The organism is Mycolicibacter sp. MU0083 (assembly GCF_963378075.1).
Lineage (GTDB): Bacteria > Actinomycetota > Actinomycetes > Mycobacteriales > Mycobacteriaceae > Mycobacterium > Mycobacterium kokjensenii.
Genome location: NZ_OY726394.1, coordinates 114,189 through 342,902, shown reverse-complemented (window position 1 = coordinate 342,902; position 228,714 = coordinate 114,189). Strand labels below are relative to the sequence as shown.

211 protein-coding genes, 1 tRNA gene and 4 pseudogenes (2 of these 216 running past the window's edge) are annotated in these 228,714 nt (G+C 69.4%); 94 read left to right on the top strand and 122 right to left on the bottom strand.

Going from position 1 to position 228,714, the window contains the following annotated elements:
* Together RCP38_RS01645 and RCP38_RS01640 are read left to right on the top strand one after the other, a co-directional pair.
* Positions 1 to 1,329: the 3' portion of a serine/threonine-protein kinase PknG gene (locus RCP38_RS01645; RefSeq protein ID WP_308474978.1), read on the top strand. Its footprint begins 927 nt before the window's first position; 1,329 of the gene's 2,256 nt are visible here — the last part of the coding sequence; its start codon lies off the left edge, out of view; its stop codon occupies positions 1,327 to 1,329.
* A gap of 3 nt (positions 1,330 to 1,332) precedes the next feature.
* Positions 1,333 to 1,767, top strand: a complete 435-nt coding sequence (locus RCP38_RS01640; protein WP_308474977.1) for a cupin domain-containing protein — start codon at positions 1,333 to 1,335, stop codon at positions 1,765 to 1,767.
* 6 nt (positions 1,768 to 1,773) lie between these two features.
* Here RCP38_RS01640 and fgd read toward each other — a convergent pair whose 3' ends face one another.
* Positions 1,774 to 2,784 (bottom strand): glucose-6-phosphate dehydrogenase (coenzyme-F420), encoded by a 1,011-nt coding sequence (gene fgd / locus RCP38_RS01635; RefSeq protein ID WP_308474975.1) that lies wholly within the window; start codon positions 2,782 to 2,784, stop codon positions 1,774 to 1,776.
* Between the two features lie 43 nt (positions 2,785 to 2,827).
* Here fgd and RCP38_RS01630 point away from each other — a divergent pair, with 43 nt between their 5' ends.
* Positions 2,828 to 3,583, top strand: coding sequence for an MBL fold metallo-hydrolase (locus tag RCP38_RS01630; RefSeq protein WP_308474974.1), 756 nt, complete (start codon positions 2,828 to 2,830; stop codon positions 3,581 to 3,583).
* Positions 3,584 to 3,823: 240 nt separating this feature from the next.
* A complete protein-coding gene (locus RCP38_RS01625) occupies positions 3,824 to 4,006 on the top strand; it encodes a hypothetical protein (RefSeq protein ID WP_308474972.1) in 183 nt (60 codons plus the stop codon).
* Here the strand turns inward: RCP38_RS01625 and RCP38_RS01620 are convergent.
* Both RCP38_RS01620 and RCP38_RS01615 read right to left on the bottom strand, forming a co-directional pair.
* Positions 3,967 to 4,911: an SAM-dependent methyltransferase gene (locus RCP38_RS01620; RefSeq protein WP_308474970.1), complete on the bottom strand. Its 945-nt coding sequence runs from the start codon at positions 4,909 to 4,911 to the stop codon at positions 3,967 to 3,969. The genes RCP38_RS01625 and RCP38_RS01620 overlap by 40 nt on opposite strands.
* A gap of 25 nt (positions 4,912 to 4,936) precedes the next feature.
* Positions 4,937 to 5,617 (bottom strand): potassium channel family protein, encoded by a 681-nt coding sequence (locus RCP38_RS01615; RefSeq protein ID WP_308474969.1) that lies wholly within the window; start codon positions 5,615 to 5,617, stop codon positions 4,937 to 4,939.
* Positions 5,618 to 5,775: 158 nt separating this feature from the next.
* On the opposite strand from RCP38_RS01615, the gene RCP38_RS01610 reads away from it, so the two are divergent.
* Positions 5,776 to 7,272: a potassium/proton antiporter gene (locus RCP38_RS01610; RefSeq protein WP_308474967.1), complete on the top strand. Its 1,497-nt coding sequence runs from the start codon at positions 5,776 to 5,778 to the stop codon at positions 7,270 to 7,272.
* A gap of 64 nt (positions 7,273 to 7,336) precedes the next feature.
* Here RCP38_RS01610 and RCP38_RS01605 read toward each other — a convergent pair whose 3' ends face one another.
* On the bottom strand, positions 7,337 to 8,449 hold the full coding sequence (locus tag RCP38_RS01605; protein WP_308474966.1) for an alkaline phosphatase family protein: 1,113 nt from the start codon (positions 8,447 to 8,449) through the stop codon (positions 7,337 to 7,339).
* A gap of 33 nt (positions 8,450 to 8,482) precedes the next feature.
* Positions 8,483 to 9,004, bottom strand: a complete 522-nt coding sequence (locus RCP38_RS01600; protein ID WP_308474964.1) for a hypothetical protein — start codon at positions 9,002 to 9,004, stop codon at positions 8,483 to 8,485.
* A gap of 463 nt (positions 9,005 to 9,467) precedes the next feature.
* Here RCP38_RS01600 and RCP38_RS01595 point away from each other — a divergent pair, with 463 nt between their 5' ends.
* Positions 9,468 to 10,652 (top strand): acyl-CoA dehydrogenase family protein, encoded by a 1,185-nt coding sequence (locus RCP38_RS01595; protein WP_308474963.1) that lies wholly within the window; start codon positions 9,468 to 9,470, stop codon positions 10,650 to 10,652.
* Between the two features lie 2 nt (positions 10,653 to 10,654).
* Here the strand turns inward: RCP38_RS01595 and RCP38_RS01590 are convergent, their stop codons facing one another.
* A complete protein-coding gene (locus RCP38_RS01590) occupies positions 10,655 to 11,014 on the bottom strand; it encodes an Rv2640c family ArsR-like transcriptional regulator (protein WP_308474962.1) in 360 nt (119 codons plus the stop codon).
* A gap of 101 nt (positions 11,015 to 11,115) precedes the next feature.
* On the opposite strand from RCP38_RS01590, the gene RCP38_RS01585 reads away from it, so the two are divergent.
* The 5 genes and pseudogenes from RCP38_RS01585 (at position 11,116) to RCP38_RS01565 (ending at position 14,685) form a co-directional block, all read left to right on the top strand.
* Positions 11,116 to 11,502: an ArsI/CadI family heavy metal resistance metalloenzyme gene (locus RCP38_RS01585; protein ID WP_308474961.1), complete on the top strand. Its 387-nt coding sequence runs from the start codon at positions 11,116 to 11,118 to the stop codon at positions 11,500 to 11,502.
* The gene (arsB, locus tag RCP38_RS01580; RefSeq protein WP_308474959.1) at positions 11,495 to 12,547 is read left to right on the top strand and encodes an ACR3 family arsenite efflux transporter; all 1,053 of its coding nucleotides are present in this window, start codon (positions 11,495 to 11,497) and stop codon (positions 12,545 to 12,547) included. Before RCP38_RS01585 ends, arsB begins: the two co-directional genes overlap by 8 nt.
* Positions 12,544 to 12,921 (top strand): annotated as a pseudogene (locus tag RCP38_RS01575) (arsenate reductase ArsC); the annotation flags it as partial. The gene arsB and the pseudogene RCP38_RS01575, both read left to right, overlap by 4 nt.
* A 93-nt stretch (positions 12,922 to 13,014) precedes the next feature.
* Entirely contained in the window at positions 13,015 to 13,776 is a 762-nt protein-coding gene (locus RCP38_RS01570; protein ID WP_308477466.1) for an isocitrate lyase/PEP mutase family protein, read from the top strand.
* 54 nt (positions 13,777 to 13,830) lie between these two features.
* Positions 13,831 to 14,685, top strand: a complete 855-nt coding sequence (locus tag RCP38_RS01565; protein WP_308474958.1) for an SDR family oxidoreductase — start codon at positions 13,831 to 13,833, stop codon at positions 14,683 to 14,685.
* 10 nt (positions 14,686 to 14,695) lie between these two features.
* On the opposite strand, the gene RCP38_RS01560 is transcribed toward RCP38_RS01565, so the two are convergent.
* From RCP38_RS01560 to purT, 3 genes are read right to left on the bottom strand one after another with little or no spacing between them, the layout of a single operon-like run.
* Positions 14,696 to 15,925 (bottom strand): O-succinylhomoserine sulfhydrylase, encoded by a 1,230-nt coding sequence (locus RCP38_RS01560; protein ID WP_308474957.1) that lies wholly within the window; start codon positions 15,923 to 15,925, stop codon positions 14,696 to 14,698.
* The gene (locus tag RCP38_RS01555) at positions 15,922 to 16,326 is read right to left on the bottom strand and encodes a rhodanese-like domain-containing protein (protein WP_308474955.1); all 405 of its coding nucleotides are present in this window, start codon (positions 16,324 to 16,326) and stop codon (positions 15,922 to 15,924) included. The genes RCP38_RS01560 and RCP38_RS01555 overlap by 4 nt, the downstream gene beginning before the upstream one ends.
* Positions 16,327 to 16,369: 43 nt before the next feature.
* Complete coding sequence (gene purT, locus RCP38_RS01550; RefSeq protein ID WP_373692537.1) at positions 16,370 to 17,635, bottom strand: formate-dependent phosphoribosylglycinamide formyltransferase; 1,266 nt, start codon at positions 17,633 to 17,635, stop codon at positions 16,370 to 16,372.
* A 64-nt stretch (positions 17,636 to 17,699) separates the two neighbouring features.
* Between purT and RCP38_RS01545 the strand changes: the two genes are divergently transcribed.
* Together RCP38_RS01545 and RCP38_RS01540 are read left to right on the top strand one after the other, a co-directional pair.
* Positions 17,700 to 19,301, top strand: coding sequence for a Na+/H+ antiporter (locus RCP38_RS01545; protein WP_308474952.1), 1,602 nt, complete (start codon positions 17,700 to 17,702; stop codon positions 19,299 to 19,301).
* Positions 19,302 to 19,342: 41 nt separating this feature from the next.
* Positions 19,343 to 19,708 (top strand): DoxX family protein, encoded by a 366-nt coding sequence (locus RCP38_RS01540; RefSeq protein ID WP_308474951.1) that lies wholly within the window; start codon positions 19,343 to 19,345, stop codon positions 19,706 to 19,708.
* Positions 19,709 to 19,718: 10 nt separating this feature from the next.
* Here the strand turns inward: RCP38_RS01540 and RCP38_RS01535 are convergent, their stop codons facing one another.
* Both RCP38_RS01535 and RCP38_RS01530 read right to left on the bottom strand, forming a co-directional pair.
* Positions 19,719 to 20,366, bottom strand: coding sequence for a PaaI family thioesterase (locus tag RCP38_RS01535; protein WP_308474949.1), 648 nt, complete (start codon positions 20,364 to 20,366; stop codon positions 19,719 to 19,721).
* On the bottom strand, positions 20,363 to 21,661 hold the full coding sequence (locus RCP38_RS01530; RefSeq protein WP_308474947.1) for an adenylosuccinate synthase: 1,299 nt from the start codon (positions 21,659 to 21,661) through the stop codon (positions 20,363 to 20,365). Before RCP38_RS01530 ends, RCP38_RS01535 begins: the two co-directional genes overlap by 4 nt.
* A 111-nt stretch (positions 21,662 to 21,772) precedes the next feature.
* Between RCP38_RS01530 and RCP38_RS01525 the strand changes: the two genes are divergently transcribed.
* From RCP38_RS01525 to RCP38_RS01510, 4 genes are all read left to right on the top strand, one after another.
* Entirely contained in the window at positions 21,773 to 22,441 is a 669-nt protein-coding gene (locus tag RCP38_RS01525) for a peptidase M50 (protein WP_308474945.1), read from the top strand.
* 9 nt (positions 22,442 to 22,450) lie between these two features.
* Positions 22,451 to 23,236 carry a site-2 protease family protein gene (locus tag RCP38_RS01520; protein ID WP_308474944.1) on the top strand — a complete coding sequence of 262 codons (786 nt, stop codon included), beginning with the start codon at positions 22,451 to 22,453 and terminating at the stop codon, positions 23,234 to 23,236.
* 36 nt (positions 23,237 to 23,272) lie between these two features.
* Complete coding sequence (locus tag RCP38_RS01515) at positions 23,273 to 24,160, top strand: cation diffusion facilitator family transporter (protein WP_308474942.1); 888 nt, start codon at positions 23,273 to 23,275, stop codon at positions 24,158 to 24,160.
* Between the two features lie 97 nt (positions 24,161 to 24,257).
* Positions 24,258 to 25,025, top strand: coding sequence for an Rv0361 family membrane protein (locus RCP38_RS01510; RefSeq protein WP_308474941.1), 768 nt, complete (start codon positions 24,258 to 24,260; stop codon positions 25,023 to 25,025).
* 48 nt (positions 25,026 to 25,073) lie between these two features.
* Here RCP38_RS01510 and fbaA read toward each other — a convergent pair whose 3' ends face one another.
* On the bottom strand, positions 25,074 to 26,108 hold the full coding sequence (gene fbaA, locus RCP38_RS01505) for a class II fructose-bisphosphate aldolase (RefSeq protein WP_308474940.1): 1,035 nt from the start codon (positions 26,106 to 26,108) through the stop codon (positions 25,074 to 25,076).
* Positions 26,109 to 26,193: 85 nt separating this feature from the next.
* Here fbaA and RCP38_RS01500 point away from each other — a divergent pair, with 85 nt between their 5' ends.
* A complete protein-coding gene (locus tag RCP38_RS01500; RefSeq protein ID WP_308474938.1) occupies positions 26,194 to 26,883 on the top strand; it encodes a DedA family protein in 690 nt (229 codons plus the stop codon).
* A 38-nt stretch (positions 26,884 to 26,921) separates the two neighbouring features.
* On the opposite strand, the gene RCP38_RS01495 is transcribed toward RCP38_RS01500, so the two are convergent.
* From RCP38_RS01495 to clpB, 10 genes are all read right to left on the bottom strand, one after another.
* Positions 26,922 to 28,049 carry a glycoside hydrolase family 76 protein gene (locus RCP38_RS01495; RefSeq protein ID WP_308474937.1) on the bottom strand — a complete coding sequence of 376 codons (1,128 nt, stop codon included), beginning with the start codon at positions 28,047 to 28,049 and terminating at the stop codon, positions 26,922 to 26,924.
* Positions 28,050 to 28,089: 40 nt separating this feature from the next.
* Positions 28,090 to 29,310, bottom strand: coding sequence for an MFS transporter (locus RCP38_RS01490; RefSeq protein ID WP_308474936.1), 1,221 nt, complete (start codon positions 29,308 to 29,310; stop codon positions 28,090 to 28,092).
* A gap of 7 nt (positions 29,311 to 29,317) precedes the next feature.
* Positions 29,318 to 29,974, bottom strand: coding sequence for a TrmH family RNA methyltransferase (locus RCP38_RS01485; protein WP_308474935.1), 657 nt, complete (start codon positions 29,972 to 29,974; stop codon positions 29,318 to 29,320).
* Positions 29,971 to 30,876, bottom strand: coding sequence for a hypothetical protein (locus RCP38_RS01480; protein WP_308474934.1), 906 nt, complete (start codon positions 30,874 to 30,876; stop codon positions 29,971 to 29,973). Before RCP38_RS01480 ends, RCP38_RS01485 begins: the two co-directional genes overlap by 4 nt.
* An 8-nt stretch (positions 30,877 to 30,884) precedes the next feature.
* Positions 30,885 to 31,433 (bottom strand): orotate phosphoribosyltransferase, encoded by a 549-nt coding sequence (gene pyrE / locus RCP38_RS01475; protein ID WP_308474933.1) that lies wholly within the window; start codon positions 31,431 to 31,433, stop codon positions 30,885 to 30,887.
* Positions 31,420 to 32,196 carry an SDR family NAD(P)-dependent oxidoreductase gene (locus RCP38_RS01470; RefSeq protein WP_308474932.1) on the bottom strand — a complete coding sequence of 259 codons (777 nt, stop codon included), beginning with the start codon at positions 32,194 to 32,196 and terminating at the stop codon, positions 31,420 to 31,422. The genes pyrE and RCP38_RS01470 overlap by 14 nt, the downstream gene beginning before the upstream one ends.
* A 23-nt stretch (positions 32,197 to 32,219) precedes the next feature.
* Positions 32,220 to 33,011 (bottom strand): trehalose monomycolate transport factor TtfA, encoded by a 792-nt coding sequence (ttfA, locus tag RCP38_RS01465; RefSeq protein WP_308474931.1) that lies wholly within the window; start codon positions 33,009 to 33,011, stop codon positions 32,220 to 32,222.
* An 86-nt stretch (positions 33,012 to 33,097) separates the two neighbouring features.
* Positions 33,098 to 34,330 (bottom strand): PecA family PE domain-processing aspartic protease, encoded by a 1,233-nt coding sequence (locus tag RCP38_RS01460; protein ID WP_308474930.1) that lies wholly within the window; start codon positions 34,328 to 34,330, stop codon positions 33,098 to 33,100.
* 129 nt (positions 34,331 to 34,459) lie between these two features.
* Complete coding sequence (locus tag RCP38_RS01455) at positions 34,460 to 35,188, bottom strand: alpha/beta fold hydrolase (RefSeq protein ID WP_308477465.1); 729 nt, start codon at positions 35,186 to 35,188, stop codon at positions 34,460 to 34,462.
* Positions 35,189 to 35,377: 189 nt separating this feature from the next.
* Positions 35,378 to 37,924, bottom strand: a complete 2,547-nt coding sequence (clpB, locus tag RCP38_RS01450) for an ATP-dependent chaperone ClpB (RefSeq protein WP_308474929.1) — start codon at positions 37,922 to 37,924, stop codon at positions 35,378 to 35,380.
* Between the two features lie 214 nt (positions 37,925 to 38,138).
* Between clpB and RCP38_RS01445 the strand changes: the two genes are divergently transcribed.
* The 3 genes from RCP38_RS01445 to RCP38_RS01435 are packed head-to-tail and all read left to right on the top strand — an operon-like array spanning position 38,139 to position 40,917.
* Complete coding sequence (locus RCP38_RS01445; RefSeq protein WP_308474928.1) at positions 38,139 to 38,810, top strand: GAP family protein; 672 nt, start codon at positions 38,139 to 38,141, stop codon at positions 38,808 to 38,810.
* Positions 38,811 to 38,846: 36 nt separating this feature from the next.
* The gene (locus tag RCP38_RS01440) at positions 38,847 to 40,013 is read left to right on the top strand and encodes an FAD-binding oxidoreductase (protein ID WP_308474927.1); all 1,167 of its coding nucleotides are present in this window, start codon (positions 38,847 to 38,849) and stop codon (positions 40,011 to 40,013) included.
* A 4-nt stretch (positions 40,014 to 40,017) separates the two neighbouring features.
* Positions 40,018 to 40,917, top strand: coding sequence for an aldose 1-epimerase (locus RCP38_RS01435; protein WP_308474926.1), 900 nt, complete (start codon positions 40,018 to 40,020; stop codon positions 40,915 to 40,917).
* Here the strand turns inward: RCP38_RS01435 and RCP38_RS01430 are convergent.
* From RCP38_RS01430 to RCP38_RS01410, 5 genes are all read right to left on the bottom strand, one after another.
* Entirely contained in the window at positions 40,914 to 41,288 is a 375-nt protein-coding gene (locus RCP38_RS01430; RefSeq protein ID WP_308474925.1) for a heat shock protein transcriptional repressor HspR, read from the bottom strand. The two genes, RCP38_RS01435 and RCP38_RS01430, sit on opposite strands and share 4 nt — an antisense overlap.
* Entirely contained in the window at positions 41,285 to 42,481 is a 1,197-nt protein-coding gene (dnaJ, locus tag RCP38_RS01425) for a molecular chaperone DnaJ (protein ID WP_308474924.1), read from the bottom strand. Before dnaJ ends, RCP38_RS01430 begins: the two co-directional genes overlap by 4 nt.
* A 21-nt stretch (positions 42,482 to 42,502) precedes the next feature.
* Entirely contained in the window at positions 42,503 to 43,135 is a 633-nt protein-coding gene (gene grpE, locus RCP38_RS01420) for a nucleotide exchange factor GrpE (protein WP_308474923.1), read from the bottom strand.
* Complete coding sequence (gene dnaK, locus RCP38_RS01415; RefSeq protein WP_308474922.1) at positions 43,132 to 44,979, bottom strand: molecular chaperone DnaK; 1,848 nt, start codon at positions 44,977 to 44,979, stop codon at positions 43,132 to 43,134. Before dnaK ends, grpE begins: the two co-directional genes overlap by 4 nt.
* A 182-nt stretch (positions 44,980 to 45,161) precedes the next feature.
* On the bottom strand, positions 45,162 to 45,725 hold the full coding sequence (locus RCP38_RS01410) for a TetR/AcrR family transcriptional regulator (RefSeq protein WP_308474921.1): 564 nt from the start codon (positions 45,723 to 45,725) through the stop codon (positions 45,162 to 45,164).
* A gap of 93 nt (positions 45,726 to 45,818) precedes the next feature.
* Between RCP38_RS01410 and RCP38_RS01405 the strand changes: the two genes are divergently transcribed.
* From RCP38_RS01405 to RCP38_RS01375, 7 genes are all read left to right on the top strand, one after another.
* A complete protein-coding gene (locus RCP38_RS01405; protein ID WP_308474920.1) occupies positions 45,819 to 46,262 on the top strand; it encodes a DoxX family protein in 444 nt (147 codons plus the stop codon).
* A 70-nt stretch (positions 46,263 to 46,332) separates the two neighbouring features.
* Positions 46,333 to 47,817 carry an amino acid permease gene (locus tag RCP38_RS01400; protein WP_308474919.1) on the top strand — a complete coding sequence of 495 codons (1,485 nt, stop codon included), beginning with the start codon at positions 46,333 to 46,335 and terminating at the stop codon, positions 47,815 to 47,817.
* A 15-nt stretch (positions 47,818 to 47,832) separates the two neighbouring features.
* On the top strand, positions 47,833 to 48,015 hold the full coding sequence (locus RCP38_RS01395; protein WP_308474918.1) for a hypothetical protein: 183 nt from the start codon (positions 47,833 to 47,835) through the stop codon (positions 48,013 to 48,015).
* Between the two features lie 87 nt (positions 48,016 to 48,102).
* Positions 48,103 to 48,666 carry a hypothetical protein gene (locus tag RCP38_RS01390; RefSeq protein ID WP_373692421.1) on the top strand — a complete coding sequence of 188 codons (564 nt, stop codon included), beginning with the start codon at positions 48,103 to 48,105 and terminating at the stop codon, positions 48,664 to 48,666.
* Positions 48,667 to 48,721: 55 nt separating this feature from the next.
* The gene (locus tag RCP38_RS01385) at positions 48,722 to 49,396 is read left to right on the top strand and encodes a hypothetical protein (RefSeq protein WP_308474917.1); all 675 of its coding nucleotides are present in this window, start codon (positions 48,722 to 48,724) and stop codon (positions 49,394 to 49,396) included.
* 25 nt (positions 49,397 to 49,421) lie between these two features.
* Positions 49,422 to 49,793, top strand: coding sequence for a DUF3054 domain-containing protein (locus RCP38_RS01380; RefSeq protein WP_308474916.1), 372 nt, complete (start codon positions 49,422 to 49,424; stop codon positions 49,791 to 49,793).
* 241 nt (positions 49,794 to 50,034) lie between these two features.
* Complete coding sequence (locus RCP38_RS01375; protein WP_308477463.1) at positions 50,035 to 52,902, top strand: (Fe-S)-binding protein; 2,868 nt, start codon at positions 50,035 to 50,037, stop codon at positions 52,900 to 52,902.
* Between the two features lie 62 nt (positions 52,903 to 52,964).
* Here RCP38_RS01375 and RCP38_RS01370 read toward each other — a convergent pair whose 3' ends face one another.
* Entirely contained in the window at positions 52,965 to 53,360 is a 396-nt protein-coding gene (locus RCP38_RS01370) for a hypothetical protein (RefSeq protein WP_308474915.1), read from the bottom strand.
* Between the two features lie 162 nt (positions 53,361 to 53,522).
* Here RCP38_RS01370 and RCP38_RS01365 point away from each other — a divergent pair, with 162 nt between their 5' ends.
* Positions 53,523 to 54,815: a pyridoxal phosphate-dependent aminotransferase gene (locus tag RCP38_RS01365; RefSeq protein ID WP_373692420.1), complete on the top strand. Its 1,293-nt coding sequence runs from the start codon at positions 53,523 to 53,525 to the stop codon at positions 54,813 to 54,815.
* On the opposite strand, the gene RCP38_RS01360 is transcribed toward RCP38_RS01365, so the two are convergent.
* The 7 genes from RCP38_RS01360 to dcd form a co-directional block, all read right to left on the bottom strand.
* On the bottom strand, positions 54,812 to 56,326 hold the full coding sequence (locus tag RCP38_RS01360) for an HNH endonuclease signature motif containing protein (protein ID WP_308474914.1): 1,515 nt from the start codon (positions 56,324 to 56,326) through the stop codon (positions 54,812 to 54,814). The genes RCP38_RS01365 and RCP38_RS01360 overlap by 4 nt on opposite strands.
* A 38-nt stretch (positions 56,327 to 56,364) precedes the next feature.
* Positions 56,365 to 57,231, bottom strand: a complete 867-nt coding sequence (rfbA, locus tag RCP38_RS01355) for a glucose-1-phosphate thymidylyltransferase RfbA (RefSeq protein ID WP_308474913.1) — start codon at positions 57,229 to 57,231, stop codon at positions 56,365 to 56,367.
* Positions 57,232 to 57,282: 51 nt separating this feature from the next.
* Positions 57,283 to 57,642, bottom strand: a complete 360-nt coding sequence (locus RCP38_RS01350) for a nuclear transport factor 2 family protein (protein ID WP_308474912.1) — start codon at positions 57,640 to 57,642, stop codon at positions 57,283 to 57,285.
* A gap of 22 nt (positions 57,643 to 57,664) precedes the next feature.
* On the bottom strand, positions 57,665 to 58,426 hold the full coding sequence (locus RCP38_RS01345) for a maleylpyruvate isomerase family mycothiol-dependent enzyme (RefSeq protein WP_308474911.1): 762 nt from the start codon (positions 58,424 to 58,426) through the stop codon (positions 57,665 to 57,667).
* A 29-nt stretch (positions 58,427 to 58,455) separates the two neighbouring features.
* On the bottom strand, positions 58,456 to 60,045 hold the full coding sequence (locus RCP38_RS01340) for a DUF7159 family protein (protein ID WP_308474910.1): 1,590 nt from the start codon (positions 60,043 to 60,045) through the stop codon (positions 58,456 to 58,458).
* A gap of 30 nt (positions 60,046 to 60,075) precedes the next feature.
* On the bottom strand, positions 60,076 to 61,587 hold the full coding sequence (locus RCP38_RS01335) for a DUF7159 family protein (protein ID WP_308474909.1): 1,512 nt from the start codon (positions 61,585 to 61,587) through the stop codon (positions 60,076 to 60,078).
* A gap of 75 nt (positions 61,588 to 61,662) precedes the next feature.
* Positions 61,663 to 62,235, bottom strand: coding sequence for a dCTP deaminase (gene dcd / locus RCP38_RS01330; RefSeq protein ID WP_308474908.1), 573 nt, complete (start codon positions 62,233 to 62,235; stop codon positions 61,663 to 61,665).
* Between the two features lie 135 nt (positions 62,236 to 62,370).
* Here dcd and RCP38_RS01325 point away from each other — a divergent pair.
* Positions 62,371 to 62,444, top strand: a tRNA-Gly gene (locus RCP38_RS01325).
* 17 nt (positions 62,445 to 62,461) lie between these two features.
* Here RCP38_RS01325 and RCP38_RS01320 read toward each other — a convergent pair.
* Positions 62,462 to 64,018 carry a PE-PPE domain-containing protein gene (locus tag RCP38_RS01320; RefSeq protein ID WP_308474907.1) on the bottom strand — a complete coding sequence of 519 codons (1,557 nt, stop codon included), beginning with the start codon at positions 64,016 to 64,018 and terminating at the stop codon, positions 62,462 to 62,464.
* A gap of 155 nt (positions 64,019 to 64,173) precedes the next feature.
* Positions 64,174 to 65,085 carry a LysR family transcriptional regulator gene (locus tag RCP38_RS01315; protein ID WP_308477461.1) on the bottom strand — a complete coding sequence of 304 codons (912 nt, stop codon included), beginning with the start codon at positions 65,083 to 65,085 and terminating at the stop codon, positions 64,174 to 64,176.
* Between the two features lie 98 nt (positions 65,086 to 65,183).
* On the opposite strand from RCP38_RS01315, the gene RCP38_RS01310 reads away from it, so the two are divergent.
* Both RCP38_RS01310 and RCP38_RS01305 read left to right on the top strand, forming a co-directional pair.
* Entirely contained in the window at positions 65,184 to 66,023 is an 840-nt protein-coding gene (locus RCP38_RS01310) for an oxidoreductase (protein ID WP_308474906.1), read from the top strand.
* Between the two features lie 42 nt (positions 66,024 to 66,065).
* A complete protein-coding gene (locus tag RCP38_RS01305; RefSeq protein WP_308474905.1) occupies positions 66,066 to 66,950 on the top strand; it encodes a hypothetical protein in 885 nt (294 codons plus the stop codon).
* On the opposite strand, the gene RCP38_RS01300 is transcribed toward RCP38_RS01305, so the two are convergent.
* From RCP38_RS01300 to RCP38_RS01280, 5 genes are all read right to left on the bottom strand, one after another.
* Entirely contained in the window at positions 66,947 to 67,768 is an 822-nt protein-coding gene (locus RCP38_RS01300; RefSeq protein WP_308474904.1) for a glycoside hydrolase family 16 protein, read from the bottom strand. The two genes, RCP38_RS01305 and RCP38_RS01300, sit on opposite strands and share 4 nt — an antisense overlap.
* A 71-nt stretch (positions 67,769 to 67,839) precedes the next feature.
* Entirely contained in the window at positions 67,840 to 68,766 is a 927-nt protein-coding gene (locus RCP38_RS01295) for a glycoside hydrolase family 16 protein (RefSeq protein WP_308477460.1), read from the bottom strand.
* Positions 68,767 to 68,833: 67 nt separating this feature from the next.
* A complete protein-coding gene (locus tag RCP38_RS01290; protein ID WP_308474903.1) occupies positions 68,834 to 69,226 on the bottom strand; it encodes a hypothetical protein in 393 nt (130 codons plus the stop codon).
* A 64-nt stretch (positions 69,227 to 69,290) separates the two neighbouring features.
* Positions 69,291 to 70,046 carry a hypothetical protein gene (locus tag RCP38_RS01285; protein WP_308474902.1) on the bottom strand — a complete coding sequence of 252 codons (756 nt, stop codon included), beginning with the start codon at positions 70,044 to 70,046 and terminating at the stop codon, positions 69,291 to 69,293.
* A gap of 103 nt (positions 70,047 to 70,149) precedes the next feature.
* Positions 70,150 to 71,376: a hypothetical protein gene (locus RCP38_RS01280; RefSeq protein ID WP_308474901.1), complete on the bottom strand. Its 1,227-nt coding sequence runs from the start codon at positions 71,374 to 71,376 to the stop codon at positions 70,150 to 70,152.
* A gap of 39 nt (positions 71,377 to 71,415) precedes the next feature.
* Here RCP38_RS01280 and RCP38_RS01275 point away from each other — a divergent pair, with 39 nt between their 5' ends.
* On the top strand, positions 71,416 to 72,048 hold the full coding sequence (locus RCP38_RS01275) for a TetR/AcrR family transcriptional regulator (RefSeq protein ID WP_308474900.1): 633 nt from the start codon (positions 71,416 to 71,418) through the stop codon (positions 72,046 to 72,048).
* On the opposite strand, the gene RCP38_RS01270 is transcribed toward RCP38_RS01275, so the two are convergent.
* Entirely contained in the window at positions 72,045 to 73,181 is a 1,137-nt protein-coding gene (locus RCP38_RS01270) for a PPE family protein (RefSeq protein WP_308474899.1), read from the bottom strand. The two genes, RCP38_RS01275 and RCP38_RS01270, sit on opposite strands and share 4 nt — an antisense overlap.
* Before the next feature lie 11 nt (positions 73,182 to 73,192).
* Entirely contained in the window at positions 73,193 to 74,326 is a 1,134-nt protein-coding gene (locus tag RCP38_RS01265) for a PPE family protein (protein WP_308474898.1), read from the bottom strand.
* Between the two features lie 227 nt (positions 74,327 to 74,553).
* On the opposite strand from RCP38_RS01265, the gene RCP38_RS01260 reads away from it, so the two are divergent.
* On the top strand, positions 74,554 to 74,868 hold the full coding sequence (locus RCP38_RS01260; protein WP_308474897.1) for a DUF732 domain-containing protein: 315 nt from the start codon (positions 74,554 to 74,556) through the stop codon (positions 74,866 to 74,868).
* 14 nt (positions 74,869 to 74,882) lie between these two features.
* Complete coding sequence (locus tag RCP38_RS01255) at positions 74,883 to 75,185, top strand: DUF732 domain-containing protein (protein ID WP_308474896.1); 303 nt, start codon at positions 74,883 to 74,885, stop codon at positions 75,183 to 75,185.
* Positions 75,186 to 75,188: 3 nt separating this feature from the next.
* On the opposite strand, the gene RCP38_RS01250 is transcribed toward RCP38_RS01255, so the two are convergent.
* From RCP38_RS01250 to RCP38_RS01235, 4 genes are read right to left on the bottom strand one after another with little or no spacing between them, the layout of a single operon-like run.
* On the bottom strand, positions 75,189 to 75,845 hold the full coding sequence (locus RCP38_RS01250; RefSeq protein WP_308474895.1) for a L,D-transpeptidase family protein: 657 nt from the start codon (positions 75,843 to 75,845) through the stop codon (positions 75,189 to 75,191).
* Positions 75,846 to 75,887: 42 nt separating this feature from the next.
* Positions 75,888 to 76,130 (bottom strand): hypothetical protein, encoded by a 243-nt coding sequence (locus tag RCP38_RS01245; protein WP_308474894.1) that lies wholly within the window; start codon positions 76,128 to 76,130, stop codon positions 75,888 to 75,890.
* Positions 76,127 to 76,771, bottom strand: a complete 645-nt coding sequence (locus RCP38_RS01240) for a phosphatase PAP2 family protein (protein WP_308474893.1) — start codon at positions 76,769 to 76,771, stop codon at positions 76,127 to 76,129. Before RCP38_RS01240 ends, RCP38_RS01245 begins: the two co-directional genes overlap by 4 nt.
* 4 nt (positions 76,772 to 76,775) lie before the next feature.
* The gene (locus RCP38_RS01235) at positions 76,776 to 77,114 is read right to left on the bottom strand and encodes a hypothetical protein (RefSeq protein WP_308474892.1); all 339 of its coding nucleotides are present in this window, start codon (positions 77,112 to 77,114) and stop codon (positions 76,776 to 76,778) included.
* A gap of 37 nt (positions 77,115 to 77,151) precedes the next feature.
* Here RCP38_RS01235 and bluB point away from each other — a divergent pair, with 37 nt between their 5' ends.
* From bluB to RCP38_RS01220, 3 genes are read left to right on the top strand one after another with little or no spacing between them, the layout of a single operon-like run.
* Complete coding sequence (gene bluB, locus RCP38_RS01230; RefSeq protein WP_308474891.1) at positions 77,152 to 77,802, top strand: 5,6-dimethylbenzimidazole synthase; 651 nt, start codon at positions 77,152 to 77,154, stop codon at positions 77,800 to 77,802.
* The gene (locus tag RCP38_RS01225; protein WP_308474890.1) at positions 77,799 to 78,698 is read left to right on the top strand and encodes an amidohydrolase family protein; all 900 of its coding nucleotides are present in this window, start codon (positions 77,799 to 77,801) and stop codon (positions 78,696 to 78,698) included. The genes bluB and RCP38_RS01225 overlap by 4 nt, the downstream gene beginning before the upstream one ends.
* A 37-nt stretch (positions 78,699 to 78,735) precedes the next feature.
* Positions 78,736 to 79,929 (top strand): alpha/beta fold hydrolase, encoded by a 1,194-nt coding sequence (locus RCP38_RS01220; RefSeq protein ID WP_308474889.1) that lies wholly within the window; start codon positions 78,736 to 78,738, stop codon positions 79,927 to 79,929.
* Here the strand turns inward: RCP38_RS01220 and eccE are convergent.
* From eccE to RCP38_RS01130, 18 genes are all read right to left on the bottom strand, one after another.
* Positions 79,926 to 80,909, bottom strand: a complete 984-nt coding sequence (gene eccE, locus RCP38_RS01215; RefSeq protein WP_308474888.1) for a type VII secretion protein EccE — start codon at positions 80,907 to 80,909, stop codon at positions 79,926 to 79,928. The two genes, RCP38_RS01220 and eccE, sit on opposite strands and share 4 nt — an antisense overlap.
* A complete protein-coding gene (gene mycP / locus RCP38_RS01210; protein ID WP_308474887.1) occupies positions 80,906 to 82,300 on the bottom strand; it encodes a type VII secretion-associated serine protease mycosin in 1,395 nt (464 codons plus the stop codon). Before mycP ends, eccE begins: the two co-directional genes overlap by 4 nt.
* Positions 82,297 to 83,730 (bottom strand): type VII secretion integral membrane protein EccD, encoded by a 1,434-nt coding sequence (eccD, locus tag RCP38_RS01205; protein WP_308474886.1) that lies wholly within the window; start codon positions 83,728 to 83,730, stop codon positions 82,297 to 82,299. The genes mycP and eccD overlap by 4 nt, the downstream gene beginning before the upstream one ends.
* A gap of 46 nt (positions 83,731 to 83,776) precedes the next feature.
* Positions 83,777 to 84,652: an ESX secretion-associated protein EspG gene (locus RCP38_RS01200; protein WP_308474885.1), complete on the bottom strand. Its 876-nt coding sequence runs from the start codon at positions 84,650 to 84,652 to the stop codon at positions 83,777 to 83,779.
* A 46-nt stretch (positions 84,653 to 84,698) separates the two neighbouring features.
* Positions 84,699 to 84,986 carry a WXG100 family type VII secretion target gene (locus RCP38_RS01195; RefSeq protein WP_308474879.1) on the bottom strand — a complete coding sequence of 96 codons (288 nt, stop codon included), beginning with the start codon at positions 84,984 to 84,986 and terminating at the stop codon, positions 84,699 to 84,701.
* Positions 84,987 to 85,000: 14 nt separating this feature from the next.
* Positions 85,001 to 85,294 carry a type VII secretion protein EsxS gene (locus tag RCP38_RS01190; protein WP_308474878.1) on the bottom strand — a complete coding sequence of 98 codons (294 nt, stop codon included), beginning with the start codon at positions 85,292 to 85,294 and terminating at the stop codon, positions 85,001 to 85,003.
* A gap of 49 nt (positions 85,295 to 85,343) precedes the next feature.
* The gene (locus RCP38_RS01185) at positions 85,344 to 86,792 is read right to left on the bottom strand and encodes a PPE family protein (RefSeq protein ID WP_373692536.1); all 1,449 of its coding nucleotides are present in this window, start codon (positions 86,790 to 86,792) and stop codon (positions 85,344 to 85,346) included.
* 2 nt (positions 86,793 to 86,794) lie between these two features.
* Positions 86,795 to 87,106, bottom strand: a complete 312-nt coding sequence (locus RCP38_RS01180) for a PE family protein (protein ID WP_308474883.1) — start codon at positions 87,104 to 87,106, stop codon at positions 86,795 to 86,797.
* A gap of 31 nt (positions 87,107 to 87,137) precedes the next feature.
* Positions 87,138 to 91,100, bottom strand: coding sequence for a type VII secretion protein EccCa (gene eccCa / locus RCP38_RS01175; protein ID WP_308474882.1), 3,963 nt, complete (start codon positions 91,098 to 91,100; stop codon positions 87,138 to 87,140).
* A complete protein-coding gene (gene eccB, locus RCP38_RS01170) occupies positions 91,097 to 92,719 on the bottom strand; it encodes a type VII secretion protein EccB (protein WP_308474881.1) in 1,623 nt (540 codons plus the stop codon). Before eccB ends, eccCa begins: the two co-directional genes overlap by 4 nt.
* Entirely contained in the window at positions 92,716 to 94,560 is a 1,845-nt protein-coding gene (eccA, locus tag RCP38_RS01165; protein ID WP_308474880.1) for a type VII secretion AAA-ATPase EccA, read from the bottom strand. The genes eccB and eccA overlap by 4 nt, the downstream gene beginning before the upstream one ends.
* Positions 94,561 to 94,834: 274 nt before the next feature.
* Positions 94,835 to 95,734: a class I SAM-dependent methyltransferase gene (locus RCP38_RS01160; protein WP_308477459.1), complete on the bottom strand. Its 900-nt coding sequence runs from the start codon at positions 95,732 to 95,734 to the stop codon at positions 94,835 to 94,837.
* 97 nt (positions 95,735 to 95,831) lie between these two features.
* Positions 95,832 to 96,119, bottom strand: a complete 288-nt coding sequence (locus RCP38_RS01155; protein ID WP_308474879.1) for a WXG100 family type VII secretion target — start codon at positions 96,117 to 96,119, stop codon at positions 95,832 to 95,834.
* Between the two features lie 14 nt (positions 96,120 to 96,133).
* Positions 96,134 to 96,427, bottom strand: coding sequence for a type VII secretion protein EsxS (locus tag RCP38_RS01150; RefSeq protein WP_308474878.1), 294 nt, complete (start codon positions 96,425 to 96,427; stop codon positions 96,134 to 96,136).
* 170 nt (positions 96,428 to 96,597) lie between these two features.
* Positions 96,598 to 98,169 carry a PPE family protein gene (locus tag RCP38_RS01145; protein ID WP_308474877.1) on the bottom strand — a complete coding sequence of 524 codons (1,572 nt, stop codon included), beginning with the start codon at positions 98,167 to 98,169 and terminating at the stop codon, positions 96,598 to 96,600.
* 10 nt (positions 98,170 to 98,179) lie between these two features.
* Complete coding sequence (locus RCP38_RS01140) at positions 98,180 to 98,479, bottom strand: PE family protein (protein WP_308474876.1); 300 nt, start codon at positions 98,477 to 98,479, stop codon at positions 98,180 to 98,182.
* A 115-nt stretch (positions 98,480 to 98,594) separates the two neighbouring features.
* Complete coding sequence (locus RCP38_RS01135) at positions 98,595 to 99,371, bottom strand: hypothetical protein (RefSeq protein WP_308474875.1); 777 nt, start codon at positions 99,369 to 99,371, stop codon at positions 98,595 to 98,597.
* A complete protein-coding gene (locus tag RCP38_RS01130) occupies positions 99,368 to 99,826 on the bottom strand; it encodes a hypothetical protein (protein ID WP_373692418.1) in 459 nt (152 codons plus the stop codon). The genes RCP38_RS01135 and RCP38_RS01130 overlap by 4 nt, the downstream gene beginning before the upstream one ends.
* A gap of 98 nt (positions 99,827 to 99,924) precedes the next feature.
* On the opposite strand from RCP38_RS01130, the gene RCP38_RS01125 reads away from it, so the two are divergent.
* Complete coding sequence (locus RCP38_RS01125) at positions 99,925 to 100,473, top strand: hypothetical protein (RefSeq protein WP_308474873.1); 549 nt, start codon at positions 99,925 to 99,927, stop codon at positions 100,471 to 100,473.
* Here the strand turns inward: RCP38_RS01125 and RCP38_RS01120 are convergent.
* From RCP38_RS01120 to RCP38_RS01105, 4 genes are all read right to left on the bottom strand, one after another.
* Positions 100,470 to 101,672 carry a hypothetical protein gene (locus tag RCP38_RS01120; protein WP_308474872.1) on the bottom strand — a complete coding sequence of 401 codons (1,203 nt, stop codon included), beginning with the start codon at positions 101,670 to 101,672 and terminating at the stop codon, positions 100,470 to 100,472. The genes RCP38_RS01125 and RCP38_RS01120 overlap by 4 nt on opposite strands.
* A gap of 119 nt (positions 101,673 to 101,791) precedes the next feature.
* Entirely contained in the window at positions 101,792 to 102,616 is an 825-nt protein-coding gene (gene fdhD, locus RCP38_RS01115) for a formate dehydrogenase accessory sulfurtransferase FdhD (protein ID WP_308474871.1), read from the bottom strand.
* Positions 102,617 to 102,685: 69 nt separating this feature from the next.
* Positions 102,686 to 103,186: a hypothetical protein gene (locus RCP38_RS01110; RefSeq protein ID WP_308474870.1), complete on the bottom strand. Its 501-nt coding sequence runs from the start codon at positions 103,184 to 103,186 to the stop codon at positions 102,686 to 102,688.
* Positions 103,187 to 103,262: 76 nt separating this feature from the next.
* Positions 103,263 to 103,838, bottom strand: coding sequence for a VOC family protein (locus RCP38_RS01105; protein ID WP_308474869.1), 576 nt, complete (start codon positions 103,836 to 103,838; stop codon positions 103,263 to 103,265).
* 91 nt (positions 103,839 to 103,929) lie between these two features.
* Between RCP38_RS01105 and RCP38_RS01100 the strand changes: the two genes are divergently transcribed.
* The 3 genes from RCP38_RS01100 to RCP38_RS01090 are packed head-to-tail and all read left to right on the top strand — an operon-like array spanning position 103,930 to position 107,756.
* Positions 103,930 to 104,571, top strand: coding sequence for a TetR/AcrR family transcriptional regulator (locus tag RCP38_RS01100; RefSeq protein WP_308474868.1), 642 nt, complete (start codon positions 103,930 to 103,932; stop codon positions 104,569 to 104,571).
* Positions 104,572 to 104,573: 2 nt separating this feature from the next.
* Positions 104,574 to 105,524 carry a 2-hydroxyacid dehydrogenase gene (locus tag RCP38_RS01095; protein ID WP_308477458.1) on the top strand — a complete coding sequence of 317 codons (951 nt, stop codon included), beginning with the start codon at positions 104,574 to 104,576 and terminating at the stop codon, positions 105,522 to 105,524.
* Positions 105,525 to 105,557: 33 nt separating this feature from the next.
* Complete coding sequence (locus RCP38_RS01090) at positions 105,558 to 107,756, top strand: acyl-CoA dehydrogenase (protein ID WP_308474867.1); 2,199 nt, start codon at positions 105,558 to 105,560, stop codon at positions 107,754 to 107,756.
* A gap of 13 nt (positions 107,757 to 107,769) precedes the next feature.
* Here RCP38_RS01090 and fadD2 read toward each other — a convergent pair whose 3' ends face one another.
* Together fadD2 and casI are read right to left on the bottom strand one after the other, a co-directional pair.
* Positions 107,770 to 109,440 (bottom strand): long-chain-fatty-acid--CoA ligase FadD2, encoded by a 1,671-nt coding sequence (gene fadD2 / locus RCP38_RS01085; protein WP_308474866.1) that lies wholly within the window; start codon positions 109,438 to 109,440, stop codon positions 107,770 to 107,772.
* A 38-nt stretch (positions 109,441 to 109,478) separates the two neighbouring features.
* On the bottom strand, positions 109,479 to 111,149 hold the full coding sequence (gene casI / locus RCP38_RS01080) for a steroid-22-oyl-CoA synthetase (RefSeq protein WP_308474865.1): 1,671 nt from the start codon (positions 111,147 to 111,149) through the stop codon (positions 109,479 to 109,481).
* 174 nt (positions 111,150 to 111,323) lie between these two features.
* Between casI and RCP38_RS01075 the strand changes: the two genes are divergently transcribed.
* Both RCP38_RS01075 and RCP38_RS01070 read left to right on the top strand, forming a co-directional pair.
* Positions 111,324 to 112,946 carry a glutamate synthase-related protein gene (locus RCP38_RS01075; protein ID WP_308474864.1) on the top strand — a complete coding sequence of 541 codons (1,623 nt, stop codon included), beginning with the start codon at positions 111,324 to 111,326 and terminating at the stop codon, positions 112,944 to 112,946.
* A complete protein-coding gene (locus RCP38_RS01070; RefSeq protein WP_308474863.1) occupies positions 112,943 to 114,913 on the top strand; it encodes a thiamine pyrophosphate-dependent enzyme in 1,971 nt (656 codons plus the stop codon). Before RCP38_RS01075 ends, RCP38_RS01070 begins: the two co-directional genes overlap by 4 nt.
* 9 nt (positions 114,914 to 114,922) lie before the next feature.
* Here RCP38_RS01070 and RCP38_RS01065 read toward each other — a convergent pair whose 3' ends face one another.
* From RCP38_RS01065 to RCP38_RS01055, 3 genes are read right to left on the bottom strand one after another with little or no spacing between them, the layout of a single operon-like run.
* Positions 114,923 to 115,684, bottom strand: a complete 762-nt coding sequence (locus tag RCP38_RS01065) for an SDR family NAD(P)-dependent oxidoreductase (protein ID WP_308474862.1) — start codon at positions 115,682 to 115,684, stop codon at positions 114,923 to 114,925.
* A 28-nt stretch (positions 115,685 to 115,712) separates the two neighbouring features.
* Entirely contained in the window at positions 115,713 to 116,738 is a 1,026-nt protein-coding gene (locus RCP38_RS01060; protein ID WP_308474861.1) for a phosphotransferase family protein, read from the bottom strand.
* Entirely contained in the window at positions 116,735 to 117,946 is a 1,212-nt protein-coding gene (locus tag RCP38_RS01055) for an acyl-CoA dehydrogenase family protein (RefSeq protein ID WP_308474860.1), read from the bottom strand. Before RCP38_RS01055 ends, RCP38_RS01060 begins: the two co-directional genes overlap by 4 nt.
* Before the next feature lie 131 nt (positions 117,947 to 118,077).
* On the opposite strand from RCP38_RS01055, the gene RCP38_RS01050 reads away from it, so the two are divergent.
* From RCP38_RS01050 to RCP38_RS00995, 12 genes and pseudogenes are all read left to right on the top strand, one after another.
* Positions 118,078 to 118,974 (top strand): TetR-type transcription factor C-terminal domain-containing protein, encoded by an 897-nt coding sequence (locus RCP38_RS01050; protein ID WP_308474859.1) that lies wholly within the window; start codon positions 118,078 to 118,080, stop codon positions 118,972 to 118,974.
* The gene (locus RCP38_RS01045) at positions 118,964 to 122,572 is read left to right on the top strand and encodes a hydantoinase B/oxoprolinase family protein (RefSeq protein ID WP_308474858.1); all 3,609 of its coding nucleotides are present in this window, start codon (positions 118,964 to 118,966) and stop codon (positions 122,570 to 122,572) included. The genes RCP38_RS01050 and RCP38_RS01045 overlap by 11 nt, the downstream gene beginning before the upstream one ends.
* Before the next feature lie 53 nt (positions 122,573 to 122,625).
* Entirely contained in the window at positions 122,626 to 123,573 is a 948-nt protein-coding gene (locus RCP38_RS01040) for an ABC transporter substrate-binding protein (protein WP_308474857.1), read from the top strand.
* A gap of 97 nt (positions 123,574 to 123,670) precedes the next feature.
* Positions 123,671 to 124,324, top strand: coding sequence for a 5-oxoprolinase subunit B family protein (locus RCP38_RS01035; RefSeq protein WP_308474856.1), 654 nt, complete (start codon positions 123,671 to 123,673; stop codon positions 124,322 to 124,324).
* 23 nt (positions 124,325 to 124,347) lie between these two features.
* Positions 124,348 to 125,238: a 5-oxoprolinase/urea amidolyase family protein gene (locus tag RCP38_RS01030; RefSeq protein WP_308474855.1), complete on the top strand. Its 891-nt coding sequence runs from the start codon at positions 124,348 to 124,350 to the stop codon at positions 125,236 to 125,238.
* A gap of 9 nt (positions 125,239 to 125,247) precedes the next feature.
* Positions 125,248 to 125,793, top strand: a complete 546-nt coding sequence (locus RCP38_RS01025) for a GNAT family N-acetyltransferase (RefSeq protein ID WP_308474854.1) — start codon at positions 125,248 to 125,250, stop codon at positions 125,791 to 125,793.
* 383 nt (positions 125,794 to 126,176) lie between these two features.
* Positions 126,177 to 127,388 (top strand): sodium-dependent bicarbonate transport family permease, encoded by a 1,212-nt coding sequence (locus RCP38_RS01020; protein WP_308477457.1) that lies wholly within the window; start codon positions 126,177 to 126,179, stop codon positions 127,386 to 127,388.
* A 226-nt stretch (positions 127,389 to 127,614) separates the two neighbouring features.
* Positions 127,615 to 129,018, top strand: coding sequence for an MFS transporter (locus RCP38_RS01015; RefSeq protein ID WP_308474853.1), 1,404 nt, complete (start codon positions 127,615 to 127,617; stop codon positions 129,016 to 129,018).
* Between the two features lie 99 nt (positions 129,019 to 129,117).
* Positions 129,118 to 129,408, top strand: a pseudogene (locus RCP38_RS01010) (winged helix-turn-helix domain-containing protein); the annotation flags it as partial.
* The gene (locus RCP38_RS01005) at positions 129,405 to 130,121 is read left to right on the top strand and encodes a sirohydrochlorin chelatase (protein WP_308474852.1); all 717 of its coding nucleotides are present in this window, start codon (positions 129,405 to 129,407) and stop codon (positions 130,119 to 130,121) included. The pseudogene RCP38_RS01010 and the gene RCP38_RS01005, both read left to right, overlap by 4 nt.
* Before the next feature lie 74 nt (positions 130,122 to 130,195).
* Positions 130,196 to 131,587, top strand: a complete 1,392-nt coding sequence (locus tag RCP38_RS01000; RefSeq protein ID WP_308474851.1) for a nitrate/nitrite transporter — start codon at positions 130,196 to 130,198, stop codon at positions 131,585 to 131,587.
* Between the two features lie 163 nt (positions 131,588 to 131,750).
* Positions 131,751 to 132,150: pseudogene (locus tag RCP38_RS00995) on the top strand (transposase family protein); the annotation flags it as partial.
* A gap of 13 nt (positions 132,151 to 132,163) precedes the next feature.
* Here RCP38_RS00995 and nirD read toward each other — a convergent pair.
* Both nirD and nirB read right to left on the bottom strand, forming a co-directional pair.
* A complete protein-coding gene (gene nirD, locus RCP38_RS00990; RefSeq protein WP_308474850.1) occupies positions 132,164 to 132,532 on the bottom strand; it encodes a nitrite reductase small subunit NirD in 369 nt (122 codons plus the stop codon).
* Positions 132,529 to 135,096 carry a nitrite reductase large subunit NirB gene (nirB, locus tag RCP38_RS00985; RefSeq protein ID WP_308474849.1) on the bottom strand — a complete coding sequence of 856 codons (2,568 nt, stop codon included), beginning with the start codon at positions 135,094 to 135,096 and terminating at the stop codon, positions 132,529 to 132,531. Before nirB ends, nirD begins: the two co-directional genes overlap by 4 nt.
* Before the next feature lie 217 nt (positions 135,097 to 135,313).
* Between nirB and RCP38_RS00980 the strand changes: the two genes are divergently transcribed.
* The 5 genes from RCP38_RS00980 to RCP38_RS00960 all read left to right on the top strand — a co-directional run bounded on the left by RCP38_RS00980 (position 135,314) and on the right by RCP38_RS00960 (position 139,854).
* Positions 135,314 to 135,766: an Hsp20/alpha crystallin family protein gene (locus tag RCP38_RS00980; protein WP_308474848.1), complete on the top strand. Its 453-nt coding sequence runs from the start codon at positions 135,314 to 135,316 to the stop codon at positions 135,764 to 135,766.
* A gap of 180 nt (positions 135,767 to 135,946) precedes the next feature.
* Positions 135,947 to 136,243, top strand: a complete 297-nt coding sequence (locus RCP38_RS00975) for a hypothetical protein (protein WP_308474847.1) — start codon at positions 135,947 to 135,949, stop codon at positions 136,241 to 136,243.
* Between the two features lie 71 nt (positions 136,244 to 136,314).
* Positions 136,315 to 137,145 (top strand): hypothetical protein, encoded by an 831-nt coding sequence (locus RCP38_RS00970; RefSeq protein WP_308474846.1) that lies wholly within the window; start codon positions 136,315 to 136,317, stop codon positions 137,143 to 137,145.
* A gap of 34 nt (positions 137,146 to 137,179) precedes the next feature.
* Positions 137,180 to 139,099: a fumarate reductase/succinate dehydrogenase flavoprotein subunit gene (locus RCP38_RS00965; RefSeq protein WP_308474845.1), complete on the top strand. Its 1,920-nt coding sequence runs from the start codon at positions 137,180 to 137,182 to the stop codon at positions 139,097 to 139,099.
* Entirely contained in the window at positions 139,099 to 139,854 is a 756-nt protein-coding gene (locus tag RCP38_RS00960) for a succinate dehydrogenase/fumarate reductase iron-sulfur subunit (RefSeq protein ID WP_308474844.1), read from the top strand. Before RCP38_RS00965 ends, RCP38_RS00960 begins: the two co-directional genes overlap by 1 nt.
* A gap of 7 nt (positions 139,855 to 139,861) precedes the next feature.
* Here the strand turns inward: RCP38_RS00960 and RCP38_RS00955 are convergent, their stop codons facing one another.
* Both RCP38_RS00955 and RCP38_RS00950 read right to left on the bottom strand, forming a co-directional pair.
* Positions 139,862 to 140,728: an inositol monophosphatase family protein gene (locus tag RCP38_RS00955; RefSeq protein WP_308474843.1), complete on the bottom strand. Its 867-nt coding sequence runs from the start codon at positions 140,726 to 140,728 to the stop codon at positions 139,862 to 139,864.
* 13 nt (positions 140,729 to 140,741) lie between these two features.
* Positions 140,742 to 141,236, bottom strand: a complete 495-nt coding sequence (locus tag RCP38_RS00950; RefSeq protein WP_308477456.1) for a flavin reductase family protein — start codon at positions 141,234 to 141,236, stop codon at positions 140,742 to 140,744.
* Positions 141,237 to 141,503: 267 nt separating this feature from the next.
* Between RCP38_RS00950 and RCP38_RS00945 the strand changes: the two genes are divergently transcribed.
* From RCP38_RS00945 to RCP38_RS00935, 3 genes are all read left to right on the top strand, one after another.
* A complete protein-coding gene (locus RCP38_RS00945) occupies positions 141,504 to 143,339 on the top strand; it encodes an acyl-CoA dehydrogenase (protein ID WP_308474842.1) in 1,836 nt (611 codons plus the stop codon).
* A 169-nt stretch (positions 143,340 to 143,508) separates the two neighbouring features.
* Positions 143,509 to 144,477 (top strand): GlxA family transcriptional regulator, encoded by a 969-nt coding sequence (locus RCP38_RS00940; RefSeq protein WP_308474841.1) that lies wholly within the window; start codon positions 143,509 to 143,511, stop codon positions 144,475 to 144,477.
* Positions 144,478 to 144,488: 11 nt separating this feature from the next.
* On the top strand, positions 144,489 to 145,208 hold the full coding sequence (locus RCP38_RS00935) for a DJ-1/PfpI family protein (protein WP_308474840.1): 720 nt from the start codon (positions 144,489 to 144,491) through the stop codon (positions 145,206 to 145,208).
* 72 nt (positions 145,209 to 145,280) lie between these two features.
* Here RCP38_RS00935 and RCP38_RS00930 read toward each other — a convergent pair whose 3' ends face one another.
* Positions 145,281 to 146,627 carry an acetyl-CoA C-acetyltransferase gene (locus RCP38_RS00930; RefSeq protein ID WP_308474839.1) on the bottom strand — a complete coding sequence of 449 codons (1,347 nt, stop codon included), beginning with the start codon at positions 146,625 to 146,627 and terminating at the stop codon, positions 145,281 to 145,283.
* Between the two features lie 140 nt (positions 146,628 to 146,767).
* On the opposite strand from RCP38_RS00930, the gene RCP38_RS00925 reads away from it, so the two are divergent.
* A complete protein-coding gene (locus tag RCP38_RS00925; protein ID WP_308474838.1) occupies positions 146,768 to 148,132 on the top strand; it encodes a 3-oxoacyl-ACP reductase in 1,365 nt (454 codons plus the stop codon).
* A gap of 5 nt (positions 148,133 to 148,137) precedes the next feature.
* Positions 148,138 to 148,980 (top strand): MaoC/PaaZ C-terminal domain-containing protein, encoded by an 843-nt coding sequence (locus RCP38_RS00920; protein ID WP_308474837.1) that lies wholly within the window; start codon positions 148,138 to 148,140, stop codon positions 148,978 to 148,980.
* Between the two features lie 37 nt (positions 148,981 to 149,017).
* On the opposite strand, the gene RCP38_RS00915 is transcribed toward RCP38_RS00920, so the two are convergent.
* The 3 genes from RCP38_RS00915 to RCP38_RS00905 all read right to left on the bottom strand — a co-directional run bounded on the left by RCP38_RS00915 (position 149,018) and on the right by RCP38_RS00905 (position 151,616).
* A complete protein-coding gene (locus RCP38_RS00915) occupies positions 149,018 to 149,623 on the bottom strand; it encodes a hypothetical protein (RefSeq protein ID WP_308474836.1) in 606 nt (201 codons plus the stop codon).
* A 106-nt stretch (positions 149,624 to 149,729) separates the two neighbouring features.
* Positions 149,730 to 150,356, bottom strand: a complete 627-nt coding sequence (locus tag RCP38_RS00910; RefSeq protein WP_308474835.1) for a TetR/AcrR family transcriptional regulator — start codon at positions 150,354 to 150,356, stop codon at positions 149,730 to 149,732.
* Between the two features lie 78 nt (positions 150,357 to 150,434).
* Positions 150,435 to 151,616, bottom strand: coding sequence for a glycoside hydrolase family 3 N-terminal domain-containing protein (locus RCP38_RS00905; RefSeq protein WP_308474834.1), 1,182 nt, complete (start codon positions 151,614 to 151,616; stop codon positions 150,435 to 150,437).
* A gap of 103 nt (positions 151,617 to 151,719) precedes the next feature.
* Between RCP38_RS00905 and RCP38_RS00900 the strand changes: the two genes are divergently transcribed.
* The gene (locus RCP38_RS00900) at positions 151,720 to 151,923 is read left to right on the top strand and encodes a DUF2613 domain-containing protein (RefSeq protein WP_373692417.1); all 204 of its coding nucleotides are present in this window, start codon (positions 151,720 to 151,722) and stop codon (positions 151,921 to 151,923) included.
* A gap of 43 nt (positions 151,924 to 151,966) precedes the next feature.
* Entirely contained in the window at positions 151,967 to 156,220 is a 4,254-nt protein-coding gene (locus RCP38_RS00895; RefSeq protein WP_308474833.1) for an alpha-(1->3)-arabinofuranosyltransferase, read from the top strand.
* Between the two features lie 92 nt (positions 156,221 to 156,312).
* On the opposite strand, the gene RCP38_RS00890 is transcribed toward RCP38_RS00895, so the two are convergent.
* On the bottom strand, positions 156,313 to 157,233 hold the full coding sequence (locus RCP38_RS00890; RefSeq protein ID WP_308474832.1) for a hypothetical protein: 921 nt from the start codon (positions 157,231 to 157,233) through the stop codon (positions 156,313 to 156,315).
* Positions 157,234 to 157,346: 113 nt separating this feature from the next.
* Between RCP38_RS00890 and RCP38_RS00885 the strand changes: the two genes are divergently transcribed.
* Complete coding sequence (locus tag RCP38_RS00885; RefSeq protein WP_308474831.1) at positions 157,347 to 158,729, top strand: NADP-dependent succinic semialdehyde dehydrogenase; 1,383 nt, start codon at positions 157,347 to 157,349, stop codon at positions 158,727 to 158,729.
* Between the two features lie 14 nt (positions 158,730 to 158,743).
* On the opposite strand, the gene wrbA is transcribed toward RCP38_RS00885, so the two are convergent.
* From wrbA to RCP38_RS00870, 3 genes are read right to left on the bottom strand one after another with little or no spacing between them, the layout of a single operon-like run.
* Positions 158,744 to 159,346, bottom strand: coding sequence for an NAD(P)H:quinone oxidoreductase (wrbA, locus tag RCP38_RS00880; RefSeq protein ID WP_308474830.1), 603 nt, complete (start codon positions 159,344 to 159,346; stop codon positions 158,744 to 158,746).
* A 17-nt stretch (positions 159,347 to 159,363) separates the two neighbouring features.
* Positions 159,364 to 159,945 carry a CE1759 family FMN reductase gene (locus RCP38_RS00875; RefSeq protein ID WP_308474829.1) on the bottom strand — a complete coding sequence of 194 codons (582 nt, stop codon included), beginning with the start codon at positions 159,943 to 159,945 and terminating at the stop codon, positions 159,364 to 159,366.
* The gene (locus RCP38_RS00870; RefSeq protein ID WP_308477454.1) at positions 159,942 to 161,039 is read right to left on the bottom strand and encodes an LLM class flavin-dependent oxidoreductase; all 1,098 of its coding nucleotides are present in this window, start codon (positions 161,037 to 161,039) and stop codon (positions 159,942 to 159,944) included. The genes RCP38_RS00875 and RCP38_RS00870 overlap by 4 nt, the downstream gene beginning before the upstream one ends.
* A gap of 158 nt (positions 161,040 to 161,197) precedes the next feature.
* Between RCP38_RS00870 and RCP38_RS00865 the strand changes: the two genes are divergently transcribed.
* A complete protein-coding gene (locus tag RCP38_RS00865; RefSeq protein ID WP_308474828.1) occupies positions 161,198 to 161,656 on the top strand; it encodes a MarR family winged helix-turn-helix transcriptional regulator in 459 nt (152 codons plus the stop codon).
* Between the two features lie 70 nt (positions 161,657 to 161,726).
* Positions 161,727 to 162,704, top strand: a complete 978-nt coding sequence (locus RCP38_RS00860; protein ID WP_308474827.1) for a phosphotriesterase family protein — start codon at positions 161,727 to 161,729, stop codon at positions 162,702 to 162,704.
* A 4-nt stretch (positions 162,705 to 162,708) separates the two neighbouring features.
* Here RCP38_RS00860 and RCP38_RS00855 read toward each other — a convergent pair whose 3' ends face one another.
* Positions 162,709 to 163,290: a TetR/AcrR family transcriptional regulator gene (locus RCP38_RS00855; RefSeq protein WP_308477453.1), complete on the bottom strand. Its 582-nt coding sequence runs from the start codon at positions 163,288 to 163,290 to the stop codon at positions 162,709 to 162,711.
* 91 nt (positions 163,291 to 163,381) lie between these two features.
* Here RCP38_RS00855 and RCP38_RS00850 point away from each other — a divergent pair, with 91 nt between their 5' ends.
* Entirely contained in the window at positions 163,382 to 164,710 is a 1,329-nt protein-coding gene (locus RCP38_RS00850) for an oxygenase MpaB family protein (protein WP_308474826.1), read from the top strand.
* A 95-nt stretch (positions 164,711 to 164,805) separates the two neighbouring features.
* On the top strand, positions 164,806 to 166,134 hold the full coding sequence (locus RCP38_RS00845) for an oxygenase MpaB family protein (RefSeq protein ID WP_308477452.1): 1,329 nt from the start codon (positions 164,806 to 164,808) through the stop codon (positions 166,132 to 166,134).
* On the opposite strand, the gene RCP38_RS00840 is transcribed toward RCP38_RS00845, so the two are convergent.
* Positions 166,071 to 167,255, bottom strand: coding sequence for an acyltransferase family protein (locus tag RCP38_RS00840; RefSeq protein ID WP_308477451.1), 1,185 nt, complete (start codon positions 167,253 to 167,255; stop codon positions 166,071 to 166,073). The two genes, RCP38_RS00845 and RCP38_RS00840, sit on opposite strands and share 64 nt — an antisense overlap.
* Positions 167,256 to 167,360: 105 nt before the next feature.
* Here RCP38_RS00840 and pgfA point away from each other — a divergent pair, with 105 nt between their 5' ends.
* Positions 167,361 to 168,632: a cell envelope lipid trafficking protein PgfA gene (gene pgfA / locus RCP38_RS00835; protein WP_308474825.1), complete on the top strand. Its 1,272-nt coding sequence runs from the start codon at positions 167,361 to 167,363 to the stop codon at positions 168,630 to 168,632.
* 7 nt (positions 168,633 to 168,639) lie between these two features.
* Positions 168,640 to 170,340 carry an MmpA family trehalose lipid delivery protein gene (locus RCP38_RS00830; protein WP_308474824.1) on the top strand — a complete coding sequence of 567 codons (1,701 nt, stop codon included), beginning with the start codon at positions 168,640 to 168,642 and terminating at the stop codon, positions 170,338 to 170,340.
* On the opposite strand, the gene RCP38_RS00825 is transcribed toward RCP38_RS00830, so the two are convergent.
* Positions 170,337 to 170,762 carry a thiol-disulfide oxidoreductase DCC family protein gene (locus tag RCP38_RS00825; protein ID WP_308474823.1) on the bottom strand — a complete coding sequence of 142 codons (426 nt, stop codon included), beginning with the start codon at positions 170,760 to 170,762 and terminating at the stop codon, positions 170,337 to 170,339. The genes RCP38_RS00830 and RCP38_RS00825 overlap by 4 nt on opposite strands.
* Before the next feature lie 25 nt (positions 170,763 to 170,787).
* Positions 170,788 to 171,942, bottom strand: coding sequence for a glycosyltransferase family 4 protein (locus tag RCP38_RS00820; RefSeq protein ID WP_308474822.1), 1,155 nt, complete (start codon positions 171,940 to 171,942; stop codon positions 170,788 to 170,790).
* A gap of 44 nt (positions 171,943 to 171,986) precedes the next feature.
* Here RCP38_RS00820 and RCP38_RS00815 point away from each other — a divergent pair, with 44 nt between their 5' ends.
* From RCP38_RS00815 to RCP38_RS00805, 3 genes are read left to right on the top strand one after another with little or no spacing between them, the layout of a single operon-like run.
* Positions 171,987 to 172,763, top strand: a complete 777-nt coding sequence (locus RCP38_RS00815; protein ID WP_308474821.1) for a class I SAM-dependent methyltransferase — start codon at positions 171,987 to 171,989, stop codon at positions 172,761 to 172,763.
* A 46-nt stretch (positions 172,764 to 172,809) separates the two neighbouring features.
* Positions 172,810 to 174,282, top strand: a complete 1,473-nt coding sequence (locus tag RCP38_RS00810) for an aldehyde dehydrogenase (protein WP_308474820.1) — start codon at positions 172,810 to 172,812, stop codon at positions 174,280 to 174,282.
* Positions 174,283 to 174,342: 60 nt separating this feature from the next.
* The gene (locus RCP38_RS00805; protein WP_308474819.1) at positions 174,343 to 175,116 is read left to right on the top strand and encodes a hypothetical protein; all 774 of its coding nucleotides are present in this window, start codon (positions 174,343 to 174,345) and stop codon (positions 175,114 to 175,116) included.
* Positions 175,117 to 175,160: 44 nt separating this feature from the next.
* Here the strand turns inward: RCP38_RS00805 and RCP38_RS00800 are convergent, their stop codons facing one another.
* From RCP38_RS00800 to RCP38_RS00785, 4 genes are read right to left on the bottom strand one after another with little or no spacing between them, the layout of a single operon-like run.
* Positions 175,161 to 175,658 (bottom strand): hypothetical protein, encoded by a 498-nt coding sequence (locus tag RCP38_RS00800; protein ID WP_308474818.1) that lies wholly within the window; start codon positions 175,656 to 175,658, stop codon positions 175,161 to 175,163.
* Positions 175,659 to 175,671: 13 nt separating this feature from the next.
* Positions 175,672 to 177,507 carry an acyl-CoA dehydrogenase gene (locus tag RCP38_RS00795; protein WP_308474817.1) on the bottom strand — a complete coding sequence of 612 codons (1,836 nt, stop codon included), beginning with the start codon at positions 177,505 to 177,507 and terminating at the stop codon, positions 175,672 to 175,674.
* A gap of 50 nt (positions 177,508 to 177,557) precedes the next feature.
* A complete protein-coding gene (locus RCP38_RS00790) occupies positions 177,558 to 178,184 on the bottom strand; it encodes a S1 family peptidase (RefSeq protein ID WP_308474816.1) in 627 nt (208 codons plus the stop codon).
* Positions 178,184 to 179,005 carry an arylamine N-acetyltransferase family protein gene (locus tag RCP38_RS00785; RefSeq protein ID WP_373692535.1) on the bottom strand — a complete coding sequence of 274 codons (822 nt, stop codon included), beginning with the start codon at positions 179,003 to 179,005 and terminating at the stop codon, positions 178,184 to 178,186. Before RCP38_RS00785 ends, RCP38_RS00790 begins: the two co-directional genes overlap by 1 nt.
* Before the next feature lie 187 nt (positions 179,006 to 179,192).
* On the opposite strand from RCP38_RS00785, the gene RCP38_RS00780 reads away from it, so the two are divergent.
* Entirely contained in the window at positions 179,193 to 179,933 is a 741-nt protein-coding gene (locus RCP38_RS00780; RefSeq protein ID WP_308477449.1) for a 1-acyl-sn-glycerol-3-phosphate acyltransferase, read from the top strand.
* Positions 179,934 to 179,974: 41 nt separating this feature from the next.
* Entirely contained in the window at positions 179,975 to 181,576 is a 1,602-nt protein-coding gene (gene fadD12 / locus RCP38_RS00775; protein ID WP_308477448.1) for an acyl-CoA ligase FadD12, read from the top strand.
* A gap of 20 nt (positions 181,577 to 181,596) precedes the next feature.
* Here fadD12 and RCP38_RS00770 read toward each other — a convergent pair whose 3' ends face one another.
* The 3 genes from RCP38_RS00770 to RCP38_RS00760 form a co-directional block, all read right to left on the bottom strand.
* Positions 181,597 to 182,778 (bottom strand): cytochrome P450, encoded by a 1,182-nt coding sequence (locus RCP38_RS00770; RefSeq protein ID WP_308474815.1) that lies wholly within the window; start codon positions 182,776 to 182,778, stop codon positions 181,597 to 181,599.
* Between the two features lie 91 nt (positions 182,779 to 182,869).
* Positions 182,870 to 184,291 carry a WS/DGAT/MGAT family O-acyltransferase gene (locus RCP38_RS00765; protein WP_308474814.1) on the bottom strand — a complete coding sequence of 474 codons (1,422 nt, stop codon included), beginning with the start codon at positions 184,289 to 184,291 and terminating at the stop codon, positions 182,870 to 182,872.
* A gap of 52 nt (positions 184,292 to 184,343) precedes the next feature.
* Complete coding sequence (locus RCP38_RS00760) at positions 184,344 to 185,573, bottom strand: alpha/beta hydrolase (RefSeq protein ID WP_308474813.1); 1,230 nt, start codon at positions 185,571 to 185,573, stop codon at positions 184,344 to 184,346.
* Positions 185,574 to 185,663: 90 nt separating this feature from the next.
* Between RCP38_RS00760 and RCP38_RS00755 the strand changes: the two genes are divergently transcribed.
* Genes RCP38_RS00755 through RCP38_RS00745 form a run of 3 tightly spaced genes read left to right on the top strand, consistent with a single transcriptional unit; the run spans position 185,664 to position 188,799 of the window.
* A complete protein-coding gene (locus tag RCP38_RS00755) occupies positions 185,664 to 186,566 on the top strand; it encodes an alpha/beta hydrolase (protein ID WP_308474812.1) in 903 nt (300 codons plus the stop codon).
* Positions 186,567 to 186,569: 3 nt separating this feature from the next.
* The gene (locus RCP38_RS00750; RefSeq protein ID WP_308474811.1) at positions 186,570 to 187,637 is read left to right on the top strand and encodes an acyl-CoA dehydrogenase family protein; all 1,068 of its coding nucleotides are present in this window, start codon (positions 186,570 to 186,572) and stop codon (positions 187,635 to 187,637) included.
* 1 nt (position 187,638) lies between these two features.
* Positions 187,639 to 188,799, top strand: a complete 1,161-nt coding sequence (locus tag RCP38_RS00745; protein WP_308474810.1) for an acyl-CoA dehydrogenase family protein — start codon at positions 187,639 to 187,641, stop codon at positions 188,797 to 188,799.
* Here RCP38_RS00745 and RCP38_RS00740 read toward each other — a convergent pair.
* From RCP38_RS00740 to RCP38_RS00710, 7 genes are all read right to left on the bottom strand, one after another.
* Positions 188,796 to 189,788 (bottom strand): alpha/beta fold hydrolase, encoded by a 993-nt coding sequence (locus RCP38_RS00740; protein WP_308474809.1) that lies wholly within the window; start codon positions 189,786 to 189,788, stop codon positions 188,796 to 188,798. The genes RCP38_RS00745 and RCP38_RS00740 overlap by 4 nt on opposite strands.
* Positions 189,785 to 190,594 (bottom strand): meso-2,3-butanediol dehydrogenase, encoded by an 810-nt coding sequence (gene budC / locus RCP38_RS00735; RefSeq protein ID WP_308474808.1) that lies wholly within the window; start codon positions 190,592 to 190,594, stop codon positions 189,785 to 189,787. The genes RCP38_RS00740 and budC overlap by 4 nt, the downstream gene beginning before the upstream one ends.
* On the bottom strand, positions 190,587 to 191,591 hold the full coding sequence (locus tag RCP38_RS00730; protein ID WP_308474807.1) for a transketolase family protein: 1,005 nt from the start codon (positions 191,589 to 191,591) through the stop codon (positions 190,587 to 190,589). The genes budC and RCP38_RS00730 overlap by 8 nt, the downstream gene beginning before the upstream one ends.
* On the bottom strand, positions 191,588 to 192,439 hold the full coding sequence (locus tag RCP38_RS00725) for a transketolase (protein ID WP_308474806.1): 852 nt from the start codon (positions 192,437 to 192,439) through the stop codon (positions 191,588 to 191,590). Before RCP38_RS00725 ends, RCP38_RS00730 begins: the two co-directional genes overlap by 4 nt.
* 108 nt (positions 192,440 to 192,547) lie before the next feature.
* Positions 192,548 to 193,441: an alpha/beta fold hydrolase gene (locus RCP38_RS00720; protein WP_308474805.1), complete on the bottom strand. Its 894-nt coding sequence runs from the start codon at positions 193,439 to 193,441 to the stop codon at positions 192,548 to 192,550.
* A gap of 36 nt (positions 193,442 to 193,477) precedes the next feature.
* Positions 193,478 to 194,281 (bottom strand): TetR/AcrR family transcriptional regulator, encoded by an 804-nt coding sequence (locus RCP38_RS00715; protein WP_308474804.1) that lies wholly within the window; start codon positions 194,279 to 194,281, stop codon positions 193,478 to 193,480.
* 34 nt (positions 194,282 to 194,315) lie between these two features.
* The gene (locus RCP38_RS00710; protein WP_308474803.1) at positions 194,316 to 195,284 is read right to left on the bottom strand and encodes a MaoC family dehydratase; all 969 of its coding nucleotides are present in this window, start codon (positions 195,282 to 195,284) and stop codon (positions 194,316 to 194,318) included.
* A 45-nt stretch (positions 195,285 to 195,329) separates the two neighbouring features.
* On the opposite strand from RCP38_RS00710, the gene RCP38_RS00705 reads away from it, so the two are divergent.
* Positions 195,330 to 196,457, top strand: a complete 1,128-nt coding sequence (locus RCP38_RS00705; RefSeq protein ID WP_465270699.1) for an acyl-CoA dehydrogenase family protein — start codon at positions 195,330 to 195,332, stop codon at positions 196,455 to 196,457.
* Between the two features lie 80 nt (positions 196,458 to 196,537).
* On the opposite strand, the gene RCP38_RS00700 is transcribed toward RCP38_RS00705, so the two are convergent.
* Positions 196,538 to 198,808 (bottom strand): PGRS repeat-containing protein, encoded by a 2,271-nt coding sequence (locus RCP38_RS00700; protein ID WP_308474801.1) that lies wholly within the window; start codon positions 198,806 to 198,808, stop codon positions 196,538 to 196,540.
* A gap of 855 nt (positions 198,809 to 199,663) precedes the next feature.
* On the opposite strand from RCP38_RS00700, the gene RCP38_RS00695 reads away from it, so the two are divergent.
* The gene (locus RCP38_RS00695) at positions 199,664 to 200,971 is read left to right on the top strand and encodes a PGRS repeat-containing protein (protein WP_308474800.1); all 1,308 of its coding nucleotides are present in this window, start codon (positions 199,664 to 199,666) and stop codon (positions 200,969 to 200,971) included.
* A 21-nt stretch (positions 200,972 to 200,992) separates the two neighbouring features.
* On the opposite strand, the gene fadD4 is transcribed toward RCP38_RS00695, so the two are convergent.
* The 4 genes from fadD4 to RCP38_RS00675 all read right to left on the bottom strand — a co-directional run bounded on the left by fadD4 (position 200,993) and on the right by RCP38_RS00675 (position 206,825).
* Complete coding sequence (fadD4, locus tag RCP38_RS00690; protein ID WP_308474799.1) at positions 200,993 to 202,510, bottom strand: fatty-acid--CoA ligase FadD4; 1,518 nt, start codon at positions 202,508 to 202,510, stop codon at positions 200,993 to 200,995.
* A gap of 109 nt (positions 202,511 to 202,619) precedes the next feature.
* Positions 202,620 to 204,440, bottom strand: a complete 1,821-nt coding sequence (locus RCP38_RS00685) for a phosphoenolpyruvate carboxykinase (GTP) (RefSeq protein ID WP_308474798.1) — start codon at positions 204,438 to 204,440, stop codon at positions 202,620 to 202,622.
* Positions 204,441 to 204,570: 130 nt separating this feature from the next.
* On the bottom strand, positions 204,571 to 206,043 hold the full coding sequence (locus RCP38_RS00680) for a hypothetical protein (RefSeq protein ID WP_308474797.1): 1,473 nt from the start codon (positions 206,041 to 206,043) through the stop codon (positions 204,571 to 204,573).
* A complete protein-coding gene (locus RCP38_RS00675) occupies positions 206,040 to 206,825 on the bottom strand; it encodes a hypothetical protein (RefSeq protein WP_308474796.1) in 786 nt (261 codons plus the stop codon). Before RCP38_RS00675 ends, RCP38_RS00680 begins: the two co-directional genes overlap by 4 nt.
* A 148-nt stretch (positions 206,826 to 206,973) precedes the next feature.
* Between RCP38_RS00675 and trmB the strand changes: the two genes are divergently transcribed.
* The 3 genes from trmB (at position 206,974) to mmpL3 (ending at position 211,382) form a co-directional block, all read left to right on the top strand.
* Positions 206,974 to 207,726 (top strand): tRNA (guanosine(46)-N7)-methyltransferase TrmB, encoded by a 753-nt coding sequence (trmB, locus tag RCP38_RS00670; RefSeq protein ID WP_308477447.1) that lies wholly within the window; start codon positions 206,974 to 206,976, stop codon positions 207,724 to 207,726.
* Positions 207,726 to 208,400: an NYN domain-containing protein gene (locus tag RCP38_RS00665; protein ID WP_308474795.1), complete on the top strand. Its 675-nt coding sequence runs from the start codon at positions 207,726 to 207,728 to the stop codon at positions 208,398 to 208,400. The genes trmB and RCP38_RS00665 overlap by 1 nt, the downstream gene beginning before the upstream one ends.
* Before the next feature lie 75 nt (positions 208,401 to 208,475).
* On the top strand, positions 208,476 to 211,382 hold the full coding sequence (mmpL3, locus tag RCP38_RS00660) for a trehalose monomycolate exporter MmpL3 (protein ID WP_308474794.1): 2,907 nt from the start codon (positions 208,476 to 208,478) through the stop codon (positions 211,380 to 211,382).
* On the opposite strand, the gene RCP38_RS00655 is transcribed toward mmpL3, so the two are convergent.
* Positions 211,342 to 212,502 carry an AI-2E family transporter gene (locus RCP38_RS00655; RefSeq protein ID WP_308474793.1) on the bottom strand — a complete coding sequence of 387 codons (1,161 nt, stop codon included), beginning with the start codon at positions 212,500 to 212,502 and terminating at the stop codon, positions 211,342 to 211,344. The two genes, mmpL3 and RCP38_RS00655, sit on opposite strands and share 41 nt — an antisense overlap.
* A 78-nt stretch (positions 212,503 to 212,580) precedes the next feature.
* On the opposite strand from RCP38_RS00655, the gene RCP38_RS00650 reads away from it, so the two are divergent.
* Entirely contained in the window at positions 212,581 to 213,759 is a 1,179-nt protein-coding gene (locus RCP38_RS00650; protein WP_308474792.1) for a lysylphosphatidylglycerol synthase transmembrane domain-containing protein, read from the top strand.
* Positions 213,760 to 213,775: 16 nt separating this feature from the next.
* On the opposite strand, the pseudogene RCP38_RS00645 reads toward RCP38_RS00650, so the two are convergent.
* A pseudogene (locus tag RCP38_RS00645) lies at positions 213,776 to 214,054 on the bottom strand (hemophore-related protein); the annotation flags it as partial.
* 332 nt (positions 214,055 to 214,386) lie between these two features.
* Here RCP38_RS00645 and RCP38_RS00640 point away from each other — a divergent pair.
* Positions 214,387 to 217,365: an MMPL family transporter gene (locus RCP38_RS00640; protein WP_308474791.1), complete on the top strand. Its 2,979-nt coding sequence runs from the start codon at positions 214,387 to 214,389 to the stop codon at positions 217,363 to 217,365.
* Positions 217,362 to 217,865 carry a helix-turn-helix domain-containing protein gene (locus RCP38_RS00635; protein WP_308474790.1) on the top strand — a complete coding sequence of 168 codons (504 nt, stop codon included), beginning with the start codon at positions 217,362 to 217,364 and terminating at the stop codon, positions 217,863 to 217,865. Before RCP38_RS00640 ends, RCP38_RS00635 begins: the two co-directional genes overlap by 4 nt.
* Positions 217,866 to 217,873: 8 nt before the next feature.
* Here RCP38_RS00635 and RCP38_RS00630 read toward each other — a convergent pair whose 3' ends face one another.
* Positions 217,874 to 218,587, bottom strand: coding sequence for a hypothetical protein (locus RCP38_RS00630; RefSeq protein ID WP_308474789.1), 714 nt, complete (start codon positions 218,585 to 218,587; stop codon positions 217,874 to 217,876).
* The gene (locus RCP38_RS00625; protein WP_308474788.1) at positions 218,584 to 219,234 is read right to left on the bottom strand and encodes a hypothetical protein; all 651 of its coding nucleotides are present in this window, start codon (positions 219,232 to 219,234) and stop codon (positions 218,584 to 218,586) included. Before RCP38_RS00625 ends, RCP38_RS00630 begins: the two co-directional genes overlap by 4 nt.
* Positions 219,235 to 219,286: 52 nt before the next feature.
* Here RCP38_RS00625 and RCP38_RS00620 point away from each other — a divergent pair, with 52 nt between their 5' ends.
* Positions 219,287 to 221,278, top strand: coding sequence for a M13 family metallopeptidase (locus RCP38_RS00620; RefSeq protein ID WP_308474787.1), 1,992 nt, complete (start codon positions 219,287 to 219,289; stop codon positions 221,276 to 221,278).
* Between the two features lie 33 nt (positions 221,279 to 221,311).
* On the opposite strand, the gene RCP38_RS00615 is transcribed toward RCP38_RS00620, so the two are convergent.
* From RCP38_RS00615 to RCP38_RS00600, 4 genes are all read right to left on the bottom strand, one after another.
* Positions 221,312 to 222,223, bottom strand: coding sequence for a L,D-transpeptidase (locus tag RCP38_RS00615; protein WP_416223208.1), 912 nt, complete (start codon positions 222,221 to 222,223; stop codon positions 221,312 to 221,314).
* 408 nt (positions 222,224 to 222,631) lie between these two features.
* A complete protein-coding gene (locus RCP38_RS00610; protein ID WP_308474786.1) occupies positions 222,632 to 223,843 on the bottom strand; it encodes an MFS transporter in 1,212 nt (403 codons plus the stop codon).
* 30 nt (positions 223,844 to 223,873) lie between these two features.
* Complete coding sequence (gene ricR / locus RCP38_RS00605; RefSeq protein WP_308474785.1) at positions 223,874 to 224,167, bottom strand: copper-sensing transcriptional repressor RicR; 294 nt, start codon at positions 224,165 to 224,167, stop codon at positions 223,874 to 223,876.
* Positions 224,164 to 224,736 carry a DUF305 domain-containing protein gene (locus RCP38_RS00600; protein ID WP_308474784.1) on the bottom strand — a complete coding sequence of 191 codons (573 nt, stop codon included), beginning with the start codon at positions 224,734 to 224,736 and terminating at the stop codon, positions 224,164 to 224,166. Before RCP38_RS00600 ends, ricR begins: the two co-directional genes overlap by 4 nt.
* A gap of 78 nt (positions 224,737 to 224,814) precedes the next feature.
* Here RCP38_RS00600 and ilvD point away from each other — a divergent pair, with 78 nt between their 5' ends.
* Positions 224,815 to 226,536 carry a dihydroxy-acid dehydratase gene (gene ilvD, locus RCP38_RS00595; RefSeq protein WP_308474783.1) on the top strand — a complete coding sequence of 574 codons (1,722 nt, stop codon included), beginning with the start codon at positions 224,815 to 224,817 and terminating at the stop codon, positions 226,534 to 226,536.
* Positions 226,537 to 226,540: 4 nt separating this feature from the next.
* Here ilvD and RCP38_RS00590 read toward each other — a convergent pair whose 3' ends face one another.
* Positions 226,541 to 226,978: an SPW repeat protein gene (locus RCP38_RS00590; protein ID WP_308474782.1), complete on the bottom strand. Its 438-nt coding sequence runs from the start codon at positions 226,976 to 226,978 to the stop codon at positions 226,541 to 226,543.
* A gap of 217 nt (positions 226,979 to 227,195) precedes the next feature.
* On the opposite strand from RCP38_RS00590, the gene mymT reads away from it, so the two are divergent.
* On the top strand, positions 227,196 to 227,342 hold the full coding sequence (gene mymT, locus RCP38_RS00585) for a copper-binding metallothionein MymT (RefSeq protein ID WP_308474781.1): 147 nt from the start codon (positions 227,196 to 227,198) through the stop codon (positions 227,340 to 227,342).
* 42 nt (positions 227,343 to 227,384) lie between these two features.
* Here mymT and RCP38_RS00580 read toward each other — a convergent pair whose 3' ends face one another.
* From RCP38_RS00580 to RCP38_RS00570, 3 genes are all read right to left on the bottom strand, one after another.
* A complete protein-coding gene (locus tag RCP38_RS00580; RefSeq protein ID WP_308474780.1) occupies positions 227,385 to 227,666 on the bottom strand; it encodes a hypothetical protein in 282 nt (93 codons plus the stop codon).
* A gap of 159 nt (positions 227,667 to 227,825) precedes the next feature.
* Positions 227,826 to 228,335 carry a TIGR04338 family metallohydrolase gene (locus RCP38_RS00575; protein WP_308474779.1) on the bottom strand — a complete coding sequence of 170 codons (510 nt, stop codon included), beginning with the start codon at positions 228,333 to 228,335 and terminating at the stop codon, positions 227,826 to 227,828.
* Positions 228,332 to 228,714 carry the 3' portion of a DUF2786 domain-containing protein gene (locus tag RCP38_RS00570; RefSeq protein WP_308474778.1) on the bottom strand. The gene runs 370 nt beyond the window's last position, so 383 of the gene's 753 nt are visible here — the last part of the coding sequence; its start codon lies off the right edge, out of view; the stop codon is at positions 228,332 to 228,334. The genes RCP38_RS00575 and RCP38_RS00570 overlap by 4 nt, the downstream gene beginning before the upstream one ends.

Genomic DNA, 228,714 nt, shown 5'->3' with positions numbered 1-228,714 from the left:
ACCCCGGGCTATCAGGCGCCGGACATCGTCCGCACCGGCCCCACCGTGGCCACCGATATCTACACCGTCGGGCGCACCCTGGCCGCGCTGACGCTGAAGTTGGAGACCCGCGACGGCCGTTACGTCGACGGACTGCCCGACGACGATCCGGTGCTGACGAAGTACGACTCCTACCGTCGTCTGCTGCGCCGCGCGATCGATCCCGATCCGCGCCGCAGATTCACCTCCGCGGAGGAGATGTCGGCACAGTTGATGGGTGTGCTGCGCGAGGTGGTGGCCCGCGATACCGGTACGCCGCGGCCCGGATTGTCGTCGGTGTTCACCCGATCCCGATCCACCTTCGGCGAACACCTGCTGGTCGCGCACACCGACGTCTATCTGGACGGCCATGTGCATTCGCACAATCTGACCGCGCGCGAGATCATCACCGCCCTGCAGGTGCCGCTGATCGACCCCGGCGACGTCGCCGCGCCGCTGCTGTCGTCGATGGAGCTCAGCGAGCCGGTGCAGACCCTGGATTCGCTGCGCGCCGTGCGCAACAGCACGCTGGAGTCCGAGGGCATCGACCTGTCGGAATCCATCGGGCTGCCGTTGATGGAGGTGCGCGCACTGCTCGACCTCGGCAACGTCACCAAGGCCACCGCCAAGCTCGACGATCTCGCCGAGCAGGTCGGCTGGCGCTGGCGGCTGGTCTGGTTCCGCGGGGTGGCCGCGTTGCTCACCGGTGACTACGACGCGGCCCGCAAGGACTTCGACGAGGTGCTCGACATGTTCCCCGGCGAGCTGGCGCCGAAGATGGCGCTGGCCGCCACCGCCGAACTGGCCGGCACCGATGACGAACGCGGCTTCTACGAGTCGGTGTGGCGTACCGACGACAGCGTGATCTCGGCGGCGTTCGGTCTGGCGCGTGCACTCTCGGTGGAGGGCGACCGTACCGCTGCGGTGCGCACTCTCGACGAAGTGCCTGCTACTTCAAGGCATTTCACCACGGCTCGGCTGACCAGTGCGGTGACCCTGCTGTCAGGGCCGTCGACCACCGATATCACCGAGGCGCAGATCCGCGACGCCGCCCGGCGGGTGGAGGCGCTGCCGGACACCGAGCCGCGGGTACTGCAGATCCGCGCCCTGGTGTTGGGTGCGGCGATGGACTGGCTCAACGATCACGAGGCCAGCACCAACCACATCCTCGGGTTCCCCTTCACCGACCACGGCCTGCGCCTCGGCGTGGAGATGGCGCTGCGCGCGCTGGCCCGGCTCGCACCGACCCAGGAGCACCGCTACGCGCTGGTCGACATGGCCAACGCGGTGCGGCCGATGAGTACCTTCTAGGGCGTGCGCATCCCCTACCGCCGTACGGCGGCGCTGTCCGCGGCGTTGGTCGCCGCGTCGGCATCGGTACCGGTGGCCGCCGCCACCCCGAACTACGGCGTCGACGCGGTGACGTTGTCGCAGACCACGGTCGACGGCCGTGCCTATCTGCTGCGCGAGATCACCATCGCGCCGGGCGGCAGCACCGGCTGGCATTGGCATGCCGGCACGGTGTTCGGCGTGGTCCGGCAGGGCACGCTGACCCACCAACGCGCCGACTGCAGCCTGGACGGCGTCTACGGTCCCGGCGATCCGATCACCGAGCCCGGCGGGCCCGACGATGTGCACATCGGCCGCAATCTGGGTGCCACACCGGTGGTGATGCAGGGCGTCTATCTGCTGCCGATCGACGCCCCGCTCTCCTACGACGCCGCCGATCCCGGCTGCGGCTACGTCTGAACCGGCTCAGCCCAGCCGGCGCAGCCGCGGTTCCAGATCGCTGGCGAACAACTCCAGGAAGCGCCGCTGGTCGTGGCCGGGGGCGTGGAACACCAGGTGGTTCAGGCCCCACTTCACGTACTGGCCGACCTGTTCGACCGCTTCGTCGGGATCGGAGGCGACGATCCAGCGCTTGGCGATCTGCTCGATCGGCAGCGCGTCGGCGGCCTTCTCCATCTCGATCGGGTCATCGATGGAGTGCTTCTGCTCGGCGGTCAGCGACAGCGGCGCCCAGAACCGGGTGTTGTTCAACGCCAGCTCGGGATCCGGGTCGTAGGAGATCTTGATCTCGATCATCTTGTCGATGCCGGCGGCGTCGCGCTCGGCCAGTGCGGCCCCTTCCAGCACGGCCGGCATCAGCTTCTCGGTGTAGAGTTCCGCCCCCTTGCCGGAGGTGCAGATGAAGCCGTCACCCACCCGGCCGGCGTACTTGGCCACCGCCGGACCCCCGGCCGCGATGTAGACCGGGACGCCGGACTCCGGGACGTCGTAGATCGAGGCGCCCTTGAGTTTGTAGTAGTCGCCGTCGAAGTCGACCCGGTCGCCGCGCCACAGTTCACGCATCAGCCGCACCGACTCCCGCAGCCGACCGAACCGCTCTTTGAACTCGGGCCAGTCGCCGGTGAAGCCGGTGGCGATCTCGTTGAGGGCTTCACCGCTGCCCACGCCCAGGAAGATCCGGTCGGGGTACAGGCAGCTCATGGTCGCGAAGGCCTGTGCGATCACGGCGGGGTTGTAGCGGAACGTCGGGGTGAGCACGGAGGTGCCGAGCTGAATCCTGTTGGTGCGCTCGCCGACGGCGGTCATCCAGGCCAGCGAGAACGGTGCGTGTCCGCCCTCGTGACGCCACGGTTGGAAGTGGTCGCTGACGGTGGCGCTGTCCATGCCGTGCGCCTCGGCCGCGACGCCGAGTTCCACCAGTTCCCGCGGTCCGAACTGCTCCGCCGATGCCTTGTACCCGAGTTTCAGTTGCGCCATTCCACCTTTTCTACTCTCCCGCCGTCTTCCTAGACTCACGGGCATGGGTGACAGGCCGGTGGAACTGGTTCCGGTGACCGAGCGGGTGTATCTGGCCCGGGGTGAAGCGGTCAACTGGCTGCTGGTCACCGACGACACCGGGGTGATGCTGATCGACGCCGGTTACCCCGGCGACCGCGCCGATGTGCTGGCGTCGCTGGGCGCGCTGGGTTTTCAGGCGGCCGATGTGCGCGCGGTGCTGCTCACCCATGCCCACGTCGACCACTTCGGTGCGGCCATCTGGTTGGCGAAGGCGCACCGCACGCCGATCTACTGCCACGCCGACGAGGTGGGGCACGCCAAACGCGAGTACCTGGAGCAGGCCTCGCCGCTGGCCCTGGCACCGCGGCTGTGGCGGCCGAGTTGGGCGCTGTGGGGCGTGCACGTGCTGCGCAGCGGCGGCCTGAACCGCGAGGGTATCCCGTCCGTGCAGGCCCTGACCGGCGAGATCGCCGCGGGCCTGCCCGGGCGGCCGGTCGCCATCCCGACCCCCGGTCACACCCGCGGCCACTGCTCCTACCTGGTCGACGGGGTGCTGGCCAGCGGCGACGCGCTGATCACCGGCCACCCGGTGCTGGCCCACACCGGACCGCAGTTGTTGCCGGCGGTGTTCAGCCACAGCCAGGCCGACAGCATCCGCAGCCTGCGGGCCCTGGCGTTGCTGGAGACCGAGATCCTGGCGCCCGGTCACGGCGAGGTCTGGCGCGGTCCGATCAGGGAGGCGGCCGAAGCGGCGGCGCGCCGAGCCCGGGCCCGGTAGTGCCAGAAACTCCTTAGGTCACATTCCGATAAAAGACGACCAGGCAGTTTAAGAGCCGCCTTACCCGCGATATCCGCGTTTGCGGATCTATCTGTGCTATATGACCGTATCTGCAAAATCGGTTTCTGTGCGCCGAATAAAGCCTCCACCCAGGTCACAGGGCGCTCTGAAGCGCCGCGCGTAGCTTGAGCGGCAGACGGGAGACAAGATCTGATCCCCCACACCCGGAAGGAGCCGACCATGCCGAAGATCCACGGCCTGACCATGCTCAAGCAGCTGGGCTTCGGTGCCGGACTCCTGGGTGGAACCGCGGCCACGCTCATCGTCCCACCGGCCGTCCCGGCCACCCGCGACAGCCTCACCCCGATCAGCGGTCGACGGATTCAGCCGCCGGCGCAACCGCCCGAGTTGGCCGTCGCCTGAACCGCGGCCAGGTAGCGGATGGCCGCCGGCGCACCGTCGAGTTCACGCTCGGACAGTCCCGGTAGCCGGGCCGCGGCGAACAATTCGGCGATACCGGATTGCGTGGTGTGCCAGCCGCTCTCGGACAGATGCCACACCACGTCGGTGTGCTCGCCGGTATAGACCGGCCCCGGCCCGGTCAGGCTCAGCCCGCGCCGCCGCCAGCGTTCGACCAGTGATTCGTGATGCACGGCCTGGGGCCGGCTCGGCGGTACCGCATGGTCGGCGGCCAACCGGCTGCCCGGCGCGCTGAGCGCGGTGACCCCGTCCAGCAGCCTGTTCTGTGCCTCCGACGGGACATACCAGACCAGCAGAGCTTCGATGATCCATGCGGTGGGCGCCGCGGAATCGAAGCCGACCCGCCGTAGCGCCGTCGGCCAGTCGCCGCGTAGGTCCACGCCCACCGCCCGCCGGTCGGTGCTCGGCGGAACACCCCAGTCCCGCATGGTGGCGGTCTTGAAATCCACCACGTGCGGATGGTCGACCTCATAGACGGTGGTGCCGCCGGGCCACCACAGCCGGTAGGCCCGGGTGTCGAGCCCCGCGCCCAGGATCACCACCTGACGGATACCGCAGCGGGCGGCGTCGGTGCAGAAGGCGTCGAAGAAGTTGGTGCGCGCCGCAGCGAACTCGGCCAGCCGGGGGAATCCCCCGTCGCTGCCGAGGCGGCTGATGTCGAGGTCGCCGTCGGCCAACCGGATGCAGAAGTCCAGGCCGACCTTGTGCACCAGCGGAGCCGCGAACGGGTCGCTGACGAGTCCGCGGGACGCCGCGGCGGCCCGAGCCGCCGCCAGTACGGTGGCCATCACCCCGGCACCGGAGGCCAGGCTCCCGGCGTCGTCTCGGTCGTGGGGCGCCGTGCTCATCGCTCGCCGGCGCGATGGCGCCGCATCAGTGCGTCCTCCGACCGGAGGGCACGCCCTGCACCACCGCCCGAATCTCGTCCTCGATCCCGCTGGCGGTGGCGAACAGCATCTCGTCGCCGGCCTGCAGGGCCTCTTCGGCGCGGGGCAGGATGACCCGGTCGCCGCGCTGTACGGCGATCAGTGCCGCACCGTCGGGCAATTCGACGTCGCAGACCTTCCGGCCGATCAGCGGATTGTCTTCCGGCAGGGTCAGTTTGGTCAGGCTGACCTGGCCGCGCCGCAGTCCCATCACCGGCACCAGGTGCCCGACGTCGATGGCGCCCTCGACCGCGGCCACCATCGCGCGCGGCGTGGAGACCGCCACGTCGATACCCCAGCCCTCGGTGAACAGTCGCTCGTTGCGCGCGTTGTTGACCCGCGCCACCACCCGAGCCACCCCGAACTCGGCCTTGGCCAACAGCGCGGTCGCCAGGTTGGCCTTGTCGTCACCGGTCGCCGCGATCACCACGTCGCACATCTCGATGCCGCATTCCTGCAGCGCGCTGAGCTCACAGGCGTCGGCCAGCAGCCATTCGGCCTCCGGCACGCTCTGCGGCTGGTAATGCGCCGGGTTACGTTCGATCAACAGCACCCGGTGGCCGTCGCCGATCAGTTCGCGTGCGACCGACCGCCCCACCGCGCCGGCACCGGCGATCCCGATGCGCATGATGGCTCCCCTCATCCCCGCGGTTACCGAACTGCTCCGGGTGTACCACAGCCGCGGCGGCGGCTCCTGATTTACTGATAGCTAACACGAACCCGCTGAACCTGAGCGAATCACACGGACGGGTCCGACCACCACCGCCTGCCCGAACGGGGATCAGATTGACGCTGGAGCAGCTCTACCTGGCCCTGCTGATCGGGGGCCTGGTTCTGCTCGCGAGCATCATCGCCACCCGCGCGGCCGATCGGGTCGGATTGCCCAGCCTGCTGCTGTTCCTGCTCGTCGGGGTCGCGATCGGCAACGACGGGCTGGGCCTGGACTTCTCCGACGTGCAGTTGGCCAGCGATCTGGGCACCACCGCCCTGGCGGTGATCCTGGTCGAGGGCGGTCTGACCACGAAGTTCGCCAACATCCGTCGACTGCTCGCGCCGGCAGCGGTGTTGGCCACCGTCGGCGTGGTGGTCAGCATGGCGGTGATCGCGGTGGCCGCGCACCTGCTGCTGGGGATCAGCTGGCAGTTGGCGTTCCTGCTGGGTGCGATCGTCTCGCCCACCGATGCCGCGGCGGTGTTCTCGATTCTGCGGGTGCTGCCGCTGCCCCGGCGGGTGGCCGGCCTGCTGGAGGCGGAGTCCGGCTTCAACGACGCCCCCGCGGCGATCGTGGTGCTGATGCTCAGCACCACCCCACTGGCGATCGACCCGGTCCACGCGATCGGCAGCGTGGTCTACGAGTTGGTGGGCGGCTCGGCGATCGGTCTGCTCGCCGGGGTGTTCGGGGCGATGATGCTGCGTCGGGCGGCACTGCCGGCATCGGGCCTCTACCCGCTGGCGACCTTCGGCCTGGCGATGGTGGCGTTCGCCGCCGCGTCCTCGCTGCACGCCAGCGGATTCATCGCCGCCTACCTGTCCGGGGTGGTGCTGGCGAACTCCGGGCTGCCGCACCGGGCGGCCATCCGGTCGTTTGCCGAGGGGCTGGGCTGGCTGGCGCAGATCGGCCTGTTCGTGTTGCTCGGCCTGTTGGTGAGCCCGAGCCAGCTGGCGGGGGAACTGGTTCCGGCACTGGTCATCGGCGCGGTGCTGCTGCTGCTGAGCCGTCCGCTGTCGGTGGTCGCCTCGCTGGTCTGGTTCCGGGTGCCCTGGCGGGAACAGGTCTTCCTGTCCTGGGCCGGCCTGCGCGGCGCGGTCCCCATCGTGCTGGCGACCTTCCCGATCGTCGAGCATGTGCCGCAGTCCGAGCGCCTGCTCAACATCGTGTTCATCCTGGTGGTGGTCTACACCGTGGTGCAGGGCCCCAGCCTGGGCCTGTTCGCGCACTGGCTGCGGCTGATTCCGCGCGACACCACCCGTGAGATCCAGGTGGAGGCGGCACCGCTGGACGTCCTGGAGGCCGAACTGCTCACCATGACGGTGCAGCCCGAGTCGAAGCTGCACAACGTCTCGGTGCTCGAACTGCGACTGCCCGACCCCAGCGTCATCACCTTGATCATCCGCAAGGGGCACACCTTTGTGCCGCAGCCCGATACCCGCATCACCGCCGGCGACGAACTGCTGATCGTCACCACCAGCAAGACCCGGCTGGCGGCCGAACGCCGACTGCGGGCGGTCAGCCGGCGCGGCAAGCTGGCGCACTGGTTCGACGAGTACGGCGAGTCGGAGTAACCCTCCCCGTTGACTCTGCGACCAGGGCGGGAAAGTGCGAGTAGGCCGCGCCCTGAGTTCAGAGTCAACGCAGGGTAATGAGCGGGATGGCGGTCTCGACCGGTGTCAGCCCGCCGTGGAAGCCCACCAGCTGCGCCGTCTGCGGCGGCTCGTGGGCGGTCGCCAGGATCGCGGTATCCCCGGTGCAGGTGACCACGACGTCGCCGATGCGCGCCAGGTGGTCGTCGCGCATCGGCCCGAATACCCCGGAGGCCACCGCTTGCTCACGGCTCTGCACCAGCGCCCGCCCGGCCAGCCGTTCGGTCCAGGCAGCCAGCACATCGGCGGTGGCACCGGGTTCGGTGTGCAGATAGCGGACCCGCGGCTCGCCGGCGACGACCCGGATGCCGGCCGCCAGCACCGGGTCGGCGTCCAGATCGATACGCGCGGACTCCGGTACGTTCAACCCGCCGTGGTCGGCGGTGACCAGGAGCACCGCGTCATCGGGCAGTGCGTCGACGAGCTGCCGCAGCAGCGCATCGACTTTGGTGGCCGCCGCATGCCAATGCTCGGAACCGATCCCCGAGACGTGCGCGGCATGGTCCAGTGCCGCGGTGTAGCCGTAGACCAGGCCGGGCGATGCCAACTCGGCGGCCAACCGCTGCCCGTAGTCCTCACCGCGGGCCACCGACAGGAATTCGGCCCCCCGATAAGCGGATTCGGTCAATCCGCTGCCGATGAACAGCTCCGGCAGCACCGCCCGGGAGTCCACTCCGGCGGCGCGCAGTCGCTGGAACCAGGTGGGGACCGGCTGCCAGGCCGTCGGCGCGGGGTCGTCTCCCCAGAAGATGTGCGTCAGCACCCGATCGGTGCCGGGCACGTTGACGGTGAAGCCGAGAACACCGTGCTCCCCCGGCGCCGCACCGGTGCCCAGGGAGACCAGGCTGGTCGGCGTGGTGGAGGGGAAGGTGCAGGACAGCTCGGCCAATTCGCCGGTGTCACCGGCCAGTACCGATGCCAGCAGCGGTGCATCCTGAGTCAACTCCGGCAACAGGTGATAGCCCAGCCCGTCTAGCAAGACCACCGCCACCCGTGGTACCTCGCCGATGCGGTCACGCAGACCGAGCGGGTCGGCGGCACCCGGAAACCCGAGCAGCGCGGCCGCGGACGGCAGGATGTCACTGATCGAACCGGGCATCGCTTCAGCCTGCCAGCAGGCCCGGCGACGACGCTATCCGGCGCCTACGCCGTCGGCCTTCGGCAGGTCCGCCGCGGGCTTGGTAGCTGCGGCGTTCGCCTTCTTGGCGTTGTTGGCGGGAGACCCCGAACCACCGCCGTTGCCACCGCCACCGCTGCCGCCGCCACCGGGCATCTTGGGGAAGTTGGAGGTGCCGTTGGAGTTCTCGGAGTTCCCGTCGTGGCGCGGCGATCCCGACGGGGCCCCGGTGTTGTCCGCGGGCGGGGTGGCCTCGCCGTCGGAGTCGGAACCGGTGTGATCGCCCGGTCCGGGATCGGCCGCTGATCCCGCATCCGGTTCTCCGGGGGCGTCGTGGAACAGCTGGTCGAGTTGCGCCAGCGGATCCTGCAGCACCTGCGAGACGTCGAAACCGCCCGGGTCCAGCGGAAGGTCGCCCGGGTCGACGTCGACGCCGCCGGCCGCACCGAAGACGATGTCGAACAGGTCGTCGAAGTCGGCGTTCGCGGCGGGCGCGGACAGCAGGCAGCAGCTCAGCGCCAGAACCGCTGCAGCCACGCCCCTACCCGAACCGCCACGACGGCGACCACTCATCTGCCGAGTCCTTCCACGCTGATCACGCCGAACGACGCTCCGCTCGGCAGAGCACGAACGTAGCCGAATTCCGCCCGATCGGACGACCCGGAAAAGGCCGAAACGGCAATGTTCAAAATCCGTTCATCTGCCGTCCTCCAGCCGGACCCCGGCCGTCGATATTCCGACGTTTCCCCAGGTAGCGCAGATAATTGAGACGGGCGTCACAATGGATCGGGTTAAAAATCACGGCGAATAATTTAATTGCATCCTTAAAACTCCTCGCCGCCGACGATTTCCGCCGAATAACCGCCGGCGTCGACATAAAAAATCAGGCCGAGTAATAGGCGTTGCCAGCACTCGGCTCTGCCGGCGGCACCGACGGAACCCCGGGCGCACCCGCCAACTGACCGGTTCCGGGCCGCCGTCCGGGTGGCAGGATGAACGGATGGCAACCGGCAGCACCGCGTCCTTCGACCCGATCGATCCGCTGAGCCTGGACACCCTGCTCTCCGACGACGAAATCGCACTGCGCGACACCGTCGCTCGGTTCTGTGCCGAGCACGTACAACCGCACCTCGGCGAATGGTTCGAGATCGGCGACCTGCCGGCCCGCGAACTGGCCCGGGAGTTCGGCCGGCTCGGCCTGCTGGGCATGCACCTGCAGGGGTACGGCTGCAGCGGTGCGTCGGCGGTGCACTACGGGCTGGCCTGTACCGAGCTGGAGGCCGCCGACTCCGGCATCCGCTCGCTGGTGAGCGTGCAGGGTTCACTGGCGATGTATTCGATCTACAACAACGGGTCCGAGGAACAGAAGCAGCAGTGGCTGCCGGGGATGGCCGCCGGTGAGCTGATCGGCTGCTTCGGGCTGACCGAGCCCGATGTGGGCTCCGACCCTGCGGCCATGACCACCCGGGCCCGCCGCGACGGATCCGACTGGATTCTCAATGGCCGCAAGATGTGGATCACCAACGGCTCCATCGCCGATGTGGCGGTGGTGTGGGCAGCCACCGATGAGGGCATCCGCGGGTTCATCGTGCCCACCGGCACCCCCGGCTTCACCGCGAACACGATTCACCACAAGCTGTCACTGCGCGCCTCGATCACCAGCGAACTGGTGCTCGACGATGTGCGACTGCCCGCCGAGGCGCTGCTGCCGAAGGCCCGCGGCGTCAAGGGCGCACTGGCCAGCCTGTCCGAGGCGCGTTACGGAATCATCTGGGGCGCAATGGGTGCGGCGCGGTCGGCGTGGCTGGCCGCCCGCGACTACGCCACCGCGCGCACCCAGTTCGGCAAGCCGATCGCCGGGTTCCAGCTCACCCAGGCCAAGCTGGTCGACATGGCCGTCGAACTGCACAAGGGACAGTTGCTCTCGCTGCATCTGGGCCGGCTCAAGGACACCGCCGGGTTACGTCCCGAGCAGGTCAGCTTCGGTAAGCTCAACAACACCCGCAGCGCCCTGGAGATCTGCCGAACGGCGCGAACCATCCTGGGCGGCAACGGGATATCGCTGGAATATCCGGTGATCCGGCACATGGTCAACCTGGAGTCGGTGCTGACCTACGAGGGCACCCCCGAGATGCACCAGTTGGTGCTCGGTCAGGCGTTCACCGGCATCGGCGCATTCCGCTGAGTTCAGGCGCAGCAGTTGGGATCCAGGGCCGCACACAAGGCCTGCAGCGCCTCCGGGCGCACCCGGTGGAACATGGTCGTCCCGCGCCGCTCCGATACCACCAGCCCCGCCTTACGCAGTTGGGTCAGATGGTGACTCACCGTCGATTCGCTCAGCTGCAGCACCGCGGCCAAATCCCCCGAGATCTCCCCACCTGTACTCGAGCTGAACAGGTAGGACACGATCTTGACCCGCGCCGGATCCGCTAACGCTTTGAGCCGCAGGGCAACCGCCAACGCATCGGCATCGCTCATCGGCCCCGATGCCACCGGCGCACAGCACACCGGGGCGGTCATGTCGATCACCGGCAACGCCTTGGGCATCACCCCATCCTGCCACAAAACATTGACATATATCGAAATCAAGGTGCATGCTTGCGTCGTCCAAATAGTTCGATATATGTCGCACCCCCCGGGGGATTGTCATGTCACGCATCCAACTCGCACTCAACGTCGACGACCTCGACGCCGCGATCGCGTTCTACTCCACCCTCTTCGACACCGCACCCGACAAAACCAAACCGGGTTACGCCAACTTTGCGATCGTCGACCCGCCACTGAAGCTGGTGCTGTTCGAAAACCCCGGAGCCGGCGGCTCTCTCAACCACCTCGGCATCGAGGTTCCCGCCACCGAGGCCGTGACGGCCGAATCCGAGCGCCTCACCGGAGCCGGAATGCCCACCGAAGCCGAGTTCGACACCACCTGCTGCTTCGCCGAGCAGGACAAGATCTGGGTCCGCGGCCCCGACGGGGAACGCTGGGAGATCTACACCAAGCTCGCCGACACCGATACCTTCGGCTCCGATGACTGACACCACATCCGCCACTCCGCGCTTGTCCACCCTCGACCGGCTGCTGCCGCTCTGGATCGGGCTGGCCATGGTCGCCGGCCTGGCGCTGGGCCGCGTCGCCCCGGGCCTGGGCTCCGGCCTCGGCGCGGTGCAGATCGACGGGATCTCGCTGCCGATCGCCGTCGGGCTGCTGGTGATGATGTATCCGGTGCTGGCGAAGGTCCGCTACGACCGGCTGGACACCGTCACCGGCGACCGCCGGCTGTTGCTGTCCTCGTTGCTGCTGAACTGGATCCTGGGCCCGGCGCTGATGTTCGCGCTGGCCTGGCTGTCGCTGGCCGATCTGCCCGAATACCGCACCGGGCTGATCGTGGTCGGGTTGGCCCGCTGCATCGCGATGGTGATCATCTGGAACGACCTGGCCTGCGGCGACCGCGAGGCCGCCGCCGTGCTGGTGGCGCTGAACTCGCTCTTCCAGATCGTCATGTTCGCCGCATTGGGCTGGTTCTACCTGTCGGTGCTGCCCGGGTGGCTCGGCCTGGCGCAGACCAGCATCGAGGTCTCACCCGGGCAGATCGCCAAATCCGTGCTGATCTTCCTCGGCATCCCGCTGGCCGCCGGGTACGCCAGTCGCCGTCTCGGCGAGCAGACCCGCGGTCGGGACTGGTACGAGACCCGGTTCCTGCCGCGGATCGGCCCCTGGGCGTTGTACGGGCTGCTGTTCACGATCGTGATCCTGTTCGCCCTGCAGGGTGATCGGATCACCCATCAACCCGTCGACGTTGCCCGGATCGCGCTGCCGTTGCTGGCCTACTTCGCGATCATGTGGGGTGGCGGCACCGCCCTCGGCGCCCTGCTCGGGCTGGGATACGCGCGCACCAGCACGCTGGCGTTCACCGCCGCGGGCAACAACTTCGAGCTCGCCATCGCCGTGGCGATCGCCACCTGGGGAGCCACCAGCGGACAGGCCCTGGCCGGCGTGGTCGGCCCGTTGATCGAAGTCCCGGTCCTGGTCGGGCTGGTCTACGCCGCCCTGGCGCTGCGTCCCCGCTTCCGCCGGCCATGACCGTCGCCGGCGCCACGCCCAGTGTGCTGTTCGTCTGCGTGCACAACGCCGGCCGGTCGCAGATGGCCGCCGCGCTGCTGCGCCACTTCGCCGGTGACCGCATCGACGTCCGTTCGGCGGGCACCGAACCCGCCGCGGAGATCAATCCCGCGGCCGTCGCCGTGATGGCCGAACTCGGCATCGACATCACCGAACAGACCCCGAAGGTGCTCACCGCCGGTACCGTCGCGCGCAGCGACGTCGTCATCACCATGGGCTGCGGCGACACCTGCCCGCACTTCCCGGGTGTGAGTTACCGCGACTGGCCCCTCGACGATCCCGCGGGCCGGCCCCCGGACATCGTGCGCGCCGTGCGTGACGAGATCGCCGAACGTGTCCGCGCGCTCATCGCCGAACTGGCGCCCGGTCTCCCCGGAAAACCGACCCCGCCGACGTCGGGACATTTAACACATGGAATGGTTGTAGAAATGACGGATAACGAGGTTCTCGGACAGCGGGCAGCAGCTTTCCTGGCGATGCACCAACCGGGCAATCCGGTGGTCGCGCCGACCGTGTGGGACGTCTGGTCGGCGAAACTGGCCGTCGACGTCGGATTCGCCGCACTGACGGTCGGCAGTAAACCCGTCGCACTGTCGATGGGCCGTAACGACGGTGAGGGGATGTCGTTCACCGAGACGCTGGAACGGACCCGGCTGATCACCGCGGCCGTCGACGTCCCGGTCTCCCTCGACATCGAATCCGGCTACGCCCAATCCCCGACCACCCTGGTCGAGGCGCTGCTCAACGCCGGCGTGGTCGGCTGCAACATCGAAGACACGGTGCACAGCGAGGACAAGCGCCTGCGTTCGCAATCCGAGCACGCCGACTACGTGGCCGCACTGCGGGCCGCCGCCGATTCCGCGGGCACCCACCTGGTGATCAACGCCCGCACCGACCTGTTCATGCGTAACGACGGCGACGACTCCGACCGGATCGACCGCGCCATCGCACGGTTGACCGCGTGCGCGCAGGCCGGTGCCGACGTGCTCTATCCGGTCGGTTTCCACGACGCGGAGACCCTGCGGACCCTTGCCGCGGCGCTGCCCAAGCCGGTCAACGCGCTGGCGGCGCCCGACACCGCGGACCCGGCCTCCTACGGCCCGCTCGGTATCGCACGGATCAGCTTCGGGCCGCTGTTGCAGGCCGCGCTGGGTAAGCACGCCGCCGAGATCCTGGGCCGCTGGCGCTGATCCGTCGCCCCGGACCATCGACAGGCAAACTTGACGCCTGTTAAGTTCGTCGGCGTGGACAACATTCGCGGCAAAACCATCGCTATCACCGGCGCCGCCCGTGGAATCGGGCTGGCGACCGCCACCGCACTGCTGGCGCGGGGCGCCCGGGTCGTGATCGGCGACCGGGAGGTCCATGTTCTCGACGCGGCGGTCAAGCAGTTGTCGTCGCGCGGTCAGGTCAGCGGTCATCCGCTCGACGTCACCGACCGCGAATCGTTCGCGACGTTCCTGGACAAGGCCCGCGCCGACGGCGACGGCCACATCGACGTGCTGATCAACAATGCCGGTGTCATGCCGGTCGGGCCGTTCCTGGACCAGACGCCGCAGACCATCCGCTCGGCGACCGAGGTCAACTTCTACGGCGTGATCAACGGCTGCCAACTGGTGCTGCCGGAGATGGTCAAACGCCGCAGCGGCCGGATCGTCAACATCGCCTCGATGGCCGGCATCGTGGCGGTACCGGGCCAGGCGCTCTACGCCGGAACCAAGTTCGCCGTGGTGGGCCTGACCACCGCCCTGGCCGACGAGTTCGCCCCGCAGGGCGTCACGATCAGCGGCGTGCTGCCGACGTTCACCAACACCGAACTGATCTCCGGCACCCACCCGTCGGCCGCGCAGAAACCGGTGGAACCCGAAGACGTCGCGGCCGCGGTGGTCAAGGTGCTCGACAAGCCCAAGACCCTGGTGTCGGTACCCGGTTTCGGCCGGCGCAGCGCCATGCTGTTGAGCCTGCTGCCCGACGGCGGCCGGCGTTGGCTCAACAAGAAGACCAGCAACGACACGGTGTTCCTGCAGTTCGACGCCGCGGCCCGCCAGGCCTACGAGGACCGCGCCCAGCACGCCACCGGCGTCGTCGAGGACGACTGAGACCCGGGAACTATCCCAGCGCCTGTTCCAGATCGGCGATCAGGTCGTCGGCGTCCTCCAGTCCGACCGAGATGCGCACCACCCCGTCGCCGAGCCCGATCGCGGCGCGCCCGTCCGGGCCCATCGCCCGGTGGGTGGTGGTCGCCGGATGGGTGATCAACGACTTGGCATCACCGAGGTTGTTGGAGATGTCGATCAGTTGCAGGGCATCCAGTAACTCGAAAGCCCTTTGCTTGGAAGCGCTTCGGGCTGCCTCCAGCTCGAAGGTGATGACGGTGCCGCCGCCGGACATCTGCCGGCGCGCCAGGTCGTATTGCGGATGCGACGGCAGGAACGGGTAACGGACCCACCGCACTCCCGGATGCTGCGCCAGGAACTCCGCGATCCGCAGCGCCGCGGCGTTGGCATGGTTGACCCGAACCGACAGTGTCTCAAGACCTTTGAGCAATACCCACGCGTTGAAGGCGCTCAGCGCGGGCCCGGTGTGCCGCATCAGCGTCTGCACCGGACCGTCGATGTAGTCCCGATCGCCCAGGATCGCCCCGCCCAGGACACGGCCCTGCCCATCGATGTGTTTGGTGCCGGAATACACCACCACGTCCACGCCGAGCGGGAACCCCTGCTGCAGTAGCGGCGTCGCGAACACATTGTCCAGCACCACTTTCGCGCCGGCGTCATGGGCCAGCGCGGTGACCGCGGCGATGTCGACCAGCGACTGCATCGGATTCGACGGCGTCTCGAAGAACACCGCGGCGGTGGGGACCGACAGCGCCTGCTCCCACTGGGCCGGGTCGTCGCCGTCGACGAAGACGGTCTGCACACCCCAGCGGGGCAGGATCTCGTTGCAGATCACGAAGCAGGACCCGAACAGGCTGCGCGCGGCCACCAGCCGGTCGCCGGCCTTCAGCAACGCGCCGAGCGCGACGAACACCGCCGCCATCCCGCTCGCGGTCGCGAACGCCGCCGGGGCACCCTCGATCAGCCGCAGCCGCTCCTCGAACATCGCCACCGTCGGATTGCCGTAGCGCGAGTAGACGAACCGGTCGTCCTCGCCGGTGAACGCCCGCTCGGCCGCGGCGGCGGACTCGTAGACGTAACCGGAGTTGAGGAAGACCGCCTCGGCGGTCTCGTCGAACCCCGAGCGCAGCAGTCCGCCGCGCACCCCGAGGGTGGCCGCACCGACACCGTCCGGCAACGGTTTCGGGGTCCGGACCGAGCGGGACGGATCCGGTCGGCTCATGACTGGGTCCACGGCAGGCCGACGGCCCGCCAGCCGCCGCGCCCGCGGTGGGACTGCTCGTCGAGCTGGCCCTCGAAACCGTCGAGGACGTTGTAGGACGGGGTCAACCCGAGGGATTCCCCGGTCTCGGCCGCGGGAATGGAGCGATTTCCGGAGCGGCACAAGAAGATCGCCGGACCCCGGGTCACCCGGGCCGCCAGTTCACGGGCGAAGTCGTGGTTGGGGGTTCCGTCGGAGTGCACCCATTCCACGCAGACCAGGTCACGCCCCAGCCCGGACACGTCCGGCAGGCCGACGAACCGCCATTCGGCGTCGGTGCGCACGTCGATGAGCGTCGCCGCCGGGTTGTCCCGCAAGATCTCCCAGGCCTGTTCCGGTGTGATGTCGCCCGCGTAGCTCACCTGCGGAAGTCTTGCACCTGAACCCGCCGCACGCCATGGGGGGTCACGGCCAGATCCTGCCCAGCGCCGCGGCCACCTGCTCGGCCCGGTCCCGGGCGACGGTCACATCCGGGCCGGTGGCCAGCGCCAGGCCCAACCGCCGGCGGGGATGGCCCTCGTGGCGGCCGAACAGCACCACGTCGCTTTCGGCCACGCCCAGCGCTTCGGCCACGGCGTCGGCACTGTCCGGTTTGGGGTCGGTGGCGCGTGCGCCGGGGCGGGAGTAGATCAGTCGGGCGGCACCGGGCGAGACCATCAGGGGGTCGGTGGCCAGGCCCAGGATCCCGCGCGCCTGCAACTCGAAACCGGAGAGCCGCTGGGTGCGCGTCGTCAACAGGGTGGCGTCGTACGGGCGCACGTCGACCCCGGCGAAATACACCTCGTCGCCGTGCACCAGCAGTTCGACCCCGAACATGCCGCGGCCGCCGAGTGCCCGCGCCACCCGGGCCGCGATCGACCGGGCCGCATCCAGCGCCACCCGACTCATCGGGTGCGGTTGCCAAAACTCCCGGGTCAGTTGGCCATTCGGTCCTTCGATGCTGCGATGCCCGATCGGTGCGCAGAAATCCAGCGCCGGCCCGGCCGGGCCGTCACGGTGGACGGCCAGCAGCGTGACCTCACTGTCGAAGTCCACCACCGTCTCGGCCAGCACCCGGGGCGTGACACCGGCCGCGTTCGACGTCACCGCACGCCGCCAGGCGGGTTCGATGTCGCTGTCGCGGATCATCACCGACCGGCCCTCACCGAGCAGGCCCCGCACCGGTTTGACCGACATCGGATAGCCGCCGTGCTCGGCTACCGAACGGAGTTCCTCGAGCGACCCGGCGAACCAGAACGGCGCGGTGGGCAGACCGAGTTCGTCGGACGCCAGCCGGCGCATCGCTTCGGCATCGGCGGCCAACCGGGCGCCGCGGATTCCGGGTACCACCGTGGTGACCCCGGTTTCGACGGCATCACTGAGGGCATCGGTGGCCACGGTGTCGGAGGCGACCACCACGAACCTCGGTTGCAGCCAGCCGATGGCCGCGGCCAGCTCATCGCGGTCGCTGAGGTCGACCACCGCCGAACGGTCGACGATCCCGTCCAATCCGGTGTCGGCGTAGCGGTCCACGGCGATCACCTCGGCGCCCAGCCGCTGCAGCGCGCCGACCAGCTCCCGACTGAAATCCCCCGAGCCCAGCAGCGCGACCCGCGTGCGGCTGGGTCCGTTGCCGGACAGTTGCTCGGTAACCGACTCCGCCACCTGGCCGTTCACCGCCTCATCCTCCAGCGCCACCGCTATGTTGCATGCTGCTCAAGGATAAAGGCGAAATCTGAACGGAGGTTCAACGACGGTGAGCACCACCCTGCTGGGCCCGCTGGTGGCGGCAGTGCTGATCGCAGCCATCGCCCGGCACCGGAAACTGTCCGCCCCCCTGGTGCTGGTGATCGCCGGCCTGCTGGTGGGGCTGATCCCGGCGGTGCCGGAGATCAGGATGCGCCCGGAACTGGTGCTGTTCGTGATCCTGCCGCCGCTGCTGTGGTCGGCCGGACTGGAGAGCTCGGTGATCAGCCTGCGGCGCAACAAGCGCCCGATCATGCTGTTGGCGGTCGGCCTCCCGCTGGCCACCACGGTCGCGGTCGGCGCGGTCGCCTATTACACGGTGCCGGAACTGACCCTGGCGGCCGCGCTGACGCTCGGGGCGATCGTGGCCCCGCCGGATGCGGTGTCGGCCACCGCGATCGGCCGTCGGGTCGGGTTGCCGCGGCGGATCATGACGCTGCTCAGCGGCGAGAGCCTGCTCAACGACGCCACCGCGCTGACGGTGTACAAGGTGTCGTTGGCGGCGGCGATCGGCGTGGCGACCGGCTGGGGCATGGGCCTGGTGACCTTCGTACTGGCCGCAGTCGGCGGGGTGGCGGTGGGGGTGGCGTTCGGGGCCGTCATCGTCACCATCCGGGCCCGGTTGACCGATCCGGTGGTGGAGAGTGCGGTCGGCCTGCTGGCGCCGTTCGTGATCTACCTGGTGGCCGAGGAGGTCCACGGCTCCGGGGTGCTCGCGGTGGTGGTGGCCGCCCTGATCCTGGGGCAGCGCTTCACCCGCGCGCACTACGCCACCCGGATGCAGGACCAAGCGGTCTGGCGCGCGGTGCAGTTGGTGCTGGAATCGCTGGCGTTCCTGCTGATCGGGTTGCAACTGCCGGCGGTGGTGACGAACCTGCACGGGGTGCGCTTCGCCACGCTGGCCGTCGCATCGCTGGCGGTGTTCGCGACGCTGCTCGCGGTGCGCGGGGTGTGGGTGGCGACGTTCGCCTTCGCGCCGCGGCTGCTGTCGGCGAAGATCCGCCGGACCGAGCCCGCGCCCACGCCCGCGCAGGTGTTCGTGCTGGCCTGGGCCGGGATGCGCGGGGTGGTGTCGCTGGCGGCGGCATTCGCGGTGCCGCTGACGACGCTGTCGGGGGAACCGTTCCCGGGCCGCCCGCAGCTGGTCTTCCTGACCTTCGTGGTGGTGGTCGGCACGCTGCTGCTGCACGGGTTGACCCTGCCGTGGCTGATCCGCCGGTTGGGCCTGCCCACCGACCAGGACCGCACCGACGCGATCGCCGCGACATCCGCGCAGGACAAGGCGGCGCTGGCCGCCGCCGAGCGACTCGACGAGGTGCTGGCCGCCACCGAGCCGTCCCCGGCCAGCGAGCGCGCCGCCGAGGCACTGCGCAGCTGGAACACCCGGCGGCGCAACGCGGCCCGGGAACGGCTGCGCCGCTTGGATCCCGACGCCGAAGCCGACAGCGACGAGACCGCCGCCGCCGCGTTTCGCCGGCTGCGCCTGGAGACGCTGGCCGCCGAACGCGCGGCGCTGATCGCCGAGCGCGATCACGGCCGCATCGACGATCAGGTGCTGCGCCGCTTGCTGCACGGGCTGGATCTGGAAGAGGCGTCGCTGAACCTGGACTGAGGCCCGGTTCCCACCGCGAGGCCGCGCCTACAGTGGGTGCCATGAGCGTGCTGGATTCACCGAAGACCTACACCGGCCTGGCCGCCTTCCAGGCCGTCGACGCGGTGCTGTGTGCCATCCCGGTGCCCTACATCGCCAAGGCTCTCGACACCGTCGAGTGCCCGCAACGGGTTCGGCCGGTGCTGCCGGCCGTCAAGGCGGCGTCGGCCGTCGGCCTGTTGTCGGCGCACCGGTTCCCGGGCTTGGCCCGGCTGACCACCGCGGCGCTGACGCTGTATTTCGTACTGGCCGTCGGCGCGCACATCCGGGTCCGGGACAGCATCGCCAACAGTGCACCGGCCGCGGCGTTCCTGGCGTTGTTCGCGGCGCTGACGCTACGGGGACCGCGCCGGTACGGAGCCGATTAGGACTTGCGGCTCAGGGCTGGCCCGGCAGCAGGCGCACCATCAGCCCCTGCGCCTCGGCCAGCAGGGTGCCCTCGGTGTCGGTGAGCTCGGCGCCGATGAACGCCTTGCGGCCCTCGGACTTCTCGATCCGGGCGTTGACCACCAGCGGGGTGTTGATCGGGGTGACGTTGCGGTAGTCCACGTGCAGGAACGCGGTCCGGCTGATCGGGCGGTTGGCGGCGTGCACCACCATCCCGAACATCCAGTCGAACAGCAGCGGCAGCACCCCGCCGTGCACCGCGGAGTTGCCGCCGACGTGGAACCGGCTGAACGATCCGGTCATGGTCACGCCGTCGGGTTCGAACCGGGTGATCTGCCACGGCGGCAGCATCAGGCTGCCCATGCCCGGCAGCGACGGCGCCCGGCCGGCCGGGGCGACGCCCTCGGGGGCCTGATCGTTCTCCAGCAGCGCCACCAGTTGTTCGGCGCGGTCGGCGGCGGTCTCCCAGGTGTCGTCGGCGGGGTCGCTGGACACCGACAGGTCCAGCACCCGCCGCATGGTGGTGACGAACCGGGCGAATCCGGGGCTGGGTTCCACGACCGCGTAGTCGGGGAACCCGCCGTGACTGGCGTAGTCGGGGTCCAGGGCTGATTCGTCGGCGGGCGTCTGCTCGCTCACGCGGGGTTCCCGACGACGTCACGGCGCACGATGGTCTGCTCCCGGCCGGGGCCGACGCCGATGCAGGAGATCTGCGCGCCGGCGATCTCCTCCACCCGGGAGACGTAGTCCCGCGCGTTGGCGGGCAGCTCCTCGAACGTGCGGGCACCTGAGATGTCCTCCCACCAGCCCGGCAGTTCTTCGTAGACCGGTTCGGCGCGCGCGAACTCCTCCTGCGTCATCGGCAGTTCGTCGGTGCGTTTGCCGTCGATGCGGTAGCCGACGCAGACCGGCACGGTCTCCAGGCTGGAGAGCACGTCGAGTTTGGTCAGGAAGTAGTCGGTGATGCCGTTGACCCGGGTGGCGTAGCGGGCGATCACCGCGTCGAACCAGCCGCAGCGGCGCTGCCGGCCGGTGGTCACCCCGACCTCGCCGCCGGCCTTGGACAGGTACTCGCCGCTGGCGTCGAACAACTCGGTGGGGAACGGGCCCGAGCCGACCCGGGTGGTGTAGGCCTTGAGGATGCCCAGCACGGTGGTGATGCGGGTCGGGCCCACACCGGAGCCCACCGCGGCACCGCCGGCGGTCGGGTTGGACGACGTCACATACGGGTAGGTGCCGTGGTCGACGTCGAGCAGAGTGCCCTGGGAGCCTTCCAGCAGCACGTTCTCGCCGCGGTCCAGTGCGCCGCCCAGCAGCAGCGCGGTGTCGGCGATGCGGTGCTTGAAGCCCTCGGCCTGCTCGAGCAGGTCCTCGAGGACCTGCTGCGGTTCCAGGGCCTTGCGGTTGTAGATCTTGACCAGCACCTGGTTCTTGAACTCCAGGGCGGCCTCGATCTTGTTCGCCAGCGACTCCTCGTCGAGCACGTCGGCGACCCGGATGCCGATCCGGGCGATCTTGTCCTGGTAGCAGGGCCCGATGCCGCGACCGGTGGTGCCGATCTTCTTGGAGCCCATGTAGCGCTCGGTCACCTTGTCGATGGCCACGTGGTACGGCATCAACAGGTGGGCGTCGGCGGAGATCAGCAGCCGCGAGGTGTCCACGTCCCGGCGTTCCAGCCCGTCCAGCTCGGTGAGCAGCACACCCGGATCGACCACCACACCGTTGCCGATGACGTTGGTGACGTGTGGCGACAGCACCCCGGACGGGATCAGGTGCAACGCGAAGTTCTCCCCGGTGGGGAGAACGACCGTGTGGCCGGCATTGTTGCCGCCCTGGTAGCGCACCACCCACTGAACTCGTTCGCCGAGTAGGTCGGTGGCTTTCCCTTTGCCCTCGTCACCCCATTGGGCGCCGATGACGACGATTGCCGGCATGGATTTCTCGCTAACTGTCTTGGCTTACTGTGGTCCAGCCGGGGAATGAGCCTATCCGAAGCGATTCACAAGGAGCGTGTTGAACGCCACTAACGGCCCGGAGAGCCGCTGATGCCCGCTGAGACACCCCCGGAAACCGTCGTGCTGCTGTGCGCCGGGCGGACCCTGCCCCGCGCCCTGCGGGACCTGCCATCGGTGCAGGTCACAGCCGATAGGGGCACCGCTGACATCGACGCCGCCCTGGACCGCTACGGCCGGGTGCTGGTGGTGGGAGCCGACCCGGATCTGGCGCAGGTGCTGACCCGGATGCTGCGCGCCGACCGCCTCGACGTCGAGGTGGGCTACGTGCCGTCGCGGCGTACCCCGGCCACCCGCGCCTACGGGCTGCCGGCCGGCCGGCGCGCGGCGCGGCGGGCCCGCCGGGGTGCTGCCGGCCCGGTACCGCTGATCCGCGACGACGCCGGCACCGCGCTGGTGGGGGTGGGCCGGTGGCTGCCGGTGGACGGTACGGCGCTGCTGCGCGGCGAGGGAGTCGTCGACGACGACACCGTGTTCGACGGCGACGTGGCCGAAGTGCTGATCGAGCCGATCGGGGTGCCGCCGGGGTTGCGCGCCGGGGTTCCGCGGAGGTGCGGCCGGGTACGACGCTGGGTGACGGGCCGGGCGGCGCAACTGGGCACGACGGGTGCACTGGTGGTGCGCGACGGGAGATTCGGCACCCGGACGGTGAAGCGCTCCACGTTCTATCGCCACATCGAGGACTGGCTGCTGGTCCGATAGGTTCGTCGGGTGAACGTGCACCCCCTGCGGGGCCAAGCGGTCCGGCCCAGCCCGGTCTTTCTGGCGTTGGTCGCGGTGACCGCACTCGGCGGCGTGCTGGCCTGGTCGGCAGGCACCGCGATCCGTCCGCTGGCCTACGCCGGGGTGTTCGTGTTCGTGATCGCCGGCTGGCTCGTCTCGCTGTGCCTGCACGAGTTCGGGCACGCCTACACCGCCTGGCGCTTCGGCGACCGCGGCGTCGCGATGCGCGGCTACCTGACCCTCAACCCGCTGCGCTACACCCACCCGGGGCTGTCTCTGCTGCTGCCACTGCTGTTCATCGCGCTCGGCGGTATCGGGCTGCCCGGCGGGGCGGTGTTCGTGCAGACGTCGTCGATGCCCCCGCGCCGGCGCACCCTGGTCAGCCTGGCGGGCCCGGCGGCCAACCTGGTGTTGGCGATCGTGCTGCTCGGGGGCGCCTGGGCGCTGCACGACCCGCGGCATCCGGTGTTCTGGTCGGCGGTGGCGTTTCTGGGCTTCCTGCAGATCACCGCGCTGGTGCTGAACCTGCTGCCGGTGCCGGGGCTGGACGGTTTCGGGGCGCTGGAGCCGCATCTGAGCCCGGCCACCCGACGCGCGGTGGCGCCGTTCCAGCCCTACGGACTGCTCGTGCTGATGGCCCTGCTGATCGCGTCGCCGGCGGTGAACCAGAAGTTCTTCGGGCTGGTGCTGTGGGTCTTCGATCTGTTCGGCGTGCCGCGTGAGCTGGTGGCGGTGGGTCTGCACCTGACCCAGTTCTGGAGCTCTTGGTTCTGACCCGGCACCGGTGCCGGCGACCTATATTCACCTTCCATGGGCGCCGGTCACCAACACCGTCATACCGACAGCCGGCTGTCCCGCATGGTGGTCGCCGCCGCGATCCTGACCACGTTCTTCGGCATCGAACTCGCCACCGCCATCGCCATCAACTCGATCGCCCTGCTGGCCGACGCCGGGCATCTGCTCACCGACCTGGCCGCGCTGTTCATGGGGGTGACGGCGGTGGTGCTGACCCGACGCGGCAGCACGTCGCCGTCGCGGACCTACGGCTGGCACCGCGCCGAGGTGTTCACCGCGGTCGCCAACGCGGTGTTGCTGATCGGCGTCGCGACGTTCATCGCGACCGAGGCGATCCGCCGCATCGGCACCGCACCGGATGTGCCCGGCATGCCGCTGATCGTCGTCGCATTGGCGGGGGTGGCGGTCAACGCCGTGGTCATCGGGCTGCTGCGGTCGCACTCGGAGCACAGCCTGGCGGTGCGCGGCGCCTACCTGGAGGTGGTCGCCGACACCGTCGGCAACGTCGCGGTGCTGATCGCGGGCATCGTCACGGTCACCACCGACTGGCCCTACGCCGACGTGGTGGTCGCGGTCTTCGTCGCCCTGTGGGTACTGCCCCGGGCGTTCGCCCTGGCCCGCGACGCCCTGCGCATCCTGTCCGAGGCGTCACCGAGCCATATCGACGTCGATGAACTGCGTGCGGCGTTGGCGGCCGTCGACGGCGTCACCGACGTACACGACCTGCATGTCTGGACTCTGGTGCCCGGCCAGGACATGGCCACCGCCCACCTGGGTACCGACGCCGACGCCGGCCGGGTGCTGAGCGCCGCGCGGGCCGTGCTGGCGGCCCGCGGCCTGACCCACGCCACCGTGCAGGTGGAACCCGCCGGGCAGGGCGGTGGTTGTCCACTCGAACGCTGAGGCCCTACCCGGCACGCGCTGACGGGAACCGCCAGGTTCGGTCAGTAAGCTGCCCATTAGCGTCAGCCGATCCAACCAGCCGGAGGAATAGCCGCTCATGACGAACCCACCGGAACCTGACAGCACCGAGCCGACCGAAGAAGACACCTCGACCACCGCGATTTCCGACGCCGCCGAGACGGCCGACACCGAAGCGGTCACCGAGGTGATCACCACCGACGTCCCCGCCGACGAACCCGGCGCCGACGGGTCCCCGGAACGCCGGTTCACCGCGCCGGGATTCGACGCCGGTCAGACGGTGGTCATCCCGACGGTGGGCGACCAGAACACCGAACTGATCACCACGTCGGGCGACGACTCGGGAAAGGCGATCCCACAACAGATTCCGGCCCGCAGCGGCGGCCCGGCGCCGATCCGGGAGTCCCGCCGCTGGGGTTGGGTGATGGCGATCGTCCTGATCGTCCTGGCACTGGCGACCATCGCGGTGCTGGCCACCTTGTGGCTGACCCGCGATACCCGGGAGGCCGCCTCCCAGGAGGAGCACGTCCGCGACACCATCGCGAACTTCGACCTCGCCACCCAGAAGGGTGACCTGGCCACGTTGCGCAGCCTCACCTGCGGGGACTTCCGCGACCGCTACGTCAACTACGACCAGAAGGTCTGGGACGACACCTACCGACGGATCTCGGAGGCCAAGCAGTATCCGGTGGTCGCCAGCATCGACGAGGTCGTGGTCAACGACGGCCACGCCGAGGCCAACGTCACCGCGTTCATGGCCTACGAACCGCGGGTCCGCTCGACCCGCAGCATCGACCTGCAGTTCCGCGACAACCAGTGGAAGATCTGCCAGTCCCACGGCGGCTGAAACGCGGACAGCCCCCGCGATGCGAGGGCTGTCCGTCGGTGGTTTCGGTCAGAGCGCCAGGCTCTTGCCCGCACTGTGCAGGTCGTTGCACGCCTCGATGACCCGCTCGGTCATCGACGCCTCGGCCTTCTTGAGGTAGCTGCGCGGGTCGTAGGTCTTCTTGTTGCCGACCTCGCCGTCGACCTTGAGCACGCCGTCGTAGTTGCTGAACATGTGGCCGGCGACCGGGCGGGTGAACGCGTACTGGGTGTCGGTGTCGACGTTCATCTTCACCACCCCGTAGCGCAGCGCCTCCTCGATCTCGGACTTCAGCGAGCCCGAGCCGCCGTGGAAGACGAAGTCGAACGGCTTGGAACCCTCGGCCAGGCCCAGCTTGGCCGACGCGACCTTCTGTCCCTCGGCCAGGATGTCGGGGCGCAGCACCACGTTGCCCGGCTTGTAGACGCCGTGCACGTTGCCGAAGGTGGCGGCCAGCAGGTACTGGCCCTTGTCCCCGGCACCCAGGGCGGCGACGGTCTTCTCGAAGTCTTCCGGGGTGGTGTAGAGCTTCTCGTTGATCTCGGCTTCCACGCCGTCCTCTTCACCGCCGACGACGCCGATCTCCACCTCGAGGATGATCTTGGCGGCCACCGAGGCGGCCAGCAGCTCCTGGGCGATCGACAGGTTCTCGTCGATCGGCACCGCCGAGCCGTCCCACATGTGCGACTGGAACAGCGGGTTCTGGCCGGCCTTGACCCGGTCCGCGGAGATCGCCAGCAGCGGGCGCACGAAGCCGTCCAGTTTGTCCTTGGGGCAGTGGTCGGTGTGCAGCGCGACGTTGATCGAGTACTTGGCGGCGATCACGTGGGCGAACTCGGCCAGCGCCACCGCACCGGTGACCATGTCCTTGACACCCAGGCCGGAGCCGAATTCCGCGCCGCCGGTGGAGAACTGGATGATGCCGTCACTGCCGGCGTCGGCGAAACCCTTGATCGCGGCGTTGATGGTCTCCGACGACGTGCAGTTGATCGCCGGGAATGCGTAGGAGTTCTCCTTGGCGCGGCCCAGCATCTCGGCGTAGACCTCGGGGGTGGCGATGGGCATGGAACTCTCTCCTCCTGGGTGCAGACTGTGTCCTCCCAGTATCCCCAACGGTTATTTGCCCACGACACCGGTATGTTGGGGCCTCATGAGCATGACGGTGGCGGCGATGCCCCACATCTTGGACCCGATGTACTGGATCGGGCAGGGCGGCGTATTCGAGCACGCGGTACTGCCGGCCATTCTGGTGATCGTCTTCATCGAAACGGGTCTGCTGTTTCCGCTGCTGCCCGGGGAATCCCTGTTGGTCACCGGCGGGCTGCTGGCCGCCGCCGGCAACCCCGACATCTGGGTGCTGGCGCCGGCGGTGGCCGTGGTGGCGGTGCTGGGCGACCAGACCGGCTACTTCATCGGCCGCCGGCTGGGGCCGGCGCTGTTCAAGAAGGAAGACTCCCGCTTCTTCAAGAAGCACTATGTGACCGATTCGCACGCGTTCTTCGAGAAGTACGGGCCGGCGGCGATCATCCTGGCCCGCTTCGTGCCGTTCGCGCGGACCTTCGTCCCGGCGATCGCCGGGGTCTCCTACATGCGCTACCCGGTCTACCTGGCGTTCGACATCGTCGGCGGCATCCTGTGGGGTGCCGGGATGACGTTGACGGGGTATCTGCTGGGCACCAAGGTGCCCGGTATCACCGACCACCTGGAACTGATCATCCTCGGGATTCTGTTCGTGTCGCTGCTGCCGGCGTTCTACTCGGCGGGCAAGGCCTTCCTGGCGCGTCGCCGCACTCCCCCGGCCGACGTCGACGCGGCACTCACGGCGCAGAACTCCGAGTAGACCCCGCCGGAGAGCGCAGTCTCAACGGGGCGCAGAGATCAGCAGGCGGTCTGGGCGGCGGCGACGGCGTGCGCGGCCTCCATCAGCATCCATCCGCTCAACTGCACCGACAGGTCGCGTTCGGGGATCTCCGATTCGCTGACCGCGCCACCGATGAACTGCGCCGTACCGCTGTCGGCGTGCGGCAGTTGCGCGGTCTGATCCCAGTTCGGCCCGAACAGCGGTAGGCCGTCGACCGACTGCCGGTAGTCCCACGCGGACTTCGCCGACGTCAACACCAGCTTGGCCGCGGTCTCGCGGGCCTGCACGTCGGCGGTGGACTCCCCGGGCAGGTCGGTGGCGACCAGCGCCAGGTAGCGGGCGGTGATCCCGGCGAACAGCCCGCCATCCCCGCCGCCGGCGCCCTTGAGCACCCCGCCGGGGGCCATCTGCTCGGCCACCGCGGCCACCAGCCGGTGTACCCGGTGGGCGTGACGCGGGCGGTCCTGCACGCCGGTGCGTGCCGCCAGTTCGGTCTCCAGTCCCAGCACCACGCCCTGGCAGTAGGTGTATTCGGCGCGCACCAGCGAACCGCCGCGGATGCCGTCGAACACCAGGTGGGTCTCCGGGTCGATCAGCGTGTCGTCGATCCAGTCGCCCATCGCCTGGGCGCGCGGCAGCCAGGCGGGTTCGCGGGCCAGGAAGATCCCGGCCGGGCCGTTGGCGGGGGCGTTGAAGAAGGGCTCGGTGAACTGTTCGTCTTTGCGCCAGGGGATGCCGCCGCCGGCCTCGTGCATCCAGGAGTCGGTGAGCTGGGCGGTCAGGGTTCTCAGGGCGCGGTGCCGGTCGATCCCGGTGACCCGGCAGGCGCGCTGGATCCCCAACGCCAGCCAGGCCATGTCGTCGTAGTAGGCGTTGGTCCAGCGGCCGACGTTGCGGAGCCGGTGGGTGCGGATCTGCCGTTTGATGCGGGTCGCCCGTTCGGGTTGCGGGTCCCGCAGTTGGGCGTCGACCAGGCAGTCCAGCAGGTGCGCCTGCCACCAGTAGTGCCAGTGCGGGGCACGCCGGATCGGCGGCCAGGCCACCACGCCCAGCTGGGTGCCCGGCAGGTGCCACAGCGGCTTGAGGTGCCTGGCGGTGACGGCGGCCTCGGCACTTTCGGCTCGGTTTGCCCAGAGGAGGTCCATACCGTCCGATCCTGCCGCATCGGGCCGCGGCATCCCACGACTACCGCGAAGCCGACCGGCGCCGGTGCCGCATCAGGTAGGCCAGCGCCACGGCTGCCGCGGCGAACCCGGACAGCGCCCCGACACCCAGCGCCCACCGCGGGCTCAGCGCGTCGGCGATCCAGCCGACCAGCGGCGCCCCGATCGGCGTGGTGCCCACCACCAGCGCCAGCCGCAACGCCATCACCCGGCCGCGCATCACCGGTTCGGTGGTCAGCTGCATCAGGCTGCTGGTCGCATTGGTGAAGGTCAGGGTGGCCACCCCGATCACCACCAGGCCGGCGCCGAACACCCAGGTGTTGGGGGCCAGCGCGGCCACCACGAAACCGGCGCCCAGCCCGGCGGCGCTGATCGGCAGCAACCGCAGGCTCGGCCGCTCCCATCCCGCGGCCAGCAGCGCCCCGGTCAGCGTCCCGACCGCCATCACCGAGGACAGCACCCCGTACTGGTCGGACCCGCCGTGAAAGACCGAGACCGACATGGTGGAGATGAAGATCGGGAAGTTGAGCCCGAAGGTGCCGATCAGCAGCACCATCCAGAGCATGACCATCAGGTCGGGTCGGCCCCGCACGTAGCGCAGTCCCTCGGCCAGGTTGCCGCGGGCCGGGCCGGCGCGGGCGTTGGGATGCAGCTGCGCCACCCGCAGAAACCCGAGCGAGGCCAGCACCGCGGCGAAGGATGCCGCGTTGATCAGGAACGCCCACCCCGTTCCGACCGCCGCGATCAGCACGCCGGCGACGGCCGGGCCGATCATCCTCGCGGCGTTCATCGATGCGGAGTTCAGCGCCACCGCATTGGACAGGTCGTCGTCGCCGACCAGATCGGAGACGAACGTCTGGCGGGCGGGCATGTCCACGGCACTGACACAGCCGGACAGCAACGCCAGCAGGTAGACGTGCCACAGCTGCACGTGTCCGCTCACCGTCAACAACCCGAGGATCAGTGCCAGCACGCCCGAGGCCGCCTGGGTGACCATCAGCAGCCGGCGCCGGTCGAAACGGTCTGCGGCGTAGCCGGTCCAGGGCAACAGCAGGAGCTGGGGACCGAACTGCAGTCCCATGACGACGCCGACGGCGGTCCCGCTGTGTTCGGTGAGGTCGGTCAGCACCAGCCAGTCCTGGGCGGTGCGCTGCATCCAGACGCCGACGCTGGAGACCAGCGCCCCGAACCACCAGAGCCGGAAGTTGTAGACCCTCAGCGAGCGGAACGTACTGCCGGCCACGGCCCGGTCACCACGCGTCCCGCAGGTCCGCGTGCCGAGTGATCCAGGCGTGCATGACGATTCCGGCGGCCACCCCGACGTTGATGCTGCGGGTGGAACCGAACTGGGCGATGGACACCGTCAGGTCGGCTCCGGCGCGGGCCTGTTCGCTGATGCCCAGGCCTTCACTGCCCAGCACCAGCAGGCAGTCGGCCGGCAACGCGGTCTCCTCGAGCCGGGACGCGCCGGCCACGTTGTCCACCGCGACCACCGTCAACCCGTGCTGCGCGGCGAATTCCAGGAGTTCCGTGGCGGTTTCGTGATGCACCAGGTGCTGGTAGCGGTCGGTGACCATGGCGCCGCGCCGGTTCCAGCGCCGCCGCCCCACGATGTGCACGGTGTGTACGGCGAACGCGTTGGCGGTGCGCACCACCGAGCCGATGTTGGCGTCGTGCCCGAAGTTCTCGATCGCGATGTGCAACCGGTGCCGCCGGCGGTCGATGTCGGCGACGATCGCCTCGCGGGTCCAGTACCGGTAGGCGTCGACGACGTTGCGGGCGTCGCCGTCGCGCAGCAGGTCCGGGTCGTAGCGGGGATCGGTCGGCGGTTCGCCCGGCCACGGCCCGACGCCGTTGGCCGGCGGGAACCACTCGGTGGGGCCGGCAGCGTCGGGGGGCGCGTTCACGAGGTGGTCCACACCGCGGCATGGGTGCCCACCACCGACACCGAGGCGTAGAGCAGCGCGGCGTTGATCTCGCCGTGCGTACACAGCGAGGTCGGGATGTGCACGGCGTTCAGCGACGCCTCCGGCAGGATCAGCACCGAGGATCCGAACGCCTGGCAGTCCGCCCCCAGTCCGGGCATCGGCGTCGCGGGCCCGGCGATCAGCATGAGCGGCCCGCCGCGGGCTTCGGCGTCGTCGCGGTACTGCGCGGCGACGGCGTCGGCGGCCAGGCTCAGCACCATGTAGCCGGTCCCGGTGAAGGCCTTCGGGTCGCCGAGCGCGGCCGGGGCCATCGGTACGCCGTCGGCCCGGTAGGCCGCCACGCCCTGGGTGGTGAGCAGCAGGCCGGTGTCGCCGGGGTTGACCGGTGCCACACCCACCGGGAACGCCGCCGCGTAGGCCACCGTGGTGTCCTTGATCCGGTCGGCGGGCGAGTAGAGGTAGATGCCGCGCACCGCGCTGCGTTCCTTGAGCGGGCCGATGCACACGGTCCCGGCCAGCCGGTCGGGTTCGGTGGCCGACAGCGGCCGTGGCACCAACTCCCCCAACCGTTTACAGCTGCCCAGGCCGGTGGCCTCCACCGGTCGTGCGGGGGTGCCGTAGACCCCGAATCGCAGATCACCGGCGGCGGCGTGCGGGGCCACGCCATCGGCGGGGTCGGAAACCTGGGCCTGGACGTCGATCAGGATGTGGTCGACTTCCCAGCGCAGGTTGGACAGCGTGATCTCCCAGCCCAGTACGGACTGCGCCGAATCCATCGGGGCGCTCTGGGCACCGTACGGGCCGGTGGGTCGAGAAGAACCCGAGCAGCCCGCGACACAGGCCAATATCAGCGCCGCGAGTACTGCGATCAGTCTCCGCACTACTCGGCTCAGCCCAGGCCCAGCTCGGCCAATCCGAGCACGCTGCGATACGGCACGCCTTCGGCTTCGATGGCTTCGGCGGCGCCGGTGGCGCGGTCGACGACGGTGACCACCCCGACGACGTGCCCGCCGGCCTCACGTACCGCGCGCACCGCGGTCAGGGCCGAGCCACCGGTGGTGCTGGTGTCCTCGACCACCAGAACCTGTTGGCCCGCAACGTCGAAGCCTTCGATCAGGCGTTGCATGCCATGGGTTTTCACCGATTTACGCACCACGAACGCGTCGATCGGGCGGCCCGGGGCGTGCATGACGGCGGTCGCCACCGGGTCCGCGCCCAGGGTCAATCCGCCGACCGCGGCGTAGTCCCAGTCGTCGGTCAGTTCGCGGACCAGCCGGCCGATCAGCGCGGCGGCACGGTGATGCAGGGTGGAGCGACGCAGGTCGACGTAGTAGTCGGCTTCGGCTCCCGACGACAGCGTGACCCGGCCGTGCACCACCGACAGTTCGCGCACCAGCGCGGCCAGTTCGTTGCGGTCGTCGTTGTTAAGTGCGGCCACGGCCCCTCCCGAAAGTGTTGGTCAGCGTCCGCGACAGCCCGCGCGGAATCAGGCGGCTGAATCCCGCCAATGCCTTGTACTGCAGACCCGGGATGCTGACCACCTCGCCGCGGGCGACGTCGGCCAGGCTGGCCGCGACCACGTCGTCGACCTCCATCCACAGGAACGACGGCAGGGTGCCCATGTCGATACCGGCGCGCTCGTGGAATTCGGTGTGCACGTAGCCCGGGCACACCACGTGGATGCCGACGCCGGTGCCGTGCAACCCGCCGGCCAGCCCCTCGGTGAACGACACCACCCAGGCCTTGGACGCCGAGTAGGTGGAGCCGCGGCCGGACAGCAGGCCGGCGACGCTGGCGATGTTGATCACGGTGCCCGCGCCCGCGTCGATCATCGCCGGCAGTGCGGCCCGGGTCAGTTGCATCACCGCGGTGACGTTGACGTCCAGTTGGGACTGCAGCAGCGCGGGGTCGGCGGTCCAGAATTCGCCGCTGGTGCCGAATCCGGCGTTGTTGACCAGGACCCGCACACCGGCGCTCAACCGTTCGGCCACCGCCGCGCGGCCCTGCGCGTCGGCCAGATCGGCCGGCAGCACCTCGACATCCCCGCCGTGGGTGCCGCGCAACTCGGCGGCGAGGTCTTCCAGGCGCTGCACATCGCGGGAGACCAGGACCAGGTCGTAGCCGTCGGCGGCGTAGCGGCGGGCGTAGCCGGCGCCCAGCCCGGAGGTGGGCCCGGTGACCACGGCGACAGGACGCGACATGACGGACAGCCTAACGAGGGCCGTCAGTGCTGATGGTGCACGGTCTGCCGACCGTTGCGGCCGCCCGGGGCCGGGTGCCCGGCCTGCTCGGCCTCGCTGTCGTCGGCGGGCGCCTCGGCGGCGGCCGCCGCGGACGAACCCAGCGGGCGGCTGGGCTGGCCGTTGTTGCGCCGGCCGGTCGATACGGCGGCTTCGGGCTGGCGGCGCGGTGCCGGCGGCAGCACCCGCAGCAGGTCGTTGAACTGGCGGACGCTGCGCAGACCCTCGTCCCACTGGGCGCGGGTGCTGGTGATCGGCATGCTGACGACGGTCCAGTTGGCCTCGTTCCACATGATCTCCGCGCAGTCCGGGGCGGTGTGGGCGAAGGTGACCATCCGGCGGTCGCAGGCCCGGCGTGCGGCATCGAGGTTGGTGGAGTACACCATCCGCGGGCCGATCGCCCCGAGCAACCAGATGTCGTTCTCGCGGGGCTCTTTGAGGCCCTTGAGTCGGATGTCGACGACGACGTTGGTGCTGACCTTGCGGTGCAGCGCGATCACGGTGGCCACTTCGTCGAGGTCGAAGATGTAGACCGCTTCGCCGCGGATCTGACCGAGCACCACGTTGCGCACCGGGACCTCGCCGACGGTCGACATCACGCCGCGCTTCCAGCGGTGCAGGATCTCGGTGGACGCCGGTTCGAAGTCGAAGCCGTGCGAGCGGGCCCAGGACTTACGGCGACGGCTGCGACCGCGCCGTTGGTCGATGTCCACGTACAGCAATACCCCCGCGCCGACGAAGCACAGCGCGGACAGTGTGAACCAGAGCGGGACCATTGGACCTAGCGTATCTGTTGTTGGCCCGGAAGCGAGAATGCTCGCAGGTCACAACCGTGCATCAGCGGTATTCCAACTGCTCGACGTCACGGTTCGATGGTGTTCGGCTGGGTGCCGCCGAAGATGGTCTGGCCGGTGGTGTAGTTGATGTAGATCGGCTGCTGCGCGAACGGCAGGTTACCGGTGTTCATGCTGTCACCGCTGATGACGGTCGGGCTGCGGGTCACTCCATCGGCCAGGGTCGGCGAGTAGTCGCCCGGCTTGGAGCTCACGGTGTACTCGTAGAGCAGCTTCCCGTCCTCGGTGAAGACCTGGATGTGTGTGCCGTCCGGCAGCATTCCGTTGACCGGGGTCACACCCGAACCCGTCAGGGCGGCGACCGGCATGGTGCCGAACACCCCACCGGAGTCGATCACCGCGTCGACCTTGGTGAGCGGCCCGTCGTTGATCTGGATCTTCAGGTCCGCCCACGGCGCCCCGTCGACCGCGGTGCCGCCGACCAGCGGGTTGTCCCCGAAGACCAACTGCCCGTTGGCCTGGTCGATCAGCACGCCGTTACCGAGGCTGCCCGGCAGGTCAGCGGTCGGAATGTGTTCAGGAGTCGGCCCGAGCGCGTTGGGGCCGATGCCCAGGATGCCGGTGGAGGAGTAGGCCAGGTACTGCTCGATGGACCACGCGCCGGCGAGGTCGAAGTTCGCCGGGAACGCGAACAGCACCGCATCGACGGTGGTGTCGGCGGTGACGGTGTCGCCGTCCGCGCCGGTGAAGGTCACCGTGGTGGGCAGTTCCACATAGAAATAGTTCAGGTTGCCGCCGAACTGCCCGAGACCGAAGCCGCTGGGCAGGCCGGTGAGGCCGAAGAGGTTGACGTCCCAGATCGGCACCACGAGCCCGGCCGCGCCGGTGTCGACCAGCACGTCCACCGCCCGGCCGCCGCCGATCGAGACGTCGACGACGGGCTGGGTGGTGAGTGCCTGGTCTATCGGGACCGCGAAGCTGTCCGGCAGGTCCGCACTGTCCGCGTTATAGGCAACCGCGCTGCCGGGCAGTTCCGGCCCGAACAACCAGGGCGCGATGCCCTGCAGCGGGGTGTAGATGTAGTCCTGGTACCAGCCGTCCACCAGGGTGTCCAGCGAGGACAGCGCACTGCCGGGATCGGTGTCGGCGGCCACACCGGGATCGGCCCAGCTGATGGTGTCGATCAGGGGATCGAACAGGTCGTCCCAGTCGGCGTTCGCCGCGGGTGCGGAGGTGCCGATAGCCAGGAACGCCCCCACCGCGCTGACTGCACCCACCACGCGATGGCTACGAGCTGACATGCCGTTCCCCTCCGGATAAACGACGGTATTGGAAAATACCGGAATTTCTCAGTAACGGTCAGGCTAACCGATCAGCTTCGACACCGCATCCGCAAAGCTCAGCGGCTTCCCTTCAGCGGGCGTATGCGCTCAGACGAACAGGAAATCCTCGATCAGGCGATTCACCCGTTCCGGCGTTTCCAGCGCGGACAAGTGCGCCACGCCGTCGAGCACCGCGAACCGGGCCCCCGGGATGGACTGGGCCATCCGCCGGGTCTCGTCGACCGGGAACGTCGCGTCCTCGGCACCGGCGACCACCAGCACCGGTGTGCGGATCCGGCTCAGCAGGCGGTGTTGGTCGGGCCGGTTGGGGACCACGCTGCGTACCGCCAATCGGGCCGAATCGACCTCCACCGCCTCCAGCGCCGCGCGCACCGTGGCGACCACGTGCTCGCGGGTCTGCAGGGTCGTCGGCCCCAGATACGCCTTGATCGCCGGCCGGGTCAGCGGCGGGCGTATCCCGCCGAGGAGCCACGCCGTCTGCAGCATCACCGCGTATTCGAGTCGCTGCCGCAAACCGGCTTTGGATGCGGTGCAGTGCATCAGGACCGCCCCGCGCACCCGGTCGGGATGCCGTGCGGCGAACGTGGCACCGACCATGCCGCCCCACGAGCATCCGACGAAGTGGGCCCGCTCGATCCCGAGCCCGTCGAGTACGTCCACCACGCACTGCGCACAGTCGGCGAAGCTGAAGCCGGAGCGCAGCGGCTGACTGCCGCCGTGGCCGGGTGGATCGATGAGCACCAATCGATTTCGCGCGCCGAAGTGTTCGACTTGGCCGGCCCAGAGGTCACCGGTCATCAACAGGCTGGGCCACATCACCATGACGTCTCCGTCGCCGGGGCTGAGCTGTACGCGGATCCTGCCCAGCACGGTGTCGATGAGTCGCTGCTCACCCAAGGCGTCTCCTCCCGGTCGGCACGTCGGCGGCGTCAGCCCACGTTACCCACACACCGGTCCCCGAAACCCGGATCGGGTTTCGGGGACCGGTGTGCGATGGGCCGCGGCTCAGCCGAGGATCAGCGATTCGCCGTCGACGCCGATGTTGACCGGCACGACGTCGCCGTCGTGGACCTGTCCGGCCAGCAGCATCTTGGCCAGCTGGTCGCCGATCGCCTGCTGGATCAGCCGGCGCAGCGGACGCGCCCCGTAGATCGGGTCGAACCCGCGGTCGGCCAACCACTTCTTGGCCTCCAGCGACACCTCCAGGGACAGCCGGCGCTGCGCCAGCCGCTTGGCCAGCTGCTGTAGCTGGATGTCGACGATCGAGACCAGCTCGTCGGCGTTGAGGCTCTCGAAGATCAGCACGTCGTCGAGCCGGTTGATGAACTCCGGCTTGAACTTCGCGCGCACCGCGGCCATGACGACATCCGCGTCACCGCCGGCCCCCAGGTTGGAGGTCAGGATCAAGATGGTGTTGCGGAAGTCCACGGTGCGGCCCTGCCCGTCGGTGAGCCGGCCCTCGTCGAGGACCTGCAGCAGCACGTCGAACACGTCCGGGTGCGCCTTCTCGACCTCGTCGAACAGCACCACGGTGTAGGGCCGGCGGCGCACCGCCTCGGTCAGCTGACCGCCCTGGTCGTAGCCGATGTAGCCGGGAGGTGCCCCGACCAGCCGGGCCACCGAGTGCTTCTCGCCGTACTCGCTCATGTCGATGCGGACCATGGCCCGTTCGTCGTCGAACAGGAAGTCCGCCAGCGCCTTGGCCAGCTCGGTCTTGCCGACACCGGTCGGGCCGAGGAACAAAAACGATCCCGTCGGCCGGTTGGGGTCGGCGACTCCGGCCCGGCTTCGGCGCACCGCGTCGGCGACGGCCTGCACCGGCTTGCGCTGTCCCACAACGCGTTTGCCGATCTCGTCTTCCATCCGCAGCAGCTTGGCGGTCTCGCCCTCCATCATCCGGCCGGCCGGAATCCCGGTCCAGGCGCTGACGACGTCGGCGATGTCGTCGGGGCTGACCTCCTCCTTGAGCATGACGTTCTCGCGCGCCTCGGCCACCGGTAACGCCGCGTCGAGCTTCTTCTCCACTTCCGGGATCCGCCCGTAGCGCAGCTCGGCGGCCTTGGCCAGGTCGCTGTCGCGTTCGGCCCGGTCGGCCTCGCCGCGCAGGGTCTCCAGCTGCTCCTTGAGTTCGCGGACGATGTCGATGGCGTTCTTCTCGTTCTGCCACCGGGTGGTCAGCTCGGCCAGCTTCTCCTTGTGGTCGGCGAGCTCGGCGCGCAGCTTGACCAGCCGGTCCGCCGACGCGTCGTCCTCCTCCTTCTCCAGCGCCATCTCCTCGATCTCGAGGCGGCGCACCAGGCGTTCGACCTCGTCGATCTCCACCGGCCGGGAGTCGATCTCCATCCGCAGCCGCGACGCGGCCTCGTCGACCAAGTCGATGGCCTTGTCCGGCAGGAAGCGGCTGGTGATGTAACGGTCGGAGAGGGTGGCCGCGGCCACCAGCGCGGAGTCGGTGATCCGCACCCCGTGGTGCACCTCGTAGCGGTCCTTGAGACCGCGCAGGATGCCGACGGTGTCGTCGACCGACGGCTCCCCGACGTAGACCTGCTGGAAGCGGCGTTCCAGCGCGGCGTCCTTCTCGATGTACTTGCGGTACTCCTCGAGCGTGGTGGCGCCGACCAGTCGCAGCTCGCCGCGGGCCAGCATCGGCTTGATCATGTTGCCGGCGTCCATCGCGCCCTCGCCGGTGCCGCCGGCGCCGACGATGGTGTGCAGTTCGTCGATGAACGTGATGACCTGCCCGGCGGAGTCCTTGATCTCGTCGAGCACGGACTTGAGGCGTTCTTCGAACTCGCCGCGGTACTTGGCGCCGGCCAGCATCGAACCGAGGTCCAGGGAGACGACGGTCTTGTCGCGCAGGCTGTCCGGGACGTCGCCGGCGACGATGCGCTGGGCCAGGCCCTCGACGATCGCGGTCTTGCCGACGCCGGGCTCACCGATGAGCACCGGGTTGTTCTTGGTGCGCCGGCTCAAAACCTGTACGACGCGGCGGATCTCGGTGTCCCGCCCGATCACCGGGTCGAGCTTGCCTTCCCGCGCGCGGGCGGTCAGATCGGTGGAGTACTTCTCCAACGCCTGGTAGCTGCCTTCCGGGTCGGGGCTGGTGACCCGGGCGGACCCGCGGACCTTGACGAAGCCCTCGCGCAGCGCCTGCGGCGAGGCGCCGTGACCGGTCAGCAGTTTTGCGACGTCGGAGTCCCCGGTGGCCAACCCGACCATCAGGTGCTCGGTGGAGACGTACTCGTCGTCCATCTCGGTGGCCAGTTGCTGGGCGGCGGTGATCGCGGCCAGCGCGTCACGCGACAGCTGCGGCTGGGCGTTGGAGCTGGTGACCTGGGGTGCGACGTCGATCAGGCGCTGAGCTTCGGTGCGGATGGTCGCGGGGTCCACTCCGACCGCCTCCAGCAGCGGCGCGGCGATCCCGTCGTTCTGGGTCAGCAACGCCTGCAGCAGGTGCGCCGGCCGGATCTCCGGGTTGCCGGCGGCGGTAGCCGTCTGCAGCGCCGCGGTCAGAGCTGCCTGTGTCTTGGTGGTCGGGTTGAACGAGTCCACGACACCTCCGTTTCGGGGTCAGAGCGGGGCTGGGGGCGCCCGCCGAAAATGCTTGTCGCGTTCTATAACGCAGTCAAGGTTGAGTCTGTTCCGCTCAAGTTAAATTTCTTCCCGCCGAGCGTGTGGTTTCCTCCGCAACCCGCCGCGGCGGGTGTATCGAGCGGCACGTTCGGCGCCGGACCGCCGACCCGACACCGTCGGCTACCGTGCTGCCATGACGAGCAGCCTGACATCGCTATGGACCGCCCTGATTCCGCTCGCGTTGGTGGTTGCACTCTCCCCCATCACCGTGATCCCCGCCGTCCTGGTGCTGCACACCGAACGCCCGCGGGAGACCGGCCTGGCCTTCCTGATCGGCTGGCTGGTGGGCCTGGCCGCGCTGACCGCGGCATTCGTGGCCGCTTCGGGTCTGCTGGGTGGACTGCACACGACGCCGCCGGCGTGGGCATCGTGGCTGCGGATCGTCGTCGGCGCAGCCCTGATCGCGTTCGGGATCTACCGCTGGGTGACCCGGCACGGCGACCACGAGATGCCCGGCTGGATGCGGTCCTTCACCTCGATGACCCCGCTGCGGGCCGGGCTGACCGCGGTGGTGTTGGCGGTGATCCGCCCCGAAGTGCTGTTCATGTGCGCCGCCGCGGGCCTGGCGATCGGCAGCGCCGGGTTGGACACCGCGGCCACCTGGCCGGCGAGCGTCTTCTTCGTCGCGCTCAGCGCATCCAGTGTGGTGTTCCCGATCATGGGGTACCTGGTCGCCAGCGACCGCCTCGATCCGGCGCTGAACCGGCTCAAGGACTGGATGGAACAGCAGCATGCCGCGATGCTGGCCGTCGTCCTGGTGTTGATCGGCGCGATGGTGGTCTACAACGGGATCGACGCGCTGTAGCCGGGATCGGCGTCGGCGCGGCATAAAATCTCGGCCGTGGGCCTCGACGACCGCGACGCGCTGCAGTTGCTGCATGACGCGTTTGCCGTGCCCGCCGACGGGGGCGGCGTGCTGGCGCGGTTCTTCACCCGGTGGTTCGGCGCCGACCCGGCCGCACGCGACCTGTTCCCCGCCGACCTGACCGCCACCCGGGAGTCCTTCGGCCACGCCATGCGCTGGGTCCTGGGCGAGTTCATCGCCCAGCGGGCGCAGACGCCGGTGTCCTTCCTGGCACAGCTGGGTCGCGACCACCGCAAGTACGGTGTGACGCAACGGCATTACGGTGTGGTGCGCCAAGTGCTCTACACCGCGCTGCGCGACGAACTGGCCGAGCAGTGGACGGCCGCGGTGGACAACACCGCCCGCGAGGCCCTGAACCTCATCACCGGGGTGATGGGTGGCGCCGCAGATGCCGAAGACGGCCCGGCCTGGTGGGACGGCACCGTCGTCGAGCAGTTGCGGGTCTCCCGGGATCTGGCGGTGGTTCGCTTGCAGCTCGATCACCCGCTGCCCTATCACCCGGGGCAGTACGTCAAGGTCGAGGTGCCGCAGTGCCCGCGGTCGTGGCGGTACCTGTCGCCGTCGATACCGCCCGACGAGACCGGCGCCATCGAGTTTCATATCCGTACCGTCTCCGGCGGATTGGTCAGCACCGCGATCGTCGGCGAGACCCGGCCCGGGGACCGCTGGCGGCTGTCGAGCCCGCATGGCGGGCTGCACGTCGACCGCGACGCCGGTGACGTGCTGATGGTGGCCGGCAGCACCGGCCTGGCGCCGTTGCGGGCGATCATCATGGCCCTGGCCCGGTGGGGCGTGAATCCGCGCGTGCACCTGTTCTACGGCGGCCGCTACCCGTGTGAGCTCTACGATCTGCCCACGCTGTGGCAGGTCGCGGCGCACAACCCGTGGCTGTCGGTGACCCCGGTGTCGGAGTACGCCGGCGATCCGGACTGGGCCGCCGATTTCCCGGACCCGACGCCACCGCGCGGCCTGCACGTGCGCCAGACCGGTCGGCTGGCGGACGTGGTCACCCGATACGGCGGCTGGGGCGACCGGCAGATCCTGATCTGCGGGGGACCGGAGATGACGCGGGTGACCCGGGACGCATTGATCGCCAAAGGCGCACCGGCGGAACGCATTCAACACGACCCGCTATCGGAGTGAGAAAGTGACCGAGCCCTGTGTGCTGTCCGATCCGGCCTCGTCGCTGACGGCGACGTTCGTGCCGCACGCGGGCATGATCGGGACCTCCCTGGCCGAAGACGGCGTGGAACTGCTCGGCCAACGAGGCGGCCTGGCGGCCTATGTCGCCGACCACAAGACCATGGGAATCCCGCTGCTGTATCCGTGGGCGAACCGGCTCAGCGGCAACGCTTATCGGGTAGGCGATACCGACGTCACGCTCACCCCCGAAACCCACGGATTGCACACCGACGCCTACGGCGCCCCCATCCACGGCACGCTGGCCGGCGATCCCGGGTGGCGGGTGATTGCGCGGTCGGGGTCGACGCTCACCGCAGAACTGGACTTCGGTGCACGCCCGGAACTGCTGGCGTCGTTCCCGTTCCCGCATCTACTGCAGGTGGCGGTCACGTTGGCCGACCGCACGCTGACGGTGCGGACCACGGTCACCGCCACCACCGATACCTCGGTGCCGGTGTGCTTCGGATACCACCCCTACCTGCGGCTGCCGGACACTCCGCGATCGCAGTGGCTGATCGAGACGCCGGCCATGCGCTGTCGCGTCGTCGACGGCCACGGATTGCCCACCGGGGCGGTCGAGCCCTATCCGGCAAGACGAGAACTCTTGGGCAACACCGTGTTCGATCACGGATTCGACCAGCTCGCCCCCGGCGCGGTGTTCGCCGTCTCGGGCGGGGGCCGACGCATCGAAGTGCGTTTCGATCGGGGGTATCCGGTCGCACAGATCTATGCGCCCGCCACCGAGGACGTCGTCTGCTTCGAGCCGATGACCGCACCCACCGACGCGCTGCGCCGGGGCGGCTACCGGCTGGCCCACCCGGGCGAGCCCGGCGTGGCGCAGTTCTCCGTCCGGGTCATCCGTTAGCGACGCGGCTTCCAGACCACCACCGCGGTGCTCTTGGGCACCACCGCGATCTCCCGGCTTCGGTTGGCGCGCAACCTCTCCAACTCCGCCGACATCTCCTTGACCCGGGACTGCAGCGCCTCGACCTGATTGGTCAGCTCGATGATCCGCTTGATACCGGCCAGGTTGACGCCCTCATCGTGGGAGAGCCGCTGCACCTCACGCAACAGGTCGACGTCGCGCTCGGAGTAGCGGCGCCCACCGCCGGAACTGCGCTGCGGGCTGACCAGACCGATCCGGTCGTAGGTCCGCAACGTCTGGGCGTGCATCCCGGCCAGCTCGGCGGCCACCGAGATCAGGAAGGTCCGGGAGTTCTTCTCGGGTTTGCTCATGACCGGTTACCCGCCCATCCGGCCCGCGGATCGAATCCGCCGGCCTGCTCCGCCGCCGCGTACGCCTCCAGCGCCGCCTGCGCCGCGCCGTCCAGATTCGGCGGGACCGCGACCTTCACGGTGACCAGCAGGTCGCCGTTGCCGCCGTCGCGCTTGGGCACGCCACGCCCGCGAACCCGCAGAATCTTGCCGTCGGCCGTTCCCTTGGGCACCCGCACGCCGACCTTGCCGTCCAACGTCGGCACCGAAAGCGTCGCCCCCAGCGCGAGCTCGGAGAAGCTCACCGGCATGGTGACCTTCAAGTCGTCGCCTTCGCGGTCGAAGAGCTTGTCCTTGCGCACCCGGATATTGACGTACAGGTCGCCCGACGGTGCCCCGCGTAGGCCCGCTTCGCCCTGGCCGGCCAACCGGATACGTTTTCCGTCTTCGATTCCCGGGGGGATCCGCACCTTGATGTTGCGGGTGCGCGATGCCCGGCCGGTACCGCTGCACTCCGTACACGGGTGCTCGATGATCGATCCGCTACCGCGGCAGTCGGTACACGGCTCGGAGAACCCGAAGGCGCCCTGATTGCTGCTGATGGCACCGGATCCGTTGCAGGAGGCGCAGACCCGAGGACTGGTGCCGGGCCGAGCACCACTGCCGTGGCAGTTGGTGCACGGCGCAGCACTGGTCAGCGGCACCACCGTCTCGACGCCCTTGGCCGCCTCCAGGAAACTCAGTTCGGCCTCGGTCTCCAGGTCGTTTCCGCGTCGCGGCCGGCTGGGCCGCTGCTGGGCGCCGCGGCCGAACAACCCGCCGAAGAGATCACCGATGTTGGCCCCACCGGTCTGCCCGGCCGCGCCGAACAGGTCGTTGAGGTTGAACTCGTTGCCGTCACCGCCGGTGCTGAACCGGTCGAAGTTGCCGCCGCCGAATCCACCGCCGCCGTTGAAGCGCCTACCGAATCCGCCGCCGGCGAACAGTCGCCGGGTCTCGTCGTATTCCTTGCGCTTCTCGGAGTCGGACAACACGCTGTAGGCCTCGGAGACCGCCTTGAAGCGCTCCGCGGCCGTCGGGTTGTCCGGGTTGCGGTCGGGGTGGAGTTCGGAGGCCAGCTTGCGGTAAGCGGTCTTGATCTCTTTCTCGCCGGCGCCGGAGGGGACGCCCAACTCCTTGTAGAAGTCCTTCTCGACCCATTCACGCTGAGCCATGACGCGTCACCTCCTTACCTGTCAATTCTCGTCGGTAGCGTCGCCGTCGACGACCGTGTCGTCGGCATCGGGGACGGTGTCGACCACCCCGACCATGGCATGACGCAGCACCTGTTCGCCGAGCCGGTAGCCCTGCCGCATGACGTTCCCGATCACCGAATGCGTGCCGTCACCCTCGTGCGAGACCGCTTCGTGCAGCGACGGGTCGAACTCGTCGCCCTCGACGCCGAACGCCGCCAGTCCCATGCCGGTCAGCACGGAGGTCAGCTTGTCCGCCATCGCCTTCAGCGGCCCGGACTCCAGGTCGCCGTGGCTGCGGGCGCGGTCCAGATCGTCGAGGATCCCGAGGAATTCGGTGATCACCGCCGCCTTGCCGCGGTCCGCCGCCAACTGCTGGTCGCGCAGTGCACGCTTGCGGTAGTTGGCGAAATCGGCCTGCACCCGCTGCAGGTCGGCGGTCAGTTCGGCGACCTGGTCGGCCGCTGCCTCGTCGGCGGCGTCGCCCTCACCGGCGGCCGGTTCCTCCGGCGCCGGCCCACTGGGGGCCGGCCCGGAGGAACTCTCCCGCACCTCACCGGCTTCCGGGTCGATGCGCCGCTTATCGGTGACGGTTACGGTCTCCGGAGACGGTTCGCGCGAGTCCTCTTGGCTCACTTGGCGTCTCCATCATCGACCACCTCTGCATCCACGACGTCGTCGTCGCCACCGGGCGCGCCGGCGCCGCCGGCAGCCTGCTCGGCCTGGGTGGCCTCGTAGATCGCCTGGCCGAGCTCCTGCGATTCCTCGCCCAGCTTCTCCATCGCGGACTTGATGGCGCCGATGTCGGTGCCCTCCAACGCCTTCTTGGCCTCACCGATCGCGGCGTCGACCTTGGCGAGGGTGTCCTCGGGAACCTTGGAGCCACCTTCGGCCTCGCGCTGCTCCTTGACGAACTTCTCCGTCTGGTAGACCAGCGACTCGGCCTGGTTGCGCACGTCGGCCTCTTCGCGACGCTTGCGGTCCTCTTCGGCGTGCGCCTCGGCGTCCTTGATCATCCGGTCGATCTCTTCCTGGGAGAGGCCGGAGCCCTCCTGGATCTTGATCGTGTTCTCCTTGCCAGTGCCCTTGTCCTTGGCGGTGACGTGCACGATGCCGTTGGCGTCGATGTCGAAGGTGACCTCGATCTGCGGGACACCGCGCGGGGCCGGCGGGATACCGGTGAGCTCGAACGAGCCGAGCAGCTTGTTGTGCGAGGCGATCTCGCGCTCACCCTGGAAGACCTGGATCTGCACCGACGGCTGGTTGTCATCGGCGGTGGTGAACGTCTCGCTGCGCTTGGTCGGGATGGTGGTGTTGCGCTCGATCAGCTTGGTCATCACGCCGCCCTTGGTCTCGATACCAAGCGACAGCGGGGTGACGTCAAGCAGCAGAACGTCTTTCACCTCACCCTTGAGCACACCGGCCTGCAGGGCGGCGCCGACGGCCACGACCTCGTCGGGGTTGACGCCCTTGTTGGGCTCCTGGCCGCCGGTCAGCTCCTTGACCAGGTCGGTCACCGCGGGCATGCGGGTGGAGCCACCCACCAGCACCACGTGGTCGATCTCGGAGACCGAGATGCCGGCGTCCTTGATCACCGACTGGAACGGCTTGCGGGTGCGGTCCAGCAGGTCCTGGGTGATCTTCTGGAACTCCGACCGGGTCAGCTGCTCGTCGAGGAACAGCGGGTTCTTGTCGGCGTCGACGGTGATGTAGGGCAGGTTGATCGAGGTCGACTGGCTCGAGGACAGTTCGATCTTGGCCTTCTCGGCCGCTTCGCGCAGCCGCTGCATCGCCATCTTGTCCTTGGTCAGGTCGATGCCCGAGGTGCCCTTGAACTTCTCGACCAGCCACTCGACGACGCGGTCGTCCCAGTCGTCGCCACCGAGGTGGTTGTCGCCGGAGGTGGCCCGCACCTCGACGACGCCCTCACCGATCTCCAGCAGAGACACGTCGAAGGTGCCGCCACCGAGGTCGAACACCAGAATGGTCTGTTCCTTGTGCCCCTTGTCCAGGCCGTAGGCCAGCGCGGCGGCGGTCGGCTCGTTGACGATGCGCAGCACGTTCAGCCCGGCGATCTGGCCGGCTTCCTTGGTGGCCTGCCGCTGGGCGTCGTTGAAGTAGGCGGGCACGGTGATGACCGCGTCGGTGATGTCCTCACCGAGGTAGGCCTCCGCGTCGCGCTTGAGCTTCATCAGCACCCGGGCGCTGATCTCCTGCGAGGTGTAGTCCTTGCCGTCGATCTCGACGTTCCAGTCCGAGCCGATGTGGCGCTTGACCGAGCGGATGGTGCGGTCGACGTTGGTGACCGCCTGGTTTTTGGCGGGCTGACCGACCAGCACCTCGCCGTTACGCGCGAACGCGACGACCGACGGGGTGGTGCGCGCGCCTTCCGAGTTGGCTACGACGACGGGGTCGCCGCCCTCCAGCACCGAGACGCAAGAGTTGGTGGTCCCGAGGTCGATTCCGACCGCACGAGCCATTGTGGTTCCTCCCTGGTTAGACGATTCCCTAGTCTGAGCGGACTGCGCTCAAGGATGCTCCGTTCGCGTCCCTGCTGTCAACTCATACTTGAGTCGTTCTGACTCAACTTGTCGAAGTGGTCAACGGGCGGCGTCGCGGGTTTGTTCCCGGCGGATAGATCCGGCCCAATGCGGCCGCCCCCTCAGTCGTCGAACAGCAATCGCGCGATGCGCTCGACGGTCGCCATCGGGTCCTCGGCCTTCACGTCGGTATCGAACGCATCGTTGAGCCAGAGCGTGGCGAACCCGTGCACCAGCGACCAGGCCGCCAACCGCGCACCGGCCGGGTCGGCGCAGGCCTTGGCGTCGCTCAGGGTGGCCACCCCCCGGGAGAGTTCGGCGCCGGCAGCGGCTTCCGCGGCGACCAACTCGGCGTCCGAGGGGTCCAGCAACGATTTGTCGAACATCACCTCGTAGTGGCCCGGATGTTCCAGCGCGAACCGCACATAGGCCACCGCGGCGTCGGCGAACCGCCCACGGGCCGCGGTCAGCGCGGCGGCCAGCAACCCGAAGCCCTCGGCGGCCAGCGCGGTGAACAGCCCCCGCCGATCGCCGAAGTGGTGCGCGGGGGCGGCGTGTGAGACACCGGCGCCGCGCGCCAACTCCCGCAGCGACACCCGGTCCGCGCCCTGCTCGGCGACCAACCGGGCCGCCTCGGACAGGATCGCGGCACGCAGGTCGCCGTGGTGATAGGTGGAACGAGCCATGCCGGCCAGCCTACCCGACATCTTGACAGTGACTAGATCACCACCCTACGCTCGACCGGCATAACTTGTCATTGTCTAGATAGGGGGATCGAGATGGCTCCGCTGATCACGCTGCTGGCGGGCAGCGCCCTCGCCCGAATCGCCGGCCTGCTCGGGGTCGACTACACCGACAGTTGGCCCCGCGCGATCGCCGTCGGCCTGGCGGCGATGTTCCTCGTCACCGGCATCGCCCATTTCGCGCCGCCGCTACGCGACCAGCTCGTCGCGATCGTGCCGCCGGCGCTGCCCGCGCCGGGCCTTCTGGTCAGCGTCACCGGCGTGCTGGAACTGCTCGGCGCCGTCGGCCTACTGCTGCCGGCCACTCGTGTGGCCGCGGCCGTCTGTCTGCTGCTGTTGATGCTGGTCATGTTCCCGGCGAACGTCTACGCCGCCCGGATGCCCGACCCGCCCGAGTCGATGACGACCCGGCTACCGCTGCGCACCGTCGAGGAGGCCGTCTTCCTGGCCGCTGCCGCACTGGTCGCCCTCACGGGGTGATTGTCGCCGCGGGCCGGCCGCCGGGGCGGGCGGCCGGGAGAAGCTGACAACGACCCGCGCCTCTGACACCATGAGCCCGATGCCATCCTCGTCCGAGCCACACCCGACTCCCCAAGCCGCGCTGGCCCTCGAAGACGAGGGCTATCACAAGGATCTGCACCCACGCCAGGTGCAGATGATCGCGATCGGCGGGGCGATCGGCACCGGATTGTTCCTGGGTGCGGGCCGCCGCCTGCACGAGGCCGGACCCGCCCTGTTCCTGGTTTACGGGCTCTGCGGGATCTTCGTCTTCTTCATCCTGCGGGCGCTGGGCGAACTGGTGCTGCACCGCCCCACCTCGGGTTCCTTCGTGTCCTACGCCCGCGAGTTCTTCGGCGAGAAGACGGCGTTCGTGGCCGGCTGGCTGTATTTCGTGAACTGGTCGATGACCGGGATCGTCGACACCACCGCGATCGCCACCTACTTCCACTACTGGGGCGTATTCCATGTGATCCCACAGTGGACGCTGGCGCTGATCGCGCTGGTGGCAGTGGTGTCGATGAACCTGATCTCGGTGAAACTCTTCGGTGAGCTGGAATTCTGGGCCGCGCTGGTCAAAGTCGTCGCCCTGTTGACGTTCCTGGTCGTCGGCACCATCTTCCTGGGCGGGCGCTTCACCGTCGACGGCCAGGAGACCGGCTTCCAACTGTGGGGCCAGAACGGCGGCTTCCTACCGACCGGGGTGCTACCGCTGGTGTTGGTCACCTCCGGCGTGGTGTTCTCCTACGCCGCCGTCGAACTGGTCGGTACCGCAGCGGGTGAGACCGCCGAACCGGAGAAGATCATGCCGCGGGCGATCAACTCGGTGGTGGCCCGGATCGCGATCTTCTACGTGGGTTCGGTGATCCTGCTGGCACTGCTGCTGCCCTACACCGCCTACCGGCACGGCGAGAGCCCGTTCGTGACGTTCTTCGCCAAAATCGGGTTCACCGGCGCGGGCAGTCTGATGAACCTGGTGGTCCTGACCGCGGCGTTCTCCAGCTTGAACGCCGGCCTGTATTCGACCGGTCGGATTCTGCGGTCGATGGCGGTCAACGGCAGCGGGCCGAAGTTCACCGCACCGCTGTCGGGCAACGGGGTGCCCTACGGCGGCATTCTGCTGACCGGGTTCATCGGCCTGTTCGGGGTCGGGCTCAATGCCGCCCTGCCCGAGCACGCCTTCGAAATCGTGCTCAACATCGCCGCATTGGGAGTGGTCACGGCGTGGGCGACGATCGTGGCCTGCCAACTGCGTTTCTTCGCGTTGACCAAGACCGGTGCGCTGCAACGCCCGGCGTTCCGGATGCCGCTGGCGCCCTACAGCGGGTATGCGTCCCTGGCGTTTCTGGGCGCGGTGCTGGTGTTGATGATGTGCGATCCCGAGTACGGCGTCTGGATCCGGACCGCAGTGCTCGTCGGCGCACCCGCACTGGCCGCCGGTTGGTATCTGGTTCGCGGGCGGGTCACCGGTAACGCCGAACCCACCCTCCCCGTGCAGTCTCCGACTGCGGTCGCGCAGCCGGATCCGGACGACTAGGAGGCCCGAAAACACATGGCCCGCAACCGGTACGCCGCCAAACCCCCGCTCTACGGCATGGTGCTGGTCTTCTGCGCCATCGTGACCGTGGCCGCCACCGCGTATCTACACACCGGCTGGTGGTCACTGCTCGGCTATGCGGTCGCGGCGGTGGCGGCGATCGCGGGCGCGACGATGGTGTTCCGCGACCCGTCCTGACCACACTCCCCACCGAGCGCGTCACTCCGGCCCCTGGTGTCACAGACTGCGTACGCTGGACCGCAAATATTGTCGGCGGGGGAATCAGTGCGGATAGCGGACCGGGCGAAGCCCAGGGCAGTCGGGCAACTGGCACTGCTGGCCGCCCTGCTGCTGGGTGGCTGCAGCACCACGATCGATGGCAAACCGACGGCAGCCCCGGGCGGCGGGCCGCCGGAGCCGTCGTTGCGGCCCCCTCGATCCAGCACCACCGCGCCGAGCACTCCGCCGCCCGCCACCACCGCGCCGGCTCCGGGCCCGCCGGCGGACGCCATCTCGTTGCCGCCGGATGAGAACGGCTACGTCTTCATCGAGACGAAGTCCGGCCGGACCCGCTGCCAGATCTCGACCGCGCAGGTCGACTGCGAGGCGGAGTTCACCGATTCACCGATGAAAGACGGTGAGCACGCCAACGGTGTCAGCGTCAGCGCCGACGGCGACGTGCGATGGGTGCTGGGCAACCTCGGCGACATCCCGGTGGTCACCCTCGACTACCTGACCTACCGGGCCGAGGGCTGGACGATCCAGGCCGATATCGAAGGCACCCGGTTCTCCAACGACCGGACCGGGCACGGCATGTTCGTCAGCATCGACAACGTCGACACCTACTGAATTCCACCCATTTCGCCCCAGTCGCCGCTCAGTACTTTCCATTACGATCCGTCAGATGGCGAGCAACGGATCTTCCGGCGGTCCCCGCAACCCCAGCGACGACGAAACCCGGGCCTTCCCGCACAGCCGGGGCGTCCCGCAACGGCCGGGTCCGTCACCCGCTCCGTTCGGCCCGCCCGGCCCCTCCCCGCGTCCCGGCGACACCGTTTACCAACCGGCGGGCGACCAGACCCGGTACGCCCCGTTCAACGCGTTCGACACCCCGCCGCAAGCCGACAACGCCAACTTCGCCGCGCCGGTCCCGACGCCGTGGTACCGCCGGCGGTCGGTGCTGGCCGCCTGGTTCGGGCTCATCGCGGTGATGCTCGCACTGGTGATCTGGGGCATCATCCAGCTCACCAGTCGCGGTCCCAGCAGCGGCGGCACCGGATCCCAGACCAGCTCGTCGAGCAGCAGCACCACGACCAGCAGCAGTACGACGAGCAGCACCACGAGCACGACCAGTAGCAGTACGACGAGCACGTCGTCGAGTGCGCCCAGCACGACCGCCCCGCCGGCGGCACCGCCGCCCCGGCAGCAGCAGCCGCCGGCGCAACAGGCGCCGGTCCCCAGCGAAGAGCCGCGCCACCGTCATCCGCGCCTGCCGTCGCTGCCGTCGGTGATCACCATCCCGCCGATCCCCAAGGTGCCGGAGATCCCGACGGTGATCACGCTGCCGCCGCACCGCTGACGCACCGGCCCGGTAATCTCGCCGCATGCAAACCCGGCGGCAGGCCTCCTGGCTCGGAATCGACGTGGTGGCCGTGCTGATCTTCTGCGCGCTCGGCCGGCGTAGCCACGACGAGGGCATCGATATCGAAGGGCTGGCGGCCACGGCCTGGCCGTTCCTGAGCGGCACGGCGGTGGGCTGGCTGTTGTCGCGGGCCTGGCGCCGGCCTACCGCCCTGGTACCGACCGGTGTGACCGTGTGGGTCTCGACCGTGTTGGTCGGCATGCTGCTTCGCAAGGTGACGTCGGCGGGGGTGGCGACGAGTTTCGTCATCGTCGCCTCGACCGTCACCGCCGTGTTCCTGCTCGGCTGGCGGCTGGCGGTCGGGCTCGCCGCGCGCCGGCGCACCGCCGACTAGCGGGACTTTCACGGCGCCCCGATCAGCTGCGAAACCCCTTCCGAACGGTCGTCGACCGATACAGTTAGGCCAGCCTTCGTCGCGCTGAACGGCCTCGGGGTGGCACTATGAGCGAGCACCGAGCAGGGGTTTAGCTGGTGCTGCGCAAGGTTGGCGGTAAGTTACCCGCCAGTAACCATAGCTAAGTTACTGGTCGGTAACTTGTAGATGGGAGAGGCTCTCCGTGACCGAAGAAACCCAGATGCTGATCAGGCTGGTCGTCGGCCTGTCGATGACAGCCCTCGTCGGCTTACTGGCCGCGAAACGCGTGCTCTGGCTGTTCCAGCTGGTCAAGTCGGGCCAGAAGGTGGGTGCCGAGCGGACCTCGGACATCAAGACCCGGATCGAGACGCAGCTCCGCGAGGTCGCCGGCCAGGCCAAGCTGCTGAAGTGGAACATTCCCGGGATCGCGCACTTCTTCACCATGTGGGCGTTCTTCGTCCTGATCACGGTGTACATCGAGGCCTACGGCCAGATGTTCAACTCGCACTTCGCCATCCCGCTGGTCGGGCACTGGGACGTGCTGGGCTTCATGCAGGACTTCTTCATCACCGCGGTCACCCTGTCGATCGTGGTGTTCATGATCATCCGGGTGCTGCGCAACCCGACCGAGCACGGCCGCTCGTCGCGGTTCTACGGATCGCACAACGGTGGTGCGTGGCTGATCCTGGTGATGATCCTCAACGTCGTCTGGACCTTCCTGCTGCTGCGTGGCGCCGCGGCCAACAACGGCACCCTGCCCTACGGCAAGGGCGCCTACCTGTCGCACTTCATGGGCAAGCTCATGGCGCCGCTGGGGACCGAGGCCAACGAGATCATCGAGACCACCGCGCTGCTGCTGCACGTCGCGGTCGCGCTGGGCTTCCTGCTGATCGTGCTGCACTCCAAGCACCTGCACATCTTCCTGGCCCCGATCAACGTCACGTTCAAGCGGCTGCCGAACGCGCTGGGACCGCTGCTGCCCATCGAGTACCAGGGCGAGCCGCTCGACTTCGACAACCCGCCCGAGGACGCGGTGTTCGGTCGCGGCGAGATCGACGACTTCACCTGGAAGGGCATGCTCGACTTCGCCACCTGTACCGAGTGTGGCCGCTGCCAGTCGCAGTGCCCGGCCTGGAACACCGGCAAGCCGTTGAGCCCCAAGCTGCTCATCATGGACCTGCGCGACCACTGGATGGCCAAGGCGCCGTACCTGCTCGGCGACAAGGAGGTGCCGGCGGAGGGTTCGGTCGACCTCGCCGACGCCCAGCCGCTGGCCGGTCACCACGTTCCGGAGAAGGGCTTCGAGCGGATCGGCGGGTCCGGCCCGGAGCAGGCCGCCCGCCCGCTGGTGGGCACCGCCGAAGCCGGCGGCGTGATCGACCCGGACGTGCTGTGGTCCTGCACCAACTGCGGTGCCTGCGTCGAGCAGTGCCCGGTGGACATCGAGCACATCGACCACATCGTGGACATGCGCCGCTACCAGGTGCTGGTCGAGTCGGAGTTCCCGTCCGAGCTGAGCGTGCTGTTCAAGAACCTGGAGAACAAGGGCAACCCGTGGGGGCAGAACGCCAAGGAGCGCACCGCCTGGATCGACGAGCTCAACTTCGACATCCCGGTCTACGGCCAGGACGTCGAGAGCTTCGACGGGTTCGAGTACCTGTTCTGGGTGGGTTGCGCGGGCGCCTATGAGGACCGCGCCAAGAAGACCACCAAGGCGACCGCCGAACTGCTGGCCGCTGCCGGCGTGAAGTTCCTGGTGCTGGGCACCGGCGAGACCTGCACGGGCGACCCGGCGCGACGGGCCGGCAACGAGTTCCTGTTCCAGCAGTTGGCCGCGCAGAACGTCGAGATGCTCAACGAGGTGTTCGAGGGCCTGGACCGGCCGGATCGCAAGATCATCGCCAGCTGCCCGCACTGCTTCAACACCATCTCCCGCGAGTACCCGCAGCTGGGCAGCGAGTACACGGTGCTGCACCACAGCCAGGTGCTCAACCGGCTGGTGCGGGACAAGAAGCTGGTTCCGGTGACCCCGGTGTCCCGCGACATCACCTACCATGACCCGTGCTTCCTGGGTCGGCACAACAAGGTCTACGAGCCCCCGCGTGAGCTCGTCGAGGCTGCCGGAGCCAACCTGGTCGAGATGCCGCGGAACAAGGACCGCTCGTTCTGCTGTGGTGCCGGTGGCGCCCGGATGTGGATGGAAGAGCACATCGGCACGCGGGTGAACCACGACCGCGTGGACGAAGCGCTGGCCACCGGAGCCACCACCATCGCCACCGCCTGCCCGTTCTGCCGGGTGATGGTCAGTGACGGCGTCGACGACCGCATCGAAGCCTCCGGGCGTTCCGATGTGGACGTGCGGGACATCGCCCAACTGCTGCTGGAGTCGCTGGACATGGACTCGGTGACGCTGCCGGCAAAGGGCACCGCGGCCGAGGCCGCCGCCAAGGCCGGCCCGAAGAAGACTGCCGAGAAGACCTCGGCGCCGGCTCCGGCCGCCACGGCGACCGCCGTCGCGGAGAAGCCCGCCGCGGCTGCTGCGGCTCCGGCTGCCGCAGCCCCGGTCAAGGGTCTGGGCATGGCCGGCGGAGCCAAGCGTCCCGGCGCCAAGAAGGCCGCCGCTCCGGCAGCCGAGGCAGCACCTGCAGCCGAGGCCGCTCCGGCGGCACCGGCCGCCGCGGCCCCGGTCAAGGGTCTGGGCATGGCCGGCGGAGCCAAGCGTCCCGGCGCCAAGAAGGCCGCAGCCCCGGCTGCTCCGGCCGCCGAGGCGCCAGCAGCCGCTCCGGCAGCCGAGGCGGCACCGGCAGCCGAGGCCGCACCGGCCGCTCCGGCAGCACCGGTCAAGGGCCTCGGTATGGCTGCGGGTGCCCGTAGGCCGGGCGCCAAGAAGGCTGCCCCGGCCGCTCCCGCCGCCGCACCGGCAGCCGAGGCCGCACCGGCCGCGGAACCCGCCGCGGCTGAGCCCGCCGCGGCTGAGCCCGCTGCGGCTGAGCCGGCTGCGGCCGAGACGGAGGCGACACCGGCAGCCGAGGTGCCCGTCAAGGGGCTGGGCATCGCCCGCGGCGCACGCCCGCCGGGTAAGCGCTAACGCACGACGCCATGGGGGCGACGTGAGGCCGCACAGGCCTCGGGTCGCCCCCATCGTCGTTTCTAGGAGTCGGAGACCTTCCGCAGCCGGAACGGGGCCTGGGTCACCTGGCCGCCCGGGCAGTTGCCGTTGGAATCGGCGGTGAGCACCCCTTCGAGCGACACCGCATCGACCGAGTAGTCGACGACCACCGGCGCGTAGCTGCCGTCGTCGCAGACCACACCGTCGGGCTTGGAGATCTTGAAGTCCCACCGCCCGTTGTTCAGGACGGCGGGCCCGTCGAAGCCGCGATTACTGGTGATCTCGGCGGTACACCCGTTGGTGACACAGTGCGGGGCGACGACGATGAAGTAGCCCTCGGCGCCGCCCTCGATGGCGTAGACACCGCCTTGCGACTGAGGATCCGCATCGGCCTCGACCGCGGAATTCAGCGCCGTGGCGACCACTGTGGCAGACATAACCATCAATGCCCGCACGATTACCCGATTCATTCCGATGCCTTCCCGTTTGTGCAGCTAGTTAACAGTGCCAGCGGGGGAAATCACGTCAGGCGACGCCAAAGATGACGGCCGTGTCCGGCACATTTCGATATCGATTGCAATGCGCATCTGGAAAACGACTTGATCAGCCGTGGGAGAATCATCGACGTGACTACTCACCAGCTGTCCTGGTCTGCCACCGGCAGTCAACCGCGGCAGCGCACGTTCGCGCAGTCGACGAAACTGCAGGACGTCCTCTACGAGATCCGCGGTCCGATCCATGCCCAGGCCGCGCGGATGGAGGCCGAAGGGCACCGCATCCTCAAGCTCAACATCGGCAACCCGGCGCCGTTCGGGTTCGATGCGCCCGATGTGATCATGCGCGACATGATCCAGGCGCTGCCGTACGCCCAGGGTTACTCCGATTCCCAGGGCATCCTGCCGGCCCGACGCGCGGTGGTCACCCGCTACGAGCTGGTCGAGGGCTTCCCGCGATTCGACGTCGACGACGTCTACCTGGGCAACGGCGTATCCGAGCTGATCACGATGGTGCTGCAGGCCCTGCTGGACAACGGTGACCAGGTACTGCTGCCCGCCCCGGACTATCCGCTGTGGACCGCGGCGACATCGCTGGCCGGCGGCACCCCGGTGCACTATCTGTGCGACGAGACTCAAGACTGGCAGCCCGACGTCGCCGACATGGAATCGAAGATCACCGAACGCACCAAGGCGCTGGTGGTGATCAACCCGAACAACCCGACCGGCGCGGTGTACAGCCGCGAGGTGCTCACCCAGATCGCGGAGTTGGCCCGCAAACACCAACTCCTGCTGCTCGCCGACGAGATCTACGACAAGATCCTCTACGACGACGCCGAGCACACCAGCCTGGCCACCCTGGCACCGGACCTACTGTGCTTGACCTTCAACGGCCTGTCGAAGGCCTATCGGGTCGCCGGGTACCGCTCCGGCTGGGTGGCCATCACCGGCCCCAAGGAGCACGCGACCAGCTTCCTCGAGGGCATCAACCTGTTGGCGAACATGCGGTTGTGCCCGAATGTGCCGGCCCAGCACGCCATTCAGGTGGCGTTGGGCGGTCATCAGAGCATCGACGACCTGGTGCTGCCCGGCGGGCGGCTACTCGAACAGCGTGACGTCGCCTGGAGCAAGCTCAACGAGATCCCGGGTGTCTCCTGCGTGAAGCCCCGCGGAGCCCTCTACGCGTTTCCCCGGCTGGACCCCGAGGTCTATCCGATCGAGAGCGACGAGCAACTGGTGCTGGACCTGCTGTTGCAGGAGAAGATCCTGGTCACCCAGGGCACCGGCTTCAACTGGCCGGCCCCGGACCACCTGCGGATCGTCACGCTGCCGTGGGCACGCGACTTGTCCCACGCCATCGAGCGACTGGGCAACTTCCTGGTCGGCTACCGCCCCTAGGGCGGCTGTCCGCTTTCGATCCGGGCCAGGTTGGCGGCCCGCTCGGCGGCGATACCCGCCCGACGGTCTTGGGCGCGGGTGCGTCGCCGGATCGGCATCATCACGTCGCGACAACCGGTCGGCTGCTGCGCTGGTGCCACGGCGGGGAGCCGTCCGGTGGATCGGCAGAGGGCCGGGAACAACAACCGGCTGCCCGGGTGGGTGGTGTAGCGGTGCCCGGTGGGGCTGGTCCACACGATGGTGCCGTCGGGGAACTGCCGGTCACGCCAGCCCCAGAAAGTCTTGAGCAGGTGGTGTTTTCGGCACAGCAGCCGAAGATTGCTCGGATGCGTCGGCCCGCCGTCTCCCCAGGCGATCGCATGGTCGATGTCACAACGCTCCGCGGGGTGTTCGCAGCCGGGGAATCGGCAGGTCAGATCTCGGCAGCGGATGAAGTCCGCCAGTTTGGCCGACGGCCGGTAATGCGGTTCCGGCGCAGAGTCCGGTCCCGGTATCTGCAGGGGTCGCACGACGGCACGTCCGCTTCGTAGCAACTCGGCCAGCAGCGGGGTCGGGATGATCGGCCCGCCGACGATCTGAACCGGCTTGGCTTCGACCACCGATTCGGGGACCGCGCGCGTCTGGGGAGCACCCGGCCGGCACTGCGGAAAATCACCGCTGCGTTCCGGATCTACCGGGGTGGCGACACCACCGGCGTCGGCGACCACGTGGACCACCACGGCACCGGGTTGCGAGCCGGTCCCACCGGGCCGGTTGGGGCACTCCGGGTCGTCGCAGGTGCACGCCAGCTGGTCGGCGCCGGCCGCCAGTGCGGCAAGGGCGTCGGCCCGGCGTTGCCCGATGCTGCGCGGATCGTCGTCGCAGACGCTGTGGGCCATCGCGGCCAGGCGCCGGTCCAGCACGGTGGCGTCGTGGGCGTACAGCCGTCCCCACAGCGCGGTGGTGCCGGATTCGGAGTTCTCCAGATCGACCACCAGGTCCCGACTGCGGGCCGCGTCACGGCCCCGGCGCACCGCGGCGGGGTCGTGGGCCTCGATCACCGCGTGGATGGCGGCGATGGTCTTGGCCGCCGACAACTGGCCGTAATGACAGGCCTGACCGGCCAGAATCGCGTCGACGACCGCGAGCACGCCGAGGTCTTCGATCAGCATGGTGTGCCAGACGAGGGTGCTCACCATGGCCGCGCTGAGAGTGCCGTCGGCGAACAGTTCGGCGACCCGGGGCAGCCGGTGCCGCAGCGCGGTGGCCACGTACATCTGGCTCGATGCGCGGCCCCGGGTCGAACCTGCGGCCGCGGCCACCTCCGCCGCGGTCGCATCCCAACCGTCACAGGCCCAGCGCGCACGCGCGCCTTCGCCGGACGTCCCCCGGTCCACCAATTCGGCGATGACCGCGAGCCGCCGGGCCGCTGCGGCGGCCTCGACCCGCCCCCAGCCCGCGACCGCCGCCACCAGGGCGCTGTCGTCGACGCCGGACAGGTCCTCCGGCTCCGGCAACTCGATATCGAACATACTTTCGATACTAATCGGGGGTCCGACAAGTCCCCCGGCTACCGCCGCTCCAACAGACCCGCCAGGTAGTCGCCGTATCCGGACTTGCCCGTCTCCGCGGCACGGGCGGCCAGGGCGTCGTCGTCGATGAATCCCATCCGCCAGGCCACCTCTTCGGGGACACCGATCTTGAGTCCCTGGCGACGTTCGACGGTGCGCACGTAGTCACCGGCATCCAGCAGCGAGTCGAACGTCCCGGTGTCCAGCCACGCGGTGCCGCGCGCCAGCGTCTCCACGGTCAACCGGCCCTGCTCCAGATAGGCCCGGTTGATGTCGGTGATCTCGTATTCACCGCGCGCAGACGGTTGCAGCCCCCTGGCGATCTCGACGACGTCGTTGTCGTAGAAATACAGCCCCGGGATCGCGTAGTGCGACGCGGGTTCGGACGGCTTCTCCACCACCGAGATCGCCGTGCCGTTCGCGTCGAAATCGACCACTCCGTAGGCGGACGGGTCTGCCATCCAGTAGGCGAAAATCACAGCGCCGGAAACGGATTGGTGCCGCCGCAGACTGGTGCCCAGGCCGGCGCCGTAGAAGATGTTGTCGCCCAGCACCAGCGCTACCGAATCATCACCGATGTGATCGGCGCCGATGACGAACGCCCGCGCCAGGCCGTCGGGCCGGTCCTGGACCGCGTAATCGATGTCCACCCCGAACGCGCTGCCGTCGCCGAGCAGGCGCCGGAAGGCCGGGGCGTCGTGCCCGGTGGTGATGATCTGGATGTCCCGGATGCCCGCGAGCATCAGCGTGCACAGCGGGTAGTAGACCAGCGGTTTGTCGTAGACCGGCAGCAACTGCTTGCTGACGCCCATCGTGATCGGATGCAGGCGGGTGCCGGAGCCACCGGCCAGGATGATCCCGCGCATGGGCCTCAGCTTAACGGCGACCCCACACGCCGCCGAGCAGGGCGCGGCCGGTCAGTCGACCCGGTCGCCTTCGGTGAGTTCGGTGGCGGCCAGAGCGGCCTCGAGGCTGTCGTGGCGGAACACCGCGGTGACGCGGTCGTGCACCACCCGGAAGACGACGCCGTGGGCCGTGTCCGCGCCAGCGGTCGCCAGTTCGGCGACCACGATGCCGCCGTGCACATACATCCGACCGATTGTGGACTTGACCTCTACCGAGTCCGCCCAGCGGCGCAGCGCCTGATGGCCCTGCCCGGCCCCGGATGCATCGGCCACCTCGATGTCATCGCTGGACAGCTTCTCCAGGGTGTCCAGATCACCGTCGGCCAGCGCGTCGTGCCAGGCGAGGACGGTTGCGATCTCCGATGTGCTCATGTTCGCCAAAACTACCGCCCGCTCAGAAGGCGGTGCTGTCGGCCCAGTTCTGCCAGACCGCCGGGTCGCCGAAGACCGCGATGCCGGTATCGGCGACCGCGACCCGGCGTGTCACCACCAGGAAGAGATCCCGCGCCGAACCACGCAGTGCCACCGACCCTTTGCCGTGTTCATGCGACCAGCTCACGGTGTCGGTTCCCGCGGGCCGGCTGATGGTCCACTCGCCGGCCGACCCGAGCCCGTCGTCGTCGGCGTGCAGATGAACGCTGTGGCCGTCGGCCAACGGTGAGGCCGGCGCGTTGCGACTCACCAGGGCCGGGATCAGATCCAGCAGTTCACTGATCCCGTCCGCGGCCAACTCCGCCGGCAGATCGAAGTCGACACCCAGCGCCAATGCTGCATCGGCGCGATGCACCGTGGCCTCGTGCAACCGCCGTCGCACCCACCACGCGGCCGGACGCGGCCCGAGAAACGTCCAGACCGGGGTGTCGGGCCCACTGCCGGCGACCGCGTCCAGTACCCGCTGGGCACCGTCGTGCAGCCACTCCACGGCGGCGTCCGGCTCGGCGGGCGGTTTGCCGCCGACGACGTCGCGCGGGTCCAGCGGGCTGTCCCGTCGGTCCGCGATGATCTGTGCAGCCCAACGGTTTCCGCGGCCGAAGTGCCGGAACAGCTGGGTGAGGTTCCATTCCGGGCACGTCGGTATCGCCAGGGCGGGATCCCCGACGCGAAACAGCTCACCGAACGCACGGGTCTCATCGAGTAACGCTGCGGCGTAATCCACGCCGTCAGGCTAGTTGAATCCGCGGCCGCTCAGAAGGGCCAACCACTGTTGCCGCGGCCTCCGCCGCTGTTGCCGCCGCCACCGAAACCGGGCAGCCAGGGGCTCGACCCGCCGCCATTGCTGCCGACACCGGGAAGCCACGGCGAGGGAGCTCCGCCCTTCTTGCCGCCACCGTCGTTGCCCGGCGAACTCTGCTTCGGCGGATTCTGCTTGGGCGGATTCTGCTTGGGCGGGTTGAAGATCGGCGGCCAGGCCGGCTTCTTGACGACCGGCGGCGGGGGCGCCGGGGCGGCCGGGGCGGGCACCTCGATGGGCGCCGGAGCCGCCGGCGCCGGTACCGGCACCTGGACCGGTATCGGGATCGGCACCGGAGCCGGAGCCGCCGGCGGAGGCGCCGGAGCCGCGGGAGCCGGGGCGGGTGCGGCGGGCACCGGGCGGGCCGCCGGCGGCGCCGGAGCCTGCACCACCGGTGGGGCCTTCTTGGGCGCCACCTCCGGCGCCGGTGCCGGTGCCGGCGCCTGCTGGGTGGGTACGACGATGTGTTGACTGGGCGGCGGATGATCGGCGGCGGTGGGCCGGATGTTGACGGCCAGCGCTACCGCCAGACTGGTCACCCCGACGACAAAGAACGCCGCCAGACCACTGCCGACCAGGACGAACGGCTTGCGGCGCGACTCGGTAGCGGGCTCAAGATCCAGTTCGTCGTACGGGCGAAGGCCGGAACTCGGCGGATAGTCCTCGTCGTACTCGGCGACGGGCTCCCCGCCGCCCAGCAACGGCAGGTAGCCGCTGTCGGTGTCGTCGGGAACCGCACTGTAGGCCAGCGCGTACTCGCTCACGGTGGCGTCGTAGTCGCTCTGGTAGGAGTAGCTCAGCGCCACCAGATCCGGGTCGATCATGCCGGTGCCGGGGTCACGCGCCCACGCCAAGGCCGACGTCGAGGAGTCGAACAACGGGGCGTGGGCACTGGCCAGCGCCGCGCCGCGCGCCAGCGCGGTCTCAGGCTCCTCCGGCACGCTGACCGGCAGCAGGCTGGCCGCATCCAGTTCCGGTTTGATCACGTCGACGTTCACCCCGGAGCCCACGACGAACAGGCCCGCGGGCCGCGACGGCAGTCGACCGGCCTCTGCGGCAAGGCGCTTCATCGTGTTCACCGCGGCCGCGTCGTCGGCGGGCAACACGACCCGCTGCACTTCGGTGACCGAGCCGTCCGACGAATCGACGACCGCCAGCGTCGCGCTTCCGGGTTCGACGAACATCAGCGCGGTCCGCTGGTAGCCGACCGATCCACCCACCACCTGGGCCAACGCGGCGGCGGCCAGGAACGCCGAAACCAGCATCACGTTCTCCACGCGGTGGTCGGCCAGCACGTCGCGCAGCCGGCCGGCCTGCAGCTGATCGGTGACGGTCACGCCCGTCGAGGCCAACCGGTAGCCGCTCTCCCGCGCGCTCTCCTGAGTGCCCAGGATGGCCGCCACCACCTGCTCGGGCAGGGCGGCGTCGGCGCCGTCGACCTCGAAGCCGTCTTCGTCGACGGTCACACCGGCGGCGCGCTCCCCCTCGACGAGCACCATCCGGACCGATGGCGGCGCCATCGAAACCCCGAGAACGATGTCCACCGCACCTCCTCCGCAACGGCCGACAAGTATTTAGCACATCTTATAACTTTGTGGGGTTTCTAACCACTCAGAAGTGCAGACCGGGAATCTTGAACGGGAACCCGCCGCCACCGCGACCATGCCCACCACCGTGGTCGCCGCCGCGGCCGCCACCGTGCCCGCCGCCACGACCACCGCCCCGGCCGCCGCCACGGCCCCAGTCGTCGTCACCCCAGCCGCCGCGCGGCGGCTTGAACAGCGGCGGGCCACCTGGCAGACCGGGAATGCCCAGGTTGGGCAGCGGCGGGGGCGGCAACGCCGGCGGCGGCAGGGGCGGTGGGGGCGGCGCCACCGGCAACGGCGCGGAGCCCGCGGAGCGGGAGCCGCCGGCACGGGTGGGGGCGCCTGCGGCGGGGCCTGCTCGCCGACCGGGGCGGGCGGAGCCGCGGGCGGCGGTGGTGCCGGTGTGACGACCGCCTTGGGCGGCGGAGTCTGATGGGTGACGACATTGGCCCGCACGTCGGGTCGCTGCTCCTTGGCCGCCCGCATCCCCACCGCCAGCGCGATCGCCAGCCCCAGCACCCCGATCACAAACAGCGCGGCGACGCCGCCGGTGACCAGCATCGGCTTACGTTCCCGAGGCTGGATCGCGGTACTGAAATCCAGCATCCGGGAATCGACGAGTTCCGGATCGTCGGCCACATCGGGAAAGGCGACGTCGGAGTAGCCGGTGTCGGGAACCGCGCTGTAGGCCAAGGGCTCGTTGTTCGAGGTGGCGTTGTAGTCCACCTCCGCCGGTGCGACATAGGCGTACCCGACACCGGCCAGTACCGGGTCCAGCCCCCCGGTGCCCGGATCCTGTGCCCACGCCTGGGCCCGCGTCGACGACGAGAACAGCGGGGCGTGGGCACTGGCCAGCGCGGCTCCGCGGGCCAGCGCCATCTCCGGCTCGTCCGGCACGCTGACCGGCAGCGTGGTGGCGCCGTCCAGCTCGCCCTTGATCATCTCGACGTTGACACCCGATCCGACCACGAACAGGCCGTCCGGGCGCGAGTCCAACCGTTGCGCACCCCCGGCCAGCTCGGCGATCTCGCCGACGGCACTGACGTCGTCGGGGGAGAGCGCCTGCCGGTGCATCTCGGCGATGGAGCCGTCGTCGGAGTTGACGACGGCCAGGGTGGCCGCCTCCGGTTCGACGAACAGCAGGGCGGTGCGGGCGTAGCGCGTCGCAGCACCCACCGACTGGGCGAGCGCGGCCGCGGCCAGGAACGTCGACACCAGCATCACGTTCTCGACCTTGCGTCCGGCCAACGCCTCCCGCAGCGCGTTCGCCTCGGCCTGACTGCTCCAGGTCACGCCGGTCGAGCTGATCTGATAGCCGCCCTCCCGGGCGCCCTCACGCGTGCCCAGGATCGCCGAGACCACCCGCTCGGGGGCGTCCTGCGGGCCCGATTTCACGTCGAAGTCGTCGCGCTCCACGGTGACGCCGTCGGCGTTCTCGCCTTCCACCAACACCATGCGGACCGTCGAGGGTGCCACCGACACCCCGAGAACGATGTCCACCAAACCTCCCCTGTGACTGCCAGGGCCCGTCGATGGCGTCTACCTCGCCGCCCCCGCGGCGCTACATCGCCAGACCTAGCTGGACTTGATGAAGTTCTGGTACGAGCGGGACGGCGTCGGCCCGCGCTGGCCCTGATATTTCGACCCTACGCGTTTACTGCCGTACGGGTGTTCCGCCGGACTCGTCAACCGCAGCAGACACAGCTGGCCGATCTTCATCCCCGGCCACAATGTGATGGGCAGATTCGCCACGTTGGACAGCTCCAAGGTGATGTGCCCGGAGAAGCCGGGGTCGATGAAACCCGCGGTGGAGTGCGTCAACAGGCCCAGCCGGCCCAGGCTCGACTTGCCCTCCAGCCGGCCGGCCAGATCTTCGGGCAGGCTGCAGCACTCCAGGGTGGAGCCCAGGACGAACTCGCCGGGATGCAGCACGAACGGCTCGCCGGGTTTGGGTTCGACCAGCGTGGTGAGCTCGTCCTGCTGTTGAGCGGGGTCGATGTGGGTGTAGCGGGTGTTGTTGAACACCCGGAACAGACTGTCGAGGCGAACGTCCACGCTGGAGGGCTGTACCAGGGCATCGTCGAACGGGTCGATACCCAGTCGGCCGGCAGCGATTTCGGCCCGCAGATCGCGATCGGAGAGCAGCACGGCAAAAGCGTATCCGCTGGGCCTGGCGACGTGCCCGTCGTGCGGCTTTATCGGCAACGCGCCACGTTTGCCGGATGAAACCGCACACTCGGCAAGCGGCAAGCCCGCCGGATGCTAGCCTGCTAGCGCACCAGTGCCGATGTAGTTCAATGGCAGAACATCAGCTTCCCAAGCTGAATACGCGGGTTCGATTCCCGTCATCGGCTCCATACCCCGGCGACGCCCCCTAGAAGATCTGGTCCAGATCCCCCAGGATGTCCGGCAGCGCGTTGACCCCGACGATCGCCAGGAAGCCGCCGGCCAGCGCCTGCAGCCCGGTCGCGAACGCCGACGTCAGCGACAGCGCCTCACCGAAGTCCTTGCCCTCATCCAGGGAGTTCATGAACACCGTCAGCGAGTGCGCCGGCAGCGCGACGGTCAACGCGTTGAAGATGTCGGAGATCGGCATCGACAGCGCGCTGACGTGCGAGATCAGACTGCTGACCCCGTCGGCGATCTCGGCCAGCGACTGCGGCCCGTTCGACACCTCGTCGGACCCGCCGCCCAGCAGACTGGCCAGCAGTCCGCCGCCGGCGTCCTCCTCGGGGTGCGACAGGGCGTAGAAGAAGTCGTTGACGCCCTGCTTGGTCGCGTCCCACAGCGCGCCCAGGATCGTGTCGAACTCCTCGGAGGTCAGCGTCGGGTAGGGCTGCAGTGTGGTGGGCACATCGGCCGGCAACGTCGACCAGCCGATGGTGGGGTCGGTGCCGTAGCCCAGGTTCGAGATCACCGTCAGCACCGGCTCCAGCAGATCGGCGATCGGCTTGCCGGCGAACGCCTGGATGATCGTCGCCAACGGCAGTTGGCCCTCCCACGGCATCATGTAGAAGGTGCTGCCGCCGTCGTAGCCCTCGCTGGTCGGCAGTTCGATGGCATTCGCGATCTCGTCGTGGGTCGCACCGATACCCGGCCCGAGCACCCCGGTGATGTAGTACGGGTGGACCAGCGCCCAGCCGATCATCGAGTTGATGTCCGAGATGAAATTCTGCGTGTAGAGCGGGAAGTCGCAGTTCGGGTCGTACTCCAGGCAGTAACTGACCACCGGGATGCCGGTGTCGGTGGCGGCCGCACCGTCGAACGTCAGGCCGACGCTGGCGACGGTGGCGGTGGGGTCCTCGGGCAGATGGAAGCGCTCCAGGAAGCCGCCGTTGGGGTTGCTCGGATTGCCCAGGCTCAGGAACTGCAGCGGCACGGTCCCCGCGGGCACGTTGCTGTAATCGGGCACGAACCGGCCCTCGGCGATGTCGCGCAGCACCACCGAGTTGATGTTCGAGCTCTGCGAGACGCCGACGGACGACACCGGGTGCCCCAGCCGCAGTTCTTCTTGAATCCGGGCCTCCAGCGCCTGCACGCCCTGACGCACCGATTCGGTGTAGGGCAGGCTCTTGATGCCGCCGAACGCCGGGGAGGCACCCTCGGGGGTGAACACCCGGATCGGTACGTAGTCACCGAAGTTCGCGACATTGGCGTTGGAGTAGTAGTTGAACGACGCCTGCATCGTCTCCACCGACGGCCACGGCGATCCGCTGCCGCCCATCATCAACGCCACCCCGTCGCCGGGCCCCGGAGTGCTGTCGATCGGCAGGTAGTCGGAGCCGTCCCCGGACAGCAGTCGCACTGCCGCGGAAAGGATTTCGGAGCTCGGCGGTGCCGCCGGGGCCGGCGATGCGGGCAGGGCCGCAAGCGCGGCACAGGACAGCGCCAACGGGAGGGTGACCCGGTCGCGTACGGACGAATGCTTCACGGGGACCTCCGGACTGCGAACAATCGCCCATTCCTGAGCGAACCGGACCAATAACCCAAGAAGAATATATGACAGTCATTAGCGATTGCGGTGTTTTCGTCGACGAAATAGCGCAGTTGCGACCGCACTCGACGCCCCCGGGGGATCGTCAGCGATCAGCGGCGGATCAGCCGGTCTTCGATCTGGCGCACGGTTTCGACCTCCCGGTCACGAACCGTGCACGCCACCTCCACGAATTGGGCCACCAAAGGCGCGGTCTCGTGGCGCGGCCAGCCGACCGCGGCCACCGACCCCGGCCAGTCGTCGATCGGCACGCAGCGCACACCCGGCGCCGGCAGATACTGCATCACCGCGGAACTCGAGACCGCGACCGCCATCCCGGCCGCGACCACCTGAGCCTCCTCGGTGATCGAATTGATCAGCACGCGCCGGGCCGGGGTCGTCCCGCTGCGCACCGACTCCAGGCACCAGAACTCCCGGTGCGCCGCATCGTCGGTATCGGCACTCGTGATCGGGTCGTCGATCAGGTCCATCACCGAAACCGACCGGCGCTCGGCGTGACGATGGGTGGCCGACACCATCACCACGACCGGATCGACGAACAGTTGCTCGGTCTCGATGTCGGGGGTGCTCACCGGCAACCGCAGCAGCGCCACATCACTGGCCCCGGAGTCCAGGCCCGCCGACGGGTCACCGACCGGGAACTCCCGCATGATGACGTCGACCTCGGGGAACCGGTTGCGGAACTCGTCGACGATCAGCCCCGTCAACTCCAGTGCGGCACCGGGGATGTAGCCCAGTCGCAGCGTGCCCGACAACCCGCGCACCGCCCGCATGGTGTCGGCGACCGCGCCGTCCAGGGCGCCCAGGACGGCATACGCGCCGGACAGGAAGATCTGGCCGGCCTCGGTCAGCGTCACTTTCCGGGTGGTGCGATCCAGCAGTTTGGCGCCCACCCAGGTCTCGAGTTCCTTGATCTCGCGGCTGAGGGCCTGCTGCGTCAGGTAGAGGCGGGTGGCTGCGCGGCTGAAGTGCAATTCCTCGGCGACGACGACGAAGTGGCGCAGCTTGCGGGTATTGATGTCGATGGACGCAAATATATCCCCGAACCTCTTGCATCACACCATCCGAGGCATCTAAATGGATACGACGAAGGGTGCAGGTCATGAGCGTTTGGTTCATCACCGGAGCTTCCCGCGGGTTCGGGCTGCAGATCGCTCGCGACCTGCTGGACCGCGGCCACCGGGTGGTCGCGACCGCGCGGCGCGCCGCGGCGGTCACCGACGCCCTCGGCGAGAACGACAACCTGCTCGCCGTCGCGCTCGACGTCACCGACGATGACCAGGCCCGCCAGGCGGTCCAGGCGACGATGGAACGGTTCGGCCGTATCGATGTGCTGATCAACAATGCCGGCCGCGGTCTGCTCGGAGCGGTAGAGGAGGCCACCGACGCCGAGGTCCGGGCCGTCTATGAGACCAATGTCTTCGGCCTGTTGACCGTCACGCGTGCCATCGCTCCGGTACTGCGGGCGCAGCGATCCGGCGCGATCGTCAACATCTCCTCGGTGGGAGGATTCGTCAGCTCGCCGGGATGGGGCGTTTACGCATCCACCAAGTTCGCCGTCGAGGCGCTTTCCGAGGCGCTTCACGCCGAACTGCGCCCACTGGGTGTCCACGTGATGGTGGTGGAGCCCGGCTACTTTCGCACCGACTTCCTCGACTCGTCGAGCCTGCAGATCCAGCAGAACGTCATCGAGGATTACGCCGACGGCCCCGCGGGCCAGATGCGCGTGACCGCAGGCGAACGTAACCACGACCAGCCCGGCGACCCGGTCAAGGCGGCGGCGGCGATCATCGACGTCATCGAGGCGGACGAGCCCCCGGTACGCCTGCTCCTGGGCAACGACACCATCGCGGCGGTGGAGGCCAAGATCGTCGGGGTGCAGTCCGAGTTGGCCCGGTGGCGCGCGGTGTCCGAATCGACCGACTTCGACGACGTGGGATGAGAACGTCGCGCACATCCCGGTGAACCGGTCACAATCATCGGCATGGGTCTGTTCCCGAAGCCGCACACCGCTCTCACCGATGCCGACGTCGCCGACGCGCTCAGCCGCGCCGTGGCCGTTATCGATCCCCTGCTCGACCTGCTCTCCGAAGCCGATCCGATCGGTCTGCGCAGTCGCACCCGCCGGCTGCTGACTCCGCCGCAGGGATTGACCCAGCGGATCCGCCGGTTCCGGTTACGACACCGCCGGAGCGAGGCCGGTCGTGGCCCCAGCGTCGGCAATCGCGCCCTGAACGCCGGGGCGCTGTTGATCAACGCCGCCGACCTGCCGGGCACCGCGGCCTGGGAGCGAATGAGTCGCGAACAGCGCGTGCACTGGTGGGTACACCGAGTCGGTGCGCTCAACACCCTGGTGGTGGCCTCCCCCGGCGCGTTCGGGTGGCTGTCGCGGGTGGTTCCGGTGGGCGAGCTGGCGGGATTCGTCAACCACGCGATCGTGCTGTGCGCGCTTGCCCGCGAGTACGGCGTGACCGACCGGGGCGAGCAAGTGCGACTGCTCGCGGAGGTGTTGTGTGGGCGTCGCATTCCGGAGGATTTCGATGTTTCCGCACCACGCGATCCGGAGCCGCTGCCGCAGACGCCGCCGCCCGGCTGGAAACCGTTGAAGTCGATCACCTCTTCGACCCCGGTGGTGATCACCCGCACGGTCTGGCAGTTGGCCGGCATCCTGCGGGCGACGTTCGAAGAGGCCGGCAAGCGTCCGCACCCCAAGAAGATCTACCAGCGACTCGGCACCCTTCCCGGATTGGGTTTGATCGCATCCTATTTCGGTGAGCGGGGCGCGTTGATCCGCGCTGCACGCGCCGGGGTGGCCTGGCTTGATGCCAGGGAAGACGCCTCGGAATCCGGTGCGACAAGCCAGCTTTAGAAGACGCGGATCCAGTCTATGAGCATCTCCGCCGGATAGCTTCCCGGCCCGGGATCGCCGCCCCCGGAACCGGCCACCGCCAGGTTGAGAACCGTGAACACCTGGTAGCCGGCATCGTTGAACGGCCAGTCCGCAATCGAATTCGCCGGAACGGTGAAGTAGGGCGCAGCACCATCGACCCAGTCACGCCAGAACCGGATACCGTCGACGTCCCAGCGGCACCGCCAGGTATGCCATGCACTGTCCATCGAGATCTGTTGCGTAGCCCATTCGGCGCCATTGGATTTGGTGTGGACGGTGGTCGCCGACGGCCAACTGCCGTTGCCGTACCACTCCAGTACGTCGATCTCACCCTCGTCGTCGTTGCCCATCCACCAGGCGGGCCAGGCCCCGGCGGTCAGACAGTTCAGTTTGATCCGGGCTTCCCAGGTGTGGCCGATACCGCCCCTCCACCGGCTCTGGACTTTGCCGCTGTAGTAGGTGCCGCCCTCCTTGGCGGCGCGCAGCACGAGGTTCGACTTTCCGTCGATGAACACGTTCTTGCGATCGTCGCGGTACTGGCCGACGTTCTCCGGACGCTCCCAGAACGTCGGGTCCTTCATGGTTTCGCGGGCCCGTGCCACGGTCCACTTCGCGGGATCCGGCGCGGAACCGGCCGGTCCGTCGAATTCATCGCGGAAGAGGTACGTCTGCGACGGTGCGGCGGGCAGGGGGCCCGCCGGCCGCGGTTGTGCCCACGCCTCCGGCAACCGCATCGTCGCAGCGATCATGCCGAATCCGGTCGTCAACATCAGGCTGCGTCGATTCATCTCCGCCACCTTCGCATGAAACCACTACAGCGGCAGGGGCATCAACAGTCCGCCGACACCAACCGGGAGACCGACGTCGCCTAGAACACCCGCACCCAGTCGATGAGCATGTCCGCCGGGTAGTTCCCCTGCCGGGCGTCGCCGCCCCCGGAGCCGCCGACGGCCAGGTTCAGGATCGGGAAGACGGTGTAACCCGGGTCGTTGAACGGCCACTCGCGGCCCGGCTCGTCGATGTTCTCGATGCCGACGGCCGGCAGGGTGAAGTAGGGCTCCATGCCCTCGGCGTAGTCCAGCCAGAAGTACATCCCGCTCTGGTTCCAGGTGACCCGCCAGTTGTGCCAGTTGCCGTCGACCGGAATCGGGTGGGTTTCGAACGCGGTGCCGTAGGGGTTGGCGTGCACGGTGGTGCCCGACGGCCACTCACCGTTGCCGTACCACTCCATCAGGTCGATCTCGCCTTCCCGGCCCGGGTCGTCGTTGGACAGCCACCAGGCCGGCCAGCACCCGGAGGTCTGGCAGTTCAACTTGATTCGCGCTTCCCAGGTGGTGCCGATGCCGCCCCGCCAGTTGCCGTGCACCAGACCGCCGAAGAAGGTGTTGGGGCCCTCCTTGGTGCCCCGGATCACCAGGTTGGAGTTCCCGTCGAGGAAGACGTTCTTGCGGCTGTCGCGGTACTGGTGGAAGAACTCCGGCCGGTCCCAGCCGACGGGACGGCGGATCGGGGTGCGGTGGTTGGAGATCGTCCACTTGGAACGGTCGGGCGCCGAACCGGCCGGGCCGTCGAATTCGTCGTGCCAGATGTAGCTCACCGGCTTGGCGGCCGGGGTGGCGGGCGCCGCCGGTGTCGCGGGTGCCGCGGGGGCGGCCGGATCGGCCGGCGCGGCCGGCGGCTGCGACGGATCGCCCGGCGCTCCGGGGACGTCGGGAACGGCCCTGGCCAGCGGGTTCGGGGCTGCGGCGGCGAACGCGCCAACACCCAACATCATCATGGCCTGGCGGCGGTTCATCTCGGACACGGTGGCAATGTAACCCACCCCGCACCGCTGTCAAACAAGTCGAGCCCCGTGGCGTGGGCTATGTCACGTCGTCGTCCGGTGCACTGTCGTCGAGCACGCCGACGGCGATCCCGTACGGCAGGAAACGCACCCGCCGTTTCGGGTCCGGATTGCGTTGGCCGGCGCGCAGCGCGTCGATCTCGGTGGCGTACACCTGCTCGACCCGCGCGGCCCCGTCGTCGCCGACGGTATAGATGACCCACACCCCGTCGCCGGTCTCGCCGGCGGTCGCCGGTTCGGGGCGCGCCGCCCTGGCCAGGTCGGCGAAGACCCCGGCCCATCCCGGCCGCTCGCCTGCGGTACCGAAGGTGCCCGCGAACCGGTCGAACGCCGCACGCAGGCCCTCGCCGGCCTCGCGCATCATCCGGTCCAAGTCGTCGGGTTCGAATCCGAACGCGCCACTGTCGCCCATTGACTGCCCCTTCCGCACCGGCCGAGAACACCAGTGTGCCCGCGCGCCGCCGATCCGGCCACGGTCAGTTCTGCGGTACCGGGATCGGGATCGGGACCGGCACCAGCGGAATCCGCAGGTATTCGGTGGTCATCGGCACGGTGGTGGGCGTGGGGACGGTGGTGGTGGGCGGTTCCGCACTGCTCGAGGGGACGGTGGTCGTCGGCGGTGCCGTGGTCGTGGTGGGCGGCGCCGTGGTCGTCGTGGGGGTCGTGGTGGTCGTAGTCGGCGGTGCCGTACTGGTTGTGGTGGGCGGCGCCGACGTCGTCGTGGTGGGGGTGGTCGGTTCCGGGGACGGCTCGACGGTGGTCTCCGGAGGAGGCGGCGGGGCGACCTCCGACGACGGCGCGGGCGTACCGGGTTCGACGGGCGCGGGCTCCGCGGTCGGCGACGGCGGCACCACGGCGGCGCTGGTCTCGGGCGCGACCGGGGCTTCGGGCTCGTCGTCGCGGGTCAGGCTGTAGAGGGCGCCGGCGACGGCGATCACCGCCACCAGCAGTCCGACGGCGAACGCATACGCGGGCCATCGCGTGGGGGCCCGACGGCCCGGGGCCGGCGGCGGCGGTGGGGTCACCGGGCGGCGTCCGGTGCCCGGATCCCGGTCGTAGAGGTCCTCGACGTAGGGCACCGGTTCGACACCGGCGCTGCCGTCCTCCTGCGACCAGGCGAAGGCGTCTACGACGGCACCGGAGCCGGGACCGGACATCGCCGTCGGCGCCATGTCGGTGGCGTCGACAGCATCCGCCGCCCTGGTGGCCTCGTCGTCGCGTGGGTCGGGCATGGCTGACTACCTTGGATCGACAACGGCTGGAACGGCCACCATAAGCCGCGCCGAATCGGTCAGGAACCCCGACACACCGGCGTCAACCGGGCTATCAGCGGATTCACACCACCGTCAGCGGCAATGACCTGCGGGTCCGGAACACGAAGTTCGCGCCGCCGCTGACCTTGGCGACCATCACCTCGGGCAGTTCCTTCGCCTCGGTGTCGGCTTCGGTCAGCCGGGCGGTCCATTCGCCGTCCGACCCGTCGACCTCCACCCGCAGCCGCGGGTTGACCGCGGTCGCGATGGCCTGCAGCGGGACCACCTCCTGCGGGGAGCACAGCGTGATCCAGGCGGCGTCGTCGTGCGCCGGGGAGGGGCGCACGGTGAAGCCGTCGTCGCCGAAGTCGGCGTTGACGTAGCCGGTCGGGTTGAGCAGCGGATGCAGCTCGAAGGTCCGCAGTGCCCCGGCGATGTCGTCGGAGAGCTTCATGGCGTTCTTGATCCGCATGGCGGCCAGCCCGGCCAGGCCGGTGAGCTGGCGCCGGCCCACCGAGTCGGCCAGTTCCTCGGTGCCGGCCCGGGCGCGCACCGCCAGCGCGAACGACAGGTAGAGCAGGTGCATCTGCAGGCAGACCTCGTCGGCGATGCGGACCAGTGCCGAATGGGAGAACGCGGTGAAGTCGACGTCGGCCAACAGCGGTCCGGTGTAGTCTGCCAGGCCCTCGTCGGTGGTGTCGATGTCGGCGAGTTCCCAGTTGGCGGCCTTGGTTTCGCTGATCACCGCCAGCGCGGGAATCGGCTGGGCGTCCGGGTAGGACTCGTCGATGATGACGGTCCACTGGCAGTGCGGCGACCGGTCGGCCGGGGTGCGCGGAGGCCGGTGCACGGGACGGCACTGCGCTTTGACATTGGTGGCCACCGCGGTGGCGTCGAACGTCGGGTCTTCGATGGTGTGGCACATCCCGAACACGTAGTCCTCGCCCATCGGTTCCACGTCGAGCAGCGCGCCGCAGCTGGCCAGCTCGAATTCGCCGTTCCAGCGGTCGTGGACGGTGAAGCGGAAGTCCATGAACTGCGGCGGCGATCCGATGTCGAACTGAATGCCCTTGAAGATCGTCGGTACGTCGTCGCCGACGAAGCCCAGTGCCTTCTGCATCCGCCGGGTGTAGATCGGGCTGGAGCCCGCCCACTCCTCGATGGCGATCTGCACCATCTCCTCGCGACCGAATTCGGAGATGCACCATGCCATTCCGGAACGGTCGATCATGTGCCCGATCAGCAAGAGCTCGGGCACCAGCACAGCCAACTCGTCGCGGGACAGCGACGCATACCTGGATTCGGTCACGCATCAAAAAATAGTGTTGTCTATGTTATAAAGTCAACAATGACTGATGCCGCCGGTTCCGTACGGGCCTCCGGGCCCACCCGGCGGACCAGCGCGCCCCGCAAACGCGGCGACGACACCCGCGCGGCCATCATCGACGAGACGGTGCGCTGCATCACCGAGGAGGGCTTCGGCGCCGCGACCGCCAAGCACGTGGCCGAGCGGGCGGGGGTGACCTGGGGCGTCATCCAATACCACTTCGGCGACCGCAACGGCCTGCTGATGGCCGTGGTCGACGACGGGGTCGCGGAGTTGCTGAGCAGCCTGTCCGCAGTGGACGTCGACGAACTGGGGTTGCGCGAACGTATCGAGGCGGTGGTCGACACCGCATGGCGCTGCTACGCCAGCCCGGTCTCGCTGGCGGCGTTCGAGATCCTGCGGGCCACCCGCGGCAGCCTGGGCGAACAGTCCCGCGAGCACCTGCTGCAGACCAACGAGGCCATCAACCGGTTGGGCCGGCTGGTCTCCGACGACCCCGCGGATGCCGGTGTGGCCGAGGTGATCTGGGCTGCGCTGCGGGGAATCGTGTTGGCGCAGATGAGCATCGGCCAGCCGATCGACTGGCAGACCGAGCGGCGGGTGCTCATCGACATGGTCAGTCACTATCTGCAGCGCGCCCGGGACCGGCCCTAGCCGGTCCGCCAGTGCGTCGGCAACGGCCGGGAAGCACGCGGCCGGGTGTGGTACGCCCACGACGACGCCAACCAGCCACTGCCGTTGGTCAACGTGCTGACCGGTTTCGCGTCCTGATCGTCTTTCTTGCCACCGGCCTGCCGGGTGCGACGCGCGTCGGCCTCGGGAGTAGCACCCTGGCCCGCGGTGGTTCCCATCAGCGCTTCCTGGCATGCGGTTCCCGGTGGCAGGCCGACCGCGGCCGGCCGCGGGGACTCGGCGGCGGCCAGCGTGTAGCCCACCGCCTTCGTCTCCGGTGCGGCCGCGGCCCAACTCGGCGGCACCGATAGTCCGCCGATCGGGACGGCCCTGCCCAGCCCCGGTCCGATCACCGGCCTGGCGGCCGCGGACAGCACACCGCGCGGCCCGATCCCCTCGAACGTCAACGCCCCGCCGGCGCCACCGCGGACGTAGACCAACCGCCCCCAGCCGGCACCGTTGCTGACCACGGTGTACATCCCGGAATCGAAGCTCAGCCCGCTGGAGGCGACGCTGGTGAACGGTGAAATCTGGCCCACCTCGGCGTTGAGCGTGTCCCACCACGACGGGCTGCTCGCCGGGGCCTCCGGGTGGGTGGTCTGCGGCGCCCGCTCGAACTTCGGCAGGGCGCTGGCCGGTGCGGCAGTGGCGGCGTAGCCGTACATCGCGGCGGCGTCCTGCGCCCACATCTCCGCGTAGGCCGCCTCGGCGGCCGCGATCGCCGGGGTGTTCTGCCCGAAGAAATTGGTGACGACCAGCACGGCGAGCAGGGCCCGATTGTCGGCCACCACCGCGGGCGGGACCGTCGCGGCGAACGCGGCCTCGTAGGCTGCGGCCACCGCCCTGGCCTGCATCGCGGATTGTTCGGCTTTGGCCGCGCCCGTCTGCAGCCACGCCACATACGGCGCCGCCGCGCCGGCCATCGCCACCGATGTCGGGCCGGACCAGGCGTGGCCGATCAGGCTCGCGATCACCCCGTCGTAGCCGACGGCCGCGACCTCCAGTTCGGCGGCCAGTGCATCCCAGGCCGAGGCCGCGGCGAGCATCGGCGCGGCACCGGGGCCGGTGTACATCCGGCCGGAGTTCACCTCCGGCGGGAGCAGCGCGAAATCCATGGCGGGGCCGATCAACCGGCGGCCGGCGGGCGGGGCACCACGGTCCGGCGCTGCGCGGCGGCGCGCGACGTCGCTGCACCGAGTCCGCGGCCGGCCAGGGTGCCGAGCATGGTCTCACCGAACGCTCCACCCGGTACACCGCCGGCCGGTGCGGAGATGCCCGCGGCGACCGGCGCCGGCCCGCTCGTCGACGCCGAGGTGGCGGGCATCGCCCAACCGGGCGGCACGGTCAGGGCCCCGATCTTGAGCGCGTTGCCCGCGCCGGCCGACAATCCCGCGTGGGGTGCCCCCGCGCCGCCCACGTTGACGCCGGCCAGCCCGGCCTTCCCCAGTCCCAGGTCGCCCAGCCCCAATCCGGCCGGCCCGATCTTCGGCGGGCTGAGGATCTCGCCGAGGCCGCCGGGGTTCTCGGCGTTGAACGCGACCAGCCCGATGCCGTTGTTGATGTTGCTGAGCATGTTCGCCGTACCCGACCAGCTGGTCATGGTGGCGCTCAGTCCCTGGGTGATCAACCCGGTGTAGGGCGAGAACGACCCGATGATCGATGCCAGCGTGTCGGCGGCACCGGTTCCGGCGGCCGTTCCGGCGGCGGCCTGGGCGGCCGGTGCCGCGGCGTCGGTGGTCTGCGGGGGCGGGGTGAAGGAGTTCAGCGTCGAGGCCGCCGCCGCGGATCCGCTGTAGCGATACATTGCGGCCGCGTCCTGGGCCCACATCTGCGCGTACCGGCTTTCGGTCTCGCCGATCGCCGGGGAGTTCTGCCCGAAGAAGTTCGTGGCGACCAGTTGCTGCAGCAGCATCCGGTTGGCGGTGATCGCCGGCGGGGGGACCACCGCCGCCAGCGCCTCCGCGTAGGCCGCGGCACCGGCGACGGCCTGGCGTGCGGTCTGTTCGGCCCGGGTTCCGGCACCGCGCAGCCACGTCGCATACGGAGCCGCGGCCGCCGCCATCGCCGTCGCCGCCGGGCCGGTCCACGCTCCGTCGGCCAGCCCCGAGGTCACCGAGGCGTAGCTTGCGGCCGCGGTGTGTAGTTCGGCGGCGAGGTTCTCCCAGGCCGACGCCGCGGCCAACAGTGACCCCGATCCGGGGCCCGAACAGATCCGTCCGGAGTTGATCTCCGGGGGTAGCACCCCAAAGTCCAGATACACGACGCCCTCCCTCGATGGTGGCCGCCGGTCTGCGGCGAGCGGCAGGCGGCCGGGTGGCGCTCACGAAACGCGCCGAAAATGAACCCCGGGTTACCGGGAGGTGGTCGTCTCCGTGAACTGTCAAACTTCCAGCCATCACACAGGCATCTGCCAGAGTAATTACGTTCACCCGCAATTCATTTCAGCGCTGCTGCAGGTTAATTCGTGGAGTGGATGCTGCTGTGACTATGAGGCATTTTCGATGGTTCGTGGCCGCGGCCGGCGCTGCCGGGCTGCTGTGCCTTGCGGCTCCCGCTTCCGCCGGTCCGGACCCGGACGGCGCGTTCATCGGCGCGATCGACCAGGCCGGAATCGAATACACCCAACCGCAGGACGCCGTCGCGGTGGGCCGGGAGGTCTGCGACTACCTGCACGCCGGGCATAGCCGGGACGCCGCGGCGCGCGCCGTGCGGATCTCCAACCGGAGCCTGTCGGTGAAGAACTCCGCGCGGTTCGTGGCCTTCTCCGAAGCGGCGTTCTGCCCCGACGAATCCGACCACTGACCCGGGAGACGACGATGACCGCTCGCAGAAACCTGGTGGCCGCGTTCGCGCTGGCCGGTGCGCTGGGGGTGGCCGTGCCGGCGGCCGCCGATCCCGGCGACGGCAACTTCCTGGGCGCGCTCGACAAGATGGGCATCACCTACCCGGATGCCGCCGACGCCGTGGCCGGCGGGCATTCGGTGTGTGACTACCTGACCTCGGGGCACTCGGCCAATCAGGCGGCCAAGGCGGTCAAGAACGCCAACCCGAGCCTGACGCTGACCCGGGCGTCGCAGTTCGTGAGCATCGCCCGGGCGGCCTACTGCGAACAGTCCTGAGATCTACTGCGCGATCGCCATCACGGCGCCGGGCCGCAGCCACTGGATGATCTGCACCAGTTTGGCGTCGTCGATGGCCACGCAGCCGGCGGTCGGACCGCCGTCGGTGGTGTGGAAGAAGAAGCCCGCGCCGTCACCGGGGGTGCGGGCGGTGTTGACCCCCATCACCACGGCGTGCTTGTACTGCGGGATCTCGAGGTTCTCACTCGCGTTGGTGTTGAACGCGCACTGCGCCTTCTTGCACACCTGCATGGTGTTGAAGGTCGGGCTGTTGTCGTCGCCGTCCCACCAGTGATCGGGGCCGACCTGTACATACTGCAGTCCCCCACCGGGATTCGGTGCGGTGCCGAACGCGTACGGCAGGGTGAAGACGCCCATCGGGGTGGCCGGGTGTCCGCTCTTGGCCTTCTGAGCCATCCCCGCCGAGCCGACGTGGGCGGGAATCCCGGCGGCCACCGCCTGCCAGCCGGTGGGGCCGCGTTGGTAGACGTCCATCTTGGCGTCGGAGCCGCCGACGCCGACGACGGAGATCACCTGGTTGGCGTTGCCCACCGCCTTGGCGAACCACGGCACCAGGTCCGCTTGGGCGCCGGGTGCGGCGGCCAGCGTCACCACGGCCGTGCACAGGGCAGCGCTGAACAAGCTCAGAAATCGGCGCATCCCGTCATCATCTGTTGACGCTGGAGGCGGGTCAAACACCGGTCACGGCGCGCCGGGATTCCGCCGTTCCAGTTCGTCGACCGGCACTTCGGATTTGAGCAGACCGCGCGAGGACAGATAGTCCCGGAAGTATTCCCGGTGCTCCGGACAGGTCAACCAGACCTTACGACGTTCGGGGGTGTGCAGTTTCGGGTTGTTCCACAGCATGCCGAACAGCGCGTCGGCGCTGCAGCCCTTGCGGGAGCAGACCAGCTCCCCCACCGGGTCGGCGGCATGTTCGCTCATCGGTGGACTCCCTCCTCGCCCGGATTGAGCGCCAGCACCCAGGCCATCAGGTATGCCCAACCCAGTGCCCAGCCTGCCAGCACATCGGAGGGATGGTGCACGTTGAGGGCCACCCGGGCCACCCCGACCGCGACCACCACCAGCGCGCCGACGATCAACGCCGCCCGCCGGGCGTTGGCCCGCAGTGTCGGCAGTACCACCGCCAGCAGGGCTCCGACGCCGATCACCACCCCGAGGGCGTGCCCGGACGGGAACGACGTCGACGACGCCGCCACCAGTGCCGTCGCCGGCCTCGGCCGGCCCACCGACCCTTTGGCCAGCACCGTCAGGATCGACGTCAACTCCACCGACACCAGCAGGAACAATGCGGCACGGGGTCGCCGACGCAGCAGCGCGACCACGATCAGCACCATGCCGGCCAGCCGGAACACCGCCGGCTCGAACACCGTGGAGATCCCGTCCCAGAATCTGACCCAGACCGGATGTTGCACCGCGATGTCGTAGCCGGCGTTCAGCGCCGCGGTATCGGCGCCGGCCAACCAGCCCCATCCCTGACGGTAGCCCACCAACATCGTCACGTAGACCGCCACGGCGACGGCGATCGAGATCAGTGCCGGTGTGCGCCCGGACGTAGCTCGCACCGCCTCAGTTCTCCCCGCGTCCGGCCCCGACGGCCCGCAGGTCCGGCCAGGGCGGGCGGCGCAGCACGGCCAGCGAGGCGATGACCGCCGACAGCAACCCGGTCAGCACCCCCAGCAGCGCGATCCGGTCGGCATCCACCGCGGCCACCCATCGGGCCTGATCGCCGCGGATCACCATCACCCCGAGCGGCGTCGCGGTCACCGCCGATCCGTCCGGACCCGCCGCGCTGACACGCGCGGCGGTGATCACGGTGGCGCCATCGGCGGTCTGGTGGGGTTCGCCGTAGACCAGGTCGACGGCGGCGGTCCCGGCGAATTGATCGAGCGGTTGCGCACGTTTCATGGCGAGCGTCCCTTCGTGTGACTCCTACCATGATCGCGTGGCTGATCCTTCGTTCACCGGGCAGGAGCGCCAAGCCGTGTACCGGGCGATCGCCGAACGGCGCGACATGCGCCGCTTCGTCCCCGGCAGTGTGGTCGACACCGCCGTACTGGCACGCCTGCTGGCGGCCGCCCACGCCGCACCGAGCGTGGGCCTGATGCAACCGTGGCGGTTCGTCCGGATCACCGACGACGCCCTTCGGCAGCGCATCCACGCCCTGGTCGACGAGGAGCGGCACCGCACCGCCGCCGCGCTGGGCCACCGGGAGCAGGAGTTCCTCGCCCTGAAGGTGGAGGGCATCCGGGACTGCGCGGAGTTGTTGGTGGTGGCGCTGCGGGAAGGACGCGACGCGCATATCTTCGGTCGCCGAACGCTGCCGCAGATGGATCTGGCCTCGGTCTCGTGTGCGATCCAGAACCTGTGGCTGGCGGCCCGGGCCGAGGGACTGGGGATGGGCTGGGTGTCGTTGTTCGAGCCGCGGGCGCTGGCCGAACTGTTGGCCATGCCCGCCGATGCCGATCCGGTGGCGATCCTGTGCCTGGGCCCGGTCCCGGAGTTCCCGGACCGTCCGGCCCTGGAGATCGACGACTGGGCCTACCGCCGGCCGCTGGACGAGTTCGTATCCGAGAACAGTTGGGAGCGCGCATGACACCCGCCGACGAGGCCGCCGGGGTCCGGGCGGTCTGGACCGACCTCGACCTGCCCGGAATCATCGACGTCCACACCCATTTCATGCCGAAATCGGTGCTGGACAAGGTGTGGCGGTACTTCGATTCGGCCGGACCCATGGTGGGCCGCCCCTGGCCCATCAACTACCGGCTGGCCGAATCCGAACGCGTGGCGGCGTTGCGTGCCTTCGGCGTCCGCCGTTTCACCTCCCTGGTCTACCCGCACAAGCCGCAGATGGCGGCCTGGCTCAACCAGTGGGCCGCCCAATTCGCCCGCGAGACACCGGATTGCCTGCCGACTGCGACGTTCTATCCCGAACCGGAGGCCGCCGGCTACGTCGAGGAGGCGATCCGGGGCGGAACGCGGGTCTTCAAGGCGCACATCCAGGTCGGCGACTACGACCCGAACGATCCGCTGCTCGACGAGGTGTGGGGAACGATCGCGGACGCCGCGATACCGGTCGTCATCCACTGCGGGTCGGGCCCGCAGCCCGGCCGGTTCACCGGCGCCGAACCGGTGCGCCGACTGCTGGGCCGGCATCCGGGGCTGCCGTTGATCATCGCGCACATGGGCATGCCGGAGTACGACGAATTCCTCGATATCTGCCTCGATTCGCGTGCCGTACATCTGGACACCACCATGGCGTTCACCGCATTCGTCGGCGAGATGATGCCGTTCCCCGGCGGGGCGGATCCGCGACTGCGCGCCGCCGGCGACCGGATCCTGTTCGGCAGCGACTTCCCGAACATCCCCTACGGCTACCGGGAGGCCCTCGACGCGGTCACCGCCGTGCCGGGTATCGACGACGACTGGTTGCGGGCGGTGTTCCACGACAACGCCGCGCGACTGTTCGGCATCGGGTTACCATCCGCGTGAGGCAGCAAGGGCATCATCGACACCCCGGGGGGCGACCATGACCACTGACGTGCCGCCGTTGATCTCACCCATTCCGATTCCCGATGTACCCGGCGCCGACGCCGACGCCCGGGGGTTGCCGCTGCGCAGCGAGTTGTCGTTGCGGGAGAAGTTGATCGTGGACGCCTCGGCGGTCGCCGATATCGGGCTGCGGACCGCGGTCGCGTCCATGGTTGCCGCGGCGATGGTTCCGGAAGTGCTCGCCACGGTGGTGGGCGGTAGAGATTCGGGGCAGGAACGGGAACGCCTGGCGTTCTACACCGAGTTGGCCGCCGAACACGATCCGGTGCAGTCCTTTCCGGCCCCTGCCGCGCCGCCGCGGGTCTCGGCGCGGCGGGCCAATCCCATCGCGGAGCGCATCGCGCACGGCACGGTCGAGAACGTGTCGTTCCGCAGCGGGTTCCAGGCGGTCAACCCGTCGATGCGTCAGACCTGGAACTCGTTGAAGAACAACAACACCGCGCGGTTCCAGCACTGGCGTCACGACGACGGGCCACGGCCGACACTCTGCGTCATCCACGGCTTCATGGGTTCGGCGTACCTGTTCAACGGTGTCTTCTTCTCGCTGCCATGGTTTTTCCGGTCCGGCTACGACATCGCGCTGTTCACCCTGCCGTTCCACGGCCGCCGCGCCGAAAGGCACTCACCGTTCAGCGGCTACGGTTATTTCTCGCACGGCATGGCGGGATTCGCCGAAGCGATGGCGCAGGCGGTGCACGACTTCCGTTCGATGCTCGATCATCTGGAGTCCACCGGCGTCGATCGCTTCGCACTGACCGGCCTGTCGCTGGGCGGCTACACCAGCGCGCTGCTGGCCGCCGTCGAACCCCGACTGCAGGCGGTGGTCCCGAACGTGCCGGTGGTGTCGGTCGAAGACGAGATCCGCGACTGGTTCCCGGCCAACATGCTGATGCGCGGCGGCCAGCGCATGGGGCACATCGCCCCAGCAGATCTGGCCGCCGCGAACGCCTATCATTCGCCGCTGAACTACACCCCGCTGGTCGCCCGGGACCGGCGACTGATCATCACCGGCCTGGGCGACCGCCTGGCTCCGCCGGAACAAGCCGAAATGCTGTGGCAGCACTGGGATCGGTGCGCGCTGCACTGGTTCCCGGGAAACCACATCCTGCACGTCAGCCAGCCGACCTACCTGCGCAGGATGACCAAGTTCCTGCGGCCGTACATGCTCTAGCGGGCAGCGACCGCGGTCGGCACCGGCCACCGCAGGCCGGCGAGATCGTCGCCGGGCAGCGGGGTGTGGCCGTCGAGGGCGCCGCCGGACAACGGGTGCAGCCGCAGCAGAGCGCTACGGTGGTCCCCCTGTTGCGGCACCAGACCGGCCAGCGGTGCACCGCCGTCGGGGGCGGCACCGGTCCGCAGCGCGCAGGCCGCCGCGACGGTACGGCGTCCGGCGTCCTCGGCGAATTCCAGTGCGGTCCACGTCTCGTCGGCGTTGACGGCCCGGATCCGGCTCAGCGTGTCCGCCAGTGCCGCATCGATGCTGACCCGGTAGGCCGCGACGTGATCACCCGAGCCGTCGACCACCGAACGCCAGGTCTCCCGAGCGCTTCCGTCGATCAGCGACGGGATCTCGTCGGTGGCGACCATCGTGGTTTCCCAACCGATTTCGCGGAGGTGATCCGCCAGGCGACGGACCGCGACATCGACGGTCCGCTGCAGCGGAATGGACGCCGAGCGGGCCTGCAATGCGGCCAGATTCGGTGCGGCCGAACAGGTCAGGCCGACCCAGGTCTGGGTGCCGGCCGCGTCACCGTCCGCGCGGGTGGTGCGACTGGTGATGCGCACCCCGTCGGCGCGCAGGCCGTAGCGGTTCAGGTAGCCGGCGATCACCTCCACCGGCAACTCGTCCTGCGCGGCGCCGGCGGTGATCCGCACCGCGGCGGTGGCCCGTGCCCCGGAGGCCTCGCGGCGGCCGGAGTGCGCACCGCCGCCCGAGCGCAGCATCGCCAGGCGGCGACGGGCGATCGTGGTGAAGTGCAGCCCACGCCACCAACCGAGCAGCAGTACCGCCACCAGGATGCCCACCGCGAGTGCCCAACGCTGCGCGGTGGTCTCCCACGGGCTGGCCATCATCGCGGGCACCACGGCCAGCAGTACCAGGGTGATTCGGGCCGGTCCGGGCCGGGGAACGGTGGTTCCGAGGGTGCTCACAGCTGGTTTTCCTTTCGTCGGCGGGCGGCTGCCGCGGCGCCGGTGGCGACGGCGACGACCAGCCCGGCCAGCAACGCGGTTCCGGCGAAGGCCACGACGCGCGGCGCCGGGTCGGCCGGTTCGGGCGCCGGGGGCGGGGTGATCTTTTTGGCGGGTGCGGCGGTCGGGTCCGCAAGGGGCGGCAATTCCCAGGTCAGTGCCGCCACCGGGTCGATGATTCCGGCTCCCACCAGAGCGGACGGTGTGCGCGCCGCGTTGTGCGCGGTGGCGACCAGTCGGTGTGCGACCTGCATCGCGGTCAGCTCGGGGAAGCGACTGCGCACCAGTGCGGCCACCCCGGCGACGTACCCGGCCGCGTACCCGGTACCGCTGAGCGGCACCGGCTTGCCCTGGTTGCCGGGCAGCGCATTGGCCAGGCCACCGTCGTCGCGGTTGCTCACCGAGACGATGTCCTCACCGGGCGCGGCGATGCCGACCCACGGCCCGGCCATGGTGAACCCGGACGGCTGCCCGTCGGCGGACAGGGACGCCACCGACAGCACGTAGGGGTGCCACCACGACGGCACCGACAGCGAGGTGACGCCGGCCCAGTTGCGTGGATCCTGCGGTCGGCTCAGGTCGGTGAGGGGATTGGACTCGCACGCTTCGCTTCCGCCGCCGACCGAGCCGGTCTGGCCGGCGTCACCGGCCGCGGCGACGATCAGCGCATCCTTCTCGACCGCGGCGTAGCGCAGGGCCGCACCCAGTGCCATCTGGTCGACGTTGTGGTCGGCCGGAACACAGGTGGTTGTGGAGATGGTGATGACCCGCGCACCCAGGTCGGCGGCGTGCACGACGGCACGCGCCAGGGCCGTGATGTCGGTGACCACCCGGGTGGTGCGGGGGTCGTCCCCGCCCAGTCGCGGCGAGATGGTGGCCGACGCGGTGCGCAACGACAGCAGTCTGGCCTCAGGAGCCACTCCGGTGAAGCCGTCATCGCCGGGCTGGCCCGCCACGATGCCGGCCACCAGCGTGCCGTGCCCGTCGCAGTCGGTCAGTCCGTCGGTGGTGCCGATGTAGTCACCGCCGGCGTCCACCACCGGCAGCCGGGGCCCGGGCCGGACACCGGTGCCGATGACGGCCACCGTCTGGCCCTCGCCGCGGGTGAACTGCCAGGCCGACGGCAGATCCAGCATCCGCTGGCCCGCCGGGGTGGCGTTGATGTCGCCGCCGGGCAGCAGGCCCGAACTGACGCAGTCGCCGCGCTGTTCCATCGCCGCGACGGGTCCGGGCGCCCCACTGGGCGGCGGCACCGTCGGGTCCACGTTCGGCGGGGTGATCGCCAGGGCCGGTGCGGCGGTCAGCAGCACGGCCAGTGCGGCGATGCCCGTCGCACGAACCGCCTGCTTCATCGAGACAGCACCCAGGTGAAGATGCCGACCAGGTATGCCATCACCGGGATCAGGCTGGCGTCGACGCCGGAGGCCAGGAAGCCCACCAGACGCCGCACCGGCAGCGAATAGCTGTCCGGCGACGCGACGGTCGGGCTCAGCGAGACCACCGCCCAGACCGCCACCAGGGCGGTCAGGACCAGCACCGCGCCCAGCGCCGCGGCGTAGCGACCGGTGGCCGCGTAGCCGACCAGCAGGGCGATTGCGGTCAGGTGCGGCTCGGCCAGCAGCCAGGCCTTGCACCACGCCGAGTCCCACACCCGCGCCCGCAGCACCGAGGCGACGGCGATACCGGCGACCACGTACCAGGCCCAGCCCGAAAGACCTTCGGGGGCAAAGGCGATCGCGACCGATCCGAGCACGGCCAGCAGCACCGAGCCGGCGATGAAACCGGTCTGGTGGGCGTCGGTGACCCGGACCCGGCGCGGCAGGTCCTCCAGCACGCTCTGCGGCAGCGCCGACGGGGTGGGGTCGCCCGGGGCGGGGATGACCGGCAGCGGCAGCCGTGCCCACAACGCCGAAACCTGCGGTGCGGCAACGGTCAGCAGCAGCGATGCGGCGATCAGGCCGCATCCGAGGCTGAGCGGCGGCAGCGCCCAGAAGGTCTTGACCGCGGCGGCGGCCAGCACGCCGACGCCCACCACCGTCGCAGCGGTGAAGAACGCGATCCCGCGCTCACCACGGCCGCCCGGGGGCAAAATCAGGCAGATCAACGACCAGGCACTGACCGCGGCCGCACCCAGCACCAGGTGTGCCGAACCGAACGCTCCCGGCACGGCCAGGGCACCGGCCGCGGCGACCGGTGCCAGGGCGGCGATCGACAGGGTCAGGGCGGCCTCGGCCGACCGGGTGCGGCAGGCCAGCGCGGCCAGCACCGTGAGCAGCGCGATGACGCCGGCCGCGACCAGGCCGGCCGGTTCACCGGTCAGCGCACGGTGTGCGGCGGCCAGGCCGGTGGCGGCCAGCACCAGGCCGGATCCGGCGGCCAGCGCGGCACGCTGAATGTGCTGGGCGCCCCAGGGCTTACGCCGGGACGCGGAGAAGATCACGGCGGCGTCGGCGATGTCCTCGACGATGCCGGGCGCGGCCGGACCGACCGGCACCGGACGCAGCGCCAGCAGGTCGCCGTCCACCACCCCGACGGTGTCCAGGCTGGCGTCCAGGCTGAACGGAGCGCCGCCGACCGGCGCCAGGCTCAGCCGGGTCGCCGCGCCGTCACCGGATTCGCCGTCGTCGCCGGTGTCGGGCGATACCAGGCGCTGTACCGCGGGCAGGATTTCGCGCAGCGGCAGTTCCGCGGGCACGGCCATCTCGGTGAGCCGGCTGTCGGACAGCACCGCGATGCGGACGATCGGCATGACGGCGCTGGTCAGCACCGGAGCTTCGGTCATTGGTGTTCCCTATTCTGTTTCTCTACAAGGACGTTGTTCGTGCTGTTCAGGACAGCTGGGTGGTGAAATCTCTGGACAGCCGTTGACCGGGGAACCAGCTGCCCTCGGGCAGGGTGGCGGTCAGCTGTTCGATCGCGACCGCGGTCGCAAAGTCGTTCCCGGGGCGGAACGTCGACACCCATTCACCGTCGAAGGCTTGCGACGGCGTGACCAGAATGCGGCCCGCATCGGTGTCGACCAGACTCATTCCGACGTCGGTGGTGGTGTGCCGCCCGTCTCGCGCGCAACCGGCGACGACCTCGACGTAACTGCGCGGGCCGCTGAACACCGACTCGACGATCGGGCGTGCCGAGGCTGGAATACCCAGGTAGTCAAGCACTTCGGTAAGTGGGGTACCGGCACGCAGCCGTTCGTCGGCGCGGGCGCCGACGCGGGCGGGCAGGGTGAACTCGTCGAATCGGGCCGGCGGCCGCTGCCGCAGGCCCGCGCCGAGCACCGGCACCAGCAGCCGGGGGTCGTCGATGTCCATCATCGTGAAGGTGACCAATTGGGCGTTGCGCAGCGCCACCACGGTGCGGCCGGATTTTCCGGTGCCGCCGTCGCGGCGCGCGACGATGCCCCGCAACATCTCGGGCGTCCCGCCGGCGGACGAACTCACATAGCGCAGGTCCAGCCAGCGGTCCGGGAAGCACACCACCCGGATCCATTCGGCCACAGCCGGATTGACCGTGCCCTCCGGGGAGACGACTCCCATCCGGGTCAGCTCGTCACGCTGACGTGCCATGAACGCGCCGCGTTCCCCGGCGTCGGTGTAGGGCATGGTGATCGCCAACACCCACGGAAAAGATCCGGCGCCGACGGTTTCGGCGATGTACCAGGCCTGCTCGACGGTGAGTTCGGCGGCGTTGGGTGCCACAGTCACCCCAATCACCGCCTCACCGTCGAACAGGCCTCGTGCATAGGGAGAATCAGCCCCACTTGGCGGCTTCGGCGGTGTCGCGCGCGTTCATCATCATCGTGTTGGCCTCATGGGTGGCCGCCATCGCGTGATACGCCCGCACCAACTCCTCCATCACCTGATTCCACTGCGCCTGCCACGCCTGATACGTCATCCCCGTATCGCCCTGCCACGCCGCCTGCAACGCCGCCTGCTCACTGGCGATATCAGCACCCACCGCCTGCAACGCACCCGCATACCCGTTCATCTCCGCCGCATGCGCCAACATCGCCGGATAGTTGTACATAATCTGCGTCATCGCACAAAACCTCCCTAAACCCCGGTGTAACCCGACGCAGCAGCAGCATCGGCCGCCACATACGTAGAACCGGCATCCGCCAAATTCACCTGCGCCATATCCAGCAACGCATTCACCCGCGCCGCCATCGCCACAAACCGCGCATGCGACCCCTGAAACGCCGCCGCCGCCTCACCGGTATGAAACGCCTGCGCCGACATCGCCGCCTGCTCCGCCTGCGCCATCGTCGACCGCATCAACGCCGCCTTGGCACCAAACGCCGACTCCGACGCCACCAACTGCGGAATATGCGCATCCAACAAACTCATCACCACACCCCTTTCTCGATTGTCATCACTGCTGTTTTCTTCGGCACTTCTAGGTCGACCCGGCTTCCGGCTCCGTGTCGACACGTTCTTGCTCGCCCCAGGTTTCGGGCAACATCGGCGCACTGGGGCCCCCGCCGAATCCGTCACCGGTCAAGGTGGTCAGCCCGGATGCCGTCGCCTCGGCACGCTTGCCGACGGTTCCGGTGAAGCCCAACGTTCCGGCGCCGCGGTCCGAACCGGCCGCCGACGGCGCCGTCTCCGGCGCCGCATCGGCGGGACCGGGACCGGCGTTCATATCCATGAATTCGTCGGCGTGGTCGTGCAGCACCGCACGGCGCCGACGGCGTGCCCGAGACCGCTCCCGGGCGGAGGCACCGACCGCCGCCGCAGCCGCGGGCACCCGGGCGGCGGGCGCTTTGGCCTTGTTTCCCTCGGTGAGGGTCGGCCCCAGACTGGTGCCCGGGTCGGCGCCACTGACCAGGTACCCGAATCCCATCGCCCCGGCCGCCGCGGGCGGCGCCGCCACCGTGGAGGTGGCCGGTGCGGCGGGAACACCGGCCGCGCCGGGGGTGGCGATCCCGGGGCCGAAGCCCGCCACCGCCACGATCGGCCGGTCCGCCGACGGGGCCACGCCCGGCGCCGGCGCCGGCGCCTCGTCGAGGGTCCAGTCGCCGCCCAGCAGATCCGCGAGATAGGCCAGGCCGACGCCGAGCATGATCGGTGCGGCCACCGCTGCGCCCAGCATGACCCCCCAGAAGGTCCAGCCGAACGGAATGAAGAAGGCCTCGTAAGCAATGAAGAACAGCAACGGGAACCAGGTGACCAGGGCACCCGGGGTGGACAGGATCTCGCGGATCACGCCGACCGGGTCGGCCAGTAGCTGGCCGAGTTGCTCGAAGAGCCGGGTGAAGAAATCCCCGTCACCCGACGAGGTGTCCTCGGCGGGCAGCGCGGTGTCGGCCTTGACCACCGGCGGCGCCTGCACCGCGCGCGGCGCCGATGCCAACGCCGCCCCCGACACCGCGTGATAGGTGCTCATGGTGGTGGCGGCCTGGATCCACATCCGGACGTAGTCGGCCTCGTTGAGCGCGATCGGAATGGTGTTGATCCCGAAGAAGTTGGTGGCCACCAGCGTCCCGTGCGTGACATGGTTGGCGGCCAGCTCGGCCAGGGTCGGCATGGTCGCCAACGCACTGGCGTAGGCGGTGGCGGCCACTTCGTGCTGTGCGGCCACCCCGGCACTGTCGGCGCTGGCCTGGCCCAGCCAGGCCAGATACGGCGCGTGCGCCGCCAGATACCGCTCGGCGCTGGGCCCCTGCCACGCACCGGTCTGCACCGCACCGAGCAGCGCGCCGAGCTCGTCTGCCGCCGAGGAGTACTCGACGCTGAGCGCATTCCACACCCCGGCAGCCGACAACAACGGACCCGGACCGGGTCCGCTGCTCAGCAATGCCGAATGCACCTCCGGGGGGGAGGCGATCCAGACCGGGGCGGGAATCATCAGCCGCGGGCGCCCAAGAAGTAGGTCGAAGCACCCGCGGCGTCACCGGCCGCGTAGTTGACGCCGGACTCGCCGACACCGACACCGGCACGGCCCAGTTCGGCGGCGCCCTGCGCGGCCACCGCGGCGTGCTCGCTGCCCTGCGCACTGAAACCGGCGGCGGTCTGCAACGACACCGGGTCGGCCGCCGGGGGGACCACCGCGGTGATCAACGGGGCGGCGCTGGCCTGCGCGGCCGCCAGTCGAGCGGTCAACGCCTCGACCGCCGCGCTGGCAGCGGCCAGACCTTCGGGAAGCACGTTGAGGGTCATGACAGTTTCTCCTTCCACACGCCGACGCGCATCAGCGCGTCAGGCTCTGGCTGAACAACGGATTGACCAACTGCAGGTAGGTGGGTTCGTCGGTGTCGCCGAGCAGCATCGCCCGGCCGGCCGGCAGTCGGCCGAACCGCTGGCCGCGGATCTTGCCGCTGTCCGCGGGGTTACCCGAGAGCATCAGCGTGGTCGCCTGCAGGTCGTTGAGGCGACGCAGCAGCGGGTTGGTCATCAGCGCGTGCGCCGAACCGGTGGCACGCCCGGTGACGATCACCCGCAGCCCCAGATCCCCGGCCTGGGCCAGCAGGCCGATCAGGTTGGTCCACGGCCGCTGACCGGCGTACGGGCCGCTCAACGCCGGCGAATCCGGAATGGTGTCGACGTCGTCGATGATCAGGTAGTGGGTGTGGCCTTCGTAGGTCCACCCGGCCAGGTCCGCCGCGGACAGTCCCGCCGGTGGCCGGCGGGAGCCGATCAGCGCCGAGAGGCCCAGCATCGCCGGGATCACCCGGTCGACGTTGGCGGTGTACTCGTTGTCGGCGAACAGCGGCTCGTCGACCAGATGCAGCCGGCGGTCGATCACGGTGAACGCCACCTGGTCCGCGGTGGAGTGCTCGCGCACGGTGCGGATGATGTGGCGCAGCAAGGTGGTCTTGCCGGACTTGTTGTCGCCGAGCACCATCAGCAGCGGGTTGGCGGTGAAGTCGACCTCGACCGGAGCCAGGTCCTCTTCGCGCACACCGATGACGACGTGTTCGGCGGCCGGATAGAGCACACCGACCTCTTCGGGAGCGAGGTTGGTCGGCAGCAATCGCACCGGCGGTGCGGCCAGGCCGGGGTGCCGGGCGTTGAGCTCGGCGATCTGGCTCAGATCCGGCTGCGCGATCAGGAAGTGCTCGGCCGCCATGGTCAGGCCGCGCCCCGGCTGATTCGCCGGGACCGCCTCGGCCGGCCGAGTCAGCGCCCCGGCCACCCGCACGTTGCTGTCGCGGGCGTCGTGCAGCTTGAGTTCGAGCCGCAGACCCAGTCCGTCGCGCATCGCCAGCGGCACCTCGAGCCAGCTCGGGGTGGTCACCACGACGTGGATGCCGTAGGCCAAACCGACGTTCACCAGCTCGGTCACCTTGGCCAGCAACGGGTTTCGGGTGTTGAACTGGTCGGTGTTGTCCCGGCTGAAGGCGTAGAGGTTGTCGATGACCAGGAACACCTCGCCGTAGCCGTCGTTGAACGCCCCGACGCTGCCGTCCCGGAACGCCTCGCGCTGCTGGCGCGCGGTGAGCAGCTGCTCGAGCTCACCGAACGTCCGCCGGATCCGCTCGGGCTCCAGCCCGGAGGCGACGCTGCCGACGTGGGCGAGGTCCTCGACCGCGCGCAGCTGGCCGCCGCCGTAGTCCAGGCAGTAGAAGCTGACCTCGCGCGGCGAGTGCAACGCCGCGGCCGAGAGGATGAACGTCTGCAGCGCTGTGGTCTTGCCGGACTTCGGCCCGCCGTGGATGAGCAGGTTCCCCGACGCCGAGCGGGCGTCGAACACCAGCGGGTCGCGGCGCATGTCGAACGGCTTGTCGATCTCGCCGAGCGGCCAGCGCAGCTGCCGCTCGCCGATACCGGATCCGGCCAGCGACGCGGCCAGCGGAATCGGCTCGTCCAGCGGAGCCAGCCACAGTGCCGGCGCCTGCGGGCCGTAGTTGGCCAACTGGTCGCCGATCGTGGCGATCAGCTTGCGCGGCGGCCCGACGATCTCGTCCTCGGGCTCGGTCACGATCACGGTGTCCTCACCGGTGGCCACCGCACCCGCGGTGAACAGCTTCGGCTCGGGCAGGGCGTGCAGCACCACCGAGCGCGACGTCTGCGGCGGGTCGTAGATGCCGTCGACGTAGGTGGAGCGGAACTTGATCGGGGCGGCACCCGGAGCCGGGACCAGGAAGCCTTCGCCCTTGTGCTCCTTGCCCGATTCGATGTGGTAGGCGTCCTCGACCCCGATGATCTGCCGCGAGACGCTCGGGCTGGCCACCTTCAGACCGATCCGGTACGAGGTGTTCTTGTCGATGTCCTTGATCTTGCCGACGTCCAGGGTCTGGGAGGCGAACAGGATGTGGATCCGGAACGAACGTCCCTTGCGCGCAACGTAGTCGAACAGTTCGGCGTACTCGGGGTGGTCGGCGAGCATCAGCGTGAACTCGTCGGCGACGATGAACAGGGTCGGGATCGGGGCCAGGTCGTGCCCGGCGGCGATCGCGGACTCGTACTCGGTCACCGAGTTGAAGGCACTGCCCTGGACCGCGCGGCCCGCCTCGCGCAGCAGCAGCTCACGCCGGGCGACCTCGCCGCGCAGCGTGTCGGCGAACCGGTCGGCCAGCGACTTCTTCTCGGCCATGTTCGAGATGACCGCGACGACCTGCGGGAAGTGCCTGAAGATGTCGGCGCCGGCCTCACCCTTGAAGTCGGCGTAGATCACGATCAGCCGGTCGGCGGGGTGGGTGGTCAACAGCGACAACAGGATCGCCATCAGGGTCTGCGACTTACCCGAACCCGTCATACCGATCATCAACCCGTGCGGGCCCATGCCGCCCTCGGCCTCGTCCTTGAGGTCGAAGATCAGTGGCTCACCGGTCGCGGTCACGCCGATCGGAACACGCAGTTCCTCCTCGCGACTGCGCGGCGCCCACAGTGCGGGCACATCCAGTCGGGAGGCGTCGTTGATGCCCAGCAGCGTGGTGAAGGTCGCGCCGCGGGTACCGGCCGACCGCAGTCCGGCATGGGTGGGGTTGGAGTCCCACCGCGACAGCCGGCGTGCCAGATGCGCCGCCTCGTCCGCACCCAACCGGTCGGCGGCATCGACGTACCGCTGCCAGCCACCGGTGGCCCACCGGTCGATGGCACCGCCGCCGGCGGTGATGCGCAGGATCGGGCGCTCGGGGTCGGAATACTGTTCCCGGCTCGGCGCCGTCGCACTGCGCGTCACGATGGTGACCCCGGCGCGCGCGGCACCGAGCGCCGAAGCGGTCAGGTCGAAGTCCGGGTCGTCGACGATCACCAGCAGGTGCCGGCAGGACTCGGCCGCACCGCCGTCGTAGGGCGGGCGCTGCGCCAGCACCGGGGCCAGCAACGCGATCAGTTCCTCGGCGCTGCTCGCCAGGTAGCGGGCCGGGCCCACCCCGTCGACCGAGCCGGCGATGTCGGTGTGGGGCAACCACTTCAGCCAGGACCAGTCCGCACTCTCCAGCTCCGGTGAGGCCAACGCCACCCCGAGCATGGTCGGGTCGTGCCAGGTGACGGCCTGGGCCACCCAGGCGCGGACCGCGGCGCGCACGTCGGTGGCGGCCGCGTCGCCCTCGCCGAGCACCGTGACCCGCGAAACCGTCGTCAGGTCCATCCCGACCGGGACGTCGCGGACCGTGCGCTGGGTGTCGAGCAGGCTGCGCAAGGCGCTGTGCGACACCGGTTCCAGGTCGATCTCGTCGGCGGTGTCGGTGACACGCACCGCACTGGCCAGCGGGACGGCGTGCCGCCCGGTACGCACCACCAGGAAGTCGTCGTCGTGCGGGTCGCGCTCCCACTGCCGACGCGAACCCGGCACGGCCGTCAGATCCGCCGGATCGGGGTGCGACCACTCGGCGGCGGCCCGCTGCTTGGCGGCCGAACCCCGGATGTTGTCGCGCACCACCGACAGGTAGCGCAGGTAGTCGGCGCGCTCGGCGTCGACTTCGACGGTACGGGCCTTCTTGTCCCCGCCCCGGTAGATACCGGCCGCGGCGACCAGCAGCGCGAACGGGAAGAACAGCATCACCGGGGAGATCAGCCGCATCCCGGTGGCGACCATCGCGATCACCATGCCCACGATCAGGATCACGATCACCACCGGCAGCGCGCGCTGCAGGAACGACGCGGGAACCATCCGCGGCAGCTCCGGCGGCGGCTCGATGGTGATGGTGCCCTTGTCCATCGGCGGCGCCGGCAGCCGGCGACGTGCCTCGAAAATCAAACGACTCATCGGGTCTCTCCCCCGTTAGGTGCGGCACCCAGTTCGGCGGCGGCGCGACGGCCGGGCCGCTGATCCGGGGCAAGTCCGTCGTGTGCGAGCAGTGCGTCGGCGCGCGACAAGGTGGGTCCCTGGGCGAACTGCGACAGCACCGACCACGGGATGGGCAGCGCCGGTTCGCTCAAGCCCAGCGCGGAGACGGTGTCGCCCTCGCCGCTGTTGGTTCCGCCCTCGGTGTTGATGCCGTAGCGCACACCGGTGTCGGAGATCCAGAACAGCGGGCCCGCAGTCGGATCGGCCGTCGGGTCGCTGCTGACGCTCTGGACGAAGTAACCCGATCCCGGCGCCAGGGCGACCCGGGCGGCGGTCCCGCCGACTCCCGCGCCCACCAGGTCCAGGGTGCGGATGCCGTCGCGCAGCGGCAGCGACGAACCGGAGAGCAGCGTCATCGAACTCGTGCTGGCGCCGGCGGTCCGGTTCCAGTGCGCGCAGGTGACCGGGGCCGACACCGTGTCGGTGATGGTGACCGGCCGCTCGGGGAAGCGCGAGACGTCGAGTTGCCGCGAGACCGGCAGCCGCGCGATGTCGTCGGCACCCAGCAGCGGCGGCCGACCGAGGCCCTGCGAGTCGGTGTTGCGCAGCACCGCCGCCAGCACACCGGAGATGGGCTGCAGCCCGTCGTCGAGTACCGCGTAGTAGCGCAGGGTGTCCTCGGCGTCGCCGTCCAGCGAGTGCGCCGAGACGACCGCGCCCACCGGCACGTCCGCGTGCAGGTCGTAGGACGGCTTGTCACCGGCGCCGGCGATCGCCGGCGCCACCAGGGCGGGGGCCTCGGGGATCGCGTTGAACAGGCCGGTGGCGATCGATCGCGGCGTGGGCACCGCCGATCCGCGCTCACCCAGGCCCAGTGCCGCGGTGACGGCGTGGTCGGACAGGTCGATCCGGCTGCGCTTGCCGTCCCACAGCAGCCAGGCGCCGGAACCGTTGTCGGCCAGCACCGCCTGCTGCGCGTCGAGTGCGCCGGCCCGGGATCCGCCGTCGGCCAGCGGCCCGGCGATCACGGTCGTTCCGCCGACCGAGTCGGCCACCGAGTCGCAGACCGTCCAGTCCGCGTCACGGGCGGTGTTGGCCACCATCCGCTCCGGGGCACCGGGGATGCCGATCAGGTTGCCGCGGGCGAACTTGTCCAGCGCGGTGCTCTTCACCATGGTCGGGTTGACCGGACGGCCGGCGATCAAGCGCGCGGAGGTCAGGTTCAGCACCGGGTGCAGTTGGTCGCCGACCCGCACGTACAGCGCGGAGGTGGACCGGTCCGCCAGCACCGGGTCGTCGTTGGCCGCACTGTTGGGCCAGATCAGGGTGAACACGAAGCAGCCGCCCGCCACGGTGGCCAACACCAGCAGGCCCATCAGCACCGCACGCGCCTGCGCGCGCAGCGGCTCCACCAGCATCCGGGTGTCGTGCAGCGCTACCCCGGAGGCGATGCGGCGCATGACGAAACGCCATCCGCTGACCTGATGTTTGGTGACGAAGCCCCGGCGGTACTCGACCCGGTCCGGGTTGTCGTTGACCGGGGTGCGCGAGGCGAACGAACGCCGCTCCTCCTCCGGGCGGTCGGTCGAGGCGCTCACGCCTTGGCCTCCAGGCCCAGGCCACGCAGCAACGGCGCCACCGAGTTACGAACGTCTTCGGTCGTGATGGTCATGAGCTCCTCATCGGTGAACACCCCGGTGCCGGACTGTTCGGAATGGTCAAGCCGGAATTCGCGCTCCTCCTCGGAGCGTTCGACCAGGTTTCGGACGAACCGGCCGTTGCCGGCGATGTCGAGGCTGCGCCGCGCGACGCCGTTGGCGTCGGGGTGCGTCGCCTCGGCCAACTGCCCGAACAGCGACTGCATCTCTTCGAGTGCGGACTGCTCGAAAAGGCTGTCGCGCTGCTCGGCCATCTTGTGGGCGATCTCCACCAGTTCCGGCGGCTGGTAGGACGGGAAGTCGATGCTGCGGGTGAAACGCGACCGCAGACCTTCGTTGGTGTCCAGGAACCGATCCAGGTCGGCCCGGTAGCCGGCGACGATCACCACCAGCCGGTCGCGGTCGTTCTCCATCCGCGCCAGCAGGGTGTCGATGGCGACCAGACCGAAGTCGTTCTTGGCGCCGGTGGCCACCAGCGCGTAGGCCTCGTCGAGGAACAGCACGCCGTCCAGGGCGCTGTCGATGATCGCGTTGGTCTTCGCCTCGGTCTCACCGATGTGCTGGCCGATCAGGTCGGCACGGTGCACCTCTCTGATGTTCTCTTTCTTGAGCAGCCCCAGGCCGCAGTAGATCTTGGCCACCACGCGGGCGATGGTGGTCTTACCGGTTCCGGGCGGGCCGGCGAAGACCAGGTGGTGGGTGCGCTGACCGACCGCCAGGCCGTGCTGCTTACGCACCACCTCCATGGCCACCGAGCTCTTGAGCCGCTGCACCTGGTTCTTGACCTCGGCCAAACCGATGAACTCGCCGAGCTCACGCTCGGCTTCGGCCATCAGTTCGGCCTTGCGCTCGTGGGCGGCCGGGTCGACGAAATCTTCGGCACTCGGCTCGGTGTCGGGGTCCCAGGGGTCGGTCCGGGCCTCGATCCGGGCTGCGGTGGTGGTGACGATCCCGAAGCTGGTGTCGAGCAGGGCGTGCTCGACCTGTTCGTTCTCCGGGTTGGCGGCGTAGAGGTCCTGCAGCACCTCCTCGGCGGTCTCGTCGTCGCCCTGTGCGCGCAGGATCAGGCCCTTGGCCAATGCGCCGTCGGTGGCCGCGACGGCGATCGGGCCTTCCGGCTCCTCCAGGTAGGACAACGCCGGGGCGTACATGCCCAACCGCGCCAGGGCGATACCGAGGGCGATCTTGGCGGCATGGCTGAACAGTTCGTCGCGGCCGGAGTCGTTGACGATCGGGGTCAACAGCTTGACCATGTCCGACCAGCGCCCGGCGTGGTGGTTCACCGCGATCGCCATCCAGCGGACGTCGTTCCAGCCGGGCCGCCGTTCGGCGATCTCGGAGACGATGGCGTTCGCCTCGCCGCAGCGGCCGGCCATCGCCAGTTGCGCGGCGTGGGCCAGCTGGAAGTCGTCGGCGTCGGTGGCGCGCAGCTTCAGGTACAGCCCGGTGTCGTAGTGGAATCCGAGCGCACCGGCCTCCAGGTCCAGACGCCGTTGCAGGGCGCCGGCGGTGGCGGCGGTCTCGGCGATGGCCGCCAGCACCCGCGGCGACTGGTCGCCCGCGGCGGCCAGCCCCGTCCAGGCGTCGCACTGCTCGTGGGCGACCCGGGTCAGCGCCGCGAAACCGGTGCGGGCCGCCGCCAGATCTGCGGGGCGCTTCCGCTGGTAGACCTCGATGCCGAGGGCTCGGCAGCAGGTCGCGAACCGGCTGAGGGTTTCTTCGTCTATCCGGGTCGACCCGGGCTGCTGCGGAGCGAGCAGAGCCGCATCACCGTTGTTCATGCGTGGCTCGCTCCTTCGCTGTTTTTGACTGAACCAACCCGGCTGAAGTTAGCATTGCATAAGCTAACTGTCGAGATCGCTCCCGCCGGTCGCCGAACGGGTTTCACCCTTGCCACCTGCGACCTTCCGGACCGCGAACCGGACGCCGACGCGCCGAGGTCGCCCCAAACCATCACCGACTCCTTATTGAAAATGATTTTCGGTTGCTCCGCACGTTACCGCATGCCCGACAGGCGTTCCACCACGGACCTGGCACCCGCCGGCAACCACACCGCTACCTCTTGACGGCCCAGACCAACGAGTTCCGCAGGATCATCTGGCCGGCGTCGGTCTCCGGGTCCGGCACCGGACGCCCCAGCCCGCGCAGGCACGCGGCCAGCGGCGTCACGGCCGATTCCCAGCCCCGGTCCCCGAACCACAGGTCGGCCGGCGCGTGCCGCTCGTTGTAGACCAGCCGATGGAAGCTGCGCTTGGCGTCACCGGCCTGGACTTCGGCGGCGACCGCCGCCTCGAACGACTCCTGGGGCATGGGCGCACCGTCCTCGACCGCGAGATGGCTGCCCGACACCGCCAGGGCGTCGATGCCCGCGAACAACTGCCGCTGCGCGAGCGCGGGCAGATAGATCAACAGGCCCTCGGCTATCCACGCCGACGGCCTGTTCGGGTCGAAGCCTGCGTTACGCAGCGCCTGCGGCCAGTCCTCCCGCAGGTCGACGGCGACCTCGTGCCGGGTGGCGGTGGGGCGAATGCCGTGCTGCGAGAGCACGTAACCCTTGAACGCCAGCACCTGCGGCTGATCCAACTCGAAGATCGTCGTCCCGGCCGGCCAGGACAACCGAAAGGCCCGCGAGTCGAGTCCGGCGGCCAGGATGACCACCTGACGCACCCCGGCATCCACCGCACCGCTGAAGTACTCGTCGAAATAGCGGGTGCGGGCGGCCTGGAAGTTGACGAAGTGCTGGCCGAAATCCTCCGACAACAGCTCATGGTCCGGCAGGTGCCCGCCCAGGACCGCCGCCCAGTCCCCGCCGACGGCCCGACAGAACATCTCCGCATAGGGATCGATCGCCGCCGGGTCCGCCCGGGCGGCCTCCAACGCCCGCGCCGTGGCCACGAACAAGGCCGTCGAACCCACGCTGGTGGTGATGTCCCAGCTATCCCCCGCACTCCGCATTAACGACATTCTCCGACCTTACTCTCGAGTAAGCATCGTGGAACTACCCTAAAAATGCCGTCCGGACCACTCGCGACAGGCCAGATTCCGCCTGCCGTCAGCCCCACTTGGCGGCTTCGGCGGTGTCACGCGCGTTCATCATCATCGTGTTGGCCTCATGGGTGGCCGCCATCGCGTGATACGCCCGCACCAACTCCTCCATCACCTGATTCCACTGCGCCTGCCACGCCTGATACGTCATCCCCGTATCGCCCTGCCACGCCGCCTGCAACGCCGCCTGCTCACTGGCGATATCAGCACCCACCGCCTGCAACGCACCCGCATACCCGTTCATCTCCGCCGCATGCGCCAACATCGCCGGATAGTTGTACATAATCTGCGTCATCGCACCAAACCTCCCTAAACCCCGGTGTAACCCGACGCAGCAGCAGCATCGGCCGCCACATACGTAGAACCGGCATCCGCCAAATTCACCTGCGCCATATCCAGCAACGCATTCACCCGCGCCGCCATCGCCACAAACCGCGCATGCGACCCCTGAAACGCCGCCGCCGCCTCACCGGTATGAAACGCCTGTGCCGACATCGCCGCCTGCTCCGCCTGCGCCATCGTCGACCTCATCAACGCCGCCTTGGCACCAAACGCCGACTCCGACGCCACCAACTGCGGAATATGCGCGTCCAACAAACTCATCACCACACCCCTTTTTTCGGCACTACCGAATTAGTCGCCGGCTGGGCCGCTCGAGTTCCCCGCACCTCTCGGCCGGATCTCCGCTCGCCTCGTCGAGAGCGCTCCGCGGCGGGCCGATAACTAAGGATCAACTTTAAGTCATCGACCACGATCTACGAACCCCTGAACGACTATTCATCCGATAATACGGATTCACTTCCCGGCGCCCAGGAGTCGGGCACCATCGGGACGGTGGGTCCGCCGCCGAGTTCGGAGCCGGCCAACTGCGCCAGCCCGGCGGCGCGCACCGCCCCACTGCGGCCGAACGTTCCCGCGAAGCCCGCGCCGGCCGGCTCGTGACCCTCCAGATATTCGTAGCGGTAGCCGGGATCGATCAGCCGGTGCCGGTGCCGTCCGGCCCGCCCGACCGGACCGGGCGTCGGCTCGGTGGCCGGTTCCGCGGCTGCGACGCCGGCGGCCGGGCGCGTCGATTTCACGCCGGACCTCTCCGCGGTGCGCTGCGACCCGGGAAGCCCGCCCACCAGATACCCGGGAAAGGTGCCTTCGGCGCCGATCAGCGGGGGTGCCGTCGGCGGCGGCGGCGCGACGCCGGCGGGAACCGGTGGCGCCGAAGCCCCGGCGACGGCCGATGCCGGTTGCGGGTTCGTCATCGCGGCGGGGTTGGGTGCGGGGGATGTCGTTCCGCCGGGTGGGACCGGCGCCACGACCGGAGGCGCGACGGGTAGCGGGGGTGGCGTCGCCGGTGTGGGGACCCCGGCCAACCCGGCAAGCCCGGCCAGGCCCGCCGGCGGCACGACGGCCGCCAGGCCGCCGATCGCCAGGTCGAGTCCGACGCTGGTCAACAGCGGTGACAACTGCGCCAGAAACCGCAGGCTGCGCAGCGTCCAGTTCACCGCCCGGTAGGTCTGCCAGGCGACGAAGTAACTCGTCAGCTGCCACCATTGGGCCGGCGTCAGCACGCCCTGGAAGTTCTGCTGCAGCCAGGCCAGCGCCTTCTCGTTGCCGTTGACGAAATTGCTCAGGTTCTTCAGGAATTCGGCGGGACTCCAGTTCGGCTGGCCCTGCCCCGGCACCTGCTGACCGTCGGCCCCGAACAGCATCTGCCAGATCTCCGCGGGAGTGGGCAGGTCGAACGATCCGCCACCGCCACCGCTGTTTCCGCCGTTGCCGCCACCGCCTCCACCCCCCGATCCGTCGCCGGCCGCGGCGATGCCGGCCCGGGTGCTGCCGCTGGAATGCCCCAGGCCGCGAGCGGCCTCGACGGCGGCCTGATAGGAGCTCATGACGGTGGCCGCCTGCGTCCACATCCGCACGTAGTCGGCCTCGTTCACCGCGATCGGCACGGTGTTGACTCCGAAGAAGTTGGTGGCCACCAACACCGCATGGGTGGCATGGTTGGCGGCCAACTCCGCCAGGGTGGGCATCGACGCCAGGGCGGCGCTGTAGGACGCCGCGATCGTCTGGTGCTGCACGGCACTGCGGGCGCTCAGCGCCCCGGCCAGCTGCAACCAGGACACGTACGGCAGATGTGCGGCCGCGTAGTCCGCGGCGGCCGGACCGTCCCACACCCCCTGGGCGTCGGCGAGAACGGCGGTGAGTTCGGTTGCAGCACTGAGATATTGATCGCTCAATGTCGACCAGGCCGCCGCTGCCGCCAACAGCGCCCCCGGCCCCGGCCCGGTGCTCAGCATCGCCGAATGCACCTCCGGCGGAGCCGCCATCCAGACTGTCGGTGCCGGCATCAGACCAGCGCTACCGCGGGTAGCCCGCGGCGGCCGCGGTATCGGCCAAGGAGTAGTTCACCCCGGCGCGGGCCACCCCGACACCGGCCCGGCCCAACACCGCGGTGCCGTGCGCGGCGACCGCCTGATGCTGGGCGCCCTGCAGGCTGAGTTCCGCCGCGGCCTGCAATGACACCGGGTCGACGGCCGGCGGCGCCACCGCGGTGATCAGCGGTGCCGCGGCGGCATGCGCGGCCGCCAACCCGGCGGTGATCGCCTCCACGGCCGCACTCGTCGCGGCGAGGCCTTCGGGCACCACGTTCAAGACCATGACAGAACCCCCTTCCACGCCGACTATGCAAACCATACCTGCGGACCTATCACGCTGCGTTAGTCACGATATGCCTGAATGTTGACGTATGGTTCCCCGTAGTTGCGGATAGTCGTCAATGCTTTTTGACCACCGCACGCGGCGCCGTCCGCCAACGATGCCGCCCATCGGTCTGCCGCAGCGGTGGATCCAGCAGCAGCACGGCCCGGCCCTGCAACAGCACCGGGCGCACCCAGTCGCCCAACTCGATGAGCTCGCCCGGCGCCGGACGGTCACCGCGGGCATCGCGGGCCTCGTCGATCGGCACGCTCGCCAGCAACTCGTCGACGGTCGCCGCGGTGGGCAGCTCGCCCAACCCCGGCAGGGTGATGAACAGTCCGTCGTCGCCGGAGAGCTGCAGTCCGACCGCCGCCAACGCGCCCAGCACCCCGTCGTGCGTACCGCCGTGCCCGGACACATGGACCCCGAGCTCGGCGCCGAGGCGGACGGCTTCCGCGCGCTGCAGCACTTCCCGCTTGGCCCGCCTCCCGAAATCGACCAGCGGGTGCGGATCGGACAGATCCGCCGGGATCGCCACGGCCAGACCGGGATCCGCAGCGGGCGGACAGATTCGTTCCAAGAACTGTGCGACGAAGCCGATGATCTCCTCCCGCACCGCGTGCGGGTCGCCGCCGGGGCTGCGCCAGGCCAGACAGGCGCTGGAATTGTGCGAGGTGTAGGGGACCCGGTCGTCGACGAGGAGCTGGTGGCGGGTGGCCCCGGCCTCGCTGCCGAGCCCGGCAGCGGCCAGCTCTTTCAGCAGGGCCCGGGCCCGCCGTCCGGTCCCGGGGCTGAACCGGTCGTCGGTGTCGTCGATGCCGATCAGCAGGTCGACGCCGGCGAAAACGGTCACGGATCGACGACCACGGTGCGCACGTCGCGAACCCACCGGTCACGGCCCAGGTCGGCGCCCGCCAGCTTCACGGTGTCGCGCTTGGTGAAACTCAACACGACGCGGTCGGTGAGCTCCGCGGCGGTCAGCGTCTGCGCGGGGTCGCGGCCCTCGAAACGGACCCGGTGGACATCGGCCGCGCCGGCAGCCTCGAGGACCGCCCGCACCGCCGGGCCCCGTTGCACCGGGTTCCCGTGCGACTGCGGGGTAGCGATCTCGGTCTGGGGCAGGTCCCGCAGCCGAGCCAGGTCGAGTTCGTCCAGCACCCGGCCGTCGCGCTGGACGACGAGACGGTACCCGCCCGAAGCGGCGGCTTCAGTGCCGGTGGGCGTGGCGCAACCGCCCAGGCCCGCGGTCACGGCGAGAGCGAACAGGCCCGTGCCCAACACCCGCCCCACAGATGACCGCATGTGCATGACGGTAAGCCTGCCAAAGGGCGTATTCAAGCGACCACACAGCGATCCGTTCCTCAGCTGAGGTTGTGCAGCCCACCCGGTCGGCCTACCTTGAGGCGATGACCGTGCTGCCCTGGACCACCCGGCAACCCAACGCCATCACCTGGGCCCGCGAGGTGATCTTCCCGGCTGCCGCCGCGGCCGTGATCGCGCTCTCGTCGGAGATGCGAATGCCCCTGGGCCTGCCCGGGCATCGCGGACTGGTGTGGTTGACGCTGCTGGTCGCGGTGGCCTTGACCGCACGCCGACCCCAGACCGTACTGATAGTGGGCGCGGCGTCGACAGCCGTCACAGCACTGATGCAGTCCGGGCCCGGACCTTGGGCCGGGGTTCGTTACCTGGGCGCCGCGACGTTGCTGTTCCTGTTGACCTCGAGCGCCGCGGTGCGCGGCCGCCGATGGCTGGTCGCCCTGGCCGCAGCGCCGATTCACCTGGTCGCGCTTGCCGTTCCGGTCGCGACGGTGTTCTTCGGCGGCCATCACCCGGGGCCGGCCGGCCTCGGCGACAAGGCATTGTTCCACCTCGGGTTCGGCCTGATTGCGGGGCTGCTCGGGTGGGTGGCCGCCACGGTCATCGACCGCGCGGCCCCGGAGCCACACCGCCGCTAGGAGTCACCACCGTTACAGCCGGTGCCGCTGCCGGGGCCACCCGGGCCACCGCCGCCGGGGTTGGGGACGCAGCCACCGCCACCGCCGCCGCGGCTGCCGGGGGTGTTGCCGGTGGCACCGGCTTCACCGTTGCTTCCGCCGATGCTGCCGGCACCGCCCTGGCCGCCCGTACCGCCCTGGCCGCCGGGACTGTCCGGTCCCCGGACACCGGCGTAGCCACCGTTGCCGCCGGCCCCGCCGTTGCCGCCGTCGCCGGACATCAAGCCGGCGCTTCCGCCGGCGCCACCGCGGCCGCCGTTGCCGCCCGCGGTGTTGCTGGCCGAGTTACCGCCGCCACCACCGCCGGTCCCACCACCGCCGCCACCGCCACCGCCGCTCACCGCGGCCCCGTCACCGCCGGTGCCGCCGGCACCGCCGTTGCCGCCGTTGCCGAAGCCCAGGGATGCGCCGTTGCCGCCCGCACCACCGTTGCCGCCGGCGCTCCCCGCCCCGGCGGCGACCCCCTGGACACCCAGCAGGCCGATCCCGCCGTCGCCGCCGTCGCCGCCGTCGCCGAACCAGGAACCGGCGTTGCCGCCGGCACCGCCGGCACCGCCGGGTACCGCGACCCCGGTGGACGCCCCGCCGTCGCCCCCGTTTCCGCCGTTGCCGAACATGCTGCCGCCGGCGCCACCGGCACCGCCGTCACCGCCGGCCGCGCCCGCACCGCCGTCGCCGCCGTTGCCGAACATGCCGGCGTCGCCACCCGCCCAGCCCGCGCCGCCGTTGACGCCGACCTCACCCGCAGCACCGGCCCCGCCGTCACCGAACAGGAAGCCGCCGTCACCGAGGTCGCCGAACATGCCGGTGCTACCGAGCAGCGAGGTGTTCGCGTCGGTGAAGCCATCGAGGCCGTTGCCGATCAGGTCGCGACCGAACAGATAGACGAACGGCTCGTTGATCATCTCGGCGATCTGCGCGCCCGAGTCGGTGGCGAGCCAGTCCTGCAGCGAGTCGTTGATCGACTCGAAGAAGTCGAGCGGGCCCGCGTCGGCGTCACCCGGGACCAAGTCGCCGACATCCCCCACCGGATCGACGAACAGGTCCCACAGGTCGGCATGGGCGACCGGCGCGGTACCCGCGGCCAGGAAGGCCCCGGCGGCGGCACCGATCGCAAGCGTGCGGGTCCAATGACTCCGGTCCGGACGGCGACTGACCATCGGGCACCTCCTCGGGGTTCCGGCCAGGGTTTACTCAGTCAGAACACACTAAACCCCGATACCGAAGATGCGCCAACAATCAGGCAGTCCATCCGATATTGCAAACTTTCATCGACAGATCATCCGGTGATGCGGTCCGGCCGGCTGTACACGTTCATCGAGTCGCCGCGCAGAAAACCGACCAGGGTCAGTCCGCATTCCGCAGCCAGATCGACCGCCAGCGACGACGGCGCCGAGACCGCGGCCAGCACGGGGATACCGGCCATCACCGCCTTCTGAGTCAGTTCGAAGGACGCGCGCCCGCTGACCAGCAACACGGTCGCGGTCAGCGGGATCCGTCGCCGTTCGAGCGCCCACCCGATCACCTTGTCGACGGCGTTGTGCCGGCCCACGTCCTCGCGCACCACCTGCATCGCACCGCCGTCGTCGAAGTCGAACAACGCCGCGGCGTGCAGACCCCCGGTGCTGGCGAAGACGTCCTGGGCGGCGCGCAACTGATCGGGCATGGCGCTCAATGCGGCCGCGCTCACCTCGACCGGGTCCTCGGCCGGGTGGTAGCGGCCGGCGAGACGCACCGCGTCCAGCGATGCCTTGCCGCAGATACCGCACGACGAGGTGGCGTAGAAGTTGCGGGAGATGTCGACCGTCGGCGGCGGCACGTGCGGCGCCAGCCGGACGTCCAGCACGTTGTAGGTGTTCTCGGCGTCTTTGGGACCGCAGAACCGCGCGGTCACCACGTCGTCGCGTTCGGCGATGATCCCTTCGGTCAGCAGGAAGCCCTGTGCCAGTTCGACATCCGCGCCGGGAGTGCGCATCGTGACGGTCAGCGGTTCGCCGTTCAGCCGGATCTCCAGTGGTTCTTCGACCACCAGCGTCTCCGGTCGCTGCGTCGCTTCCCCGGCGACCAGGCGACTGACCCGCCTGCGCTGCGTTATCCGGCTCACCGTCCCATCATGGCCGGTGGCGGTCACCGCGAGCACGGAACCCCGGGATGGCGGCTCGGCCGGCCTGCGCTATCGGCTCTCGCTGAATTCGGCCTGCGCATCGAGTCCGGTGACCGCGCGGCGCACCCGGTCTCGGACCGACCGGGCGCTGAGCAGGGCGGCCGTGTCGACGGCTCCGCCGACGGTCCGCCACGCCTCGACGCCCACCGAGCCCGTCGTCCCGCCGTCGGCCGGCGTGAGTACGACCGACGTCTCCATGACCGTCCGTGATCCGGATTCGTCGCCGGCACGGAATATGAGGACGTACAACGAGCTGTCGGCGACCGGTTCCGCGGTGGTCAGCCGATAGGCGGATGCACCGTCCGGCTGGTCGGAGGCCATGTCCGCGGCGATCTGGTCGGCGACGGTGGTCACGTCTGCGGCGGTCCGGAAGGTCAGGGGATGACGGAATATCGCCTCGCCGTCGTGCCGGCGCAGCGCCCCGAACACCCGTGGGGTTTTCGCGCCCAGGACGAGCGCAAGCACGTCGGCGGCGAGCAACAGCCCGGCCACCAGCATGAACACGCCCATGCAGACGAACCGTACGCGGATCGCCCACCCGGGGACATCGACCGTTCGGCCGACACACCAGGCGCCACCGTCCGGGTCAGGTGGCTGCGGGAACCTGTCGGTCGGCGGCCGTCTTGGGCGCAACATGTTCGACGTCGTCGTCGAAATCCTTGATCCAGCAGGCGAATTCCAAGGTGATGCCGTCCGGGTCCAGGAAGTAGAAGGAGCGCACGTACACCCCCGGGTGCACGACGGCGCTGGCCTGGAATTCCGAGTCGTCGTGGTTGAGCACCGGGCCCACCCGCACGCCCTTGTCCTTGAGACGCTGCCGATAGGCGTCGAACTTGTCCGCCGGTACGTGGAAGGCCAGGTGGTTCATCGTGCTCACCGCGCTGACGATCTCGCCGATACCGGGGATGGCGACCGGTGACGAGATGCCCGGCACCCGGTCCGGCGCGTCGCGGAACCAGAAGAAGGCCACGCAGTCGCCGTTGCCGGCGTCGAAGAAGAAGTGCTGCCCCATCCCGCCGGGCAGGTCCAGGGACTTGATCAACGGCATGCCCAGGACGTTGCTGTAGAAGTCGACGGTGCGTTCCATATCCGAACACACCAGCGCCACATGGTTGATCCCGTTGAGTTCGAATTCGGTGTTGACACCGTGCGGTTTGATCACTGCAGTGGCTCCTCTGGCGAAGATCTGAAACTGAATCTAACATCAGATTCACATCCGATCCAGGCCCGACCGCGACAGGAAGCCCGCCCCGGTGTCGATCAACCCCGAGCAACCCGGTCACCGCGACCCGTTGCCCACCCACCGGGGGCGGCGCACCCAGGCCGCGATCGACGCGGCCGCCCGCGCGGTGATCGCCCGGAAAGGCGTGCTGGCCACCACCATCGCCGACATCACCACCGAGGCGGGGCGGTCCGCGGCATCGTTCTACAACTACTACGACTCCAAAGAGGCGATGGTGCGGCAGTGGGCGCTGCGCTTCCGCGACGAGGCGACCGAGCGGGCGGCCGGCGTGGTGCGGCACGGACTGTCCGATCGCGAACGGATAGCGCAGGCCGCGGCCGCGCACTGGCACACCTACCGCAACCGGCTGGCCGAGATGGTCGGAGTCTCCCAGCTGGCGATGGTCAACGACGACTTCGCCCGGTACTGGGCCGAGATCTGTGCGGTGCCCGTCGGCTATATCACCGAGACGGTCAAACGCGCCCAGGCCGAAGGGCACTGCCCCGACGACGACCCGGAACTGCTCGCGGTGGCCATCGTGTCGATGCTCAACCAGTTCTGCTACGTCCAGCTCGCCACACCCCGTGCCGGCGACGGCCCCGACGACGAGGCGTGCATCCGCACCCTGGCCAACATCTTCTATCGCGCGATCTACACCGAGGAGAGTTGCTGATCATGCGCGTGCTGGCGCACTTCGTTCCCGGCCCGAAGGTCGCCGAATTCGTTGCACCCGAGTCCGATTGGCTCGACATCCGCTGGTGCGCCGCCGACGACGACGCGACCTTCTACCGCGAGATCGCCGACGCCGAGGTGCTCTGGCATGTGCTGCGGCCGCTCTCCGGTGACGACCTGCGCGCCGGGCCGCGGCTGCGCCTGGTGCACAAGTTCGGGGTCGGCATCAACACCATCGACGTCGACGTCGCGACGCAGCACGGTATCGCGGTGGCCAACATGCCCGGCGCCAATGCGGCCTCGGTCGCCGAGGGCACCGTACTGCTGATGCTGGCGGTGCTGCGCCGGCTGCTGCCGCTGGACCGCGCCACCCGAGAACTACGCGGCTGGCCGACCGATCCCGGGCTGGGCGAACACTGCCGCGACATCGGTGGTTGCACCGTCGGGCTGATCGGATACGGCGACATCGCCCGGCAGGTGGACCGCATCGTCACCGCGATGGGGGCGACCGTGCTGCACACCAGCACCGGCGACGACGGCACCCCCGGTTGGCGCCCGCTGCCGGAACTGCTGGCCGGCGCCGACATCGTCTCGCTGCATGTACCGCTGACCGCCGCCACCGCCGGCTTGATCGACCGTGCCGCGCTGGCGCGGATGAAGCCGGATGCGGTGCTGGTCAACACCTCCCGCGGTCCGATCGTCGACGAGGCGGCCCTGGCCGAGGCGCTGGGCAGCGGGCGGTTGGCCGGGGCGGGTCTGGACGTGTTCGCCGTGGAGCCGGTCACCGGCGAGAGCCCGCTGCTCCGGCTGGACAACGTGGTGCTGACCCCGCACGTCAGTTGGTACACCGCCGACACCATGCGCCGCTACCTCGTGGCGGCCGTCGACAACTGCCGCCGGTTGCGCGATGGGCGGGACCTGACCCACGTAGTCAACCAACCGACTGGTTGTTAGATTGACCACACGCACAACCCGAAAGGCGCACCCATGCCGATAGCGATCACTTCCGAGCATCAGGACCTGGCCGATTCCGTGCGGTCCCTGCTGACGCGCGCCGTGCCGGCCGAGCTGCTGCACGAAGCGATGGACAACCCGATCGAGAACCCGCCGTCGTACTGGCGGGCCGCCGCCGAGCAGGGCCTGGCCGGGGTGCACCTGGCCGAGGACGTCGGCGGGCAGGGCTTCGGGATCCTGGAGCTGGCGGTGGTGCTGGCCGAATTCGGATACCGCGCAGTGCCCGGCCCGTTCGTGCCGTCGGCGATCGCCGGCGCGCTGATCGCGGCCGACGACCCGACGGCCGCCGCGCTGAGCGGCCTGGCCGGCGGTGAGGTGATCGCCGCCTACACCATCAACCCGGGACTGACGGCCACCGCGCAGGGGTCGGGATTGGTGGTCAGCGGCACCGCCCGCTCGGTGGCGGCCGCAGCCCAGGCGTCGTTGCTGGTGGCACCGGTGGCGGTCGGTGACGACGAGGTGTGGGTGGTGCTACCCGCCGAGGCGCTCGCGATCGAGCCCGTGCAGAGCGTCGACCCGCTGCGCCCCATCGCCCACGTGCACGCCGACGGCATCGAGGTCGAGGGCGCGGCGGTCTTGGGCAACCTCACCCCGGACCGGGCGCGCGCCCTGATCACCACGCTGCTGTCCGCCGAGGCGATCGGGGTGTCCCGGTGGGCCACCGACACCGCCGCGGAGTACGCCAAGATCCGCGAACAGTTCGGCCGGCCGATCGGCCAGTTCCAGGCCATCAAGCACAAGTGCGCGGAGATGATCGCCGACACCGAGCGCGCCACCGCCGCGGTGTGGGATGCCGCCCGGGCGATTGATGAAGCAGGCGAAAACGGTTGGGATGAAGCGGGTTCGGCGGTTCGGTTCGCCACCGCCGTGGCAGCCACCCTGGCGCCGGCCGCCGCGCAACGCTGCACCCAGGACTGCATTCAGGTGCACGGCGGTATCGGCTTCACCTGGGAGCACGACGCCGGCGTCTACTACCGGCGGGCGCTGATCCTGGCCGCCTCGTTCGGCGACCGGTCCGCCTATCCGCAGCAGGTGGTCGACACCGCCACCACCGGCGGAATGCGCAAGATCGACATCGATCTCGATCCCGACACCGAGAAGCTGCGCGCCGAGATCCGCGCCGACGTCGCCGCGCTCAAGGCCATGGGACACGACGAGCGCACGGTGGCGATCGCCGAGGGCGGCTGGGTGCTGCCGTATCTGCCCAAGCCGTGGGGTCGGGCCGCGCAGCCCATCGAGCAGATCATCATCGAGCAGGAGTTCTCGACCGGGCGGGTGCGACGCCAGGCGATGGGCATCGCCGGGTGGCTGATCCCGTCGATCGTGGCGTTCGGCACCGAGGAGCAGAAGCAGCGCCTGCTGCCGCCGACGCTGCGCGGCGAACTGGTGTGGTGCCAGCTGTTCTCCGAGCCCGGCGCGGGTTCGGACCTGGCCAGCCTGACCACCAAGGCCACCAAGGTCGACGGGGGCTGGCGGATCAGCGGCCAGAAGATCTGGACCTCTGCCGCGCAGTTCTCCCAGTGGGGCGCCCTGTTGGCCCGCACCGACCCGAGCGCCCCCAAGCACGACGGCATCACCTACTTCCTGCTGGACATGAAGAGTGAGGGCGTGACCGTCAGCCCGCTGCGTGAGCTCACCGGCGGGGCGATGTTCAACACGGTCTTCATCGATGACGTCTTCATCCCCGACGAGCTGGTGCTCGGCGAGGTGAACCGGGGCTGGGAGGTCAGCCGCAACACGCTGACCGCCGAGCGGGTATCGATCGGCGGCTCGGAGATGCCGTTCCTGGCCAGCCTGGACGGCTTCGTGGAGTTCGTCCGCGACAACCCGTGCGATCAGGGCGAGCAGCGCCAGGCCGGCCGGCTGATCGCCGAGGGCCACGCCGCCAAGCTGCTCAACCTGCGCTCGACGCTGCTGACGTTGGCGGGAAAGGATCCGATGCCGGCGGCGGCGGTGTCCAAGCTGCTGAGCATGCGCACCGGCCAGGGCTACGCCGAGTTCGCGGTGGGCACCTTCGCCGGTGACGCCGCGATCGGTGACAACACCCAGTTGCCGGGCAAGTGGGCGGATTACCTGTTGATGAGCCGCGCCACCACCATCTACGGCGGCACCTCGGAGGTGCAGCTCAACATCATCGCCGAGCGGCTGCTGGGCCTGCCCCGCGACCCGTAGCGGCTCGCCCGGCCTACAGGTCGCGCAGTTCGCGCTTCAGGATCTTGCCGGTGGGGTTGCGCGGCAACTCGTCGAGGAAGACCACCTCACGCGGCACCTTGTAACGGGCCAGGTGCTCCTTGACGTAGACCTTGATGGTCTCCTCGTCGACGTCCGAGCCCTCCTTGCGCACCACGAAGGCCCGCAGCCGGGCACCCCACTCCTTGTCGTCGACACCCAGTGCGGTCGCCTCGACCACATCGGGGTGACCGCTGATCAGGTCTTCGACCTCGGCCGGGAAGACGTTCTCGCCACCGGAGACGATCATCTCGTCGTCGCGACCGGACACATACAGCAGTCCGCGCTCGTCGAAGTAGCCGACGTCGCCGGAGGACAGCAGGCCGTCGATGATCTGCTTGCCGCCGCCGCCGGTGTAGCCCTCGAACGGGAAGAAGTTGCCGACGAAGATCCGCCCGACCTGACCCTGGGGCAGTTCGTTGCCGTTGTCGTCGAGGATGCGGACCTTGACGCCCTTGACCACCGGTCCCACCGTCGCGGGGTTGTGCGCCAGGTCCGCGGGACCGGCGATGGTGGCGAAGGCGACCTCGGTGGAGCCGTACATGTTGTAGATGACCGGCCCGAGATCCTTCATGGCCCGGGTCGCCAGTTCGGCGCCGAGCTGCGAACCGGAGACGAACACGATCCGCAGCGCCGACAGGTCCGGTTTGGGGCTGGTCTTCTCCAGCTGGTCGAGGATCCGGGACAGCATGACCGGCACGACGACCATGCCCGTCACCTTGTGCTTCTCCAGATCCTCCAGCACGGTGGCCGGCTTGAAGCGCCGGCGCAGCACCAACGTCGAACCGAAGAACATCGCCAGGGTGCCGTGCAGGTAGCCCAGCGCATGGAACATCGGCGACGGCAGCGATGTCACCTCACCGCCGCGGAACGGGACGTGCGACAGAATTCCGCCGATCGGCGCCAGCGTGGGCGGGGTGCTGCGGTTGGCGCCCTTGGGTGTGCCGGTGGTGCCGGACGTCAGGATGATGATCGAGGCGTGCTTGGTGATCTTGGGCGCCGGGGCCTTGCTGCTACGCGCGATCAGCTGCGCCAGCGTCTCGTCGGCGCTGCCGGACGGTTCCTCGGTGTCCGGGTTGACGCCCAGCGCGCGCAGTTTGCCCAGCACCGGTTCGGCCTGCGCCACGGCTGCGGTGTACTCGTCGTCGTAGATGATCAGTTTGGCGCCTTCGCGTTCGGAGACGTCCTTGATCTGCGGGCCGGAGAATTCGCTGTTCAGCAGGATCAGCCGCGCTCCGACCCGCGCGCAGCCGTAGTTGGCGATCAGGAACCAGCGGTGGTTGCGGGCCAGGATCGCCACGCCGTCACCGCCGCGTACACCCATCTCGAGCAGGCCGTTGGCCACCGCGTTGACGGCGTCGTCGAGTTCTTTGAACGTGATCGAGCCGTCGTCGTCGATGACGGCGACGCCGTTGGGGTTACGGCGCGCGTTGAGCGCCGGGATCATCCCGAGCTCACCCCAACGCGCCCCGTCGGCCAGCGCACTGGCGATGACCCGCGGGGACTCCAACTTCAGCGCGCCCGACTGCAGGATCTTGCGCAGATAGTGCAGCTCGGCGGAACCGCGTTCGAAATAGCGACCGAGCTTGTCGACGGCCTGGCCGGGCAGGTCAGTGAGCTTCGCCATGAGACAACCTTATGTGACGCAGCTCGCCGCCGGAGGCGCTACTCGCCCAGTAACCGACTCTGCCGACCGTATGACGCGAACTCGGCATCCAGCGCCAGCTTGTCGTCCTCGGTCATTTGCCGGTAGTCGGGTGCTCCCCGCCCGGCCCAGCGGTACACCGGATCCTCGGTGCGCCAGCGGGCAGCCTGTAACTCGCGCTTGAGCACCTTGTTCGAACCGGTGACGGGCAGGCCCGTCGAGATCCGCAGGAACCGCGGGATGCCCTTGCCGCCCAGGTCGGGTTGGGCGGCGAGAAAATCGGCGAAGGCCGCGACGTCGAACCCGTCGGTGTCGGCGACCTCGACCGCGCCCATCACCTGGTCCCCGGAGCGGGGATCGGGCACCGCGTAGACACCGGCGCTGATCACCGCCGGGTGCCGGCGCAGCACCCGCTCGATGGTCAGCGCGGAGATGTTCTCGCCGTCCACCCGGATCCAGTCGCCGCGGCGGCCGGCGAAATACAGGAACCCCGCCGGGTCGCAGTAACCGAGGTCCCCGGTCCAGTACCAGCCGTCGCGGACCTTCTCGGCGTCGGCGGCGTCGTTGCGGTAGTAGCCCTCGAAATCACGGGCCCCGGTCCGATCCACGATCTCGCCGACCGCGGCGTCGGCGTTGAGCACCCGGCCGTGCACGTCGAGCTGCGCCGGCGGGCACTCGGCACGGGTCACCGGATCCACCACGGCGATCCCGGCGTGCGCCGGGCGGCCCAACGCCCCCGGCGGCGCATCCGGGTCGGGCACCGCGGCGTTGCCACCTTCGCTGGATCCGTAGCCCTCGTGCAGCACGGCGCCGAAACGGCGGGCGAACTCCGCCTGATCCTGCGGCGACGCCTCGGTCCCGAAACCGCGGACCAGGGGGTTGTCGATGTCGTCGGGCTGCTCGGCGGTGGCCATCAGGTAGCCCAGCGCCTTACCCACATAGGTGAAGTAGGTCGCACCGAAGTACCGCACGTCGGGCAGGAACTGCGACGCGGAGAACTTGGGGGTCAGACAGACCGTGGCGCCGACTGCCAGCGCGGGCGCCCACAGCGCCATGATCGCGTTGCCGTGGAACAGCGGCATACAGCAGTAGTCCACGTCGTCGCGGACGTGGCCGTACTTGGCGACCGCGCTCTCGGCGATCCGGACCAGCCGGCCCTGACTGCATTTGACGGCCTTGGAGACTCCGGTGGTGCCGGAGGTGAACAGCAACAGCAACAGCGACTCCGCACCCACCCCCGGGGCCGCGGCGGGCTGCGCGCCCCGGTGGGTCTCGATCAGGGTGGCGTAGTCGGGGCTGTCCACGACCAGGAAGCGCCGCGGCTCCAACCCGTGATCCAGGCCGGAAAGCCGGTCCATCCCGGCCGCGTCGGTCACCACGAGCTGGCAGTCGGCGTGCCGGATCTGCGCGGCGAGTTCGGCATCGCCGCGGGTGGGATTGATCCCGACGATGACGGCGCCGGCAAGCGCTCCGGCTCCGAGCCAGAACACGAAGTCTTCGACGTTGTCCAGCAGCACCCCGATGTGAAAGGGCCCCTCACGCCGCAGCGCCGAGGCCAATGCGGCCCGGGCGGCCGATTCGCGCACCACCGCATCCCAGGTCCAATCCTGTTGGCGGGTACGCAGTCCCGGGCGCTCATCGCCGAGCCGCGCGAGCAACAGGCCGGCGATGCCGCTGGAATCGACGCTCATCAGCGCAGCGTACCCAGCGGCCGGCCATCTAGTTGCGTCAACAACTACATTCCGCATACCGGCGTCGGCGGAGCGTCAATAGAACCGACACTTCCGCCGAATCGGATATATCTCCACCCGATACATGTTAGTTTCCCGGTCAATCACTTCTGAAGGTCCGCAGGAAGGAAGCCGATGGCCGCCCAAGCACCCGGCATCGAGGTCGCAGCGCTGATCGACATACCCGACAACGCCCCGTTCGCCGCCCACGCCGCCGGGGTGGACCTGGTGCTCATCCGCCGCGGCACGACGATCTCGGCCCTGCACGGCCGCTGCGCACACCGCGGCGCACTGCTGGCCGACGGCCACCTCGAGGGCGATCTGGTGGTGTGCGACGTGCACGGCTGGCGCTATCACGTCGAGACCGGCATCTCACCGGTCAATCCCGCGGTCGCGCTGGCGACGTTCCCGGCCTGGGCCTCCGCCGGCACCGTGTACGTCGACCGCGCCGCGGTCACCGAGTTCGCCCGAACCCACCCACAGGCCCACGGCGACGACGGCTATCAGGGCCGCTGGGCGCGACCCACCGATACCGACGCGGAACCGTTCAACACCACGATCCACGAACTCGCCCGCAACGGGTTGAGCAAGGTCGGAAAACACGGGCCGACCGCGGCGATGGGCGTTCCACGCACCGACCTGCCGTCCTGGGACTCGATTCAGCTGGTGACCGCACAGTTGGCCCGGCTGCCGCTGCTCGACGAGGAACCGGTGAGCACCGAAACGGTCATCGGCCCGACCGCGCGACGACCACTGGTCCTCGACATCCCGATCTTCGTCAGCGACATGAGTTTCGGTGCGCTGTCCCAGGAGGCCAAGACCGCTCTGGCCGCCGGCGCCCAGCTCGCCGGGACCGGCATCTGCTCCGGCGAAGGCGGCATGCTGCCCGAGGAACAACAGGAGAACTCCCGGTACTTCTACGAGCTGGCCTCCGGCCGCTTCGGGTGGAGCTTCGAGCATCTGGACAAGGTGCAGGCGTTTCATTTCAAGGGCGGGCAGGGGGCCAAAACCGGTACCGGCGGGCATCTTCCCGGGAGCAAGGTGGTGGGCCGGATCGCCGAGGTGCGCGGCCTGCCACCGGGCACGGCCGCGATCTCACCGGCCCGGTTTCCGGACTGGACCGCCCTGGCACAGTTCAAGGAATTCGCCGCGCAGGTCCGCGAGGTGTCCGGCGGGATCCCGGTCGGCTACAAACTCAGCGCCCAACACATCGAGCACGACCTCGACGCCGCGATGGAGATCGGCGTCGACTACCTCATCCTGGACGGCCGGGGCGGCGGAACAGGATCGGCCCCAACGATTTTCCGCGACAACATCTCGGTCCCCACCATCCCGGCGCTGGCCCGGGCACGTCGACACCTGGACCGCAGTCACAGCCCGATCACCCTGGCGGTGACCGGCGGAATCCGCACCCCCGCGGACATGGTCAAAGCCCTGGCCCTGGGCGCCGATGCGATCGGGATCGCCAACGTCGCGATCCAGGCGATCGGCTGCGTGGGCATGCGCGCCTGCCACACCAACACCTGCCCGGTCGGGATCGCCACCCAGGATCCGCGACTGCGGGCGCGACTGCCGGTGACCGCGGCCGCCGAACGCCTGGAACGCTACCTGCGTTCGGCGGTCGAGCTGATGGTCGTGCTGGCCCGGGCCTGCGGCCACCGCAGTCTCGGCGACTTCGGCCTCGACGATCTGACCACCTTCAACCGTGACTTCGCCTACCTCAGCGGAGTCCCCTACGCGGGAGTGACACCACTGTGAGCGACGAACTCCACCCCGAAACCGAAGACCCGAAGCTGTTCTGGCACAAGGTCGCCGAACTCGACGATCTCGATGAGGGCCAGGTGGCGTCCTGCCCGGCCGGACTCAAGACGGTGGCCCTGACCAAGCTGCACGGACGCTACGGCGCCGTCGACAACCGCTGCCCGCACCAAGGCGGACCATTGGGCCAGGGCACCGTGGAGAACGACAAGATCCGTTGCCCCTGGCACGGTTTCGACTTCGACCCGTTCACCGGGCAGGCCGCCGGCGGGCCGAAATTCGGTGTCCCGACCTACCCGGTGCAGGTCCGCGACGACGGCATCTACGTCGGCACACCGCAACCGGCCCCGGCCGAACGCACGGTCAGCGACGTGTTGATCGAAACCATGACCGCGTGGGGCGTCGACACGGTTTTCGGGATGGTCGGTCATTCCAACCTCGGAATCGCCGAAGCGATGCACCGCGCCGAGACCGCCGGCACGCTCAGGTATTTCGGCATCCGCCACGAGGGGGCCGCCGCATTCGCCGCCGCCGCTTACGGCAAACTCACCGGCCGGCCCGCGGCCTGTTTCGGCATCGCCGGGCCGGGGTCGACGAACCTGTTGACCGGGCTCTACGACGCCAAGGCCGATCGGGCACCGGTGCTGGCCCTGTCCGGCAACGTCGAATCGGCGGTCGCCGGCAAAGGCGCGTTTCAAGACATCGACCTGCTGGCGGCGTTCGCCGACGTCACCGTCTATTCGGAGATGGTGCGTGCCGGATCGCAACACGGCGAGCTGATGACCCTGGCCCTCAAGAACGCCATTCTGCAGCGCGGGGTGGCCCACCTGGTGGTGCCCGATGAAGTCCAGATCCTGCCCGCACCCGATCAGCGGGCCTCCGGCCCGGCGGGACGGATGCCCGACCTGCGCGTCGCCCCACCGGCCGCGCCGCTGGACCAGGCCCTGGCGCAGATCGCGACCGCCACCCGCCCGGTGATCATCGTCGGCGCCGGGGCGAAGTTCGACATGCCGGCGGTCGTCGCGTTGGCCGAACGCCTGCAGGCTCCGGTGCTGACCACGTTCAAGGCCAAAGGCCAGATCTCCGACGCGCACCCGCTGGCCTGCGGCGCGCTGGGCCGATCGGGTACGCCGGTCGCGTCCTGGATGATGAACAAGGCCGACCTGCTGCTGGTGTTCGGTGCGTCGTTCTCCAACCACACCGGGATCTCGCCGTTCAAGCCGGTCGTGCAGGTCGACACCGATCCACTGGCGCTGGGCCGATTCAATCCGGTGACGGTTCCGGTGCTCGGCGATGTGGGAGTCACGGCCGCCGCCCTCGGCGACCGACTCCGGGTGCATCCGGACCTGGTCGACCAGCGCGCGGAGGTCGCCGAGCGATGGTCGGTGTGGCGGGCGGAGAAGACCCGCCGGGCCGCCCGACTCCCGGGCGGACGCGTCGCCGCGGCGGCGGTCTTCGCCGAGCTCGGTCGCCTGGTCCCCGACAACGCGGTGCTCACCGTCGACGTGGGCAACCACGCCTATTCGTTCGGGCGCTACTTCGAGACCAAAGATCAGCAGTCCGTGCTGATGTCGGGCTACCTGGGTTCGATCGGCTTCGGCTTCCCCGCCGCGATGGGCGCGTGGGCCGCCGCCCCCGACCGTCCGGTCGTCGCCGTCACCGGCGACGGCGGTTTCGGTCAGTACCTCGCCGAACTCACCACCGCGGTCAAGTACGGGATGAACATCACCCACATCCTGCTCAACAACAACGAGCTCGGCAAGATCACCCAGGAACAGCGCAGCTCCGAATACGAGGTGTGGCAGACCTCGCTGCTCAACCCCGACTTCGCCGCGTACGCACGCGATTGCGGCGCATTCGGCCGGCAGGTCGACGACCCGTCACAGTTGTCCACCGTGATCGCCGACGCCCTGGCCCATCCCGGCCCGGCACTGGTCGAGATCGTGACCGACCCCCGGTCGACCTAGCCGACCGGCTCAGTTGATGGTGATGCCGCCGTCGACCGCGATGGTCTGCCCGGTGACGTAACCACCGGCGGCCGACGCCAGCCACACCGCCGTGGCCGCCAGTTCTTCCGGGTCACCCATCCGGCCCAGCACCATCCGCGACGCCTGGCTCTCCAGGTAGCCGGGGCGGTACTGCTCGGTCATCTCCGAGGCGAAGAAGCCCGGTGCGATCGCGTTGACGCGGATCCCCTTGCGGCTGCCCCACTGCTGCGCCAGGTCCCGGGTCAGGCCGATCAGGCCGGCCTTGCTGGCGGCGTAGGCCGCCTGCGGCAGGCCCGCGGTGGTCAGGCCCAGGATGCTGGAGATGTTGACGATCGACGACCCCGGTCCCATCACCCGGCCGCAGGCCTGCGCCGCCCAGTACGCGCCGTTGAGGTTGATGTCGATCACTTCCCGGAACTGCTCGGGGGTCTCCCGGGTCGCCGGATGTGCCGTCCCGATGCCGGCGTTGTTGATCAGCACGTCGACCCGCCCGAACCGCTCCATGGCGGCCTCGACCATGTGGGTGGCCGCCGCCGGGTCGGCGATGTCGGTCGCCACCGGCAGTGCGGCACGTCCGGTCGCGGCGACCAGTTCGGCCGCCTCCGCGAGCCGGTCCACCCGCCGTGCCGCCAGCACCACGTCCGCCCCGGCTTCGGCGAACGCCCGGGCGAAATACACCCCCAGGCCCGAGGATGCCCCGGTCACCACGACGACCTTGCCGTCCATCCGGAACTTGTCCAGTACGCTCACCCGACTCACCTTTCTCGACCGTGACCGGTCACGTCAACGCCTTGAGTGCCGCGGCGATGAATTCCGGCGCGGCCTGTGCTGCCTCCCCGGCGTTCTGCACGTCGCCCGCGCCGTGCAGGGCCCGGTGGGTGATGCCCTCGGCGATCACCCCGATCTTGAAGTTCGCCAGCGCGAGGTAGAAGTTCCAGGCGCCCAGATCGCGACCGGACAGTTGCGCATACTGCTCGGCGAGGCTGTCGGCCGACGGCAGGCGCGGGCTGGTCCACGCGGCGGGATGCCCGAAGACCCGGTCGAAGGCCGGTGACCGGTAGACGCACATCAGCGCGATGTCGGTCAGCGGGTCGCCGAGGGTGGACAGCTCCCAGTCCACCACGGCCCGGATGACCTCGGCGCGGTCCGGGTCGCAGATGGTGTTGTCGATGCGGAAATCCCCGTGCACGATCGCGTGCTGCGACGCCGACGGCAGGGCTTCGGCAAGTGCCGCAGCCAGTTTGGTGACGTCGCCGCTGATCGGGTCGTCGGCGTCGCGGGTCTTGACCAGGTCCCACTGGCGGGCCCACAGCCGTACCTGGCGCTCCAGGAAGCCGTCGGGACGGCCGAACGATTCCAGGCCGACGGCGCGGTAGTCGACCGCGTGCAGGTCCACCAGCACCCGCACCAGCGCCGAGGCGTTGGCGGACAGTTCGGCATCGGTGAGGGTGTCCAGGTCGTCTTTGTGCCGGTAGACGCTGCCGGTGACGAACTCCGTCACGGTCATCGGTGCACCGCAGACGACGCCGTCCGCGTCCAGCGCAACCGGCCGGGCGATCGGCACCCCGGTGCCGTAGAGCTTGTCGGTGACGGCGAATTCGCGGCCCATGTCGTGCGCCGACGGGGTCAGGCCGGCCAGCGGGGGCCGACGGACCACCCATGCCGACGCATCATCGCTGACCTTGAACGTCAGGTTCGACCGGCCGCCGGAGATCAGTTCGACGGCGAGATCACCGTGGACCGGAACACCTTGGGCCACCAGGTATTCGCGCAGGGCGACCGGGTCGAGGGCCTGGTCGGTCACTGCGGGCCGTCCTTGAGCGCGCGCCGGGCGGCACCGAGGCGCCGCTTGGCGAGGGCCCAGCGGTGCACCTCCGAGGGGCCGTCGTAGACCCGGAACGGACGCACCTCGCGGGAGAGCCGGGCGGGCGGCAGGTCTTCGGTGACCCCGAGCGCCCCGCACATCTGCACACTGCGGTCGACGATCCGGAAGATCGCCTCGGCGGCGAACGTCTTGGCGATCGAGGTGGCGTCGCCGGCGGTGGAGCCCTGGTCCAGTTCCCAGCAGGCCCGCACCAGCAGCGCCCGGGTGGCCGCGATGTCGATTTCGTTGTCGGCCACCATGTTCTGGATCATGCCCAGGTCGCCGAGCGTCGATCCGAACGCCTGACGCTGCACCACGTGCGCCAGCGCGGTGTCGTGACCGCGCCGGGCCGCACCCAGCCAGCGCATGACGTGCGTCATCCGGGCCGGGCCGAGCCGGACCTGGGCGTATTCGAAGCCGCGGTCCACCTCGCCGAGCACCGCTTCGTCGGGCACCCGGACGTCGTCGAAGAACACCTCGCAGTGACCGCCCACCATGGAGCGGTCCAGCGTCGGGATGTGCCGGCCGACGGTCAGACCGGCGGTGTCGGCGGGCACCAGGAACATGGTGGCGCCGCCGCGCTGCCCGGCTTCCCCGGAGGTGCGGGCCATGACGATGAAGAATCCGGCGCCGTCGGCGCCGGTGATGTACCACTTGCGGCCGGTGATGTACCAGTCCCCGGACCGGCGTTCGGCCCTGGTGGCCAGCGCCGACGGGTCCGACCCCGCGCCCGGCGAGGGTTCGGTCATCGCGAAGGCCGACCGCACGTCACCGGCGGCCAGCGGCGCGAGGTACTGCGCCTTCTGGGCGGGGCTGGCGACCTCGGCCAGCAGGTGCACGTTGCCTTCGTCCGGGGCGGCGATGTTGACCGCCGACGGCCCGAACAGCGAGTAGCCGGCGGCTTCGAACACCGGTGCCCGATCGGACATGTTCAACCCCAGCCCGCCGTATTCGACCGGGGCGTGCGGGGCGAAGACCCCGGCCTCGCGGGCGGCGGCCTGCAGTTCCTTGACCACGGCGTCCCCGCCCGCCGCGGCGATGTCGCCGCCGTGGGCGTCCTCGACCGGCAGCACCACGTCCTCGACGAACGCCCGGGTCTTGTCGACAAGCGCCGACACTTCCGGCGCGTAGTTCAACTCGATCGCCATGTCACCTCCACATTGACCGACCGATCGCTCGGCCCGAACACTACGGACTGTGGCACAACGGGCGATTTTTCGTCAAAAAATACCGTATCGGGCGACTTCCCCCACCGGTATAGTTCAGTATTCCTGAACAAATGGAGGTGGTTGTGGCGCCGTCACCCGAGTGCGGCACCATCATCCGCGCCGCCCGCCGGGCGCGCGGCTTGACGGTCCGGGACCTCGCGGGGCACCTGCGGGTCAGCCCGGCCACCGTCAGCGCGATCGAGAACGGCAAGACCGGGATCTCGGTGACCCGACTGCGGGAATGCGCCGGCGCGCTGGGCGTCGCCCCCGAACAGCTCCTGGCGGGCACCGTGCCGACACCGGTGAGCAGACCCGGGAAACCGGAGACGGCCGGCTCCGCGGATTCGGCGTCGCACGACTGGCGACGGTTCCCGGACCTGGATCTCGACGGCGTCCTGACCGCGGCCATCGACGCCTTCGTCGAGACCGGCTACCACGGCAGCACGATGCGCGACGTCTCCGCGCGGGCGGGCATGAGCGTGCCCGGGATCTATCACCACTACCCGGACAAGCAGGCCCTGCTGGTGGCGATCCTGGACCTGACCATGACCGAACTGCATCGCCGCGTCGCCGCCGCCCGCGCCGAGGCCACCACCGGCCTGCACGAGGTGCGCCTGGTCGTGGAAGCCCTGGCACTGTTCCACACCCACCGGCAGAAGCTGGCCTTCATCGGGGCCAGTGAGATGCGCAGTCTCAGCCCTGTCAACCGGCAACGCATCGCCGGTTCCCGAAACCAGCTGCAGCACATCCTCGACGACGCCATCGACCGCGCCGCCCGCGAAGGCGACATCGGGCGCGGCGAAATCCTCGGTCACCGGATAGCCGGGCGGGCCATCACCACCATGTGCACCTCGCTGCCGCAGTGGTTCAACCCCGACGGTCCGGCCACACCGGAGCAGACCGCCCGCACCTATGCCGATTTCGCGGTCGCCCTACTCACCGAGCAGGATGTGAACCGTGTCGGGTAAGTGGCAGTTCTGGATCGACCGGGGCGGCACGTTCACCGACATCGTGGCCCGCCGTCCCGACGGGCGGCTGCTCACCCACAAGCTGCTCTCGCAGGATCCGGCCCGGTACCGCGACGCGGCGGTGGCCGGGATCCGTGCCCTGTTGCGGCTCGACGACGCCGCACCGATCCCCGCCGAGCTGATCGAGGCGGTGCGGATGGGCACCACCGTGGCGACCAACGCGCTGCTGGAGCGCGCCGGGGAGCGCACCCTGTTGGTCATCACCGCCGGCTTCGCCGATGCGCTGCGCATCGCCTACCAGAATCGGCCGCGGATCTTCGACCGGCAGATCGTGCTACCCGAGCAGCTCTACGAACGCACCGTCGAGGTCGACGAACGCATCGACGCCGACGGGACCGTGCTGCGGGCACCGGACCTGGCCGCCTTGGGCGAGCAGCTGCGCGCCGCGCACCGCGACGGGTTCCGCTCGGTGGCGGTGGTATGTCTGCACAGTTACCGGAACCCGTTGCACGAAAACATGATCGGCGAACTGGCCGAGCAGCTGGGGTTCACCCAGATCTCACTGTCGGCCGAGGTCAGCCCGCTACCGAAGCTCATACCGCGCGGCGACACCACGGTCGTCGACGCCTACCTGTCGCCGGTGCTGCGCCGTTACGTCGCGCAGGTCGCCGACGAGCTCCGCGGGGTGCCGCTGATGTTCATGCAGTCCAACGGCGGTCTGGCGGCGGCGGATCACTTCCGCGGCAAAGACGCGATCCTGTCCGGTCCGGCCGGCGGAATCGTCGGCATGGTCCGGATGTCGCAGCGCGCCGGATTCCACTCGGTGATCGGCTTCGACATGGGCGGAACCTCCACCGACGTCTCGCATTACAGTGCCGCCGCCGGCGGCGGGTACGAGCGGGTGTTCACCACCGAGGTGGCCGGGGTGCGGTTGCGCTCGCCGATGCTGCACATCCACACCGTCGCAGCCGGCGGTGGCTCGATCCTGCACTTCGACGGCAGCCGATACCGGGTGGGGCCGGAATCCGCAGGGGCCGACCCGGGCCCGGCCTGCTACCGCCGCGGCGGTCCGCTGACGGTCACCGACGCCAACGTCATGCTCGGTCGCATCCAGCCGGGCCATTTCCCGGCGGTGTTCGGCCCGCGCGGCGATGAGTCGCTGGACGCCGCGACGGTGCGGCGGGCCTTCACCGAGCTGGCCGCCGAGATCCTGCTCGCCACCGGCGACGATCGCAGCCCCGAGCAGGTCGCCGAGGGTTTCCTGCGGATCGCGGTGGCCAATATGGCCAACGCGGTCAAGAAGATCTCGGTGGCCAAGGGCCACGACATCACCCGTTATGCGCTGACCACGTTCGGCGGCGCCGGCGGCCAGCACGCGTGCGCGGTCGCCGACGAACTCGGCATCCGCACGGTGCTGGTCCCGCCGATGGCCGGGGTGCTCTCGGCGCTGGGCATCGGATTGGCCGACACCACCGTGATCCGCGAACGCGCAACCGAGCTCGGCCTGGACGCCGCGGCACCGGCCGCTTTGGGCCGGGTCGCCGACGACCTCGAACGGCAGGCGCGCGCCGAACTGGCCGCCCAGGGCATCGGTGCCGATCGGACCCGGGCGACCAGGCGGGTGCACCTGCGCTACCAGGGCACCGACACCTCGATCCCGGTCGATTTCGGCGATATCGCGGCCATGACAACGGCATTCGAGGACATCCACCGCGGCATGTACTCGTTCCTGATGGATCGCCCGCTGATCGCCGAGGCGGTCTCGGTGGAGGCCACCGGCCTGTCCGAACAGCCCGACCTGACCGGGCGGGTCGATGCCGGCACCGACGGCGGGCAGATCGAGTCGGTGCGGCTCTACAGCGGAGGCGCCTGGCGTGACGCGCCGCTGCACCGACGCGAATCACTGACCGGGACGGTGTCGGGACCGGCCATCATCGCCGAGGACAACGCCACCACCGTCGTCGACGACGGCTGGCGGGCCCGGCTGGACGCCGACGGGCAACTGGTGCTGCAACGCCGGGCCGCGGCCGCTCCGCCCGCCGCGGGGACGGCGGCCGACCCGGTGCTGCTGGAGATCTTCAACAACCTGTTCATGGCGATCGCCGAACAGATGGGGACCCGGCTGGAGGCCACCGCGCAGTCGGTGAACATCCGGGAACGGCTGGACTTCTCCTGCGCGCTGTTCGACGCCGACGGCAATCTGGTGGCCAACGCCCCCCACATCCCGGTGCATCTGGGATCGATGGGTGCGACGGTCCAGGAGGTGATCGTCCGGCGTGCCGGCACGATGCGGCCCGGCCAGGTCTACGCGGTCAACGACCCGTACCACGGCGGCACCCACCTGCCCGACATCACCGTGGTCACCCCGGTATACGCCGATTCGGCGAAGCCGGGCGACCCGGTGTTGTTCTTCGTGGCCTCCCGGGGCCATCACGCCGAGATCGGTGGCACCACACCGGGTTCCATGCCCGCCGACAGCACTTCGGTGGTCGAGGAGGGGGTGCTGTTCGACAACTGGCTGCTGGTCGAGGACGGCCGGTTCCGGGAAGCCGAGACCCGGGACCTGCTGACCGGAGCGACGTTCGCATCCCGCAACCCGGACACCAATCTCGCCGACCTGCGCGCCCAGATCGCCGCCAACCAGAAGGGCATCGACGAGATCCGTTCCATGATCGCCCATTTCGGACTGGACGTCGTGCAGGCCTATATGCGGCACGTCCAGGACAACGCCGAGGAGGCCGTGCGGCGCGTCATCGATTCACTGAGCGACGGGCGGTACCGCTACGAGATGGACTCCGGGGCGGTGATCTCGGTCGAGGTCACCGTCGACCGCGTCGCCCGTAGCGCCGCCATCGACTTCGCGGGAACATCGGCGCAGTTGACCACCAATTTCAATGCGCCGTCCTCGGTGGCCACCGCCGCGGTGCTCTACGTGTTCCGCACCCTGGTCGACGACGACATCCCGATCAACGACGGCTGCCTGCGGCCACTGCAGATCTCGATCCCGGCCGGGACCATGTTGTCGCCGGCGTACCCGGCGGCGGTGGTGGCCGGCAACGTCGAGACGTCGCAGGCGATCACCGGCGCGCTGCTGGCCGCCCTGGGCGTGCAGGCGGAGGGCTCCGGAACCATGAACAACGTGACGTTCGGCAACGCCGGGCACCAGTACTACGAGACCCTGGGCTGCGGCTCCGGCGCCGGGGCGGGCTTCCACGGCGCCTCGGTGGTCCAGACCCACATGACCAACTCGCGGCTCACCGACCCCGAGATTTTGGAGATGCGACTTCCGGTGTTGTTGCGCGAGTATGCGATCCGGCGCGGCAGCGGTGGGGCGGGCCGCTGGCACGGCGGGGACGGCGGCGTGCGCCGGCTGGAGTTCCGGGAGCCGATGACGGTCAGTGTGCTGACCGGGCACCGGCGGTTCGCGCCCTACGGGATGGCCGGCGGGCAGACCGGCGCGCTGGGCCACAACCGGGTGGACCGCGCGGACGGCACCATCACCGAACTGGCCGGCTGCGATTCCACCGACGTGGGGCCCGGCGACGTGCTGGTCATCGAGACCCCCGGCGGCGGCGGGTACGGCGAGCCGGCGTCCTGACCGTTTCCCGCCGGGATCCGCCCGCGCCACGGCGGGCGGGTTAGTCTCACGCGATGGGGGACCGATGGAGCCGACGAGGATTTCTCGGCGCCTGCGCGGCGGCCGGCGCCGGCGCGCTGCTGGCGTCGTGCTCGTCGCAGGACCAGCACGACGACGGCGCGACCGGGCCGGCCACCGTCACCCACCTCTTCGGCGAGACGACCATCCCGGAGCCGCCCGGTCGGGTGGTCTGCGCCGGCTACACCGGGCAGGACGACCTGTTGGCGCTGGGCGTGGTCCCGATCGCGGTGACCGACTGGTTCGGCGAGCAGCCCTGCGCGGTGTGGCCCTGGGCGCAGCGACAACTCGGCGACGCCAAACCGGTGGTGCTGAGCCTGGACGGCGGGATCGCGGTCGGCAAGATCGCCGAGCTGAAGCCGGATCTGATCATCGCGACGAACGCCGGGGTGGACGCCGAGACCTACCGAAAACTGTCGGCGATCGCGCCGACGGTGGCGCAGTCCGGCGGCGACGCCTTCTTCGAGCCGTGGCGGATCCAGGCGACCACCATCGGCCGGGCCGTCCGTCGAGCCCAGCAGATGCAGGCGCTGATCGACGGTGTCGACGCCGGGTTCGCCGAAGTCGCGGCCGCGCATCCCGGATTCAAAGGCAAGAAGGCCCTGCTGCTGGCGGGCCGCCTGGAGCGGGACACCGCCGACGCCGCCACCGGGTGGCGAACGGACTTTCTCGGTCAGATGGGGTTGACGGTCGCCGACGCTCCGGCGGTGATCGAGCGCGACCGCCTCAGGTCCACACTCGGTGACGCGGACGTGGTGATCTGGACGACCGAGTCCGACGACGAACGCCGGGCCCTGCTCGACGATCCCGACATCGCCGCATACGCGTCACGCTGTGTCTTCACCACCAAGGACCAGGCCGGCGCGATCGCGTTCGCGTCCCCGCTGAGCTATCCGTTGGTGGCCGCCCAGCTACCGACGCTGATCGCCGAGGCGATCGGATAGGACCCGACTTTGCGCGTTCGGTAAGACCCCTCTGGCATACCCCGCAGAATTGTGTTCCAGATCACTATTGGCGGTCATTCGGGACTACGGTCGTGGCATGAGCGCGACATTGGACTTCACCGACCTCACCGAGACCGAGCGGATCCTGGACTACGGCGACCGAGCACTCCTGCTGCAGTTCGACTCCACCGCCGAGGTGCTGGAATGGACTGCGGCGCTGCATCGCGCCGCACTGCCCGGGGTGGTCGACATCATCCCCGCCTCACAGACGGTGCTGGTGAAGCTCGCCGCTCCCCGCTACCGGGTGGGCGTGCGGCGGCGCCTGCCGGCCCTCGACGTCACCCCGGTCGCCGCGGCGGCGCCGTCCGATACACCGGACGTGGTGATCGACGTCGTCTACGACGGACCCGATCTGGCCGAGGTGGCCGAGGCGACCGGGTTGAGCGTCGCCCAGGTCATCCACGCCCACACCGCCACGCCCTGGACGGTGGGGTTCGGCGGTTCGACCCCGGGTTTCGCCTATCTGCTCGGCGGTGACCCCCGACTGCAGGTGCCGCGCCGCCCGGAGTTGCGGGCCGCCGTGCCGGCCGGTTCGGTGGCGTTGGCCGGCCGATTCAGCGGTATCTATCCACGGCAGTGGCCGGGCGGGTGGCAGTTGATCGGCCGCACCGACGCCGTGTTGTGGGACCTGGACCGCCCCGCTCCGGCGCTGTTGACGCCGGGCCTGTCGGTGCAGTTCCGGGCCGCGTGAAACCGACGGGAAGGGACGAGATCGTGACGACCACTTTGGAGATCCTGCACACCGGCCCGCTGGCGCTGGTCGAAGATCTGGGCCGGGCCGGGCTGGGGCACCTCGGGGTCAGCCCGTCCGGCGCCGCAGACCGTCGCTCGCACACTCTGGCCAACCGGTTGCTGGCCAATCCCGACGACCGGGCCACCATCGAGGTGGCGTTCGGCGGGCTGTCCGTGCGGGTCCGCGGTGGTGACGTCGACATCGCGGTCACCGGTGCCGACACCGATCCCGACGTCGACGGGGTCAGCTTCGGCACCAACAGCATTCAGCGCGTCCGCGATGGGCAGGTGGTGTCCCTGGGCCGGCCGCGATCGGGGCTGCGCAGCTATCTGGGGGTGCGCGGCGGTATCGAGGTCACTCCGGTGCTGGGTTCGCGCAGTTACGACGTGATGAACGCGATCGGCCCGTCGCCGCTGCGCGACGGCGATGTGTTGCAGATCGGCGAGCGGGCCGGCCACTATCCGGAGATCGACCAGGCACCGGTGGCGACCATCACCGACGACGTGGTCGAGTTGCGGGTGACGCCCGGACCCCGCGACGACTGGTTCGTCGATCCCGACATCATGGTGCGGACCAACTGGCTGGTGAGCAACCGCAGCGACCGGGTCGGCATGCGCCTGGTGGGGATGCCCCTGGAGTACCGCTGGCCCGACCGGCAACTGCCGGCGGAGGGCGCGGACCGGGGCGCCATCCAGATCCTGCCGAACGGGTTTCCGATCATCTTGGGACCCGACCATCCGGTGACGGGCGCCTATCCGGTGGTCGGGGTGGTGGTCGATGAGGACATCGACACCTTGGCGCAGGTGCGGCCCGGGCAGACCGTACGCATGCACTGGTCGCACCCGCGGCACCACCCGTCCGCTCCCTGGTAGGTGGGCCGGGTGCCCCGTCAGGTTCACACCGCTCGGCTGATCCACACCAGCGATCTCGACGACGAGACCCGTCGCGGTGCCCGCCGACTGGTCACCGAGGCCTCCGGGGGCACGCTCTCCGACGCCGATTGGCAGCACGCGCTCGGCGGCATGCACGCCCTGATCTGGCAGCGCGGGGTGTTGATCGCCCACGGCGCGGTGATCCGGCGCCAACTTCTGCACGGCGGGCGCTCGCTGCGCTGCGGGTACGTCGAAGCGGTCACGGTGCGGGCGGACCATCGCGAGCGGGGGTTGGGCACCGCGGTGCTCAATGCCTGCGAGCAGGTGATCCGGGGCGCCTTCGAGCTCGGCGCGCTGAGCTCTTCCGGCATCAGCCGCCGGCTCTACAGCGCGCGCGGATGGCTGCCGTGGGGCGGGCCGACATCCGTGTTGGCGCCGACCGGCCCCCTCCGCACCCCGGAGGCCGACGGCACCGTCTTCGTTCTGCCGACCGGGGCGGAGTTGGACACCGCCGGGGCACTGGCGTGCGATTGGCGCGACGGCAGCGTCTGGTAGCGGCACCGCCGCCACCGCGGCGAATTTATCTAAGAATCGGCCGTGAAATTGACACAGCTGCCGGATTCATCATTAACTTAAGTCCGTCCGGTGTGCGGCGCGGTGACGGTACGGATGCGTACCACAATTCCCGGTGGTCGTCGCCGAAAGCCGGGTAGCTGCCGCGTTGAGCTGGGCGTTTCCGTGCCATCCTGCGGGCCGGAACCGCCCGGACGACCCGGCGTCGGGCACGGGACGGGGAGCGAATTCACAGCAACCTGCCACTCTCCTGCCAATCAGCGTCGAGGGCCCTTTTCAGGGCGCCCGCGCACCACAAGTGGCCTTATGGTGTGTCCGTCACGGCCTGTCCGACGATGAACAGCCTTCACCTGGAGAAGCACCCCATGCTGTACGAGTTCTGGAACAACTTCACCCACAACTTGTTCAAGCCGCTGCTGCTCTTCTTCTACATGGGATTCCTCATCCCGCTGCTGAAGATCCCGTTCGAGTTCCCCTACGTGCTGTATCAGGGCCTCACGCTGTACCTGCTGCTGGCGATCGGCTGGCACGGCGGCGAACAGTTGGCCACCATCGACGCCTCCAGCGTCGGCGGCGTACTGGGCTTCATCGTGCTGGGCTTCCTGACCAATCTGGTCATCGGATTCTTCGCCTACTGGCTGCTGAGCCGGGTCACCAAGATGCGAGGTGTCGACCGGGCCACCGTGGCCGGCTATTACGGGTCGGACTCGGCGGGAACGTTCGCGACCTGTCTGGGTGTGCTCACCACCCTCGACATCGCGTTCGACGCCTACATGCCGGTGATGCTGGCCATCATGGAGATCCCCGGCTGCATCGTGGCGCTGGTCCTGGTGGCCCGGATGCGGGCCCGCCAGATGGACCCGCAGGGCAACCTGCCCGGCGAGCCCGCCTACAACCCGACGGCCACCCGGCAACTCGTCGGCGCCCACGCCGGCGGCGGTACCGCCACGATCACCTCCGGGCAGGGCGGCGACGACGGGATCGAGCTCCCCCCGGACGGGCCGGATCAGCCGCGCACCGGATCGGTCGCCACGGGGCCCGCACCGGGGCACCGGGCACTGCTGCGCGAAGTACTGCTGAATCCGGGACTGTTCCTGCTGATCGGTGGCGTCGCCATCGGTTTCGTCAGTGCCCTGCAAGGTGATTCCGTCGTCGCCGACGGCGACCACGTCTTCGTCACCGCGTTCCAGGGCATGCTGTGCCTGTTCCTGCTCGAGATGGGGATGACGTCGTCGCGCAAACTCAAAGACCTACGTTCGGCGGGGCGCGGATTGATCGCATTCGGACTCTTGGCACCGAATCTCTTCGCCACGTTCGGCATCGTGCTCCTGCACACCTATTCGCAGCTCACCGGTATGCGTTTCGAGCTGGGCAGCTACGTGCTGTTCGCGGTGCTGTGCGGCGCCGCCTCCTACATCGCCGTTCCCGCCGTGCAACGGATGGCGATCCCCGAAGCCAGTCCGACCGTGCCGCTTGCGGCGTCGCTGGGGTTGACGTTCTCCTACAACGTCACCATCGGCATTCCGCTGTATCTGCAGATCTCCAAGGCCGTCAACTCCTGGCTGCCAGTCAGCTGACAGCAGGTTCCCAACGAACGCACTGCGCCGGTCAATTCTCGATTTTCCAGGCGAAACAACCTGCGCGGAACTGCAATCGGTGATCCACGACACCTGGTGACCGGGTGGCGTACCTCCCATTAAGGTTCTGCACCGCGACTTGCCAGATCAGCTGGGTAGGTTCGCACACCGTCCATTCTCGCAACGCTTTTCGCGTGACGGTGACCCCAGAGCCGCAGGAGATCTCATGCCGAACGGTCATATCACCAACTTCGATCCCGAAGACACCGCCGCATGGTCGGCCGGCAACGCCGCCGTGGCGCGCCGCAACCTGATCTGGTCCACCGTCAGCACGCACATCGCGTTCTCCATCTGGTCGCTGTGGTCGGTGGTGGTGCTGTTCATGCCCGAATCGGTCTACGGCATCACCGCGGGCGACAAGCTGCTGCTGGCCGCGGTCGCCACTCTGGTCGGTGGATGCGTCCGGATCCCCTACGTGCGGGCCAACACCAGATTCGGCGGCCGGACCTGGACGGTGTTCTCCTCACTGATCCTGTTGGTCCCGACGGTCGGGACACTGCTGCTGCTGGTCAGCCCCGGCCGGCCGCTGTGGATGTACCTGGCCTGCGCGGCCCTGACCGGGCTCGGCGGCGGCAACTACGCTGCGGCGCTCGCCAACGTCGACGCCTACTACCCGCAGCGCCTCAAGGGTGTCGCGCTCGGGTTGTGCGGCGGCATCGGAAACCTGGGAGTGGCGGCCATCCAGCTGGTGGGTCTACTGATACTGGCCACCCTCGGTAACGCCCGCCCGGAGCTGGTCTGCTCGATCTACCTGGTTGCGATCGCCGTCACCGGTATCGGTGCCGCGCTGTGGATGGACAACCTCGACCACGGCATGGAGGAGGTGGGCAGCATCCGGTCGATCCTGTCCATGGGCGACAGCACCGTCGTGTCGGCGCTGTACTGCGCGGCGTTCGGTTCGTTCATCGGATTCGCCTTCGCGTTCGCCCAGGTACTGCACGTCACCTTCGAGAAGGCCGGTCACAGCCCCGCCGAGGCCGCCCTCTACGCCGCCCGAATCGCATTCGTGGGACCGCTGTTGGGCGCACTGGCCCGCATCTACGGCGGCCGTGTCGCCGACCGCCGCGGCGGGGGTCGGGTGACCTTCGCGGTCTTCGTCGGCATGATTGCGGCATCGGCCGTCCTGGTCGTCACCAGCACCGTCGACGACCACAACAGCCGCGCGACCACGTGGACGATCGCGCTTTACATCGCGGCGTTCATGATGCTTTTCATCCTGGCCGGCATGGGCAACGGATCGGTGCTGAAGATGATCCCGTCGATCTTCGAGGCCCGCAGCCGGTCACTGGACTGCAGCGAGGCGCAGCGCCGGCACTGGGCGCGTTCGCATTCCGGCGCACTGATCGGATTCGCGACCTCGGTCGGGGCACTCGGCGGAGTCGCCATCAACCTGGTGCTGCGCCAGGCCTACGCCAGCACCGGTACCGAGACCCCGGCGTTCTGGTTTTTCCTGGCTTCGTACTGCGCCGCAGCGGCTTTGACCTGGGCGATGTACATCCGGCGGCCACCGCGGATTCCGGCCGGGCCAAGCAACCGGATTGAGCGGGGCAACGAAACCGTTTCGGTGTGACCGGAACCACCGGGAGATGGAGCAACCGTCCGGCAACCGATCGGTAACACAGCTGAAATCGGCTCGGTCTAAATCTTGTACATGGGCACCGCCGTACACGCCGCCGGTCACGTCATCGTGATCGAGGACAACCGCGTTCTGGTCGACGGAATCGTCCGGCCGGTCTCGCCCGCCGGTCTGGCCACCCTGCGTGCCCTGGCCGACCGGCCGGGGACCGTCGTCACCCGCGACACGCTGTTGCGGGTCCTGCCCGGGCACGGCACCAGCACGCACGCCGTCGACACCGCCGTGCTCCGACTCCGAATGGCGCTGGGGGACGGCCATATCGTCGCCACGGTGGTCAAGCGCGGCTATCGCCTGGCGGTCGACGGTGAACGGGGTGCGGCATGATCCCCGTTCTGGTCGCGCACGGAACCCGTCGCACCGAGGGTGTGGTCATGATCGGCGAACTGGCCGAACGGGTCTCGACCTTGCTGACGCAACCTGTCCGGGTGGCGTTCGTGGACGTGCTGGGCCCCAGCCCGCTGGAAGTCCTTGCCTCCGAGGCGCACAGCGGTCGGCCGGCGGTGCTCGTTCCGGCGTTCCTGGCCCGCGGCTATCACGTCGGTGTCGACGTACCGACCCATGTGGCGGCAAGTGGCCACCCGGACGTCACGATCACGCCGTCGCTGGGGCCCGACCGCCGGGTCGCCGCGGTGGTCGCCGCCCGCCTCATCGAAGCCGGTTGGCGCAGCGGCGACTCGGTGATCCTGGCCGCGGCCGGCTCCTCGGATCCGATCGCCCGCACCGATCTGACCCGGGCCGCTGCGATGCTGTCGGGGTTACTCGGGGAACCCGTCGAGGTGGCCTTCGCCGCCACCGGCGGCCCCGGTGTGCCCGAAGCGGTCGCGGCGCTGCGCGATCGCGGGGCCTCCCGAGTGGTGATCGCGTCATACCTGTTGGCCGACGGCCTGTTCCAACGCCGGCTGCACGACGCCGGTGCCGACGTGGTGACCGCCCCGCTGGGCACCCATCCCGGTATCGCCCGCGTCGTCGCCGATCGCTTCCGCACCGCGCTGACCCGGATTCCCGTGTCCGTCAATGAATTCGGGGACCGACGCTAGCGGTGTGAGCAGAAGTTCACCGGCCGGTCACGTTGAGCAGCACGGCGGTAATGTGAGATTTCTACCGTTGCCCCATGCCACGTTCACACGAGATAACCCAGTGGGACCCCGAAGACACCGCCGCCTGGGAGGCCGGCAACGACAAGATCGCCCGCCGGAACCTGATCTGGTCGACCGTCGCCGAACACGTCGGCTTCTCGATCTGGTCGATCTGGTCGGTGATGGTGTTGTTCATGCCGGAATCGGTGTACGGCTTCACCTCCGGCGACAAGTTTCTGCTGGCGGCGACCGCGACGCTCGCCGGCGGCGTGCTGCGGCTACCGTATTCGCTGGCCACGGCGGCGTTCGGTGGCCGCAATTGGACGATCTTCTCCGCGCTGGTGTTGCTGATCCCGACCGTCGGGATGATGGCACTGCTGGCCCACCCCGGGCTGCCGCTCTGGCCGTACCTGGTGTGCGCGGCCCTGACCGGTCTGGGCGGCGGCAATTTCGCCGCGTCGATGACCAACGTGAACGCCTTCTACCCGCTCCGGCTCAAGGGCTGGGCACTGGCGGTCAACGCCGGCGGCGGCAATCTGGGCGTACCGCTGGTCCAGCTCGCCGGGCTCGCGGTGTTGGCGACCGCCGGTAACCGGCAGCCGTATTGGGTATGTGCCGGCTACCTGGTTTTCCTTGCGGTCGCCGCGATCGGGGCCGCCCTGTTCATGGACAACCTCGCCGGCCAGCGGGCCGACTTGACCGCGATGCGCTCGATCCTGCCCAAGCTGGACACCTGGATCGTCGCGCTGCTCTACATCGGAACGTTCGGGTCGTTCATCGGGTTCTCGTTCGCGTTCGGCCAGGTGTTGCAGATCAACTACCTCAGCAGCGGCCAGTCCGCCGCGCAGGCCTCGCTGCACGCGGCTCAGATCGCCTTCGTAGGACCGTTGTTGGGGTCGTTGGCCCGGATCGCCGGTGGACGTCTCGCCGACCGCGTCGACGGTGGGCGGGTGACTTTGGCGGCCTTCGGCGGATTGTTCCTGGCGTCGGGACTGCTGGTGGCCGTCAGCATGTTCGACGCGCGCCGTGCGGGTCCCACCGCCGGCCCCGTCATGGTCGGCTACATCGTCGGCTTCGTTGCGCTGTTCATCGTCTCGGGGATCGGCAACGGCTCGGTGTACAAGATGATTCCGGCCGTCTTCGAGGCTCAAAGCCACAACCTGGGATTGCACGAAAGCAGTCGGCGACAGTGGTCGCGGGCCATGGCGGGCGCGCTGATCGGATTCGCGGGGGCGATCGGCGCATTGGGCGGTGTGGGTATCAATCTCGCGCTGCGGCAGTCCTACAGCGCCAGCGGCTCGGCGACCACCGCGTTCTGGATCTTCCTGGTCGGCTACGTCTTCGCCGCGGGCCTGACGTGGTTGCGGTATGTGCGGCGCCCGCTGCTGGCCGGCCGGCCCGCCGGGGCTGCGCTGGCACCGGCGTAGCCGGTGTGGCCGGCCTGCCCCCGATGATCCTTGTCGGTCCGGGGCAGGCCGGACGCCCACCGGCGTTCGATGGCCGGGACTACCAGTGCCGCAGTGCCGTTGGACGGCGGTTCTGCGACGTCGAACAATGGCGGGGACCAGCTGTACTGACCACGGACGTTGCATCGGCTACCTGCTCGGTATCCATCCTTCAACGGTGCATCGGGTGCGGGCCCGCTACGGGTTCGCCAAGCTGCGCCGGCCCGACCACGCCACCGGACCGGTCGCGCGTCGGATGGAGTCAGCGCACTGCGGCGAGTTGGTCCACGTCGATGTCAAGAAGCTGGGCAGTATCCACACCGCCATCGACGCCCACTCGCGGCCGGCTTACTCCGAGCTTCTGGATGCGCGCCAACGCCTGGTTTCGGGAGTGTGGCATCGTGGCGCGAACGGTGTTGACCGACAACGGATCCTGCTATCGCTCACACGCCTACCGGCCGCAGACCAATGGCAAGGTGGAGCGATTCCACCGCGGCCACACCGCACTCGGCGTCCAACCACCCATCAGCCGACTCGCCGCCTGACAGGTCACGACACCTAGGCGACGGCCTGCCGATCGTGGCTCTGGCCGATCTGCACGTAGCCGTCCTCGGTGATCCGGGTCGGAAAGACCTGCACCGAGATGCTGGGGTCATCCAGGCAGCTGCCGTCGTCGAAGGCGAACGCCTGCTTCTTCAGCGGCGAGATGACCGAAAGACGCCCGCCGCGGTCACCGACGATGCCGCGCGAGAGCACCGCGGCCCGGAAGAACGGGTCGATGTTGCACACCGCGCGGACCGAACCGTCGTCGAGGCGGAACAACGCGGCCTGCTTGCCGTCGTCGAGCAGCACGCCCACCCCCAGGCCGGGGATCAGGCTGTCGTAGCGGCAGGCGGTGATCCAGGTGTCGATGTTGTGGATGGTCATGATTCCTCCTCAGGCGAACGCAGTACCGGGATGGGCAGCGGAACTTTTCGGCCGTCACGTTCGGTGAACGCGACGGTGGGGTCTTCGGCACCGGGGGCGTTGACGAACGACACGAAGCGCGACAGCTTCTCCGGGTCGTCGAGGACGCCCTTCCATTCGTCGGCGTAGTTGTCGACGTGGCGGGCCATCTCGGCTTCGAACTCCGCGGCCAGGCCCAGCGAGTCCTCGCAGACGACCTCCCGCAGGTGTTCGAGCCCGCCTTCGAGCGACTCGAGCCACGGTGCGGTGCGTTGCAGGCGGTCGGCGGTTCGGATGTAGAACATCAGGAACCGGTCGATGTACCGGAAGACGGTCTCGGTGTCGAGGTCGCCGGCCAGCAACTGGGCGTGCTTGGGCGACATGCCGCCGTTGCCCCCGACGTAGAGGTTCCAGCCGACCTCGGTGGCGATCACGCCGACGTCCTTGCCACGCGCCTCGGCGCATTCCCGGGCGCAGCCCGACACACCCATCTTGATCTTGTGCGGGGCACGCAGGCCCCGGTAGCGCAGCTCCAGGTCGATGGCCATCTTGACCGAGTCCTGCTGGCCGTACCGGCACCAGTCACTGCCCACGCAGCTCTTCACGGTCCGCAGCGACTTGCCGTAGGCCTGACCGGATTCCATCCCGGCGTCGACGAGTCGGCGCCAGATGTCGGGCAGCTGATCCACCCGGGCGCCGAACATGTCGATGCGCTGACCGCCGGTGATCTTGGTGTACAGGCCGTATTCCTGGGCGATCTGGCCGATCAGGATGAGGTGCTCGGGTTTGATCTCGCCGCCGGGCACCCGGGGCACCACCGAGTAGCTGCCGTTGCGCTGGATGTTGGCCAGGAAGTGGTCGTTGGTGTCCTGCAGGGCGGCCTGCTCACCCTCGAGGATGTGCTCGGATCCGGTGGAGGCCAGGATGGAGGCGACGGTGGGTTTGCAGATGTCGCAGCCGTGTCCCGTCCCGAAGCGGTCCAGCAGTTCGGAGAACGTCCGGATCCGCGTCGCCTGGATGATCTCGAAAAGCTCTGCGCGCGACTGGCTGAAGTGTTCGCAGAGCGCCTTGGACTGCTCCACGCCCTCGGCGACCAGCAGCTCCTTGAGCAGCGGGATGCAGGAACCGCACGAGGTGCCGGCCTTGGTGCAGCCCTTCAGGCTCTGCACGTCGTGGCAGCCGTCGGCGATCGCGTCGCAGAGCTGCGTCTTGGTGACGTTGTTGCAGGAGCAGATCTGCGCCGACCCGGGCAGTGCCGCGATCCCCAGCGACGTCTTGCCCTCACCGGTTCCGGCCGGCGCGATCAGATCCAGTGGGTCCCCGGGCAGTTCGGCACCGACCATCGGCCGCAGCACACCGTAGGACGAGGCGTCGCCGACCAGGATTCCGCCGAGCAGGGTCTTGGCGTCGTCGGAGAGCACCAGCTTGGCGTAGGTGCGCTTGACGGGGTCGTTGATCACCACCGACAGCGAGTTCTCGGTCGCCCCCATCGCGTCGCCGAAGCTGGCCACGTCGACACCGAGCAGTTTGAGCTTGGTGGACATGTCCGCTTCGCCGAATTGCGCGTCACCGTGCAGCACCCGGTCCGCGACCACCTCGGCGCTGGTGTAGCCGGGCCCGACCAGGCCGTAGCAGACACCTTCGATGGCGGCCACCTCGCCGATGGCGTACACGTCCGGTTCGCTGGTGCGGCAGGACAAGTCGGTCAGGACGCCGCCACGCTCGGCGATCGCCAGCCCCGCCTCGCGGGCGAGTTCGTCACGCGGGCGCACCCCGGCGGCGAAGATCACCAGTCCGGCCTCGATCGCGGTGCCGTCGGAGAGCCGCACCTGCAGGGTGGGCGAACCGAACTGGTGGGTGAGCTGCTCGATGGATTCGGTGCCGACACCGACGTGCACCGAGATCCCCAGCTCGGCGATCATCCGGCTGAGCAGTACACCGCCGGCGTCGTCGAGTTGCTGGGGCATCAGGCGCGGCGCCATCTCGACGATGTGCGGCTCGATCCCGGACGCGCGCAGCGCGTTCGCCGCTTCCAAGCCCAGCAGGCCGCCACCGATCACCACGCCGGCCCGGGTGTGGCCGGCTTCGAGCATGCACTCGATGTCGGTACGGATCCCGTCGAGGTCGTCGAGCGTCCGGTAGACGTGGCAGCCGGGCAGATCGTGGCCGGGCACCGGCGGAACGAAGGCGCGCGAACCGGTCGCCAACACCAGGGTGTCGTAGCCGAAGCGTTGACCGTCGGCGGCGACCACCGACTTGCCGGCCAGGTCCACCTCGGCGACCCGGGTGCTCAGCAGCAGCCGCACGTGGTCGTCGCCGGCGTAGTCGTTACCGGGCAGCGCCAGGCGGGATCGATCCCATCCGTCGGTGTAGGCGGTCAGGCCGACCCGGTCGTAGGCGGGGTCGGATTCCTCGGCCAGCACGGTGACCCGCCAGTCGCCGCCGCCGGCCCTGCCGCGCAGCGTCTCCACGAAGCGATGGCCGACCATGCCATGCCCGACGACGACGAGATCCCGGACAGCGCGGGGGGTTTCGATCGTGGTCATGCCGTCGACGGTAGAAACTCCATGTTGCGCGAATATCGCCACACGTTACATCCGTGTGACGGTGTACTCACCGGGGCGTGAGCCTGTTCACCGACCCGCAATGGTGTGCATTTGTTCACTCTGGGCAAAACCGGAACTTTAGCGGGGTCGACTCAAGTTCTACCCACTGACGGACCGGTCACCCGCCGGCACGCAGCAATCGATCAAGGAGACAGCCATGAGCACCCTGACCCTGTGGCAGCACCCGTTCCGCCCCTTCGACACCGACCGCTGGGTACGCGACGTCTTCGGCCCGGCCACGGCCGACGACTGGAAGCCGGGCCCGGCGAGCGGGTTCCGGCCGGCCGCCGAGATCACCAAGGACGGCGACGACGCGGTCGTGCGCCTGGAACTGCCCGGCATCGACGTCGACAAGGACGTGACGGTCGAACTCGACGGCGGCCGCCTCGTGGTGCACGGCGAACGCCACGACGCGCATGCCGAGACCGAAGCCGGCGCCAACCGCACACTGCGCGAGGTGCGTTACGGCGCGTTCCGCCGCTCGTTCGCGATCCCGGCCCACGTCACCGGTGACGCGGTGTCGGCGTCCTACGACGCCGGCGTGCTGACGGTACGCGTGGCCGGGGTCTACGCCGGTTCGCAGCCGCAACGGATCGCGATCACCAAATAGCCAGGCCGGGCACCCGCCCCCTCGGGACCGGCCTCCCCCAAAGCCCCCGCACGCCTAGCGTGCGGGGGCTTTTCGGCACCGGCGCAACCACCCTCAGAACGTGATCTGTCTCACGTTCGGTTCCCGATGTGACTAGCATCGGGGTTACGTACTGTGAGCCGTACCACCCGAGGAGGCCTGGTGTCGAGCACAACCGAACTCGCCGAACTGCACGCCCTGATTGGTGACCTGCGGAGTTGCGTGCTGGCGCTGAAAACCCGGTTAGGCGACATTCCCGGAATGCGCCGCATCGAGATGGATGCGGAGCGCATCCTCACCGACGTCCAGCTCTTGGAATCCGATGCCGGAGAACTGGATCTGGAGCGCTGGGCCGCCGAGCGGGCGCAGGAGAAGATCACCATCCCCGATACCGACTACGACCGGGAATTCTGGCGTGACGTCGACGACGAGGGCGTCGGCGGCCAGGGCAGGTACTAGAACCCACACGGGTGCTGCTTGCGGTCAAGGGGCGCCCTCCGACGAACTCCAGCCGAAGGGAACCCCACCAGATGAGCGCACCCGCTGTGAACCGTCCTGGACCAGGCGTCTTCTCAGCGACCCGGGCCCGGATCGCGAACCGCACCCTGCGCACCGACCGCTGGTGGCTCTCGCCGCTGCGGGTGAACCTCGGACTGGACGCGTTCATCATCTACGCGACCATCCGGTCGTTCTGGGGCAGCGGCTACTGGGTGGACAAATACCACTACCTGACGCCGTTCTACTCCCCGTGCATCAGCGCGTCGTGCGTTCCCGGTTCCAGCCACCTGGGTGTCTGGCTGCCGGAGTTCCCGCGGTGGATTCCGTTGGGCGCCCTGGTACTACCGTTCCTGCTCTGTTTCCGGCTGACCTGTTACTACTACCGCAAGGCCTACTACCGGGCCTTCTGGCAGTCGCCGACGGCGTGCGCGGTCCCCGAACCCCGCGCGCACTACACCGGCGAGACCCGGTTCCCGCTGATCATGCAGAACAGTCACCGGTATTTCTTCTACGCGGCGTTCGCCCTGGCGATGCTGAACACCTACGACGCGTTCGCCGCACTGCACTCCGATGACGGGCCCGGCGGGTTCGGATTCGGGCTGGGCAACATCGTGCTCTTCGCGAACGTGGCGATGCTGTGGGCCTACACCGGCGGCTGCCATTCCTGCCGGCACGTCTTCGGTGGCCGGATCAACCACTTCTCCAAACACCCGGTCCGGTACTGGTTCTGGACCAAGATCAGTTGGTTCAACGGCCGGCATCAACAGTTCGCCTGGATCACGCTGGGCACGCTGGCCTTCACCGACTTCTACATCTGGATGGTTTCCAGCGGCGTCATCACCGATCTCCGGTTCGTCGGCTGAGTGCCGCGATCACACGAAGGGTAAGCGAGAATTCATGGTTGAAGTCGAACGGCACTCCTACGACGTCGTCGTGATCGGTGCCGGGGGTGCTGGCCTGCGCGCGGTGATCGAAGCCCGCGAGCAGGGCCTCAGCGTCGCCGTGGTGTGCAAGTCGCTGTTCGGCAAGGCGCACACCGTCATGGCCGAGGGTGGTTGCGCGGCGTCGATGGGCAACGTCAACGCCAAAGACAACTGGCAGGTGCACTTCCGCGACACCATGCGCGGCGGGAAGTTCCTGAACAACTGGCGGATGGCCGAGCTGCACGCCCGGGAGGCACCGGAGCGGGTCTGGGAACTGGAGACCTACGGCGCACTGTTCGACCGCACCCCGGACGGAAAGATCAACCAGCGCAACTTCGGTGGGCACACCTACCCGCGCCTGGCGCACGTCGGGGACCGGACCGGCCTGGAATTGATCCGCACCATGCAGCAGAAAGTGGTATCGCTGCAGCAGGACGATTACGCGGAATTCGGCGACTACGAAGCCCGGATCAAGATCTTCCACGAGTGCACCATCACCGAGTTGCTCAAAGACGAGGCCACCGGCGCGATTTCGGGTGCCTTCGGCTACTGGCGCGAGAGCGGCAACTTCGTGGTGTTCGAGGCGCCCGCGGTGGTGCTGGCCACCGGCGGTATCGGCAAGTCGTTCAAGGTGACGTCGAACTCCTGGGAGTACACCGGCGACGGGCACGCCCTGGCACTGCGGGCCGGGGCGACGCTGATCAACATGGAGTTCGTCCAGTTCCACCCGACCGGGATGGTCTGGCCGCCCAGCGTGAAGGGAATCCTGGTCACCGAGGGCGTGCGCGGTGACGGCGGGGTACTGAAGAACTCCGACGGAACCCGGTTCATGTTCGACTACATCCCACCGGTGTTCAAGGGCCAGTACGCCGAGACCGAGCAAGAAGCCGACCAGTGGCTCAAGGACAACGACTCGGCGCGGCGCACCCCGGACCTGCTGCCCCGCGATGAGGTGGCCCGCGCCATCAACTCCGAGGTCAAGGCGGGGCGCGGCTCGCCGCACGGCGGGGTGTTCCTCGACATCGCCTCCCGGCTGACCCCGGAGGAGATCAAGCGGCGGCTGCCGTCGATGTACCACCAGTTCATGCAGCTCGCCGAGGTCGACATCACCAAGGACGCCATGGAAGTCGGCCCCACCTGCCACTACGTGATGGGCGGCATCGAGGTCGACCCGGACACCGGGTCGTCGCGGGTGCCGGGACTGTTCGCCGCCGGCGAATGCTCCGGAGGAATGCACGGCTCCAACCGGTTGGGCGGCAACTCGCTGTCGGATCTGCTGGTCTTCGGCCGGCGCGCCGGCTTGGGCGCGGCGCAATACGTGCAGCGGCTGCAGAATCGGCCCGCGGTAACCCCGGGGGCGCTGGAGGCCGCGGCACGGTTGGCGCTCAAACCGTTCGACGCTCCGGCCGGTGGCGGCACCCCGGAGAACCCCTACACCCTGCACTCGGAGTTGCAGCAGTCGATGAACGACCTGGTCGGCATCATCCGCAACGCCGGCGAACTGGAGCAGGCCCTGGTCCGGCTCGAGGGATTCAAGGCCCGTTTCGCCGCCGTCGCCGTCGAGGGCGGCCGGCACTACAACCCGGGCTGGCATCTGGCCGTCGACCTGCGCAACATGCTGCTGGTCAGCGAGTGTGTGGCCAAGGCCGCGCTGCAGCGCACCGAGAGCCGCGGCGGGCACACCCGCGACGACCACCCGGGGATGGACGCCAACTGGCGCAAGACGCTGCTGGTCTGCCGGGTCGCCGATGACAGCGTGGTTCCCGACATCTCGATCACCCCCGAGACCCAGACCGGGATGCGTGAGGATCTGCTGGAGCTGTTCGAGATCTCAGAACTGGAGAAGTACTACACCGACGAAGAGCTGGCCCAACACCCGGGACGGAGAGCGTAATGAGCTACCAGGCACAGCTGCGGGTGTGGCGCGGCGACGTCGACGGCGGTGACCTGCAGGATTTCGAGATCGAGGTCAACGAGGGCGAGGTGGTGCTCGACGTCATCCACCGCCTGCAGGCGACCCAGACCCCGGACCTGGCGGTGCGCTGGAACTGCAAGGCCGGCAAGTGCGGATCGTGCTCGGCGGAGATCAACGGCTTCCCACGGCTGATGTGCATGACCCGGATGTCGATGTTCGACCCGGATGAGACCATCACCGTCACCCCGGTGCGGACGTTCCCGGTGGTGCGCGACCTGGTCACCGATGTCTCGTTCAACTACGAGAAGGCCCGCGAGATGCCGGCGTTCAAGCCGCCGGCGGATCTCAAACCGGGTGAGTACCGGATGCAACAGGTGGACGTGGAGCGATCCCAGGAGTTCCGCAAGTGCATCGAATGCTTCCTGTGCCAGAACGTGTGTCACGTGATCCGCGATCACGAGGAGAACAAGCCGCGCTTCTCCGGGCCGCGGATGTTCATCCGGCTCGCGGAGTTGGACATGCACCCGCTCGATACCGCCGACCGGCGGGATTTCGCCCAGGACGAGGCCGGGCTCGGGCTGTGCAACATCACCAAGTGCTGCACGGAAGTCTGTCCCGAGCACATCACGATCACCGACAACGCCATCATTCCGATGAAGGAGCGGGTGGCCGGGAACCGCTACGACCCGGTCGTCTGGCTCGGCCGAAAGATCTTCCGCCGCAAGTCCGACTGACGTCCGGTTAGTCGGGAATCGGCGCCAGCCCGCCCTCGCGCTGTAGGGCGGCGATGAGTTGGTCGGCGATACCCGGGGCCGCGGCGACGATCACGTCGCCGCCGTCGATCGCCGGTCCGGGCAGCACCACGCGGGCACCCGCCTCCGCGGCGATCAGCGATCCGGCGGCGTAGTCCCACGGTTTGGTCCCGTGCTCGTAGTAGGCGTCCAGCCGACCGGCGGCGACCATGCACAGGTCCAGGGCGGCCGAACCGATCCGGCGGACGTCGCGCACCTTCGGCAACAGCCGGGCCAGCAGCGCGGCCTGCACCTCGCGACGCCGCGTCGAATACCCGAATCCGGTGCCCAGCAACGCCAGCGACAGGTCGCCCACATCGGTGCAGCGCAACTCCGCGGTGCCGTGCGCGTCGCTGACCTGTGCGCCCGCCCCCGCCGCGGCGGAGTAGATCCGGCCTCCGGCGACATCGGCGACGGCCCCGGCGACCGAGACCCCGCCGATCTGTGCGGCCACCGACACCGCGTACGCCGGGACGCCGTACATGAAGTTGACGGTGCCGTCGATCGGGTCGACCACCCAGGTGACGGCGCCGGGGTCGCGGCCGGAGACGTCACCGGTGCTGCCACCTTCTTCACCGAGCACCGCGTCGCCGGGCCGCAGCCGCGCCAGCCGCTCCCGGATGAAGGCTTCGGTCTCGGTGTCGACCACGGTCACCGGGTCGGTAGGGGTGCTCTTGGTCTGGACCAGGCCGGACCCCGGCTCGGCGGTGTCCGTGTCGAAGACCTCGGCGCGGCGGCGCACGACCAATGCGGCGGCCTCGGTCACCAGGATCTCGGCGACGGACCGCAGCAGGGGAAGATCGCTACCGCGGGACACCGGCCGACCGCTCCTAGCCGCCGAGACGGCGGAAACCGCTGCGGTGAAAGACGATCGGGGTGACCTCGGGGTCCACCGTCAACTCGCAGACCCGCAACACCACGATGGTGTGGTCGCCGGCCGGCACCAGTTGTTCGATGGAGCTGCCCAGCCACACGCCGGTGCCCTTGATGAACACCGCGCCGTCGTTGGTCACCGTCTCCAGTCCGGCGAACCGGTCACCGGTCTTGGCGGCCAGAGTGCGCGCGGCCATGTCGTGCGCCTCGCCGAGCACACTGATGCCCAATCGGGGCGAGTCCTGCAGTTTCGGCCACGTCGTCGAACTGTTCTGCACACAGAAGGACACCAGCGGCGGGTCCAGCGACACCGGCACGAAGGTGCTGGCCGCCAGGCCGACCCGGACACCGTCGATCTCGGCGGCCACCGCCACCACCCCGGTCGGGAAATGACCGAAGGCCTCGCGTAGCGCCGACGGGGTCAGCGGAGTCAGATTGTTCGCGGAACTCACGTGGGGATTCACCGGGGACCCATTCGCCTCGTCTGGTCTGATCTGGTCGCCCAAAACCCTACTCGACGGCTGATGACCTCGGCGGATCGGCCGTTGGGGAACGCCGCCCCGGCGCTGAGACCAACCAGTTGGTTAGTCGCCCGAAGGACATAGCTCACACCAGCTTGCACTATGGCTGCCGGAGAGTATATTTCAGGTCACGTTACTGGTGGGTAACTTAAACCCCGAGTACCCAACCATCAGGTGGCATTCCATGAGGAGGAAGTAGTGAGCCACTACAAGAGCAATGTCCGTGACCAGGTATTCAACCTCTTCGAGGTCCTGGGCCTGAACGAGGTCTTCGGCCAGGGCGACTACGCCGACCTGGACCTCGACACCGCTCAGGAGATGCTTAACGAGATGGTCCGGCTGGCCGAAGGCCCGATCGCCGAGTCCTTCGTCGACGGCGACCGCAACCCGCCGGTCTTCGACCCCACCACCCACACCGTGACGCTGCCGGAGTCCTTCAAGAAGTCGGTGCGCGCCAACCTCGAGGGCGGCTGGGACAAGGTCGGTGTCATCGAGGAACTCGGCGGCATCCCGATGCCCAAGGTGCTGATGTGGGCGCTGCAGGAGCACATCCTGGGCGCCAACCCGGCGGTGTGGATGTACGGCGGCGGCGCCGGCTTCGCCAACATCTTCTACAACATCGCCACCGAAGAGCAGAAGAAGTGGGCCATCATGGCCGCCGAGCGCGGCTGGGGTTCGACCATGGTGCTGACCGAGCCGGACGCCGGTTCGGACGTGGGCGCCGGCCGGACCAAGGCCGTGCAGCAGGAAGACGGCTCGTGGCACATCGACGGCGTCAAGCGGTTCATCACCTCGGCGGACTCCGACGACCTGTTCGAGAACATCTTCCACCTGGTGCTGGCCCGCCCCGAGGGCGCCAAGCCGGGCACCAAGGGCCTGTCGCTGTTCTTCGTGCCGAAGTTCCTGTTCGACTTCGAGACCGGTGAGCTCGGTGAGCGCAACGGCGCGTTCGTCACCAACGTCGAGCACAAGATGGGCCTGAAGGTCTCGGCCACCTGTGAGTTGACCTTCGGTCAGCACGGCGTACCGGCCAAGGGCTGGCTGGTCGGCGAGGTCCACAACGGCATCGCGCAGATGTTCGAGGTCATCGAGCAGGCCCGAATGATGGTGGGCACCAAGGCCATCGCCACGCTGTCCACCGGCTACCTCAACGCGCTGGAGTACGCCAAGCAGCGTGTCCAGGGCGCCGACCTCACCCAGATGACCGACAAGTCCGCCCCGCGGGTGACCATCACCCACCACCCGGACGTCCGCCGGTCGCTGATGACCCAGAAGGCCTACGCCGAGGGTCTGCGTGCGCTGTACATGTACACCGCGACCTTCCAGGACGCCGCGGTGGCGCAGCAGCTGCACGGTGTGGACGCCGACCTGGCAGTCCGGATCAACGACCTGATGCTGCCGATCGTCAAGGGCTGCGGCTCCGAGCAGGCCTACGCCAAGCTCACCGAGAGCCTGCAGACCCTGGGCGGCTCCGGCTTCCTGCAGGACTACCCGATCGAGCAGTACATCCGCGACGCCAAGATCGACTCGCTCTACGAGGGCACCACGGCGATTCAGGCGCAGGACTTCTTCTTCCGCAAGATCGTTCGCGACAAGGGCGCCGCGCTGGGCCACGTCGCCGGCGAGATCGAGACGTTCATCAAGAACGAGACCGGCAACGGCCGCCTGAAAGCCGAGCGGGAGCTGCTGGCCACCGCGCTGGCCGACGTGCAGGGCATGGCGGCGACCATGACCGGCTACCTGATGGCCGCGCAGGAGGACATCTCCAGCATCTACAAGGTGGGCCTGGGTTCGGTGCGCTTCCTGATGAGCGTCGGCGACCTGATGATCGGCTGGCTGCTGGCCCGCCAGGCCGCGGTGGCGATCGAGAAGCTGGACGCCGGGGCCGAAGGCGCCGACCGGTCCTTCTACGAGGGCAAGATCGCGGTGGCGTCGTTCTTCACCAAGAACTTCCTGCCGTTGCTGACCAGCACGCGCTCGGTGATCGAGACCATCGACAACGAGATCATGGAGCTCGACGAAGCGGCGTTCTAAACGCCGAGCACAGACTGCGCAGGCCTCCGGGGCGATCCCCTGGGGGCCTGCTGCATTTTGTGGGGATCGCACTCCCCGGCGCCCGTCACCTCCGCGGGGAAGAATGTGGCCTGATTAGTGGGATGTATGGCGTAGACGCCATCGGGGGCGGCGGCCGACACTGAATGACATGGCACGCACGGTCGTCATCCTCGGTTATCCCGGCATCCAGGCGCTGGATGTGTTCGGGCCGGCCGAGGTGTTCGCCACGGCGAGCCTCACACTGCTCGGCCAGGGTCGCGGTGACGACGGCTACGACGTCGCGGTGGTCAGCGCCGACGGTGCTCCGATAGCCACCAGCAGTGGAGTCGCGATCGCACCGCATCCGCTGCCCGAACCCGGTGACCCCATCGACACCCTGGTGCTGCCCGGCGGTATCGGCGTCGACGCGACGCGGACCGATCCGATGATCCTCGACTGGGTCCGTGCGACGTCCGGCCACGCCCGGCGGGTGGTCAGTGTGTGCACCGGCGCGTTCCTGGCCGCCCAGGCCGGCCTGCTCGACGGGTGCCGGGCCACCACGCACTGGGCGTTCGCCGGCGCGCTGGCGCGGGAGTTCCCCTCGGTCACCGTCGATCCCGAGCCGATCTTCGTGCGCAGTTCACCGGCGGTATGGACGGCGGCCGGAGTAACGGCCGGTATCGATCTGGCGCTGGCGCTGATCGAGGAGGACCACGGCACCGAGGTGGCGCAGACCGCGGCACGCTGGCTGGTGCTGTATCTGCGCCGGCCCGGCGGGCAGTCCCAGTTCGCCGCCCCGGCCTGGCTGCCGCGATCCCGCCGGGCACCGATCCGCGACGTACAGGAGTCGATCGAATCGCAACCCGGTGGCCCGCACCGGATCCCCGACCTGGCGGCCCGGGCCGCCATGAGCCCGCGGCACTTCACCCGGGTCTTCACCGACGAGGTGGGTATGGCGCCGGGCGCCTATGTGGAGCGGATCCGGACCGAGGCCGCCCGCCGCCAACTCGAGGAGACCGACGACACCATCGGTGCGATCGCCGGCCGCTGCGGCTTCGGGACCGCGGAAACCTTGCGGCGCACCTTTGTTCGCCGACTCGGTGTCTCACCCGACCACTATCGCAAGACCTTCGCCTGAGAGGACGACCCATGCAGATCGCGATCGTGCTGTACCCGGGCTACACCGCACTGGACTTCATCGGCCCCTACGAGGTGTTGCGCCGACTCCCCGCTGCACAGGTACGGTTCCTGTGGCACCAGCCGGGGCCCGTCGCCGATGATTCCGGCGCCCTGGTGGTCGGGGCGACCCACTCGTTCGCCGAAACCCCTGCGCCGGAGCTGATTCTGGTTCCGGGCGGCGTGACGACCCTGGAGCACACCCGCGACCGGGAGCTCCTGGACTGGCTCCGCCGGGCCCATCGGGGCGCCACCTGGACGACGTCGGTGTGTTCGGGCTCGGCCCTGCTGGGCGCGGCGGGGCTACTGGACGGCAAACGCGCCACCTCGCACTGGATGGCGCTGCCGGCGTTGCGCACCTTCGGCGCGACCCCGGTCGACGACGAACGCATCGTGCACGACGGCGACGTCGTCACCTGCGCGGGCGTATCGGCCGGGATCGACCTCGGGCTGTGGCTGGCCGGCCGGATCGGCGGCGAGGACCGCGCCAAAGCCATTCAACTGTCGATCGAATACGACCCGCAGCCGCCGTTCGACTCCGGGCACATGTCCAAGGCGTCGGCGAAGACCAAGGCGGCGGCCACCGCGCTGCTGGCCCGCGACGTGGTCAAGCCCGCGCAGTTGAGCGCGGTCGCCGTGCTGCTGTGGGAGCGTGCGATCGACGCCGCCCGCAAACGCACGACCCGCCGTTGAATCCCCTCAGTTCAACGGCGGGTCCGGGCAGGGCAGTCGTGATGACTACCCGATCGTGTTGTGCGGGAAACGTCAGCCCTCCAGGATGGCGGTCACACCCTGGCCGCCGGCGGCGCAGATCGAGATCAGCGCCCGCACCGGCTTGTTGCGCGCGGCCCCCTTCTTGACGGCCTTGGCCTCGGCGATCTGCTTGGCCGCCTGCGCCACGATCCGGCCGCCGGTCGCGGCGAACGGGTGTCCGGCCGCCAGCGAGGAGCCGTTGACGTTGAGCTTGGACCGGTCGATGGCACCCAATGCCGCGTCCAGGCCGAGCTTGTCCTTGCAGTACTCCTCGGATTCCCAGGCCGCCAGGTGGCACAGCACCGTCGAGGCGAACGCCTCGTGGATCTCGTAGAAGTCGAAGTCCTGCAGGGTCAATCCGTTGCGGGCCAAAAGGCGCGGCACCGCGTAGGTGGGCGCCATCAGCAGTCCGTCGGCGCCGTTGACGTAGTCCACCGCGGCGGTCTCGGCGTCGACGAAGTAGGCCAGCGGGGTCAGCTTGTGCGCGGCGGCCCACTCCTCGCTGGCGAACAGCGCCACCGACGCACCGTCGGTCAGCGGGGTGCAGTTGCCCGCGGTCATGGTGGCGTCACCGGACTTGGTGCCGAACACCGGCTTGAGCGTGGCCAGCTTCTCCACGGTGGACTGCGGCCGCAGGTTGTCGTCGCGGTAGAGCCCCTGGAACGGTGTCACCAGGTCGTCGAAGAATCCGCGATCGTAGGCGGCGGCCATGTTGCGGTGGCTGGCCGCGGCCAACTCGTCCTGGTCGACGCGCTTGATCCCCATCTGCTTGGTGGTGATGGCCTGGTGCTCGCCCATGGACAGGCCGGTGCGGGTCTCCTTGTTGGCCGGGATCTCCACCCCCAGCACGGCGGGCAGCTTGCCGACCAGCTTCAGCCGCGCCACGTTGGACTTGGCCCGGCGCAGCGCGAGCAGCGTGCGGCGCAGTTCGTTGCCGATCGCCAGGGGGGCGTCCGAGGTGGTGTCCACTCCGCCGGCGGCGGCGACCTCGTAGCGCCCGGCGGCGATGCCGTCGGCGGCGCAGATGGCGGCCTGCAGGCCGGTGCCGCAGGCCTGTTGCAGGTCGAACGCCTGGGTCTCGGGCGAAAGTGCCGAACCCAACACGGACTCGCGGATGAGGTTGAAGTCACGGCTGTGCTTGAGCACCGCCCCGCCGATCACCGCGTCCAACTTCTCACCGGCCAGGCCGAACCGGTCGACCAAGCCTGCGAGCGCGGCGGTGAACATGTCCTGGTTGGAGGCGTTTGCGTAGGCGCCGTCGGAGCGCGCGAACGGGATGCGATTGCCCCCGAGGACGGCGACGCGGCGGCGGGCCCCGGCGGTCGAGGCGGCGGGTTGGGCAGCAGATGAAGATGCCACGATCTCTCCGTTTGGTGGTGGGGTCCCCGCACATTGCCGGGGACGGTCGGGCTGATACTACCCAGTATTCTTACTCTGGAGTAAGTTCGTTGTCGACACCGTAGCCAGCACCAGGCACATCCCACATGGAAGGCAGCTAAGTGGCCCCCAAACTTCCCTCGGACCTGTTGTCCCAGATTCTCAACTCCACGCCGGGCTCGTTCGTGTCCAAACAGCTCGGTGTGCCGCAGGCCCAAACCCTGCGCCGCTACCGGGTCGGCGAGCCCGCCCTGGCCGGTCCGCTGCTGATCGGCGGCGAGGGCCGGGTCGCCGAGCCGCTGCGCGCGGCGCTGGCCGACGACTACCAGCTGGTCGGCGACAACCTGGGCGGCCGGTGGGCCGACTCCTTCGGCGGGCTGGTCTTCGACGCCACCGGCATCACCTCGCCGGCGGGGCTGACCGCGCTGCACGAGTTCTTCACCCCGCTGCTGCGCAACGTCGGCGCCTGCGGGCGGCTCGTGGTCATCGGCACCACCCCGGACCAGACCGGCAGCGCCGACGAGCGGATCGCCCAGCGCGCCCTGGAGGGCTTCACCCGCTCGCTGGGCAAGGAGCTGCAGCGCGGCGCCACCGTGCAACTGGTGTACCTGTCGCCCGCCGCCAAGCCCGGCGCCACCGGCCTCGAGTCGACGCTGCGGTTCATCCTGTCGGCCCGCTCGGCCTACGTCGACGGCCAGGTGTTCTACGTCGGCGCCGACGACGCGACCGCTCCGGCGGACTGGGACCGCCCGCTGGAGGGCAAGGTCGCGATCATCACCGGCGCAGCGCGCGGTATCGGCGCGACCATCGCCGAGGTGTTCGCCCGGGACGGCGCCAAGGTGGTGGCCATCGACGTGCCCGGCGCCGCCGAGGCCCTGGAGGCGACGGCGTCGCGGGTGGGCGGTACCGCACTGGCCCTGGACGTCACCGCCGATGACGCGGTGGACCAGATCACCGCACACCTGGCCGAACACCACGGCGGTAAAGCCGACGTGCTGGTCAACAACGCCGGTATCACCCGCGACAAGTTGCTGGCGAACATGGACGACGCCCGGTGGAACGCGGTGCTGGCGGTCAACCTGCTTGCGCCGCAACGACTGACCGAAGGCCTGGTGGCCAACGGCAGCATCGGCGCGGGCGGCCGGGTGATCGGCCTGTCGTCGATGGCCGGGATCGCGGGCAACCGCGGCCAGACCAACTACGCGGCCACCAAGGCCGGCATGATCGGCCTGACCGAGGCACTGGCGCCCGAGCTGGCCGAAAAGGGCATCACGATCAACGCCGTCGCGCCCGGGTTCATCGAAACCGAGATGACCGCGGCGATCCCGCTGGCCACCCGGGAGGTAGGCCGCCGGCTGAACTCGCTGTTCCAGGGCGGCCAGCCCGTGGACGTGGCCGAGCTGATCGGCTACTTCGCCAGCCCGGCGTCGAATGCGGTGACCGGCAACACCATCCGGGTCTGCGGCCAGGCCATGCTGGGAGCGTGACACCGATGTCTCAACCCAGTAGTGCGCGAAACATGCTGCGGGCGGTGGCCGGGGCGCTGCCGTTCGTTCCCCGTGCCGGCACGCTGCCGACCCGGACCCTGCGGGTCGACGGACTGCGCATCGACCCCGCGCACGTCGCCGCCTACGCCGACGTCACGGGCTTGCGGTTCGGCGAGCAGGTTCCGCTGACGTATCCGTTCGCGCTGACGTTCCCGACCGTGATGGAACTGGCGACCGGGTTCGACTTCCCGTTCGCGGCGATGGGTTCGGTGCACACCGAGAACCGGATCACCCGACTGCGCCCCATCACCGTCACCGACACCGTCGGCGTCACGGTGCGGGCGGAGAACCTCCGGGAGCACCGCAAGGGTCTGCTGGTCGACATCGTCACCGATGTCAACGTCGGCAACGACCCGGCCTGGCACCAGGTCACCACGTTCCTGCACCAGCAGCGCACCAGCCTCTCCGACGAGCCGAAGCCGCCGCCGGCCAAGCAGCCCAGGCTGGGGCCGCCGGCCGCGGTGCTGCGGGTCACGCCCGGGCAGATCCGGCGCTACGCGTCGGCCGGCGGGGACCACAACCCGATTCACACCAGTTCGATCGGCGCCAAGCTGTTCGGGTTCCCGAAGGCCATTGCGCACGGCATGTTCTCCGCGGCGACGGTGCTGGCGAATATCGAGGGCATGCTTCCGGACGCGGTGGAGTACACGGTGCGGTTCGGCAAGCCGATGCTGCTGCCCGCCGGCCCGGGCCTGTACGTGGACAAGGTCGACGGCGGCTGGGATCTGGCGCTGCGCAACGTCGCCAAGGGATACCCGTATCTGACCGGCACGGTGCGGGCGCTGTAGCCCGCACCGTGGTCACCGGCGCGGCGAAGCGGGGAGGCTACTGCACCGCCGAGACGGCGCCCGGGGCCTGCGCGAGTTCCTGGCGCGTCGGCATGCCCGACTCGGGGCGGACGGTGGCCACGAACACGGTCTCGCCGTTGACCACGAAACATTCGCTGGCGGGTTTACCCGTCGGCGCCTTGGCGCTGTCGCAGTGGGCGCCGTCGAGGACCTCGGTGTACTGCTTGGACATCACGTCGCCGAATCGGTGTTGCGCGATCTCGGGCGAGGCGTAGCGCAGGACCTGCAGGTTGTAGCCCGGCACTTCGGTGTCCTGCTTGGGGCAGCCGTCGTTGGCGGCATCGCGCTGCTTGGCGTCCAGCTTGAAGTACGGGACGGTCAGCAGCACGGCCAGCGACTTGGGGTCTTCCACCGGATTGGGTTGCGGCGCCTCGCCGGCCTTGACGGTGTCGGTCGACTGCTGCGGCCCCTCCTGGACGACCAGCTGACACAACGTGTACTCACCCATGGCCTTGGGCAGCCGCACGCCCTGCATCTCCACGGTCTCCGATTTCCCGGATCCGCCGCAGCCGCTCAACAGCGCCGCCGCGACCGGTAGCACAAGCGTCGCCGTGACCATCGCCTTACGGGACTGCCTGTGCATTTACCCTCCCATGGGTTCGGGCCGGAGCCGTTGGTCGTCGCCGTGACCGTTGTGCGCCCGGGCAAGCGTGACATGCGGCCCCGACGGCCGGTATCCGTCGAACGTACTACCCCGCGACGGGATTATCGGCACCTTCGCGCCCGCCGGGCGCGCCCTTGAGACCCCGCCAGAACAGGTCGATCATCAACTCCCCGGCTTCGTCGACGTCGGCGTCGCCGGTGCTGACCCGGCTGGCGATCGCCTCGCCGGCGCCCACCAGCGCGACCGCCATCATCTCGAAGTCGACACCCGGCTCGGGGTTGCGCGTTCCCGCACTCAACAGCCGGCCGACCAGTTCGATGATCCGCTCGCGGCCCTCACGGACGGTGTGTGCGAAGGCCTGGGAGCTGGTGGCCTGGGTGTACATCACGATCCACGACGCCCGGTTGGCGTCGATGTAGCGCAGGAAGGCCCGGATGGTGTTGCGCAGCAGATCCTTCGGCGGTTGTTGCAGGTCGACGCCGGTCCGTACCGATTCGACGAACCGGCGCATCTCGCGGTCCAGGCACGCCCCGAACAGTTCTTCCTTGGAGCCGTAGTACAGGTACAGCATCGGCTTGGAGATCTGCGCGGCCGCGGCGATCGAATCCATCGACGTCTCGTGATAGCCGTTCATCGAGAACATCTGAACCGCGGCGTCGAGCATCTGCTGTTCCCGCACGGCCCGCGGTAACCGCTTGCTGCCAGTTGCCATTGCCTCGAGGTCCTTCCGCGCGTCCCCGGGCGTGATCCTACCGAAGAGTAACTTGGGCGCTCCCCCGCGCCACCGACATCACCGTGGGCAGTGCATACCGGGTTTCTTGACCGCGGCCACCCGCGCCAGCGAGGCCTCCACCGCCTCGGTCTTCAGGTCGCCGGACTTCACCGCCTCCTCCAACCGGTCGAGCACCTCGGGCACCTCGTCGGTGGTGACCCACAGCGCGATGTCGACGCCGGCCTTCAGGCTGCGCAGCACCGCCTCGGCGACGGTGTAGTGCTCGGTGATCGCCGCCATCGACGACAGGTCGTCGCTGAACACGACGCCGTCGAACGTCGGCCCGCGGTAGTCGATGCCGGTGCGCAGCAGGTTGACCGCGGCCGGGCTCAGGCTGGTCGGATCGTCGGTGAGTCCGGGCACTTTCAGGTGGCCCATCATGACCGCCACCGGTGCCTGGGTGACCAGGGTGCGGTAGGGCACCAGGTCGTTGTCCTGCAGGTCCGTCAACGGGGGCGTGACCACCACACCGGCGGTGTGGGAGTCGCCGGAGCCGTGACCGTGACCGGGAAAGTGCTTGAGCACCGGCAGCAGGCCGGCATCACGCAGGCCCTGCGCGTAGGCCCCGGCGTACTCGGTGACCTTGGCCGGGTCCGAACCGAACGAACGGTCACCGATCACGGTGTCGTCGTCGGTGCCGGCGTCCACCACGTCGACGACGGGGGCGAAGTCGACGGTGATCCCCATCTCGGCCATCTTGCGGCCCCGCTCCGCGGCGAACTCCCGGACCTGTTCGGGGGTGCGGGTCTTCGCCAGTTCCTTCGCCGACGGCGCCTTGCCGATCAGCGAGGACAACCGCGCCACCCGGCCGCCCTCTTCGTCGACGCTGACGCCCAACGGCAGCACGCCGTCGGTGTGGGCGATCTCCTTGAGCGAGCCGTCGGTGAGCATGGACAGGTCCGTCCAGCTGCCGATGAAGATGCCGCCGACATGCTGGTCGGCCACCACCGCACGGGCGTCGTCGGCGTCGCGGACCCCCACCATCACCAACTGGGCCAACTTGTCGCGCAGCGGCAGTGCGGCCACCTGTTCGCAGGCCGGGTCGACCGGAGCCGCGGCGACCGTCGTCGTCTCGGCCGGGGCGGCCTCCGTCGTGGACTCGGCCACCTCCTCGCGATGCGAGCACGAGGTGGCCAGTGCCGGTAGCAACGCTGCCGCCAGCAGCAGTCCGGGCAATTGTCGGGTCAGCTTTGCGGGCATCGCACCATGCTGTCACGGCGGGAAAGCGGAGTACCCAAGGGCCGCATGCTACGTTGGCGAGCGAGGTCGGCGGGGGCTTGATTTCGTCGGCACCCCCGGATCGATGTCGCGAGCGCGCGGAAGGAGCCCGACCATTCCTCGGTTCCTGGTACCGGCCGCCATCAGCATCGTCGTCGGACTGCTGCTCGGCGCGGCCTCCGTATTCGGGGTCACGCTGATGGTGCAGCAAGACACCAAGCCGCAGATCACCGGCGGCGACCCACAATCCTCGGTGTTGAACCGGGTGGAATACGGCAACCGCGGCTGACCTGCAGCAGCCGGCAACGTCCGCGCCGGCGGATTCGCAGACGATGACTCCGTTATCCCGACGCTGGTTATGGCTGGTCGGTGCCGTCGCACTGGCGTGCAGCCTGGTGCAGGCCCCGGGGCGGATCTCCCCGGACACCAAACTCGATCTGACCGCCGACCCGCTGCGGTTTCTGGGCCGCGCGCTGAACCTGTGGAGCAGTGAGCTGCCGTTCGGTCAGGTGCAGAACCAGGCGTACGGCTATCTGTTCCCGCACGGCACGTTCTTCCTGGCCGGTGACCTGCTGGGGTTGCCCGGCTGGATCGTTCAGCGGTTGTGGTGGGCGGTGCTGCTCACGGTCGGGTTCTGGGGCGTGCTGCGGGTCGCCGAAGCGCTGCGGATCGGAACGCCGACGGCGCGGGTGATCGGGGCGGCGGCGTTCGCCCTGTCCCCGCGGGTGCTGACCACCCTGGGGTCGATCTCCTCGGAGACCCTGCCGATGGTGTTGGCCCCGTGGGTGCTGCTGCCGGTGATCCGGGCCCTGGGCGCACCCGGCGATCGGACCACCGGTGAGCCCGAGCGCCCCGCGCGGGTCCTGGCCGGGCAGGCGGGGATCGCCGTCGCACTGATGGGTGCGGTCAACGCCGTCGCCACCCTGGCGGGGTGCCTGCCGGCGATGATCTGGTGGCTGTGCCACCGTCCCAACCGACGGTGGTGGCGGTTCGGTGGCTGGTGGCTGCTGGCGGTGACGCTGGCGGTGACGTGGTGGGTGGTGCCCCTGCTGTTGTTGGGGCAGGTCAGTCCGCCGTTCCTGGATTTCATCGAGTCGGCGGGCGTGACCACCCGGTGGACGTCACTGACCGAGATGCTGCGCGGCACGCACAGTTGGACGCCGTTCGTGGCGCCCGACGCCACGGCCGGGGCGCCCCTGGTCACCCGACCGGTGCTGATCCTGGGCACCGTGCTGGTGGCCGCCGCCGGCCTGGCCGGTCTCACCGGCCTGCTGCGCCGGGGTACACCCGGCGCCGGCCGGCTGGTGACGATGCTGCTGGTCGGGGTGACGCTGCTGGCGGTGGGCTACTCCGGCGGGCTGGGCTCGCCACTGGCGCACGCGGTGCAGTCGTTCCTGGACGACGCCGGGGCGCCGGTACGCAACGTGCACAAGCTCGAGTCGGTGCTGCGCATCCCGCTGGTGTTGGGGCTCATTCACCTGCTGGGTCGCATCCCGCTGCCGGGCAGCGCACCGACCGCGGTGTGGCGGCGCGCCTTCGTCCATCCCGAGCATCACAAGTCCGCCGCGGTCGGGATGGTGGCCCTGACCGCGCTGCTGGTCGGCACCTCGCCGGCCTGGACCGGCCGGCTCACCCCACCGGGCACCTTCAGCGCGCTGCCACAGTATTGGCACAACGCCGCCGACTGGTTGCGCGAACACAACGGCGGCGGCCCCACCCCGGGCCGGGTGCTGGTGGCGCCGGGCGCGCCGTTCGCCACCCAGACCTGGGGCAACAGCCATGACGAGCCGCTGCAGGTTCTCGACGTCGGCCCCTGGGGGGTGCGCGATTCGATTCCGCTGACCCCGCCGCAGACGATCCGGGCGCTCGATTCGGTGCAGCGCCTGTTCGCCGCGGGCCGGCCGTCACCGGGTCTGGCCGACACCCTGGCCAGGCAGGGCATCTCCTATCTGGTGCTGCGCAACGATTTGGATCCCGACACCTCGCGGTCGGCCCGGCCGCTGCTGGTGCACCGTGCGGTCGAGGGTTCGCCGGGCCTGCACCGGGTGGCCGAGTTCGGGGAAGAGGTGGGATCCGGCACCGTCCCGGGCTTCGTCGCCGACAGCGGTCTGCGACCCGCGTACCCGGCGATCGAGATCTACCGGGTGGGTGACGGTGCCGCCGACCGGAATCCGGGCGCCCCGTATCTGGCGGATCTCGACGCGCTACCGCGGGTCAGCGGCGGCCCGGAGGTGCTGCTGCGTCTCGACGAGCACCGGCGGTTGCGTGGTGAACCGGTGTTGGGACCGGTGCTGATGACCGCCGATGCCCGGCACGCCGGTCTCGACGCCACCGGCGCCGTCGGCGTGACCGTCACCGATACCCCGCTGGCCCGCGAGACCGACTACGGCCGGGTCGACGACCACTCGTCGACCAACCGTGCCGCCGACGACGCCCGGCACACCCTGAGCCGGGTACCGGACTATCCGACGCCCGGGGCCGCAACCGTCTTCGGCGGGTGGATCGGCGGGCGGTTGACCGCGTCGAGTTCGTCCTCGGATGCCACCACGCTGCCCGACGTCGCACCGTCGACATCGCCAGCTGCGGCGATCGACGGTGACACCGGCACCGCCTGGGTGTCCAACGCCCTGCAGTCGGCGATCGGTCAATGGCTGCAGGTGGACTTCGACCGACCCCTGACCAACGGCACCATCACCCTGACACCGAGCGCCACCGCCGTCGGCGCGCAGGTGCGGCGGATACAGATCTCCACCGTCAACGGCACCACCACGTTGCGTTTCGAGCATCCCGGGCAGCCACTGATCGCCGCCCTGCCCTACGGCGAGACCCCGTGGGTCCGGATCACCGCGGCCGGCACCGACGACGGCTCCCCCGGAGTCCAGTTCGGGATCACCGATCTGGCGATCACCCAGTACGACGCCTCCGGGTTCGCCCATCCGGTCGACCTGCGCCACACCGCGCTGGTGCCGGCGCCGCCGGCCGGAACGCAGGTGCAGCGCTGGGATCTGGGCCCCGGGTTGCCGGGCCGGGCCGGCTGTGCGGCGGTCGACGGCGCGGTGCGCTGCGCCGCGTCGATGATGCTCGAGCCCGAAGAGCCCGCGTCCTTCAGCCGCACGCTCAATGTGCCGCGGCCCATGACGGTGACCCCCATGCTCTGGGTGCGGCCGCGCCAGGGCGCCGGCCTGATCGACCTGATCGCCGAGCCGGGCACCGTGCGGGCCCGCGGCGACGCCGACGTGGTCGATGCGCTGGGCTCGGCCTATGCCGCCGCGGACGGCGACCCGGGTACGGCGTGGACGGCGTCGCAACGGGTGGTCGCCCATCGGTCCCCGCCGACGCTGACGGTCACGCTGCCCAAACCGGTCAAGGTGACCGGAGTGCGGTTGACGCCCAGTCGGTCTCCACTGCCGGCCCATCCCACCCTGGTGGCCGTCGACCTCGGCACCGGCCCGCAGATCCGGGAGCTGCCCGAATCCGGCGAGCTGGCGTTGCTGCCGCATGTCACCGACACCGTGGCGGTCAGCCTGCTGGACTGGGAGGACGTGATCGACCGGACGGCGATCGGCTTCGATCAGCTCAAGCCGCCGGGGCTGGCCGAGGTCACCGTGCTCGGCGCCGACGGACGCCCGGTGGCACCGGCCGACCCCGCCCGCAACCGGGCGCGCAAAGTGACCGTCGACTGCGCACACGGGCCGATCATCGCGATCGCCGGCCGGTTCGTGCGCACCTCGATCAGCACCACCGTCGGCGCGCTGCTCGACGACGAACCGGTGGCCGCGCAGGCCTGCGACCAGAATCCGATCGCGCTGCCGCCGGGCGAGCAGGAGTTGCTGATCAGCCCGGGCCCGGCATTCGTGATCGACAGCGCGACACTGTCCACCTCGACGGCGAGCGACCGTGCGACCGCAACGAACCCCGCGGTGCTGGGGGCGTGGGGCCCGGCCCGGCGTGAGGTGTCGGTGCCGGCATCGACGCACGCCCGGGTGCTGGTGGTTCCGGAGAGCATCAACGGCGGGTGGTCGGCCCGCAGCCCCGACGGCGGCGTTCTGGTCCCGGTCGCGATCAACGGGTGGCAGCAGGGTTTCGTGCTGCCCGCGGGCCTCGAGGGCACGGTCACGCTGACGTTCGGACCCAACCGGGCCTACCGGGCGGGGCTGGCCGGCGGGCTGGCGTTGTTGCCGCTGCTGGCGGCGCTGGCCTGGTGGCCGTCGCGGCGGCCCTACTGCCCCGGACCGCCGGCCCAGCCGTGGCGGCCCGGCCGTCGGACGGGGATCGGTGCCGCACTGACGGTCGGTTTCCTGATCTCGGGGATCGTCGGGACCGCGGTGTTCGGGGCCGTACTGGCGTTGCTGTCCGGGTTGCGGAATTTCCCGCGGGCGTTCGATGCGGCCCGGCTGGGGCTGAGTGCGGGCGGGCTGATCCTGGCGGGCGCGGCGCTCTGTCGGCATCCGTGGCGGTCGGTGGAGGGTTATGCCGGGCATTCCGCGGGAGTGCAGTTGGCGGCGCTGGTCTCGGTCGCGGCCCTGGTGGCGACGGCGCTGGTCGCAAGACCGACGGAGTCGGGCGAAGCGGGCCAGCGCCCCTAGGCACGGCGCTGGTCGCCCGCACCACCGAGCATGCGACTTGATCCGCTCCTCACGGAGTGTCGCGTACCCAACGACACGGTCGCGAAGAAGGGCTATTCGACGGCTTCCAGCTTTTCGATCTGGGTGTTGAACAGCTGCACCAAGTCCTCGGCGTGCGTGGTGTCCTCGCTGTCGTTGTCCCTGCGCAGTCCGATGTCGTTGCTGGTGGCGATCACCAGCACCCCGCGGTAATAGCCGGAGATGGTCGCCGCGGTGATCGAGATCGGCAACCGCAGCTGCGTCTTGCTGGCGCTGCTGATCACGGTGGCCACCGCCCACGGCGGCACTCCGTCGACGTCGAGGGTTTCCATCTGAATATCGGTGGTCACCGAACGTCCGCCCGACTCGAAGGTCTGGGTGAACGTCTGGCACTTCTCCACGAACCGCTTCAGGTCGGGATGATCGGGGGTCAACGCCAGCCGCACCCGCATCGAGTGCAGGCCGCCGGGTTGCAGCTTGGCCAGCGTGGCGGTGGCCGTCTGGGTCGCCGAATCCGGGCTCGAGTAGAAGTCGGCACATTCGGGCGGGTCGACGGTCAGGTTCGGCATCTCCGACGGAGCGTCGCCGGCGCTGTTCACCCCGCTGATCCACTTGCCGCCGGTCGGGTCGGGGAAGGATGCCCGCTCGACCAGCATCCCCGACGTCAGCTCGGTGATGTCGGGTTTACGGGACGGTTTGTCCTCGGCGGTGAGCCGCCCCCCGACACTCAGCAGCAGACCGGCAACCACCACCACGACCACCGCCGCGGCGGCCAGCGACAGCCACAACACCGTGCGTGACCTGGCCTTAGACTCCGGCACCGGCCACGGCACCCCGGCCGGCGGGTAGGCCCCGGGAGGCGTACCAAGACCGTCGTCGACCCACAGTTGCCACCCGGGCGGCGGGGGCGGCCAGGTCGGATCGGGCGCCCAGTTGGCGTCCGGCGCCCAGCCAGGTGGCGGCGGCGGCCAATTGGGCGGGGGGTTGAAACGCATCCGGAGACTCCCGTATCGATGTACTGAGGCTGGCTCGTCGCGAGCCTACGCGGTTCGATGGTGGCAGGCTGGACAGCACTCGCCACACCGCAACGCCCTGACGAAGGAGGACCGTGTCCGCACCATCGATCGCCACGACCAATCCGGCTACCGGTGAAACGGTGAAAACGTTCACCGCAGCCACCGACGCACAGATCGACGCCGCGATCGCGCGGGCGGCGGACCGCTTCGCCGACTACCGCCGCACCGACTTCGCGCAGCGCGCCGCCTGGACGCACGCCGCGGCCGACCTGCTCGAGGCCGAGGCCGACGACGTCGCCGCGATGATGACACTCGAGATGGGCAAGACCCTGGCCTCGGCCAAGGCCGAGGCACTCAAGTGCGTCAAGGGCTTCCATTTCTACGCCGACCACGCCGAGCAGCTGCTCGCCGACGCCGCCGCCGACGCGTCGAAGGTCAACGCGTCGCGGGCGTTCGCCCGCTACCAGCCGTTGGGCGTGGTACTGGCGGTGATGCCGTGGAACTTCCCGCTGTGGCAGGCGGTGCGTTTCGCCGCGCCGGCCCTGATGGCCGGCAACGTCGGGCTGCTCAAGCACGCCTCCAACGTCCCGCAGACCGCGCTGTATCTCGCGGACCTGTTGGCGCGGGCCGGTTTTCCCGACGGCTGCTTCCAGACTCTGCTGATCGGTTCCGGTGCCGTCGAGCGGGTGCTGCGGGACCCGCGGGTGGCGGCGGCCACCCTGACCGGTAGTGAGCCGGCCGGACGGGCGGTGGCGGCGATCGCCGGCGACGAGGTCAAGCACACCGTGCTGGAGTTGGGCGGCAGTGACCCGTTCATCGTGATGCCGTCGGCCGACCTGGAATCCGCGGTCCGCACCGCGGTTACCGCACGGGTGCAGAACAATGGCCAATCCTGCATCGCGGCAAAGCGATTCATCGTCCACACCGATGTCTACGACGAGTTCGTGGCGAAGTTCACCGAGCAGATGGCCGCCCTGCGGGTCGGTGACCCGACCGACCCGAACACCGACGTCGGGCCGTTGGCGACCGAATCCGGCCGCGACGAGGTCGCCCAGCAGGTCGACGACGCCGCGGCCGCCGGCGCGGTGATCCGCTGCGGCGGCAAGCGCCTGGATCGCCCGGGCTGGTTCTACCCGCCGACGGTGATCACCGACATCACCCGCGACATGGCGCTGTTCACCGAGGAGGTGTTCGGCCCGGTCGCATCGGTGTATCGGGCCGCCGACATCGATGAGGCCATCGAGATCGCCAACGCCACCCCGTTCGGGCTCGGCTCCAATGCCTGGACCCGCGACGAGGCCGAGATCAGCCGGTTCGCCGACGAGATCGAGGCCGGTCAGGTCTTCATCAACGGCATGACGGTGTCCTACCCGGAGCTGCCGTTCGGCGGGATCAAGCGATCCGGTTACGGCCGGGAGCTGTCGGGGCAGGGCATCCGCGAGTTCTGCAACCTCAAGACCGTCTGGGTGGCTTGACCGGCCGGTCGGGCTCAGCCGGCGGCGAGTTTGGCGGCCACTCCCACCACCCGGGTGGCCAGGTGGTCGAGGGCGTCCAGCGTGGCGTCGCTGAGCTCGTTCTGGTTGTTCGGGCCGGTGATGTGCCCGACCCCGTAGGGGTTGCCGTCGGCGAACTTGATCGGGTCGGTGTAGCCGGGCGGGACCAGGATGCCACCGAAGTGCATCAGTGAGACGTAGAGGTTGAGCAGGGTGGCCTCCTGCCCGCCGTGTGCGGTCTGACTGGAGGTGTAGCCGGCGTAGACCTTGTCGGCCAGGGCACCCTGGGCCCACAGCCCGCCGAGCCCGTCCAGGAAGTTGCGGAATTGTGCTGCGGGGGAACCGAATCGGGTGGGCGATCCGAAGATCACCGCGTCGGCCCAGACGATGTCGTCTCCGGTGGCCGCCGGCAGGTCCTTGGTCGCGGCGTGATTGGCGGTCCACGCCGGGTTCTGGGCGAAAGTCTCCGGATCACGCGTCTCGGCGATGTGCCGCACCCGCACCTCGGCGCCGGCCGCCTCGCCGGCCCGGGCGATGCGCTGCGCCATCGCGGTGCCGTGTCCGGTGGCCGAATAGTAGATAACCGCCAGTTTCGTCATCTCCGTTACTCCTTTTGTTAGGCGCCTGCGAGCAGGCGGTTCATCTCATCGAGTTCTGCGCTGACCGTATCGTTGCGGTGCGGACCGCGCAGTTCTAGCAATCCGGTGAATTCGTTGGCCGCCTTGGTGATTCGCTCGGACAGCCCGGGCGCACCGAAGTCCGACGTCGCGGCGTAGACCCCGGTCGGCGAGACCAGGGCATGTAGGTAGGCGAACATCGGGCGCAGGGCGTGGTCGAGCACCATGCTGTGGCGCTCGGTCCCGCCGGTGGCCGCGATCAGCACCGGCGTTCCGTGCAGCGTCTGTTCGGGCAGCACATCGAAGAACGACTTGAACAGGCCGCTGAACGTCGCGTTGAACGTCGGCGTCACCGCGATCAGCCCGTCACAGCCGGCGATCGCGTCGAACACCTCCTGCAACTCCGGTGCGGCGAACCCGGTCAGCATGGCGTCGGTGATCGCCCGGGCCAACAGCCGCAGCTCGACCACCTCGACATCGACACCGGCCGGTCCGGCGCTTACCGCCGCGCCGAGCCGGTCGGCCAGCAGCCGGGTCGACGACGGCTCGCGCAGCCCGCCGCTGATCGTGATCACTTTCATGACGCCTCCCTGATCTCGGGCTGCCGGGCGGCCTCCACCAGGGACCGGTGCGTGGGCGCGCCGGGCACGTGCGCGGGCCGCCCGATGGCGAATTCCTTGCGCAACACCGGGATGACGTGTTCACCGAGCAGGTCGAGCTGTTCGAGGACCGTCTTCAACGGCAGACCGGCGTGGTCGACGAGGAACAGCTGCCGCTGGTAGTCGCCGACGTAGTCGCGGAAGCTCAACGTCTTCTCGATCACCTGTTGCGGCGACCCGACCGTCAGCGGGGTCTGGGCGCTGAACTCCTCCAGGCTCGGGCCGTGCCCGTAGACCGGGGCGTTGTCGAAGTACGGACGGAACTCGTTGATCGCGTCTTGACTGTTGGGCCGCAGGAACACCTGCCCGCCCAAGCCGACGATCGCCTGGTCGGCGCTGCCGTGCCCGTAGTGCTCGAAGCGCTGCCGGTAGAGCCGGACCATCCGCTCGGTGTGCGACGCCGGCCAGAAGATGTGGTTGGCGAAGAAGCCGTCACCGAAGTGCGCCGCCAGTTCGGCGATCTCGGGACTGCGGATCGATCCGTGCCAGACGAACGGGGCCACCCCGTCCAGCGGCCGCGGCGTGCACGTGAACCCGTGCAGCGGGGTGCGGTGTTCACCGGTCCAGTCGACGACCTCTTCGCGCCACAGCCGCCGCAGCAACTGGTAGTTCTCCACCGTCAGCGGTAGCGCGGCCCGGATGTCCTTGCCGAACCAGGGATAGACCGGTCCAGTGTTGCCGCGGCCGAGCATCAGGTCGACGCGGCCGTCGGCGAGGTGCTGCAGCACGCTGAAGTCCTCGGCGATCTTGACCGGATCGTTGGTGGTGATCAGCGTGGTGGCGGTGGTCAGTTGGATCCGCTCGGTCTGCGCGGCGATGTAGCCCAGCAGGGTGGTCGGCGACGACGGCACGAACGGCGGGTTGTGGTGCTCGCCGGTGGCGAAGACGTCCAGGCCGACCTCCTCGGCCTTCTTGGCGATGGCCACGGTCGCTTTGATCCGCTCCGCCTCGGTCGGCGCGCGACCGGTGGTCGGGTCGACGGTGACGTCGCCGACGGTGAAGATGCCGAACTGCATATCGGTGCTCGACACGGCAGCCCTCCTTGCTCGTTGTGTAGAACCCTAACAGATAGTTGCGAACGCAACTAGTTTTTCAAACATTCCCGGGCTCTTACTGGGGATAATTCCCGACCCCACCTCGCCTATCGTGGTCGAATCAACTATTATTTGCGGGTATGGCGACCCGGTGGCTCAGCAGTGAGGAGCAGCAGATGTGGCGGGGCTACCTCGACAGCACGCGGCTGTTGCTACGCAGCCTGGACCGGCAGTTGACCGACGATTCCGGTATCAGCCTGGCCGACTTCGAGATGCTGGCGCTGCTCTCCGAGGCCCCGGAACACCGGATGCGGATGAACGAGCTGGCCGACATCACCGTGACCACCCGCAGCGGCATCACCCGGGCGGTCAAACGGCTCATCGACGCCGGCTGGGTTCGCCAGGTCAAGTGCGAAGAGGACAAGCGCGGCCAGTTCGCCGAGCTCACCGAGGCGGGCCTGGACAAGGTGCGCGCCGCCGCGCCCGGCCACGTGCAGGCGGTACGCGCCGGGCTGTTCGACGCGCTGAGCCCCCGCGAAGTGGAACTGTTCACCCACTCCTACGCGCGGATCCGCGACAACCTGCTGGAGCGGTCCTGAGTCGTCATCGGCACCGACGCATCTCCCCGATCCCGCACGCGCGCGACCCAATTCTCCCTACTATCAACCCATGTCGCAGCTGAACACCGCCCGCGGAACTATCGACACCGCCGATATCGGCACCACCCTGATGCACGAGCACGTGTTCCTGATGACCACCGAGATCGCCCAGAACTACCCCGACGAATGGGGTGACGAGGACGCCCGGGTGGCCGACGCGATCAACCGACTCAACGAACTCAAGGCCGCCGGGGTCGACACCATCGTGGACCTGACGGTGATCGGGCTGGGCCGCTACATTCCGCGGATCTCGCGGGTGGCCGCCGGCACCGAGTTGAACATCGTGGTGGCCACCGGCATCTACACCTACAACGACGTCCCGTTCTACTACCACTACCGCGGCCCGGGCACCCTGCTCGACGGCCCCGACATCATGGCGGAGATGTTCGTCCGCGACATCGAGACCGGCATCGCCGACACCGGCGTCAAGGCCGCGATCCTCAAGTGCGCCACCGACGAACCGGGCGTCACCCCCGGCGTCGAGCGGGTGCTGCGCGCGGTGGCCGCCGCCCACCGCCAGACCGGCGTGCCGATCTCCACCCACACCCACGCCGGCACCCGCCGCGGCCTGGAGCAGCAGCGCATCTTCACCGAGGAGGGCGTGGACCTGTCCCGGGTGGTGATCGGGCACTCCGGGGACACCACCGACCTGGACTACCTGGAAGAGTTGATCGCCGCCGGCTCCTACCTGGGCATGGACCGCTTCGGGATCGATCTGGTGCTGCCGTTCGAGGACCGGGTCGACACGGTGGCGGCCATGTGCGAGCGCGGCCACGCCGACAAGATGGTGCTCTCCCACGACGCGAACTGCTACTTCGACGCCCTGCCCGGGGAACTGAGCGCGGCGGCGGCCCCGAACTGGCACTACCTGCACATCCACCACGACGTCCTGCCGGCGCTGCGGCAGCGCGGGGTCACCGAGGATCAGCTACGCACCATGTTGGTCGACAACCCGCGCCGGATCTTCGAGCACTCCGGCGGTTACTGAGACCTCACCGCCGCCGCGCGGTACTGCCGGTGCGCAGTTCCACCGAGCCGAGCACGGCGCGTAGTCGCTCGGGCGTGGCCTGCTCGGGTTCACTGAGGCGCAGTTGCAGCAGTTCACGGCCGATGGCGGCCACCACCCGGGCGGTGTAGTCGGGATCGGCCAGGTCCGGCAGGCTGCGCAGCAACTCCCGGGTCAGAAAGGACCGGACCGCGGCCTCGGCGGCGGCCAGCCGCTCGTGTAACTCCGGGGGCGCGCCCTGCGGCGGGAACATGAACAGCCGCCAGGTCGCGGCGTGGCCGTCGACGGCGCGCAGCACGCCTTCGAAGACCCGCGTCAGGAAGTCTTCGGCCTCGGGGTTCTCGGTGCCGGTGATGGCCGCGGTGAACTGGGCGGCGGCCCGGCCGGCCTCCCGGTCGATGAGTGCGACGAAAAGTCCTGCGGGACTGCCGAACTGCTGATAGATCAGCGAACGGTTCACGCCGGCGTCCGACGCCACCCGGTTCGGCGTCGCGGCGTGGAAGCCCTCGGCGTCGACGATCGCGTGGGTGACGTCGAGGATCTGCTCGCGCCGAGCCTCCCCCGTCATCCGCTGCCGACTGCTCGCGATCACGCTTGACAGCATAATTAACGCTCTGTTAGCTGTAACTAACAACCTGTGAGTTACGCGGAGGCCGCCGATGACCACGCACTACCCCCAGCTCGCCGAGCGCGTCCGCCGCCAGGCCGAGATCCTGCCCGCCCTCTACGGCGACCTGGACTTCGACGTCCAGCCCTACCGGACGACAACCTCGCCCGAGGACACCTCGTCGCTACCGCCCTGGATAGCCGAGCGCGAACCGTACCTGGCCGACGAGCCCGCGGTGGAGCTGATCTGCACCGCGACCTGGCTCGGCGACGCGGTGGCCGACGCCTACGCCACGCTGATGTCGGACTACAGCGTCACCGAGCTGATCGGCATGCTGAAGACGGCCTGCCGCAAGGGCATCGACGCCGTCCCCGACGCCCCGCCGGAACTGCACGCGTTCATCGCCGCGATGGAGGACACCCCGGACTGGCTGGACATGGACCTGGTGCGCCGCGGCGCCCGCGAGTCACGCATTCCCGCGGCGCTGGTGTCGCCGTTCATCACCCGCGGCGCCTTCATCGCGACCTTCGTCAACACCTATGCCGCGCTGCCGATGGCACTGACCGGGGCGTTGAGCGGCAAGCGCGCCGCCCGCCGGGTCAACGAGACCACCAGCTTCTTCGCGATCACCACCCTGCCCGGCGCCCTGGAGCGCTACGGGCCGGGATTCGAGGCCGCGGCCATGGTGCGCCTGATGCACTCGATGGTGCGCTACAACGCCCTGAAACGCTCCCCGAAATGGGACGTCGACGTCTACGGGCTGCCGATCCCGCAGGTCGATCAGATGCCGGCCGGGATGATCAACCTGTATCTGATGTCGCTGACCGCGCAACGCCAGGGCCGCACCGAGTTCAGCAGCCGCGAACGCGCCGTCGTGGAATTCACCCACTACCGGAACTTCCTGCTGGGACTGCCCGACGAGCTGCTGCCCCGCACGCCGGGGGAGATCATCCGGGTCTTCCACGCCCGCGCCGCACTGCTGCGCGACGACTTCGACGACGCCACCTGCGGCGAGATGATCCGCTCCACGATGGCCGCCTACCTGCGCCCGAACGACTCGCTGCGCGAACGCATCGCCGATGCGGTGGAGCGCAGCTACAGCAAGGCCGGTTTCATCAAGGCGTTCTGCAGCGGGGACCGGTCCATCGCGGCGTCGATGGGCGTACCGATCGGGCTGGACGACGTCGTCCGGATCGGGTTGACCGCCCCGTTCATCGTCGGCCGCATCCTGGCGGTGCAGCAGGCCGACCGCTATCCGCTGCTGCGGCCGTACGTCGACGACTACATCCTCGGGCTGTTGAAATACCGGTTGAAGACCTACGGGGTGCCCGAGTTCACCAGCGACGCCGCCGACTACACCCCGGCCGGGCAACCGGCCTGACCGAACCCGCTTGACAAGGCCGCCCACCGTTCTGTTGGCTGTAACTCACAAACTGTTAGTTATTTCGGAGGTTCTCTGTGTCCACGCTGCCCAAGCTGCCCACGCACTACCCGCAGCTGCATGAGCGCGTTCGCCGTCAGGCCGATCTGCTGCCGGAGCTCTACGGCGAGCTGGACTTCGACTCCCAGCCCTACCGCACCACCACCGACCCCGACGACCTGTCGTCGCTGCGCGCCAAGCCCGGGACCCGCGAAGCCCTGCTGGCCGACGACGCCGCGGTCGAACTGATCTCGACGGCGACCTGGCTGGGCGATGTGGTGGCCGACTCCTACGCCGCACTGATGGGCCGCTACAGCGTCACCGAACTGATCGGCATGCTGAAGACGGCCTGCCGCAAGGGAATCGACGCGGTGCCGGATGCACCGGACGAGCTGGCCGCGCTGATCGCCGACATGGAGGTCATCCCGGACTGGCTGGACATGGACCTGGTGCGCCGCGGCGCCGAAGAATCCCAGCTCCCGATGGCGCTGCTGGCGCCGTTCGTGGTCCGCGGGTCGTTCATCGCGACGTTCATCAACACCTACGCGGCGCTGCCGATGGCGCTGACCGGCGCGTTGAGCGGCAAGCGCGCCGCCCGCCGGGTCAACGAGACCACCAGTTTCTTCACCGTCACCACGCTGCCCGGTGCGCTGGACCGGCACGGCCCGGGCTTCGAGGCCGCGGCCATGGTGCGCCTGATGCACTCGATGGTTCGGTTCAACGCCCTCAAGCGGTCCCCGAAGTGGGACGTCGCCGTCTACGGCATGCCGATCCCGCAGGTCGACCAGATGCCGGCCGGGATGATCAACCTCTTCCTGATGGCCATGGACGCCCGCCGTGAGGGCCGCACCGAGTTCACCGAGAGCGAGCGTGCCGTGGTGGAGTTCACCCACTACCGCAACTTCCTGCTCGGTCTGCCCGAAGAACTGCTGCCGCGGACCCCGGAGGAGATCATCCGGGTGCTCACCGCCCGGGCGGCGCTGCTGCGCGACGACTTCGACGACGCCACCTGCGGGGAGATGGTCCGCTCGACCATGGCCGCCTACCTGCGCCCGAACGACACGCTGCGCGAACGCATCGCCGACAGCGTCGAGAAGAGCTACAGCAAGCTGTTCTTCGTCCGGATGTTCAGCGGCGGCAAGAAGGACGTGGCCGCCAAGATGGGCGTGACACTCAGCGCCGGCGACTACGCGCGCGCCGCGGTGTGCGCACCGTTCATCCTCGGCCGCATCTTCGTGGTGCAACGCGCGATGCGTGTGCCCGCACTGCGCGGGGTCACCAACGCCTACCTGCAGCGGTTGCTCAAGTACCGGCTGGCGACCTACGGGGCCGCCGAATTCACCAGCGACGCCTCCGAATACACCCCGTCGGGCCGCGCCGCCTGAGATTTCTCCGGCGCTCGGCGGCGCAACTCCCAGGCGCGCAGCATCTCCCGGCACGGCTGCTCCACCAGCGCGTAGCTGACCGAGGCGATCGCCACGGTGAACACCAGCGTCAGCGCCAGCACCACGGCCATGTCCCCGGTGAAGGCGAACCGGCCGATCACCGGGAACACCATGTCCAGCGCCGCCAGGTGCCAGATGAAGATGCCGTAGGACCAGCGGCCCAACGTCACCATCGCCGGACTGGCCAAAAGCCGGTGCGGGGTGTCGGGGCGGTCCAGCACCAGCGGTGCCAGCAGCGCCCAGGCCAGCACGCCGCCCATCGCGGTCCGCACGATGAACTGGCCGACGGTGGCCGACGTCAGCCCCTCCGGCCCGGCCAGCGGGGACGCGGCCACCAGGAACGCCACCAGCGTCACCGCCGCCATCAGCCACCGATTGCGGGCCAGCCGGTGGACCCGGCCGACCGGGCTGTAGGCCCACTCGGCCAGCAACATGCCCGCCCCGAACCAGCAGCCGTAGGCCGGCGCCCAGTTCAGCGGATTGACCCCGTAGGGGGTGTGGATCGGCAGGAATCCCCAGCCCAGGCTGAGCAGCGACACCGCGGCGATCGCCGGTATCCGGGCCGCCACCGGCAGCCGCCGCGCCGACAGCGCCAGCAGTGGCAGCGTGATGTAGAAGCTGACCTCCACCGCCAGGCTCCACATCTGGGTCAGCCCCGGCGTCAACGTCAACGGCACATAGATCTGCGTCATCGTCAGATTCGCCAGCCACACCGTCAGGCTGGCGTCGCCGGCGTCGGGCAGCAACGCCAGGATCACCACCACCGACACCAGGTAGGCCGGCGCGATCCGCACCACGCGGGACCGCAGGTAGTGCGCCGCTTTCGGTGCCGGCCGCAGCCCACGGGCGGCCGCGGCATGCCCGCGCCACAGCAGGAAACCGCTGAGCGCGAAGAACACCGCCACGGCCATGTCGAACCGGCTCCACAGCCGGCCGCTGATCCCCGAGGAATGCCCGGTCTGGAACGCCACATGGGTGATGACCACGCCGATCGCCGCACAGGCACGCATGCCCTCGACGGCGGGCAGGAAACTGCGCACGCCGCCGACCTGCTGATTCATCTGATCGGACTCCGGGACATCGATGGACACACAGTAGCTGTTGGGCGATCTGCTGTTAGGGTCGAACAGATTTAGGTGCGGGGTGATAAAGGAGGGTACGGCCACGTGAACCGAGCAGTCATGATGCGTATCGCGGCATGCGCAGTCATGGGCCTCGGCGCCGCACTGCTGATTGCCGCGCTGCTGCTGTCCACCTACACCGCGGGCAAGATCTCCAAGATCCCGCTCGACATCGACGTCACGCTGATCAGCAACGGCAGCGGTGCGGCGCTGGACCCGGAGTCCCTCGGCGGGGAGCACGCGGTCGTCGACCAGGACGTCCCGCTGGTCGCCCAGCAGCAGATCGGGGTCGAATCCCCCGCCAACGCCGACGTGGTCACCCTGCAGGCCGGCTCGTCGCTGCGGCGCGCGGACCGGCAGAAGGACACCGGCCTGCTGCTGGCCATCGTCGACACGGTGACCATGAACCGCACCTCCGGCGAAGCGGTCTCCGACGACACCCACCCCGGCGGTTCGGTGCAGCGGCCGCGCAATTACGACGACGACAGCCCGCCCACCAACATCGCGCTGCCGCACGAGGGGCTGTCCTACCGGTTCCCGTTCAACACCCAGAAGCAGTCGTACGAATTCTTCGACCCGATCGCACAGAAGGCCTTCGAGGCCAACTACGACGGCGAGGACGACGTCAACGGACTGGCGACCTACCGGTTCGAGCAGCGCGTCGGCTACGACCCCGACGGGGCGCTGTCCGAGCCGGTGCGCTACCCGTCGCTGTACGGCCACGACGAGGACGGCGAGATCACCACCAGCGCGCGGGTGTGGAACATCGACGGTCCCGACCCCGACGAAGAGATCACCATGACGCGGTATTACGCCGCGCAGCGCGTGATGTGGGTGGACCCGGTCTCGGGCACCATCGTCAAGTCGAAGGTGCACGCCAACCACTACTACGCCCGCGACCCGCTCAAGCCCGAGGTGGCGCTGGCCGACTACACCGTCACCAGCTCCGAGGAGACGATCGAGGCGCAGGTCAACGCGGCCCGCAACGAGCGCGACCGGGTGGCGTTGTGGTCGCGGATCCTGCCGATCACCTTCACCGCCGCCGGACTGATCTGCTTGATCGGCGGCGTCCTGGTCGGCTGGTTCAGCCTGCCCGCCGAGGCCGCGCTGGGCCGCCGGGGCCGGCACGGTTCCGACGACAGCGGCTTCTTCGGCGGTTTCGTGCCCAAGGCACCGACGGCCGAGCGTCCCTCCGGCGCCGAGGCCGAGACCGAGAAGATCCCGGCTCAGCGGCCCCAGCTGGATCCGCCGCCGGCGAAGACCGAGTCGACCCCGCCCGATCGCGGCGCCGCGGATTCGGCTTCCGACCCGACGTAGTCGTCCGGTGGTGCGGGCCCGGCGCTGGATAGCGCCCTGCTATGCACTCGGACTCACCGTGCTCATCGGCGCGCCGCTGCTGCGCCCCGGGTACCTGTTGCTGCGCGACGCGGTCTCCACGCCGCGGTCATATCTGACCGACGCCGCGCTGGGGCTGGGCGAGAGCGCGCCGCGGGCCGTACCGCAGGACTTCGCGGTGGCGCTGGCCTCACATGTGCTCGACGGCGGCATCGTGGTCAAGGCGCTGCTGTTCGCGGGCCTGTGGCTGGCCGGTTTCGGCGCGGCACGGCTGGTGGCGGCGGTACTGCCCGATGCCGGGCTGCCCGGGCAACTGGTGGCGGTGACGGTCGCGATCTGGAATCCCTACGTGGCCGAACGGCTGCTGCAGGGGCACTGGAGCCTGCTGGTCGGCTACGGCTGCCTGCCGTGGGTGGCGGTGGCCATGCTGGGGCTGCGTTCGGGGCCCGCGGAACCCCTACCGGGACTGTTCGGGCTGGTGTTCTTTCTGGCGCTGGCCGGATTGACCCCGACCGGCCTGCTGCTGGCTGCGGTGGTGGCGCTGGTGTGCGTCGCCGCCCCGGGGTCGGGGCCGCCGCGCTGGTGGTGCGCAGTCAGTGCCGTGGCGATCGCGGCGACCGCCGCCCTGCCCTGGCTGATGGCCACGGTGGTGGGCGCCGGTTCCGCCCACGGTGAAGCCGAAGGCGTGGCGGCCTTCGCCGCCCGCGCCGAGCCCGGCCTGGGCACCCTGGGCAGTCTGGCGGGCCTCGGCGGCATCTGGAACGCCGACGCGGTGCCGGGTTCGCGGACGACGGTCTTCGCGCTGCTGGCCACCGTGGTGCTGCTGAGCGTGGTGGGCCTGGGGTGGACGACGGTACGCGACCTGCCCACCGCCCGGCCGCTGCTGATCCTGGCCGGTGCGACGGTGCTGCTGCTGGCAGTGTCGGCCACCGGTGCGGGGTTGGCGATCCTGCGCTGGGCGAGCGACATCGCCCCGGGACTCGGGGTGCTGCGCGACGGCCAGAAGTGGGTGGCGTTGGCGATGCCGGGTTATGCGCTGGCCTCCGCCGGGGCGATCGCGGGCCTGCGCGACCGACTGCCGCCGGCCCGGGCGGCGGCGGTGTGTTGTCTCGCACTGGTCCTGGTGCTGCCCGATCTGGCCTGGGGGGTGGCCGGGCGGCTCACGCCGGTGCACTATCCGCCCGGTTGGGCGGAGGTGGCGGCCAAGATCAACGCCGATCCGCGCCCGGTGGCCGTGCTGCCGGCCGACACGCTGCGTCGCTTCGACTGGGCGGGACCGGCGCCGGTACTCGACCCGCTGCCGCGGTGGGTGCGGGCCGACGTGTTCGCCACCGGCGATCTGAGTGTCGGCGGGCGGACCGTGCCCGGGGAGGGCACCCGAGCCCGGGCGGTGCAGCAGGCCCTGCTGGCCGGGGCCGAACCGGCGGCGCTCGGCGTGCACCGGGTGGGGTGGGTGGTCAAGGAGACCAGCGACGGGGGTGAATCCGGTTCTGCCGAGAAGACTTTGAAGCGGCTGCCGGTCGCCTACCGGGATTCGGCGCTGACCCTGTACCGGGTCGGCGGGCGTGCCCCCGGACAGCCTCCCGGTCCGCGGCGGGCGGTGCTGGCCGCCCACCTGCTGTGGCTGGCGATGCTGGTGGTGGGCGCGGGCGGCTCCGCGGTCCCGTGGGTGCGCCGCCGCCCGGTTTAGGCGTCGATGAAGCGGGCGCGCACGCTCGGCGGTGGGATCGGGCAGGTGTCGTACTTCCCCGCCACCCGGTAGCGCACGGCCGCGAACCGGTCGTAGCCCCAGTCGCGCACCTTCGCCGGGATCAGGCCGAACAGCAGCAGTAGCCGGAAGGCCCCGCCGAGGTATCGGTACACCGCCAGGGATGCCGCCGAACGGACGATGGCCCGCTCATCGGGCCGGCCGGGGTTCTCCACGTACACCATCGAATCGACGTCGGCCAGTTCCGGATGACGCGCCACAACCTCGCGGGCGAAGTCACTGTCCAGGGCCGCGAATCGCAGGGCACCGTGCCGGTCGAACCGGATGATGGCCCGCACCGACCGATTGCAGAATCCGCAGACGCCGTCGTAGAGCAGGACGGGATCCGTGGCTTGATCGGTCATCGGCATACCTCCGCACGCTGTTGCCTCACACTACGCCGCTGACGTAGCGACGCTCGCTAACCGCCTGCAATACCAGGTGTAATCCCTCGGCGCTTTGCCGCCAAGAGAATTCGGCGCTGCGCGCCTGCGCCTTGGCGCCGAGTTGCTCGCGCAGCACGGTGTCGGTCAGCAGCCGGTGAAGCTGCTCCACCAGTTCGTCACGGTCGTCGACCAGCACCCCGGTGACCCCGTCGACGATCGAATCCGACAGCCCGCCGGAGGACCGGTAGCCGATGGTGGGTACCCCGTGCTGACCGGCCTCGATCACCGCAAGCCCCCAGCCCTCTTTGCGCGACGGCAGTACGTGCACCCAAGCCTGTTGCACCAGTTGATGTTTGGTGACCTCATCGACGTGCCCGTGGAATGTCACGGCGTCGGTGATGCCCAGCGTCGCGGCGTGCTCGATCAGCCGGTCGCTCCACCAGCCCCCGCCGACCACGTCGAGTCGCAGGCCCGCAATCCGGGTGCGCAGCACCGCGACCGCGTCCAGGGCGTCCTCGATCTGCTTGTGCGGCACCAGCCGCGACAGCACCACCACCCGCGGGGTCTGCGAGCGCGGGGCCGACAGGGTCGCCGGCGGCGCCTCGTCCAGACCGTTGCGCACCACCGCGATGCGCTCGGCGTCGACCCCGAGTTCGATCAGGTCGCGCACCGACGGCAGCGACACCGTCAGATACTGATTGCGCCGGTTCAGCCACGGCGACAGCCGGGACTCCACCAGCCAGCCGATCCGGCTGAGCACCGGCCCGGCGACCGGCCACTGCTCGCGGTGGCAGTGATGCACCAGCACCGCCACCCGCCGCCCGTAGGCGAGCCGGGCCAGAAACGGCAGCCCGTTCTGGGTGTCGACCACCGCGTCGGGCCGCACTCCCCGCAACGATCCGAGGCCGACCCGGGCGGCGACCATGGCCGCCCCCGCCCACAGATACACGGTGTAGGGACCGCCGCGGCGGTCGATCCGCACGCCGTCGACGACCTCGCGCCGGGCAGCGCCCGGATAGCGTGCGGTACGCAGGGTGACCGCCACGTCGGCGGCGGCCAGTTCGGCGCCGATGCGCTGCAGGTAGGTCTCGCTGCCGCCGCCCTGCGGGTGCCCGGTATCCCGCCAGCACAGCAGCAGGACCGAACGCACAGCAGACACAGGTGTACAGGGTAGTCCCGCACGGTGCACCTAAGCTGGCCCCGATGGCTGCCACCGACCTGTTCGCGCGGCGGGCGACCCTGGCGCGTTCGGTACGCCTGCTCGCCCAGTTCCGCTTCGAGCAGTCCGCGCCGGCCCGGTTCTACGGGGCGCTGGCCGACGACACCGCCGCGCTGGTCACCGATCTGTGGCGCGGCGTCCGCGGCGACGACCCGGCCGGGGCCACCCTGCTCGACGTCGGGGGCGGACCGGGTTACTTCGCCGACGCGTTCGCGCGCGCGGGCATCGACTACATCGGGGTGGAACCCGACCCGGGCGAGATGCACGCCGCCGGTCCGCGCCCGGCGAACGCGGCCGGCACCTTCGTGCGGGCTTCGGGGATGGCCCTGCCGTTCGCCGACGACAGCGTGGACATCTGCCTGTCGTCCAACGTCGCCGAACACGTGCCGCGGCCCTGGCAGTTGGGCAACGAGATGCTTCGGGTCACCCGGCCCGGCGGGCTGGCGGTGCTGTCCTACACGGTCTGGCTGGGCCCGTTCGGCGGTCACGAGATGGGCCTGACCCACTATCTGGGCGGGCACCGCGCCGCGGCGCGCTACACCCGCCGGAACGGTCATCCGCCGAAGAACAACTACGGATCGTCACTGTTCGCGGTGTCGGCGGCGCAGGGATTGGACTGGGCGCGCCACACCGGTGCGCTGGTCGCCGCTTTCCCCCGCTATCACCCGCGTTGGGCGTGGGCGGCGACGTCGCTGCCGGGTATCCGCGAGTTCCTGATGAGCAATCTGGTGCTGGTGCTGCAACCCGGCCGAACGCATTGACTGCAACGTGTTCTAATCCGTCCGTCGGCTAGGTAGGGTGACGGCCATGACCGACTCCAGCATCACCGAATACGACAAGCTCTTCATCGGCGGCAAGTGGACCGCCCCGGCCACCGACCAGGTCATCGAGGTGCACAGCCCGGCCACCGGCGAGTACGTCGGCAAGGTGCCGCTGGCGACCAAGGCCGACGTCGACGCCGCGGTGGCCGCCGCGCGCACCGCCTTCGATTCCGGCCCGTGGCCGTCGACACCCCCGGCCGAGCGCGCCGCGGTGATCGCCACCGCCGTCAAGCTGATGGAAGAGCGCAAGGACCAGTTCACCTCGCTGCTGGGCGCCGAGACCGGCCAGCCCCCGCTGAGCGTGGAGACCATGCACTGGATGAGCTCGCTGGGCTCGCTGAACTTCTTCGCCGGCCCCGCCGTCGACGACGTCAGCTGGGAGGAGATCCGCACCGGCTCCTACGGCCAGACCATCGTGCGCCGCGAGCCGATCGGCGTGGTCGGTGCGATCACCGCGTGGAACGTGCCGCTGTTCCTGGCGGTCAACAAGCTGGGACCGGCCCTGCTGGCCGGCTGCACGGTGGTGCTCAAGCCCGCCGCCGAGACCCCGTTCACCACGAACCTGCTGGCGCAGGCGTTCGCCGACGCGGGCCTGCCCGAGGGCGTGCTGTCGGTGGTGCCCGGCGGCGCCGAGACCGGCCAGGCGCTGACCTCCAACCCGGATGTGGACATCTTCTCCTTCACCGGCAGTTCCGCGGTCGGCAAGGAGATCGGCAAGCGCGCCGCGGACCTGCTCAAGCCCTGCACGCTGGAGCTGGGCGGCAAGTCGGCGTCGATCGTGCTCGAGGACTGCGATCTGGCCGCCTCCATCCCGATGTTGGTGTTCGCCGGGATCATGAACACCGGGCAGGCCTGTGTGGCCCAGACCCGCATCCTGGCGCCGCGCTCGCGCTACGAAGAGGTCGTCGAGGCCGTCAAGAACTTCGTCGCCGCGTTGCCGGTCGGCCTGCCGAACGACCCGGGTGCCCAGATCGGCTCGCTGATCTCGGAGAAGCAGCGTGAGCGGGTCGAGGGCTACATCGCCAAGGGCATCGAGGAAGGCGCCCGGCTGGTCTGTGGCGGCGGCCGCCCCGAAGGTCTGGACGGTGGTTTCTTCGTGGAGCCGACCGTCTTCGCCGACGTGGACAACTCGATGACCATCGCCCAGGAGGAGATCTTCGGGCCGGTGTTGTCGATCATCGCCTACGACACCGAGGACGACGCGGTCGCGATCGCCAACGACTCGGTGTACGGCCTGGCCGGCAGTGTGTGGACCTCCGACGTGCCGCGCGGCATCGAGATCGCCAGCAAGATCCGCACCGGGACCTACGGCATCAACTGGTATGCCTTCGACCCGTGCTGCCCGTTCGGCGGCTACAAGAACTCCGGCATCGGCCGGGAGAACGGCAAAGAAGGCGTGGAGCACTTCACCCAGCAGAAGAGCGTCCTGATGCCGATGGGCTACACGCTGGACAGCTGAGCCGCGCAGTCGGCGATCACCTTGCCGTTGCCGCAACGGTAAGCCCATATACTGCCGGTCATGGGCGTGCTGGTGTGGTTTGCCCCCTGGGCTGTCTACTGGGTGTTGGTCGGCCATGTGCCGCCGTCGATCGCGGCGGCCCTGGCCTTGGCCATGGCGCTGGCCGTGGTGGCCGGCGACCACGGCCGCCCGGCCCGGTTGGTGGGCGGCGGGGCGGTTGCGACGTTCACGGTGCTGGCGGCGTTGCCCTTGGCGGGCGACGCCGCCGCACCGCGCTGGCTGCTTCCGGTGAGCTTCGCCGGACTGCTCGCGGTGTTGCTGGCCGGCCGCGCCACGGGCGGGCCGGTGGTGGAGGACGTCGTGCGGGCGGACCTGCCGGAAGCGGTGGTGGAATCCGAGCTGTTCGCACCGGTCGTGAACCGGTTGACGCAGATCTGGCTGGGTTCTGTTGCGGCGATGCTGGTTTCGGCGTCGATCCCGGCGATCGCACTACCCGCCGACGCCGGACGCGACACCGGTTCGGTGCCGGTGTACCTGTGCTGCTGGGTGATTCCGTTCGGGATCCTGGCCGCGGCGACCCTCGCCTCACGGCTGTCGATCGACCGCATGACGGCCGGGTTCGGCGACGCGGTGCGCAAGACCAGCTTCGTGGCGTTCGTCGACCTGGAGATCGACCAGCTCTACTATCTGGCTACCGAGCACGCCAACCGGGAAGTCGGCCCGGGCCAGGAGGCCTACAACATCACCGTCGGCACCAAGGGCACCGCGCTGGTGGGCGACGAGACCCGGGTGTCGTGGCCGTCGACCTACAAGGTGCGGCAACGGCGCAGCTGAGGCCCTCGGACGGGTCACGGCCCGGTCATCGCGCAGTCGGCCGCTCAGCCCCGGCCCTGCCGCTGCCGCCGCCGGGATTCGATGCAACGCCCCACCTGGGTGCGGAAGAAGGCTTCATCCCGCCCGCCGGCGGCATACAGTCGCGCGCCGAGCCGATCCCGCAGGTCGTCGAGGTCGACCTCTCCGGTGGTGGCGTTGGTCAGCACCCAGTCGACGGCGGCTTCACTGCCGCGTGCCCGGCAGATCCGATCGACCTGCTTGACCGCGGCCCGTCGGTGAAACCGGGCGAAGCCGGCCTTGCTCCAGGCCCGGATCTCCAGCGTCTCCAGGTCGAGCAGTTCCCGCAGCACCGACAGCGGCCCGTCGGCCACGGTCTTGTACGCGGCGGCGTCGTTGAAGGCCAGTGCGCCGTCGGGGCGCCGGATCGCTTCGACGTCGGGTTCCACCACCACCGCGCCGCGCCCCTTGGCCAGCTCATGGGCCCATCGGACGATGGCATAGCCGTGGTCGGGCAGCCGATGTTTCGGGGTACGCGTTTGCACCGCTGATGTCGGTTCAGAACGCGTCTTCGGCCAGGTCCATCACCGCGATGTCCTCGTTCTCCACGATGCCGCGATCCGCGCCGAGCCGCGGCAGCACGTTGGCCGCGAAAAACTTTGCCGCGGCGACCTTTCCCCGGTAGAAGTGCTGGTCGTCGCCGGTGGCGCCCTGCTCCAGCGCGGCCAGTGCGACCTCGGCCTGCCACAGCAGCAGCCAGCCGATCACCAGGTCGCCGATGGCCAGCAGGAACCGCACCGAACCCAATCCCACCCGGTAGAGCTCCCGGGCCTCCTCCTGCGACCCGATCATGTAGCCGGTCATCGCGGCCACCATCGCCCGGCCGTCGTCGAGGGCGGCGGACAGCAGTTTGCGGGAATCGGCCAGTTCCGCCCGCCCGTCGGCGCTGTCGAGGAAGCCTTCGATCTGTGCCACCAGGTGCGTCAGCGCCACCCCGCGGTCGCGGGCGATCTTGCGGAAGAAGAAGTCCTGCGCCTGAATCGCGGTGGTGCCCTCATAGAGCGAGTCGATCTTGGAGTCCCGGATGTACTGCTCGATCGGATAGTCCTGCAGGAAACCCGAGCCGCCGAAGGTCTGCAGCGACTCGGTCAGGTATTGATAGGCCCGCTCGGACCCGACACCCTTGACGATCGGCAGCAGCAGATCGTTGACGCGGGTCGCCATCTCCGCGTCGGCGCCGGACACCAGTTGCGCCACCTCGGGGTTCTGGTGGGCGGCGGTATAGAGGTACACCGCGCGCATGCCCTCGGCGTAGACCTTCTGCATCATCAGGGCCCGCCGCACATCCGGATGGTGGATGATCGTCACCCGCGGTGCGGTCTTGTCGGTCATCTGGGTCAGGTCGGCGCCCTGGATGCGGGTCTTGGCGTACTCCAGCGCATTGAGGTACCCGGTGGACAGCGTGGCGATCGCCTTGGTGCCCACCATCATTCGCGCGTTCTCGATGACGTCGAACATCTGCGCGATGCCGTTGCGGACATCACCGACCAGCCAGCCCTTCGCCGGGACACCGTGCTGGCCGAAGGTCAGTTCGCAGGTGGTGGAGACCTTCAGCCCCATCTTGTGTTCCAGCCCGGTGACGAACACCCCGTTGCGCTCGCCGGGCTCTCCGGTCTCGGGATCCGGCAAGAACTTGGGCACCAGGAACAGGCTGAGGCCCTTGGTGCCCGGCCCCGCCCCCTCGGGACGGGCCAGGGTCAGATGCATGATGTTCTCGAACAGGTCGTCGGTGTCGCCGTTGGTGATGAACCGTTTGACGCCGTCGATGTGCCAGCTGCCGTCCGGCTGTTCGATGGCCTTGGTGCGGCCGGCCCCCACATCGGAGCCGGCATCGGGTTCGGTGAGCACCATGGTGGCGCCCCAGTTGCGGTCGATGGCCATCGACGCCCAATGCCGCTGCTGCTCGTTGCCCAGGTGATAGAGGATGTTCGCGAAAGGCGGACCGGCCATGAAGATGAACGCCGCGGGGTTGGCGCCCAGTGCCAGTTCGTTGATCGCCCAGGACACCATCGACGGCGCCGGCACCCCGCCGATCCCCTCGTCCAGGCCGATCCGGAACCACTCGCCCTCCCGCCAGGCCCGCACCGACTCCTTGAAGGCGTCCGGCAGCGTGACGCTGTGGGTGGCCGGGTCGAAGACCGGCGGATGCCGGTCGGCCTCGGCGAACGATTCGGCGACCGGCCCCTCGGCCAGCCGGGCGGCCTCGGCCAGCATCTGGCGCACGGTCTCGCCGTCGAGGTCGCCGAAAGCGCCCCCCGCCAGGCATTCCTCCAGCCCGAACAGCTCGAACAGGTTGAATTCCAGGTCCCGAACGTTGCTCTTGTAGTGACCCATAGCCCCAGGATGCACCCTGACGCTGTGTAGTTCGTCGGAATCGGCACGTTCTAACGCAAGACGTGCAATCCCCACTGCCGCAGGAACGGCTCGACCAGAACGAAGTCGGTGTTCGAGTCGTCGTCCTCGGGGCCGCCCATCAGGATGCCGACCGCACTGGCGGTGCCGTCCGGGTTGCGTACGAATCCCGGGCTGCCACTGTCACCGATGGTGCTGTACACCGCGGTCTCCACCAGGTTGCCGACGACGGCGGTGACCGGTCCGCAGGTCTCGCCGGTCTGGGCGCCGACTTTGCAGATCATCATCCCGACGTGAATCTGGTCGGCGCTCAGCACCCCGCTCACCGGGTAGCGACCGGCGATCCTGCCGTCGGGCCGCCCGGCCAGCGGATCGAGCCGGATGATCGCCGCGTCCCGGTCCACGCCGTTGTCCTCGCTGGCGGTGACGGTTCCGAGCGGTGTCTCGAAGATGTCGGTCCACTGCGAGCCGTCGTGGGAGTCGCAGTGCCCGCTGGTGAGCATGTAGTAGTCACCGTCGTCGCCCTGGGTGACGAAACCCGCCGTGCAACTGCTGTTGTCGTCCAGCAACTCGATGCCGGGCATCGGTCCGGCGGCCGCGCCGCCGGCGAAGATCAGTCCGACGGCGCTCAGCAAGGCCGCCACCACGATCCGCGCCATCAGGTGTCCAACACCGTTGCCACCTTGGCCTCGACGTCGCCCAGACCGCTCAGGTCGATGCCGAAGCGCCCGGTCAGCTCCGCGCACACCTGCGCGGCGTCGTCGAACCGCACCCGTTCGGTGCCGCCGTCGGCGTGGATGGCGAGGTTGCGGCCGCGCAGGTTCCAGCGGGCGTCGTCGGTCACCAGCGCCGCGGTGAGCCCGACGACGAAATTCGACTCCGGGTAGGTCGAGACGTACCAGCTGCCCACCTGCAGATCGATCAGCGGACGCGGCTGCAGCCCCATGATGTACAGCGGTCGCCAGCGCTGCCCGATCAGCGTCTCCAGCACGAGGTCGGCGCCGTGCTCGCGCAGCCGGAACGGTTCGTGGGAGGTCTGCTGGACCGCGTCGGGAACCATCGGGATGGGCGCCGTCGGAGTCTGCCCGCCGAAGCCGACGTCGACCAGGTAGTGCTGCGGCGAGCCGGGAATGGTCACCGCGAGCCCCTGGTGGGTCTGCGGGCGCGGCGGCCCGTCGACCCCTTCCGGGCTCATCCACACCACTCGGGCCGCCAGCCGTTCGACGTGGTAGCCGAGCTCGGTCAGCACCTCGGCCAGCAGGTTGTTGTGTTCGTAGCAGTAGCCGCCGCGGCGTCGCGCCACCAGCTTGGCGGTCAGTGCCGCCGCACTCAGGTCGACGATCGGCACACCCATCAGGGGATCGAGGTTCTCGAACGGGATGTGCCGGACGTGCGCGGCCACCAGCGCGGCCAGGGTCTCGCGCGTCGGTTCGGTGCCGCCGCGGTGGTCGATGCGGTCGAAGTACGCCTGCAGGTCGATGTGACGCTCCCCTCGGCTACGCAGACCAGTGCGCCGATGGTATCCATGACCGGTCCCGAGCAGGTAACATGGGCAAAACTAGAACACGTTTCAGTCAGGGGGCAGGGTGGACACAGCGGACGGGGATCGGTCGGACGACCTGCTGCGGCCCCTCACGGCGTGGGATCCGGAACTGACCGAACGGGTGATGGGTCTGTTACGACCATTCATCAAGGCCTACCACCGGGCCGAGGTACGGGGCCTGGACTCGTTCCCCGATGGCGGCGCCCTGGTGGTGTCGAACCACTCCGGCGGCCTGTTCGCGATGGACGTCCCGGTGTTCGCGACCGGCTTCTACGAGAAGTTCGGCTACGACCGCCCGGTCTTCACGCTCAGCCACGATCTGATCTTCACCGGTGCGACCGCCGACTTCTTCCGCAAGACCGGGTTCATCCCGGCCAATCACGCCAACGCCGATGCGGCCCTGCGCTCCGGCGGCGTGGTGGTGGTGTTCCCCGGCGGTGACTACGACGTCTACCGGCCCACCCTGGAAGAGAGCAAGATCGACTTCGGCGGCCGCAAGGGCTACATCCGCGCCGCGATCAACGCGCGGGTGCCGCTGGTACCGACCGTGGGCATCGGCGGTCAGGAGAGCCAGTTCTACCTGTCGCGTGGCACCGGGTTGGCCAAGGCGCTGCGCCTGGACAAGCTGATGCGGGTCAAGATCCTGCCGATCTCGTTCGGTTTCCCGTTCGGGTTGTCCGCGGTGCTGCCGATCAACCTGCCGCTGCCCACCAAGATCGTCTTCGAGGTCTGTGAACCGATCGACGTGATCGCCGAATTCGGAGAAGACCCCGATATCGACGTCGTCGACGCGCACGTGCGGGCGGTCATGCAGGAGACCCTGGACAAGCTCGCCCGCGAACGCCGGCTGCCGATCCTGGGTTGAGCGCAGTGGCATTCTTCGATTCCCTCACCCGCGCCGGTGCCATGCTGGCGACGTTTCACCGGTCGGGGCTGCTGGCGCCGATGCGGCCGGACCGCTATCTGCGGATCGCGGCCGCCGCCGGCCGGGAAGGCGGCACCACCACGGTCGGGATCGCGATGGCGGCCCAGCGCTGTGGTGACCGCACGGCGATCGTCGACGAGCGCGGCTCGCTGACCTACGCCGAGCTGGACCGCCGGTGCGACGCACTGGCCGCCGCCCTGCAGCGGCTGCCCGGCCGGACACCGCGGGCCATCGCGCTGATGTGCCGTAACCATCGGGGGTTCATCGAGGCGCTGGCCGCCGCCAACCGGATCGGCGCCGACGTGTTGTTGCTCAACACCAGTTTCGCCGGGCCCGCGCTGGCCGAGGTGGTGGCCCGCGAGGGTGTCGACCTGATCTGCTACGACGAAGAGTTCACCGCGGCAGTGGATCTGGCGGTACCGGCCGAGTCCGGCTGCACCCGGGTGTTGAGCTGGACCGACGGTGCGGTGGCCGGGTTGAGCGCCGACGAACTGATCGCCGCCAACCTGGGGCGCCGGCCGGCCAAGCCGTCGCGGTCGGGCAAGCTGGTGATGCTGACCTCCGGGACCACCGGCACACCGAAGGGCGCTCGCCGTTCCGGCAGCGGCGGCGGGGGTGTCGCGGATCTGGCGGCGATCTTCGACCGGATCCCGTGGCACACCGAGGAAACCGTGGTGATCGCCGCGCCGATGTTCCACGCCTGGGGATTCTCCCAGCTGGCGCTGGCCCTGACGATGGCCTGCACGATCGCCACGCGCCGCAAGTTCGATCCCGAAGCCACCCTGGCGCTCATCGAGGACAATCAGGCGGCCGGGCTGTGCGTGGTGCCGGTCATGTTCGACCGGATCATGGCGCTGCCCGACGAGGTGCGGTCGCACTATCCTTGCCGGTCTTTGCGATTCGCGACGGCATCCGGATCGCGGATGCGCCCCGACGTGGTGACGGCGTTCATGGACTGTTTCGGTGACGTGGTCTACAACAACTACAACGCGACCGAGGCCGGCATGATCGCGCTGGCGACACCGGAAGACCTGCGCTACAGCGCCGACACCGCCGGTCGCCCCGCGCCCGGTACCGAGATCCGCATCCTGGACGGGCAATTCGCGCAGGTGCCCGCCGGGGAGACCGGGCAGATCTTCGTCCGCAACTCCTCCCAGTTCGACGGTTACACCGGCGGCGATTCGAAGCTGTTCCACGACGGCTTCATGGCCTCCGGGGACCTGGGCTATTTCGACGACACCGGCAGGCTTTTCGTGGTCGGCCGGGACGACGAGATGATCGTCTCCGGCGGCGAGAACGTCTACCCCATCGAAACGGAGAAGGCCCTGACCGGCCATGCCGCGGTCGCCGAGGCCGCCGTGATCGGGGTGGACGACGCCGACTACGGGCAGCGCCTGGTGGCCTTCGTGGTGCTGGCACCCGGCGCGTCGGCGACTCCCGAGGAGTTGAAGCAGTACGTCCGCGACACGCTGGCCACCTACAAGGTTCCGCGGGCCATCACGGTGCTGGAGTCCTTGCCGCGCAACAACACCGGCAAGGTGCTGCGCCGGGAGTTGCAGGCGTTGGCGAACTCGGCGCCCTAGCCGGGCTCACCGCCGGGAATTCACTGCACGAAGGTGGGCATGGCCGCCCATCCGCGCACCGCGGCGGTCTCCGACGGCACCGCGCCGTCCCAGTCGACTTCCCACTCCGGGAAACGTTTGAGGATCTCCTCCAACGCGATCCGGCCTTCCATACGGGCCAGCGCGTTGCCCATGCAGAAGTGCGTTCCGGCGCCGAACGTCATGTGCGGGTGGGCTTCCCGGTGGATGTCGAAGACATCGCCGTCGGGTGGGAACTGACGGTGGTCGCGGTTGGCGGCACCGACGAGCATCAACATGGCCGAGCCCTCGGGCACGGTGCGGCCGTAGTATTCGACGTCGCGGGTGACGTAGCGGGCGATCTGCAGCGCCGGCGGTTCCCAACGCAGGATCTCTTCGATCGCCTGCGGGATCAGACTCGGGTCGGCGACCAGGTCGCGTCGTTGATCGGGGTAGTCCGCCAATGTCTTGCCGGCCCAGCCGATCAGCCGGGTGGTGGTCTCCGATCCCGCGGTGGCGATGACGGTCAGGTACATCAGCAGCTCGTCTCGGCGCAGCGTACGCACCGTGCCGGTCTCGTCCTCGAACTCGGCGTTGAGCAGGTCGGTCATGATGTCGTCGGACGGATGCTTGGTGCGCCAGTCGATGAACTCGCTGAACACCTCCCCGGTGGCCATCGCGTCGAGCGTGGTGCCCTGCAGGACCTCTTCACCGTGGTCGGTGATCTCGCGTTGCCGGTCCTCGGGGATACCCAGCAGCATGCCGATCACCCGCATCGGCATCTGTTCGCCCAGATCGTTGACGAAGTCGAATCTGCCGGTGCCCACAACCGGGTCCAGGCACCGGGCGGTGAACTCGCGGATCTGCGGTTCCAACGCCAGCACCTTGCGCGGGGTGAACATCCGCGAGAGCAGATTGCGGTGGATGTTGTGGATCGGTGGGTCTTCGAAGATCAGTGTGCCCGGCGGGATCTCCATCCCGGATTTGATGATCTCCAGCACGGCGCCGCGGGCGGAGCTGAACGTCTCGTGGTCGATGACCGCTTTGTTGACGTCGTCGTAGCGGCTCAGCGCGTAGAAGTCGTGTTGCTCGTTGTAGTAGAGCGGCGCCTCTTCCCGGATCCGCGCGAACACCTCGTGGGGGTTCATGTTCAAGGCGATGTCGTACGGGTCGTAGTACAGATCGGCCTGCATCGGCACGGTCATCGAGCGTCACCCCCGAGTGCGTGTGCTGAACTCATCGAACTGAGCTTGCTGTGCACCTGCTTAGCAGCTGGACCGAGACCGGGTCAAGGGTTCAGGCCGGTGCCATCGCCGTGTCGACGGTCGTCAGCGTCTCCGGGAGACCGGCGGCACGGCGGATGTCGACGAACTCGTCGACCAGCGCGCCGGTCACCTCGTGCGGGTCTTCGAAGGTGACACCGTCGGTCAGCACCGAGATGTTGAGCTGGTCCACGTAGCTCCAGACGGTGATGTTGAGTCCGCTTCCCGCGGTCAACGGGCCCACCGAGTAGATCTCGGTGACCAGCGCACCGCCCACCCGGCCGCGCTCGCGGGGGCCCGGCACGTTGGAGATGTTGAGGTTGAGGACCTTGTTCTGGCCGTCCTTGCCCGACAACCACCGGAACAGCGATTCCGCCGGGGCCGGCGGCAGGTACGCCGACCAGCGACTGATCAGCTCGGGGCCGACCAGATGGTGGGCCTCCTTGGCCAGATTGGCGGCCTGCCTGGCCTGCTTGACCCGCTCGGTCACGTCGGCGACGTCGACCGGCAAGGCGACCAGCACCCCGGAGAACCGGTTGCCCGAGATCCGATCGGCGGAGAAGTCGAAGCTCATCGGCACCGACGCCAGCAACGGGTGGTCGGCCTTGCCGTCGTAGCGCAGCAGCAGGGTGCGCAGCGCGCCGGCGGAGATCGCCAGTACCAGGTCGTTGATGGTGACCCCCAACTGCTTGCCGGTCGCCTTGATGTCGGCCAGCGCCAGCGTCGCGGTCGCGAACCGGCGTTCGGGGGTGAGCACGTGGTTGAGAAAGCTCGGCGGCGGGGTGAACGGCCGGGTCAGGTCGGCGGAGAGCTTGCGGGTGCTGCGCCGGACCCGGCCGACACCGGCGGCGGTGTAGGCGATGGTCGCCGGGATCTTGCCGATCTGGCGGAGGTGGTCCCGGAAAGCCGAGCGCACCAACTGTCCGCCGGTGGGGGCGGGATCGGTTTCGTAGGAGTCCCGTTCGAGCTGCGGTCCGGTCACCAGGTCCATGCCGCGGGCCATCAGGTTCGCCGAGGCGATCCCGTCGGCCAGCGCGTGGTGGATCTTGCCGACGACCGCGATCCGGTTGTTCGCCAGTCCCTCGATGAAGTACATCTCCCACAGCGGGCGACTGCGGTCCAGCGGGGTGCTGCCGATCTCGCCGATCGCCCGGTCGAGTTCCCGGCGCCCGCCCGGAGCGGGCAGTGTCCACGGCCGGATGTGATACGCCAGGTCGACTTCGCAGTTCTCCCGCCACATCGGGTGATGGAACTTTCCCGGGATATCCACCAGTTGGTAGCGGAACGGGTCGAGCTTGTAGAGCCGGCTGTGGATCACCCGGCGGAAGGCTTCGACGTCGAACATCCCCTGCCGGTCGGCGTCGAGTTCGATGACCGCGATCTTGAGGGTGTGCATGTGCACGTTGGCCGTCTCGCTGTACAGCAGCAGTGCGTCCCACCCGCTGAGCCGCTTCACCGCGGATTCATCCTCATGCCCGGACCCTACCGCGCGATTCCGGCGTGCGCGGTCAGATGATCTGTTTGCTCCCGACGGTGACCCGGTCCCGGTGAATCTGGTTGAGGAACAAGCCGATTGCGGTACTCATCACCCCGGTTCGGGCCCCATCGGTCATGTCGAAACCGTGCCCGGCGCCGGGCAGTTCCACATACCCGACTTTGGAACGCGACACCGCCCGCATCCGTTCGGCGAAGCTGCGGGCCTGCTGCACCGGGATGACGGTGTCGGCGCTGCCGTGCACGATCAAGAACGGCGGCGCGTCCGAATGCACCCGGGCCATCGGAGAGGCCCGCCGGTAGACGTCGGGATGACGCCGGATCGACCGGCCGACCACCACCCGCTCCAGGAAATCGACGAACTCGACGCGTTCCGGCGTGGAACGGTCCTCCCAGTCGTAGCGACCGTAGATACCGACCACGGCGTCCACCGAGGTGTCCCCGCCGGCCGGGAGCGAATCGGCGAACTCGGGGTCGCCGGCGGCACCGCCGGTGAGCCCGGCCAGCGCGGCCAGATGCCCGCCGGCCGACGCCCCGCCGACGGCGACGAAATTGCGGTCACCGCCGAACTTGTCGACATTGGCGTGCGCCCAGGCGATCGCGGTCTTGACGTCGACGATATGGCTGGGCCAGCGATTGTGCGGCGCGACCCGGTAGTCGATGGACAGACAGACCCAGCCGTTGTCGGCCAGGTGCGACAGCAGTGCATACCCCTGCAGCATCCGGCTGCCGTGCACCCAGGCCCCGCCGGGCACGAAGATCAGCACCGGCGCCGGACCGCTCAGGTCGGAACGACGCCACACGTCGAGCACCTGGGCGGGGTCGTTGCCGTATCGGATCCCGGCGCGGTAGATGTTGCGGCGGTGCGTCAGCGCCTTGGCGACCGGGGGCAGCTGCTCGGGTTCGGGCCAGTCGATATCCAGATCGGCCGCCGAGACCACGCCGCGCAACGCGTCGCGGCCGGCCAGCGGTGTCTGCTCACGCTCGCGGCGGCGGGCGGCACCGGTGCCGGGCGTGAGCCAGGACCGGGCAGCCTTCGACCAGAACGCCGGCACCTGACGGGCCCCCCACAGGCTCATCGCGGTCAGCCCGCCCAGGGGTTCCAGGTGCTTGCCGACCACCGGCACGGCTGCCGCGGCGACGCTGGCGGCCAGCAGATAGTCCGCCGGGCGAGCCCGTTGCAGCCGGCGCAGCCGCGCGGCCAGGTCGGATCCGGTGTCCGGGTGCTGCGGTCGTCCCGTCATTGCGGCAGGGTACCGCGCCCGTCCTCGGCGGTGCCGGTGTTTCGGGTGGGCTGGCGCGCGGCGGATCGCGTCGCGGGCAATACTGGGCCGATGGGAAGCAGCGTGTTCCATCCAGATCTGCGCAGGGCCGCCCGATTCATCCCGAGGCAGGGCGTCGGGCCGCGCGCCTTGCCGGTGATCAGGGCGTTGACCGGCCTGCAGGGCCGTCGCACCCCCGCCGACGTCGAAGTACTGGAGTTGCCTGCGGGGGCTTCGGTCCGGGTGTTCCGGCCGCCGCGGCCGTCGGCCGATCCCGGACCGGCGCTGCTGTGGATCCACGGCGGCGGCTATGTCATCGGTACCGCGGCCCAGGACGATCGGCTGTGCCGGCGGTTCGCCGCGGACCTGGGCGCCACCATCGCCTCGGTGGACTACCGGCTGGCCCCGGAGCACCCCTACCCGGCCGCGCTGGACGACTGCTGGGCGGCGTTGCTGCGGCTGGCCGGCCTGCCCGGGGTGGATCCGGCGCGGATCGCGATCGGCGGGGCCAGCGCCGGCGGCGGGCTGGCCGCGGCCCTGGCCCAGTGGGCCGCCGACCGCGGTGATGTCACTCCCGTACTGCAACTGCTGGTCTATCCGATGCTCGACGACCGCAGTTCGGCCCTGCCGCGCAACCGCGACTACCGGCTGTGGACCGCCCGCAGCAACCGGTTCGGTTGGGACGCCTACCTGGGCGGCGCCGACCCGCAATCGGTGGTGCCGGCCCGGCGCGCGGACCTCAAGGGTCTGGCGCCGGCCTGGATCGGCGTCGGGACGTTGGACCTGTTCCACGACGAGGATCTGGCCTACGCGCAGCGCCTACGGCAAGCCGGGGTGCCCTGTGCGGTCGAGACCGTGCCGGGGGCGTTTCACGGCTTCGACCTGCTGCTACCCAAAGCCGGTGTGTCCCAGTCATTTTTCGCCAGCCAGTGCGCGAGCCTGCGGGACGCCTTCACGGCCTCCCGGAACGGCTGAGCGGTGACCGGTTCCAGCGCCGCCGAACTGCGGGAGTTGCGGGGTGCCGTCGCCGAACTGATGGCCAAGAACCTCGCGGTCGACGACGCCTGGGCGGAGTTGACGCGGATGGGCCTGGTCGGACTGCTGGTTCCCGAGCAGTACGGCGGCGCCGGCGGCGGGATGGTGGAACTCGGCGTGGTGGCCGAGGAATTGGGCCGGGCCCTGTTCGCCGGGCCGTATCTGTCGACGGCGGTGCTGGCGGTCAACCTGCTGCTGGCCGCCGGTGATGCGCGGCAGTGCGGACAGGTGCTGCCCGACATCGCCGCGGGCCGACGCCGGGTGGCGGTCGCCTTCGCCGAGGGGTCCTCGACCCGGCCGCCGCAACAGCCGACCACGGTGGCCCGCGGCGGTCGGCAGCCGCTGATCTCCGGCGCGAAGCGTTTCGTCCTCGATGCGGGAACGGCCGACCTGTATTACGTGCTGGCGGCGGCCGACGACGGGCCCGCGATCTTTGCCGTCGACCCGGGCAGCCCGGGTGTGCAGGTGACGCCGCTGACCACTGTCGATCCTTCGCGCAGTTTGGCCGATGTCCGCTTCACCGAGACTCCTGCGACATTGGTCGGCGGATCAGATTGCGGCGCGGCCACATTGACCGAGGCGCTGGACCGCAGCGCGGTGGCGCTGCTCGGCGAGCAGGCCGGTGCGGCCCGCTGCGCCATGGAGATGGCCCGCGACTACGCGAAGACCCGATACCAGTTCGGCCGGGCCATCGGCAGCTTCCAGGCTGTCAAGCACATGTGCGCCGACATGCTGCTGGAGGCCGAATCGGCGACCTCGGCCGCCCGGCATGTGGCTGCCGCGGCCGACGCCGCGGCGTCGGGTTGGATCGCCGATCTCGCGTTGGCTCAAGGGTATTGCTCGGATGCGTTCGTGTTCGTGGGCGCCACCAACATCCAGGTCCACGGCGGTATCGGCTTCACCTGGGAACATCCGGCCCACCGGTATCTGCGGCGGGCTCGCGGCGATGCCCAGCTCTTCGGCAGCCCGTCGTGGCACCGCGAACGGTACCTGCAAGAGAGCGGAGCGTGACGTGACGCGACCCGGCATCGACGACGAGGCCCTGCGCGCCGAGGTGCGATCCTGGCTGGCAGCCAATTGGTCACCGGAGGTCGATCGGGCGACGTATGCGGCCGCGGTGTTCGAGGCGGGCTGGACCGCACCCGGCTGGGAACCGGACTGTTACGGCCGCGGCCTGACGGATCGTCAATCACGTTTGGTGGCCGCGGAATTCGCTGCGGCAGGCGCGCCCGGATGTGGTCATGACCGGGCGGACCTGTTCGCCTGCACGGTGCACGATCGCGGCACCGAGGAACAACGGCGCCGGCTGCTGCCGCCGGCATTGCGCGGTGAGACCAAGTCGTGCCTGCTCTACAGCGAACCCGGCGCGGGATCGGATCTGGCCGGTCTGCGCACCCGGGCCGTCCGCGACGGCGACGACTGGATCGTCAACGGCCAGAAGGTGTGGACGTCGTTCGCCGCGGCCGCCGATTACGGCATGCTGATCGCGCGCACCGACCCGGATGTGCCCAAACACAACGGGATCACCTTCTTCATGCTGCCGATGCGCCAACCCGGCGTCGAGGTGCGCCCGATCCACCAGATCACCGGCGAATCGGAGTTCAACGAGGTATTCCTCACCGACGCCCGGGTTCCCGACGCGAACCGCATCGGCGCGCCGGGCGAAGGCTGGGCGGTGCTACAGGTGGCGCTGGGCTACGAGCGCCGGCTGATGGGTGATGTCGCCCGCACCGCCCGACGCAAGGAGAAGTCCAGCGGGCTGATCGATTCGGCACGCGACGCCGGCTGCCTGGACGACCCCCACATCCGCCAACAGATCGCGCGGGTACAGGCGCTGGCGACGGTGAACCGCTGGAACAACCAGCGGGCCAAGACCAGTGCCGATCGGGCCGAGTCGGCGACGCTACTGGCGTTGGGCAAGATCGCGATGTCGCGGATCCTGCACGAGACCGCCCGGGTGCAGACCGAGATCGTCGGGCCCGAATCCATGCTGTGCGGGTCGGAGAATCCGGTCGGCGACGCGGTGACGTTCCGGGCGCTGAACGCCTACTTCACTTCGATCGGCGGTGGCACCGACCAGATCCAGCGCAACATCATCGGCGAGCGGGTGCTGGGGTTGCCCAAGGAGCCCGACCCGTATCGGGATGCCCCGTTTCGGGATCTGCCGCACTAAAGCGAGCCCAGGAACTCCACCAGTGCCGCGTTGACCTCGTCGGGCCGTTCCTGGGTGAGCCAGTGTCCGGCGCCCGGATAGACGTGCAGGCCACGCAGACCGGGGATCTCGGCGCGCATCCGCTCCAGGGTCTTGGGCGTGTTGCCGCCGATCAGGTCGTGTTCACCTGCCAGGTACAGGGCCGGCTGCCGGATGGCCGCCCCGCGGAACGGCGCCAGCACCGCCGGCATCGCATTGAGGTTCCGGTACCAGTTGAGCCCGCCGCGGATACCGTGGCGCGCCAAGGCGTTCACCCAGTATGCGATGTCGTCTTCGCCGATCCAGGCCGGCAGTGCGGCCGGTGACCGCAGTTGGTCGATGAAGCGTTCCCCGAGCGGGAAATGTCCGGTCCAGCCGGTGTCGCGTACCCCGTCGGTGACGATGTCACCGCTGATGCTGTAGAGGTACGCCCGCACGAAGTGGTCCAGATCGGCGTCGATCTCGGCTTCGGCGACGCCCGGTTCCTGGAAGTAGAGCCGGTAGTAGTCGGCACCCTTGCTCGAGGCCCGCATCAGATCATCGATGGTCACGCCCTGCGGCAGGCAGCCGGTCGGGGCCTGGTAGGGAACGCTCAGGGCGGCAACGGCTCTGAACAGATCGGGGCGCATCAGCGCGCAGTACCACGCGACCGGCGCGCCCCAATCGTGGCCGATCACCACCGCCTGCTGTGCCCCGTGCGCGGTCACCACCGCCACCACGTCGGAGACCAGGTGCGACAGCGAGTAGGCGCCGATATCGGCGGGAGCATCGCTGAGACCGTAACCGCGCATGTCCAGGGCGACCGCGGTGAACCCGGCCTCGGCGATCGCGCTGAGCTGATGCCGCCAGGTGTACCAGGACTCGGGAAACCCGTGGCACAACACCACCAACGGCCCTTCCCCGGCCGACACCGTGTGCAGCGTCAGACCGTTGACGCTGAGGTCGGCATGGGTGAACGCGTCGATGCTCATCGCTTCTTCTGCAGTGCGTGGTATTCCTCGGCGTAGAGCTCCTGGAAGTTCGGCTCGCCGGTGTGTGCGGTCAACCCGCCGTCGGCGACCAGGTTGGCCCCGGTGATGAAGCTGGCGTCGTCGGAGGCGAGGAAGGAGATCACGCCGGCGATCTCCTCGGGCTCGCCCACCCGCCCCATCGGGATGTTGCGCTGATAGACCGGCTTCATGTTGGGGTGGTCCATCATGCCGCCCGGGTGGCTGTTCACCGGCCCGGGGCAGACGGCGTTGATCCGAATTCCTTGCCGCGCATGGTCGATCGCCATGTTGCGGGTCAGGTTCACCACCGCGCCCTTGGCGGTGCAGTAAGCGACCAGGCCGTAGTTGCCGGCCAGCCCGGAGATGGACGCGGTGTTCACGATGTTGCCGCGGGTGCGCACCAGGTGCGGAATGGCGGCCCGGGAGCCGTAGTAGACGGAGTCCAGGTCGACGGCCATGATGCGGCGCCAGTCCGCCGGCTGGACTTCTTCGACGGTGCCCATCGTGATGGCGCCGGCATTGTTGACCAGGATGTCCAACCGGCCGAACCGGGCCACGGCGTCTTCGACCATTGCGGTGACCTGGTGCTCGTCGGAGACGTCGGTGATGCGGGTGGCGAGGCGTTCCTCGCCGAATTCCTCGGTGAGGCGGGCCAGCCCCTTGGGATGGATGTCGGCGACCAGCACCGCTGCGCCTTCGGCGAGGAATCTGCGTACCGTAGCGGCGCCGATTCCGTGGCCGCCGCCGGTGACGATCGCTACCTTGCCGGCGTGCCGGGTCTCATCCATGCGCTGCTCCTGTCTCCGGTCGGCACCCCGTCGCACCGAGGGCCGCTTGCACGATATGGCGGGCGCCCATCCCCAGCAGGTCTGCGGTGTAATCCGGAGATCCGAAGGGCGGGAACACATCCGGGACTCCGATGGGCGTGACCGGTACGGCGACCCCGCGCAGTGCGAGCGCCTCGGCCGTCGCCGAGAACAGGCCACCGATCACGGAGTGGTTCTCCGCGGTGATCAGCCGGCCGGTGCGGCTCGCGAGCTCGGCCACCGCGTCACCGTCGAACGGCTTGAGGGTGCTCACCCGCAACACGGCCGCCGCGACGCCGGACTCGGCGAGCGTCTCCGCGGCGGCCAGGGCCTCGCCGACCCGGTCGCCGCCGGCGATGATGCCGACGTCGGTGCCGTCGCGCAGCAGGGCGGCCCTGCCCAGTTCGAAGGGCGGCATCTCCTGGGTGCGGCGGGCCGAGGCGCGGTTGAACGGTTGACGCAGGTAGACCGGCCCGTCGTAGTCCAGCACCGCGGTCAGGGCCTGGGCGGCTTCATCGGGGTCGGCGGGATCGATGACGATCATGTTCGGCACGGCACGCCAGACCGCGAGGTCGTCGATGGCGGTGTGCGACGGCCCGAACGTGGCCGAGATTCCCGGAGTGGCGCCGATGAGTTTGACGTCGGCCCTGGGCAATGCGATCTGCATGACGGCGAAGTCCGCGGCGCGCCGCGACAAGAAGGCGGCGAAGGTGGTCGCGACGACCGTCAGTCCGGCGCGGGCCAGGCCGGCGGCGGTCATCACCAGGTTCTGCTCGGCCATGCCCACCTCGATGTAGCGCTCGGGGTAGGTCTTGGCGAAGGCCGTCAGGTCGGTGTACTTCTTCAGATCCGCCGAGACGGCGACGATGTCGTCGCGCTGGTCGGCGGCCGCCACCAGCGCCTGGCCCCACGGCCCGGCTTTGGCCCGCAGTCCCATGGCGGCGGCGGCACCGCCGACACCGTCGTCAGTCGTTTTCATGCGCCCTCTTCTATCTCGCGTTGCGCAGTCTCCCACTCGTCCGGGCTCATCCGGACGAAATGGGCGTTGCGGCGGTTCTGAATGCTGGGCGCGCCCTGGGCCAGCCGGGTATGGGCGATGATCGCGCGGGGGCGCGGCCCGGCTTCGCCGTCCGCGGCGGTGAACGCGTCGATCAGTGCGTCGACGTCGTTGCCGTCGACGTCGGTCGCCCACCAACCGAACGCCCGGAATTTGTCGGTGAGCGGCTCGATCTCCAGCACGAGGTCACCATCGGCCTGAGTCCGGTTGACATCGACGACGGTGGTGAGGTTCGACAGGCCGCGAGCGCCGGCGAACATCGCGGCCTCCCAGGTCGCCCCCTCCTGAATCTCACCGTCGGACATGTAGTTGAAGACCCGCGCCGGGTTCCCGCGGTATCGCAGCCCCCACGCCATGCCGCCGGCGACGCCCAAGCCCTGACCCAGTGATCCACCGGCGAATTCGACCCCGGGCACCTCGCCGGGTTCGGCACCCAGGGTCAACGCGCTGCCGTCGGCGCCGTAGGTCTGCAGTTGCTCCGGCGACAGCAGCCCGTGTTCGGCCATCGCCGCGTAGTGCGACAGTCCGTAGTGCCCGACCGACAGCAGGCAGCGGTCTCGTGCGTCGTCGTCGAGGGCATCCGGTGACCAGTTCAGCTCGCGGAAGTAGAGCACCGCGAACAGCTCGGCCGACTGCAGGGCCTGGCCGATGTAGGCCTCGCCCTTGCCGCGGGCGGCACTCATCGCGTGCAGTCGCAGTCGGCGCGCGATCTCCCTCAGTTCGGCGGCTTCGCGCCGGGGGCTTGCCTGCAGGCTGCGGTATTCGGCCATCACTGCATACAACCGGTTGCAGTCAGCGGGTGTCAACCGACGCGTGCACATCCCGTGGCGAAACGGTCTTTACGTGGCGATATGCGGCTCACCGAGGGTTCGGAACCCTTATCCGTCACTGTGATGGGTAAGGGGGTGGCGGGTCAGGTGGCGGTGCACCATGGTCTGCACGATCTCCGGTTCTTCCTGCGCCAACCAGTGTCCGGCGTCGAGTTCGACGAATTCGTGCGGGCCCTCGAGGTAGCCGCGGCCGACGTCGACGGCCATCCGGCTGACGAAGGGATCCCGGTTCCCCCACACCAGCATCGTCGGGATGGACACCGGCCCGAAGTCCAGCGACGTGCCGTCCAGCACGCTCATGTGCCCGTTGGTCGCCCGGTACCAGTTGAGAGTGGCGGCCAGCGCACCGTCCTGGGTGAAGACGTCGAGGTACTGTTCGATCAGTGCCTCGTCATGGGCGATCCATGTCTGGCGCAGCCGAGCGAACGAATCAGCCGCCCAAGCGGTTTCGACGATGCTGCCGGGCGCCTGCACCGCCGCCAGAAACGCCCGGTAGGTGGCGACCGCGTCGTCGTCGCGTGTTCCGGTGGCGAAGCCGCGGTAGTGCGGAATGGACAGGCTGGTGAAGGACGCGATCCGCCGGTCGGCGTCCATGTCGACCGCACACCACCCGGCAGCGGCCCCCCAGTCGTGGGCGACCAGGTGGAACCGGTCGAATCCGGCGGCGGTCGCCAGGTCCAGAACGTCGCCACCCAGATGACGATGGCTGTAGGCGGAGACATCCTCGGGTCGCGCTCCGGGGCTGTAGCCCCGCTGGTCCGGGGCCAGGCAGCGATATCCGCTTCGCGCGAGCCCATCCATCAGCGGAACCCACATCGCCGACGTCTCGGGCATGCCGTGCAACAGGATCACCGGTTCACCATCATGTCCGGAGGTGAGTGCGTCGAAGGTCCATCCGCCCGCATCGAGCGATGTCCTGTTCACCGTGCCGGGTAGCTGCATGCCTCGGACCGTATCAGTGCCGGGAACCGATTGCAGTCACGTGGCGTCAATGCCCGGGCGGTCGGCGGGTTGCGCTCCGAGCCCGCGGATGTGCTCGCCGATACTGCTGCGCAGCCGCTGCTGCCCGTCGGGGGAGAGCCCCGATGCCGCACTGATCCAGTCCCCGAACAGCGCCCAGCCGAGGGTCAGGGCGCTGCGGGCCGCGACGGCGATGCGTCCCTCCTCGGCGGACAAACCGTATCGGCGGGCGATCGCCGGCCCGAGCTGTTCGTAGACCGGCAGGGACGTCGGCAGCAGCGACGGTTCGACGCCTTCGAGGATGAGCCGGCCCACGATCTGGGTCTCCAACCGGAACGACGGCAGCGCGACATAGGCGTCGAAGTCGTCGTTGGTGCGCAGATGGCGCGCATTGTCTTCGGCGAGGGCGCTCAACACCGCATGGAGCAGTTGCCCTTTGGACCCGAAGTAGCGGCTGATCATGCCGTGGTTGACGTTGGCGCGGCGCGCGATCGAGCGGATCGACGCTCCGCGGAACCCGACCGAGGCGAATTCTTCGGTGGCCGCGGCGATGAGTGCGCCGATGATCGCCTCCCGCCCGGAGGGACGTCGCGGGGTGATGCCCGGCGGTGCCTGCCGCGCGGCCACACCGGTGACGTCGAGTGCGTGGATGGTCGGGACGTCGAACGGCGCGCCGGCCGCCGGGCGCCGCGATTCCTTGCGCGCCTCGAAGGACCGTTGCCGATGCGACGGCCGGCAGTAACGGCCGACCGGCCCGCGGGCGTTGCGCGCGATGAACCGCTCTCCGCACCACTCGCAGACCCCGGAACGCTCACTCGTCACTGTGACGAGTATGCCCTATCGGCGGCCGCGGCGGTCAGAACTGCAGCGCGCTGAAGCGCCAATCCAGCACCTGACGGTCCGCTGCGCCCGCATCGCCGGCGGCATAGACCAGCGATCGCAGCTCGAGCACGTTGTCACGGGCGGATTCCACCCGCAGTTCGCTGTAGAGGGTGTCGCCTTCGTGGACGGGCGCGGTGTGATCGCAGGACTGCCAGCCCAGCACGGTGACCAGGTTCGGCAGTAGCCGGCACGCCTGCGCCAGCGCCAGGCCGATGGTGTGCCCGCCGTAGACCAGTCGCCGGCCGGCGACCCGGGAATCATGATGGGTGGCAGCGATATTGAGGGTCAACCGGGCCAGTTCGGGCGCCGACGAGACGACGTCGCCGGTGCTGGTCAGCACGGCGCCGGCCAGCCCGGGATCGAAGTGCGGTCCGGGCACTCGTCGCCGAAACGCATCCGCATCCCAGTCCGCGGTGACGTCCGGGGGCGCGGTGTGCCCGGCGCCGATCTCCGAGAGGTCGTCGGCGTGGCCGGTCTCGGCCGCGTCGGGCGACAGCGGCAGCATCGCGCAGCGGTAGAAGTCGAGCACCAGCCGATCCGCCTGGTCGACGGTGGTCATCCGCAGCGCGGCCAGGCCGGTGGACGGCCGACCGGGCTTGACCGAATTCTGCTTGAGTCCAACGACTTCGGTGCGGGTGAGGATGGTGTCCCCGATCACCGGATAGCGATGGAACGCCAATCCGCGATAGAACAGGTTGGCTTTGACGCGCTGAGTCACCACCGTCGACTGGCCGATCGCGACGTCGCAGACCAGGCCGGGATGGGCCAGCGGTGCGCTCGCTCCGGTGACCGCCCCGGACAGTTCGGCGTCCAGTGGCAGCCGCATGCGGTCGCCGACGACGGCCTGGTGCAGTGCCGCCGCACCCGCGCTCAGGGTCATCGCCGGGGCGGCGTCGAAGACCTGGCCGACACTGAGTTCATCGAAGTAGGGCCCACCGCTCATCTGAGAATCCTGGCATACGGTGGATCGGTGAATGACGAAGAGTCGATGTTGGTCGAGACCGTCCGCCAGTTCATCGATCGGGATGTGAAACCGACCGTCCGCGACGTCGAGCACGCCAACACCTACCCGGAAGCCTGGATCGACCAGATGAAGCACCTGGGCATCTACGGGCTGGCCGTGCCCGAGGAATTCGGCGGCACCCCGGTGTCGATGCCGTGCTACGTGCTCGTCACTCAGGAACTGGCCCGCGGTTGGATGAGCCTGGCCGGCGCGATGGGCGGGCATACCGTGGTGGCGAAGCTGCTGAGCCTGTTCGGGACCGACGAACAGAAGCAGCGCTATCTGCCTGCGATGGCGACCGGCGCACTGCGGGCGACCATGGCGTTGACCGAACCCGGTGGCGGCAGCGATCTGCAGAACATGACGACGACGGCGCTGGTGCACGGCGATGAGCTGGTGATCAACGGCTCGAAAACCTGGATCTCCAATGCGCGCTATTCGGGATTGATCGCGCTGTTGGTCAAAACCGATCCGGCGGCGAGCCCCCGTCACAGGGGTATCTCGGTGGTGCTTGTGGAGAATCCCTCTGCGGGACTGACCATCTCACGTGACCTGCCCAAGCTGGGCTACAAGGGCGTGGAGAGCTGCGAACTGAGTTTCGACGGCTGCCGGGTGCCCGCGGCCGCCGTACTCGGCGGGGTGCCCGGGCAGGGCTTCGCCCAGATGATGAAGGGCTTGGAGACCGGCCGCATTCAGGTGGCGGCGCGTGCGCTGGGGGTGGCGACGGCCGCACTGGACGACGCGCTGGCCTACGCGAGGACGCGGGAGAGTTTCGGACAGCCGATCTGGAAGCACCAGAGCATCGGTAACTACCTGGCCGAGATGGCCACCAAGCTGACCGCCGCCCGTCAGCTCACCCGGTACGCCGCCGAGCGCTACGACAGCGGGGAGCGCTGCGATATGGAAGCGGGCATGGCGAAGCTGTTCGCCTCCGAGGCCGCGATGGAGATCGCGTTGAACGCGGTCCGCATCCACGGCGGGTACGGCTATTCCACCGAGTACGACGTGGAACGCTACTTCCGGGATGCGCCGCTGATGATCGTCGGCGAGGGCACCAACGAGATCCAGCGCAATGTGATCGCCGCACAACTGGTTGCCCGCGGGGGAATCTGACCGGTCGCGGATCCGCCGCCAGAGATAAAGAAACACCCCGCACGATTGTGCGGGGTGTTCCTTGTGCGTAATCCGAGATGCTACGGCGCGACGGGCGGCTGCACGACGCCCGGCTGTCCGTTCTGTCCCGCAGCACCGTCGGCGGCCGCGTCGGGGCCGAGGCCTCCGGCGCCACCGGCACCTTCGACACCGCCCGCGCTGTCAGCACCCGGGGTGTCACCCGCGCCGCCGTTCTGGCCGACACCACCGATGCTGTCCTCGTCGCCGAACGCCGGGGTGAGGACGTTACCGCCGTTACCGCCGTTGCCGCCGTTACCACCGTTGTTGGCACCGTCGCCACCGGCGCCACCTGCACCGCCGGCACCACCGTGGACGCCGTCGATCGGGCCGGATGAGGAGTCACCGGAGGTGGTGTTCCAGTCCGGGTCACCCCAGCGGATGTTGCTGCCGTCGCCACCGTTACCGCCGGCTCCGCCGTCACCACCGACACCACCGGAGCCGTCGGCGTTCGCCAGACCCTCACCACCGGCGCCACCCTGGCCGCCGTCGCCACCGTGGGTGCCACCCGCGTACAGGTCGCTACCACCGTCGCCACCGCTACCGCCGTTACCGCCGGTGGCACCGTCACCGCCGGCACCACCCGCGCCACCGGTGCCGGCCGAGCCCTGCGGGCCGGGCACACCGGAGCCGACCGGGCCTTCGACCGAAGCGAAGTCCCGCACGTCGGCGATGTTGCCACCGACGCCGCCGTTACCGCCGTTACCGCCGTCACCGATCACACCGTCGTTGCCGTTGGCCGCACCGGCACCTGCCGCACCGCCGGCACCACCGTCGCCACCGGCACCACCGTTACCGGGGGCGTTGTACAGGCCGTGCACCGAGTCGGTGTCCTCGTGGACGCCGACGCTGCCGTGGCCGCCCCGACCGCCATCGGAACCGGCACCACCGGCACCACCGTTACCACCGTTACCGGCCTCGCCGCCGCCGACACCACCGGCACCACCGTTACCACCGCTGGCACCGTTACCACCGCTGGTCGCCGGGACCTGCGGGTCCAGGACGCCACCGCCGGTCGCCGTCGAACCGTTGACACCGTCGGTGCCGTCGGTACCGGACGAGGCGTTACCGCCGTTACCGCCGTTACCGCCGTTACCGTCGACGCCGGCCGCACCTGCGCTGGCGTTGGCCCCACCGGCTTCACCGCCGGCCGCAGCCGCGCCACCGTTACCGCCGGTGCCACCGTCGCCACCGGCGTTGCCGTTCAGGCCGTCTCCGACCACGCCTTCACCGTCGGCACCGTTACCGCCGTTGCCGCCGAGGCCGCCGTTGCCGCCTACGCCGCCGTCGCCGTCGGCAGCGGCCGCGCCGTTGGCCGAGCCGCCTTCACCGGCCAGGCCGGCCTTGCCGCCCTTGCCACCTTCGGCGCCGTTGCCGCCGTTACCGCCGGCGAGGCCGACGCCGGTGCCGTTGTCGGCCCAGCTTCCCGCCTCACCCGCGGCGCCGTTGCCGCCGTTACCGCCCGAGCCGCCGGTGCCACCGGCACCTGCGGCGCCACCGATGCCGACGAACGACGAACCGTCGCCACCATTGCCGCCGTTTCCGGCGTTACCGCCGGCGACACCGTTGCCGCCGTTGCCGCCGAGGATTCCGGCGTTGATGCCATCGGTGCCGTTCCAGCCGTCGCCACCGCGACCGCCGTTACCGCCGTTGCCCCAGGCACCCATGCCGAAGAAGTCCTGCGCCTGGCCCGACGAACCGCCGTTACCGCCGTTACCGCCGTCCAGTTCCGCGGTACCGGCGCCGCCCGCGCCGCCGTCGCCGCCGTTGCCCCACATCTCGCCGCCGTGGCCGCCGTTGCCGCCGTCGGCACCCAGGCCGCCGGAGCCACCGTCACCACCGTTGCCCCAACCGCCGGCCAGGCCGCCGTTGCCGCCGGCCACGCCTTCTTCGGTCGAGTTCCAGCCGTTGCCGCCGTCGCCGAACCACAGACCACCGGTCTGGCCGTCGGGGTTGAGCTCGGTGCCGTCGGCGCCGTTGCAGATCAGGCCACAGGCGCCCTCGGTCAACGGGGCGAACAGCATGTTGATGAATCCGTTGACCTCGGAGCCGAAGTCACTGTTGATCCAGTCCTGCATCATGTCGTGGAACGGCAGGTAGAACGTCTCCTGCCAGTTGTTGGCGAAGTCGGCACCGAACAGGCTGCCGTCGGCCGCACCGGGTTCACCCCACGCGGCGCTGTCGAACAGGTCGAAGCCCGAGCTGGTGTTGTCGATGCCGAAGAAGTCCCAGAAGTCGTCGAAGTCGGCCTGCGCGGCCGGAGCGGCCGCCAGCGGCGCCATGCCGAATGCCAAGAATGCGCCGACCGAGGCAGCAGCCCCGATCGCCCGATCACGCCGCCGCGAGCGGGCGGATCCTGCTTGGTTGTTGCGGTTACTGCGCCGGTTCAATGCCACTCCTGGACACTCCTTCTTAACCTTGCCAATACCTTGCGTGCGCTTAGAAAAAGCTGTGTGAGTCAACGCTCGGTGGCCAACCGTAGTAACGAAACCCGCTGTTGTCCACCCGATTCGCCAAAATGTGCGGGCATCCGGTTGAAGCGTCACTTGTTTGGACGTTAACTTCGCAATTCAGCTCTGGCGATGTCCGAAATCTTCTGTGCCGGAGTCGAGTTGACTTCCGCCGCCCCCAACGCGCGGGTGCGCAGCCGTCCCGTGACACAGGGCAAACGCCGCGACCGGCGCGGTACCGCCGCGAACACGGGATATCGGCGAAGAGATACCTGAGAGGCAAACCCCGGAAATGCGGGAATCGGCGTTTCTATCGGCGATACATCACGGCCGGGCGACGCCCGACCGACCCCAGGCTCCGGCGCCACCGCCCGCGTACGTCGTTCGGCATCCGCGACCGGCGGACCCGCCGGCGGGATCCCGCCTCGATGCTGAGACATCCCGTCCCCCCGATGAGGCCGTCTCGGGCCCCGGCGAGAACTGCACATCCCGCGCCGCGGGGCACTGCGGTATTGATTGCCGCACAGACAGCCATATCAGTGGACAGAATGAGCTGCATAACATCGCGAAGGTCCTATTAGCCGCAGATAAAGCGGCCGCGAGTCTGTTAGTGGAAATGTGGTTTGCTACCACTTAGGCTTGCCTTGCTCATCACCGGCCCTCAGGGCCTTGACATCTGACACCGGAAGGGTGGTCCTCATGCCGCTTCACCGCACCAAGGTCGCGCAGCGATGGGCGGCCCCGGCACTGGCCGGATTGCTGGCATTCGGCGTGACCCCGGTGTCGTCCACACCGACCGCACAGGCCGATGGATTCGACTGGCTCACCGACCTGTTCAGCCCGTTGTTCATCACCGCCGACGTCGACGGCACCGCGCAGGCAGATGCGGAATGGTTCGATTCCGCAGGCTGGAGCGGCGCCGAGCCGCTCAGCGCCGCGGGGGGCGGTTTCGACATCTACGAGTGGCTGCACGACACCATGCAGGACTGGATCACCAGTGACTTCGGCCAGCAGGTCGGGGACCTGATCAACCCGCTGTTCGCCTCGATGGCCGACGGTGCCTGCGGTGTGATCTGCAACGGCGCCGACGGCACCGAACTCAACCCCGATGGCCAGGCCGGCGGTCTCTGGTTCGGCGACGGCGGCAACGGCTGGTCATCCGATGAAGAGGGCACCGCCGGCGGCGACGGCGGCAACGCCGGCTTGTTCGGCAACGGTGGCGACGGGGGTGCCGGCGGCCTGGGTGCCGACGGCGGCAACGGCGGCAACGGCGGCGACATGTGGGGCAACGGCGGCGACGGCGGTCGCGGTGGCGACGGCACCGCGGACGGCGGGGCCGGCGGCAACGGCGGCAACGGCGGCGCCAGCAACATGCTGAACGGCAGCGGCGGTGCCGGCGGCGACGGCGGCAACGGTGCGGCGGCGACCGGTGAACGCAGCACCGGTGGCAACGGCGGCAACGGCGGCAAGGGCGGCAACGGCGGCCAGCTGGCCGGCGGCGGCGGCGCGGGCGGCAACGGCGGCACCGGCGGCGCGGCGACCGGTGACCGCAGCGTCGGCGGGGACGGTGGCAACGGCGGTAACGGCGGCGGGGTCGGCGGCAGCGGCGACCCGGCCGGTGCCGGCGACGGCGGCAACGGCGGCAACGGCGGCGATGCGACCGGCACCGGGGCTCGCGGCGGCCACGGCGGTGACGGCGGCGCCGGCGGCGAGCACGTCTCCCCGATCATCGGCACCCTGGGCGCCGACGGCGGCGACGGCGGCGAGGCCGGCAACGGTGGGCATGCGATCGGCGACGACGGCGTAGGCGGGGTCGGCGGCCACGGCGGTGGTGGCGGCCACGGAATCGGATTCGGCGGCAACGGCGGCGACGGTGCCGCCGGCGGCCGCGGTGGCGACGGGGCGTCGCCCGGCGCGGGCGGACCCGGCGGGACGGCCGGTCAGGGCACGGTCCACGGCGAGAACGGCGCCGCGGGCGCACCCGGTAAGCCGGGCAACGTCAACTGACGCTGCCCGGCCCGGTTGGGGTCAGGCCGAGTACTTGGCCACCAGTTCGTTCTTGTAGAGCTTGCCGGTGTCGGTACGCGGTAGCTGTTCCTCGAACGAGATCGACCGCGGGCACTTGTAGTGCGCCAAGCGATCCCGCACCCAGGCAAGGAGTTCCGCGGCGAATTCGGGCGTGGCGTCCGCGGGGTCTACGGTCTGCACCGCAGCCTTGACGCTCTGCCCCATCTCGTCGTCGGGAATCCCGAACACCGCGGCGTCGAGCACCTTCGGGTGCGTGATCAGTAGGTTCTCGGCTTCCTGCGGGTAGATGTTGACCCCACCGGAGATGATCATGTGGTGGCGCCGGTCGGTGAGGTAGAGGTAGCCCTCCTCGTCGAGGTACCCGACGTCGCCGACCGTCGTCCACCCCTGCGGGTGACGCGATTTCGCGGTCTTGTCGGGGTCGTTGAGGTACTCGAAGGCGTTGCCGCCCTCGAAGTAGATCTCACCGGGCTGCCCGGCGGGCAGTTCGTTGCCGTCCTCGTCGAGGATGTGGACCGCACCGAACATCGCCTTGCCCACCGAGCCGGGGTGCTTCAGCCACTCGTCGGCGCTGATCAGGGTGGAGCCGTGCGCCTCCGATGAGGCGTAGTACTCGTCGACGATCGGCCCCCACCATTCGATCATCTGCTGCTTGATCTCGACCGGGCACGGGGCGGCCGCGTGCATGACCCGCTTGAGACTGGACATGTCGTAGGAGCTGCGCACCGCCTCGGGCAGTTTCAGCATGCGGGTGAAGTGCGCCGGCACGAACTGGCCGTGGGTGACCCCATACCGGGCGATGGCGTCCAGCGCCGACTCGGCGTCGAACTTCTCCATGACGACCGTGGTCAGTCCGGCGGCCTGGACCTGCATGGTCCACACCGAGGGTGCGGTGTGGTACAGCGGGGCGGGGCTCAGGTAGACCGAGCCGGGTCCCATCCACACCTGCACCAGCATCGCCATCAGCCCGGGAACCTCCGTCGGGGGCAGATGCGGCAGTGGGCGCTTGATGCCCTTGGGCCGTCCGGTGGTGCCCGAGGAGTACTGCAGCAGGTCTCCCTCGATCTCGTCGTCGATGGGCGTGTCCGGCTGGTCGGCGACGCATTCGGGGTACCGCGCCCAGCCCGCCAGGTCGCCGTCGGCGATCAGCAGCAGGCGCGCCGGGTCGGCGGGCAGGTGGTCGGCGAGCTCGGCACACGTCTGGCGCAGCGCGGCGGAACCGACGATCGCCTTGGCGTTGCTGTTCTCGACGATGTAGGCGGCCTCTGCGGCGGTCAGATGGGTGTTGATCGGCACGTAGTACAGGCCGCTGCGGCGCGCCGCCCACATCACCGCATGGATGTGCTCGTTGTTCTCCATCAGGATCGCGACGGCATCGCCCTCCACCAGGCCCGCGGCGCGGAAATGGTGCGCCAGCCGGTTCGCCCGGACCTCGAGGTCGGCGAAGGAGATGGTGGTGCCCGACGGGTGGAGGATGATGGCCGGGTTGTCGGCGTCGACGTGTTCGCGAATCTGCATGGGCCGACTGTACCGACGCCCGTCTTGACGGGTGTCAAGTGGTGGCGTTCACACGCGAAAGCCCCCGGAAATCACTCTCCGGGGGCTTCGCTACGTCGCTTGCTCGGGCCTAGCCCAACCGCTGCTTGAGCGCCTCGAGCTCGTCGCGCAGGCCGGTGGGCAGCTTGTCACCGATGAACTCGAACCACTCCTCGATCAGCGGCAGTTCGGCACGCCACTCCTCGGCGTCGACCAGCAGGGCCTGCTCCACGTCGGCGGCGGGCACGTCCAGGCCGTTCAGGTCCAGGTCGGCCGCGCTCGGCACGGTGCCGATCGGGGTCTCCTGGCCGGCGGCCTTGCCCTCGACCCGTTCGATGACCCACTTGAGCACCCGGGAGTTCTCCCCGAATCCCGGCCACAGGAACCGGCCGTCGTCGCCGCGACGGAACCAGTTGACGAAGAACACCTTCGGCAGTTTGGATTCGTCGGCGTTCTTGCCGGTGTCGATCCAGTGCTGCATGTAATCGCCGACGTTGTAGCCGATGAACGGCAGCATCGCCATCGGGTCACGACGGACGGCGCCGACGGTGCCTTCCGCGGCGGCGGTCTGCTCGCTGCCCATGGTGGAACCGATGAACACGCCGTGCTGCCAGTCGCGGGCCTGGCTCACCAGCGGCACCGTGGTCTTGCGGCGGGCGCCGAACAGGATGGCCGAGATCGGCACACCCTGCGGGTCGTCCCACTCCGGGGCCAGGATCGGGCACTGCGACATCGGGGTGCAGTAGCGCGAGTTCGGGTGCGCCGCCGGAGTGCCCGACTCGGGAGTCCAGTCGTTGCCCTTCCAGTCGGTGAGGTGCGCCGGGGTGTCGCCGTCGATGCCCTCCCACCACACGTCGTTGTCGTCGGTGTGGCCGACGTTGGTGTAGACGGTGTTGCCGGCTTCCAACGTGATCATCGCGTTCGGGTTGGAGCTGCGGCTGGTGCCCGGGGCCACCCCGAAGAAGCCCGCCTCCGGGTTCACCGCGTAGAGCCGGCCGTCCTTGCCGAACCGCATCCAGGCGATGTCGTCACCCAGGGTCTCGGCACGCCAGCCCGGGATGGTCGGCTGCAGCATTGCCAGGTTGGTCTTGCCGCAGGCCGAGGGGAACGCCGCCGCCACGTAGTAGGCCTTGTTCTCCGGCGAGATCAGCTTGAGGATCAGCATGTGCTCGGCCAGCCAGCCCTCGTCGTGGGCCATCGCCGAGGCGATCCGCAGGGCGTAGCACTTCTTGCCCAGCAGCGCGTTGCCGCCGTAGCCCGAGCCGTAGCTCCAGATCTCGCGGGTCTCCGGGAAGTGGGTGATGTACTTCTCGGAGTTGCACGGCCACGGCACGTCGGCCTGACCGGGCTCCAGCGGGGCGCCCACCGAGTGCAGGCCCTTGACGTAGGCCCCGTCGGTGCCGATCTTCTCCAGCGCGGCGGTGCCCATCCGGGTCATCACCTTCATCGACGCCACCACGTACGGCGAGTCGGTGATCTCGACACCGAGCTTGGGGTCCTCGGCGCCCAGCGGGCCCATGCAGAACGGGATGACGTACATGGTGCGCCCGCGCATGCTGCCGCGGTACAGCTCGGTCATGGTGGCCCGCATCTCGTCGGGGTCCATCCAGTTGTTGGTCGGTCCGGCACCCTCCTGGGTGCGGCTGCAGATGAAGGTGCGCGACTCGACGCGGGCGACGTCGGCGGGGTCCGACAGCGCGAGGTAGGAGTTCGGCTTCTTCTCCTCATCGAGCTTGACGGCCGCGCCGGACTCCACCAGCAGCGCCATCAGCCGGTTCCATTCCTCCTCGGAACCGTCCGACCATTCCACCCGGTCCGGCTGAGTGAGCTCGGCGACTTCCCGGACCCAGGCCAACAACCCGCTGTGCTTGGTGGGGGCGTCGTCCAGACCGGGAATAGTCGCTGAGGTCATTGAGCTCTCCTGTAACCTGTGTCACTTGGTGGCCCCGCCGCTGATGTGCGCCGCCGCCCACCTCTTATACCGCCATTAAATAAGAGATTACCGTGAATAGCTACACGGATCGAAACAATCGAAACGCGTGCTAGTCGGCACCCGGTTCCGAGGCTCCCACCTGGCCCGATTCGCCCAGTTCAGCCTGCACGACGGCCAGCGCCCGACGCAACGTCGGCAGCTGCCGATCCCGGGCCGCGGCGGCCCGCGCGGTCGCCGCCGCATGCTCGCGTAATTCGCGATCCAAACCCGCCACCCGGTCGGCGACCCGGGTCGCCTCGACTTCGTTGTGTTCGGTCAACTCGGCGCTGAACGCCGACTCGGCGGCCACCACCCGCAGCGCCACCAATTCCTGCAACGTCGACCCCAGCGAGGCGATGGTCACCCCCACCCAGCGGTCCAGGGCCGCCCGGTCCCGCAGGATCCCCCGCACCCGCACCGTCCAGACCGTCACCGCCACCCCGACCGCGGTACACCCGAGTGCGCCGGCGACGGTCGGGCCCGGCGCCAGTTGGGCGAAGACCCGGCTCAGCGTCAACGCCACCCCGAAGCCGAAGCCCGCTCCCAACACCGTCATCAACGCGGTCTCCAGGCGGCGTGACCCCAACCGGGGCCGCACCGTCTCGACCCGCGGCAGCGGCGGCCCGTCGCCCGGTGACCCGCCGGTGAGCCCCAGCTCGCCGGCGACGTCGGCCAACTGCTCCCCGATGCCCTGATCCACCTCCGCCACCACCTCGGCCAACCGCCGGTGCACGTAGGCCTCGAACTCCGGCAGTCGACGCCGGGTCATGCCGGCGGCATCCTCGGCGAGCTCGTCGCGCACCGACGCGCAGCGCTTACGGGCGAAGTAGGACAACTGCACCCGCGCTTGAGCGATCCGGCTGCGCAACGCGATCACCCGCTCCGATTTCGACATCCGCCGCTGCCGCACCGTCTCGTCGCGCTGCTGCTGCAACAGGTCGGTGCGGACGCGGCGACCATCGGCCCGGGCGTCCCGGTCGATGCGGTCGCCGTCGGCGCGCAACTGGAACTCCCACGACCGCAGCCGGTTGCGCCGGCGGAAGTCGCCGTCGCCGAGTTGGCCGGTCAGCTCGGCGACCAGGTCGTCCACCCGCGGGGTGCCGCGCACCGGCGCCGCTGCCACTCCCACCCAGACCACGTCGCGATAGCGCGGCGCGTAATCGGCGAGGATCTCCGCCGCCGCCTCGCGCATCTGGGGCCAATGCGGGTGCGCGTCGATCTTGGACACCACGCCGACCACCACGTCGGTGTGGGCGGCCACCGCGTCCAGCAGCGCGCAATCGGACTCGGTCAACGCTGCGGCGGCCGAGACCACGAACACCACCGCCGCGGGCACTTCGCCGGGAGCCAGCTCGGCGGCCTCCATCACCAGCCACTGCGGCATCCGGCCCGCCAGCACCGCGGCCACGGCGCTGACTCCGGCCAGCCAGGGACCGGTCACCACCACCACGTCGCAGCGCCGGACCGCCGGCGGGCGCAGCCCGGGCGCGACCCCGGCCACCAGGGCGTCCACCTCGGCGTCCGGATCCCGGTCCGCGGTCACGACCGCCCCCCGGCCGCCCAGACCCGCAACGTCCCGCGCGCGATGTCTGCGGCGCAGGCCCGCCGGGCGGCATTCAGCGGCGCGCCGCGGTACCCGTGCCAGCGGCGGGCCCGGGCCGGGGCCGGCTCACCCGGGACGTCCACGACGGCCGCGGCCGCGGCCATCCGGGCGGCCACCGTCTCGTCGTCGACCAGAAACGCATCGATACGGTCCCCGACGTCGGCGCCGACCGCCATCGCCTCCAGCCGGGTGATCACCTCGGTCATCCGCCGGTGATACCGGGCGGCTCCCATCGCCGCCAACGCGGCGAGGACATCGTCGAGCCCGCTGCGACCGCGCAGCGCCGCCGCCGCCGCGTCGTCGAGACCATCGGCCGTCGCGGCCGACGCCCACCGCGCCGACATCGGCACCACCGGCGCCCCGGTGGCGGCGGCGACCGCGGCGACACCGCAATGCCCGCCCAGATCGGTCTTGTTCAGCACCACCAGCACCGGCCGGCGTCCCGCGGCACGCACCGCGGCGACATCTTCCGGCTTGGCCACCTCGGCGACCACGTGTACGGCGAGGTCCGCGCCCGGCGACCCGGCCGGAGATTCGGCGATGCGTACCCCGGCGGCGCCCAACGCCGCGGCGACGCTGCGCCGGCCCACCCCGCGCCGGCCCGCGACCGCAACGCCGATCGGCGCCGTGATGCCCGCCGCGAACGCCGACAGCCGGGGATCGCCGGCCGCCGCGGCAAGCCGGGCCAACCCGGCGGCGAAGCGTCGCGGCCCCTGTGTCACCAGCCCATGGTGTCAGCTGCCCCGACGAGGCGCGAGTCACTCGAGGGGTGTCGGGCGGGCCCGGACACACCGGTCGCCAGGCAACTGTTGGGTATCAATGTCGACCGCGAAGTGGGTACTCACGGTTCCATGCGCCACCATGGACTCCATGCATGCGCCGCGCGACGTCGAGACGTCATCGGACGTCCCCGCCACCGACGCCCCCACCACCCGCCGTTTCCGGAACTTCAGCGTCCGTTACCGGCACTCGGCACTGTCGACCGGGCAGCGCCAGACCTGGGACCGGCTCTGGCCGGAGCTGGGCGCCGACGTCGCCGTACCGGAGGGCTCCGACCCGCCCCGGCCGATCGATCCGCAACGCTGGTTCGGCCGCAGCGCACCGCTGGTGTTGGAGGTCGGCTGCGGCGCGGGCACCTCCACGGTCGCCATGGCCAAGACCGAGCCGGACCTGGACGTGATGGCCGTGGAGATCTACGAACGCGGGCTGGCTCAACTGCTCTGCGCCATCGATCGCGAGCAGCTGCGCAACATCCGGTTGCTGCGCGGCGACGGCCTCGACGTGCTGGAGTATCTGATCGCCCCGTCCTCCTTGATCGGCGTGCGGGTCTTCTTTCCGGACCCGTGGCCCAAGGCACGGCACCACAAGCGGCGGTTCCTGCAACCGGCCACCATGGCGCTGATCGCCGACCGGCTGCAACCGGGCGGTGTGCTGCACGCGGCGACCGACCACGCCGACTACGCGATACAGATCGCCGAGTCCGGCGACGGCGAGCCGGCCCTGCGCCGCGTCGCCCCGGGGGCCACGTTGCCCATCTCGATCGACCGCCCGACCACCAAGTACGAGGCCAAGGGCCGCGACGCGGGCAGTGCCATCAACGAGTTCGTCTGGGAGCGGATCTGATGACCGCGGTCGAGCCGAAGCCCGATCCGGGCGCCGAGCCGACCTCCAACACCACCGGCCGGGTGCTGCTGGTGTGGGACGCCCCGAACCTGGACATGGGTCTGGGCGCGATTCTGGGCCGGCGGCCCACCGGTGTGGAGCGGCCCCGCTTCGATGCGCTGGGCCGCTGGTTGCTGCACCGCACGGCGGAGATCTCGGCGGCGCACCCGCAGTTGACGGTGGAACCCGAAGCCACCGTGTTCACCAACATCGCGCCGGGCAGCGCCGACGTCGTCCGGCCCTGGGTCGAAGCGCTGCGCAACGTGGGTTTCGCGGTCTTCGCCAAGCCGAAGGTCGATGAGGACAGCGACGTCGATTCCGACATGCTCGAGCACATCGCGCTGCGGAAAGATCAGGGACTGGTGGCGGTCGTGGTGGCCTCCGCCGACGGCCAGGCGTTCAAAGAACCGCTGGAAGAACTCTGTGGACTCGGCATATCGGTGGCCGTGCTCGGATTTCGCGAACATGTGAGCTGGGCGCTAGCCTCGGATACCTTGGAGTTCGTCGACTTGGAAGACATCCCTGGTGTGTTCCGGGAGCGGCTACCGCGGATCAGCCTGGATTCGCTGCCGGAACAAGGGGCGTGGCTCCAGCCGTTCCGGCCGCTGAGTTCGCTGCTGACCTCGCGCGAGTAACAACTGGAGAGCCTGAACTACGGACGGGCGAGGTAGCCGAAGATGTCTCGACAAATTTTAGTGAGGAGCGTATAGGTGTTCGCCTGGTGGGGTCGAACTGTATACCGCTACCGGTTCATCGTAATCGGCGTGATGGTGGCGCTCTGCCTGGGTGGCGGGGTCTACGGCATGAGCCTGGGCGACCACGTGACCCAGAGCGGGTTCTACGACGACGGCAGTCAATCCGTCCAGGCCTCGGTGATCGGCGACGAAGTCTACGGCCGGGACCGCACCAGCCATGTGGTCGCGCTGTTCACCGCCCCCAAGGGGGAGACGGTCGACGACGAAGAGTGGTTCGAAAGCGTCAAGAAGGGCCTGGACAAGGTCAAGGCCGATCATCCCGACCAGATCCTGAGCTGGGTCGGTTATTTCACCAATCCCGAGGCGCTGTCGGCGATGGCGGACTCGGAGAAGAAGCACGCGTTCGCGTCGATCCAGCTCAAAGGTGACGGCGAGGACGCCGACGACATCATCCTCAAGAACTACCAGACCGTCGAGCCCGACCTGCAGAAACTGGACGGCGGCAAGGTCGAACTGGGCGGTCTGCAGCCGATCGCCAGCGCGCTGACCGGCACCATCGCCAGCGACCAGCAGCGGATGGAGGTGCTGGCGCTGCCCCTGGTGGCGATAGTGCTGTTCTTCGTGTTCGGCGGGGTCATCGCGGCGAGCCTGCCGGTGATCGTCGGCGGTTTGAGCATCGCCGGCGCGACCGGGATTCTGCAGCTCACCACTCACTTCGGGCCGGTGCACTTCTTCGCCCAACCGGTGGTGTCCCTGATCGGTCTGGGTATCGCGATCGACTACGGCCTGTTCGTGGTGAGCCGATTCCGGGAGGAGATCGCCGAGGGCTACGACACCGAGGCGGCGGTACGCCGTTCGGTGATGACGGCCGGTCGCACAGTGGTGTTCTCCGCGGTGCTGATCATCGTCTCCTGCGCGAGCCTGCTGGTGCTGCCGCAGGGCTTCGTGCACTCGCTGACCTATGCGTTCTTCGCCTCGGTGGGGTTGGCCGCGCTGCTGTCGATCACGCTGCTGCCCGCCATCCTGGGTGTGTTGGGCACCAACGTCGACGCGCTCGGTGTGCGCACCCTTTACCGCATTCCGTTCCTGCGGGACTGGGAGTTCTCCAACCGGATCATCGGCTGGTTCGCCGAGAAGACCCAGAAGACGAAGACCCGCGAAGAGGTCGAGGCCGGATTCTGGGGCAAGCTGGTCAACTATGTGATGCAGCGGCCCCTGGCGTTCGCGATCCCGATCGTGGTGGCGATGATCCTGCTGATCATTCCGCTGGGCAAGCTGGAGTTCGGCGGGATGAGCGAGAAGTATCTGCCGCCCGACAACACCGCCCGGGTGGCCCAGGAGCATTTCGACGAGATCTTCCCCGGCTTCCGCACCGAGAAGCTGACCCTGGTGATCAAGAGCGAAGCCGACAAGCCGGTCACCGACCAGCAGGTCGCCGAGATCCGCAACCGGGCCATGTCGATCAGCGGATTCGTCGTCCCCGACGACGACCCGGACAAGATGTGGCAGCAACGGCCGTACCTGCCCGGGGCCTCCGAGGATCCGTCGGTCCGGGTGATCGAGAACGGCTTGATCAACCGCAACGACGCCGCCCAGAAGATCAAGGCACTCCGGTCCCTGAGCACCCCCAAGGGCTTGGAGGTGTTGGTCGGCGGTACCCCTGCCCTCGAGCAGGACAGTATCCACGCGATGGTCGACAAGGGCCCGCTGATGCTGGTGATCCTGTTGACCACCACCACGCTGCTGATGTTCCTGGCGTTCGGTTCCCTGGTGCTGCCGTTGAAGGCCGCGGTGATGAGCGCGCTGACGCTCGGCTCCACCATGGGCATTTTGACCTGGATGTTCGTCGACGGTCACGGCTCCGAACTGCTGAACTTCACCCCGACCCCGCTGATGGTGGTGGTGATCGCGCTGGTGGTCGCCGTCGGCTGGGGCCTGGCCACCGACTACGAGGTGTTCCTGGTCTCGCGGATGGTGGAGGCGCGGGAATCGGGGATGTCGACCACCGAGGCGATCCGGATCGGCACCGCGACCACCGGCCGGCTGATCACCGCGGCCGCGCTGATCCTGGCGGTGGTGGCGGCCTCGTTCGTCTTCTCCGACCTGGTGATGATGAAGTACCTGGCGTTCGGTCTGATGGCCGCACTGCTGTTGGACGCCACCGTGGTGCGGATGTTCCTGGTGCCCTCGGTGATGAAGCTGCTCGGCGACGACTGTTGGTGGGCGCCACGGTGGATGAAGCGCCTGCAGAACCGGATCGGGCTCGGCGAGATCCGGTTGCCCGACGAGCGCCGCCGGACCACCCGCCGCCCCGCGACCGTCGCGGCCACCGCCACCGCCGGAGCGTCGGCCGTCGGTACCGCGACGCCGCGGCCCGCCCACGATCCCACCCACCCGGGACGCGAGACTCCGGGACGCCCGCGCGCTACCGAGCAGCTCCCGACCCGGCCGGTGGTCGGCAACCCGTCGGGCGCCCGGACGAACCGGATCAACACCGGTGCACCCGAGACCCCCACCACCCGCCTGTCGGCGGGCGACCCGGCCACCGAACGCGTGGGGGCCGTCGGCGGCAACCCCGAGGATCACGACCGCGAGATCGAGTCCTGGCTGGGTGAGCTGCGCGGCGGCCGGGACGCCGATCAGTCCCGGCGGGCACGCCCCGGTGAGGGCGCCGCGGAGTCGGTCGACGAGCGGACCCGCGCACTGCCCAAACCGGGTCCGGGTACCGAGAACGCGCCCACCACGGCGATCCCCGTCCCGGGCGCACCCGACGACCCGGAGAACCCGCCCACCGAGAAGTTCACCGCGGTCGGGGACCAGCCCGCAGACGACGCGGCGGACAAACCGCAGGGCCCGCAGCGGCGCGGCGCCGCCGGCGGCCTCAGTGCTGCGGAGCTGCTGCGCCGGGAGGGCCGTTACTGATCGGCTCGGCCTGCGGTTCGGTGTCCGTGGTGTCCGTGGTGTCCGCCTCGGCGTCCGGTGCATCCGGATCGGTCGATCCGATCAGCACCCGCACCGCCCGGTCGATGAACGCGATCGTCGGGACCGCGAGCAGCGCCCCGACGATGCCGGCCAGGACGCCGCCGGTGGAGATGCCCAACACCACCGCCAGCGGGTGGATCGACACGGCGCGGCCCATGACCACCGGCTGGAGCACATGGGCTTCGAGCTGGTTGACCGCGACGATCAGCCCCAGGGTGATCAGCGCGTAGATCCAGCCCTTGGCGATCAGCGCGACCAGGACGGCCAGCAGGCCGGTCAACACCGCACCGACCAGCGGGATGAAGGCTCCCAGGAACACCAGCGATGCCAACGGCAGGGCCAGCGGCACCGCCATGATCGCCAGTCCGACGCCGATCCCGATCGCGTCGACCAGCGCCACCAGGAAGGTGGCCCGCACATAGCCGATCAGCGACTCGAAACCCGCGACCCCGGCCGCGTGCACCTTGGCGCGTACCTGGCCGGGGAAGAACCCGACGGTGAACCGCCAGATGTCGCGCCCGCCGTAGAGGAAGAAGATCAGCGTGAACAGCACCACGAAGGCGCCGGTGAAGATCTTGGCCATGGTCTCCGCGGTCGACAGCGCGCCGCTGGTCAGCTTGGCCTGGTTGTTGCGCAGGCCGGTGACCACGGTGTCGCCGGCCCGGTCGATCTGCTCACTGCTCAGGTGCAGCGGCCCTTCGACGAGCCAGTGCTGCGTCGAATTGACCATCTGAGTGACCTGCTCGACCAGTTCGGGGACCCCGTCGATGAACTCGTCGACGACGAAGGTCAGCAGCGCGACCAGCACCGCCAACCCACTGAGCAGCAACAGGAACACCGCCAGTCCCCGAGGCACCCGGTGCCGGGCCAGCCAGTCCACCCCGGGTAGCAACAGCGCCGACACCATCATCGCGATCGCCACCGGGACGACGATCACCTCGAGGCGACGCATGACCATCAGCACCACCAGCGCCGCGGCGAACAGCACCAGCAGGCACCCGGCCCAGGCGGCCGCTTTTCGTACCGTCGGATGTACGGATTCGGCTGCACTGGCTGACATCCCGGTAGCGTAACGATGCCGCAGCGGGAGTACATCTCGTAACCGAATTTCAATACGCCGCAGCTAGCGTCGGATTCCGTGCCCGACGATGCCGTTTCCTCCGACGCCGCCGCACGCAGCGGCCGGTACCGGTGGGTGCGCCCGGCGATCGGCGGTGTGATCGCGGTGGTGCTCACCGTCGAGGTCGTGCTGGTCTGGGACCAGGTCTCCGCGGCCTGGCACAGCCTGGGCAGCGCGGACGGGCTGTGGTTGTTCGGTGCGGCCGTGGCCGCCGCCGCATCCATGCACAGTTTCGCGCAGATTCAGCGGACCCTGCTGGGTTCTGCCGGGGTACGCGTCACGCAGGGGCAGTCCGAGGCCGCCTTCTACGCGGCGAACTCGTTGAGCACCACGCTGCCCGGCGGCCCGGTGCTGTCGGCGACCTTCCTCTACCGCCAGCAACGACGCTGGGGTGCGACGCCGGTGGTGGCGTCCTGGCAGTTGGTGATGTCGGGGGTACTGCAGGCCGTCGGTCTGGCGGTGTTGGGCCTGGGTGGCGCGTTCCTGCTCGGGGCCCGCGACAACCCGTTCTCACTGGTGTTCACCCTCGGTGCCTTCATCACGGTGCTGGTGCTGGCGCAGGCGGTCGCGTCCCGCCCCGAGTTGATCGACGGCATCGGGGTGCGGGTGCTGGCCCGGATCAACGCGGTGCGCGGCCGGCGATCCGACGCCGGGCTGGCGACGTGGCACCGGCTGTTGGGCCAGCTGGAATCGGTGAGCCTGGGCCGCCGTGATCTGGCCACGGCGTTCGGCTGGTCGCTGTTCAACTGGGTGGCCGACGTCGCCTGCCTGGCGTGTGCGGCCTACGCCGCCGGTGGCCGGGCGTCGGTGGCCGGGTTGACGGTGGCCTACGCGGCCGCGCGGGTGGCCGGCGCGATCCCGCTGGTACCGGGCGGCCTGCTGGTCGTCGAGGCCGTGCTGGTGCCGGGGCTGGTGTCGAGTGGGCTGAGTTGGCCCGACGCCATCTCCGCGGTGTTGATCTACCGGCTGATCAGCTGGTTGCTGATCGCCGCGGTGGGGTGGGTGGTGTTCTTCTTCGTGTTCCGCACCGATACCGCTGACGCCGACGACTTCCGCCCGGTCCTCAGCGGACGGCGATCGGCTGGGTCACTGCCCCCGACGCCGGCCCGGCCACCGGCAGCGTCGGCAGACCCGGCCCGGGCAGCTCGCCCTGTGCTTGAACGGCCTGCAGCAGCCCGAGCACCTGCGGCAGGCTGATCGCCAGCTTGCACTGCTCGGTCATCTCGTTCACCGGCTCGGCGATCTTGGCCAGCTCGTCCTGCACCTTCGGGTTGGCCTCGAAGTGGCTCTTCAGATTGGCCAGGGTCTGCGGGCCGGGCGGCTGCTGCAGCGCGAAGGTCATCACCTGGTTGGTGTCGGGGTGCGAGTCGAGGTAGTCACCGGTCGAGGTGACCACTTTGCCGACCGTCCGGGCTACCTCGCTGGCCACGCACGGGTCCTTGCCGGCACTCACCGGAGGAGCCGCCGGCGCGGCCAGCACGACGGCGGCCATGGATCCGCCCAGGACGAGTCGCAGGGTGCTGCGATTGACGTTCACGAGTTCTCCTCACGTTGCGGATGCGTTCGGCGACGATTCGCTGTTGCCCGCAATGCCCCCCGGCAATGACGGCACGATCGATAGACGGCCTTATTTCCATCCTGGCAGTAACCCCGCACCCTCGCCACCCGCGCCGAGGTCGGCCTGGTCACAGCGCGATTCCCGGACGGCATCGGAGCAGTTCAGCGACGCGCAGAAACCACCGGCCGCAGCAGGCGCTGCGGTAGGCTAGCAACACGCGGGCAGCGGTGCGGGCGAGAGCGGAGAGAGACGAAATCCAGCAGTTCATGATGCGCTTCAGCAGCAACCTGCGCAGATTCCGCTGGGTGGTCTTCACAGGTTGGTTACTGGCTGTGCTGCCGTCGCTCTACCTCGCCGCCACCCAGTCGGGTCACCTGACCGGCGGCGGCTTCGAGGTCCACGGTTCGCAGTCGCTGCATGTGCAGTACGAACTCGAGGACCACTTCCCCGAGCAGGGTGCATCCCCCCTGGCCCTGGTGGCCGCCCCGCGCGCCGACGCGACCTACCGGGATATGCAGGACGCCGTCGCGCTGCTCAAGCGGACCGCCGGCGATATGCCCAACGTGACCGTGGTGGACGACACGACCCAACCGGCGCCCCGGCCCGACCGGCCCTACGTGGTCACGCTGCGGGTGGACTTCGACAACACCGGGGCCGTCGACATCGCCAAGAAGCTGCGCGCCACGTTGGGCGTCGCCGGTGAGCATCCCGGCCGGATCGAGAACGGTTCGGTGAACCTGTACGTGATCGGGCAGGGGGCGTTGGGCGCCGCGGCGTCGGCGAAGACCAAGCAGGACATCAGCGCCGCCGAGCAGTGGAACCTACCGATCGTGCTGATCGTGTTGTTGGCGGTGTTCGGCTCACTGGCGGCGGCCGCGATCCCGCTGGCCCTGGGCATCGGCACCGTGATCGTCACCATGGGGCTGGTCTACCTGCTGTCGATGTTCACCGCGATGTCGGTGTTCGTCACGTCCACGGTGTCGATGTTCGGCATCGCACTGGCCATCGACTATTCGCTGTTCATCCTGATGCGCTACCGGGAGGAGTTGCGGGCCGGCCGCCGGCCGGAGGATGCCGTCGACGCGGCGATGGCCACCTCCGGGTTGGCCGTCGTACTGTCCGGGCTGACCGTGGTGGCTTCGCTGACCGGCATCTATCTGATCGACACCCCGGTACTGGTGTCGATGGCCACCGGCGCGATCCTGGCGGTCTCGGTGGCGGTACTGGCCGCGGTCAGTCTCACCCCGGTGGTGCTGGCCCTGTTCGGCCGCGCGGTGGCCAAGCGCTCCACCCTGCTGCACTGGGCGCGCACACCGCAGGCCGTCCAATCCCGGTTCTGGACCCGCTGGACGGCCGCGGTGATGCGCCGCCCGTGGGTCTCGGCACTGGTGACGGCCGGTTTCCTGCTCGTGCTGGCCGCGCCGGCGCTGTCACTGTCGCTGGGCAACAGCATGCTGCGCCAGTTCGACTCCTCCCATGAGATCCGCGGTGGCGTGGCCGCGGCCGGCCAGGCGCTGGGGCCCGGAACATTGGGGCCGATCCGGGTCTTGGTGACCATCCCCGGCGGGCATGCGTCGGCGCCGGAACACGCCGAGGTGTTCGCGGCCGTCCGGCAGGAGATGCTGCAGGCCCCCAACATCGCATCGGTGTCGCCGGCCGTCTTCGGCGACGACGACACCAGCGCCCTGCTGTCCGCGGTGCTGTCGGTCGACCCCGAGGACATGATCGCCCGGGAGACCGTCGACTGGATGCGCGACCGACTGCCGGCGGCGGCCGGGTCACCGGAGGTCCGGGTCGACGTCGGCGGTCCGACCGCGTTGATCAAGGATTTCGACGACCGGGTGGCGGCGGCCGAACCGCTGGTGTTGGTGTTCGTGGCGGCGATCGCCTTCCTGATGCTGCTGATCTCGATTCAGTCGGTGCTGCTCGCGCTCAAGGGCGTGGTGATGACGGTGCTGTCGGTGGCGGCCGCCTACGGCAGCCTGGTGGTGGTGTTCCAGTGGGGCTGGCTGGAGCGGTTCGGATTCGCGGCGACCGGTTCGATCGACACCTTCATCCCGCCGCTGGTGCTGGCGATGACGTTCGGCCTGTCGATGGACTACGAGATCTTCCTGCTGACCCGCATCCGGGAGCGTTTCCTGCAGACCGGCAACACCCATGACGCGGTCGCCTACGGGGTTGCCACCAGCGCCCGCACCATCACCAGTGCCGCGCTGATCATGATCGCGGTGTTCATCGGTTTCGCGTTCGCGGGGATGCCCCTGGTCGCCGAGCTGGGGGTGGCCTGCGCGGTGGCGATCGCGGTGGACGCCACGGTGGTGCGCCTGGTGCTGGTGCCGGCGCTGATGGCGGTGTTCGCCGAATGGAACTGGTGGCTGCCGCGCTGGTTGGCCTGGATTCTGCCGTCGGTCGATTTCGAGAAGCCCCTGCCGACGGTGGAACTCGGCGACGTCGTGGTGATCCCCGACGACCTGTCGGCCCTGATCACGCCGAGCGCCGACCTTCGCGTGGTGGTGAAGTCCGCGGCCCGGCTCAAGAGCCTGGTGCCCGACGCGGTCTGTGTCGGCGACCCGTTGGCGCTGCGCGGCTGCGGGGCATCCGAGCTCGCCACGGTGGCGTTGCCGGTCGTCACCGGTGCGGAGCCCGGCGGTGGCGGCGTGATGGGCCACGCGCTGTCCAGACTGACCGGCGGCCGACAGTCCCGCGGCGCCGCCGACCGGGCGCGACCGCGCACGATGCGGCCGGTGCATCCGGTCACGGTGTGGCGGCGCCGGCTCGCGATCGCCCTCGACGCGCTCGAGACCGAGTCGTGGGTGGCCGAGGAGATCGGGCTCACCGGGCCGACCTTGACCCGGCGTCGTCCCATGGAGACCGCCGCGGTGCAGTTGCCCACCGGCGACCGGCTACAGATCCCGACCTGCACCGAAACGCTGCGGCTGGCGGGCTACCTGCTGATGTCGCGGAACAGTCGCCGCGACTATGTGGAACTGGCCGATCTCGCCGATGCTCTGGGTCCGAAAACGGTTGCCGGGGCCCTGACGGACCTCGATTCGTATTACGCTGGGCAACCAGCCCACGGACAGTGGCTGGCCACCCAGGTGGTCTGCCGGCTCTCGGATCCGGAGCCCGCCGAGCACGGCGTCGACGGCACCGGCGACGACGCGCTCGGCGCGACGACGGACTGGGATCGGGTTCGGGAGCGCTGTTTGGCGGTGGCGGTGGCGATGCTGGAGGAGACGAGGTGACGTTGGCTCCGGAACGACGCCGTGCAGCGGTGCCCCGGCCGACCGAGTCCGAATCCGGCCAGACCGACCGCCCGGTGGAATTCTGGTCGACGTCGGCGATCCGCGACGCGCTGCAAAGCGGTGACATCGCCACCTGGCAATTGATCGTGGTGGCCCTCAAACGTGACCCCTACGGCCGCACCGCCCGCCAGGTCGAGGAGATTCTGGAGGGCACCGAACCCTTCGGCATCTCCAAGGCCCTGTCGGAGGTGTTGTCCCGCACCCGGGCACACCTGGAAGCCAACGAGCGGGCCGAGGTCGCCCGGCACATGCGGGTGCTGATCGAGCGGTCGGGGTTGAGCCGGCAGGAGTTCGCCTCCCGGGTCGGCGTGCCGGTCGACACCCTCGCTTCCTACCTCAAGGGCGCGGTCAGCCCGTCGGCCGCCCTGATGATCCGGATGCGTCGCCTGTCGGACCGGTTCGTCAAGCTGCACACCCGCGAGATGCCCGACGACCTCTGACGGCCGCGTCAGCGAGCGTGGATCGGTGACATCTCCAGGACCAGCCACTGGTCGTCGCGCTTGGTCAACATCACCCGCACCGGCACCACGGTCTGCTTGACCTGCTGGTTCGCCACGCTCTGGACGCTGCGCAGCACGACGGCGACCCGCGCCGCCGACGGCCCGAGCGCCTCGACACCGGCGCTCAGCGCCGTCGCATCGACCGCGATGTTGCGGTTGGCCATCTCGGTGGCGGTCCGGCCGATGCTCTCCCGGAAGGCGTTGACCCGGTCCGGGATCATGTAAGTGGCGGCCTTCTCGATCGATGCCTCCGGGTTGGCCGGCGACACCGTCGCCGCCGCCTCGGCCATCGCCACGGCGGTCCGGACCGCTTCTCCGGAGTCGGCCTCCAGTTCCCGGTCGGGCACCGTCCAGCGGAAGTGTCCGAGCACCGCGGCGACGACCAGGGCCGTAGCGGCCAGCGCGACCACGCCGAAGCGTAGGCCGGGACGCTCGTCGTCGGTGCCGACGGTGACGGTGTCGCGGCGCAGCAGCAGGAAGTTCACCACCATGCCCTCGACGATGAGCAGCACCAGCACCGAGCAGACCGAGACGTACCACAGTTGCCAGTCCAGCGTCAGCCCGACCAGCACCAGCCCACCGATCGCGGCCAGTGGCGCCGCGATGTCGACGGCCAGCATCCGCCACAGCGCACGCGATTTCAGGCTTGCCAGCTTGCTCATCGGATGGACCTCAATCGGGAGATCATCAGGTCGTCACCGATCTCGGTGACGTCCAGGCGCAGCGCCCAGTGCACGGTCTGCGGTCGGCCGCCGACGTTCTCGGCGACGGAGGTCGCGATCACCATCACCGGGTCGGTGCGGCCGGGGTTCGACGGCTCGTCGGCGGCCTGCTCGTCGGGATTGTGCCGTTCGGTCTCGATCGCGACCGCTTCGATGCGCCCGCTGCTGCGCGACTGGATCCGCTGTACCACGTCGCGGTACGGCGCCACGGCGGCCTCGAACTCGCTGTTGAGTTCGCCGACGGTCTTGTCGCGGAGACGCGCCATGCCCTTCTCGACGTTCTCGGCGTTCAAGTTGATCAACACACTGGTCCAACTCGCCGCGGTCTGCAGCACCCGACTGCGGTAGCCGCGCTCGTCGACGTCGCTGCGGTGCCACGACAACGTGATCAAGCCGAACACCAACGCGGCGACCGCCACCAAACCGACGGCCGCCGACGCCAGCCCGTAGCCGGAGAAGACACCGCCCGAAGCGGCCTTCGCCTGCTTGCCGGGACTGCTCGTGGCGGCCGGCTCCTGCGCGATCGTCGGGTGATCCGACCCGCCGACCTCGTCGTCGATGACGTCGGGGTTTTCCTCGTCAGGCATGGCGCAGACGCTACAGGACAACGATATTGTTCGCCGTGAAAGGATGGGCCCGATGACCTCACCAGCCACCCGCTCCGGCCTTGATCTCAGCCACGTCGACGGCACCGTCAGGCCACAGGACGACCTGTTCGGTCACGTCAACGGCACCTGGCTCGACGGCTATCGGATGCCACCGGACCGCGCGACCGACGGCGCCTTCCGCGCACTGTTCGACCGCGCCGAGATCCAGGTCCGCGAACTGCTGACCGAGGCCGCCGAGGCCGCCCCGTCACTGCCCGCCGACAGCGACGAACGTCGCATCGGTGACCTCTACGCCGGCTTCCTCAACGAACAGGCCATCGCCGACCGCGGGATGGAACCACTGCACCGGGAGTTGGCGCCGATCGCCGACGCCGGCGACCGCGAGGCCCTGGCGCGGACCGTGGGCGCACTGCAACGGTCCGGGGTGGGCGGCGGCGTCGGGCTGTATGTGGACACCGACTCCAAGGACTCCACCCGCTACCTACTGCACCTGAGCCAGTCCGGTCTCGGCCTGCCGGACGAGTCCTACTACCGCGACGAGCAGCACGCCGAGATCCTGGCGGCCTACCCCGGGCACATCGCGGCGATGTTCGCCCTGGTCCACGGCGGCGCCCCGGGCGAGTACGCCGACACCGCGGCCCGCATCGTGGCGTTGGAGACGCGCCTGGCGGCCGCGCACTGGGATGTGGTGCGGCGCCGGGACGCCGAACTCGGCTACAACCTGCGCACCTTCGCCGGACTGCCGGACGAGGCCCCCGGCTTCGACTGGGCGGGCTGGGTCGCTGCGCTCGGTGTTCCCGGCGATGCCGTCGACGAACTGGTGGTGCGCCAGCCCGACTATCTGACGGCGTTCGCCGCCCTGTGGGCCGACGCGGATCTCGCCGACTGGAAGAGCTGGTTGAGCTGGCGGGTCATCCACGCCCGGGCCGGCATCCTGACCGCGGAGCTGGTCGCCGAGGACTTCGAGTTCTACGGCCGCCGGCTGTCGGGCACCGAAGAGATCCGGGAGCGCTGGAAGCGCGGGGTGTCGCTGGTCGAGTCGTTGATGGGCGACGCCGTCGGCAGGCTCTATGTGGCCCGTCATTTCCCGCCGGACGCCAAGGCGCGCATCGACGAACTGGTCGCCAATCTGCGGGAGGCCTACCGGGTCAGCATCACCGACCTGGAGTGGATGACCCCGCAGACCCGGCAGCGGGCGCTGGCCAAGCTGGACAAGTTCACCGCGAAGGTCGGCTACCCCGCCACCTGGCGCGACTACTCCGGGCTGGTCACCGACCCGACCGACCTGTACGGCAACTATCTGCGGGGCTACGCGGTCAACTACGACCGCGAACTGGCCAAGCTGGGCTCCCCGGTGGACCGCGACGAATGGTTCATGACACCGCAGACGGTCAACGCCTACTACAACCCGGGGATGAACGAGATCGTGTTCCCCGCGGCGATCCTGCAACCGCCGTTCTTCGACCCCGACGCCGACGACGCCGCCAACTACGGCGGTATCGGTGCGGTGATCGGCCACGAGATCGGGCACGGCTTCGACGACCAGGGCGCCAAGTACGACGGCGACGGGAACCTGGTCGACTGGTGGACCGACGCCGACCGCACCGAGTTCGGTACGCGCACCGGCGCATTGATCGCCCAGTACGACAAGTACGTGCCGCGGGAGCTGGACGGCGACCGGCACGTCAACGGTGCGTTCACCGTCGGGGAGAACATCGGTGATCTGGGTGGGCTGTCCATCGCCCTGCTCGCCTACCAGCTGTCCCTGGGCGGCGCGGAGGCTCCGGTGATCGACGGCCTGACCGGGGTGCAGCGGGTGTTCTTCGGCTGGGCGCAGGTGTGGCGCACCAAATCCCGTGACGCCGAGGCGATCCGGCGGTTGGCGGTGGACCCGCATTCACCGCCGGAATTCCGGTGCAACGGGGTGATCCGCAATATGGACGCCTTCTACGACGCCTTCGGCGTCACCCCCGACGACGCGCTCTACCTCGAGCCCGGCGCGCGGGTGCGGATCTGGAACTGAGGCTCCGCCCCGCTCCAGCCGCCTAGCGCGCCCCTACATCTGCCAGTCTTGGGCGCCGTCGTTCTTGGTGTAGGTCCCGACGGAGTTCTTCACCACCACCGGGTCACCGCTGCCGAAGTTGTCGAAGAACCACTTGGCGTTGGCGGGGCTGAGGTTGATGCAGCCGTGGCTGACGTTGCGCTTGCCCTGGTCGTTGACCGACCACGGGGCGCTGTGCACGAAGCCGCCGCTGTTGTCGATGCGCACCGCGTCCTGCACGGTGACCTTGTAGCCGTAGGTGGAGTTGACCGGGACCCCGTAGGTCGAGGAGTCCATCACCAGCGTGGACATCTTCTCCAGGACGTAGTAGGTGCCGTTGGGGGTCTCGTGGCCGCCGCTGGACATGCCCATCGACATCGGGAAGACCTTCTCCACCTTGCCGTCGCGGGTGATGGTCATCTGGTGGGTCTTGTCGTCGGCGGTGGCCACCAGGGCGTCACCGGTGCGGAAGCTCGACTTGGTGCCGCCGGCATCGATGTTGACGACGGTGTTGGCCGGCCAGAAGTTGAACGGACGCCACCGCACCTGGCTGGGGGTCATCCAGTAGAACTTGCCGGACACCGGCGGGGTCGACGAGATGTGGATGGCCTGCTCGGCCAGTGCCTTGTCGGCGATCGGCCGCTGGAAGTCGATGATGATCGGCTTGGCGACACCCACCATCGACCCGTTGAGCGGGTTGAAGGTCGGCGGCAGGAACGGCGGCGTTCCGGTGAACGGCTCCGGGTTCTGCCCGACGATCGGGCCCGAGGCGGCCGCCGGTACCGCGGTCGACGGTGCCGTCGCGGTCGAATCGGCGGGATTGGCCGGATTGGCGGGATTGGCCGGGTCGGTCGGTGCCTCCGGACCCGACGGGACGCCCTCGGGCGCGCCCGGCGGTACCGGCGGGACGGGCGGCGCCGGCGGCACCGGCTCGGGCGGCGGGGGTAGCGCCGCCGGGGCGGCAACACCTCCGGCGGAGGCGGCGGCAGCTCGGGCGGAGGCGGCGGTAGTTCGGGTGCGGGGGGCGCCACCGCCGGGCCGGCGTCCGCCGCGGCCGGGTCGGCGGGCTGTTGCGGCGGATCGGCGAGCGCCGATCCGCACCCCAGCGTGAGTCCCGCGGCCAATCCCGCGGTACCCAGCCAGGCCCCGACCCGGATGAGCTTCCATCCCGACATCTACATACCTCCGGTCACAAACTTGACCCAAGTGTGGCATAACGCGAACGTCAGCTAACTGTCGCGATCTGCGGCAAGCACCGGAATGTCCACATCGAGAGGCTATTGAACAGGGATTTCACCGTCCCGGCGAGTGGTGAACGTTACCGCCGCGGTCCCGTCAGGGAACTACGAACAGCCGCCTGCTGGCGGCGATACCCAACGCCGAGACCCCCACCAGCACCGCCGACGCGACCAACATCATCGAGGTTCCGGCCCGCTCGAACAGCAGGCCGCCGACCAGCGAGCCCCCGGTGATCCCGATCTGGAAGGCCGTCACATACAGCCCCGAGGCGCCGTCGGGATCGTCGGGCGCGGTGTGCATCGCCGCCGATTGCAGCATCGGCGAGACGGCCATCGCCATCGCCCCCCACAGCACGATCGCGATCGCGCCCACCACCGTCGTGCCGGCGCTGTAGTGCCCGCCGACCGACAGCGCCGCCAGCACCACGAAAGCGGTCGACATCGCCGCCATACAGCCTCCGGTGACCAGCTTCGGTCGGTGATCCGCCGGCCGGGCCAGCAGCGGCATCGCGATCAGGCCGGCGGCACCGAACGCGGCCAGCAGCCAGGCCAGCCGGGCGCCCGGCACGCCCACCACGTCGCCGATGATCACCGCGATGAAGGTGTAGGAGATGAAGTGCCCGGTCACCGCGATCAGCATCAGCGTGCTCACCGCCAGCAGTCGCCGGTTGCGGTAGTGGTGCCGACCGACCAATGCCAACTGGTCGGTGCTGAGCACCAGGGCCGGCAACGCGAACCGGGCCGCCACCGTGATGGCCGCCGCCGCCACGGTGATCACCACCACGGCCAGTCGCCACCCCCACAGCAGACTCATCGCCGAGGTCAGCGGGATACCGACCACCAGGGCCAGGCTGGTGCCGACATAGATCGCCGTCGTCGCACGACCGGAGTGGCTGGGCGGCACCAGTCGGGTGGCGATGGGCGCCAGCACCGACCACATCAGCCCGTGGGTGACCGCGCACAGCGCCCGCCCGCCCGCCAGCACCGCGAAGTTCGGCGCCATCGCCGAGATCACCTGGGAGGCGGTCAGGCAGACCAGGGTCAGCAGCAGCACCCGGCGGCGCGGCCAGAACGCCGTCGCACGCACCAGCGGCAGCGTGGTCGCCGCCGCCACCACCGCGTACCAGGCCAGCAGGGTTCCGACCAGCGCCTCGCTGACGCCCAGGCCCGCCGAGATCGCGGGCAGTGCGCCGACCGGCAGGATCTCGGCGGTGGCGTAGATGAAAGCGGCGGCGGACAGGATCGCCAACTGGGCAGTGGTCCGCGGCGTCCACGGTCCCGATCGGGTGGTTCCGGATTCGACAGTCATGTGTTGGGGGCAGCGTATCGGCGCGCAGGTTCAGGAACGAACCAATCGCGCGATCGCCGCGGAGGCTTCGGCGAGTTTGGCGTCGGCCTCGGCCCCGCCGGCGGTGGCCGCCCCGCTGACGCAGTGCACCAGATGCTCGTCGAGCAGGTTCAGCGCCACCGACCGCAGCGCGCTGTGGACGGCGCTGATCTGGGTGAGGACGTCGATGCAGTACTTGTCCTCGTCGATCATCTTGGCGATGCCGCGCACCTGCCCCTCGATGCGCCGCAGCCGCTTGGCGTAGTTCTCCTTGCCCGCCGCGTAGCCCGGCTCCGATTCGCTCATGGCTCCCCCAGCAGTCGGTTCATCTGGTCGATCTCGGCCTGCTGCAGCGGCACCAGGGACTGCGCGATGCTGACGGCCTCCGGGCTCTGGCCGACCGCCATCTCCTGGCGCGCCATCGTTATCGCGCCGCGGTGGTGGTCGATCATCGTGGTCAGCCACATCCGGCCGAACTCCGGTCCGCTCAGACCGCGCAGCTTGTCCAGGGTCGCCTGATCGACCATTCCGGCGATGGTGGCCGGGTCGCGCTGGTCGGCGGGCAGGCCCGGCGCCTCCCACTGCAGCAGCTGCGCCTGGCAGCCCTGCAGTTGGGTGCGCTGCTGGGCCGCGATCTGGTCGGCGAGCTGCAGCAACTGCGCATCGGTGCTCTGCCGGCCGACCATGTCGGTCAGCTCCAGTGCCTGCTGGTGATGGATGACGATGCGCTCCAGGAACGCCATGTCCTCGGGACTGGCCGCCCGCATCCCCACCGCGGTGGTCGACACCTCGGCGGGCGGTGCGGGCGCCCGGTGGCAGCCACCGGCGGCGATCCCGACGGCCAGCGCGACGACCACGATCAGACCTGCCCTCATCCCGCCACAATAACGCATACCCCCGCGGGGTATTTTTATCCGTTTTGACCGGTCCGGACCTAGCGGCATACTGATCGGGTGAAATCTGGCAGCAGCAACGGCTCGAACCCGTCCGTCGACATCAAACCGCGCAGTCGGGACGTCACCGACGGCCTGGAGAAGACCGCCGCCCGCGGCATGTTGCGCGCAGTCGGCATGGGCGACGACGACTTCGCCAAGCCGCAGATCGGGGTGGCCTCGTCGTGGAACGAGATCACGCCGTGCAACCTGTCGCTGGACCGGTTGGCCAAGGCCGCCAAGGAGGGCGTGCTCGAGGCCGGCGGGTACCCGCTGGAGTTCGGCACCATCTCGGTCTCCGACGGCATCTCGATGGGCCACGAGGGCATGCACTTCTCGCTGGTGAGCCGCGAGGTGATCGCCGACAGCGTCGAGACCGTGATGTGCGCCGAGCGGTTGGACGGCTCGGTGCTGCTGGCCGGCTGCGACAAGTCGCTGCCCGGCATGCTGATGGCCGCGGCGCGGTTGGACCTGGCCTCGGTCTTCCTCTACGCCGGCTCCACCATGCCCGGTTACGCGCAGCTGTCCGACGGCACCGAGCGCGAGGTGACGATCATCGACGCCTTCGAGGCCGTCGGCGCATGTTCGCGTGGCCTGATGTCCCAGGAGGACGTCGACACCATCGAGCGGGCCATCTGTCCGGGCGAGGGCGCCTGCGGCGGCATGTACACCGCCAACACCATGGCCAGCGCCGCCGAGGCACTGGGCATGTCACTGCCGGGCAGCGCCTCGCCACCGGCGGTCGATCGCCGCCGCGACGGCTACGCCCGCCGCAGCGGGGCCGCCGTGGTGGAGTTGTTGCGCCGCGGCATCACCGCCCGCGACATCTTGACCAAGGAGGCGTTCGAGAACGCGATCGCGGTGGTGATGGCCTTCGGCGGCTCCACCAACGCGGTGCTGCACCTGCTCGCGATCGCCCGCGAAGCCGAGGTGGACCTCACCCTGGCCGACTTCTCCCGGGTCGGCGCGAAGGTGCCGCACCTGGCCGATGTGAAGCCGTTCGGCGCGCATGTCATGTACGACATCGACAAGATCGGCGGGGTGCCGGTCATGCTCAAGACGCTGCTGGAAGCCGGTCTGCTGCACGGCGACTGCCTGACCGTGACCGGCAAGACCATGGCCGAGAACATCGCCGAGCTCAACCCCCCGGTGGTCGACGGCAAGGTGCTGCACGCCCTGACCAACCCGATCCACCCGACCGGGGGCATCACCATCCTGCACGGATCGCTGGCGCCGGAGGGCGCGGTGGTCAAGTCCGCCGGGTTCGACTCCGACGTCTTCGAGGGCACCGCAAGGGTTTTCGACGGTGAGCGAGCCGCGTTGGACGCGCTGGAGGACGGCACGATCAGCGCCGGCGACGCCGTGGTGATCCGCTACGAGGGCCCCAAGGGCGGCCCCGGCATGCGGGAGATGCTGGCGATCACCGGCGCCATCAAGGGCGCCGGCCTGGGCAAGGACGTGCTGCTGCTGACCGACGGCCGGTTCTCCGGCGGCACCACCGGCCTGTGCGTCGGCCACATCGCCCCGGAGGCGGTGGACGGTGGTCCGGTGGCGTTCCTGCGCGACGGCGACAGGATCCGCCTCGACGTGGCCAACGCGACCCTGGACGTGCTCGCCGATCCGGATGAGTTCGCTGCCCGGGCAGAGGGTTTCACCCCGCCCGCGCCGCGTTACACCACCGGCGTGCTGGCCAAGTACCGCAAGCTGGTGGGCTCCGCCGCGATCGGCGCCGTCTGCGGCTGAGCCCTCAGCGACGCGCCTCGCCGCGGGCCCGCATACCGAGGTAGGCGGCACCGAACCCGAGCACGGTCAACACCGCGCCCACGATCACGTTCGACCACACCAGTTCCGGGCTCGGCGAACCGTGCACCAGGATCCACGGTGACACCACGAACCACGCCCCGAACACCGGCAGCGTCCAGGCCAGCCCGTGCATGCGGTCCAGTGCTGCCGCCATTCCGGTAGCCAGGAACGCCACGCACAGTCCCACGATCAGATCGTTGACGGCCATCGCGGTGGTCGCATCGAATCCGGCGATCCAGGGGGACAGCGCCCCGTAGATGGCCGCCAGCAGTGTCAATCCGAAGGTTCCCTGCGCTGCCATCGATTCCGCGACGCGCCCGTACCGCGCACGCAGAGCTAACAGGTCGGGGTGGCTTTCGATTGATGAATGGACTGTACTCATTTCGCAACCTTTCTGTTATGCAACAGGAGGTTTGGCGCCTGTTGCACCCATCCATCTGTTCCAAGATTACGCTCGCGCACGCTTGGCCAGCAACGAAAAACCCGGCCCGAAACCGCCGCCGTTCCGGCGCCACTTCCCTATATACCCCCTACCCCTATAGGGTATATGATCGAGGCTCTCGGCGACCGCCGGGAACCCCTGAAGAAAGGTGAGACCGATGGCGAACTACCCGACCGGATCAGTCCTGACCTGCGGGCACAGCGGTTGCGGATGCCGAGTCCGTATCGAGTCGGCATGCGGTTGCCCGGGCGCTGACGTGTCCTATCGCTGCACCTGCGGCGACGAACTGGTCGCCATCGGCTGACGACGATCAGGTCCGGTGGCGCACAACGTCACTCGTCGTGCGTCACCGGATGTCGTCGAGGCGGTTCGGCAGGCCACCGTCGCAGAGCGCCAGCACCGGGGACACATAGAGCTGCGGGTAGTCGATCTCGCCCAACGACTCATCGACCGGCCGCGCCAACCTCTCAGTGCCCAAACAGAACTGGGCGTCGACGCCGTCCTTGTTCCCCCGCGCATCCTGGCGGTGCCAGGCTCCGTCGAGGTAGACCGCCACCAGTCCGTGCAAAACATGCCCGTCCCCGTCCACCAGGCGCTGGTAGCACAACCCGGCGGGGATCCCCGACATCCCAGGAGTGCCCCACCCGGTCGCGCACCCACTCGAACGCGGCTCGGGTGAAAGCCGCCAGCGCCGACACCTGCGGATCCGAGCACTCGATGAACTCGTCTTCGCCCAGAAAGTCTTCCGGCATTGCCGCTTCAAGTGATCCAACAACACCGCCCACGCTCACCGCACCCCTTCCTTGGCGAACACCACCCGCAACACGTAACCCAGTTCCGGGCCCATCACCAGCTCCGCCAATTCGCAGAATGCGGCGACGAATTCCGGGCCGTGCGCCGGCCGGGCGCCGGACAGATGGTGGGCGATCTCGTGCAGCACCACCAGTTCCCGCAACGCCCACTCCACACCGGGCTGCTCCGGAACCGCGATGACGCCTGCGGCGCCCCGGTTTTCGTAGTGTGCGGCCGTGACACCGCGTCGTGCCCGCACCGCCGGAACACCGGCGCCCGGCCACCGGTCTGCCACCGACGGCAATGCCAGCACCTCCTCGACGTAGCGCTGCACCGCCGCCACCGAGCCGAACCGGGCCTCCGGCGGCAGGGTCAACGTCGCACCGAAGAACTCCACACTGCGCGAGCCCGCCGATGCCGCACGGTCGAACAGGGTGCGGACGAAGGCCTCCGCGGCGTAGACCTTGGCGCGCTGGCCGTCCCGCTCGGAGCCGGTGCCGCTCACCGCTCCAGCGCGGACCGCGCCACCGACAGCTCGGCGTCGTCACCCAGCCGCGCCCTGCGGCCGGCCCGGTCCCCCGCTCGCCGCGCCGCCGACGAATAGCCCGCCGATGCCCGGGTTGCCCGCCAGGTGCCGCGCGCCTTGGACGCACTTCGGTAGAAGTCGTGCAGCTCGACGTCCTTGTTGCGCAACGCAAGTGCGGTGCCCGGCGCCCTGGCCCGGTCTTTCTCGACTTCGCGGCGGGTCTCGTCACGGGCCTCGGCCAGCCGCTGGCCGACCCGGGCACCGAACGCCAGGTGGAAGTTGAGTCGGGCGGTGATCGTCGGGGTGGGACGGTGCTCACCGGTGGCGATGTAGGCGTCCGCTGCCCGCACCATCTGGA

Coding starts and splice junctions, on each gene's coding strand:
- fgd (WP_308474975.1), bottom strand. CDS start 2,784: ATGGCGCAACTGAAACTCGGGTACAAGGCATCGGCGGAGCAGTTCGGA.
- RCP38_RS01630 (WP_308474974.1), top strand. CDS start 2,828: ATGGGTGACAGGCCGGTGGAACTGGTTCCGGTGACCGAGCGGGTGTAT.
- RCP38_RS01625 (WP_308474972.1), top strand. CDS start 3,824: ATGCCGAAGATCCACGGCCTGACCATGCTCAAGCAGCTGGGCTTCGGT.
- RCP38_RS01620 (WP_308474970.1), bottom strand. CDS start 4,911: ATGAGCACGGCGCCCCACGACCGAGACGACGCCGGGAGCCTGGCCTCC.
- RCP38_RS01615 (WP_308474969.1), bottom strand. CDS start 5,617: ATGCGCATCGGGATCGCCGGTGCCGGCGCGGTGGGGCGGTCGGTCGCA.
- RCP38_RS01605 (WP_308474966.1), bottom strand. CDS start 8,449: ATGCCCGGTTCGATCAGTGACATCCTGCCGTCCGCGGCCGCGCTGCTC.
- RCP38_RS01595 (WP_308474963.1), top strand. CDS start 9,468: ATGGCAACCGGCAGCACCGCGTCCTTCGACCCGATCGATCCGCTGAGC.
- RCP38_RS01590 (WP_308474962.1), bottom strand. CDS start 11,014: ATGCCCAAGGCGTTGCCGGTGATCGACATGACCGCCCCGGTGTGCTGT.
- RCP38_RS01585 (WP_308474961.1), top strand. CDS start 11,116: ATGTCACGCATCCAACTCGCACTCAACGTCGACGACCTCGACGCCGCG.
- arsB (WP_308474959.1), top strand. CDS start 11,495: ATGACTGACACCACATCCGCCACTCCGCGCTTGTCCACCCTCGACCGG.
- RCP38_RS01570 (WP_308477466.1), top strand. CDS start 13,015: ATGACGGATAACGAGGTTCTCGGACAGCGGGCAGCAGCTTTCCTGGCG.
- RCP38_RS01560 (WP_308474957.1), bottom strand. CDS start 15,925: ATGAGCCGACCGGATCCGTCCCGCTCGGTCCGGACCCCGAAACCGTTG.
- RCP38_RS01540 (WP_308474951.1), top strand. CDS start 19,343: ATGAGCGTGCTGGATTCACCGAAGACCTACACCGGCCTGGCCGCCTTC.
- RCP38_RS01530 (WP_308474947.1), bottom strand. CDS start 21,661: ATGCCGGCAATCGTCGTCATCGGCGCCCAATGGGGTGACGAGGGCAAA.
- RCP38_RS01525 (WP_308474945.1), top strand. CDS start 21,773: ATGCCCGCTGAGACACCCCCGGAAACCGTCGTGCTGCTGTGCGCCGGG.
- RCP38_RS01515 (WP_308474942.1), top strand. CDS start 23,273: ATGGGCGCCGGTCACCAACACCGTCATACCGACAGCCGGCTGTCCCGC.
- RCP38_RS01510 (WP_308474941.1), top strand. CDS start 24,258: ATGACGAACCCACCGGAACCTGACAGCACCGAGCCGACCGAAGAAGAC.
- fbaA (WP_308474940.1), bottom strand. CDS start 26,108: ATGCCCATCGCCACCCCCGAGGTCTACGCCGAGATGCTGGGCCGCGCC.
- RCP38_RS01500 (WP_308474938.1), top strand. CDS start 26,194: ATGAGCATGACGGTGGCGGCGATGCCCCACATCTTGGACCCGATGTAC.
- RCP38_RS01495 (WP_308474937.1), bottom strand. CDS start 28,049: ATGGACCTCCTCTGGGCAAACCGAGCCGAAAGTGCCGAGGCCGCCGTC.
- RCP38_RS01470 (WP_308474932.1), bottom strand. CDS start 32,196: ATGTCGCGTCCTGTCGCCGTGGTCACCGGGCCCACCTCCGGGCTGGGC.
- ttfA (WP_308474931.1), bottom strand. CDS start 33,011: ATGGTCCCGCTCTGGTTCACACTGTCCGCGCTGTGCTTCGTCGGCGCG.
- RCP38_RS01460 (WP_308474930.1), bottom strand. CDS start 34,330: ATGTCAGCTCGTAGCCATCGCGTGGTGGGTGCAGTCAGCGCGGTGGGG.
- RCP38_RS01455 (WP_308477465.1), bottom strand. CDS start 35,188: ATGTGGCCCAGCCTGTTGATGACCGGTGACCTCTGGGCCGGCCAAGTC.
- RCP38_RS01445 (WP_308474928.1), top strand. CDS start 38,139: ATGACGAGCAGCCTGACATCGCTATGGACCGCCCTGATTCCGCTCGCG.
- RCP38_RS01430 (WP_308474925.1), bottom strand. CDS start 41,288: ATGAGCAAACCCGAGAAGAACTCCCGGACCTTCCTGATCTCGGTGGCC.
- dnaJ (WP_308474924.1), bottom strand. CDS start 42,481: ATGGCTCAGCGTGAATGGGTCGAGAAGGACTTCTACAAGGAGTTGGGC.
- dnaK (WP_308474922.1), bottom strand. CDS start 44,979: ATGGCTCGTGCGGTCGGAATCGACCTCGGGACCACCAACTCTTGCGTC.
- RCP38_RS01410 (WP_308474921.1), bottom strand. CDS start 45,725: ATGGCTCGTTCCACCTATCACCACGGCGACCTGCGTGCCGCGATCCTG.
- RCP38_RS01405 (WP_308474920.1), top strand. CDS start 45,819: ATGGCTCCGCTGATCACGCTGCTGGCGGGCAGCGCCCTCGCCCGAATC.
- RCP38_RS01400 (WP_308474919.1), top strand. CDS start 46,333: ATGAGCCCGATGCCATCCTCGTCCGAGCCACACCCGACTCCCCAAGCC.
- RCP38_RS01395 (WP_308474918.1), top strand. CDS start 47,833: ATGGCCCGCAACCGGTACGCCGCCAAACCCCCGCTCTACGGCATGGTG.
- RCP38_RS01385 (WP_308474917.1), top strand. CDS start 48,722: ATGGCGAGCAACGGATCTTCCGGCGGTCCCCGCAACCCCAGCGACGAC.
- RCP38_RS01380 (WP_308474916.1), top strand. CDS start 49,422: ATGCAAACCCGGCGGCAGGCCTCCTGGCTCGGAATCGACGTGGTGGCC.
- RCP38_RS01375 (WP_308477463.1), top strand. CDS start 50,035: ATGCTGATCAGGCTGGTCGTCGGCCTGTCGATGACAGCCCTCGTCGGC.
- RCP38_RS01370 (WP_308474915.1), bottom strand. CDS start 53,360: ATGTCTGCCACAGTGGTCGCCACGGCGCTGAATTCCGCGGTCGAGGCC.
- RCP38_RS01360 (WP_308474914.1), bottom strand. CDS start 56,326: ATGTTCGATATCGAGTTGCCGGAGCCGGAGGACCTGTCCGGCGTCGAC.
- rfbA (WP_308474913.1), bottom strand. CDS start 57,231: ATGCGCGGGATCATCCTGGCCGGTGGCTCCGGCACCCGCCTGCATCCG.
- RCP38_RS01350 (WP_308474912.1), bottom strand. CDS start 57,642: ATGAGCACATCGGAGATCGCAACCGTCCTCGCCTGGCACGACGCGCTG.
- RCP38_RS01310 (WP_308474906.1), top strand. CDS start 65,184: ATGAGCGTTTGGTTCATCACCGGAGCTTCCCGCGGGTTCGGGCTGCAG.
- RCP38_RS01305 (WP_308474905.1), top strand. CDS start 66,066: ATGGGTCTGTTCCCGAAGCCGCACACCGCTCTCACCGATGCCGACGTC.
- RCP38_RS01295 (WP_308477460.1), bottom strand. CDS start 68,766: ATGAACCGCCGCCAGGCCATGATGATGTTGGGTGTTGGCGCGTTCGCC.
- RCP38_RS01290 (WP_308474903.1), bottom strand. CDS start 69,226: ATGGGCGACAGTGGCGCGTTCGGATTCGAACCCGACGACTTGGACCGG.
- RCP38_RS01285 (WP_308474902.1), bottom strand. CDS start 70,046: ATGCCCGACCCACGCGACGACGAGGCCACCAGGGCGGCGGATGCTGTC.
- RCP38_RS01275 (WP_308474900.1), top strand. CDS start 71,416: ATGACTGATGCCGCCGGTTCCGTACGGGCCTCCGGGCCCACCCGGCGG.
- RCP38_RS01270 (WP_308474899.1), bottom strand. CDS start 73,181: ATGGATTTCGCGCTGCTCCCGCCGGAGGTGAACTCCGGCCGGATGTAC.
- RCP38_RS01260 (WP_308474897.1), top strand. CDS start 74,554: ATGAGGCATTTTCGATGGTTCGTGGCCGCGGCCGGCGCTGCCGGGCTG.
- RCP38_RS01255 (WP_308474896.1), top strand. CDS start 74,883: ATGACCGCTCGCAGAAACCTGGTGGCCGCGTTCGCGCTGGCCGGTGCG.
- RCP38_RS01250 (WP_308474895.1), bottom strand. CDS start 75,845: ATGCGCCGATTTCTGAGCTTGTTCAGCGCTGCCCTGTGCACGGCCGTG.
- RCP38_RS01245 (WP_308474894.1), bottom strand. CDS start 76,130: ATGAGCGAACATGCCGCCGACCCGGTGGGGGAGCTGGTCTGCTCCCGC.
- RCP38_RS01235 (WP_308474892.1), bottom strand. CDS start 77,114: ATGAAACGTGCGCAACCGCTCGATCAATTCGCCGGGACCGCCGCCGTC.
- RCP38_RS01225 (WP_308474890.1), top strand. CDS start 77,799: ATGACACCCGCCGACGAGGCCGCCGGGGTCCGGGCGGTCTGGACCGAC.
- RCP38_RS01220 (WP_308474889.1), top strand. CDS start 78,736: ATGACCACTGACGTGCCGCCGTTGATCTCACCCATTCCGATTCCCGAT.
- mycP (WP_308474887.1), bottom strand. CDS start 82,300: ATGAAGCAGGCGGTTCGTGCGACGGGCATCGCCGCACTGGCCGTGCTG.
- eccD (WP_308474886.1), bottom strand. CDS start 83,730: ATGACCGAAGCTCCGGTGCTGACCAGCGCCGTCATGCCGATCGTCCGC.
- RCP38_RS01195 (WP_308474879.1), bottom strand. CDS start 84,986: ATGACGCAGATTATGTACAACTATCCGGCGATGTTGGCGCATGCGGCG.
- RCP38_RS01190 (WP_308474878.1), bottom strand. CDS start 85,294: ATGAGTTTGTTGGATGCGCATATTCCGCAGTTGGTGGCGTCGGAGTCG.
- RCP38_RS01180 (WP_308474883.1), bottom strand. CDS start 87,106: ATGACCCTCAACGTGCTTCCCGAAGGTCTGGCCGCTGCCAGCGCGGCG.
- eccCa (WP_308474882.1), bottom strand. CDS start 91,100: ATGAGTCGTTTGATTTTCGAGGCACGTCGCCGGCTGCCGGCGCCGCCG.
- eccA (WP_308474880.1), bottom strand. CDS start 94,560: ATGAACAACGGTGATGCGGCTCTGCTCGCTCCGCAGCAGCCCGGGTCG.
- RCP38_RS01160 (WP_308477459.1), bottom strand. CDS start 95,734: ATGCGGAGTGCGGGGGATAGCTGGGACATCACCACCAGCGTGGGTTCG.
- RCP38_RS01155 (WP_308474879.1), bottom strand. CDS start 96,119: ATGACGCAGATTATGTACAACTATCCGGCGATGTTGGCGCATGCGGCG.
- RCP38_RS01150 (WP_308474878.1), bottom strand. CDS start 96,427: ATGAGTTTGTTGGACGCGCATATTCCGCAGTTGGTGGCGTCGGAGTCG.
- RCP38_RS01145 (WP_308474877.1), bottom strand. CDS start 98,169: ATGCCGGCACCGACAGTCTGGATGGCGGCTCCGCCGGAGGTGCATTCG.
- RCP38_RS01140 (WP_308474876.1), bottom strand. CDS start 98,479: ATGGTCTTGAACGTGGTGCCCGAAGGCCTCGCCGCGACGAGTGCGGCC.
- RCP38_RS01130 (WP_373692418.1), bottom strand. CDS start 99,826: ATGCACATGCGGTCATCTGTGGGGCGGGTGTTGGGCACGGGCCTGTTC.
- RCP38_RS01125 (WP_308474873.1), top strand. CDS start 99,925: ATGACCGTGCTGCCCTGGACCACCCGGCAACCCAACGCCATCACCTGG.
- RCP38_RS01120 (WP_308474872.1), bottom strand. CDS start 101,672: ATGGTCAGTCGCCGTCCGGACCGGAGTCATTGGACCCGCACGCTTGCG.
- RCP38_RS01110 (WP_308474870.1), bottom strand. CDS start 103,186: ATGGGCGTGTTCATGCTGGTGGCCGGGCTGTTGCTCGCCGCCGACGTG.
- RCP38_RS01095 (WP_308477458.1), top strand. CDS start 104,574: ATGCGCGTGCTGGCGCACTTCGTTCCCGGCCCGAAGGTCGCCGAATTC.
- RCP38_RS01090 (WP_308474867.1), top strand. CDS start 105,558: ATGCCGATAGCGATCACTTCCGAGCATCAGGACCTGGCCGATTCCGTG.
- fadD2 (WP_308474866.1), bottom strand. CDS start 109,440: ATGGCGAAGCTCACTGACCTGCCCGGCCAGGCCGTCGACAAGCTCGGT.
- casI (WP_308474865.1), bottom strand. CDS start 111,149: ATGAGCGTCGATTCCAGCGGCATCGCCGGCCTGTTGCTCGCGCGGCTC.
- RCP38_RS01075 (WP_308474864.1), top strand. CDS start 111,324: ATGGCCGCCCAAGCACCCGGCATCGAGGTCGCAGCGCTGATCGACATA.
- RCP38_RS01055 (WP_308474860.1), bottom strand. CDS start 117,946: ATGGCGATCGAGTTGAACTACGCGCCGGAAGTGTCGGCGCTTGTCGAC.
- RCP38_RS01050 (WP_308474859.1), top strand. CDS start 118,078: ATGGAGGTGGTTGTGGCGCCGTCACCCGAGTGCGGCACCATCATCCGC.
- RCP38_RS01040 (WP_308474857.1), top strand. CDS start 122,626: ATGGGGGACCGATGGAGCCGACGAGGATTTCTCGGCGCCTGCGCGGCG.
- RCP38_RS01035 (WP_308474856.1), top strand. CDS start 123,671: ATGAGCGCGACATTGGACTTCACCGACCTCACCGAGACCGAGCGGATC.
- RCP38_RS01020 (WP_308477457.1), top strand. CDS start 126,177: ATGCTGTACGAGTTCTGGAACAACTTCACCCACAACTTGTTCAAGCCG.
- RCP38_RS01015 (WP_308474853.1), top strand. CDS start 127,615: ATGCCGAACGGTCATATCACCAACTTCGATCCCGAAGACACCGCCGCA.
- RCP38_RS01005 (WP_308474852.1), top strand. CDS start 129,405: ATGATCCCCGTTCTGGTCGCGCACGGAACCCGTCGCACCGAGGGTGTG.
- RCP38_RS01000 (WP_308474851.1), top strand. CDS start 130,196: ATGCCACGTTCACACGAGATAACCCAGTGGGACCCCGAAGACACCGCC.
- nirD (WP_308474850.1), bottom strand. CDS start 132,532: ATGACCATCCACAACATCGACACCTGGATCACCGCCTGCCGCTACGAC.
- nirB (WP_308474849.1), bottom strand. CDS start 135,096: ATGACCACGATCGAAACCCCCCGCGCTGTCCGGGATCTCGTCGTCGTC.
- RCP38_RS00980 (WP_308474848.1), top strand. CDS start 135,314: ATGAGCACCCTGACCCTGTGGCAGCACCCGTTCCGCCCCTTCGACACC.
- RCP38_RS00970 (WP_308474846.1), top strand. CDS start 136,315: ATGAGCGCACCCGCTGTGAACCGTCCTGGACCAGGCGTCTTCTCAGCG.
- RCP38_RS00965 (WP_308474845.1), top strand. CDS start 137,180: ATGGTTGAAGTCGAACGGCACTCCTACGACGTCGTCGTGATCGGTGCC.
- RCP38_RS00960 (WP_308474844.1), top strand. CDS start 139,099: ATGAGCTACCAGGCACAGCTGCGGGTGTGGCGCGGCGACGTCGACGGC.
- RCP38_RS00940 (WP_308474841.1), top strand. CDS start 143,509: ATGGCACGCACGGTCGTCATCCTCGGTTATCCCGGCATCCAGGCGCTG.
- RCP38_RS00935 (WP_308474840.1), top strand. CDS start 144,489: ATGCAGATCGCGATCGTGCTGTACCCGGGCTACACCGCACTGGACTTC.
- RCP38_RS00920 (WP_308474837.1), top strand. CDS start 148,138: ATGTCTCAACCCAGTAGTGCGCGAAACATGCTGCGGGCGGTGGCCGGG.
- RCP38_RS00915 (WP_308474836.1), bottom strand. CDS start 149,623: ATGCACAGGCAGTCCCGTAAGGCGATGGTCACGGCGACGCTTGTGCTA.
- RCP38_RS00910 (WP_308474835.1), bottom strand. CDS start 150,356: ATGGCAACTGGCAGCAAGCGGTTACCGCGGGCCGTGCGGGAACAGCAG.
- RCP38_RS00905 (WP_308474834.1), bottom strand. CDS start 151,616: ATGCCCGCAAAGCTGACCCGACAATTGCCCGGACTGCTGCTGGCGGCA.
- RCP38_RS00900 (WP_373692417.1), top strand. CDS start 151,720: ATGTCGCGAGCGCGCGGAAGGAGCCCGACCATTCCTCGGTTCCTGGTA.
- RCP38_RS00895 (WP_308474833.1), top strand. CDS start 151,967: ATGACTCCGTTATCCCGACGCTGGTTATGGCTGGTCGGTGCCGTCGCA.
- RCP38_RS00890 (WP_308474832.1), bottom strand. CDS start 157,233: ATGCGTTTCAACCCCCCGCCCAATTGGCCGCCGCCGCCACCTGGCTGG.
- wrbA (WP_308474830.1), bottom strand. CDS start 159,346: ATGACGAAACTGGCGGTTATCTACTATTCGGCCACCGGACACGGCACC.
- RCP38_RS00875 (WP_308474829.1), bottom strand. CDS start 159,945: ATGAAAGTGATCACGATCAGCGGCGGGCTGCGCGAGCCGTCGTCGACC.
- RCP38_RS00870 (WP_308477454.1), bottom strand. CDS start 161,039: ATGCAGTTCGGCATCTTCACCGTCGGCGACGTCACCGTCGACCCGACC.
- RCP38_RS00865 (WP_308474828.1), top strand. CDS start 161,198: ATGGCGACCCGGTGGCTCAGCAGTGAGGAGCAGCAGATGTGGCGGGGC.
- RCP38_RS00860 (WP_308474827.1), top strand. CDS start 161,727: ATGTCGCAGCTGAACACCGCCCGCGGAACTATCGACACCGCCGATATC.
- RCP38_RS00855 (WP_308477453.1), bottom strand. CDS start 163,290: ATGACGGGGGAGGCTCGGCGCGAGCAGATCCTCGACGTCACCCACGCG.
- RCP38_RS00850 (WP_308474826.1), top strand. CDS start 163,382: ATGACCACGCACTACCCCCAGCTCGCCGAGCGCGTCCGCCGCCAGGCC.
- RCP38_RS00840 (WP_308477451.1), bottom strand. CDS start 167,255: ATGAATCAGCAGGTCGGCGGCGTGCGCAGTTTCCTGCCCGCCGTCGAG.
- RCP38_RS00825 (WP_308474823.1), bottom strand. CDS start 170,762: ATGACCGATCAAGCCACGGATCCCGTCCTGCTCTACGACGGCGTCTGC.
- RCP38_RS00815 (WP_308474821.1), top strand. CDS start 171,987: ATGGCTGCCACCGACCTGTTCGCGCGGCGGGCGACCCTGGCGCGTTCG.
- RCP38_RS00810 (WP_308474820.1), top strand. CDS start 172,810: ATGACCGACTCCAGCATCACCGAATACGACAAGCTCTTCATCGGCGGC.
- RCP38_RS00805 (WP_308474819.1), top strand. CDS start 174,343: ATGGGCGTGCTGGTGTGGTTTGCCCCCTGGGCTGTCTACTGGGTGTTG.
- RCP38_RS00795 (WP_308474817.1), bottom strand. CDS start 177,507: ATGGGTCACTACAAGAGCAACGTTCGGGACCTGGAATTCAACCTGTTC.
- RCP38_RS00790 (WP_308474816.1), bottom strand. CDS start 178,184: ATGGCGCGGATCGTGGTGGCGGCCTTGCTGAGCGCCGTCGGACTGATC.
- RCP38_RS00780 (WP_308477449.1), top strand. CDS start 179,193: ATGGGTCTGTTACGACCATTCATCAAGGCCTACCACCGGGCCGAGGTA.
- fadD12 (WP_308477448.1), top strand. CDS start 179,975: ATGCTGGCGACGTTTCACCGGTCGGGGCTGCTGGCGCCGATGCGGCCG.
- RCP38_RS00770 (WP_308474815.1), bottom strand. CDS start 182,778: ATGACCGTGCCGATGCAGGCCGATCTGTACTACGACCCGTACGACATC.
- RCP38_RS00760 (WP_308474813.1), bottom strand. CDS start 185,573: ATGACGGGACGACCGCAGCACCCGGACACCGGATCCGACCTGGCCGCG.
- RCP38_RS00755 (WP_308474812.1), top strand. CDS start 185,664: ATGGGAAGCAGCGTGTTCCATCCAGATCTGCGCAGGGCCGCCCGATTC.
- RCP38_RS00740 (WP_308474809.1), bottom strand. CDS start 189,788: ATGAGCATCGACGCGTTCACCCATGCCGACCTCAGCGTCAACGGTCTG.
- budC (WP_308474808.1), bottom strand. CDS start 190,594: ATGGATGAGACCCGGCACGCCGGCAAGGTAGCGATCGTCACCGGCGGC.
- RCP38_RS00730 (WP_308474807.1), bottom strand. CDS start 191,591: ATGAAAACGACTGACGACGGTGTCGGCGGTGCCGCCGCCGCCATGGGA.
- RCP38_RS00725 (WP_308474806.1), bottom strand. CDS start 192,439: ATGGCCGAATACCGCAGCCTGCAGGCAAGCCCCCGGCGCGAAGCCGCC.
- RCP38_RS00720 (WP_308474805.1), bottom strand. CDS start 193,441: ATGCAGCTACCCGGCACGGTGAACAGGACATCGCTCGATGCGGGCGGA.
- RCP38_RS00710 (WP_308474803.1), bottom strand. CDS start 195,284: ATGAGCGGTGGGCCCTACTTCGATGAACTCAGTGTCGGCCAGGTCTTC.
- RCP38_RS00705 (WP_465270699.1), top strand. CDS start 195,330: ATGTTGGTCGAGACCGTCCGCCAGTTCATCGATCGGGATGTGAAACCG.
- RCP38_RS00695 (WP_308474800.1), top strand. CDS start 199,664: ATGCCGCTTCACCGCACCAAGGTCGCGCAGCGATGGGCGGCCCCGGCA.
- fadD4 (WP_308474799.1), bottom strand. CDS start 202,510: ATGCAGATTCGCGAACACGTCGACGCCGACAACCCGGCCATCATCCTC.
- RCP38_RS00685 (WP_308474798.1), bottom strand. CDS start 204,440: ATGACCTCAGCGACTATTCCCGGTCTGGACGACGCCCCCACCAAGCAC.
- trmB (WP_308477447.1), top strand. CDS start 206,974: ATGCATGCGCCGCGCGACGTCGAGACGTCATCGGACGTCCCCGCCACC.
- RCP38_RS00665 (WP_308474795.1), top strand. CDS start 207,726: ATGACCGCGGTCGAGCCGAAGCCCGATCCGGGCGCCGAGCCGACCTCC.
- RCP38_RS00655 (WP_308474793.1), bottom strand. CDS start 212,502: ATGTCAGCCAGTGCAGCCGAATCCGTACATCCGACGGTACGAAAAGCG.
- RCP38_RS00640 (WP_308474791.1), top strand. CDS start 214,387: ATGATGCGCTTCAGCAGCAACCTGCGCAGATTCCGCTGGGTGGTCTTC.
- RCP38_RS00630 (WP_308474789.1), bottom strand. CDS start 218,587: ATGAGCAAGCTGGCAAGCCTGAAATCGCGTGCGCTGTGGCGGATGCTG.
- RCP38_RS00625 (WP_308474788.1), bottom strand. CDS start 219,234: ATGCCTGACGAGGAAAACCCCGACGTCATCGACGACGAGGTCGGCGGG.
- RCP38_RS00620 (WP_308474787.1), top strand. CDS start 219,287: ATGACCTCACCAGCCACCCGCTCCGGCCTTGATCTCAGCCACGTCGAC.
- RCP38_RS00610 (WP_308474786.1), bottom strand. CDS start 223,843: ATGACTGTCGAATCCGGAACCACCCGATCGGGACCGTGGACGCCGCGG.
- ricR (WP_308474785.1), bottom strand. CDS start 224,167: ATGAGCGAATCGGAGCCGGGCTACGCGGCGGGCAAGGAGAACTACGCC.
- RCP38_RS00600 (WP_308474784.1), bottom strand. CDS start 224,736: ATGAGGGCAGGTCTGATCGTGGTCGTCGCGCTGGCCGTCGGGATCGCC.
- RCP38_RS00590 (WP_308474782.1), bottom strand. CDS start 226,978: ATGAGTACAGTCCATTCATCAATCGAAAGCCACCCCGACCTGTTAGCT.
- mymT (WP_308474781.1), top strand. CDS start 227,196: ATGGCGAACTACCCGACCGGATCAGTCCTGACCTGCGGGCACAGCGGT.
- RCP38_RS00580 (WP_308474780.1), bottom strand. CDS start 227,666: ATGTCGGGGATCCCCGCCGGGTTGTGCTACCAGCGCCTGGTGGACGGG.